The 230,686-nt window shown below is 43.4% G+C and carries 205 protein-coding genes, 1 tRNA gene and 1 pseudogene (1 of these 207 running past the window's edge); 99 read left to right on the plus strand and 108 right to left on the minus strand.

Going from position 1 to position 230,686, the window contains the following annotated elements; all coding sequences use genetic code 11:
* The 3 genes from L1286_RS02010 to L1286_RS02020 form a co-directional block, all read left to right on the plus strand.
* Positions 1-113, plus strand: partial view of a LytR/AlgR family response regulator transcription factor gene (locus L1286_RS02010; RefSeq protein ID WP_235405260.1) — the final stretch only. It extends 733 nt beyond the left edge of the window; 113 of the gene's 846 nt are visible here — the last part of the coding sequence; its start codon lies beyond the left edge, outside the window; the stop codon is at positions 111-113.
* Between the two features lie 292 nt (positions 114-405).
* The gene (locus L1286_RS02015) at positions 406-2,925 is read left to right on the plus strand and encodes a TonB-dependent receptor plug domain-containing protein (RefSeq protein WP_235405261.1); all 2,520 of its coding nucleotides are present in this window, start codon (positions 406-408) and stop codon (positions 2,923-2,925) included.
* A 345-nt stretch (positions 2,926-3,270) separates the two neighbouring features.
* Complete coding sequence (locus L1286_RS02020; protein WP_235405262.1) at positions 3,271-3,462, plus strand: hypothetical protein; 192 nt, start codon at positions 3,271-3,273, stop codon at positions 3,460-3,462.
* Positions 3,463-3,957: 495 nt separating this feature from the next.
* On the opposite strand, the gene L1286_RS02025 is transcribed toward L1286_RS02020, so the two are convergent.
* The 9 genes from L1286_RS02025 to rlmE all read right to left on the minus strand — a co-directional run bounded on the left by L1286_RS02025 (position 3,958) and on the right by rlmE (position 14,953).
* The gene (locus L1286_RS02025) at positions 3,958-5,934 is read right to left on the minus strand and encodes a UvrD-helicase domain-containing protein (RefSeq protein ID WP_235405263.1); all 1,977 of its coding nucleotides are present in this window, start codon (positions 5,932-5,934) and stop codon (positions 3,958-3,960) included.
* 151 nt (positions 5,935-6,085) lie between these two features.
* Positions 6,086-8,272 carry a TonB-dependent receptor gene (locus L1286_RS02030; RefSeq protein ID WP_235405264.1) on the minus strand — a complete coding sequence of 729 codons (2,187 nt, stop codon included), beginning with the start codon at positions 8,270-8,272 and terminating at the stop codon, positions 6,086-6,088.
* 419 nt (positions 8,273-8,691) lie between these two features.
* Positions 8,692-8,777 (minus strand) — tRNA-Leu (locus L1286_RS02035).
* Between the two features lie 7 nt (positions 8,778-8,784).
* A complete protein-coding gene (gene secG / locus L1286_RS02040) occupies positions 8,785-9,123 on the minus strand; it encodes a preprotein translocase subunit SecG (protein ID WP_235405265.1) in 339 nt (112 codons plus the stop codon).
* A 4-nt stretch (positions 9,124-9,127) separates the two neighbouring features.
* Positions 9,128-9,871, minus strand: coding sequence for a triose-phosphate isomerase (tpiA, locus tag L1286_RS02045; protein ID WP_235405266.1), 744 nt, complete (start codon positions 9,869-9,871; stop codon positions 9,128-9,130).
* Positions 9,872-9,950: 79 nt separating this feature from the next.
* A complete protein-coding gene (gene glmM / locus L1286_RS02050; protein WP_235405267.1) occupies positions 9,951-11,291 on the minus strand; it encodes a phosphoglucosamine mutase in 1,341 nt (446 codons plus the stop codon).
* Positions 11,288-12,133 carry a dihydropteroate synthase gene (folP, locus tag L1286_RS02055; protein WP_235405268.1) on the minus strand — a complete coding sequence of 282 codons (846 nt, stop codon included), beginning with the start codon at positions 12,131-12,133 and terminating at the stop codon, positions 11,288-11,290. Before folP ends, glmM begins: the two co-directional genes overlap by 4 nt.
* A gap of 185 nt (positions 12,134-12,318) precedes the next feature.
* The gene (gene ftsH / locus L1286_RS02060; protein WP_235405269.1) at positions 12,319-14,256 is read right to left on the minus strand and encodes an ATP-dependent zinc metalloprotease FtsH; all 1,938 of its coding nucleotides are present in this window, start codon (positions 14,254-14,256) and stop codon (positions 12,319-12,321) included.
* 67 nt (positions 14,257-14,323) lie between these two features.
* Positions 14,324-14,953 carry a 23S rRNA (uridine(2552)-2'-O)-methyltransferase RlmE gene (rlmE, locus tag L1286_RS02065; protein ID WP_235405270.1) on the minus strand — a complete coding sequence of 210 codons (630 nt, stop codon included), beginning with the start codon at positions 14,951-14,953 and terminating at the stop codon, positions 14,324-14,326.
* 83 nt (positions 14,954-15,036) lie between these two features.
* Between rlmE and yhbY the strand changes: the two genes are divergently transcribed.
* Entirely contained in the window at positions 15,037-15,333 is a 297-nt protein-coding gene (gene yhbY, locus L1286_RS02070; protein WP_235405271.1) for a ribosome assembly RNA-binding protein YhbY, read from the plus strand.
* Between the two features lie 19 nt (positions 15,334-15,352).
* Here yhbY and L1286_RS02075 read toward each other — a convergent pair whose 3' ends face one another.
* Positions 15,353-16,507 carry a serine hydrolase domain-containing protein gene (locus L1286_RS02075; RefSeq protein WP_442961656.1) on the minus strand — a complete coding sequence of 385 codons (1,155 nt, stop codon included), beginning with the start codon at positions 16,505-16,507 and terminating at the stop codon, positions 15,353-15,355.
* Between the two features lie 225 nt (positions 16,508-16,732).
* On the opposite strand from L1286_RS02075, the gene L1286_RS02080 reads away from it, so the two are divergent.
* From L1286_RS02080 to L1286_RS02095, 4 genes are all read left to right on the plus strand, one after another.
* Positions 16,733-17,536 (plus strand): hypothetical protein, encoded by an 804-nt coding sequence (locus L1286_RS02080; RefSeq protein WP_235405273.1) that lies wholly within the window; start codon positions 16,733-16,735, stop codon positions 17,534-17,536.
* Positions 17,537-17,680: 144 nt separating this feature from the next.
* Complete coding sequence (locus tag L1286_RS02085) at positions 17,681-18,388, plus strand: response regulator transcription factor (protein WP_235405274.1); 708 nt, start codon at positions 17,681-17,683, stop codon at positions 18,386-18,388.
* An 85-nt stretch (positions 18,389-18,473) separates the two neighbouring features.
* Entirely contained in the window at positions 18,474-19,787 is a 1,314-nt protein-coding gene (locus L1286_RS02090; RefSeq protein WP_235405275.1) for a sensor histidine kinase, read from the plus strand.
* A 200-nt stretch (positions 19,788-19,987) separates the two neighbouring features.
* The gene (locus tag L1286_RS02095) at positions 19,988-21,334 is read left to right on the plus strand and encodes a sodium-dependent transporter (RefSeq protein ID WP_235405276.1); all 1,347 of its coding nucleotides are present in this window, start codon (positions 19,988-19,990) and stop codon (positions 21,332-21,334) included.
* Positions 21,335-21,371: 37 nt separating this feature from the next.
* Here the strand turns inward: L1286_RS02095 and L1286_RS02100 are convergent, their stop codons facing one another.
* The gene (locus L1286_RS02100) at positions 21,372-21,839 is read right to left on the minus strand and encodes a GNAT family N-acetyltransferase (protein WP_235405277.1); all 468 of its coding nucleotides are present in this window, start codon (positions 21,837-21,839) and stop codon (positions 21,372-21,374) included.
* Between the two features lie 16 nt (positions 21,840-21,855).
* Positions 21,856-22,599: a sporulation protein gene (locus L1286_RS02105; protein ID WP_235405575.1), complete on the minus strand. Its 744-nt coding sequence runs from the start codon at positions 22,597-22,599 to the stop codon at positions 21,856-21,858.
* A gap of 202 nt (positions 22,600-22,801) precedes the next feature.
* Here L1286_RS02105 and L1286_RS02110 point away from each other — a divergent pair, with 202 nt between their 5' ends.
* Together L1286_RS02110 and L1286_RS02115 are read left to right on the plus strand one after the other, a co-directional pair.
* Positions 22,802-24,370, plus strand: a complete 1,569-nt coding sequence (locus L1286_RS02110) for a cation:proton antiporter family protein (protein WP_235405278.1) — start codon at positions 22,802-22,804, stop codon at positions 24,368-24,370.
* A gap of 291 nt (positions 24,371-24,661) precedes the next feature.
* On the plus strand, positions 24,662-24,946 hold the full coding sequence (locus tag L1286_RS02115; protein ID WP_235405279.1) for a hypothetical protein: 285 nt from the start codon (positions 24,662-24,664) through the stop codon (positions 24,944-24,946).
* A gap of 64 nt (positions 24,947-25,010) precedes the next feature.
* On the opposite strand, the gene L1286_RS02120 is transcribed toward L1286_RS02115, so the two are convergent.
* The 6 genes from L1286_RS02120 to ilvY form a co-directional block, all read right to left on the minus strand.
* Positions 25,011-25,997, minus strand: coding sequence for a sterol desaturase family protein (locus tag L1286_RS02120; RefSeq protein ID WP_235405280.1), 987 nt, complete (start codon positions 25,995-25,997; stop codon positions 25,011-25,013).
* Positions 25,998-26,078: 81 nt separating this feature from the next.
* Positions 26,079-28,298 carry a TonB-dependent receptor family protein gene (locus tag L1286_RS02125; protein ID WP_235405281.1) on the minus strand — a complete coding sequence of 740 codons (2,220 nt, stop codon included), beginning with the start codon at positions 28,296-28,298 and terminating at the stop codon, positions 26,079-26,081.
* Entirely contained in the window at positions 28,291-29,589 is a 1,299-nt protein-coding gene (locus L1286_RS02130) for an imelysin family protein (protein WP_235405282.1), read from the minus strand. Before L1286_RS02130 ends, L1286_RS02125 begins: the two co-directional genes overlap by 8 nt.
* Positions 29,590-29,677: 88 nt before the next feature.
* Positions 29,678-31,459, minus strand: coding sequence for a DUF4856 domain-containing protein (locus L1286_RS02135; protein ID WP_235405283.1), 1,782 nt, complete (start codon positions 31,457-31,459; stop codon positions 29,678-29,680).
* Positions 31,460-31,745: 286 nt separating this feature from the next.
* Positions 31,746-32,435 (minus strand): winged helix-turn-helix domain-containing protein, encoded by a 690-nt coding sequence (locus tag L1286_RS02140; RefSeq protein WP_235405284.1) that lies wholly within the window; start codon positions 32,433-32,435, stop codon positions 31,746-31,748.
* Between the two features lie 92 nt (positions 32,436-32,527).
* Entirely contained in the window at positions 32,528-33,421 is an 894-nt protein-coding gene (gene ilvY / locus L1286_RS02145) for an HTH-type transcriptional activator IlvY (RefSeq protein WP_235405285.1), read from the minus strand.
* A gap of 132 nt (positions 33,422-33,553) precedes the next feature.
* Between ilvY and ilvC the strand changes: the two genes are divergently transcribed.
* From ilvC to L1286_RS02165, 4 genes are all read left to right on the plus strand, one after another.
* Positions 33,554-35,026, plus strand: coding sequence for a ketol-acid reductoisomerase (gene ilvC, locus L1286_RS02150; protein ID WP_235405286.1), 1,473 nt, complete (start codon positions 33,554-33,556; stop codon positions 35,024-35,026).
* Between the two features lie 160 nt (positions 35,027-35,186).
* Entirely contained in the window at positions 35,187-37,091 is a 1,905-nt protein-coding gene (locus L1286_RS02155) for a methyl-accepting chemotaxis protein (protein ID WP_235405287.1), read from the plus strand.
* Positions 37,092-37,196: 105 nt separating this feature from the next.
* Positions 37,197-38,381: a tetratricopeptide repeat protein gene (locus tag L1286_RS02160; RefSeq protein ID WP_235405288.1), complete on the plus strand. Its 1,185-nt coding sequence runs from the start codon at positions 37,197-37,199 to the stop codon at positions 38,379-38,381.
* On the plus strand, positions 38,362-39,261 hold the full coding sequence (locus L1286_RS02165) for a M20/M25/M40 family metallo-hydrolase (RefSeq protein ID WP_235405289.1): 900 nt from the start codon (positions 38,362-38,364) through the stop codon (positions 39,259-39,261). Before L1286_RS02160 ends, L1286_RS02165 begins: the two co-directional genes overlap by 20 nt.
* Here L1286_RS02165 and L1286_RS02170 read toward each other — a convergent pair.
* Positions 39,144-39,563, minus strand: coding sequence for a GIY-YIG nuclease family protein (locus L1286_RS02170; protein WP_328284184.1), 420 nt, complete (start codon positions 39,561-39,563; stop codon positions 39,144-39,146). The two genes, L1286_RS02165 and L1286_RS02170, sit on opposite strands and share 118 nt — an antisense overlap.
* Positions 39,564-39,631: 68 nt before the next feature.
* Between L1286_RS02170 and L1286_RS02175 the strand changes: the two genes are divergently transcribed.
* Entirely contained in the window at positions 39,632-39,991 is a 360-nt protein-coding gene (locus tag L1286_RS02175; RefSeq protein ID WP_235405290.1) for an outer membrane protein assembly factor BamE, read from the plus strand.
* 53 nt (positions 39,992-40,044) lie between these two features.
* On the opposite strand, the gene L1286_RS02180 is transcribed toward L1286_RS02175, so the two are convergent.
* Positions 40,045-41,379, minus strand: coding sequence for an ankyrin repeat domain-containing protein (locus L1286_RS02180; RefSeq protein WP_235405291.1), 1,335 nt, complete (start codon positions 41,377-41,379; stop codon positions 40,045-40,047).
* Between the two features lie 244 nt (positions 41,380-41,623).
* On the opposite strand from L1286_RS02180, the gene L1286_RS02185 reads away from it, so the two are divergent.
* On the plus strand, positions 41,624-41,812 hold the full coding sequence (locus L1286_RS02185) for a DUF2897 family protein (RefSeq protein ID WP_235405292.1): 189 nt from the start codon (positions 41,624-41,626) through the stop codon (positions 41,810-41,812).
* Positions 41,813-41,856: 44 nt separating this feature from the next.
* Here the strand turns inward: L1286_RS02185 and L1286_RS02190 are convergent, their stop codons facing one another.
* Complete coding sequence (locus L1286_RS02190; protein WP_235405577.1) at positions 41,857-43,227, minus strand: YjiH family protein; 1,371 nt, start codon at positions 43,225-43,227, stop codon at positions 41,857-41,859.
* 69 nt (positions 43,228-43,296) lie between these two features.
* Positions 43,297-44,358: an outer membrane protein assembly factor BamC gene (gene bamC, locus L1286_RS02195; RefSeq protein ID WP_235405293.1), complete on the minus strand. Its 1,062-nt coding sequence runs from the start codon at positions 44,356-44,358 to the stop codon at positions 43,297-43,299.
* A gap of 311 nt (positions 44,359-44,669) precedes the next feature.
* Here bamC and L1286_RS02200 point away from each other — a divergent pair, with 311 nt between their 5' ends.
* Both L1286_RS02200 and bcp read left to right on the plus strand, forming a co-directional pair.
* Positions 44,670-45,203 carry a glycine cleavage system protein R gene (locus L1286_RS02200; protein WP_235405294.1) on the plus strand — a complete coding sequence of 178 codons (534 nt, stop codon included), beginning with the start codon at positions 44,670-44,672 and terminating at the stop codon, positions 45,201-45,203.
* A gap of 9 nt (positions 45,204-45,212) precedes the next feature.
* Positions 45,213-45,686, plus strand: a complete 474-nt coding sequence (bcp, locus tag L1286_RS02205; protein ID WP_235405295.1) for a thioredoxin-dependent thiol peroxidase — start codon at positions 45,213-45,215, stop codon at positions 45,684-45,686.
* Positions 45,687-45,738: 52 nt separating this feature from the next.
* On the opposite strand, the gene pdxJ is transcribed toward bcp, so the two are convergent.
* From pdxJ to rpoE, 10 genes are all read right to left on the minus strand, one after another.
* Positions 45,739-46,473 carry a pyridoxine 5'-phosphate synthase gene (pdxJ, locus tag L1286_RS02210; RefSeq protein ID WP_235405296.1) on the minus strand — a complete coding sequence of 245 codons (735 nt, stop codon included), beginning with the start codon at positions 46,471-46,473 and terminating at the stop codon, positions 45,739-45,741.
* A gap of 4 nt (positions 46,474-46,477) precedes the next feature.
* Positions 46,478-47,215, minus strand: coding sequence for a DNA repair protein RecO (recO, locus tag L1286_RS02215; protein ID WP_235405297.1), 738 nt, complete (start codon positions 47,213-47,215; stop codon positions 46,478-46,480).
* The gene (gene era, locus L1286_RS02220; RefSeq protein ID WP_235405298.1) at positions 47,216-48,115 is read right to left on the minus strand and encodes a GTPase Era; all 900 of its coding nucleotides are present in this window, start codon (positions 48,113-48,115) and stop codon (positions 47,216-47,218) included.
* Positions 48,105-48,782 (minus strand): ribonuclease III, encoded by a 678-nt coding sequence (gene rnc / locus L1286_RS02225; protein ID WP_235405299.1) that lies wholly within the window; start codon positions 48,780-48,782, stop codon positions 48,105-48,107. Before rnc ends, era begins: the two co-directional genes overlap by 11 nt.
* Positions 48,783-48,784: 2 nt before the next feature.
* Entirely contained in the window at positions 48,785-49,720 is a 936-nt protein-coding gene (gene lepB / locus L1286_RS02230; RefSeq protein WP_235405300.1) for a signal peptidase I, read from the minus strand.
* Between the two features lie 15 nt (positions 49,721-49,735).
* Entirely contained in the window at positions 49,736-51,523 is a 1,788-nt protein-coding gene (gene lepA, locus L1286_RS02235; RefSeq protein WP_235405301.1) for a translation elongation factor 4, read from the minus strand.
* A 67-nt stretch (positions 51,524-51,590) separates the two neighbouring features.
* The gene (locus L1286_RS02240) at positions 51,591-52,040 is read right to left on the minus strand and encodes a SoxR reducing system RseC family protein (RefSeq protein WP_235405302.1); all 450 of its coding nucleotides are present in this window, start codon (positions 52,038-52,040) and stop codon (positions 51,591-51,593) included.
* Positions 52,037-52,987: a MucB/RseB C-terminal domain-containing protein gene (locus L1286_RS02245; RefSeq protein WP_235405578.1), complete on the minus strand. Its 951-nt coding sequence runs from the start codon at positions 52,985-52,987 to the stop codon at positions 52,037-52,039. Before L1286_RS02245 ends, L1286_RS02240 begins: the two co-directional genes overlap by 4 nt.
* A 6-nt stretch (positions 52,988-52,993) precedes the next feature.
* A complete protein-coding gene (locus L1286_RS02250; RefSeq protein ID WP_235405303.1) occupies positions 52,994-53,596 on the minus strand; it encodes a sigma-E factor negative regulatory protein in 603 nt (200 codons plus the stop codon).
* Entirely contained in the window at positions 53,597-54,178 is a 582-nt protein-coding gene (gene rpoE, locus L1286_RS02255) for an RNA polymerase sigma factor RpoE (RefSeq protein ID WP_063371694.1), read from the minus strand.
* 248 nt (positions 54,179-54,426) lie between these two features.
* Between rpoE and nadB the strand changes: the two genes are divergently transcribed.
* Positions 54,427-56,028 (plus strand): L-aspartate oxidase, encoded by a 1,602-nt coding sequence (gene nadB, locus L1286_RS02260; RefSeq protein WP_235405304.1) that lies wholly within the window; start codon positions 54,427-54,429, stop codon positions 56,026-56,028.
* Positions 56,029-56,032: 4 nt separating this feature from the next.
* Here nadB and L1286_RS02265 read toward each other — a convergent pair whose 3' ends face one another.
* A complete protein-coding gene (locus tag L1286_RS02265; RefSeq protein WP_235405305.1) occupies positions 56,033-56,440 on the minus strand; it encodes a hypothetical protein in 408 nt (135 codons plus the stop codon).
* Positions 56,421-56,672, minus strand: a complete 252-nt coding sequence (locus L1286_RS02270) for an FAD assembly factor SdhE (RefSeq protein WP_235405306.1) — start codon at positions 56,670-56,672, stop codon at positions 56,421-56,423. The genes L1286_RS02265 and L1286_RS02270 overlap by 20 nt, the downstream gene beginning before the upstream one ends.
* Before the next feature lie 238 nt (positions 56,673-56,910).
* Between L1286_RS02270 and ygfZ the strand changes: the two genes are divergently transcribed.
* Complete coding sequence (gene ygfZ / locus L1286_RS02275) at positions 56,911-57,819, plus strand: CAF17-like 4Fe-4S cluster assembly/insertion protein YgfZ (protein ID WP_235405307.1); 909 nt, start codon at positions 56,911-56,913, stop codon at positions 57,817-57,819.
* A gap of 10 nt (positions 57,820-57,829) precedes the next feature.
* Positions 57,830-58,315 (plus strand): FKBP-type peptidyl-prolyl cis-trans isomerase, encoded by a 486-nt coding sequence (locus L1286_RS02280; RefSeq protein ID WP_235405308.1) that lies wholly within the window; start codon positions 57,830-57,832, stop codon positions 58,313-58,315.
* Between the two features lie 9 nt (positions 58,316-58,324).
* On the opposite strand, the gene L1286_RS02285 is transcribed toward L1286_RS02280, so the two are convergent.
* The 3 genes from L1286_RS02285 to L1286_RS02295 are packed head-to-tail and all read right to left on the minus strand — an operon-like array spanning position 58,325 to position 59,974.
* Positions 58,325-58,804: a hypothetical protein gene (locus L1286_RS02285; RefSeq protein ID WP_235405309.1), complete on the minus strand. Its 480-nt coding sequence runs from the start codon at positions 58,802-58,804 to the stop codon at positions 58,325-58,327.
* A 6-nt stretch (positions 58,805-58,810) separates the two neighbouring features.
* Positions 58,811-59,638 carry a DUF481 domain-containing protein gene (locus L1286_RS02290; protein WP_442961657.1) on the minus strand — a complete coding sequence of 276 codons (828 nt, stop codon included), beginning with the start codon at positions 59,636-59,638 and terminating at the stop codon, positions 58,811-58,813.
* 15 nt (positions 59,639-59,653) lie between these two features.
* Positions 59,654-59,974 carry a DUF440 family protein gene (locus tag L1286_RS02295; protein ID WP_235405310.1) on the minus strand — a complete coding sequence of 107 codons (321 nt, stop codon included), beginning with the start codon at positions 59,972-59,974 and terminating at the stop codon, positions 59,654-59,656.
* Between the two features lie 252 nt (positions 59,975-60,226).
* Here L1286_RS02295 and L1286_RS02300 point away from each other — a divergent pair, with 252 nt between their 5' ends.
* The 5 genes from L1286_RS02300 to L1286_RS02320 all read left to right on the plus strand — a co-directional run bounded on the left by L1286_RS02300 (position 60,227) and on the right by L1286_RS02320 (position 65,656).
* Positions 60,227-61,024: a crotonase/enoyl-CoA hydratase family protein gene (locus L1286_RS02300; protein ID WP_235405311.1), complete on the plus strand. Its 798-nt coding sequence runs from the start codon at positions 60,227-60,229 to the stop codon at positions 61,022-61,024.
* 108 nt (positions 61,025-61,132) lie between these two features.
* Complete coding sequence (locus tag L1286_RS02305) at positions 61,133-61,423, plus strand: CidA/LrgA family protein (RefSeq protein ID WP_235405312.1); 291 nt, start codon at positions 61,133-61,135, stop codon at positions 61,421-61,423.
* Positions 61,416-62,105 (plus strand): LrgB family protein, encoded by a 690-nt coding sequence (locus tag L1286_RS02310; protein ID WP_235405313.1) that lies wholly within the window; start codon positions 61,416-61,418, stop codon positions 62,103-62,105. Before L1286_RS02305 ends, L1286_RS02310 begins: the two co-directional genes overlap by 8 nt.
* A 31-nt stretch (positions 62,106-62,136) precedes the next feature.
* Positions 62,137-62,976: a mechanosensitive ion channel family protein gene (locus L1286_RS02315; protein ID WP_235405314.1), complete on the plus strand. Its 840-nt coding sequence runs from the start codon at positions 62,137-62,139 to the stop codon at positions 62,974-62,976.
* A gap of 133 nt (positions 62,977-63,109) precedes the next feature.
* Positions 63,110-65,656, plus strand: coding sequence for an Ig-like domain-containing protein (locus L1286_RS02320; protein WP_235405315.1), 2,547 nt, complete (start codon positions 63,110-63,112; stop codon positions 65,654-65,656).
* A 732-nt stretch (positions 65,657-66,388) separates the two neighbouring features.
* On the opposite strand, the gene aroC is transcribed toward L1286_RS02320, so the two are convergent.
* Both aroC and prmB read right to left on the minus strand, forming a co-directional pair.
* Positions 66,389-67,492 (minus strand): chorismate synthase, encoded by a 1,104-nt coding sequence (gene aroC, locus L1286_RS02325; RefSeq protein WP_235405316.1) that lies wholly within the window; start codon positions 67,490-67,492, stop codon positions 66,389-66,391.
* Between the two features lie 155 nt (positions 67,493-67,647).
* On the minus strand, positions 67,648-68,583 hold the full coding sequence (gene prmB, locus L1286_RS02330) for a 50S ribosomal protein L3 N(5)-glutamine methyltransferase (protein WP_235405317.1): 936 nt from the start codon (positions 68,581-68,583) through the stop codon (positions 67,648-67,650).
* Between the two features lie 83 nt (positions 68,584-68,666).
* Between prmB and smrB the strand changes: the two genes are divergently transcribed.
* From smrB to L1286_RS02345, 3 genes are all read left to right on the plus strand, one after another.
* Complete coding sequence (gene smrB, locus L1286_RS02335; RefSeq protein WP_235405318.1) at positions 68,667-69,221, plus strand: endonuclease SmrB; 555 nt, start codon at positions 68,667-68,669, stop codon at positions 69,219-69,221.
* A gap of 187 nt (positions 69,222-69,408) precedes the next feature.
* The gene (locus tag L1286_RS02340; protein ID WP_235405319.1) at positions 69,409-70,209 is read left to right on the plus strand and encodes a response regulator; all 801 of its coding nucleotides are present in this window, start codon (positions 69,409-69,411) and stop codon (positions 70,207-70,209) included.
* 173 nt (positions 70,210-70,382) lie between these two features.
* Positions 70,383-70,628 carry a hypothetical protein gene (locus L1286_RS02345; protein ID WP_235405320.1) on the plus strand — a complete coding sequence of 82 codons (246 nt, stop codon included), beginning with the start codon at positions 70,383-70,385 and terminating at the stop codon, positions 70,626-70,628.
* A gap of 192 nt (positions 70,629-70,820) precedes the next feature.
* Here L1286_RS02345 and L1286_RS02350 read toward each other — a convergent pair whose 3' ends face one another.
* Together L1286_RS02350 and fadR are read right to left on the minus strand one after the other, a co-directional pair.
* Positions 70,821-71,426: a peroxiredoxin C gene (locus L1286_RS02350; protein WP_063355192.1), complete on the minus strand. Its 606-nt coding sequence runs from the start codon at positions 71,424-71,426 to the stop codon at positions 70,821-70,823.
* A gap of 231 nt (positions 71,427-71,657) precedes the next feature.
* Positions 71,658-72,371, minus strand: coding sequence for a fatty acid metabolism transcriptional regulator FadR (gene fadR, locus L1286_RS02355; RefSeq protein WP_235405321.1), 714 nt, complete (start codon positions 72,369-72,371; stop codon positions 71,658-71,660).
* Between the two features lie 366 nt (positions 72,372-72,737).
* On the opposite strand from fadR, the gene dsbB reads away from it, so the two are divergent.
* Together dsbB and L1286_RS02365 are read left to right on the plus strand one after the other, a co-directional pair.
* Positions 72,738-73,241, plus strand: coding sequence for a disulfide bond formation protein DsbB (dsbB, locus tag L1286_RS02360; protein WP_442961662.1), 504 nt, complete (start codon positions 72,738-72,740; stop codon positions 73,239-73,241).
* Between the two features lie 13 nt (positions 73,242-73,254).
* A complete protein-coding gene (locus L1286_RS02365) occupies positions 73,255-73,557 on the plus strand; it encodes a hypothetical protein (RefSeq protein WP_235405322.1) in 303 nt (100 codons plus the stop codon).
* 14 nt (positions 73,558-73,571) lie between these two features.
* On the opposite strand, the gene L1286_RS02370 is transcribed toward L1286_RS02365, so the two are convergent.
* Complete coding sequence (locus L1286_RS02370; RefSeq protein ID WP_235405323.1) at positions 73,572-73,868, minus strand: ComEA family DNA-binding protein; 297 nt, start codon at positions 73,866-73,868, stop codon at positions 73,572-73,574.
* A gap of 207 nt (positions 73,869-74,075) precedes the next feature.
* On the opposite strand from L1286_RS02370, the gene L1286_RS02375 reads away from it, so the two are divergent.
* On the plus strand, positions 74,076-74,390 hold the full coding sequence (locus L1286_RS02375; RefSeq protein ID WP_235405324.1) for a YebG family protein: 315 nt from the start codon (positions 74,076-74,078) through the stop codon (positions 74,388-74,390).
* A 97-nt stretch (positions 74,391-74,487) separates the two neighbouring features.
* Here the strand turns inward: L1286_RS02375 and L1286_RS02380 are convergent, their stop codons facing one another.
* From L1286_RS02380 to L1286_RS02395, 4 genes are all read right to left on the minus strand, one after another.
* Positions 74,488-75,681 carry an amino acid aminotransferase gene (locus tag L1286_RS02380; RefSeq protein WP_235405325.1) on the minus strand — a complete coding sequence of 398 codons (1,194 nt, stop codon included), beginning with the start codon at positions 75,679-75,681 and terminating at the stop codon, positions 74,488-74,490.
* A 177-nt stretch (positions 75,682-75,858) separates the two neighbouring features.
* Positions 75,859-76,518, minus strand: a complete 660-nt coding sequence (locus L1286_RS02385) for a GAF domain-containing protein (RefSeq protein WP_235405326.1) — start codon at positions 76,516-76,518, stop codon at positions 75,859-75,861.
* A gap of 140 nt (positions 76,519-76,658) precedes the next feature.
* Positions 76,659-78,308 carry a SpoIIE family protein phosphatase gene (locus L1286_RS02390; RefSeq protein ID WP_235405327.1) on the minus strand — a complete coding sequence of 550 codons (1,650 nt, stop codon included), beginning with the start codon at positions 78,306-78,308 and terminating at the stop codon, positions 76,659-76,661.
* A 17-nt stretch (positions 78,309-78,325) separates the two neighbouring features.
* A complete protein-coding gene (locus L1286_RS02395; RefSeq protein ID WP_063355201.1) occupies positions 78,326-78,631 on the minus strand; it encodes an STAS domain-containing protein in 306 nt (101 codons plus the stop codon).
* Positions 78,632-78,775: 144 nt separating this feature from the next.
* On the opposite strand from L1286_RS02395, the gene L1286_RS02400 reads away from it, so the two are divergent.
* Positions 78,776-79,105 carry a stress response translation initiation inhibitor YciH gene (locus L1286_RS02400; protein ID WP_235405328.1) on the plus strand — a complete coding sequence of 110 codons (330 nt, stop codon included), beginning with the start codon at positions 78,776-78,778 and terminating at the stop codon, positions 79,103-79,105.
* Here the strand turns inward: L1286_RS02400 and L1286_RS02405 are convergent.
* Entirely contained in the window at positions 79,102-82,086 is a 2,985-nt protein-coding gene (locus L1286_RS02405) for an EAL domain-containing protein (protein WP_235405329.1), read from the minus strand. The genes L1286_RS02400 and L1286_RS02405 overlap by 4 nt on opposite strands.
* Positions 82,087-82,394: 308 nt before the next feature.
* On the opposite strand from L1286_RS02405, the gene pheA reads away from it, so the two are divergent.
* Entirely contained in the window at positions 82,395-83,549 is a 1,155-nt protein-coding gene (pheA, locus tag L1286_RS02410) for a prephenate dehydratase (RefSeq protein WP_235405330.1), read from the plus strand.
* Positions 83,550-83,654: 105 nt separating this feature from the next.
* On the opposite strand, the gene tyrA is transcribed toward pheA, so the two are convergent.
* From tyrA to L1286_RS02440, 6 genes are all read right to left on the minus strand, one after another.
* Positions 83,655-84,788: a bifunctional chorismate mutase/prephenate dehydrogenase gene (gene tyrA, locus L1286_RS02415; RefSeq protein WP_235405581.1), complete on the minus strand. Its 1,134-nt coding sequence runs from the start codon at positions 84,786-84,788 to the stop codon at positions 83,655-83,657.
* Positions 84,789-85,058: 270 nt separating this feature from the next.
* Complete coding sequence (gene rplS / locus L1286_RS02420) at positions 85,059-85,418, minus strand: 50S ribosomal protein L19 (RefSeq protein WP_063355205.1); 360 nt, start codon at positions 85,416-85,418, stop codon at positions 85,059-85,061.
* A gap of 33 nt (positions 85,419-85,451) precedes the next feature.
* Complete coding sequence (gene trmD / locus L1286_RS02425; RefSeq protein ID WP_235405331.1) at positions 85,452-86,216, minus strand: tRNA (guanosine(37)-N1)-methyltransferase TrmD; 765 nt, start codon at positions 86,214-86,216, stop codon at positions 85,452-85,454.
* On the minus strand, positions 86,216-86,749 hold the full coding sequence (gene rimM, locus L1286_RS02430; RefSeq protein WP_235405332.1) for a ribosome maturation factor RimM: 534 nt from the start codon (positions 86,747-86,749) through the stop codon (positions 86,216-86,218). The genes trmD and rimM overlap by 1 nt, the downstream gene beginning before the upstream one ends.
* Positions 86,750-86,766: 17 nt before the next feature.
* Positions 86,767-87,015, minus strand: coding sequence for a 30S ribosomal protein S16 (gene rpsP / locus L1286_RS02435; protein WP_023398624.1), 249 nt, complete (start codon positions 87,013-87,015; stop codon positions 86,767-86,769).
* 293 nt (positions 87,016-87,308) lie between these two features.
* A complete protein-coding gene (locus tag L1286_RS02440; RefSeq protein WP_235405333.1) occupies positions 87,309-89,411 on the minus strand; it encodes a TonB-dependent hemoglobin/transferrin/lactoferrin family receptor in 2,103 nt (700 codons plus the stop codon).
* Between the two features lie 240 nt (positions 89,412-89,651).
* Between L1286_RS02440 and L1286_RS02445 the strand changes: the two genes are divergently transcribed.
* The 4 genes from L1286_RS02445 to L1286_RS02460 are packed head-to-tail and all read left to right on the plus strand — an operon-like array spanning position 89,652 to position 93,042.
* Complete coding sequence (locus L1286_RS02445; RefSeq protein WP_235405334.1) at positions 89,652-90,470, plus strand: heme/hemin ABC transporter substrate-binding protein; 819 nt, start codon at positions 89,652-89,654, stop codon at positions 90,468-90,470.
* On the plus strand, positions 90,467-91,516 hold the full coding sequence (locus L1286_RS02450; RefSeq protein ID WP_235405335.1) for a FecCD family ABC transporter permease: 1,050 nt from the start codon (positions 90,467-90,469) through the stop codon (positions 91,514-91,516). The genes L1286_RS02445 and L1286_RS02450 overlap by 4 nt, the downstream gene beginning before the upstream one ends.
* A complete protein-coding gene (locus L1286_RS02455) occupies positions 91,509-92,306 on the plus strand; it encodes a heme ABC transporter ATP-binding protein (RefSeq protein WP_235405336.1) in 798 nt (265 codons plus the stop codon). Before L1286_RS02450 ends, L1286_RS02455 begins: the two co-directional genes overlap by 8 nt.
* Positions 92,299-93,042 carry a HugZ family pyridoxamine 5'-phosphate oxidase gene (locus L1286_RS02460; RefSeq protein WP_235405337.1) on the plus strand — a complete coding sequence of 248 codons (744 nt, stop codon included), beginning with the start codon at positions 92,299-92,301 and terminating at the stop codon, positions 93,040-93,042. Before L1286_RS02455 ends, L1286_RS02460 begins: the two co-directional genes overlap by 8 nt.
* A 73-nt stretch (positions 93,043-93,115) precedes the next feature.
* On the opposite strand, the gene ffh is transcribed toward L1286_RS02460, so the two are convergent.
* The gene (gene ffh / locus L1286_RS02465) at positions 93,116-94,495 is read right to left on the minus strand and encodes a signal recognition particle protein (RefSeq protein ID WP_235405338.1); all 1,380 of its coding nucleotides are present in this window, start codon (positions 94,493-94,495) and stop codon (positions 93,116-93,118) included.
* Positions 94,496-94,659: 164 nt separating this feature from the next.
* Here ffh and L1286_RS02470 point away from each other — a divergent pair, with 164 nt between their 5' ends.
* Both L1286_RS02470 and L1286_RS02475 read left to right on the plus strand, forming a co-directional pair.
* A complete protein-coding gene (locus tag L1286_RS02470) occupies positions 94,660-95,463 on the plus strand; it encodes a cytochrome C assembly family protein (protein ID WP_235405339.1) in 804 nt (267 codons plus the stop codon).
* 83 nt (positions 95,464-95,546) lie between these two features.
* Positions 95,547-96,824 carry an HlyC/CorC family transporter gene (locus tag L1286_RS02475; RefSeq protein WP_235405340.1) on the plus strand — a complete coding sequence of 426 codons (1,278 nt, stop codon included), beginning with the start codon at positions 95,547-95,549 and terminating at the stop codon, positions 96,822-96,824.
* A gap of 78 nt (positions 96,825-96,902) precedes the next feature.
* On the opposite strand, the gene L1286_RS02480 is transcribed toward L1286_RS02475, so the two are convergent.
* The 6 genes from L1286_RS02480 to rluD form a co-directional block, all read right to left on the minus strand.
* On the minus strand, positions 96,903-97,511 hold the full coding sequence (locus L1286_RS02480; RefSeq protein WP_235405341.1) for a transglycosylase SLT domain-containing protein: 609 nt from the start codon (positions 97,509-97,511) through the stop codon (positions 96,903-96,905).
* Between the two features lie 116 nt (positions 97,512-97,627).
* Positions 97,628-99,205, minus strand: a complete 1,578-nt coding sequence (gshA, locus tag L1286_RS02485) for a glutamate--cysteine ligase (protein WP_235405342.1) — start codon at positions 99,203-99,205, stop codon at positions 97,628-97,630.
* A 67-nt stretch (positions 99,206-99,272) separates the two neighbouring features.
* Positions 99,273-100,208: an NADP-dependent oxidoreductase gene (locus tag L1286_RS02490; RefSeq protein WP_235405343.1), complete on the minus strand. Its 936-nt coding sequence runs from the start codon at positions 100,206-100,208 to the stop codon at positions 99,273-99,275.
* A 169-nt stretch (positions 100,209-100,377) separates the two neighbouring features.
* Positions 100,378-102,954 (minus strand): ATP-dependent chaperone ClpB, encoded by a 2,577-nt coding sequence (gene clpB, locus L1286_RS02495; protein ID WP_235405344.1) that lies wholly within the window; start codon positions 102,952-102,954, stop codon positions 100,378-100,380.
* A gap of 78 nt (positions 102,955-103,032) precedes the next feature.
* Positions 103,033-103,773 carry a peptidoglycan editing factor PgeF gene (pgeF, locus tag L1286_RS02500; protein ID WP_442961658.1) on the minus strand — a complete coding sequence of 247 codons (741 nt, stop codon included), beginning with the start codon at positions 103,771-103,773 and terminating at the stop codon, positions 103,033-103,035.
* Positions 103,763-104,740 carry a 23S rRNA pseudouridine(1911/1915/1917) synthase RluD gene (rluD, locus tag L1286_RS02505; protein ID WP_235405345.1) on the minus strand — a complete coding sequence of 326 codons (978 nt, stop codon included), beginning with the start codon at positions 104,738-104,740 and terminating at the stop codon, positions 103,763-103,765. The genes pgeF and rluD overlap by 11 nt, the downstream gene beginning before the upstream one ends.
* A 123-nt stretch (positions 104,741-104,863) precedes the next feature.
* On the opposite strand from rluD, the gene L1286_RS02510 reads away from it, so the two are divergent.
* Positions 104,864-105,622, plus strand: a complete 759-nt coding sequence (locus tag L1286_RS02510) for an outer membrane protein assembly factor BamD (RefSeq protein ID WP_235405346.1) — start codon at positions 104,864-104,866, stop codon at positions 105,620-105,622.
* A gap of 45 nt (positions 105,623-105,667) precedes the next feature.
* Here the strand turns inward: L1286_RS02510 and glnB are convergent, their stop codons facing one another.
* Entirely contained in the window at positions 105,668-106,006 is a 339-nt protein-coding gene (glnB, locus tag L1286_RS02515; RefSeq protein WP_010382451.1) for a nitrogen regulatory protein P-II, read from the minus strand.
* A gap of 131 nt (positions 106,007-106,137) precedes the next feature.
* Between glnB and L1286_RS02520 the strand changes: the two genes are divergently transcribed.
* Positions 106,138-106,680: a pilus assembly FimT family protein gene (locus tag L1286_RS02520; RefSeq protein ID WP_235405347.1), complete on the plus strand. Its 543-nt coding sequence runs from the start codon at positions 106,138-106,140 to the stop codon at positions 106,678-106,680.
* 269 nt (positions 106,681-106,949) lie between these two features.
* Positions 106,950-107,474, plus strand: coding sequence for a GspH/FimT family pseudopilin (locus tag L1286_RS02525; protein WP_235405348.1), 525 nt, complete (start codon positions 106,950-106,952; stop codon positions 107,472-107,474).
* On the opposite strand, the gene L1286_RS02530 is transcribed toward L1286_RS02525, so the two are convergent.
* The 13 genes from L1286_RS02530 to murJ all read right to left on the minus strand — a co-directional run bounded on the left by L1286_RS02530 (position 107,471) and on the right by murJ (position 122,164).
* Positions 107,471-107,887 (minus strand): type IV pilin protein, encoded by a 417-nt coding sequence (locus L1286_RS02530; RefSeq protein ID WP_442961663.1) that lies wholly within the window; start codon positions 107,885-107,887, stop codon positions 107,471-107,473. The two genes, L1286_RS02525 and L1286_RS02530, sit on opposite strands and share 4 nt — an antisense overlap.
* On the minus strand, positions 107,877-111,017 hold the full coding sequence (locus tag L1286_RS02535) for a pilus assembly protein (RefSeq protein WP_235405349.1): 3,141 nt from the start codon (positions 111,015-111,017) through the stop codon (positions 107,877-107,879). The genes L1286_RS02530 and L1286_RS02535 overlap by 11 nt, the downstream gene beginning before the upstream one ends.
* Complete coding sequence (locus L1286_RS02540) at positions 111,017-111,508, minus strand: pilus assembly PilX family protein (RefSeq protein WP_235405350.1); 492 nt, start codon at positions 111,506-111,508, stop codon at positions 111,017-111,019. Before L1286_RS02540 ends, L1286_RS02535 begins: the two co-directional genes overlap by 1 nt.
* A complete protein-coding gene (locus L1286_RS02545) occupies positions 111,502-112,479 on the minus strand; it encodes a PilW family protein (protein ID WP_235405351.1) in 978 nt (325 codons plus the stop codon). Before L1286_RS02545 ends, L1286_RS02540 begins: the two co-directional genes overlap by 7 nt.
* A 1-nt stretch (position 112,480) precedes the next feature.
* Positions 112,481-113,032 (minus strand): type IV pilus modification protein PilV, encoded by a 552-nt coding sequence (pilV, locus tag L1286_RS02550; RefSeq protein WP_235405352.1) that lies wholly within the window; start codon positions 113,030-113,032, stop codon positions 112,481-112,483.
* Positions 113,033-113,130: 98 nt separating this feature from the next.
* Positions 113,131-113,805: a LytR/AlgR family response regulator transcription factor gene (locus tag L1286_RS02555; RefSeq protein WP_235405353.1), complete on the minus strand. Its 675-nt coding sequence runs from the start codon at positions 113,803-113,805 to the stop codon at positions 113,131-113,133.
* Positions 113,786-114,826, minus strand: coding sequence for a sensor histidine kinase (locus tag L1286_RS02560; protein ID WP_235405354.1), 1,041 nt, complete (start codon positions 114,824-114,826; stop codon positions 113,786-113,788). Before L1286_RS02560 ends, L1286_RS02555 begins: the two co-directional genes overlap by 20 nt.
* Positions 114,827-114,829: 3 nt before the next feature.
* Positions 114,830-115,759: a 4-hydroxy-3-methylbut-2-enyl diphosphate reductase gene (ispH, locus tag L1286_RS02565; protein WP_235405355.1), complete on the minus strand. Its 930-nt coding sequence runs from the start codon at positions 115,757-115,759 to the stop codon at positions 114,830-114,832.
* The gene (fkpB, locus tag L1286_RS02570; protein ID WP_235405356.1) at positions 115,759-116,199 is read right to left on the minus strand and encodes an FKBP-type peptidyl-prolyl cis-trans isomerase; all 441 of its coding nucleotides are present in this window, start codon (positions 116,197-116,199) and stop codon (positions 115,759-115,761) included. The genes ispH and fkpB overlap by 1 nt, the downstream gene beginning before the upstream one ends.
* Positions 116,196-116,702, minus strand: a complete 507-nt coding sequence (lspA, locus tag L1286_RS02575; protein ID WP_235405357.1) for a signal peptidase II — start codon at positions 116,700-116,702, stop codon at positions 116,196-116,198. The genes fkpB and lspA overlap by 4 nt, the downstream gene beginning before the upstream one ends.
* Positions 116,703-116,711: 9 nt before the next feature.
* Positions 116,712-119,540 (minus strand): isoleucine--tRNA ligase, encoded by a 2,829-nt coding sequence (gene ileS, locus L1286_RS02580; protein WP_235405358.1) that lies wholly within the window; start codon positions 119,538-119,540, stop codon positions 116,712-116,714.
* Between the two features lie 24 nt (positions 119,541-119,564).
* Positions 119,565-120,491 carry a bifunctional riboflavin kinase/FAD synthetase gene (gene ribF, locus L1286_RS02585; RefSeq protein ID WP_235405359.1) on the minus strand — a complete coding sequence of 309 codons (927 nt, stop codon included), beginning with the start codon at positions 120,489-120,491 and terminating at the stop codon, positions 119,565-119,567.
* A 98-nt stretch (positions 120,492-120,589) separates the two neighbouring features.
* Positions 120,590-122,164, minus strand: a complete 1,575-nt coding sequence (gene murJ / locus L1286_RS02590; RefSeq protein WP_328284185.1) for a murein biosynthesis integral membrane protein MurJ — start codon at positions 122,162-122,164, stop codon at positions 120,590-120,592.
* Positions 122,165-122,568: 404 nt separating this feature from the next.
* On the opposite strand from murJ, the gene rpsT reads away from it, so the two are divergent.
* On the plus strand, positions 122,569-122,829 hold the full coding sequence (gene rpsT, locus L1286_RS02595; protein ID WP_010382487.1) for a 30S ribosomal protein S20: 261 nt from the start codon (positions 122,569-122,571) through the stop codon (positions 122,827-122,829).
* Between the two features lie 66 nt (positions 122,830-122,895).
* Here rpsT and L1286_RS02600 read toward each other — a convergent pair whose 3' ends face one another.
* Positions 122,896-123,279 carry a response regulator gene (locus L1286_RS02600; protein WP_063355236.1) on the minus strand — a complete coding sequence of 128 codons (384 nt, stop codon included), beginning with the start codon at positions 123,277-123,279 and terminating at the stop codon, positions 122,896-122,898.
* A gap of 92 nt (positions 123,280-123,371) precedes the next feature.
* Here L1286_RS02600 and L1286_RS02605 point away from each other — a divergent pair, with 92 nt between their 5' ends.
* From L1286_RS02605 to smrA, 3 genes are all read left to right on the plus strand, one after another.
* Positions 123,372-123,830 (plus strand): hypothetical protein, encoded by a 459-nt coding sequence (locus L1286_RS02605; protein ID WP_235405360.1) that lies wholly within the window; start codon positions 123,372-123,374, stop codon positions 123,828-123,830.
* A 102-nt stretch (positions 123,831-123,932) separates the two neighbouring features.
* Positions 123,933-124,172 carry a hypothetical protein gene (locus L1286_RS02610; RefSeq protein WP_235405361.1) on the plus strand — a complete coding sequence of 80 codons (240 nt, stop codon included), beginning with the start codon at positions 123,933-123,935 and terminating at the stop codon, positions 124,170-124,172.
* A 225-nt stretch (positions 124,173-124,397) separates the two neighbouring features.
* A complete protein-coding gene (gene smrA, locus L1286_RS02615) occupies positions 124,398-124,979 on the plus strand; it encodes a DNA endonuclease SmrA (protein ID WP_235405362.1) in 582 nt (193 codons plus the stop codon).
* A 33-nt stretch (positions 124,980-125,012) separates the two neighbouring features.
* Here smrA and L1286_RS02620 read toward each other — a convergent pair whose 3' ends face one another.
* The gene (locus tag L1286_RS02620) at positions 125,013-125,156 is read right to left on the minus strand and encodes a hypothetical protein (protein WP_235405363.1); all 144 of its coding nucleotides are present in this window, start codon (positions 125,154-125,156) and stop codon (positions 125,013-125,015) included.
* A 230-nt stretch (positions 125,157-125,386) separates the two neighbouring features.
* A complete protein-coding gene (locus L1286_RS02625) occupies positions 125,387-126,307 on the minus strand; it encodes a 2-hydroxyacid dehydrogenase (RefSeq protein WP_235405364.1) in 921 nt (306 codons plus the stop codon).
* Positions 126,308-126,475: 168 nt separating this feature from the next.
* On the opposite strand from L1286_RS02625, the gene L1286_RS02630 reads away from it, so the two are divergent.
* The 6 genes from L1286_RS02630 to L1286_RS02655 all read left to right on the plus strand — a co-directional run bounded on the left by L1286_RS02630 (position 126,476) and on the right by L1286_RS02655 (position 133,900).
* Positions 126,476-128,200, plus strand: coding sequence for a GNAT family N-acyltransferase (locus L1286_RS02630; RefSeq protein ID WP_235405365.1), 1,725 nt, complete (start codon positions 126,476-126,478; stop codon positions 128,198-128,200).
* A gap of 168 nt (positions 128,201-128,368) precedes the next feature.
* On the plus strand, positions 128,369-128,854 hold the full coding sequence (locus L1286_RS02635) for a TlpA family protein disulfide reductase (protein ID WP_235405366.1): 486 nt from the start codon (positions 128,369-128,371) through the stop codon (positions 128,852-128,854).
* 112 nt (positions 128,855-128,966) lie between these two features.
* Entirely contained in the window at positions 128,967-131,039 is a 2,073-nt protein-coding gene (locus L1286_RS02640) for a TonB-dependent receptor plug domain-containing protein (protein ID WP_235405367.1), read from the plus strand.
* A 170-nt stretch (positions 131,040-131,209) separates the two neighbouring features.
* Entirely contained in the window at positions 131,210-131,488 is a 279-nt protein-coding gene (locus L1286_RS02645; RefSeq protein ID WP_063371626.1) for a peptidylprolyl isomerase, read from the plus strand.
* 121 nt (positions 131,489-131,609) lie between these two features.
* Entirely contained in the window at positions 131,610-131,873 is a 264-nt protein-coding gene (locus tag L1286_RS02650; RefSeq protein ID WP_235405368.1) for a GrxA family glutaredoxin, read from the plus strand.
* A gap of 128 nt (positions 131,874-132,001) precedes the next feature.
* Positions 132,002-133,900 carry a DEAD/DEAH box helicase gene (locus L1286_RS02655; protein WP_235405369.1) on the plus strand — a complete coding sequence of 633 codons (1,899 nt, stop codon included), beginning with the start codon at positions 132,002-132,004 and terminating at the stop codon, positions 133,898-133,900.
* 119 nt (positions 133,901-134,019) lie between these two features.
* Here L1286_RS02655 and L1286_RS02660 read toward each other — a convergent pair whose 3' ends face one another.
* A complete protein-coding gene (locus L1286_RS02660) occupies positions 134,020-134,856 on the minus strand; it encodes a M90 family metallopeptidase (protein ID WP_235405370.1) in 837 nt (278 codons plus the stop codon).
* 104 nt (positions 134,857-134,960) lie between these two features.
* Here L1286_RS02660 and L1286_RS02665 point away from each other — a divergent pair, with 104 nt between their 5' ends.
* Positions 134,961-137,291 carry a DEAD/DEAH box helicase gene (locus L1286_RS02665; RefSeq protein ID WP_235405371.1) on the plus strand — a complete coding sequence of 777 codons (2,331 nt, stop codon included), beginning with the start codon at positions 134,961-134,963 and terminating at the stop codon, positions 137,289-137,291.
* A gap of 174 nt (positions 137,292-137,465) precedes the next feature.
* Here the strand turns inward: L1286_RS02665 and L1286_RS02670 are convergent, their stop codons facing one another.
* The 5 genes from L1286_RS02670 to L1286_RS02690 all read right to left on the minus strand — a co-directional run bounded on the left by L1286_RS02670 (position 137,466) and on the right by L1286_RS02690 (position 150,736).
* Positions 137,466-137,642 (minus strand): hypothetical protein, encoded by a 177-nt coding sequence (locus tag L1286_RS02670; RefSeq protein WP_235405372.1) that lies wholly within the window; start codon positions 137,640-137,642, stop codon positions 137,466-137,468.
* 447 nt (positions 137,643-138,089) lie between these two features.
* Positions 138,090-140,930 carry a TonB-dependent receptor domain-containing protein gene (locus L1286_RS02675; protein WP_235405373.1) on the minus strand — a complete coding sequence of 947 codons (2,841 nt, stop codon included), beginning with the start codon at positions 140,928-140,930 and terminating at the stop codon, positions 138,090-138,092.
* A gap of 772 nt (positions 140,931-141,702) precedes the next feature.
* On the minus strand, positions 141,703-144,510 hold the full coding sequence (locus tag L1286_RS02680; protein WP_235405374.1) for a TonB-dependent receptor: 2,808 nt from the start codon (positions 144,508-144,510) through the stop codon (positions 141,703-141,705).
* A 721-nt stretch (positions 144,511-145,231) separates the two neighbouring features.
* Positions 145,232-147,868, minus strand: coding sequence for a TonB-dependent receptor plug domain-containing protein (locus L1286_RS02685; RefSeq protein ID WP_235405375.1), 2,637 nt, complete (start codon positions 147,866-147,868; stop codon positions 145,232-145,234).
* Between the two features lie 495 nt (positions 147,869-148,363).
* A complete protein-coding gene (locus tag L1286_RS02690; protein ID WP_235405376.1) occupies positions 148,364-150,736 on the minus strand; it encodes a DNA polymerase II in 2,373 nt (790 codons plus the stop codon).
* A gap of 23 nt (positions 150,737-150,759) precedes the next feature.
* On the opposite strand from L1286_RS02690, the gene dinG reads away from it, so the two are divergent.
* From dinG to L1286_RS02725, 7 genes are all read left to right on the plus strand, one after another.
* Entirely contained in the window at positions 150,760-152,829 is a 2,070-nt protein-coding gene (gene dinG, locus L1286_RS02695) for an ATP-dependent DNA helicase DinG (protein ID WP_235405377.1), read from the plus strand.
* 3 nt (positions 152,830-152,832) lie between these two features.
* Entirely contained in the window at positions 152,833-153,612 is a 780-nt protein-coding gene (locus tag L1286_RS02700; protein ID WP_235405378.1) for a sulfite exporter TauE/SafE family protein, read from the plus strand.
* Positions 153,609-154,208 carry a primosomal replication protein gene (locus L1286_RS02705; RefSeq protein WP_235405379.1) on the plus strand — a complete coding sequence of 200 codons (600 nt, stop codon included), beginning with the start codon at positions 153,609-153,611 and terminating at the stop codon, positions 154,206-154,208. Before L1286_RS02700 ends, L1286_RS02705 begins: the two co-directional genes overlap by 4 nt.
* 2 nt (positions 154,209-154,210) lie before the next feature.
* Positions 154,211-155,113: a histone deacetylase family protein gene (locus L1286_RS02710; RefSeq protein ID WP_235405380.1), complete on the plus strand. Its 903-nt coding sequence runs from the start codon at positions 154,211-154,213 to the stop codon at positions 155,111-155,113.
* 115 nt (positions 155,114-155,228) lie between these two features.
* The gene (locus L1286_RS02715; protein ID WP_235405381.1) at positions 155,229-155,501 is read left to right on the plus strand and encodes a late competence development ComFB family protein; all 273 of its coding nucleotides are present in this window, start codon (positions 155,229-155,231) and stop codon (positions 155,499-155,501) included.
* Entirely contained in the window at positions 155,498-155,674 is a 177-nt protein-coding gene (locus tag L1286_RS02720) for a YbaM family protein (RefSeq protein ID WP_235405382.1), read from the plus strand. Before L1286_RS02715 ends, L1286_RS02720 begins: the two co-directional genes overlap by 4 nt.
* Positions 155,675-155,811: 137 nt before the next feature.
* On the plus strand, positions 155,812-156,609 hold the full coding sequence (locus tag L1286_RS02725) for an NPP1 family protein (protein WP_235405383.1): 798 nt from the start codon (positions 155,812-155,814) through the stop codon (positions 156,607-156,609).
* A 43-nt stretch (positions 156,610-156,652) separates the two neighbouring features.
* Here L1286_RS02725 and L1286_RS02730 read toward each other — a convergent pair whose 3' ends face one another.
* A complete protein-coding gene (locus L1286_RS02730; RefSeq protein WP_235405384.1) occupies positions 156,653-157,111 on the minus strand; it encodes a hypothetical protein in 459 nt (152 codons plus the stop codon).
* Positions 157,112-157,746: 635 nt separating this feature from the next.
* On the opposite strand from L1286_RS02730, the gene L1286_RS02735 reads away from it, so the two are divergent.
* From L1286_RS02735 to L1286_RS02745, 3 genes are all read left to right on the plus strand, one after another.
* Complete coding sequence (locus L1286_RS02735; RefSeq protein WP_235405385.1) at positions 157,747-160,866, plus strand: efflux RND transporter permease subunit; 3,120 nt, start codon at positions 157,747-157,749, stop codon at positions 160,864-160,866.
* A gap of 10 nt (positions 160,867-160,876) precedes the next feature.
* On the plus strand, positions 160,877-161,962 hold the full coding sequence (locus L1286_RS02740) for an efflux RND transporter periplasmic adaptor subunit (RefSeq protein ID WP_235405386.1): 1,086 nt from the start codon (positions 160,877-160,879) through the stop codon (positions 161,960-161,962).
* 188 nt (positions 161,963-162,150) lie between these two features.
* Complete coding sequence (locus tag L1286_RS02745; protein WP_235405387.1) at positions 162,151-163,086, plus strand: glycoside hydrolase family 16 protein; 936 nt, start codon at positions 162,151-162,153, stop codon at positions 163,084-163,086.
* On the opposite strand, the gene L1286_RS02750 is transcribed toward L1286_RS02745, so the two are convergent.
* The gene (locus L1286_RS02750) at positions 163,083-164,714 is read right to left on the minus strand and encodes a winged helix-turn-helix domain-containing protein (RefSeq protein ID WP_235405388.1); all 1,632 of its coding nucleotides are present in this window, start codon (positions 164,712-164,714) and stop codon (positions 163,083-163,085) included. The two genes, L1286_RS02745 and L1286_RS02750, sit on opposite strands and share 4 nt — an antisense overlap.
* Before the next feature lie 373 nt (positions 164,715-165,087).
* Here L1286_RS02750 and L1286_RS02755 point away from each other — a divergent pair, with 373 nt between their 5' ends.
* The 6 genes from L1286_RS02755 (at position 165,088) to L1286_RS02780 (ending at position 172,766) form a co-directional block, all read left to right on the plus strand.
* Positions 165,088-167,049, plus strand: coding sequence for an FAD-dependent L-amino acid oxidase (locus tag L1286_RS02755; RefSeq protein WP_235405389.1), 1,962 nt, complete (start codon positions 165,088-165,090; stop codon positions 167,047-167,049).
* 75 nt (positions 167,050-167,124) lie between these two features.
* The gene (locus tag L1286_RS02760; RefSeq protein WP_235405390.1) at positions 167,125-168,915 is read left to right on the plus strand and encodes an alpha-keto acid decarboxylase family protein; all 1,791 of its coding nucleotides are present in this window, start codon (positions 167,125-167,127) and stop codon (positions 168,913-168,915) included.
* Between the two features lie 148 nt (positions 168,916-169,063).
* Complete coding sequence (locus tag L1286_RS02765) at positions 169,064-169,765, plus strand: spondin domain-containing protein (protein ID WP_235405391.1); 702 nt, start codon at positions 169,064-169,066, stop codon at positions 169,763-169,765.
* 9 nt (positions 169,766-169,774) lie between these two features.
* Positions 169,775-170,476 carry a spondin domain-containing protein gene (locus L1286_RS02770; protein ID WP_235405392.1) on the plus strand — a complete coding sequence of 234 codons (702 nt, stop codon included), beginning with the start codon at positions 169,775-169,777 and terminating at the stop codon, positions 170,474-170,476.
* Between the two features lie 83 nt (positions 170,477-170,559).
* The gene (locus L1286_RS02775) at positions 170,560-171,291 is read left to right on the plus strand and encodes a response regulator transcription factor (RefSeq protein ID WP_235405393.1); all 732 of its coding nucleotides are present in this window, start codon (positions 170,560-170,562) and stop codon (positions 171,289-171,291) included.
* Entirely contained in the window at positions 171,288-172,766 is a 1,479-nt protein-coding gene (locus L1286_RS02780) for a HAMP domain-containing sensor histidine kinase (protein ID WP_235405394.1), read from the plus strand. Before L1286_RS02775 ends, L1286_RS02780 begins: the two co-directional genes overlap by 4 nt.
* Before the next feature lie 37 nt (positions 172,767-172,803).
* On the opposite strand, the gene L1286_RS02785 is transcribed toward L1286_RS02780, so the two are convergent.
* The gene (locus tag L1286_RS02785; protein ID WP_235405395.1) at positions 172,804-174,180 is read right to left on the minus strand and encodes an MATE family efflux transporter; all 1,377 of its coding nucleotides are present in this window, start codon (positions 174,178-174,180) and stop codon (positions 172,804-172,806) included.
* 362 nt (positions 174,181-174,542) lie between these two features.
* Between L1286_RS02785 and adhP the strand changes: the two genes are divergently transcribed.
* From adhP to L1286_RS02810, 5 genes are all read left to right on the plus strand, one after another.
* The gene (gene adhP, locus L1286_RS02790; protein WP_235405396.1) at positions 174,543-175,556 is read left to right on the plus strand and encodes an alcohol dehydrogenase AdhP; all 1,014 of its coding nucleotides are present in this window, start codon (positions 174,543-174,545) and stop codon (positions 175,554-175,556) included.
* Between the two features lie 250 nt (positions 175,557-175,806).
* The gene (locus L1286_RS02795) at positions 175,807-176,583 is read left to right on the plus strand and encodes a TetR/AcrR family transcriptional regulator (RefSeq protein ID WP_235405397.1); all 777 of its coding nucleotides are present in this window, start codon (positions 175,807-175,809) and stop codon (positions 176,581-176,583) included.
* Between the two features lie 157 nt (positions 176,584-176,740).
* Positions 176,741-179,092 (plus strand): efflux RND transporter permease subunit, encoded by a 2,352-nt coding sequence (locus L1286_RS02800; RefSeq protein ID WP_235405398.1) that lies wholly within the window; start codon positions 176,741-176,743, stop codon positions 179,090-179,092.
* 63 nt (positions 179,093-179,155) lie between these two features.
* A complete protein-coding gene (locus L1286_RS02805) occupies positions 179,156-179,950 on the plus strand; it encodes an outer membrane lipoprotein-sorting protein (RefSeq protein ID WP_235405399.1) in 795 nt (264 codons plus the stop codon).
* 2 nt (positions 179,951-179,952) lie between these two features.
* Positions 179,953-181,119: a hypothetical protein gene (locus L1286_RS02810; protein WP_235405400.1), complete on the plus strand. Its 1,167-nt coding sequence runs from the start codon at positions 179,953-179,955 to the stop codon at positions 181,117-181,119.
* Between the two features lie 60 nt (positions 181,120-181,179).
* On the opposite strand, the gene L1286_RS02815 is transcribed toward L1286_RS02810, so the two are convergent.
* Together L1286_RS02815 and L1286_RS02820 are read right to left on the minus strand one after the other, a co-directional pair.
* Positions 181,180-181,593 carry an ACT domain-containing protein gene (locus L1286_RS02815; protein WP_235405401.1) on the minus strand — a complete coding sequence of 138 codons (414 nt, stop codon included), beginning with the start codon at positions 181,591-181,593 and terminating at the stop codon, positions 181,180-181,182.
* Between the two features lie 60 nt (positions 181,594-181,653).
* A complete protein-coding gene (locus L1286_RS02820) occupies positions 181,654-181,875 on the minus strand; it encodes a hypothetical protein (protein ID WP_235405402.1) in 222 nt (73 codons plus the stop codon).
* Between the two features lie 164 nt (positions 181,876-182,039).
* Between L1286_RS02820 and L1286_RS02825 the strand changes: the two genes are divergently transcribed.
* A complete protein-coding gene (locus tag L1286_RS02825; RefSeq protein ID WP_235405403.1) occupies positions 182,040-182,747 on the plus strand; it encodes a hypothetical protein in 708 nt (235 codons plus the stop codon).
* On the opposite strand, the gene L1286_RS02830 is transcribed toward L1286_RS02825, so the two are convergent.
* The 5 genes from L1286_RS02830 to L1286_RS02850 form a co-directional block, all read right to left on the minus strand.
* Entirely contained in the window at positions 182,739-183,317 is a 579-nt protein-coding gene (locus L1286_RS02830; RefSeq protein WP_235405404.1) for a GNAT family N-acetyltransferase, read from the minus strand. The genes L1286_RS02825 and L1286_RS02830 overlap by 9 nt on opposite strands.
* Positions 183,307-184,026: an SIR2 family NAD-dependent protein deacylase gene (locus L1286_RS02835; protein ID WP_235405405.1), complete on the minus strand. Its 720-nt coding sequence runs from the start codon at positions 184,024-184,026 to the stop codon at positions 183,307-183,309. The genes L1286_RS02830 and L1286_RS02835 overlap by 11 nt, the downstream gene beginning before the upstream one ends.
* Before the next feature lie 81 nt (positions 184,027-184,107).
* Positions 184,108-184,566: a proteasome subunit alpha gene (locus tag L1286_RS02840; protein WP_235405406.1), complete on the minus strand. Its 459-nt coding sequence runs from the start codon at positions 184,564-184,566 to the stop codon at positions 184,108-184,110.
* 263 nt (positions 184,567-184,829) lie between these two features.
* Positions 184,830-185,315 carry a winged helix-turn-helix domain-containing protein gene (locus L1286_RS02845; protein WP_235405407.1) on the minus strand — a complete coding sequence of 162 codons (486 nt, stop codon included), beginning with the start codon at positions 185,313-185,315 and terminating at the stop codon, positions 184,830-184,832.
* A 248-nt stretch (positions 185,316-185,563) separates the two neighbouring features.
* The gene (locus L1286_RS02850) at positions 185,564-186,460 is read right to left on the minus strand and encodes a DMT family transporter (protein WP_235405408.1); all 897 of its coding nucleotides are present in this window, start codon (positions 186,458-186,460) and stop codon (positions 185,564-185,566) included.
* A gap of 331 nt (positions 186,461-186,791) precedes the next feature.
* On the opposite strand from L1286_RS02850, the gene L1286_RS02855 reads away from it, so the two are divergent.
* The 17 genes from L1286_RS02855 (at position 186,792) to L1286_RS02935 (ending at position 202,701) form a co-directional block, all read left to right on the plus strand.
* Positions 186,792-187,172 (plus strand): hypothetical protein, encoded by a 381-nt coding sequence (locus tag L1286_RS02855; RefSeq protein WP_235405409.1) that lies wholly within the window; start codon positions 186,792-186,794, stop codon positions 187,170-187,172.
* A gap of 124 nt (positions 187,173-187,296) precedes the next feature.
* A complete protein-coding gene (locus L1286_RS02860; protein ID WP_235405410.1) occupies positions 187,297-188,673 on the plus strand; it encodes a hypothetical protein in 1,377 nt (458 codons plus the stop codon).
* Positions 188,674-188,861: 188 nt separating this feature from the next.
* The gene (locus L1286_RS02865; RefSeq protein ID WP_235405411.1) at positions 188,862-189,830 is read left to right on the plus strand and encodes a polysaccharide deacetylase family protein; all 969 of its coding nucleotides are present in this window, start codon (positions 188,862-188,864) and stop codon (positions 189,828-189,830) included.
* A complete protein-coding gene (locus L1286_RS02870) occupies positions 189,830-191,275 on the plus strand; it encodes a glycosyltransferase family 4 protein (protein ID WP_235405412.1) in 1,446 nt (481 codons plus the stop codon). Before L1286_RS02865 ends, L1286_RS02870 begins: the two co-directional genes overlap by 1 nt.
* Before the next feature lie 11 nt (positions 191,276-191,286).
* Complete coding sequence (locus L1286_RS02875) at positions 191,287-192,111, plus strand: glycosyltransferase (protein ID WP_235405413.1); 825 nt, start codon at positions 191,287-191,289, stop codon at positions 192,109-192,111.
* Between the two features lie 33 nt (positions 192,112-192,144).
* On the plus strand, positions 192,145-192,309 hold the full coding sequence (locus L1286_RS02880) for a hypothetical protein (protein WP_235405414.1): 165 nt from the start codon (positions 192,145-192,147) through the stop codon (positions 192,307-192,309).
* Between the two features lie 24 nt (positions 192,310-192,333).
* Positions 192,334-192,498, plus strand: coding sequence for a hypothetical protein (locus tag L1286_RS02885; protein ID WP_235405415.1), 165 nt, complete (start codon positions 192,334-192,336; stop codon positions 192,496-192,498).
* 18 nt (positions 192,499-192,516) lie between these two features.
* Positions 192,517-192,678 carry a hypothetical protein gene (locus L1286_RS02890; RefSeq protein ID WP_235405416.1) on the plus strand — a complete coding sequence of 54 codons (162 nt, stop codon included), beginning with the start codon at positions 192,517-192,519 and terminating at the stop codon, positions 192,676-192,678.
* 63 nt (positions 192,679-192,741) lie between these two features.
* On the plus strand, positions 192,742-194,361 hold the full coding sequence (locus L1286_RS02895; RefSeq protein WP_235405417.1) for a hypothetical protein: 1,620 nt from the start codon (positions 192,742-192,744) through the stop codon (positions 194,359-194,361).
* A gap of 13 nt (positions 194,362-194,374) precedes the next feature.
* Positions 194,375-195,694 carry a UDP-N-acetylglucosamine 2-epimerase gene (locus L1286_RS02900; protein WP_235405418.1) on the plus strand — a complete coding sequence of 440 codons (1,320 nt, stop codon included), beginning with the start codon at positions 194,375-194,377 and terminating at the stop codon, positions 195,692-195,694.
* A 2-nt stretch (positions 195,695-195,696) separates the two neighbouring features.
* Positions 195,697-196,779 carry a GHMP family kinase ATP-binding protein gene (locus L1286_RS02905; protein ID WP_235405419.1) on the plus strand — a complete coding sequence of 361 codons (1,083 nt, stop codon included), beginning with the start codon at positions 195,697-195,699 and terminating at the stop codon, positions 196,777-196,779.
* Positions 196,770-197,468, plus strand: a complete 699-nt coding sequence (locus L1286_RS02910; protein WP_235405420.1) for a sugar phosphate nucleotidyltransferase — start codon at positions 196,770-196,772, stop codon at positions 197,466-197,468. The genes L1286_RS02905 and L1286_RS02910 overlap by 10 nt, the downstream gene beginning before the upstream one ends.
* A gap of 76 nt (positions 197,469-197,544) precedes the next feature.
* On the plus strand, positions 197,545-197,991 hold the full coding sequence (locus L1286_RS02915; protein ID WP_235405421.1) for a hypothetical protein: 447 nt from the start codon (positions 197,545-197,547) through the stop codon (positions 197,989-197,991).
* 118 nt (positions 197,992-198,109) lie between these two features.
* The gene (locus tag L1286_RS02920; RefSeq protein ID WP_235405422.1) at positions 198,110-199,171 is read left to right on the plus strand and encodes a bifunctional nicotinamide-nucleotide adenylyltransferase/Nudix hydroxylase; all 1,062 of its coding nucleotides are present in this window, start codon (positions 198,110-198,112) and stop codon (positions 199,169-199,171) included.
* A 58-nt stretch (positions 199,172-199,229) separates the two neighbouring features.
* Positions 199,230-200,603, plus strand: a complete 1,374-nt coding sequence (locus tag L1286_RS02925; RefSeq protein WP_235405423.1) for a nicotinate phosphoribosyltransferase — start codon at positions 199,230-199,232, stop codon at positions 200,601-200,603.
* A 164-nt stretch (positions 200,604-200,767) separates the two neighbouring features.
* Positions 200,768-202,174 (plus strand): DNA-3-methyladenine glycosylase 2 family protein, encoded by a 1,407-nt coding sequence (locus L1286_RS02930; RefSeq protein ID WP_235405424.1) that lies wholly within the window; start codon positions 200,768-200,770, stop codon positions 202,172-202,174.
* Positions 202,171-202,701: a methylated-DNA--[protein]-cysteine S-methyltransferase gene (locus tag L1286_RS02935; protein ID WP_235405425.1), complete on the plus strand. Its 531-nt coding sequence runs from the start codon at positions 202,171-202,173 to the stop codon at positions 202,699-202,701. Before L1286_RS02930 ends, L1286_RS02935 begins: the two co-directional genes overlap by 4 nt.
* Positions 202,702-202,706: 5 nt before the next feature.
* Here the strand turns inward: L1286_RS02935 and L1286_RS02940 are convergent, their stop codons facing one another.
* Entirely contained in the window at positions 202,707-203,177 is a 471-nt protein-coding gene (locus tag L1286_RS02940) for a hypothetical protein (RefSeq protein WP_235405426.1), read from the minus strand.
* Between the two features lie 197 nt (positions 203,178-203,374).
* Here L1286_RS02940 and L1286_RS24205 point away from each other — a divergent pair, with 197 nt between their 5' ends.
* The 3 genes from L1286_RS24205 (at position 203,375) to L1286_RS02955 (ending at position 206,507) form a co-directional block, all read left to right on the plus strand.
* A complete protein-coding gene (locus tag L1286_RS24205) occupies positions 203,375-204,412 on the plus strand; it encodes a GGDEF domain-containing protein (RefSeq protein ID WP_235405427.1) in 1,038 nt (345 codons plus the stop codon).
* A 151-nt stretch (positions 204,413-204,563) separates the two neighbouring features.
* Positions 204,564-205,751, plus strand: coding sequence for a GGDEF domain-containing protein (locus L1286_RS02950; protein ID WP_235405428.1), 1,188 nt, complete (start codon positions 204,564-204,566; stop codon positions 205,749-205,751).
* A gap of 93 nt (positions 205,752-205,844) precedes the next feature.
* Entirely contained in the window at positions 205,845-206,507 is a 663-nt protein-coding gene (locus L1286_RS02955) for a hypothetical protein (RefSeq protein WP_235405429.1), read from the plus strand.
* Positions 206,508-206,535: 28 nt separating this feature from the next.
* On the opposite strand, the pseudogene L1286_RS02960 reads toward L1286_RS02955, so the two are convergent.
* The 6 genes and pseudogenes from L1286_RS02960 to imuA form a co-directional block, all read right to left on the minus strand.
* A pseudogene (locus L1286_RS02960) lies at positions 206,536-206,769 on the minus strand (ATP-binding protein); the annotation flags it as partial.
* 237 nt (positions 206,770-207,006) lie between these two features.
* On the minus strand, positions 207,007-207,159 hold the full coding sequence (locus tag L1286_RS02965) for a hypothetical protein (RefSeq protein WP_235405431.1): 153 nt from the start codon (positions 207,157-207,159) through the stop codon (positions 207,007-207,009).
* A 40-nt stretch (positions 207,160-207,199) separates the two neighbouring features.
* Positions 207,200-207,406 (minus strand): hypothetical protein, encoded by a 207-nt coding sequence (locus tag L1286_RS02970; RefSeq protein WP_235405432.1) that lies wholly within the window; start codon positions 207,404-207,406, stop codon positions 207,200-207,202.
* Between the two features lie 441 nt (positions 207,407-207,847).
* Positions 207,848-210,916, minus strand: coding sequence for an error-prone DNA polymerase (locus L1286_RS02975; RefSeq protein WP_235405433.1), 3,069 nt, complete (start codon positions 210,914-210,916; stop codon positions 207,848-207,850).
* Entirely contained in the window at positions 210,916-212,331 is a 1,416-nt protein-coding gene (locus tag L1286_RS02980; RefSeq protein WP_235405434.1) for a Y-family DNA polymerase, read from the minus strand. The genes L1286_RS02975 and L1286_RS02980 overlap by 1 nt, the downstream gene beginning before the upstream one ends.
* 3 nt (positions 212,332-212,334) lie before the next feature.
* On the minus strand, positions 212,335-213,036 hold the full coding sequence (imuA, locus tag L1286_RS02985) for a translesion DNA synthesis-associated protein ImuA (protein ID WP_235405435.1): 702 nt from the start codon (positions 213,034-213,036) through the stop codon (positions 212,335-212,337).
* 147 nt (positions 213,037-213,183) lie between these two features.
* Between imuA and L1286_RS02990 the strand changes: the two genes are divergently transcribed.
* Entirely contained in the window at positions 213,184-213,876 is a 693-nt protein-coding gene (locus tag L1286_RS02990; RefSeq protein WP_235405436.1) for an SOS response-associated peptidase family protein, read from the plus strand.
* A 10-nt stretch (positions 213,877-213,886) separates the two neighbouring features.
* Here L1286_RS02990 and L1286_RS24210 read toward each other — a convergent pair whose 3' ends face one another.
* Positions 213,887-216,193, minus strand: coding sequence for a methyl-accepting chemotaxis protein (locus tag L1286_RS24210; protein ID WP_235405437.1), 2,307 nt, complete (start codon positions 216,191-216,193; stop codon positions 213,887-213,889).
* A gap of 248 nt (positions 216,194-216,441) precedes the next feature.
* Here L1286_RS24210 and L1286_RS03000 point away from each other — a divergent pair, with 248 nt between their 5' ends.
* Both L1286_RS03000 and L1286_RS03005 read left to right on the plus strand, forming a co-directional pair.
* Positions 216,442-217,971 (plus strand): hypothetical protein, encoded by a 1,530-nt coding sequence (locus L1286_RS03000; RefSeq protein ID WP_235405438.1) that lies wholly within the window; start codon positions 216,442-216,444, stop codon positions 217,969-217,971.
* Between the two features lie 587 nt (positions 217,972-218,558).
* Positions 218,559-220,277 carry an alkaline phosphatase D family protein gene (locus L1286_RS03005; RefSeq protein WP_235405439.1) on the plus strand — a complete coding sequence of 573 codons (1,719 nt, stop codon included), beginning with the start codon at positions 218,559-218,561 and terminating at the stop codon, positions 220,275-220,277.
* A gap of 45 nt (positions 220,278-220,322) precedes the next feature.
* Here L1286_RS03005 and L1286_RS03010 read toward each other — a convergent pair whose 3' ends face one another.
* The 7 genes from L1286_RS03010 to L1286_RS03040 all read right to left on the minus strand — a co-directional run bounded on the left by L1286_RS03010 (position 220,323) and on the right by L1286_RS03040 (position 230,442).
* Positions 220,323-221,537 carry an MFS transporter gene (locus L1286_RS03010; RefSeq protein WP_235405440.1) on the minus strand — a complete coding sequence of 405 codons (1,215 nt, stop codon included), beginning with the start codon at positions 221,535-221,537 and terminating at the stop codon, positions 220,323-220,325.
* Positions 221,538-221,647: 110 nt separating this feature from the next.
* On the minus strand, positions 221,648-224,083 hold the full coding sequence (gene hrpB / locus L1286_RS03015; RefSeq protein WP_235405441.1) for an ATP-dependent helicase HrpB: 2,436 nt from the start codon (positions 224,081-224,083) through the stop codon (positions 221,648-221,650).
* A gap of 65 nt (positions 224,084-224,148) precedes the next feature.
* Positions 224,149-226,020: a GGDEF domain-containing protein gene (locus L1286_RS03020; protein WP_235405442.1), complete on the minus strand. Its 1,872-nt coding sequence runs from the start codon at positions 226,018-226,020 to the stop codon at positions 224,149-224,151.
* Positions 226,017-226,910, minus strand: coding sequence for a hypothetical protein (locus L1286_RS03025; protein ID WP_235405443.1), 894 nt, complete (start codon positions 226,908-226,910; stop codon positions 226,017-226,019). The genes L1286_RS03020 and L1286_RS03025 overlap by 4 nt, the downstream gene beginning before the upstream one ends.
* A gap of 287 nt (positions 226,911-227,197) precedes the next feature.
* The gene (locus L1286_RS03030; RefSeq protein ID WP_235405444.1) at positions 227,198-228,406 is read right to left on the minus strand and encodes an ABC transporter permease; all 1,209 of its coding nucleotides are present in this window, start codon (positions 228,404-228,406) and stop codon (positions 227,198-227,200) included.
* Between the two features lie 9 nt (positions 228,407-228,415).
* A complete protein-coding gene (locus L1286_RS03035; protein WP_235405445.1) occupies positions 228,416-229,750 on the minus strand; it encodes an ABC transporter permease in 1,335 nt (444 codons plus the stop codon).
* 8 nt (positions 229,751-229,758) lie between these two features.
* A complete protein-coding gene (locus tag L1286_RS03040) occupies positions 229,759-230,442 on the minus strand; it encodes an ABC transporter ATP-binding protein (protein ID WP_235405585.1) in 684 nt (227 codons plus the stop codon).
* Between the last annotated feature and the right edge of the window lie 244 nt (positions 230,443-230,686).

Raw genomic sequence — 230,686 nt, forward strand, 5'->3', positions numbered from 1 at the left:
GATTTGTATCCAGCGGGGATGGCGTTATTACGCTAAAGTCAGGCGCAGAAGTGAACTTGTCTCGACGATATAAAAGTGATTTTAAACTTGCGCTTGAGACGCCAAAGACATGACCCTTACTTTTATCACCATAATAAATACCTTATTCCCAAACTAACGCCAATTAATGAATGTTAAAACCAACGCCATCTAGACCAAATATATTTAAATTTATTAATGATTTGAAACCATTTGGTAGCGTACCTTTTCCAACAAAATAGCCAGAGGTTAGAAGTTATAATCTATAACGAAATTGAATTTAACGACGCATAAATTACTTATTACTATCCGCATCCCTATAAGTATTTAGTCTCAATCTAACCACTGACTAAACATCATTTTGAAATCAACTCGCTAGGATAAATAATGTTGAAACCGAACTTTGTGGCAGCATCAGTTAGCCTGATACTCGCCTCAACACCTGTATTTACACTTCAAGCTCAAGAATCAACAGACTCTGAACCAGAATTAAAGCCTGAGGTCATTGAAGTAACAGGTACAAGAAGAAGCCTGCGCAGTATTGCCGAAAGTACGGTGCCAGTAGACATTATCAGCCTTGACGAGATCAACAGCTCTGGTCAACTAGAGTTGAGCCAAGTTCTAACCACTTTGGTACCCAGCTTTAACTTTCCAAATTCACAACTTGCAGATGGAACAGATCATGCGCGTCCAGCTGTATTAAGAGGTTTGGCACCGGATCACACTTTGGTTCTAATCAACGGAAAACGCCGTCACTCCAGTGCTCTATTGAACCTCAATGGCACGGTTGGACGAGGCTCTTCAGCTGTTGATTTAAACATGATCCCGACAGCTGCCATTAAACGTATTGAAGTGCTTAGAGATGGCGCTGCGGCACAATATGGCTCTGATGCGATTGCTGGCGTCATTAACATCGTACTGAAAGACGCAGATGAAGGTGGCTCATTGAGTTTTACTTATGGTAAGTATGATACTCAAATGGCTGGTGCCAAGCAGCTTGCAGGCGTATCTCAAAATGACAGTGGCGAGCTTGCTTTTGAATTAGGCGAAGACCGCACCATCAGTGATGGTAATACCAGCACTATTAGTGGCAATATCGGTTTACCTCTTGGCGAGGCTGGTTTCATTCATCTTTCGGCAGAAACACGAAATAAAGCGCCTTCTAATCGCTCAGGCTTTGACCCACGAGAGCAATACGCGCGTGATGATAATGGCAACCTAGACCCGCGAGAATTTGATGCGCAGAGATATAATCACAGATTTGGTAAAGCCGACATCGAGGATTTCGCCTTTTTCTACAATGCTGGCTACGATTTAAACGAAGATACAACGCTTTATTCATTTGGTAGTTACTCTGAACGTGAAGGTAATTCTGGGGGCTTTTTCCGACGCCCAAAAGATGGCCGAAATCTGACCGCTATTTACCCTGATGGCTTCTTGCCACAAATCACAACAGAAGTAGAAGACTTTGCAGTTGCTATTGGTCTAACGACTCGAATTTCGGACTGGGACATTGATAATAGCGCAAACTTCGGCCGCAATGAGTTTAACTTCGGCGTGACAAATAGCTTGAATACGTCGATGGGCGTCGACAGCCCCACAGAGTTTGAAAATGGCGCACTAGTTTACGATCAACTCACATTCAATGTTGATGCCAAAAATAGTTTCGACTTTGGTTTATACGAAGAAGTCTATATTACTATCGGCGCTGAATACCGCCATGAGTCATACCAAATAAAGGCAGGAGAAGAAGCATCCTACTTGACCATGTTAGATGCACAAGGCGTCCCCATTGCAGCCGGTGGTGCACAAGTATTAGCAGGCTTTTCTCCCGCCAGTGCCGTTGACGAATCTCGCAATAACATCGCCGTATTTACCGAGTTTGATACATATATCAACTCAGATTGGAATATCGTGTTAGCAGCACGCCTTGAGGATTATAGTGACTTCGGTTCCACCCTCACTGGCAAATTTGCGAGCCGCTACACCGTGAACGATGAGCTCTCTTTTCGTGGCGCACTCAGCACAGGGTTTAGAGCACCGTCATTAGCACAGTCTTCCTATAAATCTATTGCAACCGTTTTTGAAAATGGCGTACCTAATGAAGTTGGCCTATTTCCAGTTGATACAGCCGCCGCTGAAGCGCTTGGTGCGCGTCCTCTAGAAGCTGAAGAATCGGTTAATATCACAGCAGGTTTCATTTATAACACGGGTGACTTTAGCCTTACGCTAGATGCTTATCGGATTGACATTGATGACCGCATCGTCATGTCTGAAAACCTAAGTGGCGATGCCGTAGAACACATTTTGGTGACAGCAGGAGAACACAATGTACAACGTGTTCGTTATTTTACAAACGCAATAGACTCTCGAACTCAAGGTGTAGATATCGTTGCTACCTACAACTTTGATCTAGAGTTATATGGCACTATAGCCCTCAGTGCCGCATTGAATATCAATGATACTGAAGTCACTCATGTAAAAGACAACCCGACTGAGCTCGCTGAGTTAGGTAACCAATACCAATATTTTGCGCGCCGTGAAATCGCCCGTTTTGAAGATGGTACACCTCAGGATAAATTAAACTTAGTTGCAACATGGCAGCATAAAGATTGGACCGTTATTTTAAAAGCAACGCGATATGGTGAAACGGCGGACTCATCAAGCTCGGTAGAAAAAGATGAGGTGCTTGATTCAAAATGGATTACAGATCTAGAAGTTGCCTATCATATTAATGATCAATGGCGTTTTGCTGCAGGTGCCAACAACTTATTTGACCAGTACCCACAGGATACCGTCGGTAATATAGGCTTTAGTAATTTCAACCAAATATTCCCATACTCCGCGTTTTCAGCTTACAACACTGACGGGCGCTTTGTGTATGGCAAAGTGTCGCTCAACTTTTAATTAATACTGCGCACGCCAGCATTCTATCAATGAAGCTGGCGTGTTCTCATTTTTGAATAACCAATACCTATCCCACCAATACATGTATTATTCAATCCGATATTTAACTTATTAATAAAACAACCTCCAGATATACCGATAACTTCTCTCAATTAAGCTCCTTATAGTAAAATAGCATATACATCGAGTTAAAATCCCTCTTGTTATTTGTTTAAAATTTATGCTATTAATAAATTAATAAGAATAAAATTCAAGATAAGACTCTTCGTCTTAACTTGTAGACAAGCGAAGGCAATGGCATTAAGTAGTGGTGAAGTTTGCCTATATTTAAATAGAAGGATATTTATGATGAACTTAAAACTAAGTAAAAAAAGCATTAAGAAATTAACCGCAGATAAAAACTCATTACCTGTTGAAGCTACACCAAGAGTGGGTGGTGCGGCAGTCAGCGAGATTGTTTGTAATTCAGATGGTATCTGCTGGACACAGCGTGGAAATGGCAATGCATGTGAAATTTATTCGCACGATTGCCACTAAATAGTAAGCAGCTTCAAGCCTTCTTTTAGAGGGCTTGATCAGCTAAAGGCTATAAACGTTTAAAACCATATTTTTAATAAGTTACATTTAAAATGCGTAAGCAAATTAATTAAATCGCGCCCCAATCATACCAACTCCCCCTTTTTAAAATACATTGAAAGAAAGATTAAGGATGGTATCGTAGGAGCTGTAGAGCCACCACCACGATACATCATGTTTAAAACAACTAGGTCGACTCTACAATAAGTATCCTTCCAACCATTTTTAATTATCACGCCATTTAAAAGCCCCAATCTAATGTATAGTCTAAGTTTCGAATAAAGTTATTTAAACTTAGAAAACACGAACAACGTATGTAAAGCTGAGGGAGTATTTAATTCTAAGACGACTATGAATTCATTTAGATAGAATTCAGGTAAATGCATATTCATAAATATTGCTGTATATAGGTGTTTAATACCTCGTGGGGTGCCAAATACGCTATCGCTTGTCTATTTACATAAGCTCTGCGATTTCAGTAATAAAACGGCTAGGCTGTTGAGGAGAAAGTATATATGTTTGCTTCTTCGCCCTCGTCAGAGCCACATAGAATAAACGCCGCTCTTCAGCATGGGGAAACGCCTCAAGTGGCGCTAAGAAGGCTTCAATGATGCTATCTGTGTTTTGATTGGATGGTACACTTGTATCTAGCCCAATGAGAATTGTGTAATCAGCTTCTTTGCCCTTTGCAGCATGAAATGTCATCGCACGAATAGTTAGACTGTTAAAACGCGAAGCCAGTTGGGTTAATTGTCCCTGGGGCGGCAACTGTTTGTGATAACGAGCCAAAATCATAACCGAGCTGTTTGATGGCGCGAACATTTCTAATTCTGATAGCTTCGTGTGTAATGCGTCATCTTGATTTTGAGCTTCTATCACTAATGAGGGAACATCAGAGACCACTTGCGCCCGAACCTGCTTAACAATTTGCTGCGGATTTTGACAGACAAAGTTACTGGCCAAATTTAACAGATCTTGAGGATAACGAAAGGTTTTATCTAACTGCATAACCGTAGATGGACCAAAATGCTGTGAGAAATGGGTGGTTAATGACAAATCGGCACCACTGAACCGATAGATGGACTGCCAATCATCTCCAACGGCAAATAAATGGCTCCGCCGATGCTGTGCTAAAATAGCCCTCACCAGCTCAGCCCTGGCAGGCGAGATATCTTGGAATTCATCCACTAAAATATGCACCCAACTACTTTCAAACTTGCTGTTTTTAACATACTTAGTTGCACAACTGATCATGTCCTCGTAATCTATCGCCTGCTCATTATTAAGATACAACTGATATTCACTCAGAACCGGCCTAAATACCGCCAAATAATGTTCAAACTCGGCTTCGACCTGTTGTAAGCTCCCCAAGCTACGCGATTGCTTAAACATGCCTATCAATTCGCTAAATTGTTTGACCAACCGAGACATATTGGGCGAAGAAAAATCAATATCAGCACTGTCTTTATCTGCTTTAAAGTTACGCTTTAGAAGATCTAATAAATTGCGATTAAACGTCCTGTCTTGGCACAAAGACTGAAGCGTCTCGAGGATAAATTGGCGCCTTTGGCGTTCATCGTTGCTCAATTGAGACAGTTTAGGTGTCTTCCCTTCTACAACAGTCAAAATATGAATACCAAGACTATGAAAGGTCCTGCATTCAACTGATAGATTTGCCTGTCGCAACCTTGATTGCATTTCGTTGGCAGCCTCTTTGCCATAGGCCAACATCAATATTTGCGATGCTTCTGCAATTCCAGCGGCGCTCAAGTACCCTGCTTTTGCAATCATTACACTGGTCTTACCGGTCCCGGCTCCAGCCAGCAGCAACTGCCTTTCATCCACAACAACGCATGCACGTCGCTGTGCAACGGTAAGCGGTTGACCTGCAACACCGTCAAAAAAAGTTTCATAGTCGAGCAGCTGTTTCGCAATGAAGGCCTCACGAAAGTCTTCAATATCTTGAGGCTGCCACGTATGCACCTCTTCGAGGGTATAGCGAGATTGCGCTAAGTAAGCTTCCAGCCGTTGATCTAAAGGCCAAGTTAACCAATGGCCCGCCAGTTCCTGAGCCATACCCTTTGCCGTTTTTAATAAAGCATGAGATAAATAGCGCCGTTCTAACAGTGACTCTAACTTAGCGATACTGTTTCTGAGTTTGGTGATATGGGCATTGAGCCAAAGTTTTTGCAACTCAAATTGCGCGATCGCTCGATCGCCTTGCCTTATACGCACCTTAATCCGGCCCTCTGGCATCCATATTTGCAATTTAGGTGTGATTTTACCCTCCAGGATACGAGGAGGCTGCAACTGCATTTGCCACGTATATAGTTTCTTTCCATGTTTCCCCTCAATGACAATTCCCTTCGTCGAGATAGTCATTGCGGTTATCCCATCGGTGATCCTAGATAGGGTGTGAACTATAAACTGCATGCAAATTTCATATTAATCTTGATGTTACGAAGAGTTTAGGGGAATCTTTGTCACCTGTCATGCGCTATCCAGAGAGTTCTTTAATTTATCTCTCCGATCGCGAAAATTCTGACCACAAAAAAGGCCGGTAATCACCGGCCTATTTAGCGACTTAGTCTAACCAGAAGTCTTTTCTGAACTTAATACCAAACTCGCTTCTGTCGTTACTGCGCATGACACCAACGAAACCAGATTGCTGCAAACGGCCCACATCATAAACTTCGTTAAAGATATTTTCGCCATATAGCGTAACTTCTGTATCACCTTCACTGTTTGTGTATGAGATGTTGAACCCAAACAGCTCACGAGATTCAATGAACTCGTTAGGGTTATTCACTGATTGACCTTGCATGTCAGAGCGGTACGAGTAACTTGCATTGACAGCAACTGTCGCGCCAGACGCCATATCAATAAAGTAAGATGGTGCAACCATAACAGTCCAACGAGGTGTTAATGCAGGCGCATTTCCTACTGTAATACCTTGTACGCCTTCATCAACATGAGTAATTTCTGAGTCTAAGTAACCCACTGAGCTACGGATACTGAAATCATCCGTGACCGCAACAGTCGTTTCCAGTTCAATACCTTGTGCTCGAGACTCACCGGCGTTTTCGATGTAAGTATTAAAACCATTTGAAGGATCGTTAAATGGTAATGCTAAGTCGGTGTAGTCTGTGACAAACAATGCCAACATCATGGACACTCTGTCATGTACCTGACCTTTGAAACCGACTTCGTAATTTAATGCTTTGGTTTCATCAAACGAAACAAATGCGTCCGCACCACCGAAAGGACGAGGTGGGAAACCACCACTTTGATACCCTTTTTGGATTTGTGCATAGACGTTCATATCAGCGTTTAATTGGTATGCAGCGTTGACATCCCAAGTCACCTCATCAAATTCTGCCTTAGCGCCCTTTGTAAAGTACCCAAAATCAGCGAATGCATCTTTCTTATCTTCTGAGTAACGTAAACCACCACCCAAACTTAGCTTTTCAGTAATATCAAAGCTCGCGTTAAAATAGGCCGCATATGAATCCGTTTCTTGGTCGATACGAAATCTACCAGTGTTCTCAGGCGTGCTGAATGGACTGAAGACATAAGGTTTAGATTCGGTGAATCCATCTTCATTGAAGTAGTAAAGACCTGATACAAAGTCCCAAGAGTCAAATGTACCATTTAACTGGAATTCTACAGATACCTGATCTGCCCCACCTTCTTCTGGGAATTCAGATAAATGCAAAGGTGAAGCATCGTCATCTAGTCCACCAGTGTAATCTGAACCACGCTTGCTGGTGATGAATTTAGCGGTATAAGTATCATTAATCTGCCAATCAGCGATGATTGATGCACCCCACCCAGAATAATCAGTGCTCTCAATGCCTGCTACCGTCGTACCTAGATCATCAGGATTTTTAGGTAGTAAGCTTTCATTTAACAGAGGAAAGTCACCATTATTTGGGTCATTTGGATCTAAACCACCTGTTAACTCAATCGTATAAGGAGATTGTCCTGACTCATTATCCACGGCATCAACGGCAACATTCAGACTGAAATCGCTGTTTGGCTGCCATTTAATCGCAAAGCGGCCACTCATTTCTTGCTCTTCACCGATTTCTTTTTCTGGTGCTTCAAGATTGATCGCATGCCCTACCCCCTCACGCTCCTTATAAGAAGCGTTCGCTGTAAAGCTCCATTCATCGCTAATTGTTTGGTTAGTGTAAATATCAGCCCCAACTCGGCCACGAGAGCCTACTTTTGACTCAACGCGAACAATATCTTCGGCGCCAGGCTTTTTGGTAATGATATTGACTGCACCACCTAACGTATTACGGCCGTATAGCGTCCCTTGTGGCCCACGTAACACCTCAACACGTTCAATGTTTGGCAAGGATAAATTAGAGCCCATTTGGCGCCCAAGGTATACGCCATCAACATATACACCCACACCAGGGTCAGTCGTAATAATATGATCTTGTAAGCCAATACCACGAATGAACACCGAGGCATGCGCTGCATTACCCACGCCATATCGAGTAATATTTAAGTTTGGAACAAATTTACCTATGTCATCTAAGTTGCTCATGTTGCCTTTTTCAATGGCATCAGCACCAATAGATGTGATCGCTGTTGGTGTTTCGAACAGACTCTCAGTACGTTTACGAGCCGTCACTTCGATTTTTTCAAAAGTGTTCTTTTTTGCTTGTGCTTCATCAGCTGCAAAGGAAGGGAAGCTTACTGCCGACAAAATAGCAGCACTTAGTGCAGATAGACCAACGCGTGGTAAAACTGTTCTCATATTTTCTCCAAAGGAATCGCCGTGTGTAAATTCAACCTGAGGAAGGTTGAAACTTATGCCTTGCTAAAACAGGCATAAAAAAAGATGCGCATTACGCATCTCTTTCCTCTGGAAGGCCATTATAGATATTTCGCATATGAATTGAAATAAAAATTTCATAAATATTTTCATACACAAATTTATTACTCAATTAATACCTAAAGAACACATTAAAATCACAAAATACTCCCTGAACAGAGATAAAAAACCAAAATCCTTGGCTATTTAGATAATCTAGCGCATTGTGAAAGTAAACAAAAATATACTGCTTTAGCAGCGGTTGGCTCAGTCAAAGAAGAGGCTATCAAGATGAGTAATCATATCCCTTATTGGGAAATAAAAAACCCGATGAATTTTAAAATTCATCGGGCTTTCTTATTTGGTGCGAATGGGGGGACTTGAACCCCCACGAGCATAGCTCACCACCCCCTCAAGATGGCGTGTCTACCAATTCCACCACATTCGCAAATTTGTTAGTTTGGTACGTCAGAATTCTCTTCTGTAGCAGGCACATCAGTTCCAGCTGGTACTGTCGTCGCCGCTGGCGCTTCTAGATTTTCCCACTGATCTGTTTGTTTAATTTGACCCGCTGTTAGGTTACCTAACGCAATACTTAGCACGAAAAATACCGTTGCTAGTACTGTTGTAGTTTTAGTCATAAAGTTGCCAGCACCTGATGAACCGAAAACCGTTGCAGACGCACCTGCACCGAAAGACGATCCCATATCGGCACCTTTACCTTGTTGGATTAGGATCATACCGATCAATGCTAATGCAACAACTAAATAGACAACCAAAAGAATCTCGTACATTTACTTATCCTTTTGCACTCTCACAGATAATCTTAAAGGCTTCTGGCTTTAGGCTTGCTCCGCCGATTAAACCACCATCTATATCTGCTTGTGCGAACAATAATTCACTATTACTTTCATTCACGCTGCCACCATACAAGATTTGCAGCGATTCAGAGATTTGAACATCGTAACTTGAAACCAAATCTCTTATAAACTTGTGTACTGCTTGTGCTTGCTCAGGAGAGGCTGTTTTACCAGTTCCTATAGCCCAAACAGGCTCGTATGCTATCACAGACTCACTAAGTGATGCTACACCTAATTTGTCGATTACAGCTTTTAATTGAGCTGAAACAACATTCTCAGTTTGACCATGCTCTCGTTCTGATTCTGTTTCGCCTACACATAAGATAGGGATCAACTTATCAAGTTGGGCTTGCTCAAACTTACCGGCGACATCTTCATTAGACTCACCATAAATACTTCTTCTTTCAGAGTGACCTACAAGTGTATAAGTCGCGCCTAATGCCTTTACTAGTGAAGCCTGAACTTCTCCAGTATACGCGCCAAGCGGATGCTCTGAAACAGTCTGCACACCAGCGGTTACGCCAGAAGCAACCACGTTGCTTAAAAGTGCAGTCGGCGGAATAACAACTACTTCAACATCGTTATTGTCGATGTGATTAACTGCCTTGGCAATATTCTGAACTAGCTCTAATGAACCGTTCATTTTCCAGTTGCCAGCGACCATTGGCTTTCTACTAAACATTCGATACTCCGCGTTAGAAAGCGGACGAGATACTAACGTCCCTCGTCCAAAGTTACAAGAAAAAATTTAATTTTTTGGTTTAATTGCTCACTGATTCAACAACTTCAGCAATTTTTTGCGAAAAATCCATGACCTGCTTTTCTTGTTCCGCCTCTACCATGACGCGCACAACAGGTTCGGTGCCAGATTTACGTAATAATACGCGACCTTTGCCATCCAGTTCTTCTTCAACTTGTTTGACCATCGCCTGAACAGATTCATGCGCAACCGGATCAGTGCCTTTCGCGTATCGAACATTGATCATATTCATTGGGTACTTGGTAAAACCTGCCCCAAGATCTTTCAGTGTTTTATTTTGAGCAACCATCGCAGCTAAAACCTGTAGACTAGAGATGATGCCATCACCCGTTGCGATCAGGTCTAGGTTCAGTACATGGCCAGAGCTTTCTCCACCAATATTCCAACCCTCTTGAGTTAATAGCTCGAGTACGTAGCGGTCACCCACTTTACTTCTTAGAAATGGAATGTCTTGCGCTTTGAGTGCGTTCTCTAAACCCATATTCGACATAACGGTACCGACGACACCACCTTTCAAAGAACCATTAAATTTCGCTTGTAATGCGGCGATGTATACGATGTCATCTCCATCGAACACACGTCCATTGTGGTCAACCATCATCACACGGTCACCATCGCCATCGTAGGCAATGCCCACATCTGCTTTGTGTTCAAGCACCTGGCGCTTTAATGCATCGACATGTGTTGCACCACACGCTGCGTTAATGTTCATACCGTCAGGTTCACACGCTGTTGCAATAACTTCTGCACCAAGTTCCTGCATAACTGAAGGTGCGATGTGATACGTCGCCCCGTTTGCGCAATCAAGTACAATTTTAATTCCCTCTAAAGAAAGGTCTTTAGGGAATTGACTCTTACAAAACTCAATATAGCGACCACTCGCACTGTCTAACCTGCGCGCTTTACCCAAATGCTCAGACGGCACACAGGTCATTGGTTCATCGAGCATAGCCTCGATTTCCAACTCAACACTGTCCGCCAACTTTTTACCATTACCAGCAAAGAATTTAATGCCGTTATCATGATAAGGGTTGTGTGATGCACTGATCACAATTCCAGCTTCAGCTCTGAATGTTTGAGTAAGGTATGCAACTGCAGGGGTTGGCATTGGGCCAAGTAAAACGACGTCAATGCCCGCTGCAATTAAACCAGCCTCGAGAGACGTTTCAAGCAGGTACCCTGAAATACGGGTATCCTTGCCGATAATCACTTTTTTGGTGCCAGATTTAGATAAGACTTTACCAGCCGCCCAACCTAACTTTAAGGCAAATTCAGGCGTAATAGGAAACTCTCCCACGAGTCCTCTCACACCATCTGTTCCAAAATACTTTCTTGTTGTCATTTAGTTACTCCATGGTTTGCTGCAGACCAAACCTGCAACACATCATTGGTTTCTCTTACATCATGAACGCGTATGATATGCGCACCTTTTTGCGCGCATAACAGCGCACCGGCTAAGCTTGCTGCCAAACGTTCACTTGTATCCCGATTTAATAAGTTTCCAAACATCGATTTACGTGACAACCCTGCGAGCAAAGGCAGGTCTAGTTCACTAAATTGATTAAATTTTCCGAGCAATTCAAAGTTGTGGGGTAGTGACTTACCAAAACCAAAACCCGGATCTAGGATAAGTCGAGAACGATTAATACCAGCACTGTGACATGCTTTAATTCTCGCCTCAAAAAACGTTTTTATATCATTTATTAAATGATCATACTGAGGGTCTAGCTGCATAGTCCTGGGTTGACCTTGCATATGCATTAAACATACAGGCACATCTGGAAACTGTGCCGCGACATCCAAACATCCATCTTCTTGTAGCGCCCGAACATCATTAATGATGTCAGCACCCGCTAAGATAGCTTGTTTCATTACCTCAGACTTACTTGTATCTATTGATATAACACAGTCAGATTTGGCTCTAATTGCCTCTATAAGGGGGACTACCCTATCAAGCTCTTCTGTAAGAGAAACATCTGCTGCGCCAGGACGCGTAGATTCACCACCGATGTCAAGTATACTCGCACCTTGCTCCAAAAGCGTTAAAGCCTGATTGACAGCGCTATCATTTTTATAGAACTTACCACCATCAGAAAATGAATCTGGAGTTGCATTAACGATACCCATGACTTGTGGGCTTTGGAGATCAAGAATTCGACCTCGAGGTAAAGAGAGTTGAAACATAATTCGCCTTCCTGTTAATTGTATCTAAGCATAATTTAAATACCCCTACCAGTTTATTGACCAAAATCACTCACATAGAGTGCATATTAAGTGGTTATAGATACAAAGTATGATAAAAGATACAAAAAGGCCTCGAAGGTTTACCTTTCGAGGCCTATATTCCTGCGTAGACATTTTACCTTTTATTAAGGCTTGTCATCAACCTCTGTGTTGCTTGGTGGCGGCACATCCGAGCTGTTTTCGTCGCTCGCAGTCACCGATGCTCCACCATTTAAACCATTGTCTTTGTCAGACTTACGGTCATGAGCATCTCTTGGTGGACGCACTTCTTTGCGCTCCATAAGGTCATCAATTTGTCCTGCATCAATCGTTTCATATTTCATTAATGCATCTTTCATCGCGTGAAGAATATCCATATTATCTTTCAAAATTTGTTCAGCGCGATCATAGTTACGCGTTACAAATGACTTGATTTCTTCATCAATGAGTTTCGCTGTTTCTCCTGAAACACCAGACATTCTAGAGCCGCTGCCACCCATGTACATTTCACCTTGCTCTTCCATGTACATTTGTGGACCAAGCACTGGACTTAAGCCCCACTGCGTTACCATCTTACGTGCTATGTCAGTCGCTCGCTCAATGTCATTACTTGCGCCTGTCGTGACTTTTTCATCACCGTAAATAATGGCTTCCGCAATTCGACCACCATATAAGCTTGATAGCATAGATTCCAAGTGCTCTTTTGAGTGACTTACACGGTCTTGCTCTGGTAAGTACATTGTTACACCCAGCGCTCTACCTCGCGGAATGATTGACACCTTATACACTGGATCATGCTCTGGTACCAAACGGCCCACAATCGCGTGCCCAGCTTCGTGATAAGCAGTCATCTCTTTTTCTTTCTCAGACATAACCATTGATTTGCGTTCTGCGCCCATCATGATTTTGTCTTTTGCGGCATCAAACTCTGCCATGCTTACTTTACGCTTGTTACCACGGGCAGCAAATAGGGCAGCTTCGTTTACCAAGTTAGCTAAGTCTGCACCAGAAAACCCAGGCGTACCACGCGCAATTAGTGACGCTTCGACGTTCGAATCTAGCGGTACCTTGCGCATGTGAACATTCAGAATTTGCTCTCGACCTCGGACATCAGGTAATCCAACAACCACTTGACGATCAAAACGACCAGGTCTCAATAGCGCAGGGTCTAATACGTCAGGGCGGTTTGTTGCCGCGATAACGATAATCCCCTCGTTGCCTTCGAAACCGTCCATTTCTACTAGCATCTGGTTAAGCGTTTGCTCACGTTCATCATGACCGCCACCCATGCCAGCGCCACGTTTCCGACCAACGGCATCAATTTCGTCGATGAAGATAATGCACGGTGCTGCTTTTTTAGCTTGTTCGAACATGTCTCTTACACGAGAAGCACCTACACCCACAAACATCTCAACAAAATCAGAACCTGAAATCGTAAAGAATGGAACTTTTGCTTCACCCGCAACAGCCTTCGCAAGTAAAGTTTTACCTGTACCAGGAGGGCCCACCATTAACACACCTTTAGGAATGTTGCCGCCTAATTTTTGGAATTTTGATGGGTCTCTAAGGAAATCAACAAGTTCAGTTACATCTTCTTTTGCTTCATCACAGCCTGCAACATCTGCAAAAGTTGTTTTAACTTGATCTTCGCTCATTAGGCGCGCTTTGCTCTTACCAAACGACATCGCACCTTTACCGCCACCGCCTTGCATTTGACGCATGAAGAATATCCAAACACCAATAAGCAGTAGCATTGGGAACCAAGAGATGAAAACGTTCGCTAAAAATGATTGTTCTTCAGGTGCAACACCTTTCACGTTAACGTCATTTTTGAGTAAATCGTTTATGAGATCTTCATCATACAACGGCATGATTGTTTGAAAACGCTCTCCATTGTTCTTAATCCCTGAAATAGTACCAGCCGCGCGGTCAATATTTGCTTCTCTGACCACGCCACTACGGACTTCTTTTACAAACTGTGTGTAACTTGTTTGACGATCAGATTGCTCGCCACCATTGAAACTCTGAAACACTGTCATAAGCACTACTGCTATAACAAGCCAGAGAATTAAGTTCTTCGCCATATCGCTCAAGGGGTTAACCTCTTGTATCCAATTTATTTAAAATCATCTTAAATGCACCTCAACTGTACTACAGTTTGTATCCTGTCGCCACTATATATACTTCTCGTGATCTAGGTCGAGACGCTTTTGGTTTACGGATCTTTACAACTTTAAAGGCATTACGTACTTCCTGTACAAATTGATCAAAGCCTTCACCCTGAAACACCTTCACCGCAAACGCACCATTTGGTTTTAATACTTGATGGCACATGTCCAAAGCCAATTCGACCAAATACATACTACCAGCCTGATCTATGACATTGTTGCCACTCATATTAGGCGCCATGTCAGAGAATACCACGTCGATGTTTTTACCACCAATCCTGTCTAATAATGCATGGAGCACACTTTCTTCTCGAAAATCGCCTTGTAAAAAAGCAACCCCAGGCAATGAGTCCATTGGCAAAATATCACATGCAATGACCTCACCTCTGTCCGTCACTTGTTCAGCTAAGTACTGAGACCAACTTCCAGGTGCTGCACCTAAGTCGACAACATGCATACCAGGCCTGATAAGTTTATCTCTTTGCTGTATTTCCTCTAGTTTAAACACGGCACGTGAACGATACCCCCTTTTTTGGGCCTCATGTACAAACGGATCGTCTACATGCTCTTTTAACCAGCGCTTTGAGCTCGCTGAGTGCTTTTTATTTGCCATATTCACTGCAACTCATTAGTAATCTTCTTTAGATGGCGTTAGAATGTCGAGAATTCAAGCCTTAATTAGTAAATTGTACCAATATGACATTATCAAATAAACAGAAGCAACACCTGAAAGGGTTAGCACATGCCCTTAAACCAGTCGTTTTACTCGGTGGAAATGGCCTAACAGAGGGTGTGTTGCTAGAAATTGAACAATGTTTAGAAATACATGAATTGATCAAAGTTAAAGTGCCAACAAATGATCGTGAAACAAAACAGCTGATTTTTGATGCTATCGTCCGTGAAACTGGTGCACACAAAGTTCAGTCGATAGGCCATATCGTTGTACTTTATCGCCAAAGCGAAGACAAAAAAATTATTTTGCCTCGCAACTAATTTTTATGCAGTTGAACCGCTATTGCGGTTCAACATCTCGTGCGATATCTATCGCTTCCTTTAAAAAGTCAGTCGTCAACTGATTGATCAAACCACTTTCTGCATTCAGTAACAAACTAAACCCAATACCCAGTGAAGGGATGACAGCGACGTCCGTACGATAACCTTGCACCCACCCACTGTGGTAGTACACAGTCTCTCCTTCAAAACTATAAATTCGCCAACCGAGCCCATAATGTGCTTGGTCAACATATTTTTTCCAAACTCGTCTACGCAGCTCACGTTTAGTCAACGTAAACGGCCTTGATTGAATAGTAAGTGCATCAAGAGATAAAACACTCGGGTATAAGCCAAGCTGCGCTTTTAACCAAATCACCATGTCCTCTGCACTGGCATTTACACCCGCCGCGGGCGCAACTTTATAATAATGCTTTTTGAGCTTTGCAGTGTGCCAATATTTGCGTCCCTTTACATGTGGAAGCGCAAAATTGTCGTCTTTGGTCATATGCTCATAGCCCAGCCCTGCCTCTTTCATTCCCAACGGCTTAAAAATAAACTCATTTAACCAAGTATCATAACTCAGTCCAGTCGCCTGATTTATGACATTTCCAATGAGGCTGAACATCACGTTTTGATAGCCATAGCAAATACCGGGTCGACAAAGACGGTTAACTTTCAACAGCCTTGGATATATATTGTCGTACGCCATTCTGGACTCAATTAAATTGTCATAGGCATTTGGAACTAGGCCACTAGAATGGCTCAGCAGATGGTATACTCGCAATGGTGCATATTGACTCTCTCGAAAGATTGGTAAGTAATCTGCAACATATTTGTCGAGATCTACTTTTTCATCTGCGGCAAGTTTGGCGGTGAGAGAGCCTGCAAATGTTTTAGAAACCGATGCCAAGCGAAAGCGGGTTTGGCCATTGACAGGACGTCCCTTTTTAACTTTTGTTTTGCCATATCCCTTTGCAATATCACCATATTTTACATGGGTGATACTCAAAGCCGCGCCGGGAATCGATTTTTCTTTTAGTTTTTGTCGGACTTGCTTAGAATAGTCGCTTACAAAATGCTCCCATGCTTTTGCTTTTTTAAGTTCATCTCCCTTGGCCGATATGGCAAAGGTTAGCATTAGTAAGCATTTTGAAAAAATAAATAGTGACTTCATAATGACTCAGTTCATTAACACGCGATGTTATGATATCACGAAGTAAGTTGCTGGCTCACGACATACGTTAAATTTAAACAAGAATCTTTATTGATCGGTCCTTACAGTGTAAAGCGCGTTACAAACTTGAACAATTTTTAGCTGTCGATAAACATGAGTAACCATGTAAAATTTAGTGCAAAATCCACATAATATGATGAAAAATAGTAATTTGAGGTGTTTATAATGCGAGGAATCCTTAGCTGTTTTGCTGTGATAGGCTTAACTGGATGTGCCATGACTCAACCGCTTGCGCCAAAGTTGACAGTTCCTCCTAAACCACTATTACAGAAATCAATATATCAAATAAGCTACACAGCAGAACTTGAGTCTGCGCGTATTAAATCGGTCCAGCTTCCTGCACACACCGTGAAAAAGCAAGACACCGTATTTATTGATGCAACCAAGGTAACACTAACCGAACAATTGCGCTCTGCACTTGTAAAAATGCTCAATAAGAAAGGCTTGCAAGTCGACATGCAACAAAATACAGATTACCGATTAGTGATTCAGCAAATGGATCTCTCGTTTGATAGAGACAAAGTTTATGTCCTTAATAAGCCCAGTACTGATCACCCCTATATTGCAAAAATTTCGCAAACCATCCCCAGCAAACAGTGCAGTAATATCACCGCATCTTTGAGCATGCGTCTCACCCACAACGACTCAGCGGATGTAGTGTGGTTTGCAAAATCGTCGGTTGATAGTGCAGGTTTTCAAGGGATCCCCCTGCAATACTCGTTTACCGAGACACAAAAAGTGGTTAATGAGCAAGAGGTGGTTTCATTTATCGAGCAACAGAATTTAGAAGAAGCCCGTCAACAGAGGCATGGTTCGCCAGTTGAGATCCCTTCATATATCGTTCAACCAGATATTACACCACTCATTAAGGTAGCAGGTGCGTGCAGCAAAGATGAAGTCAGCGAACTCACACCAAAAATGATGCTAACATTAACGCGAAACCTAATCGATAAGTTAAATGTTCAATAGCAAACAAACTCATACACTTAATTACACAATTATCCCTTTAAGCAATTATAATTGTGAGATGTTTTAAAATTAGTATGGCTTTGAACAAATACGAGTATCATCGTCCATAGTGATACTATTTGAGTATGTTAAAGGAGAATTTTCATGGAGCAGTACGGTACGATATTACTCGTTGAAGATGATGAATCACTTGCACAGTGGGTTGCGGATTATCTCAATAACCAAGGTTACACGACGCACTGCTGTCATCGCGGCGATGAAGTCGTGTCTATGGTAAAACAACATAATCCTGACTTGGTACTGTTGGATATTATGTTGCCAGGGCAAGATGGTATTAGCGTATGTAGAGAACTTCGTCAGTTCTACAACAAGCCCATTATTATGCTAACAGCCAAAGATGAGGAAATGGACGAAGTTATCGGTTTAGAAGTGGGGGCAAGTGATTATGTCATTAAACCCGTTCGACCAAGAGCGCTGCTAGCAAGAATCAAGGCAAATGCCCGAGCAGCGCAAGACTCGAACCCTCAAAATGACGCGAGCAGTACTGTCTTGACAGTTGGAAACTTGAAAATTGATACTCAAGCTCGAAAAGTACTAGTTGCAGGACACGAGATTTCTATTTCCAGTGCAGAGTACCTGCTGCTTCATTTTCTTGCATCAAATGCTGGTAACGTTGTATCGAGAGATGCCGTATTTAAAGCCACCAAAGGGAGAGAGTATGACGGTCTAGACCGCAGTGTGGACGTTTTAATCTCGGCACTGCGCAAAAAGTTTGATGACGACCCGCAAAATCCTGAAAAGATAAAAACGATATGGGGTAAGGGGTATTTACTAGTCCCAACGGCTTGGTAATACTGGCTCAGTTGCGCAATCATTGAGACCGGCCAAAAAACGCCTGCTCTTGAAGCTATTATGTTGTTCTATATAGAGTGAATGTGTGAGAAAACTATATTTATCTTTGCTTACCGGTGTGATCATTTCCATCATCGTACTTGGGTGGCTAATAGACACGCTGAACGAACAAACCTCTCCAGATGATGATAGCTTCTTTTGGCAAGCAAAATTACTTGTTGGCATCGCAAATCAGGCCAGTTCAACGCCAGTTAACGAACGTCTCGCGTTTGTCAAAAAAGCAGGGGAAGATTTCGCACTCACAATATCTTACCACTCTGGCGCCTCATTGGCGTTACCTTCAGAAGTCACAGAACAAATGTACCGACCTCAAGGCTTGCTGATTGACTCAGACGAGGGGTACTTCTATCTGCTCAAGTCAACACCACAACTCAAGCCTGACTATATTGAGCTGCAATTAGAAAAGCCGCCTGAGCGAAATAGTTACGATGTTTTGCTAACCCTTGCATTTTATTCTGGCGTATGCGCACTTATGTGGTTTGTTTTGGCTCCCTTAGCAAAACGCCTCTCCGTTTTGACACATGCAGCCAAACAATTCGCCAGCGGTGACCTCAATACCCGAATAGAAGTAAATCACTTTACTTATATCAAAGATGTTGAACTCACTTTTAATCGAATGGCAAACCAAATCGAAAAGCTGTTGGCTGAAAACAAGCTGATGGCCTCCAGTCTTTCGCATGACATTCGTACCCCCGTTGCGTGTTTACGATTTGGCTTTGATGCAGCTATGGAAGAAGATGACATACACGAGGTGCATCAATTACTGCAGCGAATGGAAAAAGATTTAGACCAGATGGAGGATATGCTTTCTAGCTATCTGTCATTTGCAACGCTAGAACAAAAGTCACATCTATTAAAGTTTGAGCCGATTAAGCTCAACGGATATATTGCAGATGTGGTGACTCAAATGCACCCTAAAATGTCTAAAAAAGGCATAACGGCAAATATCTCTATAGACCCTGATCTGCGCATCGAAGCTGACTTGCATTGGCTAGCACGTGCAATATCAAATCTACTAAGCAACGCGTGTGATTTCGCCAACATGCAGTTATTTGTCAGTGCCAAGCAGCATGAACATGAAATTGAAATAAATGTAGAGGATGATGGCCCAGGAATCGAACAGGAAAACTGGCGTAAGGTGTTTAATCCATTTTTCCAGGAGCAAGGACATCGTAATCGAGCGGGAAAAAGCTATGGTTTAGGGCTAGCCATCGTTGCCAAAGTGGTAGACTGGCATCACGGTAAAGCTGCAGTTAGCCGCTCAGAGTTGCTTGGCGGTGCAAAATTCACTTTAATCTTACCATGTAAAGCTGTGTCTCAAAACGTACAGGACACCTGACACCAATTCATAAAAACACGAAAAAACACCTATTTTTCAAAACTTTAAAACAAAAAACCAGATTGCGAACTGGATATTTATAGCTACGCGTCATTTTAAGACAAAATCTTGCGCTAGATCAGTGCAGATAAGGCTTTTTATTTGCTTTCATTTACAGTAGATTGTTGCGGCCGTCTTTAAAAAAAGAGAAATATAAAAACATGAGCAGTATTCGAGGAGAGTTTAGTTCTCGGTTTGGATTTATAATGGCCGCCGCAGGCTCTGCTGTTGGGTTAGGCAATATATGGGGCTTTCCTACACAAACTGCCAGTAATGGTGGCGCAGCGTTTGTGTTGGTGTATTTAGTGCTGGCTTTTTGCTTGGCATATCCTGCATTAATGGCCGAGTTGATCATCGGTCGTCACGGCCAAGCTAATGCCGTCGCTTCATTACAAAAATTGGCAAACAACCAAGTTCAAAAGCGTTTTGCTTTTATCGTGGGCTTTGGTGGGATCGTGTGTGCAGGTTTAATCCTAAGCTTTTACGCCATTGTTGCTGGCTGGATGTTTAGTGCGACCCTCGAACCTATTTCGGTCATCGCTGGTACAGAACAAGCAACCACCTGGTTAAGTGAGCAGTCACTTTCAAGAGATTTACTTTTTACTGCTGCATTTATTATTTTAACGGTCGCCATCATTAGTAAAGGCGTTGAAAATGGCATTGAAAAGTGGTCTAAAAGGCTTATGCCTGCGCTGCTATTTATTCTCTTTGCGCTCATTGCCTATGTACTGACACAAGATGGCGCTATGACAGGCCTTAAAGCCTACCTTGTACCCGACTTCAGCTCTATTTTAAACCCTACTTTGCTCGTTAGTGCGCTCGGACAAGCTTTCTTTTCATTGTCATTGGGCACAAGTGTCATGATCATTTATGGCTCATATATTAGTAAGCAAGAAAACTTGGTGTCTCTTGGGGCCTACGTCACCTTAATAGATGTGTTCATTGCATTCGTTGCGGGGATGTTGATCATTCCAGCTATGTACGTCGCGCAAGCGCAAGGCGTTGAGATTTTCTCAGCATCAGGTGAGCTGCTGTCGGAAGACACTTTGGTATTCCAAGTGTTACCAGCGCTTTTTGAAAGCATGGGTGGTATTGGCATTTATATCGGATTTGCATTCTTTGCCTTGATGAGCATCGCAGCACTTACCAGCTCAATTTCGATGTTAGAAGCCCCTGTATCTTACGTTGTTGAAAAGTTTGCGCTGGCTAGAATACAGGCTACATGGTTGATAGGAATTATCGTAAGTTGTGTGAGTGTCACGATTATCTATCACTTTTCTGCTCTGTTTGGTTTCGTTGTGCAGCTGACAACCCAATTTGCGCAACCATTACTGGGTATGCTTTGCTGTATTTTTGCAGGCTGGATTTGGCATAGAAGTAAACTGCTACAGGCGATTAAAGAAGGTAACGAAACCGTAGAAAATACGTTGTTTTGGAAGATTTGGCCTTGGTATATAAAGTTTGTGTGCCCGCTGGCAATTGGCCTGGTGTTCATCAACTCTTTGTAAAAAAAGCGCTTCAAATGAAGCGCTTTTTTCTTTTAAATTAGCCTAGTTGCTGAAGCTGCATGTCTATGTGCTCAATGCCATCTTCAAGATACACATCCCCCATAGGCTCAAACCCAAGTTTACAATAAAATGGCTGTAAGTAGCTTTGAGCGGCAATGTGTACCTGTGAGTCTGGGTAGTGCTGTTTAACACACGCAAGCGCTGCATGCATCAATGTGTAACCCATACCGGAGCCTCGACTCTCAGGAGTGATTAATACACGCCCTATCGCAACAACGGTATCACTCTTTGGATAGCATCTCGCGTAGGCTTTGAGGCAACCTTGTTCAAGAAACAATATATGTCGCGTATTTAAATCGCGGTCTATGTCGTCAATCTCAGGGTAAGCACATGCTTGCTCTACAACAAATATGTCGACCCGGGCTTTAAACATCATAAAGATTTCATCGTGGCTTAGCTCACGATAGGTTCTTGCTACAGGCTCTAGCACCGGGTTCTTCTCCATTAGAAATCACCACTCATCAAGCAAATAAACGCTCTAGCTGGTCACAAACACGTGACAAGTTAACCTGATCGTGTTCAATCGTTAAATCAATATACCCATCGCTTCTGAATGCACGATCTAACTCAATCAGGACATGAGTTTTATGGGCCTCAGGTACGAAGGATAACTCAACCTCTTGAAGCCCAAACAATGAATGACTACTCGGTCGGTATTCAATTTCTTGATAACAGCCAGATGTTGACTGAAAGCTAGAAGCCCTTAAATAGCCCTTTTCTACATCAGCTTTAACTAATTGAAAGCCTAACTTGTCCATCGCACTCAATACGGCTTTGACCGCTTCATTTGGATATACGTGTAATGCATCTTTATCGGAAGGGTCTAGTGCGAGGTCTATATCAAGGCCCGTTTCGATCCAAACATGACAATGATTATAGGGCGCATTTATTTGTGTAATCGGGGTTTCTGAATGCAAACGTGCTTCGAACGGCACGACCCTTTGTTCTCCAGGTGCAATAGTAAACTCTTCAGGAATACGCCACTTTTCAATTACATGATTTGTGAAATACTCGCCTTCGTCACTTTCAACCTTTACCTTGGTCATTAGTGCAAGCTCTAATCCAGAGATTTCCTGCTCTACATCACCACCCATTACAATAATTTGTGCTTGAAACTTTTGACCTGGGTGTAAGTGCTCAGTTTCCAATACTGTATCGACTTTTGCAGCACCTACTCCAACAGATGCTAAGAGTTTTTTAAACATCATTACTCCTCTCGAGGATGTTCCGTTAAGGCATCTTAAACACATTTGTGGTTGCTTGTCAGTGAAAATATATCGATTTTCATCAAAACACGCTGTTTAAGCCTAATACGCATACAAAGTTTCATACTGTTTTGCCCATAATTTGTTTATAAAACAGATTGATTTGGTAGAATCGTGCTATCTAGCACAACCAGCGTGACTTATGGAACTACTTTATTTTGCAATCGCTTTCGCTTGTGGGTTTTCGGTTTACCAACTCAAGCTACCCCCGTTAATCGGATTCCTAATGGCAGGCTTCATTCTCAATCTTATGGGCCAGCAAACCACCCCTTTACTCTCTCAATTAGCTGATTTGGGTGTCACCATCTTATTGTTTAGTATTGGCTTAAAACTCAGAGTCAAAAACTTAGTGAAACCACAAGTGTGGGCACCTGCAACATTGCATATTATTTTAAGTAGCGCCTTCTTTGCTTCATTATTACTGCTGTTAGGCTTGATGCAGCTTCCCTTGTTCGATCAACTCGATCTACAAAGTGCATTACTGGTAGGGTTTGCTTTCAGTTTTTCGAGCACTGTTTTCGCTGTAAAGGTGCTTGAAGAACGAGGTGAGATGGCCAGCTTACACGGTAAAATCGCCATTGGTATCTTGGTCATGCAAGATATTTTTGCCGTCGTGTTCTTAGCCGTCAGTACCGGTAAAGTGCCAAATATTTGGGCACTGGCACTTATTGCTGGCTTGTTTGTCTTCCGTTCAGTGATGTTCTGGGTATTAAGCCGCTCCAAACATGGTGAGCTGCTACCTTTGTTTGGATTCTTCTTTGCACTTGTTGTGGGTTACCACGCCTTCGAATTTGCGGGGCTAAAAGGCGACCTTGGTGCGCTCATTATTGGTATGCTATTTGCGCCACATAAAAAGGCCAGCGAATTATCTAAATCATTGTTAAATTTAAAGAACGTGCTTCTGGTTGGCTTTTTCCTCAACATTGGTCTCAATGCCAGCATTTCAACTCATGCACTTCTTATTGGCTTATTATTGGTGCTCGTCCTGCCAGTTAAAGTTATGCTCTATTATGTGCTGACTAATCGCTTCAGATTGCGAGCTCGTACGTCACTACTGAGTGCCTTTACACTCTCCAACTACAGCGAGTTTGGGCTTATTGTCTGTGCCGTGGCAGCCAGCAGCGGTCTTATCGCGCCAGATTGGTTGGCCGTCGTCGCGATTGCGGTCTCTTTTACCTTCATCCTCGCGTCTCCACTAAACAAACGATCAAATGAGCTATATGTAAAATTTGAACATATTTTACTGCGCTTTGAGAGCCCACACCGTTTAGAAGAAGAGCTCCCTGTTAACTTAACCGATACGCGCATCGTTATTTTCGGCATGGGTCGCATAGGCACCGGCGCCTATGAAACAATTCAAAGCTCTCACCCTGGCTCTGTAGCAGGGATCGATATCAAACCAGAAGTGGTAGACAAACATATTCAGCGCGGCAGACGCGTGCTGTTGGCCGATGCCACAGACCCTGACTTTTGGCAACGCGTGAATCATTCAAGTGTCGAAATGGTCATGCTTGCCATGCCAAAACATATGCAAAATATCTATGCCTTGGAACAGCTGCAAGCTTCGGGTTATAAGGGGCAAGTCACTGCTATCGCAAATTATCCAGACCAACAAAAAGAATTGGAAGATATGGGGGTTCACTCAACTTATAACTTCTATTTGGAAGCGGGTAGCGGCTTTGCAGAGCACGTAAAAGAAAAATTATTCTAATTTTATTCTTCAAGTTCTCAGAACCTTAAAAGGGTACTGAGAACTATTTTTATTTTCCTGTCATATACTTACATCTAGACGTCTAAAATCACTCCCTATTTTCAAGCATTTTTTGTAATAGTGCGATTTACAAAACTTTACATCGAAGTTAGTAATTCGACCGCGAAAAAGAGTACACTGGCTACGTCATTTAGAGAGCGTGTCTCTAATTTTTGTACTTAAATCTTATACTTAGTATATGGTTTTAGGAACAAACAAAAAATTCTATTTAGATAGTTAATGAGGGTTTGCATGAGCAAAAATAAGTTAAATTCGTACTTTCCAGCAGCTGTTGACGATGTCAATGCAGCCCCGTTTTCCGACATTCAAAAACGCTTGGATGACATTCAGGACTCAGGAATGACAGCGCTAGCCATTAGAAATATTTTATTTCATAAGATGCTCGATTTACACGCCGTGCCGCAAGACCATTTTTTACGAAATGAGTCTACCCCTGACAGACTGGATGACCCAAGTTTAATAAACAAATTAAACGAGTTAGGTTTTCATCGCACAGCACGACGTGTCATGCACTAACCGTAGAAACGATTTCTGAGGAGCCTACTCTCCTCTAACCAGGCTGGCAATGCCCGTCGCCAGCCTATCTTCCCTTTTCATCTCGCATCTTCTTGCGCACCGTAAACGTCGGTCTACACGCCTTTAAGCAGGCCACAACAGGTTTAATATAAATGGCCAATAGAGAGTCATGTCCGGCATCGTATTTACCAACCCCGATTGAAATGTTTTTCGCTTCGGAAGCCCTGACTAAGCTGCCGCCTAAACGGTCCCATATTGCGAGCGCAGATCCGATATTGGTATCAAAATGTTTTGGGTTATCGCTGTGGTGTATCTGATGTTGAGCCGGGCTAATAAACCAACCTTCTAGCTTATCCCCCCAACTGAACCAAATATGTGAATGGCGTAGGTTAGACCCACAGATATTAAACACAAATACAAACAGATTCGCGCCTAAAATATCAAACATACTCAGTGCCGCGCCAAAAAAGAAGTAGCCAAGCCCGACAACAATGCCTTGTGTGAGTGCCATCCGACAAGCATAAAAATAGCTTTCTATCGGGTGTGAACGATAGATGGTGAATGGCGTCAGCACTTTTGCGGAGTGATGAACTTTGTGGATTTCCCATAAACAAGGGACTTTATGTAATGCTAGATGTAAAAGATAGCGGGTTAAATCGTCAATCAAAAACAGCATCAACGTAAACAACCCAACCACAACAAACGGTGGCCACTGAAGATGCAACGAAGGACCAAACAGGGCTTCCATAAAGTCTGAAATGGCAATCGCTACAGGCACCATGGTCAATACAATGGGCGCAAAACTCAGTGCTTTAATAATCCGATTAATAATAAACAAGCAGTAATCCTGCTTAGCACTCTCATGAAGCCACACTGACTTGGGGAAAAGGAAATGCCAAAAGCCTTTAAATGACCTAGCTTGAGTTGTTGCACAATACACAAACGCAGCCATCACACCAGCGGAGGCTAGGTATAACCAAAAGATACGCTTGTTCGCGTCTACAAGATAACCAGGCAAGGTACTAAGACTTTGCCAAATCGTTTCAAACATCTAACGTAAAAGCTCCGTGAGTTTTCAAAAAAGGCCACAAATGTGGCCTCATACAACAAATTCGTTAGATTAAGTGTTCAGTTAAAACTGATACTTATAACCTACCGTAAACTGTCTTGGCTTACCCGGGCGAGCACCATAAGGTCTACGACTGACAATCTTATCTTCATCTAACAAGTTATCAACCTTTAGGTACACTTGTCCGTACTTGTCAAAGTCGTAACTGGCCGAGAAATCAACTGTCGTCGATGAAGGGACTTCTTGACCTTCTAAGTACAAAGTGAACTCATCGGTCCCCACATTCCAGCTTGTGCCTGACGCTTCTTCCATAGCGCTAACGTATTTAACCGCTAATGAAGTACGCCAGTTGTCTGAGCTCAAACCAATATTGAAGCTAACTTGATGGTCAGGTAAATACGGCAGAGGATCACCGCTTTGTACCTTGCCCCACTGAGCAAATTTCGTGTAGCGCTCGTTCTTGAACTCGCCTTTAGTGTAGGTGTACACAAAGCCATAAGGTATGTCTAATTGCAAATTGAGAGGATAACGTTGACTAAATTGCGCTTCTAGACCATAGACGTGCGCCGCGCCACCGTTAAACTCAGCATCTTGTTGGTTGATATCACCACAATTTGACTGACCGCAACTCTCTTTCAGATTACTATAATCATTAAAGAAGCTGACAACTTCAAACTGCGTTACCCCATCGTTGTAACGGCCACCAAACTCATAGTTGGTACTTTTCTCAATTTCTATTTCAGCTGGTTGCGCTGGCGATGCAGGAGAAAACCCGCGATGTACGCCAAACAAGATACCGGCATCTTCACTCAACTGATAAAAACCACTCACCCCAGGCAACCAAATTCGTGTGGTTTTGTCTTGCCATTTATTTGGGTTGTTGTTGTCATGGTAATGCATGTCCATTAACTCACCACGCACACCCACCCCAATTGTCAATGCGTCAAACTTAATTTGGTCTTCAACATATACTGACAAAGCTTGAGTATTCTCAACATTAAGCGTCGTAAAGCGCTTGCTGCCTTCAACGAGAGAAGATACACCAGACTTCATATTATAGCTTTCTTCGAAGTGCTTTCGCTCAATTTCATCTTCATGGAAGCGAACACCAAAAGAGATGTCATGCTCTAAATCAAACAGGTTAAGCGTCACATCACCATCGAATTGAATACCCTGTGAGTAATATTCACGGTCATTGGTACCCATTGTCAAAAAGTCCGTCGCACCAGGGACAATGGAATCCTGTTCGCCTTTTAAAATTTCATACAGACGCTGATTATTGTCTGATTCCAGATTGTACAAGACTTCTTGTGGCGACTTCCCAGAAATGCTATTCAGCTTTAACCATGCGCGTTCATAATCATTACGGTAAATACGCGTAGTTAAATTTAAATTTTCGCCAGATACATTATGTGTGAACATAATCTGCTGATGTTTGGTATCCATTTTCGCAGGGGCTGTTGCTGCATAACGACGATATGGATTTTCAGCAAAATCGGCTTCCGTCAAACCTAGGTAGGTCTCATCCGATATCTCATCTGCATAGCTCAATTTCAAGCCAAATGTATGCTCTAAATTATCTTGCTTTAAGCGATAATTGAACTTGGCAAGAATATCGTTCTTGTCAAACCCCGTGTCTCCGCCACCATCAAGTTCTTTAAAACCATCTGCTTGAACATTCACCGCTTCAAGTAAAAATCCGATGTTGTTAATGACCGAGCCATAATAACCATGCGCTTTTGTGTAACCGTCACCACCAGCTGCAATATCAATTGCGCCCTCTGTGAACTCAGGTACCTGACGTGTCACTAAGTTCAGCGCGCCAGCTATCGTTTGAGGGCCATGCTTAATTGCGGCGGGGCCTTTAAACACTTCAACAGCAGTCATTCGGGTAGTTTGCGGAAAATAGTAAGCGGCAGGTGCCGAGTATGGCGCAGGGCCAATCAACACCCCGTCTTCCATAATCGTAATTTTTTTACTACGCTCGGGGGTTACGCCACGAAAGCCAATATTTGGTCGAAGACCATAACCATCTTCTTCGCGGATATTCACACCAGGCACAGAAGACAACACACGATGAATATCATCGTATTCGTACTCACCTAACTTTTCTTCAGTCAACAGTGTCGCAGAGCCGGCTTCCGTTCTTAATTTGTCGTAATGACTGATGATTTGAATATGCTCGATATCATCCTGGTCATTGTCTTGGGCATAAGCGCTCGGTAGTGCAATCGCAACCGCCAATGCCAATAGTGATTTATTCATACGCGGGTACTTAGTCATTGTCACCTGCCGATGTTTGAGGAAGTTCCAGTGCCAGCTTATTGATAAAGTCATTTTTAAGCTCGTCAGTCACGTTTTTAACTTTGGTATGTACTTCAGTTACTTTTGCAGTCTCATCTGCAATAGCCTGCTGCAGCGAACCATCTATAGCAAGCAGCGCCGCTTCAGCTTCTTCAATGCCAGCTAACATACGCTGTTTCACTTCAGTGCCATCCTCAGCATCAAGGAAGTCGTCAAATCCCAAAGTGTTGTCAGTATTGCTACCCTCTCCGGTAAAGATTTGTTTAAATGCGCGGAGATTAGCAAGTAAATTTTCTTTTGAATGCGCTGAGATATCAGACTCAACATCTTGTGGGCAGCTTTCAAAGCCACAACTGTTTACAAATAGCCCAAGTGGCGTGCCAAGTTTCTTGTCCTTCAGCTCTTCAGTCATATAGAAAAGGGCTTTAGAGATCTCGTTCAAGGCCAAATGAGGGGTGTCAAATGAAGAACCCGGCTCACCCGCATTTAATAGCTGATTAGCAAAGCCACTGTCACCTTGCCAGCGAGATAAAATTTCTGCGCTGTTATCTACGATGTCAGCAGATACCGTGTGCGCAAATTCACATCTGGCCACCTTTCGCTCATTGATAGTGCGTCCATTCCAAGGCGCTAATGCATCGTTCTCAAAGGTACAGTTGTGATCATAATTGGTATTGAACAAGGCATGTTCGATTGCAATTAATCCTTTGCGGTCTGACGTGCGTGTTTTAATGTCATAAGGAAGGCTTGCGTTGCCATTAATAATACCTGCTTCATGATACACCACATCTAGGTCAATGCTGCAAAGTGCGCCACCAGCTGGCCACGAGTAAATATTACCCTTTAATTCTTTGCCATTTGTCAGAAGTGGACCAACCTGCATTAACTCAACATACTGCCAACTACTCATCGCTGCACGCCAACTGTCTTTTGCTTGCTCATGGAGGCTATCTGTGTTGTCTGCTTGTGCTTTGGCTGCACTGCAGTATTCGCCAATTTGAGCTTGTTGGGCTTGAGCATAACTATGGAATTGCGTTAAAGCTGGACTCAATACATTGTTCACTAAATTGGCGACCAAGGCAGCTTCATCAAATGTGGTTGGCTCAGTGGGTGTTGTTGGATCGGTTGGGTTAGTCGGGTTCGTTGGGTTCGTTGAACCATCATTGTTCACAAACTCTGAACCGGTTGTACTAGAACTACTTTCACCACAGCCGCTCAAAAGCAATGACACTGCAACAGCAACTGCGCTCAAAGGTTTTAACACTCTCATTGCGATTCTCTTTTTTTGATACCTATAAATACAGCAAAAGGTTAGCCGCTCTAGCGACTAACCTTTTCATAAATGTAAAGTGAGTTGATTACCACTTTTCAACATTTTCAGCATCGAAGCTATATGCTTCAGCAATAATTGCACGTGCTTTTTCAAGGTCTGCAATATACGCATCGATCTTGTCAGCTTCAAGCACTGGCGCGTCACCCATTAGAGTATGGATTTCAGCGAATTTTTCAGCACTTACCGGTGAGAATGGGTTGAATTGGAAGTTCAATGCAAAGCCTTTCATTTCACCCCAGTACTTCGCAACTTTCTCAAATTTACTTGCATCAAATTCACCTGACTTAATTTGAGTCAAGTTGCCATCTTCTTTAGCAATTGTGTAGTTGATGTAGTGGATAACAGTCGCTGCGATTGATTTTTCCCAGTTTAGGATTGCCTGATCACGGTACATTTCAAGCGCTTTTTTGTCGTCTTCGCTCCAATCAGCCACGTTTTTAGAGAAGTTTGCGTTGATCAGCGCACGACCTTTAATGAACGCAGTTTGTGCTGAACCAGAGAAGTCCGTCGGGTTTGCGTTGCCAGCAGTTCCCTTGTCACGCTTAGATGCGTTGGTTGAGTTACCAAAGTTGTACTCTGTAAGCAGGTTGATTTTACCGTCTGAGTCCGCATCGTGATATGCAGAGCTTGAGATTTGCTCGTCACTGAACTCTAGGTAGTGTGTCGCTGCGCCGAAGTAACCATAGCCTTCGTCAAACTTGTGCTCAAGTTCTGTGTACGTCTTGCCTTCAGCTAGCACTGTATTGTCAGCAGACTTATCACCAATTGTTAGCTCGTCTAAGTAGTCGTCCGCACCTTGAGACAGTGCAACGGCACCGTTTAGGTGTTTTTGAATAAGTTGAACTAAGTCTAGGCCTTCAGGTGTTACATATAAGCTGTTAAGCGTGACCGTCGTTCCGTTGTGTGTAAACGTATTAGTTTCACCATTTTCAAACTTAGTGATTTGCGCTTCAACAAGGTCTAGGTAATACAATACCAAACCTTCTGGTGTTGATGGGTGACCACCGAATTCAGACCAACCAACTAGTGAACCGTTTTCTTCCCACGCCTTATTCATGTAAGTCGTGTCACGACCAGCTATCTTACCGCCTTCACCAGCAACTTTCTTAAGGCTAGAGATCTGACCTAAAGTGGTTTGTTCAGCATCCACACCCGATAAGAAAGTCAGTGCGTTATCTTGGCGAGATTCGTCAGCTGGCATCAAAATACCACGTACATCCGCTAAGATTTTTCTTAATTCTACAACATCGTTAATGCCTTCAGGACCCGTTTTCAAGGTGCCTAGTAGCTTTTTCGCTTCAGAGATAGCCGCTTGACGAGAAACCTGACCAGAATATGACACTGAAGATACACCATTATGGCCAAATTCATAGGTGTTCACACCTGCTGTTGCTGCCATATCAGTAATCGTAATTACGATTTCTTGCTCAGTCTTTTCACCTGCGCTGTCTTGTGCAGAAACAGTCAGCGTTACTTTCTGCTCAGCTTCTTGTTCAAAGTTGAGTGCATTTGCTGCCTTAAGTTTAAGCTGTCCTTCAACAATTTCAAAGCGTCCATCGCTTACAGTATAAGTTAGTGCATTTAGTGCGTCTGAGTCATCCGCAAATGTTACACCAGCTACCGCTTCACCTAACTTGTCTTCTTCAACTGCTACAGTGCCTAGCGTAATTGTTGGTGCTTTATTCGCTGGCGGAGTTGGAGTTGTAGGCGTTGTTGGGTTGTCATTGCTACTCGAGCCACCACACCCAGTTAAACCCATTGTTGCAGCTAAAACTGCAGTTGCAAGCAGAGACTTTCTTAATGCCATTGGACGTCTTCCTATGAAAATTATTTGTATTTGCATTTTCTTAACGGGACAAAGTATACACAGACCTAAATAGCAATCAATATTATTTGCGTTGTTAAAAGTATGCGAATAGAAAGGTGGAGTTAAGATTAAATATAGAAGAGAAAATGAGAGTCACTAGCATTAATAAATAAAAAATTGTAACTACATGTTTTAAAATGAAAATTAAAAATCATTTTCAGGAAAGTCTGCGATATCAAGTTTTTTCAAGTAGATGATGATTGATTTATAGTTCGAAAAATTCGAACTATAAATTTTTTTCCCAAGCCTCTTTAACAAACAGATATCCTTGTCGCCACACCGTTTTTATCTTTTGGGGACTATTTGCATTGTCTCCAAGTTTCTTCCTGAGGCAGGATATGCGCACATCGATAGTACGGCTATTCGCTTGATAGTGCTGGCCAATGATTTTTTGATAAATTTCTTCTCGGCTTACCACTTTTGGAGCTCGCGATGCCAATAACCAAATTAGATCAAACTCGTGGGTTGTCAAGCTAACTAATTTATCATCCAGTAAAACTGTGCGTTCATCTCCTTTAATGGTTAACTGTCCAAAGCTCAGTTCACTGTGTGCAGACTTGGCACTGCCCACATTAACGCGTTGAATTTTACGGTTGACTGCGTCTAAACGTGCTCGCCATAGCCTCGGCTTCGCATTGGTTGCAATCACATCGTCTGCGCCCAGCTCTAGCAACAAGCTTTGTATATCATCATTATTATCATCCACCGACACCAACACCGGTGCCTGAAAATAAGATTTCAATGTATTGATAGTGTCAAATCTTGCACTCGTTGCAATTGCCTGATCAATCACAATACTGCTTACATTTCCTTGACTGCTTTGATGATTTACATGCTCCAAGTTTTCTAACAGCATAGTTTGAACATCAAAGCCCTGGCCTTGCAGTGCGGCTAATGGGGCCGCCAAACTATTCATTTTACTTTCCGCGATGAGAACCGTATGCACTACTAAACCTCGCATTTGATTTATATTTTTGCGAGTCTACAGCCGTTAACTGAACTTCAGCTTTACGAATTAAATATTCCTTTTGCTACCGAAAATAATTTATTAATTACCGGATCTTGGAGCCTTTTCTTCTTTGCCACCAAACCTATATCAATTTCTTCAGACTGTAAGTTGAGTTGCTGCACTTGATTCTTAAATGGGCTTTGCGCCAATACTATTTCAGGTACATAAGCCACACCGAACCCCAAACTTGTCAAAGCGACCATCGCCTCATGGCCAGAAACATGCGCGTACACCTGTGGTTGAATCGACATCCGTTTGAAAAAGCGGTCGATTCGCTCCTTTAATACCCCTTGCTCCGGCACAATATATGGAAGCTGCGCCCAGGGTAAAGCGCCTTCACCACATTGTGCTAATACATCAGTCAGGGGACATTGCATGGTCGGTGCGATAAATACTAAACGCGATCGTCCAATTGACTGATACTCGATCCCCTGTGCTAGATTAGCGGGTTTAACGGCTACTGCCACATCTGTCAAATCGCTTTGCACCTGAGATATTGAATGTGCAGGATCGCCTGTCATTAAATTTAATTCAACGTGCGGGAAGTCCTTTCGATAACGTGCAAACAAATCATAGATAAAGCTATAGGACGCCGTCACGGAGCAATACAAACTGAGTTCACCCGTTAAGGGTTGCGACTCATCTTGACATTCACTTTTAAACTGCCGCCAACTGGCTAGCGTTGCTTGGGCATAATGCACAAATGCTTTTCCTTGTGGCGTCAAAGAAACACTGCGATTGTCACGGATGAATAAAGCAGTGCCAACCTCGCTTTCGAGCTGCTTAATTTGACGACTTAATGTAGGCGGACTGATATAGCAGCGCTCACTGGCGCGTGAAAAGTGCAGCGTGTCTGCCAATGCTAAGAAGTAGTTAAGTTGTTTGTGATCCATCTTCAATGCCAGTGTATTTCATAATATGAAATACAATAATTTAAATATATCATTTTACGCAACCAATATATGCCCCTATCTTAGTTCTATATCGAAAAACAGAGTAACATTAAGAATCAAGCAGGATCTGACATGGCGAATTATTTCAATTCTTTATCATTGCGAGAGCAACTCGCACAACTGGCACAATGCGAATTTATGGACCCTTCTGAGTTTAGTGAGGGTGTCGATGTCTTACTCGGCAAAAAGCTGGTCATTGTTGGCTGTGGCGCACAAGGCTTAAACCAAGGTCTGAACTTAAGAGACTCCGGCCTGGACGTGTCATATGCACTGAGACAATCTGCTATTGATGAGAAAAGACAATCATACTTAAACGCCAGTGACAATGGGTTTATCGTAGGCACTTATGAAGAATTAATCCCAGCTGCCGATCTTGTACTAAACCTAACGCCTGACAAACAACACAGCGCGGTTGTAAATGCAGTGATGCCACTAATGAAACAAGGCGCGACACTCGCCTATTCGCACGGATTCAACATCGTTGAAGAAGGCATGCAAGTACGTGACGATATCACCGTCATAATGGTTGCACCTAAATGCCCAGGCACGGAGGTTAGAGAGGAATACAAACGCGGCTTTGGTGTTCCAACATTGATTGCTGTACACCCAGAAAACGACCCGCAAGGAAAAGGACTTGCTCAAGCAAAAGCATACGCTGCGGGCACAGGTGGCCACCGCGCTGGCGTTCTTAACTCTTCATTTATTGCAGAGGTTAAGTCCGACCTGATGGGCGAACAAACGATTTTATGTGGCATGCTACAGACAGGCTCTTTGCTGTGCTTCGACAAAATGGTTGAACAAGGTATTGCGCCAGATTACGCGTCCAAGTTGATTCAATACGGCTGGGAAGTTATTACCGAAGCGCTTAAGCATGGCGGGATCACGAATATGATGGACCGACTTTCAAATCCGGCAAAAGTCAAAGCATTTGAATTAAGTGAAGAACTTAAACGCTTGATGACGCCCCTATACAACAAACATATGGACGACATTATCAGCGGAGAGTTTTCTACTGGTATGATGGCCGATTGGGCTGAAGGAGATGCTAAGTTGCTGGCTTGGCGTGCAGAAACGGCTGAAACAGCTTTTGAGAAGCAGACCAATACCGAGCAGCATATCTCTGAACAAACGTTTTTTGACAAAGGCATTCTGATGGTCGCAATGGTTAAAGCGGGCGTAGAACTGGCTTTCGAAACAATGACGGCGGCGGGCATTATTGATGAGTCAGCATACTATGAGTCGTTGCACGAAACTCCTTTGATTGCGAATACCATCGCACGTAAGAAGCTATTTGAAATGAATCGTACAATCTCAGACACAGCTGAATATGGTTGTTACTTGTACAACCATGCATGTTTACCTCTATTGAAACCATTTATGGAACAAATTCAGAGTGATGTGATTGGCGCCGGCCTAAGTGGTGATGACAATTACGTTGATAACCAACAGCTGATTGCAGTAAATGATGCGATACGCACCCATCCTGTAGAAATCATCGGCAAAACGCTACGTGGCCATATGTCTGCCATGAAACGTATTGTGTAAAGTAAAGTTCGCTTGTTAGAACCAAGGCCCATTAGTGCAAACTATGGGCTTTTTTAATGCTTTTTCATTATGTTTTAAGGCAATTACGATAAAAGTATATGTGTTAATTATTGACCATGCTAAAATTATCGCCACACGGTAATAAGTACTAGTAGGCTAAATGAGTAACACAGGTTTAACAATCACGCAGAAAATCACCATTTTAGGCAGTGCAACAGCTATTCTTGTCGCCAGTTTGATAGGATTTATCTCGGTTTACCAATCAAAGGCCATGGTCGAGACGAGAATGCTTGGTTCTGAACTACCCAGTAAAGTTGAAAGCATCACTAAGTCCCTCGAGCAAGAGATAGTCGTCTTAAAAAATGCCGCCAAACAACTTTCAAGTAATCGATTTATCATTGATGCCGCGAAAAGCGGTCAACTGGACGAAAAATTATTACTTGAAGAATTGAACAGATTACAACGCCAATATGGGTTAGCAACCGCTTCTTGGGCCAACAGAGAAGATTATAAATATTGGAATCAAAATGGATTTTTGCGCGTTCTAAACCAACAGCAAGATGGCTGGTTTTTTGCCTTTAAAAGCAGTAATCAACCCTATTCAATCAGTATTTTCCAGGAAGCTCCTGGTGACGTTAAAATGTTTGTAAACCATCAGCAAACGAATGGGATAGGACTCGCCGGGCTCGCCAAAAGCATTGACGACATGCAAAGAAAACTGGCTAACATGCGTATTGAAAAGAGCGGATTTGTGTTTGTGGTGAATAATCAAGGCACTGTCCAATTGCACCCTGATGCTAGCCTGGTTGCTAAATCAACATTGAGCCAATTCTACAGTGATAACGCAGCTTCTCAGCTTTTAAGCGGTTCACAACTGAACATCCTTCAGTTAGAAACCCAAGGTGAGCCTGTATTGGTTGCAGCCAATCGGATCCCGCAAACGGATTTATATGTCATTGCGCAAGTGCCTCAAAGTGAGGTTTTCTCGCAAGTAAATGACTTACAATGGCAAATCGTCACGTTTGCATTATTCATTGCCCTCATTGCAAGTATTATCAGTGTCCTACTTGCGCGTACACTAAGCGCGCCTCTGTTAAAAATGGCGGATGTGTTTAAGCAGCTAGGCAGTGGTGATGCTAACTTAAGCTATCGCGTCCCAAACTCAGAACAGCCTGAATTGGCAGCGCTTGGGGACGGATTTAACCAGTTTATCGGCAAAATAGAGTCTGCTATCACAAACGTAGCAAGTGAGAGTCGTGATATCCGTTCAGCCAGTGAGCAAGTGTTCGCGCAGTCACAACGTAACTCGCAATGTTTAGACGAGCAGAAAAATCAGACGATCTCTGTTGCAGCCGCCATCAACGAAATGGCAGCCACCGTGCAAGAAATCGCGGGAAGTGCGAACAATACCGCTAAGTTAACGCTGGCCAGCAAAGAGAGCTCAGAAGAAAGTCATGATTGCGTTCAAACCAGCCAAGAAACCCTACAAGAGCTGGCGACAGATATTCAAAACATGGCAACACAGGTCGCCACGTTAGCAAGCAAAACTCAATCTATTGCGAATATCTTGGACGTGATACGCGCGATATCTGAACAAACCAACCTGCTTGCGCTCAACGCGGCGATTGAATCAGCTCGCGCAGGGGAGCACGGCCGTGGGTTTGCAGTGGTTGCGGATGAAGTCAGAGCGTTGGCGAGTAGAACATCACAATCCACTGATGAAATTCAAGCGACGATCACTGAACTTACCGCAGCTTCCGACTCAATTGTTGAACAAATTGCACTGTCGTCTAAACAAGCAGAGCAAAGTGTTAGCCAAATGCAAACCTCTGTTGAGCTCATGGACAGAATCACAGAAACAGCCAATCAGATAAATGATATGACCACGCTGATTGCGACCGCAACTGAAGAGCAAAGCAATGTCGTCGTCGACGTGGGTCGCAGTATCGAGCAGATCAGCGTGATCAGTGATGAAGTGATGAATGAGCAGCTCAATACAGAACAAGCGATTCAGCAACTTGCTGATTCTGCGAAAGCTTTGGACAAATTAGTGGCGACTTTTTAGGTCGCCACTGCACAATTAGTCAGCAACGCTTTGTAACAATTTTTTCTTTATTTACTCCCAGCATTCGCTACGCTAGTAATAGATAAGCAGTTGGGAGTAATTTAAATGAAGTTAAGTTATCAAAGTGTGTATTATGCTTTTACACTGCTCGTATTCAGCCTTGTTTTATCAGGCTGCCAAACTACGAGCGCCCCGCCAGCCAATATGTCCCTACTCGATAACGCCCCATTCAACACGTTGCCTGTAGAAACCCAAACAGAAATTTTTTCCCTAGACGACAGCATCATAGCCACGCTCAACAACACCTTTAAACGCCATGAACAGCCCGAGCTTAGACGCGCTGAAGTCATCCTACAATTCTTACTGGATAACGGTGATGACACACTGTCTTACATGAGTGATGCCAACCTCACAGCGACGCAGGCTTATCATAATTTGAATGCCAATTGCTTATCATTGTCCATTCTGGCCTATAGCCTCTCCGATTACTTAAATCTAAAAGGGCAATTTCAAAGAGTACATGTTCCGGAGTATTGGGCTAATAGTCGTGGTTATAACTTCCTCAGTGGCCACATTAATTTAAAAGTGTATGAAGACAGAGCAAAATTCATAGGCAAAGATGTACTCCATACTTCGCCCAAGACGCTGACGATTGATTTTGACCCAAATAGTCGACAACAGGCATTTAGAACGACTGAAATCACCAAGGATCGTGTCACAGCAATGTTTTACAATAATAAAGGCGCGATACACATGGTTGAGGGACGACAAGACCTTGCATTTAGTTACTTTAAAGCTGCCATAGACATAGACTCGCAATATTCCAGTGCGTGGGCGAATCTCGCGATCCTATACCGTATTGCAAATAAACTCACTACCGCCGAAGATATGTACAATCAGGCACTTGCACTCAACCCAGACAACAACACTGCAAAAGGCAACTTGGCGGTGCTGTATGACCTGACACAACGCTCGGATCAAGCCGAGCAGATCAGAACGCAGCTATACCAACTCAGACGAAAAAACCCTTATTATGTGATTACCTTAGGACATGACGCACTTGAACAAGGTAACGCCCTCAAAGCCATTCATTATTATCGTGAAGCCTTAAAGCTGGATAAACGCTTACATGAAGGACACTTTGCACTTGCTAAAGCATACTACTCGCTAGGAAAGCTTGAGCAAACTAAGCGACATCTGCAAAGAGCATTGGCGCTTTCAAAATTTAAACATAATCAAATTCAATATAGAGGGAAGCTGGAGTGGTTAGATGCCGTGGCTAAAAACTAGTACGCTGATACTACTTTTCACCGCTCTATGTGCTGAGGCTTCAACACTCACCCGAGATATGATCATTTTGACGAGCATTGAGTTTGAAGGGCGTCCTTCGGGCGCCCCCACCCCTCATCGCAGTGCACATTACATCTACAAGCAATTTGAGAAGGAGGGGTTAGCAGTCGAGATCCATTCTTTTCAATTTAAACAAGGCTTTTTCGGTACTGGCACAGGGCATAATGTCGTGGCCACCCAATCGTGTAACGTTGCACAGTGCCGCCCTGCTCTAGTTATCACAGCCCACTATGATCACTTAGGTCGCAAAGGAAATAAGCACTACCCTGGTGCAAACGATAACGCGACTGGTGTGGCTGTGATGATGGACATAGCCAGACAATTAAAAGGCGCACAACTCGAGCGAGATATCATATATCTCGCTACCGATGCCGAAGAGAGAGGCCTTCATGGCGCAAAGCATTTTGTCTCGCAACTGGGCGAACAATCGGTATTCTTAAACATCAATCTGGATATGCTAGACATTCAAAAACGCAATACACTTTATGCCCTCGCATCTTTTGATATGAAGTCAAAAAAGGGCGCCATTGTACGTCATTTTGAGCGTTATGAAGTGGCACTTAGTATGTTCTTCTCTTCAAAAAGAATGGCTCGGAGACTAAATGAGCCGCAAATTGATTGGCTACGTGCCAGCGATCATTATCCTTTCTATCGAGCCAAAATTCCTTTTATTTACTTTGGCTCAGGGGTCGATGATAACCATCACACAATTGATGATTCATTGGCAGAAATTAACTTCGAAAAGCTCACATTAGTGTCAAAATCAATGACCGGCTTAGTGCGTTCGCTCACAGCCGCAAGCGACGTTGTCACCAATTGAACCTTTTGTCTTTTATTCAACTTCTTGACTTGCCACTCTAATTTAGCTGCTTGCACTTTACTGAGCCCAGACAGCGCAATGATCAATTTTAAAGGACCTTTTCCTCGTAGACTTTTCGCTCCTTTTCCACTGTTGTGCTGAGCAATGCGACGGTCCAAATCGTTGGTGATCCCCGTATACCAATGACCCATGGTATTTTCTACGATGTAAAGCAGCCAAGTAGTATCGGGATTTTTTTTGTCATTCAACTTATATTTTCTCGCTATTAGAAACTTTTTGTAAATTACGCGGTCGAAATGCACAATCTACTTTACCTTCTTTATGCAATCTGTATCATTCGTAATAACCAAAAATAAGGATACACACATACATGCAGTACAATAAACTCCTTTTACCTTGGCTAACCGCCGCCATAATGAGTGTTTTTTTGTCCGGTTGTTCTAGCTGGGTTTATAGGATCAATGTTCCTCAAGGTAACTTCCTAGAACAGTCTGATATAGACAAACTAAGAGTTCAAATGACCAGAGAACAAGTTTTGTACGTATTAGGTACTCCTGTGGCTAAAGATGCATTTGACTCTAGCAAATGGCATTACAACTATGTCTTTAACATCGATAGGGACTCTGAAATGCGTAAGCGTTTAACTGTTTACTTTGAAAACGATAAACTAGTCAATGTCAGCGGTGATTTTGAAAAGCCAGCAGATTTTGATACACCGCTAGATCAATAATCTGAGTGTTTCGTTGGGCAGGCCTATACCTGCCTACCCGCCTCTAACATCCATTAACTACTCATCACTGCCAAGCACATAGTCACTGTAAACAGTGCCTGTATTGCCAAGCTTAACCAGCTCATAGCGCCTAAACAGCGGAGTGTCAAAGGAAGCTTAAGCGTCGGAAACAACTTCCGACTTTTTAATAGTCGTGCAAGTGCAAATATAAATAAAGTCACACTCGACAACAGTATAATCATAGAGAGCTTATTGTCCCGGCCAGCATCAAAAAACAGGGCCATTTGTACCGGCAACAACAAAACGACAAGTGCCTTGAGACTATACACCCTCAAAATCCTTTGGTACTTTGCTTCGTCACTTAATTCAATAATACCGCGCTTTTCTAGATATTTTTTCGCACTGACAGACTGGTTTTCTGAGGCCAAGCGATAAGGTGTGCAACCAGATATATCTGCAAGCCGAGGATCGACCCCCATTTCTTCGACCAACTCCAACATGGGTTTAGAATTAGACAATACGGCGTAATGCATCAAATTACGCCCCAGATCATCAAGAGAAATTGCGCAATGAAAGCTGCGTAACGCCTTTGCCGCACTGACGAACCCTTTTTCAACGATCCACATCATCGCCGATTTGCCGGCATTGTCTTTGCCATGGCCTTTTGCGCCTTTTTCGATGAGTGCTAGCATACTGGATTGTTTCGCAGTCCCAGACATTACCTGTTCCAGTAACGCATTGTCTAGTATATGAAGTAATTCATCCTCATTACACAACAGGTTTAGCAACCCATCACAATCCTCCCCTTCGTTGAGCCTTTTAACCGCTTCGAGTTGCGTCTGAGAGAGATTTTGTAGTGCATGTTGATAATAGGTGGCAATGCTTTCTCTGGCTGCGTCAGAGCCGTTTATCCAAAAATCACAGGCTTGTGTGGGAGTTAGCTTAAAGTCATTTGCTAACAGCCAAGAAAGTGTTTTGTGCTGCTTGTTTTTCAGTAATAGATCCACAAATGAAACTTTCGATTGTAACTTCGCTTGTGTTTTAATATTAGAATACTTGGACAACCCCCCCAAGAGCTTAAGTATTAGCTCATCCTTAGTCATCCCGGCAGCAGCAATATGTTGCAAAAGTCCAGCTACGTATTGGTGCGCTTCTTCGTCATACTCATCAATATGCTGAAAAAAGCAAGATTCAAAGGGGTCCAATGGCTGAAGCCAAGCGACGTAAAAAATGGGGGGGAGTACCTGCGATACCACTCCTTGCTCATCCTTTACAGCTTCACATTCTGGCCACGCCTCTAAGGCGTCTAAAATAAAGGCGCCATTATCTTCAACAAGTCCCTTTAAAAGCAGGGGAAACTGAGAAGGCCAAATTAAAACTTGCTCCATGGATGCACAAACCATTTATTGATCAAAAGATAGATGTTCTAGAAAGTATGCAATCATTTGCATTGCTTTTCACACTGCCGATGATACCAATTGTAAAATCAAAATGCTGCGAATATCTCACACTATTTACAATTATTATTGGTCGAACAATCAGCATCATTTTAGTAGACTGTGTTCTACAACTTCTAGAATATTTATCAGAAGTTTACGCAAACTGAACAGCATACGACGAGAGGCCATATCAATGGGTGAAGAGAAGTTAGAAACGTGGCAGATAATTTTAATTATTGTCGCCGTACTTGGCTACATTATAGGCAACATTACACTGTTGAAATACGCGACCAAATTTAATGTGAAAGACAAATTAGACAAGCAAATAAAGCCTGATGAAGCTGAAGATAAGCAAGACACACCCCAAGACAAGAAAAACTAAGGCAGAGACCGTAATTATAGCGCCACTGCCTTATTTATTCATCATTATCCGACTAACCAATGCGCCATCAGCGCGATCACTGGCAATGTCACAAGCGTTCTTAATATAAACACCGCAAATAATTCAAAAATATTGACCGGTATTTTACTGCCCAATAGTAACGCGCCTACTTCAGACATGTAGATCAACTGTGTCACACTCAACGCTGCGATAATAAAACGTGTCACATCACTTTCGATGCTACTTGACGCCAAAATAGAAGGGATGAACATATCTGCGAACCCTACAACGATGGTTTCTGCAGCTTTTGCTGCTTCTGGTACTTGTAGCAGTTCTAAATAAGGAATAAAAGGCTGACCCAAGTATTGGAAAATAGGCGTCTCTTCTGCAATTATCAATGCAAAGGTGCCTACCGCCATAACCACAGGTAACACTGCAAATAACATATCCAAGGCATTACATACCCCTTCTTTAACAGTGCCACTAACGCCCGGCGCCTTGTGCGCTTTATCTAGCGCAACATCCAATGAGTGGCCAAATAGTGTCTTACCTTGAGGTACTGTCTCTGAATCTTCATTGTGAGTAGAACCATCCACATACACATTTTTCTTAAAACTCAGTGGAGGTAACCTCGGCACAATGATCGCAGCAACAATACCTGCTGCACACACAGTCAAATAAAACGGCGCAAATAAGTGTTCTAGTTTAACTTGGCCAATAACCACCAAACAAAATGTGATGGATACCGCCGAGAATGTAGTCCCGATAATAGCGGCTTCGCGCTGTGTATAATGTTTGTCCTCATACTGGCGAGACGTCATCAATATGCCGACGCTACCGTCACCTAACCAAGAGGCAACACAGTTTACGGCGCTGCGTCCCGGAACGCCAAAAACAGGTCTCATTATTTTCGTTAATAATGTTCCAACCAACTCTAACAGACCAAAATTAAGCAATAACGGCAGCAACAAACCGGCTAATAGGAAAACGGAGAATAAGACAGGTAAAAGATCGTGTAAAACCAAAGCCCCAGTTGCTTTAGAGTGTATAAGCTCTGGACCAACTTGGAAAAACGTCATGATGATAAACGCCATGCCAAATAGCCTAGTCACAACCCATAACCAACTGACATCAAACAAGTGTCTGACCAAATCTACTTTCAGTAAAGGCTTGGGCTTAAACACTTTGACAACAACACTTAAAACACCAGTTATACAAACAATGGTCAATATCAGTGCATGAATAAACGGATCCGTCCAGCTTTGCAGTATTTTAGACATCTTGGCAATTGGGATCGTCATCCCCTCGCCTTCTGGAACAGGCGTCATAAAGAGGAAAACGCCTATCAGTGATGGCACCAAAAATGCGAACCACGTTCGCCAATTCACTTGTGAAGAATGCGTTGTATCTGACATCATTTCTTTATCCACAAAAAAAAAGAAAAGAGCAAATGCTCTTTTCTGAACTACTTTAGCGGTTTGTAATTATATACTTAGTCCGCGGTTTCTTAACGCTTCAACAAGCCCTTGTTGAAGTGCCTCTAAAATTGCTGCATCTAATACTTTTTGCTCAGCGTCAAACCATGTCAGTGAAGTTTGCTCGTCGTCCGTCGTACCCACTTTAATCGTGTAGTCACCATCCGGGATAGCCAACGTCGGCGCTTCCTCACCCCAGATAGAATCCCAAACACTGTTTTCTGGCGCTGCATACCTTACAAGAACTTCATTACTGTCGTCATCAATTCTGATCACGGTGAAGTTCACTCGCTCTAAGAAATTAGAAAGCCTTTCCATTACTGTATTTCTATCTGCAAGCGTAATCAGTGCGGCGTTACCCGCTTGATCAAAGCCAAGGTCAAGCGATAAAACCCCTTGTTGCTTACGTAGTTCAACTTCCAGCAATCGATACTGGTAGTCAAATTCAGCAACGACCTCATTAATAGCGCGCACTTCAAGTTGTTGTTGCAATAAATCATTCAGTGGCACTTCATCGCTTTCATAGCCAACCAGTTTTGCCTGTAAAGAAGCAGTTCTTTGGTGCTCCTTTTGAGACAAGGTAAATTCGAAACGCTGCTTTGAAATCTCTTTTTCTGTTTCCCAAAACCAGCTTTCTTCAGTTTGGAACAATGAATACCAACCTGTTGTTAATGTTCCTTGATTACGGTTATCTTCACTGATATTGGTTTCGTGATTCGAAAGTACGCTTTCTACCGCTCGCCAGATAAACTTATCTAGATGTTCAATACCATCATTTTTGTCAAAATAGATGCGTGCAACATCTTCTTTGTCTTCAGCCCAGCTACCTTTTGCAAGCGTCAACACCTGCTGTGGTGGGCGATAGCTTTTCGCTTTCTGATCATTGTCATAGGTAGCAACACTCATTTTAAACTCTTGGTCTTGATAAGGTTGCTCAAGATCTGCTGGAACTTGCACAGCTTCGTGAACTCGATAGTTTTTCTTTTGATGAGCGTCGTTGGTGAAAACACTACAACCTGATAAACCAAGTACAACGCCTAACGTTAGCGCTTTAGGGACCCAATACTGCACTAATAAAACTCCTTAGCAAACCCATTGTATAATTATTCTTTCACTTAAGATTAAGGAATGCTGAAATGGTTCACTGCCAAACGTAATAATTTTTACTTTCACAGTGACAGATAAATTTCGAAAAAATTTGCACTATGTTACTTGGCAAACCTTGCAAACACAAGAATTGAGCGGCTGAATTGTCTTGTCGTCTTTTTCTAGACATGTCTGGGCGGTGGGACTCGCAGTTAAACTGTGATAGTATTCGCCTTCATATAACTAAAAATCAGTCTCCAAAACTCAATTTGGCAAGGGCTCACTAGGATGTCGGAATGACTACTTTTACTTCACACCAACTTGTTTTAACTGCTATCGGGGAAGATAGATCCGGTATAGTCAGCGAACTCACCCAGTTAGTGAGTGAATGTAACTGCAACATCATTGATAGCCGAATTGCAATTTTAGGTAACGAATTTACTTTTATCATGTTGCTATCCGGCGATATGGCCGCAATTAGTCGTGTTGAGCACACGCTCCCAGTCAAAAGTGTAGAACTAGGTCTACTGACGATGATGAAACGTACATCAAGTCACACTGAAAGTGAATATGGTGCTGGGTACACTTTGGAATACTCAGGGATAGACACTCAAGGGACACTTAGTCGAGTGACACGCTTTTTTGCAGAGCAAAATATGAGTATTTGCTCATTAAAATCAGATACCTATGAAGAGCAAGGCGAGATGCATATGAACTGTCTTCTGGAGTTTAATACGCCTTGCGAATTAGACTTTGATAAATTTAAAGAAAAGTTTGAAGCACTGTCTGGTATTTCAAACGTACACTATGTTTTCAGACGCATTCGCTAAGGATCATAAATGAACACATTACAAGCAGGTGATAACGCACCTAGTTTTAAACTTGAAAATCAAAATGGTGAAACGGTAGAACTGAGTAAACTGCTCGGCGACAATCAGGTACTGGTCTACTTTTACCCGAAAGCGCTCACACCTGGATGTACCGTTCAAGCAGAGCAACTGCGCGACCACAAGGCGCAGCTCGCCCAGCATAATACCGTTGCTGTTGGTATCAGCCCAGATCCGGTCAAAAAGTTAAAGAACTTCGAGACTAAAAAAGAATTAAACTTTGACTTACTCTCAGATGAAGACCACGCAATTGCAGATGCCTTTGGTGTTTGGGGCTTAAAGAAGTTCATGGGTAAAGAATATGATGGCATTCATCGCATCAGTTTTTTAGTTGGACAAGATGGTAAAGTCAAACACGTATTCAATAAGTTTAAAACCAAAGAGCATCATCAAGTCGTTATCGACTACCTCGCAGAACAAGCATAATAAAAAAACCCCAGCTATCACGCTGGGGTTTTTTTATTGAACAGTTACATGCTTAAGCTTGACGCGCTTCAAGCATCAAGCGCTTCATATCTCTCACTGCTTTTTCTAAGCCGTCAATTGCCGCACGCGCGATAATGGCATGACCAATGTTGAGTTCATAAATCTCTGGCATCTCAGCAATTGGCTTGATGTTGTGATAATGCAGGCCATGCCCAGCATTGACAACAATACCTATACCATGTGCATACTGAACCCCTTCACGAATACGCTCTAACTCCGCTTTTTGCGCATCATCAGACTGAGCATCTGCATAGGCGCCGGTATGAATTTCAATGTATGGCGCCCCTGTTGCTTTTGCCGCATCGATCTGTGCCTTATCCGCATCAATGAATAGAGACACTTTGATACCCGCATCAGCGAGCTTCTGAACAGCTTCGGTTACTTTTTGCTGATTACCTGCCACATCTAAGCCACCTTCCGTTGTGAGCTCTTCTCGCTTTTCAGGGACAAGGCAAACATACTCAGGCTTCACCTCACACGCGATATCCAACATCTCATCAGTCACTGCAATCTCTAAATTCATGCGTGTCTGAATTGTTTTAGCCATCACATATACATCTCTGTCTTGAATGTGGCGGCGATCTTCACGCAAATGAATTGTAATGCCATCTGCCCCAGCATGTTCTGCAACCGCGGCTGCATGTGCAGGATCTGGGTAGCTAGTGCCACGGGCTTGTCTCAATGTAGCAATATGGTCTACGTTAACACCCAACAAAATATCTTTCATTGTTCTACCTTGGTTGAAATAGTTCTCTGCTTTTTAGCGGCTTACTTCCAAGCAGTGGTTTTAATAAATAACGGCTCAGTGCTTTAGCCTGTCTTCTTGCGGTGTCCGTTTGGTACTCGCCCTGAGCAATAGACAAGAGTGTATTGCCAGAAAAGCTGCGTTGAATATCCTCACTTGGACAAAAACCCACTTCCCTTACAAATTGATAGTAACGAGACGCTTCAATCGGGTCGCCAAACGCATCGTACTCAAACTCGATGCCAAAGCCCAATTCACACAGCAGTTGAAATTCATAATTACGAAGTATGAGCTCGATCCGTTCACTGACAGAAGCCTTATCATGTGCATTGGATTTTATCATCGTTTGATTGGCTGTAAATAATTGTTTTAGATGAGTTTGATACAGCTCGAATGCATGGTCTAAAGGTTCATTAGTTGGGATGACCCGGTGCGACAGTTCATTCAAGTAGAAGCTGCAATAGAGATGTATCCCTTTGAACATAAGCGGGGGAGATTGGATCTCAAAGTCGTTGAGGTATTTTAAGTCGTACTTGCCAGCATATCTAACTAGCAAGCACGTAAAAGGTTGCAAAGACCCATTTTGTCTCAGTGCACTTTTTCCTTTGATGCGGGCCACCATGGAGAGCTGCCCGATGCCCTCGACTAGCATATTGAGCATCACTTGCGAGTCCCGATAAGGTCGCCGATGCAGCAAATATGCCTGCCGAAAGTCACTGTCCAATCAGTCTTCTCCGTAGCCTAAGCTGCGAAGTGCACGTTCATCATCAGCCCAACCTGACTTCACTTTAACCCAAAGTTCTAGGAAGACTTTATTATCAAGCATATCTTCAAGATCTTTTCTGGCTTCTCGGCCAATCACTTTGAGCTTTTCGCCCTTGTTACCGATCACCATGCGTTTTTGTGACTGTCGTTCAACTAATATCAACGCGTTGATTTGCCAAACACCATTGTCTTGCCACTTAAATTGTTCAATCTCGACCGTTACCGAGTAAGGCAACTCGTCGCCCATAAAGCGCATGAGTTTTTCACGAACAATTTCTGCGGCTAAAAAGCGCATAGAGCGATCGGTGACATAATCGTCTGGAAAATAAAATTCGCATTCCGGTAAGCGGTTTTTAACTTCCTCTTTGACCATGTCGATATTCTTACCAATTTTGGCAGAAACCGGCACAATACCAATGAATTCATGCTGTTCACTAAGCCATTGCATATGGTGCAAGATAGCCTCTTTGTCTTTAACCTGGTCACTTTTATTCATTACAACCAAGACTGGACGACCGCTTTCTTTAACCTTGTTCAGCACCATCTCGTCGTCTTGATTCCACAGAGTGCCCTCGACAACGAAAATAATCAGCTCTACATCACCGATTGAGCTGCTTGCAGCTCTATTCATAAGCCGGTTAATCGCACGCTTTTCTTCAATGTGCAATCCAGGTGTATCCACATAGACAGCCTGATAGTTGTCTTCGGTATGGATCCCCATTATACGGTGTCTGGTCGTTTGAGGCTTGCGCGAAGTGATACTCACTTTCTGTTCAACAATTTTGTTCAACAGCGTTGATTTACCGACATTTGGGCGACCAACAATGGCCACCATGCCGCAATGGGTATTAGGAGTCATCTTTTAAAATCTTCAATGCTTGTTCAGCGGCTTTTTGCTCAGCTTTGCGACGTGAGCTACCGACAGAGATAATACTATCCATCCCTTTAACAGAGCACTCAACCGTGAATGTCTGATTGTGTGCCTGGCCTTTTGTATCAATGACTTGATAAGCAGGTAAAGGCAGCTTACGTGCTTGCAAATACTCTTGTAGCAATGTCTTCGGATCTTTCTGATTATGACCTGGTGAAATTGCCTCTAAACGGCTGTGATACCATTTTAATACAAGCGTCTTACAGGTCTCGATGTCTGAATCCAAAAACACCGCGCCAATAATCGCTTCCACAGCATCAGCCAAAGTAGACTCTCGGCGATAGCCGCCACTTTTGAGCTCACCGGGACCTAAGCGTAAGTAGTCACCCAATCCAAATTCAACACCAAACTCAGCCAGTGTTTGACCTCGAACCAGCGTCGAGCGCATGCGGCTCAGGTCACCTTCTCGCGCTTTTGGAAACTTGTGATACAACGCGTCAGCTATGACAAAGCTTAAAATAGAATCGCCTAGAAATTCTAGGCGCTCGTTATGTTGACCTTTATGGCTACGATGCGTCATGGCCTGCTCTAGCAAGCCCTGATCTGCAAAATCGTAGCCGATTTTTTTATATAATTCTGTGACGTTCTTTTTCATTGTTACTGAATATTACCTAGGCGCTCAAAGCGAACCCCTGTTGGAACCCAGCTTGGCAACAAGCTATCTGGGCCATTCTCAAAATCAAAACTCATCCAGATGAATACAGCTTTACCTACTAAGTTCTCTTTAGGAACAAAGCCCCACATACGGCTGTCTTGGCTATTGTTTCGGTTATCGCCCATGGCGAAGTAGCTGTTTTCTGGTACGACCCATTCGTCTCGGCGTGTTCCAGCTTGCTGGTAATAACGCTCTGACAATTCTAAAGCTTTCGGATTAATTAAAATGTCGTGTTCAACATCTGGTAAAGATTCTGTCAAACGTACTAGTGGCATGGAGCCTTGCTTAAACTCATCGCGATTAACAATTTCTACGTCAATCTTATTGAATTCACCACACACCAACCCATCTCGGTTTTGCTCACCCTCTTCACACTTTGGATTAATGAAAAGTTGGCGATTGCGATACACAATGCGGTCGCCTGGTAAACCGACAATACGCTTGATAAAGTCAATACGCTCGTCCAAAGGATACTTAAATACAGCGATATCACCACGTTTGGGGTCTTCAACATCGACAAGCTGAGAACGCCAAACGGGATCTTTAATACCATATGCGTATTTTTGAACGAGGATGAAGTCTCCATCCAATAACGTTGGCATCATTGAACCTGACGGAATTTGAAAAGGTTCGAAGATAAACGATCTAAATACTGTGATCGCCGCAATCATTGGAAAAATAGACTTCGCACTATCAGTTATGGCAGGCACCGGCGCAATCTGATCAATGACATCTTGATCCAAAGGCTGCTCTGAAGCACCTTGGGCAAGCGCAATACGCTCTTTACGCTTTGGCGCATAAACTAAGTGATCTATCAACCAGATCAGGCCCGATCCCAAAGTTAACAGCACGAGAAAGACCGAAAAATAACCTGCCATAAATAATAATTCCTGTTACTTACCTACTTTTAATATCGCAAGGAACGCATCTTGAGGTACTTCAACATTACCTAGCTGTTTCATACGTTTCTTACCTTCTTTTTGCTTCTGCAAGAGCTTCTTCTTACGACTCACGTCACCACCATAACACTTGGCGATTACGTTTTTACGTAACTGTTTAACGGTAGTACGTGCAATAACATGATTACCAATTGCAGCTTGAATAGCAATATCAAACATTTGTCTTGGTATAAGCTCTTTTAACGCTTCTGCCAATTGACGGCCACGGCTCTGAGAGTTATCGCGGTGCACGATGATCGCCAAAGCGTCGACTCTATCACCGTTAATCAGAATGTCACAGCGTACCATGTCAGATACTTGGAAACGCTTGAAGTTATAATCTAATGATGCAAAACCACGACTAGTCGATTTCAATTTATCAAAGAAATCCATTACCACTTCAGCCATAGGTAATTCATAAGTGACGGCAACCTGATTACCATGGTAACTCATCTTCGTCTGCATACCGCGTTTCTCAACACACAAGGTGATGACATTACCAAGATACTCCTGAGGTACAAGAATATTTGCTTCAACGATTGGCTCGCGAATTTCAATAATGTCATTAACCGGTGGTAAATCAGACGGGTTATCGATTTGAATAACACCATCTTTGGTTTCTACTTCATAGACCACGGTTGGCGCAGTGGTGATAAGGTCCATGTCATATTCACGCTCTAGACGCTCTTGGATGATCTCCATGTGCAGCATACCTAAGAAGCCACAGCGGAAACCAAAGCCCAGTGCCGTAGAGTTTTCAGGCTCGAAGAACAAAGATGCGTCGTTCAAGCTCAGTTTATTCAGTGCATCACGGAAGTTTTCATAATCATCTGAAGAAATCGGGAACATACCTGCATAAACTTGCGGCTTCACTTTCTGGAAGCCCGGCAGTGTTTCTTCTGCTGGCGTTTTTGCAAGGGTTATCGTATCACCAACTGGTGCACCATGGATGTCTTTAATACCTGCGATGATAAAGCCAACTTCACCACTCGTTAGTACACCCGTGTCGGTTTGCTTAGGCGTGAAAATACCAATTTTATCTACGATATGAACTTGATCCGTAGACATAATTTTGATTTTTTCACCTTTACGTAGTTGACCGTGCTTAATGCGCACAAGTGATACAACCCCTTGGTAAGGGTCAAACCATGAGTCGATGATCAAAGCTTGTAGAGGTTTATTCACATCGCCCTCTGGCGGTGGGATCTCCTTTACAATCTCTTCAAGAACGGCATCAATACCAATACCGGTCTTCGCACTACACTGAACCGCTTCTAGCGCATCAATACCGACAATTTCTTCGATTTCTTCTGCAACACGCAGAGGATCAGCCTGTGGTAAGTCAATCTTATTCAGAATTGGAACGACTTCTAAGTCCATTTCAATTGCTGTGTAACAGTTAGCAAGTGTTTGTGCCTCTACCCCTTGACCGGCATCGACAACTAATAATGCACCTTCACAGGCAGCCAAAGAACGGGATACTTCATAAGTGAAGTCAACGTGTCCTGGTGTGTCGATAAAGTTTAACTGATAAGTTTCGCCATCTTGGGCTTTATAGTTCAGGGTGACACTTTGCGCCTTGATCGTAATACCACGCTCACGCTCAAGCTCCATTGAATCCAGTACTTGCTGCTGCATTTCGCGGTCTGACAAGCCACCGCATACCTGGATTAAGCGGTCCGAAAGTGTCGATTTTCCATGATCTATATGGGCTATAATTGAAAAGTTACGGATATGCTTCATATACTGGATTCTAAACTTCTGTTATTCACAAATAGAGATTAAACGCCGATTTTACAATTTATTTGAGTTAATCACCATCTATTTGCGTTACTGGAAGGCTAATTGGATAAATTTTTATCACTTTTACGTCGTGTTTTAAGCTTTGCCCCTTCTTTTTGGCGACCAAAAAGCCCACACACGCAAAAACCACGGCACTGGCGATTTGACCAAGCTCAGGGAGCGAGAACAAAAGTAAGGCACCAAACATGCCAACAAACGCCATAATCAATGGTAAGAGATACACCCAAAGCGCATGCTGTACAATTTGGCTATCATCCAGCGCGAGTTTAACTTTTTGTCCAACTTGAAGTGGGTGTGTAAGAGGAATAGGAAGGGCTTTTTTATGCGTGCCAAAAAGTTTGCTAAATACTTGTGAGCCACATTTGCCATTGCAGCCCTCACAGGCTGGTTTTTGCTCCGCCACCAGCCATGCAGTATTATCTTTAAGTTTAGAGACAGTCAGAGTTTGCTCAATCATAAAGCACGCTTGACTGATTCTGCGATAGACTTGGCCGTTTCAACTGGCACTTTACCCACCACAGAGACATCATAAGCACCAGCATTATGAACATAAACAGTGGTTGCACCGGATGTTAATGCACCACTCGCCCGCTGGCCTGTTAAAGGCCTTTGCACAAACACCGAAACTTCAACTAAGCCATCTGAAAACAAGAAATAATCAGCAAGCTCATTATTCAAATCTAGCTTATGTCTATCTGATTTTAACAGCTTGAACCCTTTCGGAAGCCACGATATTTGCCAATTATTTTGTTGCTTAGCCTGTGCTTTTAATTCTTTACTGGGTGCAGGCTCTGGAAACGCACGCTCGTGCAGCTCCAACAGCTGATTTGCAGGTTGCTCTGTGACACTAATATGCGTCAATTGAAGCTGTTCTAATACTTCTGAGCGTTGATTGACATAAGCGGCTTTTAACAGAAGTGCAGATTGTAGATCCACCCACAGCCAATAGTTGTATTTACTTTCGTCTTTAGCCACCAGCCTAACAAGTTGTGCTGGTCGGCCCGCTATACGTTCTTTACCACCCAACACAAATTCATAGCTTTCATCGAGCGTATCAATATTGCGAAGTAAGACTTCAGGAATTGGCCCAGCAATCGCATCGGTATTAACCGAATAAGGCTCTGTTTGAGGCTCAAAATAAGTGACAACATCGTCTACACGCACTACCTCGAGCCCTGCGCCATTTAACAGCGTTAGAATTTCTAAATCCGTTTGCTCTACCTGGCCATGGATCCACCGATAGGGTTCCATGCCTTTCCCTTTAACAACTACGAATGAGGCGTCGAAGTTTCGCTCTTGGACCGCCAAAGACATGTCTTTGAGCAATTGTCTCGCGTTTATCGTTTCGTTGGCATATACCTGAGTTGCTATAAACAAACTCAGTACTACCGAAAGCCATTTCATCAAGGTTTATTTTTCCTCTTGCTGATCCTTTTCTGCTTCAGCTGTATTTTGCGAAAGTGCATGTGCCATACGAGTCTGGCGCTGATGCTCAAGAACTAGGGCGCCGATACGCTGTTTCTGTAACTCTCTTAAACCTTGCTCAGCGGATTGCATGGCTGGTTGCTCTGAAGAGAAACTTACTGGCGCAACAGAACCTGTTAAAGGTGTTGATTGTAACACAGGTGAGTGGGTATCTACCGCATTTTGTGGCATGAAGTTATTTACGCCCACAACCGTACACAAAGCGACACTTGCCGCAATCGCAACTTGCGAAATGGGGCGACGCCAGAATGACATCTGCACGACATTGCTTTGCTCTTTTGATGTTTCGGGTATGGATTCAGTCATGTTGTAAACTGGCTCATCAGCAAGTGCAGCAGCGACCCTTGAAGTGATATCAATGCACGGAGTCGACTGTTCTTTTTGACGCATTACATCGCCAATAAGTGCATAGTGAGCGAATTTTTCAGCATCAAGCTGTGCTTGATTATGCCCATTTAATGCACATTCTCCGTCTAAAATTTCCGACGTCACTGCTTCATTGTTTACATTAAACTTTGACTGCGTCATTTAATTTTTACCTATGAGTGGGTTAATATTTTTATCTATAGCTTCACGAGCCCTAAATATACGGGACCTTACCGTGCCGACTGGACACTCCATAATCACGGCAATTTCCTCATAGCTCATACCTTCAATTTCTCGCAAAGTAATTGCTGTTTTTAGGTCATCGGGCAATTCTTCAATCGTGCGAAAAATTACAGCCTTGATTTCGTCGCTAAGCAGCAAGCTTTCTGGTGATGCATTCGAACGCAATTGCTCTGCACCATCATAAACCTCTGCCTCCTCGGCATCTATATCACTGGCAGGCGCCTTTCGGCCCTGAGATACCAAATAATTTTTAGAGCAGTTAACCGCAATTCTGTATAACCAAGTATAAAAAGCACTGTCCCCTCTAAAATTGGGTAAAGCTCTATACGCTTTTATAAATGCTTCTTGAGCCACATCGGCCACATCACCTGAGTTAGATACATAACGAGATATCAACGCCGCTACCTTATTTTGATATTTGGCAACCAGTAGGTTGAAGGCGTTTTTATCTCCTTGCTGAACTTTTCTAACTAATTCTAAATCCAAATCCTGCTCGTTCATTCGAGCCGGTACTCCTCTTTGTTATTACTTATTTTCGCGCATTGTTGCCATCATTTTACAGCTAGTCTGACTGCACCATGAATAAAAAGTTCTGTTTTTTTAATATTTTTTTTAAAATAGTACGTATTACTTCGTCCTAGACGATACACAACGACTATTTTTAACGCTAATAAAGCACGCGTTATTGATATATGATGATAGTTCACATTGTAGTTGTTATAAAACTTTAAACGCTAAGAACCACTAACATGAAGAAAAAAATGCAGCATCAGACAGATGTTATTATTGTCGGTAGCGGCGCCGCCGGACTCAGCCTCGCCCTTTCATTGGCCAATCACTGCCAAGTTACTGTAATCAGTAAAGGAGATTTAAAAGAAGGCTCAACCCTATATGCTCAGGGCGGTATTGCTGCGGTTTTTGACAAAAAAAATGACAGCATAGAGTCTCATGTTGAAGATACGCTAGCTGCTGGCGGCGGGTTATGCGACAGAGAAGCTGTACATTATACAGCCTCTAATGCCAAGAAATGCTTGAAATGGCTTATTGAACAAGGTGTGCCATTTGATATGGAGTTCGATAGCAAAGGCAAAGAGCGATACCACCTCACCCGGGAGGGCGGGCATAGCCATAGGCGTATCTTGCATGCCGCCGATGCAACAGGTAAAGCGGTGCAAACGACGTTAGTTGAGCGTGTACTCGAAAGCCCCAATATCTCCGTGCTTGAGCAGTATAATGCCATCGACTTAATTACAGATAAAAGCAGTGACTGCGCGCGTGTAAAAGGCTTGTATGTCTATAATCGCAAGCATAATTGTGTAGAGTCTATCGCGGCGAAATTTGTCGCACTCGCAACAGGTGGGGCGAGTAAGGTATATCTATATACTTCAAACCCTGATGTCTCAAGTGGTGATGGGATCGCAATGGCATGGCGTGCAGGGTGTCGCGTCGCGAATATGGAGTTCAATCAGTTCCACCCAACCAGCTTGTACCACCCAGAGCTACAAAACTTCCTGATCACCGAAGCGATGCGCGGGGAAGGGGCGCATTTAAAACGACCCGATGGCACTCGCTTTATGCCCGACTTCGATGCACGTGAAGAATTGGCACCGCGTGACGTTGTTGCCAGAGCAATCGATTATGAAATGAAACGACTCGGCGCAAACTGCGTATACCTTGATATCTCTCATAAAAACAAAGATTTTATTATTGAACATTTCCCTACGATCTATGCCAAGTGTCTCAGCGTCGGATTAGATATCACTAAAGAGCCCATTCCTGTTGTTCCAGCAGCTCACTATACCTGTGGCGGTGTCATAACGGATTTTAATGGCAAAACAGACATCAGTAATTTATACGCTGTGGGTGAAGTTGCGTACACCGGTTTGCATGGTGCAAATCGAATGGCCAGCAACTCTTTACTTGAATGTATTGTGTTTGCCCATGCTGCGGCACAAGATATTCTTGCTCATATTGACATACAACCTCAACTGCAAGCGTTAAAACCTTGGGATGAAAGTCAAGTCAGCGATTCGGATGAAGAGGTTGTCATTACTCACAATTGGCATGAATTGAGATTATTTATGTGGGACTATGTTGGTATTGTTCGCTCAACAAAACGTTTAGAACGCGCATTGCGACGCGTGGAATTGTTACAGCAAGAAATTCAAGAGTACTACGCAAACTTTAGAGTAAGTAATAACTTACTTGAGCTTCGTAACTTAGTCCAAGTGGCTGAGCTTATTATTAGGAGTGCACTGGCAAGGCCTGAAAGTCGCGGGCTTCACTACACCATCGACTTTCCAGAACAAAAACAAGACCCAAAACCCACGATACTTGAACCTAAAAGGTAGGCAATCAACGGAATGATAGTGCAATGCGATTAAAGTGAGACCAACTTGCTTTGTCCATTGCACTGGCTATGAACCCCACTCGCCGAATACCCTGATCCGTTTTTACACTCACTAACAGCCAATTGGTGTACCGCTGCGCAAAAACAACCTCCCCCTGTATATCCAAGGCCCTACCTGTAAGATGTAACCCGCATTCTCCTTCTTGAACTAGTATTACTCCAGCGCTTGGCATCAATTTGACAAGACGGTGTTGCGCATCAATAAAAGCAATCACGCAAAGTACTGCACTCAGCCACCAAAGCTCAGGCAAAACCAGTAACAGGACAAACCACAGGCATAAAAAAAAGACCACAGTGAGCTTGTGGTCTGGGTTATTCTTTTCAAACTCAATACTATACGCGAACCCGGTCAAGGATAAACTGTACCATTTGACCTAAGTCGGTATGTGGGCACTTCTCATGTCCCATGAACCATGCGAACAAATCCGGGTCTTCTACTTCTAATAAACGCTGAAAAACCATTTTGTCTTCATCACTCAGCTGATCGTATGCGTCTTCTACAAATGGTTCTAGCAAAACGTCAAGCTCTAGCATGCCACGTCGACATGCCCACTTAATACGTGCTTTAGGATACAATTGGGCCATATTACCGGCATACCTCTTGTCTTAAATTATTCTAATATCGTACTCATTATAACCGATACTTGAAGTGCTTGAAAATTCTATGTGTCTTTGTTTGATAGGGATCATTCGTTAATGATGGTATCCGTTGGATGCAACTTCATCACGATTAAGAATAGTTGTCATTTGATCTTGCTTTTGCCTATCTCGCCCCCCATTAATCAGGTAACATGTCGCAAAATAAATTCTCAGGATCAGTCAGATGGCCAAAGCATACCCACTCCCTTTAAAACTGCTCTCAGTATCAGGGCCTGATAAACTCAGCTACCTTCATGGTCAGGTAACACAAGACATCAACCTGATTAAGGAAAATAATTTCTTGTGGACAGGACACTGTAGCCCGAAAGGCAAACTTTGGTCTACGATGAGACTTTTTTCACTCAATGATACCTACCTATTATTAGGTTCAAAATCAGAAACAGAGGCTTCACTTCGAGAACTCAGTAAGTACGGTGTGTTTGCCAAAGTTGATATTTCCCAGTCTGACTATCAATGCTTTGGCATAATGAGTGATAATTTAGATCAAGTGTGTGATTCCTTATCCCTACAATTCAACGATGCCGACAATGCATGTGCGTTCGGCGAAGGCAAAGCCCTTAAGCTAGATAAAACACGCCTGATTCTTGTTTTGCCAGCAGACCAAACACTCCCCGATTCACTGCCATTAGACACCGACTCTACCACGTTTGAAATAGGCGGTATTCTGGCTGGCGAGCCTCAACTTGATGACAATGGCATTGACGAATTTGTGCCACAAATGGTTAACCTGCAAGCTTTAAATGGTATTAGCTTTAAAAAGGGCTGCTATACTGGTCAAGAGACCGTTGCTCGCATGCGCTACCTTGGCAAGAACAAACGTGCCATGTTTATTTTGCAAGGTGAGTCTGCAGAACAGCTCAATGTACAAGATATTGAAATGCAGCTTGAACAAGACAACTGGCGTAGAGCGGGAAAAGTAGTACATCAAGCTTATGATGCAAATACACAGCAATACTATGCGTTAGCCGTTATGCCAAACGATTTACAACAGTCTGCGGTATTGAGGCCAAAAGACAATGCCTCAGTATCGCTACATATCAAGGCGCTGCCTTACTCTATAGAAGATAATTAACGGAAAAACTATGAAAATTGCCCAAAATACAGTGGTTAAAATGCATTACTCTGTTTTGGATGGCGACCAAAACAGTATCGATAACACATTTGATGAAGAGCCACTTGAGTTTATTATTGGAACGGGCTTTCTAATTAAAGGCTTGGAAGATGCCCTTATCGACAAACAAGCCGGTGATAAAATCAGTGTTACTGTTGAACCAGAAAATGGCTATGGAATTAGAAACGATAACCTCACACAAGCTGTGCCAAAAAGTATGTTTGAAGGCATTGACGTCGAAGTCGGTATGCAATTTCGTGCAACTACAGATGAGGGTGAACAAGCAGTCATCGTCATTGGTGTTGAAGACGATGAGGTCATTGTAGACGGCAATCATCCGCTTGCTGGGATCACGCTACACTTCGACGTTGAGATTGTAGAAGTGCGCGAAGCGACACAAGATGAACTGGCCCACGGACATGTACATAGTGAAGGTGGCTGCGGTCACGACCATTAAAAAAAGCGCCTATAGGGCGCTTTTTTCATCTTCGCTCACCTCGACGTCGAGAGGCTGTTCTTTCACTTTGACTTGTAATGCCTCAAGTAAGCCCTGTTGATCGGCTGTACCTAAACGATATTTAGTGCCGTCATTCATACTCACTTCAACCGCTTTGAAACCGGATACACTGTACACCCATCCATCATGAGATATACGCATACCGATGCCGTGACGAAATGAGTTTGTCACCGCCTTTACTTCATCAATATCATCAAAGTTTAACGTTTTCTTTGCTAAGCCTGGGCCAAACCACCAGCTCAACTTTTTATCCGTGCTGTCAACTTTGATGGTTAAACCATAAAAAGCAAAAGCAACCAGTAACAAAATAATACCAAAGGCCAACACCCCGACATTATTTCCCAGTAATACTACACCCATGACGACAAACGTACTTAGCCAAGCTAAAATACCCCAGATCGCCCAAGCGAGTTGTGTTTTATGATACATATTGCCTCAATCAAAACTATATACAAACGTGATGCCTAACTCAGTATCTACTTTACGTTTGTCTTCTTCAGGCTGAGAATTATAACGGTAAGTATAAGAAACCTTAAGCGATAAGCCTTCAATAACTTGGCTAATCAGTGATGTTTCTGCAAAGCCGCGTCCACCTAAGCCAGAAACGGATTGCGCATAGCTAAAGTCCTGATTAAATCGCGTACGCTTAGAAATGTTACGTTCCCACTGAAGTGATAGCCTCAGAAGCTCACCACGCTCTACGCGTTTTTGTCCAGGTTCAAGCGCGGTATCATTCTCAACTCGATACATTGATATACCCGGTCCAATTGTGAAATCGACCGTATTTTTTCTGCCTTCGAACAACCTATTACCATACCCAAGCGCAAAAGTTGCTGTATATTCTCGACCATTAAACTCATCTACTTCGTAATCTCCATAAAGAAAAAATGACTCGTTATCAACGCCAAATTTGTAGCTGGTCTGAGCCGAAAAGAAATAGCGAGACGCAGTTTCATCATCTACGCCTGTCTCGGTATTTTCTTCGTTGGCATAATGGCCATCGAGCTTGAACTGGTTTCGCCAATGTTGAAAATCTTGGTAAAGATTACTTTGCAGTTTAAAAGATGAGTTTTTAGTATTACCACTATTTGCTATAAACCCGAACTCTATATCTCCATATAAGAATTCACCTTTGTGCAACTCATGGATCTCTTCTTCTGATAGTTCCCCGTATTTATGGAAATCTTCAAATGGGTCTACGGCATATACTTTTGTACAAACGACCAACACGGGTGAGCACAAAAGCAACTTCACATTTTTCACTAAACAAACTTCTCTTTACTGTTGCTTCCACACCACATGGCAAAATGGAGCGTCTAGATCACGGCTGATGAGTACTTTTGCGAATACATCGTCACCGTCTTCAAACTCAATACCAATTATCACCTGAACAAAATGCTCACGCTCTGCTTCTTGCTCAAAAGCAACAATTGCAGTCCAACTTTCATCAATATCGCTTTCTTCGATAAAGCCAAATTCTTCTCGATATTCATTAAACAGGTCAATCTCTTCTTGGGAAAGATTGTCAGGTGCTAATTCCAAAAAAATATCGTATGCCTGATGGGTTACCTCTTCAATACTACTTAGTCTCGCTGACATAAACGTAACTCCAAAATTTTTTCATTATATTAATCATATCAAAACCACAATTTCATTTTCTACAAGTATTAGGTGTATTGAATAAATTTAACGCCAAAGTGCAGATTTTAGCGCAAAGAATGCTAACCTGAACACAAGCTAAACAGATAAAAACAATGAATATCTGCTTGAATATCCTTCGTCTCAAATGCAATACTGAGTAAAAACTCCACTTACATAACTCAGAAGAACAATAAGGTTATAGGATTGGTTATGATACACATTGACGTACAACAGCAAGTTGCCCACGTGACCCTTTCGCGTCCAGACAAGCAAAATGCATTAACGCTCTCTATGTTTCAATCACTGGATACCATTATTAAAGAAATCCGGAAAAACCGCCAGATTCGTGCCGTTATCATAAGGGGGGAAGGCGAGCATTTCTGCGCAGGGCTTGATGTGCAAAGTGTCATACAGCACCCGCTTCAAATCGCAAAGCTGTTATTTAAATTCCTGCCTGGTAATCAAAACCTAGTACAGCGCGTTGTACTCGGATGGAGAACACTGCCAGTCCCAGTGTATGCAGACATAAAAGGGAATTGTCTCGGTGGTGGATTACATATTGCGTTGGGTGCCGATTTTAGAATTGCACATAGCGATGCACAATTTGCCATCATGGAGTCTCGTTGGGGCCTTTGTCCAGATATGGGCACAAGCATTGTTTTACCCGGATACTTAAAGCAAGACCAAGCTCTAAAACTCGCATTTGAAGCCAAACGCATTGATGCTCGAACAGCAATGCAAGCTGGTTTACTTACCGCCATTGATGACGACCCCAATGCATTTATAGCCAAACATATAGACGCTTTGAGTCAACACTCTCCAGATGCACTCGCCGCAATCAAAGTGCTGTATAATCAAGCATTCCAAGCGCCTTCAAGAACATTACTTTGGCGCGAAACTTGGTACCAATTGAGGTTACTCGCTTCAAAAAATACTCGTATTGCAATGAAAAACGGTGTAAAAAACAGTGAATTTTGCGTATATAATGACCGTGCAAAATGGAAATAGCATGGCACAATATTCTGCACAACTTACTCTATCCACGCGTGTTCAATGTATATTATAAAGTTTTCACTTGGGATTTTAATTGTTTTTGTCTGCCTTTGGTCCGCGAAGATGATAGTCGCATTTTATGCGCTCTCAATGCCAGCCCCCTTACTCGGTATGCTCATACTTTTTGGATTATTGCATTGGCGACTTCTGCGACCTGAGTGGTTAGACTCTGCCGCGCAAAATCTCATAAAATATCTCGCATTTTTCTTTATTCCTGTTGGGGTTGGCGTTCTTAATCATCTAGACTTACTCCTTGAAAATATCTTCTTAATTAGTATTTTACTATTTGCCCTTCCCGCTGTTGTACTTGTCGTCGTCGGTAAGTTTTCAAGTAGAGGCCGCTACCGTGATTAGTGTATTTGCCTGCCTCCTTACGGTTGGCCTGTTTACGTTTACTCGCGCAGTACATAAATGCTATTCAACCCCCTTGTTAAACCCTGTACTGTTGTGCATTGTATCGATAGCTATACTCCTTGTTGCCAGCAATGTCAGTTACACTGACTATTATTTAGCAAGTATGCCCATCAACGTGCTGCTTGAACCCGCGATAGTTGCACTTGCTTACCCACTCTACTCGCAATTTACTGCTATTCGCCCAGTGTTAATATTACTGATAGTGAGTGCTTTTCTCGGCATATCGGTAGCAACGTTGATGGCATACATGCTCTGCTTACTTTTTAACGCCGAGCCAACTTTGGTCGCATCGTTAATGGCCTTGTCAGTGACAACTCCTATCACACTGCTGATCACAGATGCACTTGGAGGGCTACCCAGCATCGCTGCTGTCATGGTCATACTCATCGGCATTGTTGGGAGTGTGTTTGGACTGAGCTTGTTGCAGCTATGTAACATATCGCAACCACAAGCTAAAGGCATTGCTTTAGGGGTGGGCTGTCACGCAATTGGCACCGCAGCGGCAATGGAGTACGATCCACAAGCTGGTGCCTTTGCATCTGCAGCAATGATTATTAGCGCCATTATTAGCGCTTTCTGGGTTCCTATATTCTTTACTATACTCAATAGTTTAAGTGGATAAAAATGAAAACACGCTTTACAAGGAGCATAACTTGATCGAACAAGAAATCGCCCAATTTGAAAAGTATTATGACTTAATTCGTAATTATTTACTCAATTACAGTATGCAGCTGCTGGGGGCTGTTGTCATCCTAGTGTTTGGCCTTTGGCTATCTAAAAAGTTGGCTGACACCACGCGCAAATTAATGCTCAATCACAATGTGGATGTGACACTAACCAACTTTGTCGCCAATGTCGTAAAAGTACTCATCGTCACGATGTTTATTATTATTGCACTAGGAAAAGTAGGTATCAGTGTTACCCCATTTGTCGCAGCGATTGGTGCCGCTTCTCTAGGTGCTGGTTTAGCAGTACAAGGGATGCTCTCTAATTATGGTGCTGGTCTTGCCTTGATTGCTACTCGGCCATTTGTGGTCGGAGACACCATTAGCGTCAAAAATGTCAGTGGCCAAGTGAAATCTATTGAGCTTGGTTACACCATCTTAGTCAATGAACAAAAAGTAGAAATCACGGTGCCCAACAAACACATCATTGGGGAAGTTTTACATAATTCTTTTAATTATTCTCATATTGAAGGTGAAATTGGCATCGCATATAACGCCCCAGCAGATAAGGCGATTGAAGTTATCGAGTCCATCTTACGAAACGAAGACTACGTCGCGAATGACCCTGCACCGCAGGTTGGTATTGAATCTTTTTCTGATAGCGCAATTGTGATTAGCTATCGCTACTGGACCCCGACCACTGAATTGATCGAAAATAAATTAAACATCAACCTCGCCGTCTACTCAGGGATCAAAAACGCACACATAGAAATTCCTTTCCCACAACGTGTGGTCACAATCAAGTCGGATCAACCCACGCCTAAATAACAATTTTTTAAAACGGCCTTGCACACGCAAGGCTGTACCCTATTAAATTAAAAAGCCATTGATTAACCCCGCACATAGTTCTATGCTGGATACGTTTTGTTCACAAAACATACAACATGTAAGGAGAAAAACAATGGAAAAAAGCAAACTAAGTTATTTGCTTGGAAGCAGTGCCCTGCTCATATCGAGCATGCATTCATTCGCTGCAGATTGTACAAACTTGGCCACATGGCAACAGTCCCAAGTTTATCGTGCAGGTGATCAAATCCAACACCAGAATAGTGCTTTTGAGGCACGTTGGTACAGCCAAAATGAAAACCCTCAACAACACTCGGGTAACTATAAAGTTTGGAAAAGCCTTGGGGCATGTAGTGGAAATCAAAGCCCTGCGGTGACATTATTAACGCCCGCAGAGGGCAGTGTTTTTAACCCCAATGACAGCGTTGTCTTATCTGCAAATGCAACGGATTCAGATGGCGCAATAGCCCAAGTTGAATTCTTTGTTGATGATGTGTCGGTGGGGCTCGACAATCAAGCCCCCTATCAAGCAAACTGGGTTGCGCAATCAGGGCCACATATCATTGCAGCAATAGCCACTGACAACCAAGGCGCGCTGAGCACACAAAGTCAAGTCACTGTCAGTGTGCAAGACAGCACAAACAATACGCCACCCGCGATAGATCTGCTCTCACCAACCAATAACAGTCAGTTTACGCTTGGCGACACGGTGAATATTCAAGCTGTCACCACTGACGCCAATGGCACAGTGACGAATGCAACCGTATTTATAAATGATACACAAGTAGCCTCATTTACAGATGGCACTATTGATTACAATTGGGTCAGTGATATTTCAGGTCAAGTGCAGGTTAAGGTTACAGCCACTGACAATCAGGCAGCCAGCAGTAATGTGGTTTCAAACATTCAGGTTGCAACACCTAGTCAAGGAGGCTGCTCAGGCCTAAAAACATACCAAGCAGGTAATGGTTATCAAAATGGCGAGTTGGTTAGTCATAATAATCGTAAGTACCAGTGTGACGTAAGTGGCTGGTGCAGCTCAAACGCACAGTGGGCCTATGAACCAGGCGTTGGACAACATTGGCAAGATGCTTGGACTGATCTGGGTATTTGTGCGATTGCACCTGTCGTTACTTTCAATACACCCGGTGCAAATAGCACAGTCTTGCTAGGCCAAAGTGCTGCGGTTTCTGTCAGTGCGAGTGATGCGGATGGCACAGTCACGCAATTGGATATTTTTGCCGATCAAACACTACTGGCAAGCTTTAACAACGGTAACGGAAGTACCAACTGGCAGCCCACGTCGCTTGGGGCTGTCACGCTTTCTGCAACTGCGACCGACAATGAAGGGAATGCCGCCTCTGAGCAAATTTTTGTCAACGTTACGGATAAGCCCGTCGTCGTTGACTTACTGCAACCAACATCTGGCACTCAGTACACCATTGGCAGCACCATCAACATCGCAGCTGACGCGCAAGCGCTTACAGGAACAATCGCGAACGTCAGCTTCTACGCAAATGGTACCCTGCTTGGAAGTGACTCGTCCGCGCCATATACCTGGTCATATACTGCCGCCGCGCTAGGATCACACATCTTAACAGCAGTTGCCAAAGATAGCGCTGGCAATCAAGCAACGAGTACAGGTTCAACAGTAAATGTCATCGACAAACCAATTGGCAAAACACATAAACTCATCGGTTACTGGCATAACTTTGTTAACCCAGCTGGCTGTCCTATCCCACTCGCTGAAATCTCACCAGCTTGGGATATCATCGACATTGCATTTGCTGAAAACGACAGAAACTCAGATGGCACGGTGCACTTCAAACCGTTTGAAAAAGACATCCGCTCCAATTGCCCTCCTATTGACCCCGTACAATTCAAAGCTGACATGCAAGCGCTGCAAGCACAGGGTAAAGTGTTCGTTCTTAGCTTGGGTGGGGCTGAGGGGACCATCACACTGAACACGGATGCCGATGAAGCAAACTTTGTTGCAAGCTTAACCAACATTATCCAAGAGTGGGGATTCGACGGGTTAGACATTGATTTAGAAAGTGGCTCCAACTTGCTACATGGCTCGCAAATCCAAGCGCGTTTACCAAGAGCAATTAAACAAATCGAACAAAATATGGGTGGAAACATGGTCCTCACTATGGCGCCTGAGCACCCATATGTTCACGGTGGCATGATAGCGTATTCAGGTATATGGGGTGCCTATATTCCGGTTATCGATGCACTACGTGATACGCTGGACTTGCTTCATGTGCAACTATACAACAATGGCGGTTTACCTAACCCATACGAGCCAGGCAGCGCACCAGAAGGTTCTATCAATATGATGGTTGCGCATGCAAAAATGCTGGTTGAAGGTTTCGACCTAGCCAATGGCACGCGCTTTGCGCCACTCAGAGATGACCAAGTCGCTATCGGTTTACCGTCAGGGCCTAAATCAGCCAACTCTGGACAAGCGCCAACGGCAAATATCATCGCAGCTTTGGATTGCCTCACCAAAGGAATAAGCTGTGGCACTATCAAACCCGCTTTCAATTACCCTAAATTTGGGGGCGTCATGACATGGTCAATTAATTGGGATAAATATGATGGCTACAACTTCTCGAAACCAATCGGCGACAAACTTACGCAAATGAATCAAGGTAACTGATGAGATGCCACATGATAAATACAAAATAAGCTGTTAACCTTTTTTGTTAATGGCGAATAAGGAGTCAAGTTTCTTGGCTCCTTTTATATTTATCGTCTTATTTACAAGGAAATTGGTACTCTATTAGAGATTAGAGAAAGTAAAGCAGTAAAAAAAACAATTGTAAATTAGATACTTTTAAGTCTGATAGGGGTTTCATCAAACTGGCTCTCCATGATAACAGTCATAAAATAAATGCAGTTGAAAAAGAAATCTAAAACCAGACATCCGATTCATCATACTCATCAAAGAAGCAATGGCTTACGACCAATGGGCTCATTAACCTCATTGTCTGCTTATACCCTTAAATGACTTGCTTCAGATTGTGATTAAAGTTGTTTTGATTAAGCTTTTCATATAACACAGTTTCCACATCAAAAAACAAGTATGCTTTATTACCGTTGTATGGGTACTGCTTTTCTTTCGTTCAGCCTTGATTAGGGAGGAATAGATAGGCTTTACCATTAAAAGAAATTATCGATTGGATGCCACCTTGATTCAAGTTCTCTGATGAAACGCCGAAGGTGAACAACGCAGCTAACTATGGATCCGCTACTTTCAGGTTACACACTGAGTCAGATACCGGTTTAACAAAATAGCCTTACAAACTGTTCATACATATTTAGTTTGTAAGGCTTTATTTCCTGTCAAATATCGACAGGCATAGTTATTGGCAGATCATCAGGTGCCACTTTACTGTTTAACTTGCCCAGGTATTGGCCCATGAGGCACATCTACATGCGGATTTTGTCCTCGCTGACGTAGTAGATGATCCATTAGTGTAATCGCCATCATCGCCTCAGCAATTGGGATCGCTCGGATCCCTACACACGGATCATGGCGTCCTTTAGTGACCATCTCAACGGCTTCATTGGACGTATTGATACTTTGACCGGGCACCGTAATACTGGATGTTGGTTTGAGCGCAATTGACGCGATAATATCTTGCCCTGTGGAAATGCCCGCTAACACACCACCCGCATGATTGCTCACAAAGCCTTCAGGTGTTAGTTCATCTCGATGCTCAGAGCCTTTTTGCTCGACCACATCAAATCCGTCACCAATTTCAACACCTTTAACAGCATTGATACTCATTAAAGAGTGTGCAATTTCAGCATCAAGTCTATCAAAAACAGGCTCACCTAATCCCACAGGCACATTTTTGGCGACAACTTTCACTTTAGCGCCGACCGAATCCCCCTGCTTTTTAAGGTCACGCATGTACTCATCTAGCGCTTCCAGCTTACTGGGATCTGGGAAGAAAAATGCATTATTCTCAACCTCTGACCAATCAAAAGTTGCGGCTTTGATCGGGCCCAATTGAGACAGGCACGCATGAACTTCAATACCATGAACTTGCCTTAAATATTTTTTAGCAATACCGCCTGCTGCGACGCGAATTGCTGTTTCGCGAGCAGAAGAGCGGCCTCCACCACGATAATCTCTATGACCATACTTATGCCAGTATGTGTAGTCACCGTGACCTGGACGAAACACATCCATGATCTTACTATAATCTTTGGAGCGTTGATCTGTATTTTCGATTAATAAACCGATACTTGTACCCGTTGTTTTACCCTCAAAGACACCTGACAAGATCTTAATTTCATCCCCTTCTCGGCGTTGCGTGGTATATCGACTCTGACCTGGCTTACGCCTATCAAGATCAACTTGTAAATCGGCCTCTTCAATCTCGAGTCCCGCTGGCACGCCATCCACAACACCACCTAGCGCTGTACCATGGCTTTCACCAAACGTCGTGACTCGAAATATTTGGCCTATACTATTGCCTGCCATTAACTTTCCTCATTCCTCGTTACGGTTTTGACTCTCTGAGTCAACTTGAGCTGTTGCAGCCCAACTTAGCAAAGGCAAGTATCATGATACCTGCCTACTCTTGCCGTACCAAGCCAACCACAGTGATAATTCACGCAGGCAAAGTACAACAAGTATTAATCGTTAAAATAAGCAACCAACTCTTGTTTGCTTATCATAAACACGCCGAGCCCACCTTGTTCAAACTCTAGCCAAGTAAATGGTGCGCCTGGGTACAATGCATCCATATGTACCATAGAATTACCCACCTCGACAAATAGAATCCCATTGTCTGTTAAGTGTTCAGCGGCATCCCTCAATAAAATACGTGTTACGTCAAGGCCATCATCCCCAGAAGCAAGACCTAACTCAGGTTCATGGTGAAATTCATCAGGAAGATCTGCCATATCTTCTGCATCAACATAGGGGGGATTGGCCACAATCAAGTCGTACTTTTGACCCGGCACACCACTAAAGACGTCTGACTGTATCGCAAATACACGGTCATCCATCATATGGTCGTGAATATTCATTTCAGCAACAGCCAAAGCATCAAAAGAAATATCAACAGCATCAACTTGTGCATTTTCAAAATGCTTTGCCAATGCGATTGCGATACAGGCAGACCCTGTGCACATATCTAAAATACGTGTTACTTCACTTGGTGTTTGTATCCAAGGTGCAAACTGCTTGGTGATAAGTTCAGCAAATGGTGAACGCGGCACTAACACTCGCTCATCGACATAAAATGGCATACCCGCAAACCACGCTTGATTTGTCAAATAAGGCACTGGAATACGCTGCTCTATACGCAGCTTAATAACGTCTACAAGGCGCTTCTTTTCTGTTCCCGTTAACCTAGATTGCATCAAATCTTTTGGGGCATCTACAGGTAAATTCAGGGTAGGTAGGAGTAAATTTACCGCTTCATCCCAAGGGTTATCAGTGCCATGACCATAAAACAGACCATTGGCGACAAACTGACTTGTTGTCCAACGCAGCCAATCCTGCATGGTCACTAAGTCTCGGTAAGCCTCTTCAGCGATTTCGTTAGTTATTGCTAATTCACTCATGATTATTCTCACACTTTGTAGATAGCGGCATTGTAGCGGTTTTTAAGCTAGGTTTTTATGCTTTTTTTATTTAAAATGCACGAATGACTAGAGATTATCCTGAAGTAACTATGGCCTCTGATGACTTTGACCTTTTCCGAGAAGCAATTTCCGGTACACACCAGCTGAAACAAGATACTGTCGTGCATGAGCGTAAAGCAACACGCTTCAAAGGCGAGGTAATCGCTGAGCAAAAGAAACAACATCAAGCTGAGTTTTTCTTCTCAGATGAATATGTACCAGACCTAGATACAAATGGCACAATCAATTACGTTCGCCCTGGCGCCGACAAATACCTTGCTAAGCAATTGAGACGTGGTGACTATGCGCCAGAACTCATTTTAGACATGCATGGTATGAATAAAGAAACTGCAAAGGATGAACTCGCAGCTTTGATCCATGCCTGTAAAAAACAGCACATAAGCTGTGCATGTATTGTGCATGGTATTGGAGAGCGCATTTTAAAGCACAAAGTGCCCCATTACTTAGTCCAACACCCAGATATATTGGCAATGCACCAAGCACCGCTTGAGTATGGTGGTAAAGGCGCGATTTTAATCCTCGTTGACCTACCGCAAAATTTAGAGTTTCGTAGATAGAAGTTAACAACGGTTAACTTCACCCTTCCCAGAATCACACCAAGCTAGCCTATTGTTTACAAATACGCTATATTAGATTGGAATCATACACAGCTAGTCTCCAACTTCGCTCGCATCATTTCACTGCAAGGTGTCCGCGAGATTCAGCTGACATTATCATTATTTCTGATTTATCCTCAGGTTAAACATGAACGACTTACTCAGCACAGATCTGACGATATTACTCGTCGAGCCTTCGGTGACCCAACGTAAAATCATCGCAAACGAACTCAAAGAAGAAGGGGTCGAGCAGATTGATTTCGCAGAATCAGTCAGTACCGCTATTGAATCTTTAAATTCTCATATCCCCGATCTCATTATCTGTACACTTTACCTGCCAGATGGTGATGCGCTGTCATTACTGGATTATGTGCATGCTAACTTCAGCGATCATCAATTGCCATTCATGTTGGTATCAAGTGAAACGCGTAGGCAACAACTAGAAGCATATAAACAATCGGGTGTCGTTGCTATTCTACCCAAACCGTTTACTAAGGAGCACCTAGGAAAAGCCATTAACGCCACGTTGGACTTACTCTCTCCTCAAGAACTTGAACTCGATCTGTACGATATTCAGGATTTAAGGATCTTGGTCGTGGATGACTCGACACTGGCTCGAAACCACATTCAACGAGTTTTGAGAAATTTAGGTGCAACGCGAATTTCTGAGGCTGAAAATGGCGCGCAAGCCCTTGCGGTTTTACAAGAGAGCATGTTTGACCTCATCGTGACTGACTATAACATGCCAGAAGTTAACGGACAGGAGCTGACAGAAGCAATCCGCCGGTCCGATGAGCATGCCCATGTGCCAGTCCTTATGGTAACGTCTGAAGCAAATGAAACCCACCTAGCAAATGTTGCGCAATCAGGTGTCAATGCAATGTGTGACAAACCGTTCGAACCAAACATCGTCAAACAACTTATCTTTCAGATGCTTGAACAAAATTAACTAAATTATAGTTAAATATGTCATTTCAACTGGTTAAATTCACTACTGTAAAATTTAACCAGTTCCTCCTCAAAATTAAAACCCTTATACTTTCAGTAGTTTAAAATTATTTTTTGAACTGGCACAACCTTTGTAATAGTTATTACGACTAAACAAACAAAGGAAGCAAGACAATGAACGTATTCACAAAACTAATGACCGTTGGCCTTTTGACTGGTATTTCAGCAACTGCAAATGCAAGCACCGTTAACAATGACTTGCTAGATGAAATCCAAAGTCGTGTTAGTGAAAACATTCAATCTAGTATCGTCGAATTAAAAATTAACACCAAAAAGGCACTGGTGGATAGTTTCATTCGTATTAATGAGGATGCTGAATCAAACCAAGCTGGCTCAAATGAAGCCAAAAAGGAAAAGTAATATGTTTAGCGAAGTTACCTTAATCAGCCTGTTAGCAATGCCCGTCGTGAGTTTGTTGTTGGCGTATTTTTCTATCGAGACAGTTAAAGTGATCAGTCAAAAATGGTTTTTGGGTTGAGTATGATGAGAACAGCGGTACTGAAAGTAAAAAACCCGCACGAAGCGGGTTTTAAAACGATGACTTATAAGAGCTTATAGCTGACCTTCGTTTTCAGATAGGAACTTAGCAACGCCTTCTGGGCTTGCGTCCATACCTGATTTACCTTCAGTCCAACCTGCAGGACAAACTTCACCGTGCTCTTCGTGGAACGCAAGTGCGTCAACCATGCGAAGCATCTCATCGATGTTACGACCTAGAGGAAGATCGTTAACTACTTGGTGACGTACGTTACCTTCAGCGTCGATTAGGAATGAACCACGGAAAGCAACACCAGCTTCTGGGTGCTCAACATCGTATGCTTGACAGATTTCGTGTTTAACGTCAGCAACTAGGTCATACTTAACTGGACCGATACCACCTTCGTTAACTGGCGTGTTACGCCACGCGTTGTGTGAGAATTGTGAGTCGATTGAAACACCGATTACTTCAACGCCACGCTTTTGGAATTCTTCATAACGCTTGTCAAAAGCGATTAGCTCTGAAGGACAAACAAAAGTGAAGTCTAGTGGGTAAAAGAATACAACTGCTTTTTTACCTTTAATACGCTCATGTAGATTGTAGCTATCTACGATTTCACCATTACCTAGTACTGCTGCTGCTGTAAAGTCAGGAGCCTGACGGCCAACTAATACACCCATTGTTTTCTCCAAATAGTTAGGTTTTATTCCAATATACAAATCGTATTGTAATTTGATTCTAAATATTGAGGCGCTGTTTGCGAAAAACAACCCCTTGATAAAATTTGCCTAAGTTTATTCAGCTCTTACCCAAAATAACAATCGAAATATCCGATAGGTGTAATCTATAAATTCGATGGGACCAACCCGTCGATATAAAAAAAGCTCCTTTGGGAGCTTTTTATTGAAATCTTAATCCATAATATCATCAGGCATATCGGCTCTGATATGCTGCCACAACTCACCTGATTGGTGACCATACTTCCGGATCAGTGAAATTGCACGGTCATGATCTCCTTGCTCAGCAAGATCAGTGAGGTCTCGATAAAAATCTCTCGTGATTTTTCTGATCTTAGGCTCTGAGAAGTAGTGGCAACCAATTTTTGAGTACAAGCCTCTAAACCCATTCAAAATCAGTACATAGATTTTATTACCACCAGCTATCGCCAATTGATGATGAACTTCATAGTCATAATCAGCAAATGCTGCTGCAGTGTCCGGTAGCTCTTTATACTGCGCCAAAATCTCTACAACTTTTGCACCATTTAACTTAATCGCCGCACGCGTATAAATTGAACTGATATTTGTTCTTGCTGACAGCAACTGATCTGTCAGCTCGGGAACTTTGTCTTCATCAAGACGCGCCAACGCTTCTAATATATTTAGCCCTGACGTCTCCCAGAAATTGTTCACGCGCGTGGGTTTACCATGCTGAATCGTCAACCAGCCGTCGCGCGCCAAACGTTGCAACACTTCCCTTAAAGTTGTTCTAGTCACTCCGATCAATTCTGACAGCTCACGTTCCGCAGGCAGTATAGAGCCCGGTGGAAACTCACCATTCCAAATCGATTCAACTATATATTCCTCAGCGAAACCCGCTGGGCTCTTGGCTTTAAAAATTCTCATTTAGCACCACTTAAATTTACAACTTAAGGCGTTGTATACATGAACCACATAACTTTTGGTGACCAAGCGATTCATGACAATGCAACTCGTTAATCCACTGATTGTACCAGATGGATGTAAAGTAACAAGCGTAACCTCAAATTCTGCTTATTTCGTCTAAAAAATACAATTTTCCCAATGAAGATAATGTATTTTAACCGTCCCAGTGGCTTACTTACTGCCTACCATGCATGAAATTACAATTTCACAGAATCATCACCTACATCTCGTGTCCTGATCAGCTATCTCGCGTTTAATATTGTCCCAAAAACATTGCGATGATGATCATACACCGCCATAATAGCGACAAAAAAAGGAGGCAATATGTTGGATAGATTGGCGAGCTTTTCTCGCTCTACCGCCGCTTGGGGTATTTTGTTTATGAGTGCCCTTTTATTTGAAGTTGTGGCTTTGTATTTTCAGTATGCCATGGGGTTAGAGCCCTGCGTTATGTGTATCTACCAACGCACAGCAGTCTTGGGGATATTAATCGCGGCGTTGATCGGCTTATGTGGCAAAAGCCATTACCTTGTCAGGTTAATTGCGACCGCTGGGTGGGGCATATCTGCTATTTGGGGCTGGCTACTTGCCCGCGAACATCTTGATATGCAAACTACCACCGATCCATTTGCATTTACCTGTGCGTTTGAACCAAGTTTTCCGGTTCCTTTACATGAATGGATCCCTTCCTTTTTTGCAGTAACAGGCAGTTGCTCAAGTATAGATTGGTCGTTCGCAGGATTATCAATGCCCGGGTGGATGGAAATTATTTTTGCAGCCTATGCCTTAAGTTTCATAATCTTCGCACCGGTTGTGATATTCAAAAAGTAAATTAGAGAGATCAATGATTTTTAGATTAAGCCAAGTGTCAAAGCTGTCTCAACTTAATTTGAGAGACAAACAAAAAGTGAAAGCAATTGCTTTGAGCATGCTCAGTGCAAACGAGAAAGTACTCCTCGCTGTGTGCAAACTACTGCTACTAACCCCTTTTTTTATGGCACTCGCTTATTTTGAAGGTTTTTATTTGCTACCCGTATTATTGATTGCAGGACTTGCATACCCTCTATTGACTGTACCAATTGAAATTCAATTCGCGCTGAAATATTTAGATAAGGCGCTGGTAGAGTTTGAGCAGGGCAAAAGCTAGCCCTGCTCACATCCTTACTCAAACACAATATGCTGTTTGAGTTTATCAACAATCCCCTCACCGATCCCTTTGACACGGGTCAGGCTTGCCAGATCTTCGAAGTGCCCCAAGGCTTCTCTGTTTTCGACAATGGCCCGTGCTTTAGAGAGGCCAATTCCCGGTAGCGTCACTAGCTGCTCAACACTGGCGGTATTGATATTAATGATTACCTGACTTTCGACTAATTGGGCATCCGATTGCGCATCTGCAATATTAAAAAAAGCGACCACAAACAATATTAGCCCTACACTCCATATCTTTTCTAACCGCATTAAATCCCTCCAATAAAATCCGTTTTAGTAATTTATGCCTGAATTGGCAGAGATAAACATAGGTTTTCAAACGCTAGTTTGTAAATGTTCTAGGAATATTTTCATTGTATTTTTTTCATCTTCAGCGTCTAATTAAACGACTTAAGGTTGCAAAAACACAGATTTAAGTTTACTGTATAAAAAAACAGTGTTTTATGGAGGGTGATCATGGCTGTAGTTGTAAAATATGTGGTTGAAAGAAATGGAGTAGAACGAATGACTTTTACTAGCAAAAAAGAGGCGGATGCCTATGATAAAATGCTGGATGTCGCAGAAGCTCTGGAAGGCATGTTAGAAAAAGTCGATGTACCACTGAGTGAGCAGCAAGTAGAATCGCTCGCTCTCGAAATGGCAAAATATAAAGACGACTTTATATCTGTATTAAAAGGCAGTAAACCAACCGCAGAAAAAGACGTCAAGAAGCCGGCCAAAAAAGCCGAAGAAGCTAACGACGACAAGGTTACCGCAATAAAACAAGCTTAATTTGTTGCCGCGCCATTTATTACTTATTCGTCCCACAAAACGCAAAATGCCCAACTCAAGTTTGGGCATTTTTAGTATTGCACAGCAATTGTATGCGTTATTTCAGCACTGCTGCAACTGCATCTGCAAAGTAATCAATGTTACTTTGGCTTATGCCTGCAACATTTACACGGCTAGAGCCAACAATATAAATAGAATACTCTTCACGTAAACGATCTATTTGCGCTTTATTAATACCTAAGAAAGAGAACATCCCGTGTTGACGCTCAATAAATGAAAAATCATGACCGGTATTACGCTGTGCTAGGCTATCTTTAACAAGGCTACGCAAGCCATTAATGCGGTTACGCATTTCTGCTAGTTCTTCATGCCAAAGCTGTGTAAGCTCGTCACTCGAAAGAATCGTATTTACGATGTCAGCACCATGTGCAGGTGGCATTGAATAAATACTACGTACGACACTCAGTAGTACAGAATTTGAAATATCCGCATTCGCACTATCTTTAGAGATAATTGAGCATGCACCAATACGCTCTCTATACAAACCAAAGTTCTTGGAGCAAGAAGAACAAATGATCATTTCTTCAACAGTTTGTGCGAGTAAACGAAGGCCATTTGCATCTTCGTCCAAACTGCTACCAAAACCCTGATAAGCAATATCAACAAGCGGGGTAAAGCCAACTTCTTTTGCCAAATCAGCAAAAATTTGCCATTGCTCTGCATTTAGATCCATACCACTTGGGTTATGACAACATGCATGCACTAAAACAACATCACCTTTTGGCACTTGCTTTAATGTATCGATCATCTCATCAAACAAGAGTCCTTTGTTCTCGTAGTCGTAGTAAGGATACTCTTTTACATTCAGGCCAGCCGCTTCGAACAAGCTAATATGGTTAGCCCAAGTTGGCGTGGTAACCCAGACAGTCGCATCTTTATTGCAACGTTTAATGAATTCTGCTGCAACACGCAGTGAACCCGTGCCACCTGGTGTCTGAGCTGTACGCACACGGTTTGCTAACAATGATGTGTGGCCATTACCCAATAAAAGCTCTTCCATCTTAGCGCAAAAATCTAAGTTGCCAGCCAACCCAATGTAAGACTTTGTTGTCTCATTTTCTAGGCGAAACGCTTCTGCTTTTTTTACCGCTTTAAGAACCGGTGTAGCACCCTGCTCATCTTTATATACACCAACACCCAAATCAATTTTATTAGGGTTATTGTCTTGTTTATAAGCTGCCATTAGGCCCAAAATAGGGTCTGTTGGTAGTGGTTTTAGTTCTGAAAACATGTGTATTTCTTTTCCTATTAAAACTGGTACGCAAAAAAGAACAGACAGATTAACGACGTGATCCACATTGTCAGTCTTGCCCTGTATTTTTAATGTATCTAGCTAGATACCGCGTAAGAGCCATGGGGTTAAAGTTGCCACCAATACTAACACAAATTAACAAGAACACGAGCCTTGTTAACGAGGAAGGTAATGCGTTATTTTCATACATGCAGCAACCAGTACAGATAAATTGTCAGCAGTAAAAAAGTCTTTACTAAATGCTTCCGCATCAATGATCCCGACACACTTATACTCGGCATCAAGTAATGGTAAACAGACTTCCGATTGTACTTTTGGATCGCACGTATAGTATTCACCACCTTGCGCGATGTAAGCGGGAATATCGTTGATGATGCGTGACGTTGCAGACATCACAGTTTGAATGTTATTAGAGGTTGCCGCAAATTGCTCATTTATTGGGAATAGAGGTCGACTTGGTGCACCTCTATAGGCAAGTTTCAGTAGCTGTTTCTCACCTTCAATGTTCCTCGACTGGTAAATGCCAAACCAGTCAACACCCGTTTGTATGTGAACAAACTCAACAACCGCCTGTAACTTGCTTAAAATCGTATCGTTTATTTCGTTCTTCTCAATATGATCGTTCAGCAAAAATGGCGCTTCTTGTAAGTGACCAAATAAGCTACAACTCCCCCCCTCACCCAACTCTGGAATTTGATAAGACCATATTGGTTGACAGTTTGCAGTCGCTAAGTATGCATCTAATAATGCAGCCTTGCGCTCAATTAATGTGGGGTCGAGCGTTGTTTCTGTTTTATCTAGGTATGCTGAAATCATTTGGCCATCCAAACATCTATATATCTAAAATCAAATCTATCATGCAAATCACCATGTGACCATAGGGATTTGCAAATTTTTATGTATTTAGAGCAACAGACAGGGATACAGGAAGAAATCTTACAAAAAAGGCGAAAGTATTAAAGCAATGAATAAACGAGCGTGACTTCATTTCCGGTAGGGTTATAAGAGACGCTGTCAGCTATCTCAGACAAGAGTTGTACACCTCTTCCGTGTTCTTCCGATGAATACTCTGGAGTATAACCAGATGACGGTGTAAACCCGCAACCAGAGTCACAAATCTCAAAAATAATACAGCTTTTTTCAGGGCAATATGTGGCAGAAACCTTAATCGACGCATCGGTTAGCCGAGACAATGCGTCAGCCCTTTGCGAATAGTATTCTAAAAAGCCATCTTCTTGATTTTTAAGCTCCGAACTCAGTCCCAGCACACCATGATCCAGTGAGTTGTTATAGGCCTCTGAAAGTAGTAAAAATATATTTGATCTATGGGCATCGACACCCTCTACATTACTCAACACATTGACAATTTCTAGCACTGGATCCGTGCTTTTCATCTGCTCAGCATCTAAAGAGACAGAGACGTCAAACGGAATAGAAGAGTAATGCGCTTTTGTTTTATTTTCTTGTATCGCTGGCAGACAATTTACAATTGCGATACTTAGGTCATCCTGCTGCTCCGCATGCTCAGAGTAGCTTCTCACACAGTTAATCACTTCTTGAGTTGAGATTGCTGATTTACTTCCTAAGGTATCAATCAGGCGATGTTCCCCAAACATCTCTCCGTCAGGACCCTCACTTTCTATGATGCCATCTGTAGCCATGACCAATCGAGTGCCCGTTTCGACCTCAAAATGAAGAATCGTTCTTTCGAATTCATCTTCGTCCAAAATTCCCAGCGCCATATGCTGAGACTCAATGGTTTTAAGGACACTTCCTGCGCCGTCAATCAAGTACAGGTCCGGTATCCCACCAATCCACGCCGAAATGTTTTTTCCAGAGCTGCTGATTTCAATAATCGCTGCTGCGCAAAACATATGACCAGGTAATAGTGTATACAAAGAACTGTTAAGCTCAGTTGCTATATCACTGACAGCCATGCCTTTTTGCACCATCGTGTAAAAAATCCGTGAGGCCGGCAGCGCACCAACAGCAGCAGCTAACCCATGCCCTGTAAAGTCACCTAGCAAACAATAAAAACCACCGATGGGACTTTTCGCCATCAAAAACATATCACCGTTAAACATGGATGCTGGCGATAAGTGAAAATCACAGATAGATTCAAACTTTTGTTGGCCAGAAAGCGCATTTCTAAAAATGTGCTCTACTATCTCGTGCTCTCTTTCTGTTTGATTGTAGTGATACTGCAGTTGTCGCTTCTGCTCGTTGGCTTCTTTGCTTAATTTTCGAGTGCGAGCATGCGCACGTATTTTGGCAGATAAAATAACACGGTCGAACGGCTTATGAATGAAATCATCTCCCCCAACACGTAAACACTTTTCAAAGCTCGCGTGATCCTCCAAAGCGGTAATAAAAATAATGGGAAGGTAGACATCTCCTGCATATTCTTTAATTTTGGGTGCCGTTTCAAACCCATTCATCACAGGCATCATCACATCCAACAACACAATGTCCACTTCGTGCTGTTTAAGCAACTCAAGCGCCTCCAGACCATTATTCGCCACCAATACATCATAATGCTGGTGCTCCAACATGGTTGTTAGCAGCCTGCAGTTGAGAGGCTGATCATCGACAACAAGAATTAACATGTTCTAATGATGCACAATCAGTCTATTTCAAACTTTTTGTCGAATCTTGATATCTGCAATATCTTCTTTAATTGAGGTCTGCAGTTGCTAATTTGTATACTCCCAACAGAATCCCCAAGCGTTTTCTTCATATTGAGCAACATACCTAATGCGGAGCTATCCATATAGTCTGTGTCTCTTAAATCGACGACTACTTTTTCAGTTTGGTCGTTCACCTCCGCATAAGCTTGGCGAAATGATTGCACTAGGTTAAAGTCGAATTTTCCTTTAATTTGAATCGTTAAAGTCTTTCCATCAGCTGAAGCATTTTTGCTCAGGCTCATCGCAAGCTCCTACTCAAAGTTTTGTATTGTTATCCATCTTTCTGTTTTAAATATAATCGTATTAAACAAATTCGCCAAAAAAATATAACTTGGTAAATCACTTTTTGCTACTATCGAAGCAATGAAATTAGTTTGGAGTATAGAATGTCAGATAGCCGTTTAGTCTTTTCTACTGAGTTTGGCAGAATCAAACCTGAAGATGAACCACAGCAACCTGAAGTAAAACGGTTTAAAGATGGGCATATTCGCATAGAACGTCAAACCAAAGGCAGAAAAGGAAAAGGGGTCATGTTGGTTGTCGGTATTGACCCCTCTGAACACGACTTAAAAAAACTCGCCAAGCTACTAAAAAGTAAAATGGGCCAAGGCGGAGCCGTGAAGGAAGGAGTAATTGAAATCCAAGGGGATGATCGTGAAAAACTCAAAGGCTTGTTAGTTGCCCAAGGCTTTAAAGTGAAACTAGCAGGGGGCTAATTCCCTGCTGCTCTCATAATTTCCTGTTCCTGCCCAAATACATCTTTTTCAGACAATGGGGCACTGTAATAATAACCTTGCACAATATGGCAATTATTTCGCTTTAAAAACGCCACTTGCTCAGCTGTTTCGACGCCTTCTGCAATGACTTTCATGCTCAGCTTTTGTGCCATCGCGATAATAGCAGCGGTAATTTCCATGTCATTCGTATCTTCAGGGATATCTTTTACGAACGAGCGGTCAACCTTAAGTACATCCACGGGGAAACGTTTTAGATAACTCAGCGAAGAATATCCAGTGCCGAAGTCATCAATTGATAGGGACACCCCGAGCTTTTTCATCTCTTTTAGTTGCTCTATCGCCGCCTCGACATCTCCCATCAACATACTCTCAGTCAATTCAAGGTGTAAAAAGGCGGGCGGTAGCCCTACTTCATTCAACGTCTCTGATATCGTTTCAATTAAATGTGTGTCTTTAAACTGTCTTGCCGACAAGTTAATTGAGATCTCAGCAGTGTACCCTTTGGATCTTAATAACGCTGAGAATCGGCAGGCTTCTTGTAAAACCCAAGTACCGATTTCAACGATAAGACCGGTCGCTTCCGCAATCGGAATAAACTTTGTCGGTGGTATCGGGCCTTCCGTTGGGTGGAACCAACGAATTAAGGCTTCATAGCCAACAATTTTATTGGTTCTACTATCAATTTGTGGTTGATATTGCAATGAAAACTGCTGACTCTTGATCGCCTGACGTAACTCATTTTCTATGTGTAACCGTTCATTGGCTGCAGCATTCAACTCTTGGGAATAAAAGTGGAATGTATTACGCCCTTTTGCTTTTGCTTCGTACATGGCTAAGTCAGCATGCTTAAGCAACTGCTCTTCTTCTTGGCTGTCAAATGGCGCCAGCGTAATACCAATACTGGCACTGACGATCACCTCATTATTACCTAACGAGATGGGTTCGCTGAGCGTCTTTTGAATGGTATGTGCAACATCCATTGCGTTATCGCGTTTACTGATACCGCTCAAAAGTACGGCAAATTCGTCTCCGCCCAATCGCGCGATTGTATCTTCCGCTCTCAGCCGTTGTTTCAACCTGTCTGCCACCTCAACAAGTAATCGGTCACCGGCGTCGTGTCCCAGCGTATCATTAATTCGCTTAAACTCATCGAGATCAAAATAAAACAAAGCAAACGCGTAATGCCCGCGAGATGCCAACGCCATTGACTTACGCAGCTGCATGCGGAAAAAGGTGCGATTCGCCAATCCCGTTAGCGTATCGAAGTAAGCCAGCTCCTCCATTTTTCTTTGGCTTTCTTTTACAAATGAAATATCTTGTGCTGAGGCGACGTAGCTTGAAATGCGCCCCCCATTTTCTCGTATCGGAGAAATGCTCAAGCTAACCCAGATTTGCTCGTTGCTACTACTTTGCAATAAGGTATCACCACGCCAATAATTCCGGCTTCTAAGATCAAAATCTATATCATCTATTAAGATTGCCATTTCGTTCGAAATAATACTCAGCAAGGGTGAATCTAGAAAATGAGCTTCCGAGAAGCCTGTCATCTCCACCATCTTCGGGTTGACGTACTCAATCTTGAACCGTTCATTGGTAATCACCACACCAGTGCCTGAGAAAGCCACCGCTTTAGACAAGCGATTGGCGGCTTTTTCTGCAATTTCTTTTTCATTGATGCGTTGATTGAGGCCATTTACCAATTTTTTGATGTCGTCACTCATATCATTAAATGACGCATTCAGTAGACCTATTTCATCGTCACTATCGGACAGCTTTGGATGATCCCACTGACCTCTACCGAAACTAATAAGTACTTTCACAAGCTGGTTAATACGTTTCAATATGAGGTGATACAGCACTTGGTGAAGCAACATCGCTACAAAAATGGCATACAGAATAAAGAGTCCAAAAAACTTCACCTTGAGCTCTTCTAGCGCATGTAAGGCTGTATCTCTACGCTTATATATTCCAACATACCAATCAAGGGCACCTAGGTGCATAACATTGGCAATATGGCTCGTTTCAGCATAAATAAATTCATCCTGAAAGCTTGGCAAATTCACTTTAATTGCGGTATCGATAACCTGCTGAATCGACTTTGGTAATACCTCTTTGTTGAGCAGCTCTGAATCTGGGGTTGTTTTTAACAAACTGGGGGCTGAAAGAATACGCCCTTGCTTGTCAAAAATGATAAAACTTTGCTCTGCATTCGGTTTCGGTAACCTAGCAAGTAAAGTCTCTAATTCAATGTCACTGCCAGTAAACCCCCGATACGTATCACCTTCGTACAGTGGGACCAAAATGCTCACGACCCACTTGTTCCATACTGGATCGTGATGTACATCCGACCAAACGGCTTCTCGAGTTGGGTTTAACTCTTCCAATAACAATGGTTGAGCGTGCATATTTGCATGTCGGCTTTGCTCATCATCTAATAAAACGGAGTTTGGCGGTGCGATTCGGACAAAATCTTCGGTCGTATACAAGTAAAAATTAAAAAAGTCTTGCAGCAGTATTGGCGACAAGATATTCCATAGAGACTCCGAGCTTTTAAATAAAGCCTTGTCTTTTTCAGACAGATTTTCTTTGAGCATGTAGGCTGCCGACATACCATTGACAGCCACGCTGTGCATTCTGCCTGATGCAGGGGTCAACTCTAGCTCACCTTCGTGCTCATTTGAGCTATCAGCGATGGGAAGTAGCCTTTTTGCCACGACCACATTTGTTTGCTGAGCGAGGTTTTTTTTGAGCTCTAAATATTGAGAGAATTGTTGAACCGCTTGTTCACTGATGCGGCGCAATTGCTTAAATTCAGCTTCTACTAGGTGTTTTTCTTCCGATTTAAGCATCAATGCAGCAGCGAAAACTCCCGCAATAACACAGACAGCTGAAATCAAAATTGATAATTTCACGCTCAGAGAGTTGGCTCCAAAGCGAGAAGGGGGACGGCGATTGCCCACGATAAAACCTTAACCTAGTTATGTTTTTTTTAATAAAGTGCTTTGAATATATCAGATCACGTAATTCGTAGCCAATCCATTTCAAGCATAAATTAAAATACCTTATTGTATTCTTACAATGTTCTGTGTTAATAATAACTAATATTACGAGATTGAACCCAAATAAATTATGAATTTAATTACGCGCCCATATTTTTTCTTTTTTAGCTTCTTTAGGTGAGGAGGCTTATCTGTTTGCGCGTAACAACGAATAGCTAAGCCTCCCGAAATCGGGAGGCTTTTTTTTTGGCAAAATGGGAGTGAGGACCATGACGCAAGATACATTAAATGCACTAAGGACAGAGATAAATGAAATTGACTCTGAGCTATTAGTCTTACTGGCAAAACGCAGACGCATTAGTCACGGCGTTTTAGAGTACAAGATTAACAACAATAAACCGATCAGAGATGAAGAGCGTGAATTGGCTTTACTCGAAAAGCTAATTAACTACGGAAAGTCATTAGGGTTAGACCCTTTTTATATTAATAATGTTTTCCAAGTCATTCTTGAAGACTCCGTGCTTAATCAACAAGCAATGCTTCAAAAAAGCTTGAATCCAGATGCTGTCAATGACACACATCGTGTTGCCTATCTAGGTGGTCAAGGTTCATATAGCCAATTGGCTTGCCATAAATACTTTAGCCGCCGCCCGGGTAAACTCGTCGAGCTTGGGTGCCAATCATTCGATGAAATCACAACCAGTGTTGAGCAGGGCAAAGCTGACTTTGGGATCTTACCCATCGAAAACACAAGCTCTGGCAGTATCAACGAGGTATTTGACCTTATGCAACATGCGCAAGTCTCTATTGTTGGTGAGGTCACTCATAGCGTTGAACATTGTTTGTTAGCCAAACCAGGCATTGAATTAAAGGATGTCAAAAAAATCTACGCACACCCTCAGCCTTTTGCTCAATGTAGTCGCTTTATTCAGAGCCTTGCTGACATTATCCAAGAAACCTGTGACTCAACCTCAAGTGCGATAAAAATGGCTGCTGAAACACCGCAAAGCGCTGCGATTGGCTCTGCACAAGCGGGTAAGAGTCACGGTTTGGAAGTACTTAAAGACGAATTGGCAAATCAAGCGGAAAACCACAGCCGTTTTATCGTTGTTGCCAGAAAGCCACTACAAGTGTCTGCGCAAATCCCCACTAAAACAAGTCTAATAATGGCAACTAAACAGCATGTTGGCTCTTTGGCTGATGCACTCATGGTATTCAAAGAACACAGTATCAACATGACAAAATTAGAATCACGCCCAGTCCCTGGCAATCCTTGGGAAGAGGTCTTTTACGTCGACCTACAGGCCAATATTGCTGAGAAGCATGTACAGCGAGCGCTTGAATCTTTAAAAGAGCACACGCAAACCGTGAGAATTTTAGGGTGCTACCAAAGTGAATCTCTTAAAGCGGTCGACCCAATTTAATGGTTTCAAACATAGCCTTCTAACATCGTAGGCCATAAAAAAGCTCCGTCTAGCGGAGCTTTTCTTTTGCGTAAAAACGCATGTTAAAATATGCCCCAGCACTGATCAGCCAAGTACTTTCGCATCATTCGCTTTATTCAAGATCCCTCTACTTTGTGCCAAAAAAGAATGTGCACTGTCAGAGAAATAAGTTTTCGCCATGTCAAACCCTTTGATAAGCTCTGCTTTGTTTTGGTTCTTGAGATTTTTTAAGGTTTGTGCAAACGTATCTTGGTAACTTGCCAATAACCCTTCAACATCTTCAAATTGTGCCAACATAATATCAGCATACAAATCCGGAGACTGAGCAAACAGTCGTCCAACCATCATCAACTCAAGCTGATATATCGGAGATGAGCAGCCTCTGAGCTCCTCTAACGTATGGCACTGGCGCGCCAAAAATTGGCCATAGACGAAAGTCGTCAGATGTCGCATTACCTGAATGATTTGCATGGCTTGGTCATGTTTCTTAGCTGCCATTGGCGCAATGTAACAACCCCAAATTTTTAACTGTTCAAGCAGCCCCTGATATTGCTCTGGTAACCGCCCTTCACACGCCACAACCGTTTGTTTGACCCAGTGTGATATATCTGGTCCAAACATAGGATGCAAACCAACTACGGGACCTTTGTGCTTTTCGAGCAAACAACTGAGCGGCTTTTGCTTTACAGAAGTAATGTCTGCCAAAATGCACTCTGGATCCAGTTCAGGCAAGCTCGCTACAACTTCCTCGATTGTATTGATTGGCACACTGACCAACACTAACTTCGCATCGCGAAGAATATCAGCGGCATTACTTTGTTGCGCCTTATCGAGCACTTTAACCACATAACCTGAACGCTTGAATTGCTTCGCAAATAATTGCCCCATTGCGCCTTCACCGCCGACAATCACAATCGGAGACAATTGAGGCGCAGCACAAGCAAGTTCGCTTTGCTGATTTTCATAGGCTTCACGCATCATTCTGCGCAAAATATCTTCCACTAATTCAGGATTAACACCTTTTTCTTGTGCTTGTTGTCGTCTTGCAGCAATCAACTCGGCCTCGCGATCTGGCGCATGCAATGGTGCGCCATTTTGCTGCTTTATCTTCCCGACCTGCTCGGTAAGCAAACGTCTTTTGGCAAGTAAGCTCACTAGCTCACTGTCACATGTATCAATGTGTGCACGCAGCTCATCCAAGCTTAAGTCTTCTCTCATCCCCATACCGTAAACCTTAATTTACACCAGTAAATATATAATTACACCCAGTCTAACAGGACGTTTGATATTAAGAAAGTACCTTTTTCGTTGGTATAACAATTGTAGGCAATGATCCACATAGTCAGGAAAAATAGTAGAAAAAAAGGGGGGAGACTTAAAACCCTAAGATCAAGGAATACATTATGTGGGGGGATTTTTGATACGATATTTGAAACCAAACAGGCCGCAAAAGCGGCCTGTTTGTTAAGCATAGGTAGTATGCGCGTATTAGTTAAGTTTTTCTTTAATACGTGCAGATTTACCAGAACGCTCACGCAAGTAGTAAAGCTTAGCGCGACGAACCGCACCACGACGCTTAACTGTAACGCTGTCAACCAGTGGGCTGTGTGTTTGGAAAACACGCTCAACACCTTCACCGCTTGAAATCTTACGAACAGTGAAAGATGAGTGAAGACCACGGTTACGCTTAGCGATTACAACACCTTCAAAGGCCTGTAGACGCTCTTTGTTACCTTCTTTAACGCGTACCTGTACAACTACTGTATCACCAGCGCCGAACGCAGGTACGTCTTTTTTAAGCTGCTCTTCTTCAAGCGCTTTAATAATATTTTGGTTTACTTTTGCCATTTTATTTCTCACATTCCTAGGAGTAACTGTCTTCTAGCCACAAGCTTCATGTTCTTGCTGAAATTCAGCAAGAAGCCTTGCTTGCTCCTCAGTCAGAGCTAGGTTACGCAACAAGTCCGGACGGCGTAGCCAAGTCCTGCCTAATGACTGCTTTAAGCGCCATTTTGCAATTTCTTTGTGGTTCCCACTGAGTAATACAGCAGGGACCTGCTTTCCATCCAATGTTTCAGGCCGAGTATAGTGAGGGCAATCTAACAGGCCATCCGAAAATGAATCCTGCTCAGCAGACTGATTGTGACCAAGCACACCTGGCACTAATCGCGCAACTGCGTCAATAAGTGTCATAGCGGGCAATTCGCCACCACTGAGAATAAAATCACCGATGGACCACTCTTCGTCTACATGAGACTCGATGATCCGTTCATCTATACCTTCATATCGACCCGCAACTAAAATCAACTTCTCAGACGTTGCCAATTCAGCAGCGCCTTGTTGGTCTAGTTTGCGCCCTTGTGGAGACATGTAAATTACTTTTGCGCCTTCACCAGCTGCAGCTTTTGCATCTAGAATGGCTTTTTCAAGCGGCTCTACCATCATCAACATACCTGGACCACCGCCATAAGGGCGATCATCTACAGTACGATGCTTGTCAGTCGCATACTCTCTTGGATTCCAACAATTGAACTCAATCAAACCGTTTTTCACAGCTCGACCAGTTACACCTTGCTGAGTAACTGCATCAAACATTTCAGGGAACAACGATACAACGCCAACCCAAAGTTTTTGCTGTTCACTCATTAAAATGCTGGATCCCAATCAACCGTAATTTCACGTTCTTCATGCTTAACTTCAACAATGACAGAATCTGTCAAAAATGGAATTAAGCGTTCAGTCTGACCAAATGCATCTTTTTTGTTTGCTTTCACAACCAAAACGTCATTTGAGCCAGTCTCCATAAGGTCATCGACATGACCTAAGTTATAACCTTTATTGGTTACAACCGTCATACCAATTAAGTCTCGCCAATAAAACTCCCCTTCAGGTAATTCAGGGAGCTGCTCACTATTAACGGCGATTTCAGCATTGGTATAAGCCATTGCTTCATCTCGGTCGTTAATGTTCGCAAATTTAGCGATGAAACCCTTGTTGTGGCGACGCCAGTCGCTCACTTCAAGTGCTTGCCATTTACCTTGTTGCCCTATCAACCATGGGCTGAAATCGAAGATCCCTTGGGGATCATCAGTAAATGAATGCACCTTAAGCCAACCCTTAATACCATAAGGGGCACCTAATTTGCCGACAACAAGTGTCGAGGTGTTATCTTGACTCATGGTTACACTTACGCCTATTAAGCCGCTTTACGAGCGTCTTTAACTAACTTAGCTACGCGATCTGAAAGAGATGCGCCCTGACCTACCCAGTGATCAACACGAGCAAGATCTAGACGAATTTTTTCTTCCTGACCAGAAGCGATTGGGTTAAAGAAACCTACTTTCTCGATGAAACGACCGTCACGCGAGAAACGGCTATCCGCAACCACGATTTGATAGAATGGACGCTTTTTAGCGCCGCCACGTTGCAAACGAATAGTTACCATACCGTCCTCTACATAGATTGACTGTTTTCATTAATAAGATATAACTTCCCACTACGGGAAGCTGGGGAATTGTACGAGTTTTTCTCAACAATGCAAGTATGTTTTAGATTTAATTCTCAATCTTGACACACATCAGCCAACTTAAGCCGATTGCACAATATAAAAAGGGCTCATACGGACCAAAAAAAGAAACGGATGCCAAGTATATACATCCGTTTCTAGCTTTGCTACGAAAACCTAGGCATGCGTGATTATTAGCAGGCCCAAGCGTTTTTCAGGGAGATTAAGCCTGATTAGAAGGTGTACTTCGCATTAAACGCAAAGTTACGCCCTGGCTGCGTGTATTGCTCGAGATTTGCATCTGCTGCTAAACCCGCAACGCTTTCATATGGGATGTACGCTTTGTCTAATAAGTTAAATACACCCGCATTGAATCTTAAGTTGCCAAAATCATATTCAGCGAACAGATCAATGGTACCCCACCCACTCGTTTTCACTTTGTCCACATCAGATACCTTTGTCATTCTCTTTGCACCTTTAAATGCCGTAGTGACTGACCAGTTATTAGCTTCATAGCGTGCTTTAACAAATCCATTCAGCGGACTAATCGAATTAAGATATGTGTTAGTTTCTTTGTCTTTACCTTTTGTGTAAGTAAGGCCAGTGTCTACTGCGATATTGTCGTTTAGCCAAACAGTATAATTAGCTTCAAAGCCTTCGATCTCAACCTTACCTACATTATGATATTGATAATAAGCTTTTGGCGGCATACCAGGGATAGGACTGGCTTCCATTCTTACAACTTTATTATCGATAAAGTCGTCAAACTTTGAATGGAACACGGTCACAGAGAATTGTGTTGAATCAAACCCTCCCTTGATACCTAATTCAAAACTATCGCTGGTTTCTGGGTCTAGATCTGGGTTCGGCAGAATTTGATAGAATGGCTCAACGCCATGACTTTGATACGCCAAATCATGCGGTGGGATTTTAAAACCACGTGCATATTGAGCAACTAAGTTCAAGTTTTCAGTAAACGAGAATACCACCCCCAATTTTGGCGATAACGCGGTTTCGCTAATATCCCCGAAATCGGTGCCATCATATAATGCACTCTCTTTTGCTTCCATGTCATAGCGATCTAAACGCAGACCAGCGTTAAGCGTTAATGTATCTGGGATCAAAGTAATGTTGTCTTGCACAAAGAGCCCCAGCATCGTTGTGTCTGCGCCTGGGAATGTTTTTTGTCCCTCATGGTCTATCAGCGTGTTACCTTGTGCATCTTTGCGCGATTTGAAGCGTGGCCTTGATGTTTCATAGCTGTCAAAATCAAAACCGTAAACTAACTGATGTGAGGAGAACCCTAGATCAAACTGTTTGTCTAGCACCAAGCGAGTCCCAAAAATAGACTGCTCAAAACGGTAATCATTGTAATCAGTATAAGGTCCTGTACGACTGCGGCTGCCATCGTTCCATCTCACTTGGTCGCTTACTTGTTCAAAATCCGTATAGTAAACTTGAGCGCTCAAATTGTCGTAAAGTGTCGTTGCACTGCGACTATCAAACTCCAATGAAAGCGACACACTTTCGTTGTCATCTACAGTCTCCACACGAGACGGCGTAATAATTTGTTCACTGTCTTGATCAAAGTAATCAACGGTTGCTAGTAAGCTTTCTGTCTCTGACAAGTTAAATTCAGATTTCAATAACACAGCATTGGATGTGTAATCAAAACCAGGTAGGGTTTCTTGGTAATTTTGTGTTTCTTCACCATCACGGCGTGTTAATTGGATCGAAGTGGCATTGAAGTCACTCAGCTTTTGGGCAAACGTGACGGTAGCACTTTTTTCCGCGTTAACCCCATAATACCCTAGTCCAACTTGTATATAAGTGTCTTTGTCGGATAGGTAGTCTGACGGATCTTTAGTCGAAATAACCACGATTCCACCTAATGCATCGGAACCATATAAGGAAGAAGCGGCGCCCTTGGCAACCTCTATTTGCTTTACGTTATCAACATCAAAGTAGCCACGTCCAATGATTAACCCACCCCCGCCAGAATAGGCATCATTTAATCGACGGCCGTCTTTTACATACACTACTCGGTTTCCACCGATACCACGAATATTGAGCGCTTGGGCCTCTCCAGCTGAGCCCGTCGTTGTTATCCCTGTTTGATACTTAAATGCACTATTCAAGTCCACTGCCAACTCACGTTCAATTTCTTGTTCGGTGACAACATTTACCGAGCCTGCAACATCATTGAGCTTTTGCTCGATACGAGACCCCGACACTACGATAACCTCGCTGTCTTTTTCAAATTGCTCAGCAACTGAACTTGGCGCAGCAAAGAAAGCTGCCGCAATACTTAGCGAAATAGTAGTTTGTTTAAACATTATCTTTTAACCTCAAACAGGAAGAACGAATAAATTTCGCTGTGCACTATAAAGGTATTTCCCACACAACTCAAATGATAATTGTTTGCATTTCTATAATCATATAGATTTTACATTGCATTAAATGTATTATTGCCGTATCGGATAAATGCATTCATAAAGGATTTATAAGTGGCCCATCAGTGCATCAAACAAGGTGCTGTAGGCCAAAAACTCAAGTAATTAACCGTGAGAAAAGTAATGAAACACGCAATATTTATAGGTCTTTTTCTGGCCGTATTGAGCTTTAACGCTGCTGCCGAGCGCATTGTTGTCGCGGGAGGTACCATCACTGATATCGTCTATGCATTAGAAGCTGGAGAGGATGTGGTCGCGGTCGATACTTCAAGTACCTGGCCACCGAAAGCGGTGTCGTTACCTAAAGTTGGCTATTACCGAGATTTAGCCGCTGAGGGGATTTTATCTCAAAAGCCGACCTTGATCTTAACGCTTGAAGGCGCGGGTCGTCCGCAAGTGTTAACACAAATTAAAAGTACGGGTGTGCCAGTCAAGCAGTATGACAAACCTAAGCAAGTGAGTGGATTATTTGCACTCATCAACCAAGTCGCGGTTGATCTCAATAAACAACCGCAAGCTGAAAAATTAATTAAAACTCTGAAGCAACAACTCCCCAATAAACCTAAACCATCCACCACCAAAGCGTTATTTATTCTTTCAGCGGGTGAAAGAGGTGTTATGGTCGCGGGCAAAGAAACGGTGCCCGATATCTTGTTTGGTTATACCGGTATAAAAAATCTTGCATCCCACAATGGTTTTAAACCCTTTAATAGAGAAGCCTTGCTAGTAAGTGACCCAGATTTTTTAGTTGCCCCAAGCCACGTCGTTTATGGTGCAGGTGGCCCCGAAAAGTTTTGTCAGCAAGCTGCGCTTGCTTTGATCCCTGCTGCGAAGGAGTGTCGTTTGTTGGTTATGGATTCATTGATGTCGCTGGGAATGACTACGCGTCTACCAGAAGCCATTGCCAAACTCGATTCATTTCATCGTAAGCAAGCACTATGAGCAACATTGCCCTCCCTATTTTAAATTCCAAACATCACCTGAAGTGGTACTGGCTGAGCATGATATTACTGCTCAGCTTAGCTTGGCTGTCTCTTAGCAGTGGGCCAGTCGGCTGGGATTGGAAAATGCCAATTGCATGGCTGCTACCAGATACAATGACGACAGATATTAACGAACTCCAGATGAGTGTTGTGTCACAGATAAGGCTACCAAGGCTATTATTGGCTATCCTCATTGGTTCAGTCCTCGCTTGCAGCGGTGCCGCCACTCAAGCGCTTTGCCGTAACCCACTGGCAGACCCCAGTTTAATGGGTGTAACAGGTGGCGCTGCCGTTGCTGCAATCGCAGTTATCGCACTCGCGCCTAAAGTCAGCTTTATCAATGAAGCAATGGTTGCTCCCGCTGCTTTCATTGGCGCATTGACAATTACCAGCGTTATTTACCGCTTAGCTAATCATCAGGGCCAAGTTCAAATCACAACATTGCTCCTCGCTGGCGTTGCAATCAATGCCATTGCAATGGCAATCATTGGCCTGTTTAGCTTTTTTGCAGACGATAGCTCCTTGAGGCTCATGACTTACTGGCAAATGGGATCTCTGGGGGGAGCGAGCTGGTCAGCTATGACCTATGGTGCGCCACTTATCGTGGTCAGTACCATCATGCTTATCTTAAAAAGGCGTCAAATCAATGCATTAATGCTGGGTGAACGAGATGCGCGACATTTAGGGGTGAACGTAAAACGTTTAAAAACCGAAGTTGTATTCTTAGTTGCACTCGGTGTGGGGGGGGCAGTTGCAATGGCTGGCATGATTGGCTTTGTTGGCCTCGTTGTTCCTCACATCGCGCGCCTATTAGTCGGTCCAGATTTACGTAAAATGCTGCCTCTGAGCATGTTGCTTGGCTGCTTACTCATGTTATTAGCGGACTGGATCGCGCGTTTAATTGTTGCTCCTTCAGAGCTGCCTATCGGTATAGTAACAGCGCTTTTCGGCGCCCCTTTCTTTATTTATCAACTCGTAAAACAAAAGCGAGGTAGCCATGCTTGAGTGCAAGAATGTCGGTATTACCCGCGGTAATAAACGTATCATTCATGATCTTTCGTTTACAGCTAGCCAAGGAGAGTTCATCGTTTTACTTGGTGAAAATGGCGCGGGCAAATCAACCTTACTCAGTGCGATTTGCGACGACTTAAACTATTCGGGCGAAGTCTTATTTAATGGCAAATCTATGGTGCAATATGCGCCTCAAAAGCTGGCGACTCAACGTGCTATGCTGCTGCAAAACAACCGTGTAAATTTTGCTTTTAGCGCGGCAGAGCTCATAGCCATGGGGCGTTACCCATACCATGAAACAGCCCACGCGCAGGCAAACGAAGTCAATGATATTATCGGACAACTGGCACTGGAGTCACTGGTCGACAGAGATGTCACCGTGCTATCTGGCGGTGAATTTCAACGTGTCCAATTTGCAAGGTGTATTGCCCAACTCAATGCCCACCAAGCACATACAACCGGTAAGCTGATGTTGCTAGACGAACCGACTTCAGCGCTCGATCTGCATCATCAGCATACCACTTTAAGCAAAGCCAAAACATTTGCCGAGCAAGGCAATTGTGTTATTGCAGTGTTGCATGATTTGAATCTTGCATCTTTATACGCAGATCGAATTTTACTGTTACATCATGGCAATATTTACCATGATGGCGACCCAAAAGACGTTTTGCGCCCGGAAGTATTACAACCTATCTATCGAGCTGGCATGCAAATTAACTTGCACCCCAGCTTTCAAATCCCTATGATTTTTTCAGAACCGCTAACAGGAGCCTCCAATGCGTGAACAAGCCGCTTTTGAAGCACGCACCTTAGTAAGACAATCAAATGTCTGCGTAATTTCAACCATTTCAAAGAACCTTCACGGGTACCCTTTTGGATCTGTGTCTCCTTTTATGACGGATAACCAAGGTAGACTTATTTTCTATATTGCGGGAATTGCACAACATTCTCGCAACTTAACAGACGACAGCCGTATGTGTGCGACGGTATTTGATGCCGCCGATGAAGGAGATCAAAATGCGCATGCCCGCGTCACCGTCGTAGGAGACGCTGCGCCCGTGCCAGCGGAAGAAGCGGAAGCATTACTTGAACGCTACGAGCGCCAATATCCGGAAGCGATATCATATCGTCAGGCCCATGACTTTCGATTGTGGCGTATGGAAGTGAAACGCGTTCGCTACATCGGTGGATTTGGTCATATTTTTTGGATAGAAAAAGATGAATGGAATGCGCAAACACCGGAGTGGACACTGGAAGATGAAAAAAGGATGGTCGAACACATGAATGACGATCATGCTGACGCTAACCAATTAATGCTCAAATTAATTCATGGAGTCGAAGCAGATAACGTCGTTATGACGACCCTTGTTCCCGACGGTTGCTACCTGAGAGCCAACGATAAAAACTTTTACATTCAATTCGAAAATAATTGTTTAGACAGTAAAGCGGTTCGTATGGAGCTGGTCAGACTGACCAAACAGGCAAGAAAAGCATTGAATGCCGAAGCCACTCAAGACTAACAGTCTTATGGTTCGACCCTGTAGATAAATAAAAGGGAAGTGTCATCACTTCCCTTTCTCAATACTAATATGATTAGAATTTAGGGCCGCCGCCGCCAAACATACCCGGTGGCATCATACCTTTCATACCTTTCATCATTTTCATCATGCCGCCTTTGCCTTTCATCTTCTTCATCATCTTCTGCATCTGCGTAAATTGCTTAAGCAGCTTATTGATATCTTGTACTTGAGTACCAGAGCCAGCAGCAATACGCTTCTTGCGAGAACCTTTGATGATTTCAGGACGCGCACGCTCTTTTGGCGTCATTGAACTGATAATCGCTTCCATCTGATTAAAAGTTTTGTCATTGACTTGACCTTTCACTGCATCAGGTAGGTTGTTCATACCAGGTAACTTTTCTAGCATGGACATCATTCCGCCCATGTTTTTCATTTGCTTAAGTTGTTCTGCAAAATCTTCTAGTGTGAAACCATCACCTTTGAAAACTTTCTCAGCTACCTTTGCTGCTTTGTCTTTATCGACTTTGGCTTCAACTTCTTCGATAAGTGACAACACATCACCCATACCAAGAATACGTGAGGCAATACGGTCTGGGTGGAATGGTTCAAGTGCATCAGTACGTTCACCGACACCAATGAATTTAATTGGTTTGCCTGTGATATGACGAATTGATAATGCTGCACCACCTCGTGCATCACCATCTGTTTTAGTCAAAATGACACCGGTTAATGGCAGTGCTTCATCGAACGCTTTCGCGGTGTTAGCTGCATCCTGACCTGTCATTGAGTCAACAACAAATAGCGTTTCAATCGGATTAATCGCCGCGTTTAACTCTTTGATCTCATCCATCATGTCGCTATCGACATGCAAGCGACCGGCGGTATCCACCAATACGACATCAATGAATTTTTTCTTAGCGTGACTCACTGCATTATTGGCAATGTCTACCGGCTTTTGCGAAATGTCACTTGGGAAGAACTCTACGTCAACTTCTGTTGCCAGTGTCTCAAGCTGCTTGATAGCCGCAGGACGATATACGTCAGCACTGACCACCAGCACGGACTTTTTCTTTTTCTCTTTCAAGAATTTTGCCAGCTTACCAACACTGGTGGTTTTACCAGCCCCCTGAAGGCCTGCCATCATGACCACAGCAGGTGGTTGAGCATTCAGGTTTAGCTCTTCATTCGCTTCACCCATGGCCTTTTCAAGTTCTTCACGCACAATTTTAATGAAAACCTGACCAGGGCTTAGGCTTTTAGTAACTTCAACACCTACGGCACGTTCTTTAACTTGCTTTACAAACTCACGTACCACGGGCAGCGCAACGTCAGCCTCAAGTAACGCCATACGCACTTCGCGCAGCGTTTCTTTAATATTATCTTCTGTCAAACGGCCTCTGCCGCTGATATTTTTAAGCGTTTTTCCTAAGCGTTCTTGGAGGTTCTCAAACATGTATCGCTTCCACTATCTCGTAATTACGCAACATTATACTGATATGCGCGCCACTAATACAGTATTCAAGTTATACAAAGATTCTTTTTACAAAGTCTTTGCAAGCGACGAGGCTTAAAATACAATAGCCTATAAAAGGACCACGTAAAGTAGACATAAAGTTCATGATCATTATTTTGTCATTGTTGGCGAGCCTGTTTTACACACTGGCGACGGGGCACGTGCTTTCGCGCTTGTTTCACAAAGAAGGCCCAAGCCAAAAATTAACAGTCATCTTAAGTACTGTCGCAATTCTGAGTCACATGCTCGTGCTCGTGAACTCCGTATTTACACAGTATGGCCAAGATTTAAGTACTATAAATATCGCATTGCTTACTTGCTGGATTATCGTGGTCTCAGTGACAACCGTATCGCTTAAGTTCCCCGCGACTCTGTTATTACCTGTGGTATACGGTTTTGCTGCGATTTTACTGGTCGCAAGCCTATTCATTCCACATCACATTATTATGGACGACATTAATGTCGACTTGGGCTTAGTGACACACATATCACTGTCTTTATTGGCGTACTGTATTTTAATTATCGCTACGCTTTATGCCGTACAATTCTTCTTTATTGACAAGCGACTCAAAAGCAAAGATCTCGCGATTATGAACAGCCACCTACCACCACTGATGCAGGTTGAATCTCAACTTTATCAGTTACTCACTGTAGGTACCGCTTTACTCACCTTAGCACTCCTCGCTGGGTTTGTATTTCTCGAAGGGATGTTTGACAAAGCGTCTATTCATAAAACGGTTTTGTCGCTCATCGCTTGGGTTATTTTTAGCGCCGTGACCATTGGTCATCATCAATTTGGGTGGCGTGGAAAACCCGTCGTTTTTGCTGTTTTGGGCGCTTCAGGCATCGTTACTTTGGCCTATTTTGGCAGTCGATTTATACAAGAAGTTATCTTAGATAAATTTTAGAATAAGAAATGTCAGTCTGGAACTTGACTCTGATTCTATGCTGACGCTTAATAGCCTTTCGAAAGCAAATAAAGGATCCTCTGTTGGACGACATATCTACTAGCGCCTTGTTTATTATACTTGGCGTATTGATACTGATTTCTGGTTACTTCTCCAGTTCTGAAACTGGCATCATGTCGATTAACCGCTATCGCCTTAGACACTTAGTGAAAGAGAATAATAAATCAGCTAAGCGTGTAGACAAGCTACTGAAAAGACCCGATCGACTGATCGGGCTTATCCTTATCGGCAATAACCTCGTCAATATTGCCGCGTCCGCAGTTGCAACCGTGATCGGTATGCGCTTACTGGGTGATGCGGGTATTGTCGTAGCAACTTTTGCATTGACGCTCGTTATCCTAATTTTTGCAGAGGTCACACCGAAAACGCTGGCCGCGCTTTATCCTGAAAAAGTCGCTTTCCCAAGCTCTGTTATCTTAAAAGTATTGCTTAAAGTCTTGTTCCCTGTCGTCGTGACGGTTAACTGGATAACCAACGGCATGCTGAAGTTATTTGGTGTATCGCCAGAGCAAATTGAAGAACATAGCCTCAGTAAAGAAGAACTGAAAACCGTCGTCAATGAGTCCAGTGCAATGCTGCCTACCAATCATAGCAACATGTTGACTTCAATATTAGATCTAGAGCAAGTTACTGTGGAAGACATTATGATCCCACGCAGTGAGATCAATGCTATTGATATAAATGATGATTGGAAAGATATTACGCGCAGGCTAACCAATGCCCAACATACACGGGTGTTATTGTATCGTGACCAAATAGATGATGCCGTTGGTTTCATCCACTCTCGTGACGCTTTGCGATTGCTCACAAAAGAGCAGTTTGATAAGCCCTCTCTGTTGCGAGCCGTGCGTGAAATCTACTTTATTCCTGAAGGCACTTCGCTCAACACGCAATTGTTAAAGTTCCAACAGAATAAAGAAAGAATTGGTTTAGTTGTAGACGAATATGGTGACATTCAAGGGTTGGTTACGCTGGAAGATATCTTAGAAGAAGTTGTCGGCGACTTCACAACGACTCAAACCCCAACTCCCAGTGACGAAGTTAAAGTACAAAGTGACGGCTCTGTATTGGTTGATGGTGGCGCAAATATTCGGGATCTCAACAAAGAGATGGGCTGGGAACTTCCAACTGAAGGTCCAAAAACGCTCAGTGGACTGATTATTGAGTATCTTGAGGATATTCCTGAAAATCAGCTAAGTTTAAAAATTGCGAATTACCCAATGGAAGTTTTGGAGGTAAAGGAAAACATGATAAAGATGGTTAAAATTTTTCCATTGCAACCCACAAAGTCAGCTTCTTAGATAAGCGCAGTGCAAGCTGATTAACCTCAACCTTATGTCTATATATTGGGTCGCAACCGCGACCCAAACATTCCTACTTTATGAGAACAACCGTTCAAACCAACTTTTGTTTAAATCGTCTTCACATCGTTTTAGCTGTGCACCATAACGTGAAGCACGATGTTTAACTTTATTCGCCACTTGCATAAGCCATTTTTTCTTCTTGTAAGTACCTCTGCGATACCCACCCCAGCCTTCATGATAGTTTAGGTATTGCGCATACGCATTCCACTTAGATACGCCATTTACTTTATGCGTTTTGTAAACAAACCACCCCATAAAGTCTATCGCATCTTCAAAGTCGTCTCTATCTGCGCCAGAATTACCTGTTTCGCGAATATAATCACTCCAAGTCATTGTTTTTGCTTGAGAGTAGCCATACGCAGAACTTGCTCGACCGATGGGTATGAACCCAAGAAAATACTCCATCGGCGGTGCGGCATCATGCCTAAATGAGCTTTCTTGATACATCATGCTCATCAACACATGTTTTGGTGCCCCCCACTTTTCTTGTGCGTCCCGAGCGTCGTAATACCAATCTTCTTTTTCTTCAAAAATCTTACAAATATCATTAGGTTGCTTAGGTGGAGCAGTGGCGCAACCGGCCAAAACTAGCAGTAGCGGTAAAAAAATTATTTTTTTTTGCATTTTTTTCAAACTCACCTGAACTTTTCTAAATTGCTAAGGTCATATTACTTGAATGCAGCAGTTTAGCATTGTTTCATCCCTGATATTTTTGACGCAGCCAACTTGGCTGCGTTTTTTTATGCCTTGTCGAAATAGTCTTGTAAAAACGCGTTGAATGACAAAGTGTCACCTGCCAAAACCGCTTTTTCATCTTCGAATGATTGCACTGCCTGCTTGTTTAAGCTCGCTTCACTGTAGTATTGATAATCGCCGCGTAAGTGCGCTTCTTTATACTCTTGCGCCATACTTAGTGCTTGCTCTGAAGAATCGCCACCTGTCTCACGAAGTCTTGAGACCAATTGACCTGAGAACGTCTCATCCGGACACGCAATCCAGTTTGCAAGCTTGTTCACAGTTTCTGAGTACAGTTTGCTTCCGTGTGCTGAATCAAATAGTTGTGCAATACTCACAAGCTCTGAGAATATCTCATTACCCCACTGAGCAATCGTGATCTGCTCTTCACCTCGTTGCAATACCGTGCTGGTATCACGGCCTGTACTAATGACATGCTGTAAATTCTTGTCTGACTCTTGCTGTTCTTTCCAACTCATTTGTGGTGCATCTTTAAGCAAACAATAGGTCAAAAATACGTCTAAGAACCTAATTTGCTCGATACTGATCCCAGTATCAACAAACGGGTTTACATCGAGTGCTCGGATCTCGATGTACTCGATACCACCTCGAGATAAAGCCTGAGTCGGTGTTTCGTGTTTCAATGCATTGCGCTTTGGCCTGATCGGAGAATAGAACTCGTTTTCTATTTGAAGAATATTCTTATTCAGCTGCTTGGGTTCTGCCGAATGGAAGTCTGCAATACCTTCATAGAGATCAGAACGGCTGCGAATCGCGCTTTGTAACCCAGCCACATATTCAGACAAGCTGTTATACATGACTTTTAAAGATGATTGCTCGCTGTTGGTATAACCTAAATCGCCTAGCCTTAATGCAGTACCATGGGGTAAAAATAAAGTGCCCTTACCCTGCTTTTCAAAAGGTAGGTTACTTTGTTTGCCTTGTAGAAAAGAGCTACATAACGCAGGCGATGCACCAAATAAATAACTAATTAGCCAAAGCTCTCGCTTAAAGTTACGGATTAGCCCTAAATATTTATTCGATATGAAATCTTGTAATTCGCTGTCATCTTGTTCACTTTCTTTCAGTGACAGCCAAAACGACTCTGGAAATGAGGTATTAAAGTGGACGCCCGCAATAGCTTGCATCATACTGCCATACCGGTTTTTTAGCCCTTCTCTGTACAACGTTTTCATTTTACCGATATTCGAGTTACCAAACTGCGCTAAAACAATATCTTCTTGATTTTCGATAAAGCAAGGCATACTCATCGGCCACAACATTTCGTTGCCCATGTGTGCAAGCGTATGTTTTTGTAAATCTCTTAACTGTGACAGTGTTTGCTCGGCTGATGTACTTACAGGCGTTATAAACTCAAGTAAAGACTCAGAAAAATCTGTGGTGATCGCGCTATGTGTTAAAGGGTGACCTACACCTTCTGGATGCGGTGTTTTGGCTATCTTACCAGATGGCTGGATCCGCAATGCTTCTCGTTCTATACCTCGCTGAATGCCGGATAAAGAGGCGACAAGCGTTGGTGTGGCAAGCTTTTCTAGCTTGCTTGCAAAATTAGTTTGTTTCAAAAAAATACCTCGAGGCTCGGATCAAGCTTAAGTTATGCCATCCTCAATGGGGGCAAAATATAAATACTCAAGCCACAATTATAACTTTACCAAAATGATGGCCTTGCTCAACAAACGCGTGTGCGTCGCTTATTTCTTCTAATGGATATTCTTTACTCACAATCACTTTCAATTGGCCGGCCTGCACCGCTTGATACAGAGCTTCAAGCTGTTTTTTGTTTGTTTCAACCAGCACACCTTCGCCTTGTATGCCAATTGTTTGAGCATACCCTATCACATCATCTTTCGTCACGGTTGGAACGGTAACAAGACGTGCGCCCGTTTGTAAATTGTTCAGCAAGTTTTTAGCGACTTCTCCCCCCACTAAATCTAACAGCTGACCATGTCTTTTTTCTGCGAAAAATTCATCATAGCTTAAAGACGCGATACCAAGTTCAAGACCATCGACCAGCTCACACCTTGTCGTCACGGCCACTACATCAAACCCCGATGTTTTCGCTATTTGTATCGCTAAGTGCCCGACACCACCAGTAGGCGCATTAACAAATAAAGTACCTTGATTGGGCGAAAACTTTGCCAATGCTTGTACCGCAGTTAGTCCCGCTAAACAAAGACCTGCGATATCTGAAGAAACTTTCTCATCAACAACAATTAATTCTTCAGCACTTGCAGCAACATGAGAAGCATAACACCCTGGATTGGCTGCAAAGCCAACCATACCCAACACGGTATCGCCCACTTTCAGGTCCGAGACCTCACCGCCAACTCTTTCAATGATACCCAGCACATCATAACCTAGCGGTAAAAACGCGCTCGCCTGCTTTGCTTGCGCTACATACCCCAATCCACTGCGTGTCTTAATATCAATCGGGTTGATTGAAGAGGCAAGTACACGCACCCATACCTGCTGCGCTTCGAGTGCTGGCTGAGTCATCAGCCTAGCAATAAGTTGGTCTGCTGAACCAAATTCTGTTATGCCGACTTGCTTATATTGATTATTCATGAAACGCCATCAAAATAGACTAAATAGCCACTAAATCTACCATACAAAACGACATCCCCCCAATAACTTCATCGCGTTCTTGGGGGGATTCATAAGATTAACAATTAAAACTAAACGACTGTTTATAAAACAAACATAGCCAATCGTTTAGGGGGTTCGACTGAAACAGCTAAAGTGCTTCAAAATAAATTGCATCGTCTTTGACCGAAACGGTGATTTTATCAGCGCCGACAAAATCACCTTGCAATAGATTTTGCGCCAATGGATTTTCAATATACTGTTGGATTGCCCGCTTCAATGGCCTTGCACCAAATACGGGGTCAAACCCGCTTTGCGCTATTTTGTCCAATGCCTCGTTACTCACCTCAAAGCTAAAGCCATTGTCTCTCAAACGAGATGCCAGTTTATCCAACTGAATACTCGCAATTTGCTTGATATGCTCGGTCACTAACGGATGAAATACCACTGTTTCATCTATGCGATTGATAAACTCTGGCCTAAATTGGGTTGTGAGCACTTCCATCAGCTTGGCTTTTAAAGCCACATAATCATTATTGCCAGCTTGCTCCTGAATGACGTCTGAGCCCAGATTTGACGTCATGATGATCACGGTATTCTTGAAGTCCACGGTGCGCCCTTGGCCATCCGTTAACCTGCCATCATCCAGTACTTGTAATAGGATGTTAAACACATCAGGGTGCGCTTTTTCAACTTCATCCAGTAACACCACGGAGTAAGGTCTGCGTCTAACAGCCTCCGTTAAATAGCCACCTTCTTCATATCCGACATAGCCAGGGGGGGCGCCCACCAGTCGAGCAACAGAGTGCTTTTCCATAAATTCTGACATGTCAATACGCACCATCGCATCTTCCGTGTCAAACATAAAGCTTGCCAGCGCTTTTGTCAGTTCGGTTTTACCCACCCCAGTTGGACCTAAAAACAAAAACGAGCCAATGGGACGATTTGGATCCGCCAATCCAGCCCTAGAGCGACGTATTGCATTTGCCACGGCATTGACTGCCTCATCTTGTCCAATGACTTTATGATGCAACTCTCCTTCCATATTCAGCAATTTTTCTCGCTCGCCCTGTAACATCTTAGTCACCGGGATCCCCGTCCAGCGCGATAAAATCTCTGCAATTTCATCCTCAGACACTTGATTTTTTAGTAAGCTCATTTCTTGCATTTCAGCTTGTGATGCAAGATCAAGTTTTCTCTCTAACGCCGGAATACGACCGTATTGCAATTCTGACATGCGTTGTAAATCACTCGCCCGTCTTGCCACCTCAAGGTCTAAGCGCGCTTGTTCCAACTCAGCTTTGATGACTTGAGTACCTTGCAATGAGGCTTTTTCAGCGTTCCAAACCTCGTCCAGCTCTTTGTATTCACCTTCAAGCTGAACAATCAACGATTGCATTTCTTTACGGCGTTGTTGGCTCGCATCATCCTTCTCTTTTGCTAAAGCATTGTCTTCTAGTTTTAACTGAATGATCCGCCGTTCTAATTTATCTAGCTGCTCAGGTTTAGAATCTATTTGTAGGCGGATTGAAGAGCCAGCTTCATCAATTAGGTCGATTGCCTTGTCTGGCAATTGCCTATCGCTGATATAACGATGAGACAAATTAGCGGCTGCGACAATAGCTGGATCCGTAATATCTACAGAATGGTGTAATTCGTAACGCTCTTTGAGTCCACGTAGTATCGCTATCGTGTCTTCAACAGTTGGCTCAGACACAAACACCTTTTGAAAACGTCTTTCAAGTGCAGCATCTTTTTCGATGTACTGACGGTATTCATCGAGGGTCGTGGCGCCAACACAATGTAATTCGCCCCGTGCAAGCGCAGGCTTCAACATGTTGCCCGCGTCCATTGCACCATCCGTTTTACCCGCCCCTACCATCGTGTGAATTTCATCAATAAATAAAATGACGCTGCCTTCTTCTTTGGCCAGTTCATTCAGTACAGACTTAAGCCGCTCTTCGAATTCACCGCGATACTTGGCCCCAGCAACCAATGCACCTAAATCCAGAGACAATACACGTTTATGCTTTAATCCTTCAGGGACTTCTCCATTGATAATACGCTGTGCCAGTCCTTCTACAATGGCTGTTTTACCCACACCCGGCTCGCCAATTAATACTGGATTGTTTTTTGTTCTTCTTTGTAAGACTTGTATCGTGCGTCGGATCTCATCGTCTCGCCCTATGACCGGGTCCAACTTTCCCTGCTCTGCACGCTCTGTAAGATCAATGGTATATTTTTCGAGGGCTTGGCGCGTTTCTTCCGCATTGGGATCATCCACTTTCTGGCCACCACGAATCGCCTTAATGGCTTTTTCAATTTTATCCTGTGTGATATTCAACGCGCGAAATATATCACCTAACTCCCCTTTATCTTCACATGAAGCAAACACAAATAGTTCACTGGAGATATATTTATCTTTGCGCTTTTGTGCATATTTATCACACAAGTTAATGAGTGAGATCAGATTATTAGATAGCTGAACATCACCGCCCACACCTTCAACTTTAAACAGCCTCTCAATGGCTTGCGACAGTTTGGTGTTTAACTCATCAGCACTGACTCCTGCTTGGGCAAAAAGCGCCCTCACGCTCGAACCAGTTTGTTGCAGTAAGGCATACATTAAATGTACAGGTTCGATAAACTGATGGTCTCTTCCCAGAGCCAAAGATTGCGCATCTGATAATGCACTTTGAAATTTGCTGGTAAATCTGTCTAACCGCATGTGTTTTCACACCTAAGTAATCTAAACTACTTATTAAAATGGGTCCTCACAGAGGCAGGATCAAGTAGTAGATTTAATTTATTTGCGCCAGATCACAGTGGCCATTCGTCCACATTGCCCATCACGACGATAAGAGAAAAACCGTTCATGCTGCGTGACCGTACAGACATTGTCACTGTATATTTCCGTCACACCCAGCAAATTTAATTGCAACTTTGCGAGTAAAAAGATGTTAGCCAAAAACTTATCTTTTGATGTCGAGACAAATGCTTGAGAAAACGCCGGATTCTGCGTAACAAATGCGGTGTATACCTGCACGCCGACTTCAAATTCTTTTGGCCCAATTGCAGGCCCAAACCAAGCCACAATATCCGATGGCGTGGTTTTAAAGTGCTTAAGAGTGTTAGCAACAATTCCAGCCGCCAAAGGACGCCAACCGCCATGCAATGCTGCGACTTCATCAGCGTGTTTACTCGCCAATAAAATCGGCAAGCAGTCTGCCGTCATTATAGCCAGTGGCTTGCACCTTAAGTCGGTATAAAGAGCATCTGCGCGAACGACCTCTGACATGTCAGTATGTTGATTGACCACAAGCACATCGCTCCCATGTACTTGCTCCAACCAAACTGGCTCATCTGGTAAGTAGCTGTTTAACATCATGCGATTTTTGGTAACCGCTTCTGAGTTATCACCGACGTGATAAGCGAGATTAAAAGCGTCAAAAGGCGCTTTTGAGTGTCCACCCAAGCGGGTGCTGCTAACAGCACCGATTTGGCTTTGTATGGGCCAGCTTGGCAGAAACAGTGAGTTAGTACTCAATTTGTGGATTTTCCTTGCTGTCGCTGCGCAATATATCCGTCAGAGCTTGCATGTCCTCTGGTATTGGCGCTTCCCACGTCATCATTTCACCTGTGATAGGGTGCGCAATGCTCAGTTTAATCGCATGAAGCGCTTGTCGTTTGAATCCGCGTAACGTATCTAGGAAAGTCTCAGAAGCATTCTTTGGCGGACAAGGCCTACCACCATAAAGCTGATCACCAATTAAAGGGTGCTTTAAGTAAGCCATATGAACGCGGATTTGGTGCGTACGACCGGTTTCTAGACGAAGTCTAAGACGCGTGTGCGCTCTAAACTTTTCCGCAACACGATAGTGTGTAATTGCCGGTTTGCCCATCTCATGAACGGCCATGTGCGTGCGCTTGGTAGCATGACGACCAATTGGCTTTTCAATGAGGCCACCCGCCGTCATCGTTCCGTTACAAATAGCTTCGTACTCACGGGTAAAGTTGGTTCTCGCTTGCAGGTTTTTAACCAAATGCGTTTGTGCTTGAATTGTTTTCGCTACGACCATTAGACCTGTAGTGTCTTTATCAAGACGATGAACAATTCCTGCACGAGGTACATTGATGATGTCAGGGTGATGATACAACAGCGCGTTTAACACGGTCCCATTTGGATTACCGGCCCCTGGATGTACAACCAGCCCCATAGGCTTGTTGATAACTAAAATATCGTCATCTTCATAAACGATATCTAAAGCAATATCTTGCGCTTCATATTCACGCTCTGCTTCAATTTGTGTTTCGATCTCTACGAGTTCGCCACCAAATAGTTTTTCTTTGGGTGTGCTCAATGTTTGACCATTCACCGTTACTTTTTCATCCAATATCCAAGTTTTTATTCTTGAACGTGAAAAATCAGGGAACAATTGCGCTAATATTTGGTCTAGACGTTTACCGCCTAACTCGATTGGCACTTCGGCTTGTAGAGAAATTTGCTCTGACATGTGTAACTTTACCTAAATTACCAGTGCAAGCCTCGCTCGACTGGGTTAGAATCGCATAAATGCATAGTTTACTCGGTTTTACCGACTTGGCCTAGCCGAAGACAACGAAGGTAGTAAAATAAAATGATAATGAAGTTGGGAAAACGCGCTACAGCACTTTTAATAAGCGCATCTATACTAGGATTAGCCGCATGTTCTTCAGCCCCAGAACAAGAAGAAATAGAACGAGTACCAAATAAGTCGGTACAGGCACTCTATGAAGATGCTAAACAGACATTAGACTCTGGTTTATATGCAAGAGCCATTCAATTGTTGGGTGCTATTAATGCTCGCTACCCATTTGGTCCATACTCTAGACAGGTGCAAATGGACTTAGTCTATGCTTTTTATCAAACTGGTAATACAGATCAAGCTCTAGCAACAGTAGACCGCTTTATCCGCTTAAACCCCAATCACAAGAACCTAGACTACATGTATTACATGCGCGGGTTAATCAATATAAAAGCAGATGAAAATGCCTTTCAGGAATACTTTGGTGTAGACCGTGCAGACCGAGATGTAAGTAAGTCGCGCGTTGCATTCCAAGATTTATCCACTCTGGTTAGAAATTACCCAGACAGTAACTACACGCCAGAAGCAAAGAAGCGACTTGCTTGGTTGTTAAACAAAATGGCACGCTATGAGCTAAAGATCGCAACTTACTATTTCGAGAGGGAAGCCTATTTAGCCGCTGCAAACCGTGGGAAATATGTGGTAGAGCATTATTCTCAAAGTAGCTACTTGCTTGAAGCGCTGGATATGATGGAAAAAAGTTATGACAAGCTCGGTTTAACAGAATTAAGCGAACACGTTAGAAAAACTCGTGCTGTAAATCAACGATAAAAAATTGCTCGGGCATCCTTTGATGCCCGATGACCATTAAGGCAATTAAATCGCCTCTTCGTCTTCTTCACCAGTACGTATCCTTACTACACGCTCTACTTCGGTCACGAAAATCTTACCATCACCAATTTTGCCTGTTTGCGCCGTTTTTAAAATAACGTCAATCGCTCTATCGACATCTTCTTCAGCTAAGACAATATCTAGCTTTACCTTGGGCAAAAAATCTACCATGTACTCTGCACCACGATATAACTCGGTATGCCCTTTTTGGCGCCCAAAACCTTTTACTTCACACACTGTCATACCTGTAATGCCAATATCAGACAGCGCTTCCCTTACATCATCTAACTTAAACGGTTTAATTATTGCTTCAATCTTTTTCATGATTATCATGCTTCCTCTGGTAGTGGGTCGATTTTAGACAATCGGGCTGAGCAAGGCAAACAAAGGTATTGAATAAAATATTGAAAAAGCGCAATATAAAGTATCTCATATAAAAGTATCAGGAGCTTAAAATGCAGCAACAAAGAGGCATGAGCTTACTTGAACTGTTAATTACGATCGCTATTTTAGGCGTGCTTGCAGGCTTAACTTACTCGTTTACTCATTCAACCTTTCAGGACAATCGTGCAGAAAGTTTCTTGTTAGAACTGAAACGCAGCGTGACTTTTGCCAGAGCCAAGGCAACAGCAAGTGATGAAATTGTTATTTTATGCCCCGCGGTAGAAAGCTTACTCATCCAAAATAGAGACTTTTCATGTACGACAAACTGGAAAAGTAATCGTATCGTGATCTTTTTAGATCGTGACAACAATGGCGTATACTCCCCAAGCAATGACGACCTTCTGAGGGTAATGGAAAGAGTCAGCAACAATGACTCTCTTGATTACCCAGTCGCGTCTTTGAAGTTTGATTCAAGCGGTCGTTTAGGAAACGGTCAAAATGGTAATTTTATATATTGCCCAACAGGCGCCAATGCCCAAAACCAAAGTCTGAGCATTACCCAAGCAGGCACCGCGTTGTATACGGGTAACACGACTGACGCCTGCACCTTGTAATCACTAACGCCATAAACTTGGTCTCTTTGAAGAGGAATTGACACAAAGAGACCCTCATCGGTAAATATTAAGTCATTCATTTATACTTCTATTAGACTCACATACAAATAACGATGCCACCTTCATTGGCGCACCCCCATTTTGGCCTCTGACAGCCGACACTAGGCTTTCCCCTCAAATCAGCCCACATTGATACCTAGTAAGTAAGGGGCTGCCGAATTGCATCCTTCCTTAGCTAGGCCACATGTTTTTCAGCAAGGAGCACGACAGTGACAAAGTTATCTAGGCCAGTTACGGGGTTTTCACTTTTTGAACTAATCATCGTATGTTTGATCAGCGCAATTTTACTTTCTATCAGTATTCCTTCCTTCTCTGAGTTACTCATGCTAAACAGACCACAACGAGCACTCACCTCACTTGACCGACACCTAAGTTACGCCAGATTAAAATCAATTTATAGCGGCGAAAGAATTACGCTATGCCCTTTAGTTGAGGGGAAGTGCACAAGAGAGCTTTGGCATGGTGAATTAACCCTATTTATCGATAGGGGGAAACTAAAAGAGTTTAATGGTGCGGATACCACACTGAGAGTGATGGATCAAATCCCGGCGGTTGACGAGCTTACCTATCCTAGGCGGGCAATTACATTCAAACATACTGGTAACATATGGGGCCTAGGTAATGGTACGTTTGTTTACTGTATTGTGCACCATGACGGCACTAAATCAGGAAAAGCCCTATCACTCAGCATAACAGGGCGGACAACCTTAAAGGATACGCATCTGTGTGATTAACGCTCCCAACACTCATCGACACTGCCAGTACCTGTGTTGGTTTTAATCCCCAGATTATTCAACGATAAAGTAGTGCACACGGTATCGCCCCGCACAGGGCCGCTTGCTGCTGTGGCTGTAAGCGTATACCCACCATTCGCCACCACCACAGAAAGTGTGAAATATCCATTCCCACTCGTACTCGGTACACCGATGTCTGCTAAAGCACTCGCATATTCTCGGTTATCTACGAAATACTGCTCTTGCTTATTTGCAGCATCAAGCAATAACGTCATAGCTTCAGCGCGCGCGCCTCGTTGCAAATACCCTGTATAATTTGGATATGCAAGGGTCGCCAAAATACCAAGTATTGCGACTACAATCATCAATTCGATTAAGGTAAACCCTTTGCTTTTGTGCACTCTACTTTTCATCATTATCTTCTTTCTTGTAGATAAACAATTGTCTTGTTTCATATGTTATCTCCAAAGAGGTAACACCCGGTACATTTGCAGAGCCATCCGCATTTTTATAAACACCCGGAGGGTCAAGCCGTTGCGGTTCAATGCCATCCGCAGGGTTCCCACCAAACATCTCATCTACCGCATCTTCTTTGATCACCGTAGGGCTGATAATTTTCGCTTTTACTGACTTTTTGTTGGTATTCGGATCAACGTAAACGTCATAATGTGTTCTGGGCGTATCAGGTAACGTTGCTGTTGTACGATACCTACGCTTTTGAAAAACTTGCATGCCGTAATGCAAATGGACGATATATAAGTAACCTGTCCCTTCACCTATCGCACACTGATTTTCTGATACTGTTGTCGGCGAAAACGAAGTAAAATACGCAAGTCCACCGATTGCAGTTGCAGCCGATAACGACTTTTCACCAGAACCCAATGCAATACGCCACCCTTTCGCCAACCCTAATTCAGCTTCTTTATCAGTAAAGCTGTCATAACTGCTCAGGCTTGATTTAAATGGGTCGTTCGTCACATTCAACAGCTGCCCAGCCCGAATAGGAGCAGGTTCACTCCCAGACTTAAATGATTGAGTTTTTGTTCTTTCGTCTCGAAGCATAAACAAAAAGTTTTTAACGAATGTCGAGGTTGGCTTAGCGCGATTACCACTGCCAATTAAAATCCCTTCATACGGTACATCTCTGCGTATCTTAGTCAGCTTACCGTTCACATTCTCAATCGTGACCTTACTAAAATATGTTCGTGCAATCATAGGCCGATAAAAGAAACGCCGCTTTTGATTGTCTTGTGCACCACTGAGGTTTGCAAACATATAGTGTGTCCATGGCGCATCGTCATCATCAGGCTTGGCACTCGGGATATCTACACGCCATATTCCTCCTCCGGTATCCGCCGCATAAATTCTATCTACGTAACCATCATAATCAGAATCGAGTACGCTCACGTCTGCGGCAATACTGTGTTTGCCAGAAAACCCTGTACTCGGTGTTAAGGACCAAATTGGTGTGCCACTTTGTAAATCGACAATAAAAATACCGCGCCCTTTATTGTCTTCAGAAAAGGTTACGTTATCTTTATTCGTGTCATAACCTGCACCAAAAATCAAAACCGGTTTATCAGGCTGTGCCGTAATAAAAGAGACAATTGGCTTAGACCAAGTTTGACCAAGCTCTGCAAATGCCCCATTGCCACCTTTTATCGGCCCTCCCCACATGAGCTTGGGTAGATCGGGTACCGTAATATCGAAGGCATAGTACTCATTGCCACCTCGGCGCATACCCGCAATCAACCAGACTTTTTCTCCATCATCAACGACACCACTGTCATTTTTATCCCAAAAATAGACTGTTATCGGCCCATCCATGCCATATAGTTTCGTATCCTGTTGGCGGTTTTTTAATGGTTTGACAATGTCGAGCAATGAGTTCGGTATAAAAGCCCAACTCTCTGATACGGTATTGCCATGGTCTTTGAACATGTGTAAAAAGCCGGCATTGGTACCCACAATAACGCGCAAATCACCATTGCCATAGTCAATGCTCACAGGTTTTGAATGCAGAGGATCACCAAAAATGTCTTTGCGCCTATCTGTACGGCTGTTGTCTCCATCCGCATCATCGACGTCTTGTCCCCGTGACCAATTAATCAAGTTTTGTACTTCTGAGCCAGAACTTGCAAACTTAGCAGCCAAATTGCTTAATGACCCTTGATGCGCATTTAATGCCGTGTTGTAGTCGTAGTTGTATAGCTTACCTTTGCCAAAATCAGAATATAACTTGCGGTTTGTTTGACGATTAGAAAGCTGATAGTTGATGCCGCCTTCCAATACTACATTGCCATCCTTTCCGCCTGGTTCTGACCAATAGGTTGTCACACTTTTCCCTATTTGCCCTTTGTCATTAATCGCATTCGCAGTACTGCCCATACCATGGACAATCCCGCCAGTGACCTTCAGCTTTTTCAAATTACCGGTCCAACGGGTGTGCGTTTCTGGATAAAACATAGTGAAATACACTGAATCGCCACTGCGACTCAGATCTGAGCTACTCGTTGACACTGAGGGAGCAGAAAAGCTATCACTTTGCTCTCTGATTTTTGAGATAGTGAGTTTTAATGCATTAGAGAGCTGAGAAGCGGTGTTTGCATGCAAATAGTCGCCCCCGCCATCTACTTTACCCGTTTGCTCTAACAGGGTTTTACCCGAATTAGACATACCGGTACCAAAGCCAATGGTATACACGCGCGCAAAATCTTGTTTATCACTTGTAGTAGGATAAAGATCAACCTGCGTATCGTGAGAGCCCCGCATTAATTTAGCCAACGAGTTCAAATAGTTGTTTGATACTGAACTTGGGTATGAGCCAAAAGTTCTATAATACTCCTGACTGATCGCACTGTTTTTACCACTATCACTGGTTGGATCCCCGTCAGTCATCAAAATGATATTTGTTGAGGTATCACATCGCTCTGGCTCACCAACAACTGGCGCAAAAGGAGACTTGTAATAGCCGTTAGATTCTATCGACTTGTCTCGATTGTTGCCTCCATTATAACCGTAGTCTATCGCTCTGCCAGTTAGGTATAAGTATGCTTCCCAGAGCGTTTCAGATAATGGCGTATTACCACTTGCACGAAGGCTATTAATTTTGCTCACAACCACGCTGGGATCAGCACCGAGTCCATTCAAAACATAGCCGCCTGAGCTAGAATACAGACGCATTAATCCAAAATCGAAATCTTTGTTGTCATTCACCAAAGACACCATCGCTTCTTTGGCAACTTTTAATCGACTATCTCCACAGTTTGATGGGCGATATCGACCGTTTCTGTACTTATAACAGGTCTTATTTGTCTTCGATGTATCAAAGCAATCTACCGATCGTATTCTGAAGTTTCTGTACTCGTAGCAACGCTTCCCGTCATTCACATCCCAAGCCATGCTGCCTGAGGTATCGAAGATCAAGATAACACGCGACTTTTCGTTACCACCGACATCATGCTTTACATATAGCTCGATGTCTTCAGCATGCGCGGCGGTTAAGAAAGTCAGACAAATGAAAGTAAGTAATCGTCTCAACATTATTGGTTCGCCTTCACATCTTGAATTTCTTGCCCTATGCCGATAATAACCGTGACTTTATGCCTACCTTGATCACCATACTCCACTGAACTTTTCAGCTCAGTCATGTTACATACGACACCCTCGGTGTAACTGTAAATTCGCGGACAAGGAACCTCAAGTTGCCCTCTATTTAAGTTTCTTAGCTCAAAGTCAATCTTGCTGTTTACGTCCTTTCTATCAAATTTATGAACACCGTCATCATTCTCATCAATTTGGCCATTTTTTAAATGAAACTTACTGGCACCAAAAAGTTGCTTCTGCTCTTTTACTAAGCGTTGTACTTCACCCATTAAGTAAGCTTCTGCAGTTTCTCGCTCCTGCGCTGCATTGGTTATTTTTATATCGATGGTGCTGCTGCTCATTAAGGTGACAGCAACACTCGTTACCGCGACGATCAGTACCATAGATACAATGAGCACCATGCCCTGCTGATTGCGTTTATTTACCATGCTGATGACCCCATGTTATATAGTTGCACCGTGGTCGAAAACACCGTACGTCGATAATTATCAGTAAAGGTATGGACCACTTTATCCGAATCGCTGCCCAACGTATAAGTTTGGTTTTTTAGTGTAATACCAGGATCTGGCTCTAGAGATCTAACCAAGACAATGACTTGAACCGTCAATACACCTTCGGAACGCTCCCAGTCACTTGCCGTCATATCCACAACACTGCGGTAACTGTCTACTCTGCTATCGCCGTCGATATCAATACCAAACAAGTAGCGAATATCTTCCACGCCCTCAATGACCGTTTCGGTTGTCATATCACCATTAACGGTTAATCGCTTTCTTCTTAAAACGGGGACCGTAAGCGCTTTATTGTCTATCGTAATTTGCTGCTCTTCGATAAAATAGACGTGGTGACTGTATGGCCACAACGTGGCGTTTACATTCGGGAGGCCATTAAAATTAGGCCCCGATATAAACTGGGCTTGTTCTTGCTGGGCAATAAAGTAGTACTTGTTTTGGTCTACCACGTTATCGGTGATTTGATCCCCTTCTAAAAACTTTAGCTGTAGTACTTCGGTATTTTTTTTCGCACCAGTTATGCAACTTAGCGCACTGCCAGATGATGTGTAATTGGCGTAAATAGGCCTAAAGTTAGTCGGCACTGCATTTGGAAAGCTCCCGTTATTGAGCCCACCAAAACAGTCATCGTTTGGATTGGCTGGCCCCGACGAATTGTCTAGACTAAAGCCCTGATCATAAAAGGTGCCCCAAAATCCAATTTGCTCCAGATCTCTGCGCAACAAGGTTAAAGATAAACGACCGATCTCTTGAAGCTCTCCAATTGCCATGGTGTCCTTAGTCGTCACCCGCATACTGACATAGGTTGCCACGACACCACCAAGTAAAATCGCCCCAATAAAGAGGGATATTAATATCTCAACTAGTGTAAAACCACGTTGACGCATATTAACTCCGAACCAACACAAAACTGGAAATAGAGACAAGCCTGCGGTAGTCATCTTTTGTGCCGCAATTAATGGCTGTGGTGGTGTTATTTGCTTTGATTGCTTGCCTGCCGACCCAAGTTACCGTAACAGTGACATCGAATCCATCACCGTCTCTAACCGGTGAAATACATACGGTTGTATCATCCAAAGAACCTGTATTTTCTTTTGCTCTGATAGCTTGTTTCCACTGCTCTTTATCAAGATTAGCAATCGCCAAGTTAGTACAAAAGCTAGAGAAACAAGTTAAATCTGTAGTAAGTTGCGTGTCACTGGTAAATGTGCCACCGTAGTGATCAATGAGGTCAGGTGTATCGTTAGAGCGTATCCGCTGCATAATATCACCCGCGAGCGCTACCGCAGCAGCGCGTTGCATAGAATCAAAGCTGGCTTGTTTTGCCTTTGCTTGCAGCGCTACCGCACCCAATAACCCAAAACTCAGCACCATAAAGGCTATCACAACCTCTAACAGGGTGAAGCCAGCTTGGTTAAATTTTGGAAACGATCTACTCATGAAAAAAACTCAGTCTATGCACTACTATATATAGTATCGATTTTTTTCACTAACCAAACACCAACGTGATTAAACGGTCAATCAATGTGGGTCAATGGTTAATACAGTGATTTTAAACTTGAGTATGCCCTGCGGCTCACGATTACAGGCTCATCGACGCCCTCTAAAACAACTTTATGTGTCCCTGCCACACTTTCTAATTTTACGATGCTTTCCTTTTTCACGATGGTATTTCGGTGTACTTGAACAAAGTGTGTCGGATAATCTGCCAACAGCTTTTTCAAAGGGATATCAATGAGTGCGTCCCCTTTTCCGAAGTAAATGTGTGTATACCTATCATCAGTTTGAGCCACAATAATATCTGCAACATTGACCCATCGAATATCATGGCCAACTTGAAACTGAAGTTTGGCTAAGTCATTGGGGAAAATATGAGTCAATAGCTCTGCTAATTGCTGCTGATCGATTGGTTTAACTAGATACCCCGATGCATATACTTGGTATGCCTTCAATGCGTGTTCAGGGTAGGCCGTGACGTAAATTAATTTAACATCAGGATGTGCAGTACGTAAATGTCGACCTAATTCAATACCATCCATGCCCGGCATAGAAATATCCAAAACGACTAAATCAGGTTGGTTGTGTTCAGCTAACTCAATGGCTTGCTGACTATTAGCAGCTTCTCCAACACATTCAAAAGCCTCATACTCACTAATTAACCGCCTAACCCTGCGTCTTGCAATTGGTTCGTCATCAACGACCAGATATTTCATTCAAAGCTCCTAGTGGCAACTTCACTATGGTAGAGAATCTACCACTTTTTTGCGATGTGTTCAAAGTTGCTTCAGAGCCATAGTAAATCAGTAAGCGGCGCTTTATATTTTCTAACGCAATACCCTGACCGGATCGAGACCTAGACTGTTCATTATAGGGATTAACTACCTTAATTAATAACTTACTTTCATCTTGCGCAATATTAATATCGATACTTCCTCCACTGACTAAAGGTTCAATGCCATGTACCACAGCATTTTCTACAAGTGGTTGAATAATTAACGCGGGCACCATGACATTTAAGTTTATTTCATCCACTTGCCAGCTGACATTCAAGCGATGCTCAAACCGATACTTTTCTATCGCCAAATACCCTTTTGTCAGGGAGATCTCCTGAGCCAACCGGTGCTTCTTGCCACTTGCAAAGGCCACCTGCATCAACTTTGCCATAGTTAAAGCGGCCTCTTCGGCATCGTCCGGGTTTTCATGGCACAATTCCGCCAATGTATTTAATGCATTGTGTAAAAAGTGTGGCCGGATCCGCGCTTGCAAGGCCTCAAGCTCTGCATTAGCGGCATGCGCGATCGTATTTAAATTATCAATGTAAATTGCCATAAAATGCAGTAATAAAATCACCACAAACCCACATATTGCACTATTGTTAAGTACAAATTGCCAATCTAACGGAAAAACTGGGGAAAAAACGGAATACTGCACCAATATGCTCGTGAAGAAGCACACTGATTGAAATGACAGTAATACTGTGCCTAATTCTATTTTGAAGGTAAGTTTTTTAAAAAGTCTAGCCGCTAAGGCAATAAGAGCCAACGTAATAAATGCATTGGCATGAGTGAACAGACTCACTAACCCTAAGCTGAGCCAAAAGTCTTTGCCACTGGAAAGTGTGTAGATAAAGGCGACGGCTTGCGAGCCGATGATCATTGCTAGGATGCCTCGCTCCGAAAGCATCGCCTTTAGTAAACCATGGTCAATTGTCGACGAATTAACCCATGGAGTCATGATTTACCTCAGTTCCACAGGAACGGCAAACACCACATTTTCTTCTTGACCCGGGTTTTCAACAACGGTTGTACCACCTAGGTCTTTTAAGTGCGAAATAACCTGCTGAACCAAGACCTCTGGAGCAGATGCGCCAGCTGTCACCCCTACGCGTTCAACATTGTCAAACCATTGTGATGAAATGCTTTTCGCATCGTCGATTAAGTGTGCTTGCGTGCCCATTTTGTCAGCCAACTCACGCAATCGATTGGAGTTTGAGCTATTTTTAGCCCCCACGACAAGTAGCAAGTCAACTTTATCAGCCAAATCACGAACGGCATCTTGACGATTTTGTGTTGCGTAGCAGATATCATCTTTACGAGGCCCATGAATTTCAGGAAACTTTTCACGAAGCGCTTCGATCACATCCGCAGTGTCATCAACAGATAAGGTTGTTTGACTGCAGTAAAACAAGTTACTGGGCTGTTTAACTTCAAGAGACGCAACATCGTCAGGAGTTTCAACCAAATAAATTCCACCAGCGGCGTTATCGTACTGCCCCATAGTCCCTTCAACTTCAGGGTGGCCATGGTGACCAATCAAAATACACTCCGTGCCCTTACGGCTTGCTCGGGTAACTTCCATATGTACTTTTGTCACTAAAGGACAAGTTGCATCAAATACTTTGAGCTCTCGCCTTTTAGCCTCTCTTCTCACCTCTTGGGAGACGCCATGCGCGCTAAAGATCACAATACTGTCATCTGGTACCTGATGTAATTCCTCAACAAATACCGCGCCTCTGGCGCGTAATCCATCGACGACATACTTATTGTGTACTACCTCATGACGCACATATATCGGCTTTTCAAAAATATCCAAAGCACGCTCAACAATGCTGATAGCTCTGTCTACACCTGCGCAAAAGCCACGCGGGTTTGCCAACAATATTTCCATCAGTTATGAACCTCTAAGATGTCAACCTCAAATGTAACCACTTGCCCAGCCAATGGGTGGTTGAAGTCAACCGTCACCGAGTCTCCAGCCACTTCTCGAATCAACCCAGGTAATTCAGTACCATCCGGCTGAGTAAATGCAATAATGCTGCCTACTTCAGCTGGCGTATCAGTGCCAAACTTCGTTCTATCTAAATAGTAGATGTTATCCGGGTTTGGCATGCCAAAGGCGTCTTCTGGCTGCAACTCAAAAGATTTATTGTCGCCTTCTTTTAAACCCAACAGGCAATTTTCAAAGTTTTCTGTGAGGCTTCCATCTCCCATAAATAGCTTAGCAGGTTTGTTATTCACCTTTGTTGAATCAGCAGCAGAACCGTCTTCCAACTTAATCGAGTAATGAAATAACACTTCTGATTTTGGGCCTATGGCTTGTTCACTCACGCTTTTGTCTCCCGAGTATCACTCTTGTCACCGAAAAATGCATCAAATAGAAGTAGACCGGCGCCCCCAACAATTGCCATGTCAGCAACGTTAAAAGCGGGATAGTGCCAATCTTTATAGTAAAAATGTAGGAAATCAACAACGTAACCGAGAGTTACTCTGTCGTATAAATTACCTATTGCCCCAGCCAGTACGAGTGAGTAAGCACCACACAGTACCCAGTTGTTAGCACGCAAGTTCTTTAACCAAACAACCAATAAAATACTAATTGCGACCGCGATACCACTTAGGAACCATCGCTGCCAACCACCTGCTTCACTTAAAAAGCTAAATGCAGCGCCATAGTTATGCATGTAGGTAAAGTTAAAAAAAGGTAATAGTTCAATAGACTCGTAAAGCTTCATATTTGCCACGACTAGCGCTTTAGTGCCAAAGTCTACTGCAAAAAGCAGCAGACTTAACCACAACCACACTAGACCACTACGTTCGGTCAAATTGGTCACTTAAAACTCCTACGCAAACTTGCGTTGCTCACCTTCACCATCCACGTTTGTAATACAACGACCACACAGCTCAGGGTGTTTATCACTGCTACCTACGTCTTCACTGTGGTGCCAACAGCGATCACATTTCGCAGCATCCGTCGCGGCAACTTTAATGAATAAACCGTCGATTTCTGAAGAAACCGCATCTTCAGGCTTGCTTGAAACTACTTCAACATGCGCTTTTGATGTAAGTAGGACAAAACGTAGTTCGTCCTCTAAGCCCTGTAGCTTTTCGGCAAGCTCACCGCCCGTATACAACGTCACTTCTGCTTGTAATGTTGCACCTATCACTTCTTCTTTACGTGCATTTTCCATAACACGGTTCACTTCATCACGCACATTTAACAGTTCTTGCCAGAACGCATTGTCAAACTTACCGCAGGTAGCGCCTTCAATGCCAGCATACCAGACATCTGTAAATACAAACTCACCACGATCACCAGGTAACACTTCCCAGATCTCTTGCGCTGTGAAGCTTAAAATTGGCGCCATCCAGCGCGTCATCGCTTCTGCGATATGGTAGAGCGCAGTTTGGCATGAACGTCTTGCGTGGCTGTCGCTCTTTGCAGTGTACTGCCTGTCTTTGATTACGTCTAAGTAGAAAGAGCCGAGCTCACCGGTGCAGAAATTCATTAGTTTTTGCGTTACAACCAACATTTGGTAATTGTCGTACGCTTCTACGATTTCATTTTGTAGCTCAGCCGCACGCGCGACAATCCATCTATCCAACTCAACCATCTCTTCAATCGCCACTGAATCAGTCGCAGGATTGAAGCCACTTAAGTTAGATAGTAGATAGCGACTCGTATTACGGATACGACGGTAACGATCCGCCGAGCGTTTAAAGATTTCGTCTGAAACAGTCATTTCAGCGGTGTAGTCGGTTGACGCCACCCATAAGCGCAAAATGTCTGCACCAAGCTTGTTCATGATATCTTGTGGAGAAATCACATTACCTAAAGACTTTGACATCTTGCGGCCATTCTCATCAACGGTGAAACCATGCGTTAACACTTGCTTGTAAGGTGCATGACCATTAATTGCAACAGACGTCATCATAGAAGACATGAACCAACCGCGATGTTGGTCGGAACCTTCAAGATATAAATCAGCTGGACCCGTTAGCTCTTCACGCGCATCAACAACACACGCGTGCGTTACACCTGAGTCAAACCACACGTCTAACGTGTCTTGAACTTTTACGTATTGCTGCGCATCAGCTTCGTTTAACAAGCTACTTGGCTCTAGGTCATACCAAGCTTGAATACCCGATTGATCGACTAAATCAGCAACTTGTGCGATTAAGTTTTCTGTGTCCGGGTGAAGGGCGCCAGTATCTTTATCTACAAATAGTGCAATTGGCACACCCCAAGTACGCTGACGAGAGATACACCAATCTGGTCGGCCTTCAACCATGTTAGCAATGCGGTTTTCACCCCATGCAGGGATCCATTGCGTTTTCTCAATTTCTTGCATTGAGTCTTTGCGCAGATCCGCTTGATCCATGCTAACAAACCATTGTGGTGTTGCACGGAAAATGATTGGCGTTTTATGTCTCCAACAGTGTGGATAGCTGTGAGTGAGCGCATGATGGTGCATTAAAGCACCTTTTTCCGTCAATAATTCAATGACGTTTGCATTTGCTTTAAATACGTGCTGACCAGCGAAAATTGGGGTATCCGGTAAATACACACCATTTGCACCAACTGGGTTAGCCACTTCTAATCCATATGCTTGACCCGCAACAAAGTCTTCTTGACCATGGCCTGGCGCAGTATGAACAATACCAGTACCCGAATCAGTTGTAACGTGCTCACCTAAAATCACAGGAACGTTGAAATCATAGAATGGGTGAGCGACTTCAAGCTTCTCTAACACGTCACCTTTGCAGTAACCCAGCACGTGATAGTGTTTAAAACCGTAACGGTCTAAGGCATCTTTTACCAACTCAGAACCCAGAACAAGGCGCTGCTCTTTACCTTCGTCTTCAATTTGAACAAGTGCGTATTCCAAGCCACCATGCACAGCTACAGCACGGTTTGCTGGTAGCGTCCAAGGGGTTGTTGTCCAGATTGCGGTGCTGATGCTGCCTGTACCTTCATGCCCTTCAGCGAGTGCAAACGCTTTTTCTACTGCATTTACATCTGTAAATTCAAAACGCACATCAATTGCTGGTGATTGTTTGTCTTGGTATTCAACTTCTGCCTCAGCAAGCGCTGAACCACAATCTGTACACCAATGAACCGGCTTAGCGCCTTTGTGTAAATGGCCATTTTTGATAATACGACCTAATACGCGAATTGCATTCGCTTCAAAGTCATAGTTCATCGTTAAGTAAGGCTTATCCCAATCACCAAACACACCCAATCGTTTGAAATCTGTCTTCTGACCTTCAACCTGTTTACGTGCATATTCACGGCATTTTTCTCTGAATTCTGCAACAGAGACTTTTTTGCCTGGCTTGCCGACTTTTTTCTCAACTTGTAGCTCGATCGGTAGACCATGACAGTCCCAACCAGGCACATATGGCGCATCAAAATCAGACAACGTTTTTGATTTGATAATGATGTCTTTCAGAATTTTGTTTACTGAATGGCCTAGGTGGATATTACCATTGGCATATGGAGGGCCATCATGAAGTATAAATGGCTTTTTACCTTTTTTCGCAATGCGAATTTGACCGTATAAGTCTTGTTCATACCATTTTTTTAGCATTTTGGGTTCGCGTTGCGCCAAATTGCCACGCATCGGAAACTGTGTTTCCGGTAAATTTAAAGTATGTTTGTAATCGCTCATTTAACTTACTTTCCGTTCGGCTACCTAAATTTTAGAAAATACTGCTTTAGCTGCATCGACGTCCGCTGATATTTGCGTGGTCAGATGCGCTAATGACTCAAATTTTTGCTCATCTCGAAGCTTATGTAAAAGCTCCACTCTTATAAACTGACCGTAGATATTTTGGTCAAAATCAAACAGGTGTACCTCAAGTAAAGCACGCTTGCCGTTTAATGTTGGCTTAGTGCCTACGTTAGCTACACCTTTAAAAACTTCATTGTTGATATGGGCATTAACAGCAAAAACCCCTTGTACCGGGCTAACCTGTCTTTTTAACGCCACATTTGCAGTTCGAAAACCAAGCTCTCGGCCCTTTTTCCAACCATGAATAACGCGTCCAGAAATCGCATAAGTATGACCGAGCATTGCATGTGCTCTATTAAGGTCTCCCTCTGCAAGTGCTGCACGAATCAAAGTACTGCTGACTCGACTATTTTGTTGGCGAAAACTCTGCGTGTCTTTTACATGTACACCGAGCGCATTCCCAATTTCAGAAAGCATCGCAAAGTCGCCTTTACGCGCCTTACCGAATCGAAAATCATCGCCAACAGTGAGCGCCTTAACGCCCAATTTTTGATACAACACCTCACGTACAAAATACTCAGCTTCTAAGTTTGAAAACTTGTTATTGAAGCTGACACATATAACACGGTCTATCCCGATGTCAGCAAGCAGAGTAAGTTTGTCACGTAGTCTGGTTAATCGAGCGGGCGCCTTAGATTTAATAAAAAATTCCTGCGGCTGAGGCTCAAAAAGCATCACTGTACTTGGCAAGTTGTATTTATCAGCATCGGCTTTCAAACCCTTCAATACTTCAGTATGACCCAAATGTACACCATCAAAATTTCCGATGGTTAACACACAACCATAGTGATGTGGCCGAATATTATGGATGCCCCTGATCAATTGCATACAACGAGTGCCTTTTTGCTCGAGTCTTCAAAAAGCCCGATTATACCCAAGTTACCTAGAAATGCGAGCTATGAACACGTTTCATATTGACCTATTTATTAATCAAGTTGTTGGATTTCTTTAATTGTTGATATTCGGACCCCGAAAATAAACATGATTGAAAAATATATCGCCATAGCGACCGCTAACAGTCCACCCAACACGGTAATCTGCATCACAGTATCTTCCCCTTGCCATGTGAGTTGCTGAGACAACCAATAAACGCTCACAGACATAGTAATTGTTGCGACCAGCGATTTAACTGCAAACCACAAGGTGAAACGAGATACGCGATAAACGTTATCTTTACGAAGGGCAAGGTACAGTAACAAAGCGTTGCAGGTGGCCGAAAGTGATGTCGCCAAGGCCAGGCCCAAATAGCCAATAAACGGCGCCAGCGCCAAATTAAAAACCATATTCAACACCAGCGCTTTTATGCCAATTTTTACAGGGGTTTTGGTATCTTGACGCGCATAGAACCCAGGGGCCAATACTTTAATCAACATAAAGCTCACTAGCCCGACACTATATGCTGTAACCCCTTCACTTACCGCAGAGATATTATCTACGTCGCCACTCACAAACTCACCATGGCCAAACAAAACAGAAATAATGAGCGGACTTATTACAATCAATCCTCCCATTGCGGGTATGCCTAACAGCAAAACAAATCGCACCCCCCAATCCATTGTTTTCTGAAAGTCTTCTAATTTCTCATTGGCATGAAGCTTAGACAAAGTAGGCAGAATAACGGTTGCAATGGCAATCCCGAATAACCCCAATGGAAATTCAATCAATCGATCTGAGTAATAGAGCCACGCAATAGAACCGGTCATAAGCGCCGCTGCGATAATCGTGTCAAGTAGCAGGTTAATTTGGCTCACAGAGACTCCAAAAATTGCAGGTAACATCAATTTGCGAACTTTGACGACATTGGGCGCATGCCATGCAAAAGATGGCTTTGAGAGCATGCCTAATTTGGCTAAAAACGGCAGTTGAAATATGAGCTGAACTAAACCACCGATGAACACGCCAATCGCCAATGCATAAGCCCCCTGTTCGAATTGATCGTGTAGAAAAATGGCGGAACTTATCACACACACATTCAATAATACCGGCGTGAATGCAGCCACAGAAAAGCGGTTATATACATTGAGTACCGCACCACATAGTGCAACCAAAGAAATAAACAGCAAATAGGGTATGGTAAATTTGAGCAATTGGCTGGCCAAAGTAAATTTTCCAGCATTTTCACCGCCTTGCCACCAATCGATAAACCAAGTCGTACCGAACAAAGCCGCGATAACCGGTGACCCAATAACCCCGATGAGGGTAACAACGAGCAAAATAGTGCCCAGTGTCCCAGCAGCTTGCGCAACAAACAACCTAACTTGGTCATCACCGTGCTTCTCTTTAATTTCTGACAACACGGGAATAAAGGCCTGCGCAAACGCACCTTCGGCAAACAAACGCCTAAAAAAATTAGGGATGCGATTTGCAAACAAAAATACATCGGCTGCGAGCCCCGCTCCCAGTAAGTTTGCTACAACCGCATCACGTACCAATCCCAATATTCGAGACAACATAGTCATGGCACTGACTATCATGCCAGACTTAAACAACCCTTTTGCCACTTAAATTACCCAACTTTCCCACTCAGGGCGTCAAGTATGCCACAGACCTGCACGAACCCTAAAAGAAAACCGATATTCATGTCGATAACCTGACTCCAAAACATAAGGCTAGGCTTGGGTAGTCAGTTTTGCTACAATGCCGTTATTAATCGAGGGACTTTGGTTTCTTGATTCGTAGTCTGTTACTGCTGTTGCCGAGGGCCTAAGGTTAAGGAAATAGCCAAAACAGACAGATAGGAACATTTAATTTTCAGCCACTTTTTAGTTAGGCCAAAAATTACGTGTATTCCGCATGAAACATTTAGGTCGGACAGGTTATTTTTTATTGACATTGGATCATAAAACAGGCATAGTCCTCGGCCTTAAAACTAAGCTTATTTTTAAAAGATTGTTAGGAGCATACCTTGGCTAACATCAAGTCTGCAAAAAAACGCGCTATCACTAGCGAAAAGCGTCGTCAGCACAACGCAAGCCGTCGTTCAATGATGCGTACTTACTTCAAAAAAGTAATCGCTGCTATTGAAGCTGGTGATAAAGAAGCTGCACAGCAAGCATTCGCTGTTGCAACTCCAATCCTTGACCGCTACGCAACTAAAGGTCTAATCCACAAGAATAAAGCAGCTCGTCATAAGAGCCGCCTAGCTGCTAAAATCAAAGCGCTATAATCTGTGGTAATGGATATAAAAAAACCGACGTAAGTCGGTTTTTTTATATTTGTAATTCAACAATGTTTACGCAATTTCCAATTTAGGATAAAACTTCTTCAACATTGCCGCTATTTTCTTCGGCGAAAATGGCTTGACGACAAACCCTTTTGCTCCCCTTTCTATCGCATCTTTCACATTATCCACTGTAGAGTGAGCGGATACCATGACAACATTAATGTCTGGATTTATCTGTGCTAAATCAGCAATAAGTTCTTTACCGTCACCATCAGGTAATTCAATATCCAAAAATACAATATCAAAATGACGCTCTTCACACGCATTTATGCATTGTTTTGCCGTAGAGGCTTCTGTCACATTGTCGATTCCCAAATGCATCAGTGTTTGATGCAAAAAGCTTCTAACAGTTCCTACATCATCAACAATGAGAATAGAGATTTGTTGTTCCATATCCTTTCCCGTGGGCTAGTAATTAGAAATGCGCTATCATCTATAGCATAGAACTATTATAGAGTCCTGCAACCAAAAGGCTACACCTAAGCATGGCAATTAATCCAAAAAAACAAACACTCCTAAATAAAAGCGAGTTTCAGAAGCAACAAGCTAATAAAAAGAAAAAGCAACAGCTGTCTCAGCAACAAATGCGGCAACAAGCGCTGCAACAACAAGGTATACCAGCGGCGACCTCCGAAGCCCCCCCAAAAAAAGGAATTAAAGGGCTGATATTCTTAGGTGTTTTGGCTTTAACCCTAGTACTTTTTCCAAAGCCTCAATTGATTACTTATAAAAAGCTCGGGTTAGTGGCACAAAGCGTATATTGGCCAGGTCTACCTGGTGTCAAACCTGTTTTATTTGATTCAGCATTGCAGCCAATCCCAGCACTTGATAGAGATACCCTATATTTGTGTCAAGATATTTCAAACCCCGACACCTGTCAAAAGTATGCAATAATTAAGCAAGAGGGCTTCTTATCTGCACTCAAGAGCCTCGCAATGGATTAAAAAAACTAATCCGAAAATGATAAAATTACTCGTTTGAGGTGAGTAAAAAAGCGGCGCATAATGGCGCCCCTTTATAATCATTTACGGAGTTATTTTAAGATCATGGCTAACGAGTTTGACTGGTTACTAAACACATTACTACTAGTACTGGGATTTGGAGCTCTTTTCATCAACCATCGTACACTGCTACGCATTGCAGCGGTTATGGCATGTAGCTTATTGTTCGTTTTATTTAGTCTCGATCTTATGGGTACCTCGGTAATATCAAATTTAGGTTTAATATTGATCAACTCGTTTTATTTGTTTAAGGTTTTTACCACTGAGCAGTACGACGCGCATTAAACCTACTTGTTATGGCTGAGCAAGCACTGCTGCCAGCCATTTATCATTAATAATATCTATTAAATAATCATACATAAATATTCATTTTCCCTCCGACTCCCCCGGTTAATTATTTTGCGCCGGCCTATTTGATGCGAAAAAGTCTCCTATCACTTTTAGATCTCTATTCAAGTGACCCCTTGATAAGCTAGAATCGTGAAAATAGTTCTGTAATGGAGAGTCATTATGGCCATGACTGATGAGGAGCTCTTTTTAGCTTCTATGGGCGACGTTGTTCCGTTAGCACAAGATAATCGCGCGCAACTAAAACAACAAAAAAACCAACCGAGTGACGCGCAACTCGCTAGGCGTGTCTCTGCAACAAAAGAATTAGACTTTGACCCTAACTTTCTGTCTACAGAGTATGTCGACTTACTCGACCCGCATGATCAACTAGGATATAAAAAAGATGGCGTTCAAGAAGGTGTTTATAAAAACCTTCGCTTAGGTAAATACCAAATAGATGCGACTTTGGACTTACACGGAAAAACCTTTGTTGAGGCTCGACAAGCATTATTTGAGTTTGTGACTGACTGCCAAAAACGAAATATTCGTGTCTTATTGATACGCCATGGCATTGGCCTCAAAAGTAAGCCCTTTCCAGCGATTTTGAAAAGCTATTGTAATAAATGGTTGCAGGAAATACCTCAAGTGCTGGCATTTCATTCAGCATTGACATGCCACGGCGGAGGCGGCTCTACATACACACTGCTCAAAAAGAGTGATGAAAAGAAACAAGAAAACAGAGAAATACACGCTAAAAGATAATAGGTGTCTATATCCCCCTAGCCATTCGGGGCATTACGCCCCGCTGGTTTTATACTGAGCAGTTTGACAGGTTATTAGCTCACTAGCCTGAGCTTGATTAAACCACGCTGACACGCCCAAAGCGACCACTGAAATAACGACAAAAGAAAGTTTTACACCACCCTGACCGTTTTTCATTGTACTTTCCCATTTATTATTGTTTTTTTCCTAACATACTGAATCTTATAATGGGCCTCAAGATGTTTTTTTATACAGTAACTTTGTAAATTATAATTACTCTTACTTACATTCACTTACAAATCATGAAGTTAATAAGCTTTAGCACCGGCTTTGCAGTTATATGATTACTTTGCATTTCTTTTAGGCAACTGGGTGATGACGAATGGTGCCATAGGCACCAGCTCCAATTAATACCCTCTGTCCTGCATTACGCGGTTTTGTAAAGCCTGATTAGCAAAACATGCCCGTGCATTCGCTGCAATTTGCGCAACAACCGTATCCAAGTTAGTTACAGCAGCCACATGTGGTGTCACGGTAATCTTTGGGTGTTTCCAAAACGGATGTGCCTCAGGCAGTGGCTCCGTTGTAAACACATCTAAGACTGCGGCACCAAGTTCATTTTCGTCTAAGGCGTTTAGTAAGTCAGCTTCAACTAGATGTTGCCCACGTGCAACATTAATCAGCAGACATTCAGAAGATACCAGTGAGAATAACTGGGCGTTTAAAATACCTTGCGTTGCACTTGTCAGTGGCAATAAACACACAACATAGTCAAGGCCAGTAAGAAATTGTTCAAACTGTGCTTCACCTGCGTAACACTCTACATTAGACAAGTCTTTAAGTGTCCGAGACCAGCCTCGTACAGAAAAACCATGGCGACTGAGTAAGCTTGCAGTCCTACACCCGAGCTCACCAAGTCCTAGTATCCCGACAGAGTCACCAGCCACAGAGCGGCGCGGTTTCCAATAGCGCTCTGTTTGATTTGAAGTATATTCTCTGTGCCTCAACTTATACGCAAGGACATGTGACAAAACATACTCAGCCATATCAACGCTCAACTGCTGATCAACAATTCTCGTTACTTTTACTGAGCTTGGCAATATAGCAAGCGGGATACCATCCACCCCAGCACCATAAGATTGCACCACCTTCAAATTAGGCAGCTGCTGCCACAGTTCATCTGGCGCATTCCATGCCAGCACAAACTCTATATCTTCCATATTCTCACAGTTAGGCCACTGTTCAATTTTAGTTTCAGGTAACGCTTCCTGTAACTTCGCCATCAGTTTATCGTTGTTTCTACCTGTAATGCTTACCAACACCGACATTAAGATTAACCTCACCAATTTGTATTGTCGCAGCGATTATAACGCTCGCTCTGTTTTAGAAGATAGGGAGAATAGATAAATCGCATCACCATAAAACTGACATGAGTATGCAACATCAATGTCATAGTTGGTTCTTAATCTCTATAAAAACAGCCGTAGAGAAAAAATATGATCAGTGTCGATAAAGTGATCGAAGCCAATTTACCTCAGTTAGAAAACTCGCCCAAAGTAAAGGGACTTGTAAAAAAAGGGCTGGGTTACCTACTACATGAGCAGGAATTTGTCGCATTTGCAGATACTTATCCACATTTGGAAGGACTTGAATTTGTCGAGCAAGTATTAGAAGAATTGGATTTCGACGCTCGCTTTAAGCCAAAACAAATAGAACATATTCCCAGTGAAGGCAGTGTCGTCATCGTTGCCAACCACCCTATTGGTTCACTGGATGCGCTCGCACTGATCAAAGTGCTGGCTAAAGCAAGGCCCGATTTAAAAGTCGTAGCAAACCGTATGCTCATGTCCATTACGCCGATGCACTCACTCTTGCTTCCTGTTGATAATCTCTCCAACGCCAGCAGAAAACAAGAATTGGCCAATATTCAAAAGCATTTGAAATCAGAAGGCGCTTTACTCATTTTCCCTGCAGGTGAAGTCTCTCGCCTCGGCCCGACTGGGATAAAAGATTGTAAATGGAACAGTGGCTTTTTACGTATGGCTAAAAAAGCAAACTGTCCTATATTGCCAATTTTTATCAAGGCAAAAAATAGCCCTTTGTTCTATGGCACTTCAATGATTTACAAGCCTCTTGCAAGCTTGTTACTCGTCAAGGAAATGTTTAAGCAACGACAGAAATCTCTAGAGTTTGAAATTGGTGCAAGTATCCCACCTACGTCATACCGTTTAGACAATCTTAAGGACAAAGAAGTCGTCGCTTTGATCCGAAAACAGCTGTATCGCTTAAATAGCAAAAAAGCACTCCCCCTTAAAACACAATCCCCCATTGCAACACCCGAATGCAAAAAAGAACTGAAAAAAGCCATTGAACAATGCGAGCGGCTAGGCGAAACATCGGATGGTATGCAAATTTACCTTTACCAATATCAAGGTAGCTCCGCCATATTTAGAGAGCTAGGTCGGTTACGTGAAATTGCTTTTCGTGCTGTGGGAGAAGGCAGTGGTAAACGGCGCGATACTGACAAATATGATATGTATTATCAGCAGCTGGTGCTATGGGATGCCAAACAACTCGAACTTGTGGGCGCTTATCGTCTGGCAAGTGCACAACAAGTCATTAAAGAGCATGGCATTAAGGGGCTTTATACAAGTAGCTTGTTTGTATATAAAGAAGAAATGCAACCCTACTTTGAACATGGCCTTGAGCTAGGCAGAAGCTTTATCCAGCCAAAATATTGGGGGCGCAAGAGCTTAGATTATCTCTGGTACGGCATTGGTGCATTTATAAAACGATATCCAGAGCACCGCTATTTATTTGGCCCAGTGAGCCTATCGAATGCGCTCCCAGATAAAGCCAAAGCCATGTTGGTGTATCATTATCAGCATTATTTTGCTGATTTGCCCGAGCTAGCGATACCAAACAATGAGGTTAAACTGACTCAGTCTCAATTGCAGTCTTGCAAAACCCTTTTTAGTGGCACCGATGTAAAAGAAGACTTTGCAGAACTTAAGCATATATTGGCCAATATGGGCGCACAAGTGCCGACTTTATTTAAGCAATATACAGAGTTGTGCGAACAAAATGGTGCTAACTTTTTAAGTTTCAGTACCGACCCTGACTTTAATAATTGTATTGATGGTTTAGTGCTTGTTGATTTAACCAAGCTAAAAGCCAATAAGGCTAAGCGGTACTTAGGTGATAATATCTACCAAGATTAACGAATTCATTGCACGCCAAGGGTTGAACCTGTTGCTAGTACCATGCTAGCAACATTCTCTTACCAAATAATGTTGCTCGAATTGGTATAAACCGCTTGCATGCCCATTGCAATTTTTTATACTGGCGCACGGTCTTCATAACATAACAAGGCATACTAAGCGCCGCCAATGATTAAATACCTTATTAATGTCATCATCTTTATTGTTGTTCTATCTGCCGCCTTTACTTATCAAGAACTCGGCATGCTCGAAGATGACGGCGGACAATCGGCCCCTTATTTTTCATTACCAATCATGAGTGATGAATCTCAACGCTACAATATCAGTCAACTACAAGGCGAGCGCTCTGTCGTCTACTTCTTTGCACCTTGGTGCAATATTTGCCGTTACAGCATGCCAAATATAGATAAACTGCACCGCCTAGGCAAAGTCAATGCGGTGGCGATTGCATTGGACTTTCAAAGTATTGAGGAAATAGAAGCATTTAGTAAAGACTTAGATCTGAGTATGCCAATTTTACTAGGCAATCAAAAAATAGCCCAAGACTATAAAGTCAAAGCTTACCCGACGTATTACGTCATGGATCCCGAATTAAAAATTATTGAGCGTTCAATCGGTTATTCTAGTGAGCTTGGTATCCGCTTACGCTTGTAAAAAAGTGTATATTCATCACACACTTTATTACCTAAACCCCAAATAAATAAACGCTTTTATTGCATACACTGTCCAGCAAATTTAACTAATTTTATGCCAAAGGGACTCGACAATGTTTGCACCCACCGCTTTAAAACGCTTTACGTTATCTCCGCTCATGTTGTGCATGGCTGTATCAGCCAATGCACAATCGCAGCAAAAAGATATGGAACACATTGAAGTTATTTATAAGCGCAGCTCTATTACCTCAGAAATCACTGAAGACACCGAAAAATTAATTGAAATGCCTGGTGCCATGGGGGATCCATTGCGCGCTGTCTTTGCACTCCCTGGGGTGGTCGCTGCTGGCGGTTCAATGAGTGAGCCCGCAGTGCGCGGTTCATCTCCAAGTGACAATATGTTTGAAGTGGATTTTATGCCCGCAGGCTATATCTTTCATGATTTTGGTAGCTCCATTTTCAATCGTCATATCATCCAAGATTTCCAACTTTATTCTGCCGGTTATGGCGCTGGGTATAGCAATGCAACCGGCGCCGTATTCGATGTCACGTTACGCAACCCCAAATACCAACCAATCACAACAACCCTTGACTTTACGATGTTCAATGCTGGTTTTTTCGTTGAGGGTCAAGCGACAGAAAATACCGCATTTTATGTCTCAGGTCGAAAAAGTACCCTCCCCCTATTTTTTAGTGAAGGGGAAGAGTTGGAGGATGATGACGGTGAGCCAAACGGTATCATCGTCAATGATGCTCCAGATGATCATGACTACCAAGGCAAGTTTCTTTGGGATATTAATAGCAACAATACACTGACCTTTAACTTTACTGGTGCTGAAGACTCAGCGGCAGCTGGGTTCAATGAGCGCTCTGAGTTAGCTCAAAAGACACCAGAGTTCCAAGGAGATGCTAGATTTATTCGAGAATTTAACAGCCAAAATATCCTCTGGGATCATTACAATAAAAAGTTTCATTTACGCGTTGGGGTTGGCGCACTCGATCATTCAGGTCGACTAGAGTACGGAAAGCTAGCGACCAAAACATCAGGCTTTTTTGAGCAAGAAAGTGAAAAACAATTTACTTATAAAGCACGACTTAACTACTCACTCAATAGTGAACATAGATTCATCTTTGACGCAGCTTACTTTGATAATGAGACATCATATGAATACGATACGTTTCAATATCTTTGTACCGAGTTAGACCCTGATTGTGATCTTAAAAAAGGGGAACGTATTTCAGGAAAGCGCAGTATTGATGTGGACTCTGGGTTTGTCGGAGTGACTCATGTTTGGCAACCTAATGCGCTTTGGCAAACTGAAGTGGGCGTGCAGAGTCAACACAATCGTTATACAAACGAGACCTTTACTTCGCCTAGAGCAGCTGTGAATTACTATGTGACACCCGATAGTGTCATCTCTGCAAAAATTGGTCGCTATAATCGCATGCAAGATGTGGAGCATATCCTACCTGAAATTGGCAATCCAAAGCTTAAATCTCAAGTTGCCACACACAGTACGTTAGGTTTTAGACAAACGCTAGAAAATGAATGGTCATGGTCAGTTGAAGCGTATTACAAGACCATGGAAGACCTGCCACTTGCAATTGATGAGGGACCTGATGCGCACTTGCTGTACGACAACCAAGTAGAAGGCAGGGCTTATGGGGTGGATATTTTAATCAACAAGAACAAAACGGATAACTGGTACGGTTGGGTTGCTCTCAGTTACGCAAAAAGTGAACGTACTGATTTGCGGCGCAACATCACGCGTGACTACTACGCTGATACGCCATTGGTTTTCAACGCTGTGTTCCACTATGAAATCAATGCGCTTTGGCAAGGTGGGTTTAACTTTACGGCACGCAGTGGACAAGCTTACACACCCATTGTCGGTGTAAGAGAAAACCCAGATCATGAAGATCGCTTCTTACCCGTCTACGGTGACCCATTTTCTGAGCGCTTCAAAACCTACCACCGTTTAGACGTGCGTTTTGAACGTAAAACGCAATTATTTGGACTTGATGGTAAGTTAATTTTTGAATTAATGAACGCATATGGCCAAGACAACGTAGCATTTATAGATTTGGATTATGACAAAGTTAAATCCGTGAATGATTTATATATCAAAGAAGAAAACGATGATTTTGAAATGAGGCCTTCTATTGGTTTTAGCGTCACTTTTTAAGGAAAGGTGACCCGTTTATTTAATAGAGGGGTCATGTAATCCATCCCCTCACATAGCACTAACAAACAACCTACTCTCCTAAATAAGGCATGGCGAGCAAGTAATTGCCACTTGCGTTTTTCGCCAACGCCTTGCATGATCGGCGCGTTTAAAACCCTTGGAGTAAATTCATGCCAAAAGCTTGCGCCTATCACATTTTAGTAAAAACCGAAAAAGAATGCTTAGCGATAAAAGCGAAACTAGATAAAGGGGGTGATTTTAATAAACTTGCAAAGCAGCACTCGACTTGCCCTTCGAAAAAAAGAGGGGGTGATTTAGGTGAATTTAATAAAGGCGACATGGTAAAAGCCTTTGACGATGTTGTATTTAAAAAGCCGCTGTACGAAGTACATGGCCCAGTTAAAACCAAGTTTGGCTTCCACTTAATCAAGACCGTCTATCGTTCATAACAATCAAGCATCCTTAGCCCAATCTAAAAAACAGATTGCCCTAATAGGTTTTAATCAATTTTCATTACATTTAGTTGCACTATACTGAGTGTCATTGCAAATACTAAGAGAGAATTGAATTATGTTTACTGTTATTTTTGGTCGTGAAGGCTGTCCTTACTGTGTACGTGCAAAAGATCTAGCAACTCGTTTGAAAGAGTCGAGAGACGATTTTAACTTTCGCTACGTCGACATTAACAAAGAAGGTGTGAGCAAAGCGGACCTAGAAAAGTCAGCTGGTAAGCCTTGTAACACTGTACCACAAATCTTTATCGACCAAGATCATATTGGTGGTTTTGATGATTTTGAAGCGTATGCAAAGGAAAATTTGGGGTTATACCAGTAGGCAAAAAAAAACTTTTGTTTATTTTTTGGCCTATATCAAGCACCTACAAATTTAATGCCAATTTATACAAGCATTTATTTTTTCTTTACTGTACAATGCCGCCTCTTTTAAATTGTTGAGGCGCATTAATGTCAGAACCAGTAACGTTTGAATCTTTAGACCTTTCTCCTGCAATCCTTAAAGCAGTCGAAGAGCTAGGATATCAATCACCTTCTGAGATCCAGGCTCAATGTATACCGTTATTGCTAGAAAGAAAGGACGTACTGGGACTAGCGCAAACGGGTACGGGCAAGACGGCAGCTTTCGCACTGCCGCTATTAAACAATGTTGACGCATCCGTTAAGCAACCACAAATTTTAGTACTTACTCCAACGCGTGAACTTGCTCTGCAAGTTGCTGAAGCGTTTGAGCAGTACGCAAAATACACCAGAGGCGTAGAAGTACTCGCGCTTTATGGTGGTCAAAGCTATGGCGTGCAGTTAAGTGCACTTCGTCGTGGCGCACAGATCATCGTGGCAACTCCGGGGCGTTTAATCGACCATATTAACCGTAAGACCATTGATCTTTCTAATCTAAATGCATTGGTACTAGACGAAGCAGATGAGATGCTACGCATGGGCTTTATCGATGATGTTGAAAACATCATGGAACAAACGCCAGAAGAAAAGCAAACATGCCTTTTCTCTGCAACAATGCCTAAGCAGATACAATCTATCTGCTCTAAGTACTTAGATAATGCAGAACAAGTAAAAATCACTCCACGTAACTCAACTGTAGACACAATTGAGCAAGTATACTGGCGTGCAACAACGCACAAAAACAAAGCAATCGTTCGTTTCTTAGAAGCGGAAGATTACGATGCTTCTATCGTATTTGTGCGTACTCGTAACGACACTGTTCAGCTGGCTGAACTACTTGAGCGTGAAGGGTTCTCTGCTGCACCGCTTAATGGTGACATGAACCAACAAGCACGTGAGCGCACAGTTGAAAGACTGAAAAGCGGTTTACTAGACATCGTTATTGCTACTGATGTTGCGGCACGTGGTCTAGATGTTGATCGTCTAAGCCTTGTTATCAACTACGATATTCCACAAGACAGCGAAGCATACGTTCACCGTATTGGCCGTACAGGTCGTGCTGGCCGTAAAGGTAAAGCTATCTTGTTCGTAAAAGGCAATGAGCGTTATTTACTACGTAACATCATGCGTCATACTCGCTCAGATATCGAGCAAGTTGAGCTACCAAGTGCAAAAATCGTTGAACAAAAGCGTATTGAAGCACTTCAGAACAAGCTAAGCATGTCACTTGATCACAAAGACATTGAGTTCTTCAGTGAGGTAGCACAAGGTCTAGGTGAAAAGCTAGAACTGAGCCAAGAGCAACTTGCAGCTGCACTTCTATGCCTAGCTCAACAGCAATCTCCGCTTAAAGTTGAAGAAATCAAAGTTCAGCAGCGTGAACGTCGTGATCGTGACGGCAATCGTGACCGCCGTGATGATAGACGCGGTGAGCGTGGTGATCGTGGTGACAGAAAAGGTCGCCGTAACACTGGCCCTATGGATACATACCGTATTGAAGTGGGTCGCGAGCACGGTGTTCAAGTTAAGAACATTGTGGGCGCAATCGCGAACGAAGCTGACATCTCAAGTAAGTTTATCGGTGAAATCCGTTTATTTGATGAGCACAGTACCGTTCAGCTTCCACAAGATATGCCAGCTGAAACACTCACACACTTCCAAGGTGTTCACATTTGTCAACGCCCAATGAAGATGACCAAGAGTACGCACCCAGCCGATCAAGCACGCGGCAATGGTGGTAATCGCCGTGAAGGTGGTCGACGTTTTGAAGAGCGTGGTGAGCGTCGTGACGGTGGCCGTCGCTTTGAAGAGCGTGGTGAACGTCGTGATGGCGGCAAGCGTAGCTTCCGTGACCCTCGCAGCGATAAGCGTCGTGACGGTAACAGAGATGGTAACCGTGACAACCGCCGTAAAAACAGCAACGAGCGTAACGAAATCAACTTCTCATAAGTTGAAACACGTATAGAAAAAGCCGCTTCTCAATAGCGGCTTTTTTGTTTTTAGTGACCGTTCGCAATAGCGTTGACACTTTCAAGCTTAAACTGACCCCCTACTGGTCAATATGCTGATTACAGTGCCCGACCCAGCCAATCTCTGGGATCAAAACGAAAATAACTGACTAACAGGTTAAATAACTCTGGGTTTTCTTGTTTTAGCTCATTGGGCTTTTCAATAAAAGTCTCTGTCAGCACCGCAAAATATTCTGCTTCATTGGTCGCCCCATACTCATGTATGACATGAGGCATATGATATGCCAACTGCATCTTTAGCTGATTGTATGCTCGACCCAGCACATCACCCCAATGCTGATAGCTGATATTTTTGGGTAGTTCAGGTGTACCATTGGTATTTCCAGCTTGTTGATCAAGTTGATGGGCAAATTCATGAAACACCAAATTGTGTCCATCCCCGGGTAATCGATTGCCTTCTAACACATCATGCCAACTTAGCACTAATGTGCCGCCAGGCCATGACTCGCCTTGCCTAACGGCAGTATGATAACTGATCAACCCGGCACTATCTTTATTTGTTTGCGGCGCATAATATTGGCTTGGATATAACAGCACTTCTTTCACATTAGGATAAAGCGGCCAGGCTTGATTAATCACCAAAAGGCAGGCATCCGCAGCAATAATTAAAGCCATTGGTCGAGTGACTTTCAAGCCATCCCTACCCAGTACCCTTTTCTCCCCTAAAAACCAGATGATATGCCGCTCCAACTTTTCTCTATCGTGGTCAGTCATATTTCGGTAGATAGGCATGTATTTTAACAGCACTTTTTTATCGGCATTCGACAACGTGTGCTGCTGATATTTTCTGTGCCAGAAAAACCTTTTTATCTCATCCAAACGCCAATAAACCACCACAAACACGACTAAAAAGACGAGTAACATTACATTTATCATACTTGCTCATTGCTTATGCTTTTTAATTTAAGTGTGTGCATATCGGCGCCTTTTCAACAAAAATTTGATAAAATTCGAAAAAAAGTACCAACGAATAATAAGTCATGTCGCTGCCAATTGAATCCATAAAAGAGCAATTTTTAAACACCATTTCAAAACAAGATGTTGTGGTTACCGCTGCAACCGGATCAGGTAAATCTACACAGTTACCAATTTGGGCGGCGACGCAAGGTAAAGTTTTGGTCGTAGAACCTAGGCGCATTGCCTGTACCTCTCTCGCAGAATATGTGGCGTCGCTGTGTGCTAGCCAACTTGGTGAAAAAGTAGGTTATGCCATCCGTTTTGAAACCGTCTTTAGCGATGATACAAACATCATTTTTGTCACGCCCGGCGTTGCTCTGCGATGGTACTTTGAAGACAAACTGGCCGCTTTTTCACATGTTGTCTTAGATGAATTTCACGAGCGCAGATGGGACATGGATTTACTATTGGCACTTCTCAAACAGCATAATCAACACCGTCTCGTACTCACATCCGCCACTCTAAATGCAGATAGATTGAGCCGTTATTTAACTGCCCCCATATTGCACAGTGAAGGCAACATGTATCCCGTGGAAGAGCACTTTATCGCCAAGGAGCCACGCATGATGCCCAAGAAAGAGCAGTTAACAGAGCGGGTTATGGCAGCTTGCACACACGCTCAATCGATGACACGTGGCGATATCCTTGTTTTTTTACCAGGCAAAGGGGAGATCTTGGCTTGCCTATCGGCACTCAAGCCTTTAAATGCACTGGTGGTCACTTTGTACAGTGGTTGTAGCAAACTTCAGCAACAACTCGCACTTGGTATCCAAACACAACAGCGAATCATCTTGGCAACCAATGTTGCAGAAACGTCTTTGACAATCCCTAACGTCACCTGTGTGATAGACTCTGGGCTTGAAAGACGTACGCACCTTAGAAATGGTAAAACCGTTTTAGGACTCGATGCAATTGGCCGAGACTCAGCAAAACAGCGCCTAGGTCGAGCCGGTCGTACACAGGCCGGGACTTGTATCAGGTTATACGGACAATATGCACCTCTTATAGAGCGCACACCACCAGAAATACAAAGAGAGGCGCTCACAGAGCTTGTCTTGGCTGCTGGTTGTGCTTCTAGTGGGGTTGATACCCTCGACTTCATAGACCCACTCCCTTGCGCTTCAAAAGAAAGAGCCCTGAAAGTTCTCTCTGATATTGGTGCATTAGACCAACATCAAAAAGCCACCGATCTCGGCAACTTACTATACCCCTTACCCATTGATGCCGAATTAGGCTACCTTATTGCTCGCATGCCCTCAGGTGCCCTAAAGCAAGCCGCCATTGATGCTATCTCTGTCATTTCTGTACCTGCTCGCGTATATCAACTGCCAAATAACATAGAGCAGTTAGAACAGCTTACTGCCCTTTTTCCAAATGGGTGCGATTTAGAGCTTATCATCGCGCTGATCAGAGGTAAGCTCGATGATTTACTTCACATCGAGTCAGACGCATTGGCCGAAGCACAGCAATTTAGCAATCAACTACGCGAGGCTTTCTCCGTGCCAAGCCTAGAACACGCGGCAAGCTATGATAGAAGTGCACTTATTGATGCCATGGCAAAGGCAAAACCTGATTGGGTATTTGTAAAAAGACAAAATCGTCGTGGTGGATTCGGCAATGGCGAAATTGAAGTGTCACCGTCTAAGACATCAAGGGTGTCAGAAAATACGGACGCTATGTTAGTATTAGACACTTTTGCACTTGCAGGTAAAGGTACGAAACAAGCAACGACTATGGCGACGATTGCCGCACCGATGTCTTTGAAGTCTCTCTCCGACTTAGGGCTCACAACCACCGCTTATACCAATGCGTATATGGATGACACGGGTATTCATATCGAGGCTCAGATGCAATATGCCGGTGTCAACATTGCCCAAAAAACCTTGCTAGCCGACGATAGCAATCTCATTGATGCCTGTGTTATGTTGATTGAATCAGGCGATTTATTCCCTGGTCTATATGCGACTATCAACACAAGTATTCAACAGCACTCTTTATATTATAAATATGAGAAAATAGATAAGAAAACACCAGAAATAAAACATTACCTTTATGACAAGATAAAACAACTTGGCATTAGTGAGCAGGCAGATTTAGAGTTAATTGAAGAAAGTGATTTATTATTTAATGATCTGGATGAATGGATTTTAGCGCCCTTTATAGAAAAGCACCCTATAAAAGTAACACTCCCAGAACTAGAAGTATCTGTAAATTATAATTTCTTATCAAAACGAATCGTAATTGAATACATTTCAGGAGCGAGAAAAGAAGCACCGAAACGCTGGGAATTGCCGAGTTGGCAGGGATTTAAAATTCAATATAAAAAGGCAAGTAAAGTTGTCGACATAAAATAAAAACGGCACTCAAAGCTTCATTTTTATTTATTAACAGCTAGCGGGGGGTTCGTGACCCCCTGCATGATGTGTCTTTCACCGTCACTGGCATATAGGTAGAAGAAATATCTGTATAACCATCATTATCAGTCACTCTCTTTTTAACTCTGGTGGAAAATTTGGGACAGTATCTCCCTAGCTCAAATACTTGTATCTACTAGAGTGTGCCCCCTGATAGACACGCTCCACCCAGCACTCTACTTTTGAAATCTGACCATCCCTATCCGTTAATAAATTACGGATAGCCACTCGTGCGATCGCGATTAAACCGAGCACCCAATATCCACCTTGCTTGCGCCATGCCGTCGCCATTCTCTGATGTTAGCAGTTTCATTGTGTGAGAAAGGTACAGATGCACGACTGGATAGCGTTAACTATCAGTGTGAAGCTCCATTATGTATTTAGCGAGAGGTATATTTGCCACCTGAATAACAGCTTGTATTACCTCTATATGCAGGTGAAGTTACCGACTGTGTATAAATTTACTGGCTTATTATCCGCGATAAGCATGCTGACTAGCTCCTATAAATACTAAAAATACAGCGCAAAAAAACATTTTAAATCCGCGCCAAAACATTAGCTTCATAGCACTTATCAACAAAAAAATTAACATACCGAACTATAAATACAGATTGAAAATTTGTAAGTTTTAACCATATTAATACACTTATTTTTACAGCGCCCTTTCATACTTTTTATTGACATAAAAAAACCGGGCAGAGCCCGGTTTTTAAAAATTTTCTAAAGACTGATTCGCTATTAGAACTTAGTTTCAAAGTTCAAGAAGTATGCACGGCCTTGTACGTCATACGCACGCGTATTCGTGTTAATACCAGTTGAACCATACTGCGAACCTTGAGCTAAGATTGCTGGTTGCTTGTCAAACGCATTGTTGATACCAAAGATTAACTTCGTATCGTTGGTTAAGTTGTAACCTGCTGAAATATCGTGATAAGTTACAGAACCAATCTCGTTACCCCATGGAATAGCGCTTTCTGTGTTTAAGTTATCAACCACTGAATCCCAGTGACGTAGCTTCCAACGTACATTTAAATCATCAAGTGCATACGTTAGGTTGATGTTTGCCTTAATTTTTGGCGTTTCAACTTCACCTAATGTAATGTTTTCTTGACCAGTAACTTGGCTAGTAGAAACAAACTCATCTGTATAAGTTGCGATTAGCTGAGCACCAAATGTACCGTAGTCAGTGTCTACACGGTAATCGATATCGATATCATAGCCTGAAGTGTTGATACGGTCTTCGTTAGAAGAACCAGTGTTAACGTCTGTTAAAACACCTCTTACACTACGGATATATGCACCGTTACAACCAACAGTCATATTTGGATCATCGTAACAACGCTCGATAACTGTACGACGTGTGATTGTAGTAATTGCATCTTCGATTTCAACATCGAAGTAGTCTAATGTGATTGATAGTTCATCAGAAACCTGCCATACAGCACCCAAGCTGAATGTCTCTGCAGTTTCTTCTTTAACGTCTGGGTTACCACCTTGGAAACCACCCGTACTTTGTCTCTCAACCTGAGTAAGAGTGAACTCACCAGTCTGCTCTAGTCTTGCTACAACAGCCGCATCTTTTAGACAGTTTGCACGAACAGTCGCTGACTTGCTATCACTTTGGTCTAGTTTTAAGCCGTCACAAGGATCGCCTGTTTGACGGAAAGTTTCACCACGACCACCATATAAGTTCGCGATGTTCGGAGTACGTACCGCTGTTGCATATGAAGCACGAAGCATTAGTGTTTCGGTAGGACGGAACTCTGCACCAAGGTTATATGTGAATGAAGAACCAGTCACTGAGTGGTCACTTTGACGCGCAGCTAAGTCAATACGTAAGCTATCTAAAACAGGGAAGCTTGCTTCTGCAAATACGTCTGTTGTTGAGAAGCTGCCTTCTGTTGCTTCTGCTTTGTTTGTAGAAGATGCACCAGTTTGAGCCAAGTCACCTGGTTGAGCAACACCACTTTCGTAGCGGTATTCTGCACCACCTGCAAATCCAACGTTACCACCAGATAGCTCTAGAGGTAATTCACCAGAAAGTACTGCAGAGAATACAGATTGTTCTACTTTACCATACACTTTTGCAGGAGAACGAACATAGTCAACCGCAGCCTGAGAAATTGGAGTATCGCCAAGGCCATCACTGAATAGGTTCAATGGAACACAACCTTGCATACGCGCAAGTTCATTCTTACAACGAAGTTCGCCTTCAAACTCTTCAACATCTAGAGCAAATGCGGCACGCTCTACGTTAACTTGACCACCGTTTTGCTGTGTTTGCGTTGTTTGACCGTATGTAGCATACGTGCTAAGCATCCAGTTTCCATCGATATCCCAATCAAAACCTACAGCAGCACGCACAGTATCACGCTCTAAGCTTGTGTCACGTGGACCGAATTCGATCATACGACGTACGAAGTCAGTAGTTTGGTTTAAATCTGTAACACCTAAATTCTTCAGGTTCGTGCGCAGTAATTCAGGAATAAGTGGAGAATCAATGCTCATACCACCTGGGCCACCTTTATCGTTGAACCAGATAGCGTCGTTTACTTTTAATGCTGTAGGTTCAATTGTAGAACCGTCAGTCGCAGCATTATTCCACTGGAATTCTGTAAACATAGTTACGTCGTCTGACACTTCTAGGTTTAAGCTACCAGAGACATATTTACGCTCAATTGGTGTGATAAGCTGACGGAACTGAGCACGGTTGAAGCGGTTGTTTGTACGGTCGTTAAGTGCACCGTCGAAAGCAGTACCGTCACCATTAAATGAATGCGCTTTACCTTCAGCATCATTGAATGTGATACGACCTTGTGGAGGGTAGCTTGAACCCAAGTAGATGATACCGTCATTAGTTGCAAATGCGTCGAAGCTTGAGAAGTCACGATCTAATGATTTAATACCTTTATCAGTATCATAACCCATTGAAATCCATGCGTTACCTGTATCCCAAGTATTACCCGCGGTAATGTTTACGCTGTGCTTTTCACGGTCACCTTCTGAACTAATACCTGTTTGGCCTGATAATTCAACCCCTTCAATATCGTCACGTAGGATGATGTTTACAACACCTGCGACAGCATCAGAACCATATATCGCTGATGATGCGCTCTTAAGAATATCAATTCGCTCGATTAGTTTCGCAGGGATAGCGTTTAAGTCAACACCATAACCCGCAGAAGGAATAGTACCAGATACGAAACGACGACCGTTTACAAGTACTAGGGTACGTGCTTCACCCAAGCCACGAAGCTCAGTCGTATTCAAACCTACAGTAGTAGTTGTGAATGCAGAAGTAGATTGGTCAGAACCTGTTAGTGCAACAGGAGACTTTGAAAGAATGTCTTGAATGTTCAAAGTACCAGTTTCGCCAATTTCTGCTTTACCAATTGTTGTAATTGGCACTGCAGTTTCAAGGTCTGTTCTTTTGATACGTGAACCAGTTACCTCGATGCGCTCTACTTTATCAGCACCATCTTCGCCTGCCGCCACTACTTGACCAGCAAACACTGCCGAAGAAGCTGCACCAAACGCAATCGCTAAGCGAACTGCTTTTGAAACTCTATTGTTTAACATTTGTTTTCTCCCTGGAGCTTTTTACAAAGCTTTTATTTTATTTTTTACTTCAATATAAGGTTAAGCACGTTGCTTTTATGTGTACCCTATATGAAACAACGCGGGTATAGTAACCACAAAGTAAAATCCCTTGCAAGCTTGTGAAATAGAGTTGCAACACTCAAAAATTGCAATAAAAACAACAATAAATTGAGCAATTTTAATACACGACAAGCGGATCACTCATTGCATCCTCAGGGCTAAAAAGTGCTTCAGGGTGTATACAAAGTGAGTAAAAATCAAACATAAAAAGATGGTAATCCCGTTAGCCACACGCAACACCCCACACGCAAAAAAAGAAACAAACCCCTTGAATACATTTAGGAAGCAATAAGTTTCACGGCGTTTTCAACAGATTGAAATTCGCGAAAACACGTGAACAATTTAGATCGAAGAAAGAAACAGCTAGATGTGAAGTTGCCTAGCTGAAGGCAGATCGTTTTAAGTCGTATATAGAAAAACACGAAAAAAACATAATATACAAAATAGAAACAAATTAATTTTAAAAAACAAAATAGAATAAAGAAAAAAAAACCCCGCTGATGCGGGGTTTTTAAGCAGTTTTTAATTAAAAAAGTCTGCGCTGTTACAGCGTCTAACTTTCTAATACAACTCTTAGGTACTGTTCTTACATACTTATAATGAATTTCGAATTTTTATTACTAACAGCTCAAAACTCGATTCATTAAGTCAAGCTTTGAATACCAATTCAAAGCTTGATACTTAAGCTAGATTAGAATGTGTAATCAGCTTGTAAGTAGAATGAACGACCGTATGCATCTGCATAACGTGGGTCATAACCAACTTGGTGACCTGCCGCAGCATTAAGCGTGAACGGAGGCTCTTTATCAAATAGGTTCTTGATACCGAAACCGATGTTTGCGTTATCACCCCAAGCGTAAGCTAGACGGTAATCGAAAGTCATGTAAACAGGTACATGTTTCTGGATTACGCTACCATCAACAGCGTTGTTCCAATCATCAGCTTGAGCAACATAGAAGCTTGTGCTTGCTTTTGCATCAGTGTAACCACTACGCGCTTTGATGTTGAAGCTGTGAGTGAAGTCACCGTGCGTGAACGTGTTGTTGAAGTTTACGATGTTACGGAAAGTAACTGCTTCGTTTGTACCAACTTGACCTAGGCTTGTATCCCAGATGTTGTCGCTACCTACACGTAGGCTTTCGCTCTCAATCATGTAAGTACCCATTAACTGAGACTTAAGCGTACCGAAAGAGAATTCAGTAGTGAAATCAAAGTGCCAGTCGATACCTGAGTTTCTAGATTCACCCACGTTGTCAGCAGCCTGGATGATAGCAACAACAGTGTCACCTGTACCTGGATCTACCTTAGTCGTGAACCACTCAGCATACGTTACTGGGTCGCCGAAGATCTGGTTTTGAGTTAGGCGAGTAACCTGGTTTTCCATCTGTACATTCCAGTAATCCATACCGAAACTTGTGCCTTGGTCGCCAGACCATACGAAACCGTAAGTATATTGCTTAGAAGTCTCTGGCTGAAGTTCCGCGTTACCTTCACGGTATACATCATACTGAAGCTTGTCTGTGTAACAGAATTGAGCAATTTCTTGTCTCAAACCTTCTGGACACTCGTAAGCTGATGCTGTAACACCAAACTCTAGACGAGGTGCCGCGATTTGACGCATTGTTGCCGCCTTGAAACCAGTACCGTATGAAGCACGTAGTAATAGTTCATCAGTTGGACGGTATGAAACACTTAACTTGTAAGTTGTGTCGTCAACGCTTTGGTTAACTGTTTGGTTACCAGTACGCTTCGAATCAGTGATTTCACCAATTTCGTCATAACGTAGTGAACCTGTCACTTCTAAGTTTTCAAGAACTGGAACAACTACTTCAACGAACGCACCGTAGCTGTCACGCTCTAGGTCAAACTCAGTACCAGCAGATTCAAAAAGAACTACTTCGTCATTCTGACCTTTACCGTTTGTTAGTGAGTAGCTTGATTTACGGTAATCCCAACCTGCCGCGATGTACACTGTACCAGCGTCAAGCTCAGCGATTGGACCAGACACTTTACCGTCAACTGCGAATAAATCTGTGTCAGTTGTTTCCCAGTTACCGTTGAACATTGTCGCTCTTACTGCGTCATTCTGCTCAGGAGTAAGGCTTGCTGGGTCAGCGAAGATGTCAACTTGACCAGAAGTTACTAGCGCCATGAATTCTTTTTCAAGTGGGTAACCAGTAATACGGTTTTGCTCACGCTCAGCGCCTGAACTTGTGATTGCGAAATCATAGTTCCACTCACCGAAGTCACCACGTACACCAGCTACGATATGGTTAGTAGTTGTGCTCCACTCATCAGTACGGTTACCGCCTGGAAGTACACGCCAGCGCGCTGCAACTTTAGTCATATCTGCCTTAACGTTGTCAGGCAAGTACTTAGTTACATTTTCTTGTACTAGAGCTGAATCTGCATCTAGTGAGAAAGTACCAGTTGGGTATGGTGCAATACGCGTTGTCATTTCGAACTTTGACGCAGACGCTGTTACATATGCTTCTGTTTCGTCATTGATTGCGAATGTACCTTGTAAGAAACCGTTTACACGCTCACTTTCTGGTTGGATTTCTAATGTGCTTGTGTAGTCAAATTGACAAGCATTACCAGACGGTGCACTTGTAGCGTGACAGTCACCGTTTGCTTCTCTGTACGGGTTTAGAGAATAAGTAGCTGTAACATTTTTACCATTTTCGTTGAAAACAAGGTCGCCATTTTCATCACGCGTATTGTAAGTTACATAAGCGTTACCAGGGATAGCGTTTGAAGAACCCGCGATAGCAATTAGGTTTTGACCTGCGTGTTCAAACTCAACGAAACCAGTTTTTGCAAAGTCACGGTCAACAGAACGAAGGTTGTCTTGTTGGTCGTAGCTTACGCTTGCCATGATATTGAAACCGTCAGAACTCAAATCACCGAAACCGCCTGTGAACGAGAAGTTTGAGCTAGAAGTATCTTTTGGCTTGTCGTGACGTGCTGCGATTGTGAAATCGGTCACATCATCTTTAAGAATGAAGTTAACTACACCCGCGATAGCGTCAGAACCGTATAGTGCTGATGCACCATCTTTTAGGATTTCAACGCGCTTGATCGCCGCTAGTGGGATTGAGTTGATGTCGATGCTTGAACCAGAATCTGAAGAAGCCATACGGCGACCGTTGATAAGAACTAGTGTGTACTCAGCACCTAAGTCACGAAGTGAAGCAGTTTGGATACCACCACCGCCACCACCTACAGATTCACCTGCAGCAGTGAAACCCTGCATTGATGGAATGTTAGCGATAAGGTCAGGTACAGATGTTACACCTGATTTTGCAATATCAGTAGCATCAATAACATCTACAGGTAGTGCACCTTCAAGATCTGTACGTTTGATAGCAGAACCTGTGATTTCAATACGTTCTACTTCTTGTGTATCTGCTTCTTCTGCAACAGTAACAGCTGAAGCTGACACCGCACCTAAAGCAAGTGCTAAGCGCACAGCCTTGGTTACTTGATTGTTTAACATTTGAATCTCCCTGGACCACATTTGCGTGGTTATAATTATATAAATGGCGTTAACCAAATTTTTTATTGTTGCACTTGCAGCAACATGGTGCAGGAATACTAAACAATCCAAACCCGCAGCGTCAACAATTTTATTTCACTTGTTAGTGTAAAAATAAACACAAGTTCACAACAATAGTTACATTAGGTACAAACCTAAAACAATAAACCCCTGTTTTTAATTAAGATATTTTAGATTAGCTCATTTTTTGAAAATTTCCAGATTAATTAAAGAAACATTCAAAACACCCCAATTAGATCAAAATGCTCAACAATAACCAATCAGAGTCAGTACCCAATTAACACACACATAACAAATAAACATTTACACCTTTAAAAACAACAACTTAAAAAGAGCAACTCTCTCAACACATGGACGTTACGTCATTGTTAACCAAAGAAATTAGATAAAATCAAGTAAACAAAAACTAAGATGCCGCCCTTGAATTTACATATTGAACACATAGGCAACGAAGCATTGATCTTTTACCCAATAAAGATACAAAAATAAGTTGTTTACAAATTGGTATAACCAAAAAGATGAATGAGAGAAGTTTATTTAGAAAAAAGTATGAGATATCTATACAGACAGGCTCAGCGTAGACACGGGCAGAGCAAGTGAAAAGTGCAGGCACAAAAAAGCCCCGAATAATCGGGGCTTTTGCATATCGTGGTAATATGAATTAGAAGCTGATGTTATAACCCGCAAACACTTCACGACCAATATGGCCGGCGCCATAAATAGATGAGTCCACCCAGCGGCCAGCGTCATCAAGTACAACACCTTTATCAAACAGGTTACGTACACCTAACGTCAACGTGCCATAGCCTTCGGTAAAGTACTTAGCATTTAAGTTATGTACTACGTAGGTTGGGTTATGGTTGCTGAACTCGTAAGAGAACTGGTTATTTGCAACTCTCAGTACTTCGTCTTCTGCTGTGCTAGCAACAATATCTGTCGTCCAGTTGATAGCGACGTTATCAATTGAGTAGTTAACAGATAGCTGTGAACGCCACTCTGGTGTTTCCGGTGCACCTGCAAAGTCTTGTGCAGGACCGCCAAAGAATACATCTTCTTCAGCCTCAAGGATGTAAGTTGTTACCTTCTTGAACTTGAATTCACCGAAACGCGTGTCAAGACGGTAAGATAGGTCTAAATCAAGGCCTTTACGCGACATGAATGCGCCGTTTTCATAGCGAGTTGTCACAATACCTTTAACACTGCCGTTCTCGAAGCGGTCTAAGTTAACACCTGGGTAAGCCTGTTCAATGTTTGATAGTAAACCTGCATACTCAGCGTTCATCAGATCTTGCACTGTAATTAGTGAAATTACATTGTCAATTTCAAGAGAGAAGAAGTCTAGCTTGATACCCACATCTTCAAACCCTGAGTAAACGATACCTGCATTAATATAGGTAGACTCTTCTGGGCCTAGGTTGCTATTGCCATTACGTAGGTTTTGTGGCGCAGATTTCTTACAATCTTCTGGCGCAGTACCATTGCGCTCACACTGAACATAATCAATAACTGACGGGTAACTTTCAGATGGTGCTGCCAATAACTCATTTAGAGACGGTGCACGGAAACCTTTTGAATACGATGCGCGAACCAGTAGGTCATCAACAGGGCGGTATTCTACTTTAAAGCTTGGTGTGCCCTTGCTACCAAAGTCGCTGTATCTGTCATAACGGTATGCAGCACTCACAATAAGGTTGTCAAGCACAGGCATTGCGATTTCATAGAATACAGCCTTTGTATCACGGTCTCCCGCTGCTGAGTTACCTGCAGAACCACCAACTAAGCCCGCTTCACTTTGTGCATCGTACTGTGAACGAAGTTCCTGATCAAAGTACTCAGCGCCAATGTAGTGTTGAATTTCACCACCAGACAGTTCACCGGCAGCGAATGACACACCACCAAAGATGTGGTTAAGCTCGTTTTGGTCTTCTACGTATACGGTAGTCGCAAGGTTGTTGTTCCACTCTTCTGAGCCTTGAACAATTGGGTTTTTGTCGTTTAATCTGTCGAAGTTGTATGCTAAGCCACCTAAGCTAAGGTAGTTACGACCTGCACGGCGGTAGTCAAGCTTCGCTTTGTGGTAAGCGATTTCATATTCAGCAGTTTCACCAAAGAAACCTTTAAGACCAATCATGTAATCTTGCTGGTAGTCCGTTACATTTGTGTCACGGTTACCAACTTGATACCAACGGAAGAAACCGTTTGTGCCTTCAATACCCGTTTCATTGAGTGGGTGGTCAGCAGCCATGTTTCTAATTGATGACGCAGGCGGCGCATAACGACCAAAAGAATCGTTGCGACTAAGCATTGCACGCGCATATAGCTCAAGGTCATCAGTTAAGTTGTAAGTAAGGCTCGTCATTACTGAGTCACGCTTTGTAGAAGCTGAGTTTGCAGCAACATCAGCAAACGAGTAACCACATACAGTGCCACCGTTAGATGTTCCTAGCTCACCAACGAAACCAGGTACAGTGTCTGTCAGTTCATTACATTTTTCAGAAGCAACCCAATTACCGTCAGGCGTTTGGAAAGAGGCACTTGAATAACTCACACCGACAGTTTCATCATAAATAGTGATTACGCCATCACCATTATCATCGTTCATTTGCTTTTTAGTGTAGTCACGGTCACGTTCGAAAATTGGCGTACGCGTTTGGTGGTCATATACAAACGTAATGTTACCTTTGTCAGAACTAATACCGAACGCCATAGACATTTGTTTGCTGTCAGCACCTTCTGCTTCAGGGCGACCGATTTGAATGTCGAAAGACGCACCTTCGTAGTCTTTTTTCAGAATAACATTGATTACACCGGCAATCGCATCAGAACCATAGATAGCAGATGCACCATCTTTTAGGATTTCGATACGCTCAACTGCGGCCATTGGGATTGCACTTAAGTTTGCAGCAGAGCCACCTAGAGAAGGAGAACCAGCCATACGCTTGCCATCAACAAGTACTAGCGTACGGTCTTGACCAGCACCTAGTAAACTTACTGTTGACTGCGACTGCCAACCTGAGCCCGAAGAAGGAGAGAACGAGCCGAAGCTGTTCGAAGTAACGCTTTGTAGTGCATCAGCAACGGATACACGACCTTGACTCTCAAATTCTGCACTTGTAATCACTTCGACTGGGCTTGCGCCTTCCATGTCAACACGCTTGATGCGTGAACCTGTAATTTCGATTCGTTCTACTTTCTCTGCACCTTCTTCAGCCATCGCTACGTTTGCGAAAGCAGCAGAAGAAGCCGCACCAAATGCCAATGCAATACGCACAGCTTTAGTAACTTTAGTGTTCAACATGTGATTCTCCCTGGGCTTACAACTGTTGGTAAGCTTGAGTTTTATAAGTCTTTAATACCGAGCTCTAATGGCCGGATTTGAAAATTCGCGGAGGATACTAATAGGGAGTCATGTTAAGCGTCAAACTTAGCACAGTTAACACTCACTAACATGAGGTAAACACTTAAAACCCCTTAATTTAATGAAGCCACAAAGTAAATAAACACTTACTTCAAAAAAGTTTAATTAATTAATTAATTTTACAGTCACGGTGCTTAGCATTCATACAATCAAAAATTAAATTCGAGAAATCAACACTTAAGAAGGTTAAAAAAAATATTTTTATTTTTTGTTTAAGTGCCGCTTTTTTATCCAAACCATAAGGCACAATACAATTCCTTTGCATAAATCACCTCTTGCATTTACATCGCGGCAAACGGAATTTTATGGAACGGCTAACCCCTGAGCAGTTACAGCGTGAATATTACAAAGCGATAAACAATCTCTTTCAGAGGTTTACAAGTCTAATGAGCGTTGCCCAGCCAAGTTGATGGCATTTTCATCAATGTCTGGCAACATTCTGTAGATAGGAAGAATTTGCTTTTCTATATAGTGGGTATAATCGAGTTGCTCTGTCTCACCGGTAAAGAGCTTAGGACCAGTGCGACTAATGACATACGCTATTTGACTGCCTTTACCAAGGCCAAATACACTGCCGTTCTGTGTCGCCTCCTTTGCGGCCTTCACGTGAGGTGGGATATTCTTCACATAAGACTCTAAAGGTTTGCCTAGTCGCTTTTTGTAAATAAGCTTGTCGTCAACTTGACCTGATATAATTTGACTAATAAAGTCTTCGGTCACTTCCAATACATCCAGATCGTCAAATAAAGCCCGAATAACGGCCTGTTGATATTCTTTGGCAATGACAGTCCAGTCACTACGCACCGTTTCCATACCTTTAAATATCAATTCGGGTGCACCCGCCTTATTCACTTGCCCAACATAACGCTTTTTCGAGCCCGTCTCCTGCCCACGTATGGTTGGCATGAAAAAAGGACTGTAGTGTGTTTCAAATTCAATCTCTAGGTGACTTTCGAGCGCATACTGCTTGTCGATAAGCTGTGACCAGCGTTGGTTGATCTCAATCATAAGGTTAATACCCAATTGCTGACACTGTGACGGAGTGTAACTTGGATCGACAGTTACAAACGTTGAGTCGGTGTCTCCATAAATGACGTCATAACCCATTTCTTCAATCCAGCGTCGCGTCGTCTGCATAATTTCATGGCCACGCATGGTAATAGAGCTAGACAGTCTGGGATCATAAAAGCGACACCCTTTAGAGCCTAATACCCCATACAAACTATTCATGATGATCTTAATGGCTTGCTGAAGCATTTGTTCTCCACCTAGCTTTGCAAGGTGTCTGGCGTGTGCGAGTTGTGCAACCAACTTAGGGAGATGATGTAACTCTCTCGAGAAGCGCCCATTGTTAAAGCCGGTAATCGCGCTTTCAGGCGCTTTACCCCCTTCAATTAACCCCATTGGATCTATACAAAAAGAGCGGATGATAGATGGGTACAGACTTTTGAAATCCAAAACCAGTACATTCTTGTACAGTCCTGGTTTTGAGTCCATTACATACCCACCTGGACTATCAAAGTTTAAGCCATGCTCACCAAGGTTTGGGGCAATATAACCACTGCGGTGCAATAAAGGCAGATATAAATTAGTAAATGCAGCCACAGAGCCCCCCATTCGCTCTAACTCCAGCCCTGTAAGCTTTGTTCTTGCGATGGCGAATTCTATTAAAGAGAGTGTGTTAAAGATATCCCATACTAATGCGCAGTCTTGTAAGTTGTAACCAGCTAGGGCTAATTTATCTTCATGGAACTGACGAACAATTTCTTCCAGCCGATTATCTTGGGAGATCAGTTTTGTCTGACCAAGTACCTCTTGGGCAATAAAGCTCAACTTAAACGTTTCGAAATGATAGGTCGCATTCTTCATGGTGTCGATGCCATCTATCACCACCCTGCCAGGGATCAATACGCGCGTAAAATGGCCTTTCGAGACGTGCATTGATTCCCCATCACGGCCGAGAGTTAACTCAACACCCAATGCCTGTGCTCGTTCATGCAATACAGCGCAATCAAACTCGATAACATTCCAGCCAATGAGTACATCTGGATTAAGTCTGGTCACCTCTTCACAGAATGTATGTAATAACGTCATTTCGTCTTCGACCCAAATGATGTCAATGTCACTCTCTTGCTCTGTGCCAATCATGATCACACGCCGCTCGGCTTCGGTCACCAGACCAATAGAAAATAAAACGCCTTCCCCACTACATTCAATATCGAACGATAATAATTGGAACTGAGGAGTGAACTCATCGCAGGCTTTTAACTTAGCATGGCGTAACTCAAGATAGCCTGATTGTTGATTGGGAGTACCCGTTACCCACACTCCTCCTTTGACATATCGTTCCATTAAATAGCGATCAGCATGACGAATATCTTCTTCATATAAAGGACAGACATTTTCGAGCGCCTCTTTCGCTCTATAAAAGCCACTTAAATGCGTAAAGTACACGCCACATACAGGTGACTGGTCAAAATGCTTCAATGACAATGCCACTAACTGATAATCACACTCTACGCTATCAAGCACCTGCCGCACACGAGCTGCATCATCGGTCTTTATAAAAAATACACAGCGCTCACCTTCAACAAATGCTTTGATAACACCATGCGCTGTTTTTAACCAATAACATAAACGTAACTTCCCACGATGAGAAACTTGTTGCCTAGATAAAATAAAGCCTTGATATACTGCTTGTGCCAAGTGTGAACCCCGCCTAAAATACACCCCTGTAATTATATCCATACTTTTTTGCTTAGGCGATCCACATGTTGTCAGATTCAATGAAAAAAACCGTACGTCATGCCCATCAAAATATCGCCAAGCAGTTGGAGGATTACCGTCCTCGCACGAGTCAAAATTATCTTGTAGCAGAAATCGCCAAAACGCTTGCAGGGGAATATCACAAATCCCAGCGTATTTGTGTGATTGAAGCAGGCACGGGCACCGGTAAATCATTGGCGTACTGCCTTGGGGCATTGCCGCTGGCATTGGCAAAGAAGAAGAAACTGGTTATCTCAACGGCAACCGTCGCCTTACAAGAACAACTGATTGAGAAAGAACTGCCCTTTTTCAAGGAACACAGTGGCATTGATTTTAAATTTGATTTAGTGAAAGGTCGCCAACGATACATCTGCGTACAAAAGCTTATGGCAGCGATCAATCAAGACGATACTCAACTTTCAATGATACCCACCACCTCAACGCCGCTGACTGATATGGAACAAAAGTGTTTGAGGGAACTCGCTAGTGCCTATCAAAATAAACACTGGGCCGGTGATCGTGATAGTTGGGCAGACACTATACCAGATAAAGTTTGGAACCTAATCGCATGTGATAAACATGCCTGCCAAAGACAAATGAAGTCTCATCATCTGTGCCCATTTCATTTAGCAAGGCAAAAAATCCAGCAAATGGACGTATTGGTCATCAACCATGCTCTGCTACTTGCTGATTTAGAGCTTGGTGGTGGTACCATTCTCCCAGAGCCAGAAGAGACATTTTACGTCATAGACGAAGCGCATCATTTACCACACATAACGCGAGACTTCTCATCTGCCGCAGCAACCATTAAAGGCACGATAGAGTGGCTGGAAAAATTACTTAAGTTCAGTGGGCGAATGGCCAGCACCATCGTATCTCAAAAGGCCATAGGCCAGAATTTTAAACTCAATGACGCAGCCAATGACGTCAGTAAACTCTTAAAATCTGTGCGTGATAGCTTGGATCAAGCTGGCTTTACTTATAATGACGACGATACCTATCGATTTATACATGGAGAAGTTCCTGAGTCACTGACAACGCAAGCTAAAGATATTGCTGATGCCACATTGGATGCATTAAGAGCGCTTAATAAAATGCACGATGCATTGACAACGGATGTCTCTGATGGAGACGTTCAAGGTTTTTTGGCCGATCCATTACTGGTGGAAAGCGGTCAATACATTAACCGACTCGAGCAACTTAATAAATTGTGGTTTAGCTATGCAGCCAAAGGGGAAAATACGCCTCATGCACGCTGGATAAAGCGTATGGAATATAAGCACCATCATGACCACTTGCTATGCGACTGTCCGATTGAAGTTGGTTTTTACCTCAAAGACAAGTTATGGCGTGAATGCGCGGGGGCGGTGCTTTGCTCTGCGACACTCACCGCATTAGGTAGCTTTGATCACTTTTCCAAAGAGAGCGGACTGGTCAATGAACCCGGCGTTAAATTTATTAAGGCAGATTCGCCTTTTTCCTATGCAACGCAGGCAACGTTGCACATCCCAAAGACCAAGGTAGAGCCGACGGATAAAACATTCAGCGACTTCCTCGCAGACGCGTTACCAACATACCTAGACAAGAATAAAGCCAATTTAGTGCTATTTGCATCTTACTGGCAGATGGAACATGTCGTCAGCACATTGAGAAAGAAAAAACTCAATATATTAGTACAAGGTGAGATGTCACGAGAAGCTCTGCTCAGCCGCCACAAAGCCGCTGTGGACTTAGGTGCAGGCAGTATTTTATTTGGCACACAGAGCTTATCAGAAGGGCTTGACTTGCCAGGAAAATACCTCGAAAACTTGGTCATTACCAAAATTCCATTTGCAGTCCCCACTTCGCCTGTTGAAGAAGCGCAAGCTGAATTCATTCAATCGAAAGGCGGAAATCCATTTTTATCTATCACGGTACCTGATGCTGCGAAGAAATTAGTCCAAAGCTGTGGTAGACTGCTGCGCAAAGAAACTGATTCTGGCCGCATCACGATACTTGATAGGCGTCTGATAACAAAACGTTACGGTAAAGCCATGCTTGACACGCTGCCACCCTTTGCAAGGCAAATAGATTGATAAATGCTTGAACTCGCTTTTGATCCCCTCACTTGGGCACTTTTATGTGCCGTCGCTTTAGCCGCGGGCTTTATTGATGCTGTTGCGGGCGGCGGCGGTATGTTAACCGTACCAGCTTTATTGACTGCGGGGCTTCCCCCGCACGTGACGTTAGGCACCAACAAACTGGCAGCCAGCTTCGGGTCACTTACCGCAAGCTTCACCTACTATAAAAAGCAATTGTTTAATCCGCGATTTTGGGCAGCCTCAACCTTAGCGACAGCCATTGGCGCCGTGCTAGGTACTTTATTGGTCGATAAGCTAAGTATCGAATTTCTAAATAAGTTATTGCCCATCATCATTATTATGGTTGCCCTGTATAGCTTATTTGGGAGCTTAAGCACCACCGAACATCACGCATTACCGAAAAAAAGCAGAGCACTCAAAATAAAACAATGGCTACAAGGGCTATCATTGGGCTTTTTTGACGGATTAGCAGGCCCTGGCACTGGCACATTTTGGACTGCATCTAACAGCTTATTATATAAAATGAGTTTATTGTTGAACTGTGGTTTAGCCCGTTCAATGAACTTTATTTCAAACTTCATTTCACTGATCACATTTGTGGCGCTGGGGCATGTAAACTTTTTGCTCGGGGTCACGATGGGCGCTTTTTTGATGTTAGGCGCTTGGATTGGCGCTCATTCAGCGATAAAGTTTGGAAGTAAACTGATTAAGCCAATCTTTAATACCGTGGTGATCCTGTTGGCAGGTAAACTCATTTTTGAGGCATACGTTGCATGAATCAAGCGTTTGTTAAACTTCAAAGCAAACTTGAACAACTCGCAGCCCAAGCGCAGCAGTTTGATCATGCAAAATGGTTTGACAAAAACCGCTATATTCAAAACCAGCCAAGCCTATTTGACAGTCACTTATTCCATACCAAAAGTTTACTCCTCGCTGACTACGTAGAAGAAATCAAAACTGCATTAAAGCACCTGCCGCCAGAACAAAATCGTCATGCTTATCAATTTGCTGTTGAGCAAGTGGGCGAGCAGATGCAAGCCATTATTAAAGTACTGAAATCGACGCCGGTGTGGGCAAAAGAAAATAAACTCAATAAGCCTAAAAAAGCGAAAGTTTACCGTAAAGCTGTGCAACGAATAATGCAATCTTCTCATGAACTGTATCAAGAGTTATCTCAAAACCATGAGTTTGAACGTCGCTTGCAAGAAATGATTAATATTCGAAAAGCCCAATTGGAAGGCGCAAATGCGGAGAAAAATGCACAGCTCAACGCTGAAATACTCGCGTTGCATACGCGTCTTGGTCGTTGCCGCAAAGCCATTTCTGCGACAGAGGAAAAAATTCAACAATTGGAAAAGCAAGGTAACCGTTAGACATGTTGTTTTACAACCCGATCTACAGTGACCTAGTACTTCCACAAAGACATCGCTTTCCCATCCTCAAATACGCCACGCTAAAAGCCCAACTCGATGATATGGGGTTAAGTCAATATATTGTTCAGGCAAATCAGAAAGCATCTTTCGAACAACTTAATCGGTGTCATGACACTGAATATATTGACACATTTTGTCAAGGAACAATGCACCCTCAGGATATCAAGCGTATGGGATTTCCTTGGTCGACCAAGCTCGTTGACAGAACTTTGCTTTCCGTTGGCGCCAGTATTGAGGCCGCACATACGGCTTTAAAGCTGGGCTTTGCCGCGAATTTGTCAGGAGGTTACCACCATGCATATGCCAATAAAGCAACTGGCTTTTGCATTTTTAACGATTTGGCAATTGCTGCGTGTGATCTCATTGCAAAGGGTAAAGCGGACACGGTACTTATTTTAGATTGCGATGTACACCAAGGAGATGGCACCGCGGCTATTTTGAAGGGACGACCCGACATCGTCACTTGTTCACTTCACTGCGAACAGAACTTTCCTAGACTAAAAGAGCAATCGGACTATGACTTCGCACTACCCAAAGGCACCCAAGACACCGTTTACTTGGATACGCTTGAACAGGCCCTAACATTGTGCACTCGCCTACACCGTCCCGACATCATTCTGTACAACGCAGGGGCCGATATTTTTAGTCAAGATGAGTTAGGCCACCTAGCAGTCACGTTAGAAGGCGTACGACATCGTGAAGCACTTATTCTCTCACATTGTTATCATCATGGTATCCCGCTGATGACAGCACTCGGTGGCGGCTATCAACGCGATTTAGCCCAGCTTGTTACTGTCCACAAACAACTATTTCAAGCTTTTATCCTCTCAGACTTCATGCAATAGACACTTTGTTGCCATCCATACTCACGGTGCTTATCAATAATTTTGACCCTAGAGTAAGTCGCACACATAGACTTTATGTTGTAAACTTAAAGGACCTACTGTTAGAGATAACGCCATGAAACTACATGATGATTTGCATAACTACTATGAGAAAGTTATGCTCGAAAAAATTGTAGAGCGAAAGTTACACGAAACATACGATGAAGATGTAATGGCTGATTTTTGCTGTACGGTCCTCAATCAACTGCCAGCTCGCTACATTCGCTATGATGTGGATATGGAATTTTATCTACCTCAAAATGAGCGACAACAGATGGAAGAACGTGTGGATGTCGCCATTGAAGTGGCCATCAAGCAAATAGCGAAAAAGAAACAATTTACATCATGAATGATCAGACTTCCCCCCTGCATGACGCACCGCAGCATGTTAAGCTCGCGGTAGATTTAATTATGTTACTTGAGCAAAACGAAGTGCCACCCGAAGAAGTCCTTCAAGCACTCGAAATCGTCAAGCAAGACTTTTTGAACAAAGCGCAATCTCAGTTAGAGCAAAAAACTTAAAATTAACATTTTAAGTACAAATATGTCATAGTATTTCTCTATTGTACGTCTTTTCAGCAGCGTAGATATCAGCATCACTTTAAACGCTGAATACTTCGCCAGCTGATTTGCCCCCTATGAGTATGACAACAAGGAAAATGATGAGAAATACTAAAGCTTTATGCTCACTCGCTTTACCCCTTACGCTATTAAGTGCACCTGTAATAGCAAATAATTTCGCCGCGCTCGATGAAGCCTTGCCGCCGAGTTATGTCATTAACGGCACAGAACCTGTTTTTGACTTTGATACCGATGGCTGCCTGCCTAGTGCGGGCATTAGCCGCACCGGCGCACAAAATGCAGGCCTCAAGACAACAGGGACACTTGGTGGCAGTTGCCGCGATGATCGATTTTTAAATACCTCTAATACCGTACACCGTTATGCCTGTAAAAACACTGAAATGGGCGTGTACTGTGGGCACTTTTACGCACTGTATTTTAAAAAAGACCAAGTATTCCCCTACTTTGGTGGGGGCCATAGGCATGACTGGGAATACGCCGCAGTCTGGACTCACGATGGCGTAGTTACCCACGGCAGCTACAGTGCCCATGGTGATTTATTCACAAAACCGGCCAGTGAATTACCGTTTGAAAATGGTCATTTGAAAATTGTCTATCACAAGGACGGCATACTGACTCACGCACTCAGGTTTGCAAAACACAATGAAATCGCAGAAAACAGCTACAACCGCTTTGTCACCCCCCCTATTATAAGCTGGTACGCGATGCGCGGAGATGGCGTGAACAACCAAATGTTAAGAGAAAAACTCAATGTGTATGACTATGGTTCCGCAACACTTCCTGTTAAAGACAGTCGCTTCTTGTACAACTTAAACAGATTCAAACCCGCTCACTTTCCGACTTTTTCCAACGTCGATGTAACAGACGTTCAATAACCAATCAGAGGGTCTTGTGTAGACCCTCAACATACTGCGTGACCTAAGCACTATGTAGCATATATTGACCATCAATCAGCAACTTGTACTGGGCAAAAAATTTGCTATCCGCTTCGGACTCTTCTGGGCATATAAAGTAAGCGACGTCATTGCGCACTGGTTGAGATTCTATATGGTGCCCATCCTCCCAATACAACACCGCATGCTTCACTAACTCCTCGAGGTAGGTGTGGTCCCACTGATAATGCACAAAACCGTGGTGGTCCGATAAATAGGGTGAATAATCCTGTTCACATGAGACACTGGCTACGCCATTTTTGTGATCAGCAAATGCCTTTGCATCTCTTTCTGCAGTCAACGGGTTAACAAAATAAGCGACGTCTCTACGTGGCGGCAATGCCTGAGGTAAACCAAATTTATCTCTTATTGCCGAGCATTCCACTACAATCCAAGATACAAAATGGGCACCTATTTGATGATCCCATTTTAAGGCGACAAACATTTCGATACTCCTTTCTATTAAACTTCAAATTTCAGGTGCTATGTCGTTTGTCCATAAACACATTCATCCTCTACTCCCTACAAGTCGTATTACCGCTTGATTACTAGAGATAGTCACACTCAACTTTCACCGTAATTAACCATGAATTTCAGTGCGATTATTTATAGTTTCAGGATGATTTTTCCATTTTTCCTGCTTGGATTTTAATCCAGCAAATAGACCATATACAGTTAAACTTTAAAAGATCTGCGCAGTTTTAACCTATATCAAATTCGCGTCATTTTAATGTATGGTTGATGTCAGCAATATGAATTTATTTATCACAGCTGCGAAAACGCTAGGCTAACGTATTTCATGCTAAAGATGACTTAAGCCATAACCATTACAAAATTCCCAATATATATACAGACTAAAATCGCTCAAATCAGTTAATTTTTGCGATTAAATTTTCGCCGGCAAATGATACGGCAATATTTCAAAATCTGCAAAATCGTTACAAGTTATTACCAAGGTGCAAACGAACCCCAAAAAGTCGCTTTTTATCGCGAAATCGAAAAACCTTTGCTTTTTTGGTGCTAGCAGTTTTTTTCTTAATCGTTACACTGCAATGAGTACTGTTAAACTTGGAAGTTGTCATGAATTTAACGCGCAGTTCACTGAAAAACCCTGCCAGTGTGATCGTTATATTGGTTTTGGTCATGGTGTTTGGATTACTCAGTATTTTTAAACTCCCTATTCAACTCACACCTGATATAGAACAACCGCAAATTACTATTTTTTCAGGCTGGAGACAGGCAGCACCAGAAGAAGTAGAATCTGTCATCCTAGAGCCGCTCGAAAATGCGGTCAAGAACACCCCCGGCGCACTTCAGGTCGATACCACAATCAATCGTGGCAATGGGTTTATTACTCTAACTTTTGATATTGGCACTGACATGCAACAAGCCATGTTAGACGTCCTAACAAACCTAAATCAAGCACCTCCCTTACCTCTCGATGCCATTGATCCCGTGGTGAGTGCGGGCGGTAACTTTGGTGGCGCAGCTGGCCAAGCGGCAACACTGCTGGTATTACCATTGGATGCAGGAGAGGAAGGGCTCAGCTTCGATATGGCACAATATCAAAAACAGATTGAAGAGATTGTCGAGCCTCGACTCGCTCAAATTCCAGGTATCTCTCGTGTGGATCTTGCGAGTGAACGTTCGCGAGAATTACGCATCACATTTGATCCACACAAAGCTGCCGCCCTTGGTATTAGCCTCAATCAAATTCGACGCACTTTGCAAGCATCAAGAGATACCTCTGCAGGCCTTGCCAATGTTGGACGTCGCCAATACACAGTGCGCTTCACAGGCCAATATGATTTGCAAGACATGCTTCAGATGCGCATTGGCTACTCCAATGAGCGGCCCATCTATTTAGGCGACATCGCCACTGTCGAAGAAACTTTCTCAGACCGCTTAGGCATGAGTGGTCGAAATGGACAACCAGCCTATTATATCCGTGTAGCCCGAATCAACGACGCCAACACGGTAGCATTGCTCGACAATATCAACATTGCAATACAAGAGCTTAATGAAGGCCCACTCAAAGAAGCTGGACTGTCTTTAGAGCTGAGCTTTGATGCTTCTGTACATATCCGTAACGCGTTACTGTTGGTAAAAAGCAACTTAGGTTTGGGAGTGTTGTTGTCGTGTATCATCTTGTGGCTATTTTTCAGAGGCCTCAAAACCACACTTGTGATAGCGGCAACAATCCCAGTATCTCTGATGGTTGCTTTTTTAGCGCTTAATATATTTGATCGCAGTATTAATGTTATCTCCCTCGCGGGTCTAGCATTTGCCGTCGGTCTTGTCTTAGATGCCGCCATTATTGTGCAAGAGAACATTGCCCGGCTAAAAACCGAAGGCATGGACAATGCAAAAGCAGCGCTAAAAGGTGCCACACAGGTTGCTGGTGCACTATTTGCCTCTACGGCAACCAGTGTCGCTATTTTTCTACCCATCATGTTTATGGCAGGCATCGAAGGCCAACTTTTCTCTGATCTTGCGCTCACACTCTCCATCGCCGTTATCGCATCACTTGTCAGCGCATTGACCGTCATCCCCATTGCAAACCGTTACCTACCTGATCGCAAACCCAAAGCCGATCCTTTTAAACGATATTGGCAAAAGCTCACTCAGTTAATCATGGGACTGACCAACACGCGAACCAAACAAATTTCTTGGATAGCAGGGCTGCTAGGTGGTTCATTGTTCATCACTGTGACCATGTTGCCTAAAACTGACTTTATGCCACAAGCCCCAACGGATGGCTTCTTTTTCTCACTTGTCACGCCGCCTGGCGCGAATATCACCTATATGGAGGAAGAACTTTTAAAGCGTGTGAAAGCGCGTCTAATGCCTTATTACAACGGTGAAAAAGAACCGGGGATAAAGAGCTTCAATCAATTTGTTTTTGGTTCCAATGCAGGTGGGTTCATCTATTCTGCGGATCCGCAACGTGTAGAAGAACTGATGCAAGTAACCCGGGAAGAAATACTCGTGGATTTACCCGATACGCAGGTTTTTTTATTTAGGGGGTCGATGATTCAAGTGTCAAATGGCGGCGACGGTCGAAACATTAACATAGACCTGACAGGCCCGAACATGGATGACTTAATTATCGGCGCTCAGACTGCTCTGAAAGCCGTCAAAGAAGCAATGCCCACTGCGACTGCACAACCTCAGCCCCGCTTAGATATGGCAGAACCTGAACTAAGGCTGCACCCTAATGACCGCCGTATTACGCAAGCCGGCCTCACTCGCCAAGATGTCTCTCAAGCCATGCAAGCATTCACTGGCGGGTTATTTATCAACGAGTACTTTAATGGTAATGATCGCATGAACGTGATCTTGCGCTCAACTTCTTGGGATTCACCAGAAGAATTGAAAGCATTGCCGTTAGTCACACCTGACTCAGGCGTTCAAACGGTTGGCGAGTTAGCACGTGTAGAGCGCACGGTCGGCCCGAGTCAGTTACGCCGTGTAAATGGTCGTCGTACAGTCAGCGTCGTGGTCACACCACCAGCTGATATGACGTTAGAGCAGGCTCAGCAGATCCTTGCCTCTCAAGTTTTGCCCAAAGTAAAAGAGGTAATCCCTGACAATGCGGGTGTGATTTTGGCGGGTAATGCACAAAAGCTGAATTCAGCCATTCAAGAGATGACCATCAATTTTGTGCTTGCTCTATTCATTTTATTCTTACTGATGAGCGCGCTATTCAAATCAGCCAAAGACAGTTTATTGGTTTTGCTCGTTATGCCTATGGCTGCCGCTGGTGGTGTCATCGCACTGTACATACTTAATTTATTCACCTTTCAGTCTCTGGACTTATTGACCATGATTGGATTTATTATTCTTTTAGGGTTAGTCGTTAACAATGCAATTTTACTTGTTGACCAAACTCGGGTTGCCGAGGCAAATGGATTGGCCAGGCAAGACGCCGTGCGCCAAGCCGTACTCATGCGAGCTCGACCTGTGTACCTCAGTACATTAACCAGTTTATTTGGTATGTTACCACTCACTTTAGTGCCAGGTGTTGGCTCAGAAATTTACCGCGGCTTAGCCACGGTGATTGTCGGCGGCATGGCGATAAGCGCCCTATTTACACTTATTCTAATGCCAAGTTTACTTCAGTTAGGCCGTGCCAAAGCCCCCTCATCCGACCAAGAGGGCAAACCAAAACCTAAGCTTAATTTAGTCTCTAATCAGTAAGGAAGTACCAATGCAAAATGCATCTTTTACCGTAAAACTGTTCTCTCTCGCATTGGCCTGTAGCACCGCTTTGTATAGCGTACAGAGTAATGCCGCGCTTCCAGTCACTGTCGAGCCAGTTACTCAAGCGCCGCTAACCAGTTCATTAGCCGTCAATGGGACACTCTTTGGCAAAAAAGACGTCGTACTCACCGCGGGGATTTCTGGTCGAGTCTTGTATGTTGCAGAACCTGGGGAAAGGGTCAGTCAAGGGAGTGTCCTTGTCAAAATGGATACTTTGCCTTTAGAGCTTGATCAGGCGAGGCAACAAGAAATGCTAAAACGAGCGCAGGTGAACCTAAAATTCCACAAACAGGAATTAAATCGCTTGAAACGCTTAGCCAACTCTAATAGTGCCGCAGCCACTCAAGTAGACAGTGTGCAGAATCAACATGACCTTGCGCTATCTGACATTGCGCTGGCAAAAATTGAACTCCAAGTCATTGCCGATCAACTGGAGCGTGCGACCATCCGCGCCCCATTTTCTGGTGTTGTCAGTGAACGTTTTAAACGTGCTGGAAGGGAGGTAAGTCGCGCTGACGAGTTACTTAACTTCGTCGATATTGACAACTTAGAGACGCGCCTATACGTCCCTGTGAAATACCTGCATTACGTCAAACCTGGGATCACATTACCGATTCAAACTGGTAACTTAGATAGGCCTATCAAAGCGCAAGCAATTGTGACGTCTGTCATTCCTGCAACCGATCCCCGCTCTCAAACTGTCGAAGTACGCGCCAAACTCGACAAAAGCGCATCACATACATTTGCTGTTGGTCAACTCGTAGATGTCACAGTCCCTCTTCGCTCAGCACACGCTAAAATGTTGATCAACAGAGATGCTTTAATTATTCGAAAGCAAGGCGTACATATTGTTAAAGTCAGTTCAGATAACACAGTTATGCAAGTACCTGTTGAAGTCGGTAAAGGCGAAGGTCGCCTTGTGGCTATCACGCCACTCGACGCCAATGCACTTCAAGTAGGTGATAGCATTGCCGTTCGCGGTGCAGAGCGACTGACCAATGGCCAAGAGGTAGAAGTCCAGTCTCTCAAGTAGTCATAAAAATACTAGCCCAATGAGCCAGCTTATGGACGAGCAATGGCTCATTTTTTAAAATTTAATCATATATATCATATCTTTAATATTTTTAAATACTGCTTATTTTCTGATTTAAGCAGGTTTAATTGGTTATCTTCCCGGTGTTTGTTCAAGCTACCAATACGCTAGACACAGGAGTAACCTCAATGCAAACAAACAAACGATTGAACACAACTCAATTGGGACTCATCGCCATTGCCATGCTTGGCGTAAGCATAACCACCTCAAATGCACATGCCGCATCCAGCGCTATCATGTTTGATGACTTTAGTTATCGTCAATTTTCTGAGGCTCAAAAGAATGGCTGGCAAATTCGGCATGAAACTGGGCACCCAGGCATCAAAAATGCCACTTGGTGGCAAGAAGGCATTAGCTTTCACCCCGACCCTATGGCGGCGGGGAACACCGTGATGCGCATCACAGCTAAAACAGATGGTACAGCGGAAAACACTCGCCATACGCAAATATGCCATAAACGAAAGTACCGCGAAGGGACCTATGCCGCAAGAGTCTACTTTAATGATGCCCCTCAGTACGGCCCTGATGGCGATGCGGTGATTCAAACTTTTTACGCCATTAGCCCACTTAAGGCCCCAATGGATAAGAATTACAGTGAAATGGACTTTGAATATTTGCCCAATGGCGGATGGGGTACCGAGCGCCTAGCTTTATTTGCCACATCTTGGGAAACCTTTCAATTGACGCCTTGGACCAAAGTCAATGCTTATGACTACCATATAGAGTCACTGCAAGGCTGGAATACTTTGGTACTTCAGGTTGCAAATAACACTTTGAAATATTATGTGAATGGCCACCTCTTTGCGACACATGGTGCTGATGTTTACCCAGAAGTCCCCATGTCTATCAACTTCAATCAATGGTTTGATCCCAATAAGCTAGTGCAATCTAACTTAATGAGGCAATATCATCACGACGTGGATTGGGTTTACTTTGTTAAAGATGAAGTGATATCACCCCGTGCCGTTGTCCAATCCGTGGCACAACTGCGTAAGGAGCACATTGCTCAAACAGATACCGTTCCGGATTGGGCTCCCAAGCAAGCAGATTACTGTAGTCTTTAATTTACTGTGTGGATCGGCACTTGGGCAAACCATGCCTCGACCCGTGCAATGAGTTGCGGACTATCACCTTGATGCGCAATTTCAAGCGCTTGCTTGGCAAATGTATCTGCAAGCGATTGCTCATTTAAATCTCGATACATGTCCGCTTGAGCAAGGAGCACCCAAATCTGATTTGGCCGCGCCTTGCTATCATTCGCAATCTCCATCGCTTGGGCAAAATATCGTTTTGCTTCTCCTAACTCATTTTGTGCAATGGCAATACGCGCCAACTCAATCAAAGCAGCAGTTTGGCCATAGCGCCCATGAAAACTCTTGTGGTAGTCGAGTGCAGCCAATAACCACCTTGTCGCCTCACTAAATTGACCTTGCAATCGCTTTATTTTGCCAAGCTCCTCGTATGAATATGCTATAAACAGTTTATCTTGGCTTGACTGCGCCAGTTGTTTTGCTTTTGCGATATACTCCTCAGCAACAAGTAACTCGGCTTGTCTATCTGATGCTTGTGGCCAATTAATCAATAAATAGCCGATCATTAAGTTTGCTCTCAGGTGCTCTTTTTTACTCTGAACACTGTCCTCAATTTGTAAACTGCCGCGCAGTAAACGGATCGCTTGTTCTAACTGATAGATATTTGCCAGACTGGCTGCAAGATAACGTCTCGCAGCGAGCATATTCGGCTGTTCCACCAAAGCACTGCGAAACAGGGCAATTGCAGCTTGGTAATCCCTTTGCAAATAAGCATTGACACCTTTCGCAAACGCCTGATTACTAAACGCACTATCATATTGCGTTGCTGTGATTTGTGTTGTTTGGCCATACTTTTGTGCCAGTAAATGACTCAATTCAGTCAATGCATCAGCAACATTTTGTGCGAGCACAACACCTTGTTGAGGCCCTAGATGCGAGTGCAAAGTATAGTGCAATTGCAGATCTTGCGGGTAACCTGTTAAACGCGTTTGTACGATGAGGTTTACATCGAGGGCCTGTTGCAGTTTGAAGAAATACTGAGGGCCAGAGGCCTCATGGGTTAAGTTGCTTCTATGTAATCTTTCAACAGCCAGTAAGACATCGTCCACCTCACTCACTTGCAGCAGACTTTGTAGTCGCAATGTTTGAGACAGTTGGTCCATCCCCTTGATGGGCACCCAGTCGTGTAATGTATCTTGCATGGCATTTTCGATGGGTAGAAAAGCCACCTTAGGCAACCGCGAAGAAGTGCTGAAATTTATACTCACATACACCATGCAACCTATGATTAAACACACCAGGAAACTAATGACTGGCCATTTTAGATGCACCTTACTTTTGTGTGCTGGGGGACTCAATACATCAATGTCGATAACCCAGCGGTATCCCAGTTTGGGAAAAGTTTTAATGGTATCAGGGCCTAACAGGTCACGAATTTCTTTGATCGATTGCACAAGCACTTGCTCTTGCACTACCACGTCACGCCAAACACAGTTCAAAAGTTCTTGTTTAGTCACGACCCGTTCACGGTTTGCAACCAGTATCTCTAGGACTTGCAGTGTTTTCGCTCGAATTTCTAGTATCTCTGCGGGCTCGGTATTCCGTAAATACACCTTACCGAGCATGAGATCCACTTCCTTATTACCAAATCTAAAGCGCATTACGAACACCATTTATAAAATTCAATGCACATCCACTATTAAATTATAAGCTTCTGTTTTAAATATAGTTTGCCTCAACTCGAAGAGACACTCAAGCCATCGCTTGTCAAGCAATTCAAATGACCCTAAGCAATTGCGAATTGATCTCTTTCCCAATCGTATCACGAAAAAAAATTAACCTATGTGCTACATTTAATGAGGCGTTTTCTGGCGAAATGATTGATTCACTCATTTTCAGTCAACCAGAACAGTAAAAATCAATTGCAATAAACTGCAGATTTAATCATCTGCTTTGCAGCACAGTCGCAGTAGTGGTTTTATAGGAGTAGTCGTCTGTCAAAGTAGACTTAACCATCAAGGCTAAGGAATAACGATGACACATTATACTTTTGGAAAAGAAATAACGGATAAGCCGCTCCCCAGCCAAGTTAAAGTCGCCATTGTCGGCGCTGGTATGTCCGGGCTTTACAGCGCTTGGAGATTACAACAAGAAGTCAATTGCCAAGATCTGGCTATTTTTGAGCGTTCAGATAGAACCGGTGGTCGACTTGACTCAGACCTCATCGAATTTAAAAACCTTCGCTCTAATGAGCCCAAAACCATTACAGTAAAAGAAGAACAAGGCGGTATGCGGTTCTTGTTTGATGGCATGGATGATTTGATGGCATTGTTTTTAAAATTGAATTTACAAGATGATATCGTCCCCTTTCCGATGAATAGTGGCGGCAACAACCGCTTATTCTTTAGAGGTGAGAGCTTTAGTGTCTCAGATGCGCAACAAGACGACTATGCTATCTGGTCACACTTATACAATCTAGATCAATCTGAGCAAGGTGTGAATCCTAAAGATATTGTCAATGTGGTTTTTAACCGCATCTTGGAAGCCAACCCGCAATTTCAACAACGACCCAAAGTAAGAGGGCCGCAATTTTGGCAAGACTTCAGGTTGCAATGTCAATGGAAAGGACAAGGGCTCAATCAGTGGACTCTATGGGACCTATACACAGATATGGGTTACTCGCAAGAGTGCATCACGATGCTTTATCGTGTGCTGGGTTTCAACGGCACTTTCTTATCTCAAATGAATGCGGGCGTTGCCTATCAGTTGTTGGAAGACTTCCCAGCAGGCGTTAAATTTAAGACCTTTAAAGATGGCTTCAGTACGTTACCCAACAAGCTCGTTGAAGAGGTTGGTACAGATAATATCCACTTGCAAACAACCATTGAAGAAATCGACTTTAATGAAGAATCTGGTTTGTATGAGTTGCGTTATGCGCATATTGACGCGCATGGCAAAATCCACCCCGGTCTGGTAAAAGCAGAGAAGGTGATCTTGGGTCTCCCAAGGCTTGCCCTTGAAAAACTGTTTGTCCGCTCTAATGTGATTAACCGTCTTGATCCAACGCGTTCGGAGTCGCTGTGGAATACGCTGCAATCAGCCAGCAACCAACCTTTACTCAAGATCAATCTTTATTATGAATCAGCTTGGTGGGGGCGCGGTACCACAGGTCGACCCGCCGTCGAGTTTGGGCCTAATTTTGCTGATTTGCCGACGGGCTCAGTTTACCCATTTTATGCTGTAAATGAAGAGCTTGCTGCGGCACTGATGTACGAAGAGCGCACCACACATCCATCCGACGCAGTAGAAGCAAAATTGGCGCGAATTGGCAACGACAAATATGAACGCCCTGCGGCACTGACCATTTATTGCGACTATCTCAACATCAATTTCTGGAGCAATTTACAAAATATCGGGGAAACGTATCATCACCCTAAACAAGAGCTCTATGTAGAAAGTGTACCTGATGATATTTACCCCGCATCTACCGCGGTGGTTGAGCAGGCAACCCGTTTCTTTAAAGATATCTTTAATACTCATTACGTACCCGACCCTGTTTTAACCAGTGCGCGTATTTGGGAAGGCAGTGTGCAGTTTGATATACCTGCAAGCCGCCAATTCGGCTATGGTGTACACCAGTGGGCAGTAGGTGCAAATGACAAAGAGGTCATGGCTACACTTGCAGAACCACTGCCGAATCTGTTCACCTGTGGTGAAGCATTTTCTGACTATCAGGGTTGGGTTGAGGGGGCGCTGCGCTCTACTGACCTAGCACTAGAAAAAGGCTTTGGCTTAAAGCCACTCAGTCAGGTCTACTTTGACTCTACCAATATTTCATCTTCGGACGCAATTAAGGCTGTCTATGAAGAGAACTCTAGCAAGCTTATTAATCAATACATCGAAACCAATTTTGCCGCCAGCGCAGCCCCCATCGAGAAGGCCAACGATGAGCAAAGTGTCATCGGCGTCAATCTAAGCTACTTCGATGTGAAATAAACATTTTTCATCACTTTTTGCAGCGATTAAATAATCGTTTAGTCGCTGCGCTTGCTGAATTAGGTGAGATTAATTATGACCACAAGTTTTAAAGAATATACTGTCGCAGACTATTTTAAAGATCGACTAGAAGAAATTGGCGTTGACCACATGTTTGGGGTTGCGGGCAATTACACTGCGGGCCTGTTGGATACCATTCTTGCAGATAGCCAATCCCCGATCACCATCAAAGGTAACGCCAATGAAATTTGTGCAGGCTTTGCCGCAGATGCCTACGCCAGATTGAAAGGACCTAGTGCACTGTATGTTACCTACAGTGTCGGTGCATTCAGCTTGCTTAATACCATTGCAGGCTCTTACGTCGAGCAAGTGCCCGTGATCCTTATCAACGGCGCACCGACCAACAAGGAAGACCAAATTTCAAAATGTGCCGGCCTACTCTACTCCCACACGACAGGCTACGAGTTTGTTGATATTCACATGTTTAGACCCATCACCGTGGCCGCAGAACGGGTTACCAACGCGCTACAAGCCCCATTTCAAATTGACTCCGCACTGACTGCATTATTGAGCGAGCAACGCCCAATCTACTTTGAAGTGACTGAAGATATTTGGCGCAGTCCCTGTCAAAGACCACAAGGTAGGATCAGAGAGCGTCAGAACGATACATTGACAGTGAGCTGCGCAAAAGAAGCAGCGCACGCGACCTTAGAACTAATGCTGTCAAAGCCGAAAAGCATTTTTTGGGCTGGGATTGAGTTACAACGCTTAGGGTTGCAAGATGAGTTCCTGAACTTATTGGAAATTATCAACCGAGCGCACAGCATGCCTGATGGTCATATTCACTTTGTCACATCCGCATTGAGTAAATCCGTTATTGCTGAAACCCATCCATGGTTCGAAGGTTGTGTCACCATGTCACCGAGTGAAGTCGAGCAATTAGTTGGTGAGGATGGCGTGCTGGTAGGTGTTGGCGCATGGACCACGGGTAAAGATACAGGCAATCAAGACATTCGCTCAAGCAATACTATTTTAGCCGCCCACCAAGGCGTATACGTGGGGGCGAATTTCTATCCCTCTGTGACGCTCAAAGATTATTTACTCTGCCTCACCGACGCATTTATCGAACTTGCCAAACAAAGCTCGGCCAACTTGACTGGCATTAGAAGAGCCCCGCAACCAACTAATCTGCAAACAGCTGATGGTTATTTAGGCTACGATAGCTTTTTTGCAGCCATGAGTAGCTGGCTAACTGAAGATGATGTACTCATCGTTGACGCAGGGTTTCCATTAATTGGGGCTCAAAGCGTTAAAATACCGGCCCGAAATGGCTTTGTTTCTCAGGCTGCGTGGCTGTCTATAGGCTACTCAGTACCAGCTGGCACTGGCATCAAATGCGCCTACCCAGATAAGCGTGCTATCGTGGTTGTCGGAGATGGGGCTTTTCACGAAACTTGCCAGGCAGTAGCTGATCAACATGCCTACGGCCAAAACACTGTCGTATTTGTCTTGGCCAACGGCATTTATGGTATTGAACAGTATTTAGTAAACCCCAACCCCTTCAGAAAACCACCCGTTGACTACCAAGACAAGCTACTTAACAACGTTTACAGCTATAACGATTTACCAAATTGGCATATCGCTAAGTTACCCGATGCCTTTGGTGGTAAAGGGATAAAGGTGTCTACGGTTGAGGAGTTATTGGGTGTAATGGAGGCAATACGTACGCATGACGATACCAACTATGTGGTCGAGGTGTGTATCCCCAAAGAAGACACCCCACTGAGTATCCGCAATGAAGCCGACAGCGCCGTCGGTGAAGATGAAATAAGTAACCCAGATTGGCCGCCTGCTGGCAAGTTTTAACCCTATGCCAGCCCATCGCGCTGGCTTTTTTATCAGCTGCAATTAAAAAATGACACAATCGTGATACTTTCGTGATAATTGAGAGAGTGTTTCACAATAATTTAATTGCATGCTTATTGATGTCAAATCCAAACAATAAGAGCAGATTATGAAAACACGCATACTATCACTCATCGCAGGATCTTTATTCGCTTCTGGCGCGGCAAACGCGGCATCACTGGAAGTCAAAGTCACCAACCTCACACAAGGTATCTACTTCACGCCGATTTTGGTCTCTGCCCACACGAGCGACGCAATGCTATTTAGTACAGGCGAAAAAGCCTCTGACGCACTTCAAGCAATGGCGGAAGGGGGTAGCTTAGACGGTTTAAGTGAAATCTTAACGGGTATCAGTGCTAACACTGTTACAAACCCAGCAGGTGGTTTACTGGCACCTGTCGCAAGCACGATGGCAACACTAGAAACCAGTGATGGCAATGACCGGCTCTCAATTGTCGCAATGATGCTACCCACTAACGACGGTTTTATTGGTTTAAATAGTTGGAAAATTCCATCGGAAGCAGGTACCTATCATGTCTACCTCAATGCTTACGATGCAGGTACAGAAGCCAATAACGAACTGGTTGTCGATGGTTCCGGCGCACCGGGTACTTTAGGGATCCCAGCATCACCTGGCGAAGCACCTGGTACGCAAGGTAGTGGCGTCACGAATACCGAAGCAAATCAAATGGTACACATTCACCGCGGCAACCTTGGCGATGATGAAGCAACGGGTGGTAAAAGTGACCTACACAACACCGTACATCGCTGGTTAAATCCTGTCGCTAAAGTTACCGTTACGGTTAAATAAGGGGGCACCATGAAACTGTCTAAATTCATAATTCCACTGGCTTGCCTAACGTTGGTTGCATGTAGTGACGATGATGATCCACCAGCAAACGTCGTCGACCCTACGCCGACACCAACTGAAGCTATGATTAAAATCACTGCAACAAATTTAACGCATGCGCAGCCACTGTCACCCATCGGTGTCGCACTGCACAAAGAAGGCCAATTTTGGCAATTGGGCGAAGCAGCCAGCGACGCACTAGAAGTATTAGCGGAAGGCGGTGACAACAGCGGGCTACTCGGCTTAGATGTGGTCCAAACTAAAGCGTCAACAGACAGCCCGCTCGCACCCGGCGCAAAAGCCGAGCTAATGTTAAGCCAAGACTCATTGGCAGACCAAAAATTATCAGTAATTACGATGATGGTGAATACAAATGACGGTTTTACCGGTCTTAATGCCTTAGATGTCTCTTCGATGAGTGTCGGTGAAGAAATGCGCTTTGTGACTTACGCCTATGATGCGGGCACAGAAGCCAACACCGAAGCCAGCGGCACCATCCCTGGACCTGCAGATGGCGGTGAAGGGTTTAATGCTGAGCGAGAGGCAATAAACAAGGTCGCGATGCACCCGGGTGTTGTTGGTCAAGATGATGGTTTGTCTGGCTCCGTACTAACGAGCGAGCACAAATTTGACAACCCACTCATGGCGATCACTATCACTAGAATGAAATAGCCTCCTACTCGCCTCGGCTCTCTAATGCGAGTGGCTGAGGCGAGTAAATGTCAATCATTATGTGGTTGGCTGGAGGTTAGTATATGCATCAAAGGGTACTCATTGTCGAAGATGATTTAGATATTGCACACCTATTGCGTGTCCACGTCAGTGAGCTTGATCTCGAAGTAGATCACCTTGCAAGTGGGGAGGGCGTTATGTCCCAGCTTACCAATCAAAATTATGCCATTGTACTTTTAGATATTATGCTACCAAGCGTTGATGGACTGACTTTATGTCGAGAGATTAAGACGCTACACCCTAAAATCAGTGTCGTGATGCTGACCTCAAAAAGCAGTGAAATGGACCGAATTATCGGCCTTGAAATGGGCGCAGACGATTACATTTGCAAACCTTTTAGCTACCGCGAATTTCAAGCACGCATTAAGGCACAACTGAGACATGTGAAGCTACTGCAAGCTCAGCAATCCCAGCAAAATAGCAACGAAACTCCGGCGCCCATTGTCGTGGGTAATTTACATGTTGATCCCCACTGCCATGAAGTCTCACTGCATAAACAACCATTGGATTTAACTGCCACAGAGTTCGAACTACTTTTATTTTTTGCCAAACATCCAAATCAAGTCTTTTCCCGCTCTCAGCTACTGGAGTCTGTTTGGGGTTATGACCACTTAGGCTATGAGCATACCGTGAATTCTCATATCAATCGGATTCGGACTAAATTGGAAAAGCTAACCGATAGCGCCATCATAGAAACTGTGTGGGGTGTTGGCTACAAGTTGAATTCAAAGCCACTACAACAGGAACTAATATGACACTTTCTCTTTATCATCGCCTTGCGATTGTCATCACCAGTGTCTTTATGATCACCGTGTCGGCTTTTGTTTTCTGGTCTCAAAATCTCTCTGTCGTATCCAGAGCACAGGCTGAGCAACAATTGCACCTTGGTCTCGCAGAACATTTAGCGCAAGACAACCCCCTACTAAAACAAGGTGTCTATGACTATAAGGCACTTGAAAACCTGTTTCACACGCTCATGGTTTTGGGTCCCGCTTTTGAATTTTATTTCGTTGATCCTAGCGGTAAACTGCTAACGTATTCGGCAAAACCGGGGGAAGTGAAGCGCCAAGCCATTGATCTTAGACCGTTGATCCAGCTTATCAATGAGCCAAACAAGCTCCCCGTATACGGCGATGACCCCCGCTCTTTAGCGCAGAGTAAAATATTCTCAGTCTCTCCGGTCTATAATGGCGACACACTTCAGGGCTATTTATATGTGATTATTGGCTCCGCTATTGCAGATTCAATCAGTGCCCAAATTAAAAGTTCAGAGCAACTCGTGAAAAACACCACTGGGCTTATCGTGATGGTGGCACTGTTGTTTGTCACTTTGCTACTTCTATTTCGAACCATGACACAGCCACTTCAAAAGTTGGGCGAATACATACGAAAAGTTGAAAAAAATAATTTTAATATCAAAACCGTGCCGATCTTAGACTGGCCGTCAAAAAGTAACGAAATTCATCACGTGGGGCAAAGTGTCAATGGCATGCTCGAAACGATTAACCAACAAATGACCCAACTCACCGCGATTGATGAACAACGACGTAAACTCTTAGCACATTTATCACATGATTTGCGCACGCCTCTGGCATCATTACAAGGCTATCTTGAGCTCATAGAGCGGCGTCCACCTGCTGGCCACCAAGAGCAAGAATACCTTGCCATTTCCCTAAAAAACTGCAATCAATTGAAGGGGCTAATTGATCAAATATTTGAGCTAGCTCATCTTGAGTCCGGTCAATCTAACGTTAATTTTGAAGTCTTCAATTTGGGGGAACTCATCTACGATATCATGGCCAAATTTGCGCTCAAAGCGCAGCAGGCGGATATTTCTCTAAGTGTGTTTCCAGTAGAGTGTGATTTCACCGTGTACTCTGATATCGGCAAATTAGAACGTATTTTAAGTAACTTAATAGAAAATGCACTGCGACATACCCCTGCAAAAGGCAACATTTGTATTTCAATTTGTGCCATTGATAACGCATACAACATTGCTGTTCAAGATACCGGTGTAGGGATCAGCCCCAAAGAGTTACCTTATATTTTTGAGGCAAGGTATCAGGCCAGTAACAGTAAAGGCTGCAAAAAGTCACATGCGGGACTTGGTCTGGCCATCACTGCAAGGCTGATTGATTTAATTAAATCAGAGATAAAGGTGAACAGTCGTCTAGGTCAAGGTAGCGAATTTGTTTTTCAGGTGAGAGGCGCGGCCTCGTCTACAGACTAGATACCGCGATAGAAAAGCACGCCTTAAGCGTGCTTTTCTATGACGCTTGAGTCTGAGCCTCTGTGTGTGACCGTGTTTGTTGTCCCAGTTTCTTCGCAAGCTCACTGCGCAATAAAAAGAAGCTCACAATGGCTTGAACATAAACCGTTGCGACAGACAACATCCAGATCTGCTCAATACTGAAATCAGCATGTGCTGCAACAACAATCAAGGACAGCGAAAAGAGACTTAGTCTCACAGCTGTACTGATCAATGCCGGCCAAGCATTGCCGAGGGCTTGGAACATACCTGAAGCGGCCAACACATATCCGGCCGGTACGAAATTAAAACAGACATAGCCTAAGAATACACTGGCCATATTGACCACATTGGGGTCATTAGAAAAAGGCCCCAAAAACAGCGTCGCGTTAAACATACAAACGACATTGATGATCAACATGAAGCCACAGGTAAGCAACGCACTTTGGTAATAGGTTTGGTAAACCCGCTCAGTTTTGCCAGCCGCAAAGTTTTGACCCGCTATCGCTGGCGCAGCAAACGCCACAGCGACCACAGGCAAAAAGAGCGCTTGCATAATCCGTGCTCCAAGCCCAAATCCAGCCTGAGCTGAAGCGTCGAAGTCACTTAATACCCAGTAGATTAAAGACATATAAATAAAGGTCAAAAGGGATTCCCCCCCAGCTGGGAGGCCTAAATTGATAATTTTCTTAATGCGATGAAGGTCCGGCGTGCAACCTCTCAAAGTACAAGTAAGGTAAGATTCTCTCAATTTAAAATAAGCCCCAAGTAATACGAGGCCGATACTCGCAGAAATAGAGCTAGCAAGCGCTGCGCCAGCAACCCCCATTTCAATTCCAAACCCCCAACCGGTGATTAAAATAGGTGATAGTATTGTGTTAATAGCTAGTGCAAACATGCTAATCATCATCGGCTGTTTTACAACACCAGCACCGCGCAGCGACGCCATAATTACCGTCATAGGGAATTGAATTAAAAGCGCAGGCAAAAACCAATAGAAATAACTCAAGCTTGCAACAAGCGAGGCCTCATCGGGCGCGATGTTCGCAAAATACCAACTCCCGCCGCTCACTGCCATACCTAACAATACAGCAATGCACATGATACTGATAAAAACACCCTGATTAAGTAATAAACTGGCTTCTTGTTTGTCTTTTTTACCAACAGCATGAGATACCAAGGTCCCCACACCCACATTCAAGACTTGTGTCAGCGCCATGACGAAAAAGAACAAAACGCCCGCACTGCTGACTCCCGCCAATGCGGCTTCGCCTAATTGACCAACAAAATATAAATCGACTAAAAAATAAAGTGTTTGCACAAACATGCCAAACAGAACAGGCACACTCATAGAGATTAGATGCTTATAAATGGGTCCTTGGGTGAGGTCTTTCATTTAATTTCCTTTTATATTTACGAAGCCAGGTGACTATGAAGCGTGAACGCCCTGCGTTCTCACTGTGCACTCGTTGACGCCTTTATTATTATTTTCAATGAGCTGAGGAAAGAAATAAGTCTGTGAAATACTGTGTATTATCCCATGCAATGTTACTCTTTCAGTTACAATTTAGCAATCTAATAAGTACAATTCATGGTCTGATTGGCCCTTGACGTGGGTAAGAACGCGTATCGCTCGATACACCTTGCGAATCAAATTATCAACCTCGCTTTCTTTGCGCCTGATCAATAGCCTTGCTCACGAACTCGCTACACTCTGGCTTACACATTCACTCCTGTTTCAATTGTTAAGGAAACAACATGAAAGCAGCCGTTGCACATCAATTTAAAGCGCCACTACGCATTGAGTCTCTCGCGCAGCCTGAAGTGAAACCCGGCACAGTTTTGGTAAAAATAGCCGCCTGCGGTGTATGTCATACAGATCTTCACGCCTGTCATGGGGATTGGCCAATTAAGCCTAAACTCCCTTTAATTCCTGGCCACGAAGGCGTTGGCACCGTCGTTGCGAAGGGGGAAGATGTTACACACCTAAAATTAGGAGATAAGGTCGGTATACCTTGGCTTCATTCAGCTTGTGGTCAATGTGAGCACTGTTTACAGGGCAATGAAAATTTGTGCCCAAGTCAAAAAAATAGCGGTTACTCGGTCGATGGCGGCTATGCAGAATACTGTCTAGCAAACGCCAATTATGCCGTTAAAATTCCTGAAAACTTAAATTTTGTGGACGCCGCCCCACTCTTTTGCGCGGGTGTCACCACCTACAAAGCGCTCAAAGTCAGTGGCGCTAAACCTGGCCAATGGGTCGCTATTGTCGGTGCGGGAGGGCTGGGTCATCTTGCCATTCAATATGCAAAAGCAATGGGGTTGAATGTCATTGCCGTTGATAGTGGCGAACACAAATTGTCACTTGCAAAAGCGCTAGGCGCTGACTTTTGCATTGACTATCACCTACAAAATCCGGCTGAGCAGATCCAAAACAAGTTCGGTGGCGTGCAGGCCGTCATATGTACAGCGGCTTCAAAAGCTGCGTTTTCCGGCGCCTATCACAGTGTCAAACGAGGCGGAAAATGTATCTTAGTTGGTTTGCCAAATGAGGATATGCCAATCCCCATATTCGATACCGTTTTGAAAGGCATTGGCGTGATTGGCAGTATTGTTGGTACCCGCCAAGATCTGATCGAATGTTTAGATTTTGCAGCGGCAGGTAAAGTTAAAGCCATTGTTCAAACTCAACCTCTAGAAAACATCAATCAAATTTTTGAGCAAATGCAGCAGAATGAAATTCAAGGTCGAATCGTTTTGACCATGGAGTAAAATTAAAGTATCCCAACTTGTGAGGCTGTGAGAGCAGCCTTTTCTTTTTTCTATGCCATCGTTTTTCCAATCATTTAACACACTCACCCGAATTACTTCTTGACCAATTAATAATCCAAACTATAATGACGAAAAGTCAAAATATGACGAATAGTCACAAAACGGTTGTACTGCGTGTTGGCAAGCTTATAGGTGTAGCGCACAAATGTGTTATGCTAGCGGCAGATTGTGATAGCAACTTAGTGATGAAATGTTTAAATTTGGCAGTGAAATCAACAATAATGAAGTGACTCCTAACAAGAGTAAAAAGCAAATCGCAATTGCAGAGCGCCATAGAGCGCTATTACTCATTGCGAAGGATATCATTTCAGCTGAAGGGTTTCATGGCTTTACAATGGATAAGTTGGCGTCAGCCAGTGGCTATTCTAAGGGCACAGTCTATAACCACTTTGCAAGCAAAGAAGATGTCATTGTAAACATTAGCTGCGAGGCATTAAAAACGCTGGCCCAAATGTATCGAAAAGCGTATGAGTTTGAAGGAGGTAGTCGTGACAAAGTCGTTGCACTTCACGTTGCCTACCGGATTTTTTCGCGTTTAGAGCCTGTTTTATTCATGTGTGTTTTAACGTCTAAAACCCCGTGGGTAGTAGAAAAAAGTTCGGCTGAAAATATAGAAAAACAAAATTTAGCAGAAGAGAAGCTTATTGAGATCGCGGATAAGTTTATCCTTGATGCCATTGATGGGGAAGACTTGACACTCGCACCAACGGCCAGCACGGATGCATTGATATTCGCCAACTGGGCTGTTGCATTTGGGTCAAATGCGCTACTCAACAATGCCACCAACAGCCAATGTATCGAGCGTATCGAAGATCCTTATTCGGTATTGTATAACGTCAATATTGTGCTTGATGGCATGAATTGGCAACCGTTATCCAGTCGTAGAGACTATAAAAAGGTCTGGCGAGAGGTTGAGCAAACAATTTTTGCCAATGAAACGGCTTATTTGGCACAAATAGGCCGCTAAGAATAAAGATAAACAGCCCGTTTATGACGGGTTTTATTTGAAGTTTAAGTGACGAATCGTCACTTTTTTATTTCAAATACATATTTCATCGTTTTTTCAGCAGTGATTGCTGATTTTTTTAACTATTATTGACGTTTCGTCACTTTATGGAGCTGTTATGGACGATCTATGGCACAGGCGTATTCTCAATTACCCTAAAACTTGGATAGTAATGTGTATGGTCTTTATTGCCGGCGCAACAATGGGGGCTGGTAAGTTATACTTTCGAGGTGATTACCAAATATTCTTTGACGATACCAACACACAACTATTCGAATTCCAGAAAATAGAATCTATTTTTAACAAAAGCGATTTGATATCTATTGTAATGGCGCCAAAACAAGGCGACATCTTCACCCCACAAACTTTGCATCTGATCAGAGCGCTTACTGAACAGGCATGGCAAGTGCCCTACTCTAGCCGCGTTGATTCTATTGCAAACTACCAACATACCTATGCGGAACAAGACGATTTAATTGTGCTCGACTTGATACCCCCTGAATTCACTTTTACGGCCAATGAAATAGCAGCAATAAAACAAGTGTCACTCAGTGAGCCGATTTTGAAACAGTCTCTAGTCTCCAGCTCGGGTAAGGTCGCCGTTATCAATATTACCGTACAATTGCCCGATGCAGACAACACCGAAAAAATGGTTGAGGTGAAAGCGTATGTCAATAACTTAGTTGAATCATATCAAGAACGTTATCCAGATATGGTATTCCATCAGGCAGGGATTGTTGCCATGAACTATGCCTTTATGCTTTCGTCCCAAGAAGACTTTGCTACCCTCGTGCCTGTGATGCTATTGCTAGTGATGATCTTTTTAGGTCTTGCGCTGCGCAGCATTGCTGCCGTTGTCTACACTTTAGTCGTCATTGTTGGTGCAGTCTTAGCGACATTAGGGCTTGCTGGATGGCTTGGCTTTTTCTTAAGTACACCCACGGTTAACGTACCGACAATGATACTCACAATTGCTGTCGCCGACTGTGTGCACATGCTGGCCAGCGTTCGCCACCATATGCGGCAGGGACTTTCTAAGCAGCAAGCCATCGAAAAAAGCCTTGAACAGAATTGGCTGCCTATCACAATTACCTCGGTCACCACTGCGCTTGGTTTTATCCTGATGAATAGCCTTGATGTGCCCGTGATCCGTGATTTAGGGAACCTATCAGCGCTGGGGGTTATCTTGGCAGGTACACTGTCACTTACGTTACTACCCGCGATGCTCAAAGTACTGCCATTCAAAGTCAACCCAAAGTCAAATACACATAGCCACGACCGTTATGACCAGTTTGCGCTGTGGGTCGTTCAGCATCATAAAATACTTGGGATCGGTGCACTGCTAGTTGTGTTAGTCAGCGCAGTGAGTATTACTAAAAACCAAGTCAATGATGAAGCGGTGAAGTATTTTTCTACTCAGAATGAGTTTCGCCAAGCCGCGGATTTTATGGCCGACAATATTAGTGGAATGAGCTCGTTGAGCATTGCAATAAACAGTGGCAGTGAACAAGGGATCAGCAGCCCTGAATTTGTATCGATGCTGGGTAAAGCGACTGAGTGGATGCGTGGGCAACCAGAAATACACCATGTACAAAGCCTCGCAGACACGCTCAAACGCTTGAATAAAAATATGCATGGTGACAATGATCAATTTTATACTTTGCCTCAGGATCAAGCACTATCCGCACAGTACTTACTACTGTACGAAATGTCTCTCCCTTATGGCCTAGACCTAAATAACCAACTTAATTTAGATAAATCATCACTTAAACTTCAGCTCACCATTGATAATCTGGGCAGCAAAGAAATGGTTGAACTGGAAACCCGATTGAGAGCTTGGTTCGAACTTAATGCGCCTCAATACGATGTCATGATTTCAAGCCCAACGCTGATGTTTGCCCATATCGGCGAGCGCAATATGGCCAGTATGCTGCAATCTTTACCAATGGCTTTGTTGCTGATCTCCATGCTCTTAGTACTGTCATTACGCTCTATTCGGCTTGGCCTTATCAGCCTTATTCCAAATATGGTACCAGCAATAATTGGGTTTGGCATTTGGGGGTTATACAGCGGTGAAATAAACCTCGGCCTCTCTGTTGTTGTCACTTTAACACTCGGTATTGTAGTCGATGACACAGTGCACTTTTTGTCTAAATATCAAAGCGCAAGAAAACAAGGCCAAAATGCTCAGGAAGCTATTCGCTATGCGTTTATCACCGTAGGTCGCGCCTTGGCCGTTACTTCTGCCGTGTTAGTAGCGGGCTTTGCACTATTGGGCACATCAGATTTCAGGCTTAACTCCGATATGGGACAACTCAGTGCTTTGGTTATTTTCATCGCGCTTATCGTCGATTTTATTTTATTACCTTGTATTTTGCTTTGGTTTGACAAGCACGCGTATGTCAACGCGAAGCGCACTAAGGTATCGCCCCCAGCGCTAAGCACGCCCAGTCCACAAGCTAATAACTAATCACAGAACAAATAGATATTGCGGACAACCTGCAATACCTACGTGAACAAACAGGAGTTAACCATGAAAATAGCAATAAAAGCCACTTTAATCACAGGTCTGATGGCGACCAGCTTGATGAGTGCATTTACAGGACACGCGGATCAGAGTAAGGGACTAGAATTGGCGAAACTACGTAAGCAAGCAGATAGCGGTTGGCAAGATTCACAGGCGACCCTAACCATGGAGTTAAAAAATGCAGCAGGTGATACCAGCCTCAGAAAGCTGCGCATCAAATCACTGGAAGTTAACAACGATGGTGACAAAGGCTTGACCATTTTTGATACACCTCGAGATGTCAAAGGCACGGCATTTTTGAACCATTCTCATGCTGCAAAACCCGATGATCAATGGCTCTATTTACCCGCCTTGAAACGCGTTAAACGCATCGCTTCGCGTAATAAATCAGGGCCATTCATGGGCAGCGAATTTGCTTATGAAGATCTCAGCTCGTTTGAACTAGAAAAATATACATTTCATTTCATCGAAGAAACCACACTGGGTGATCAAGGTGTTTATTTAATTGAACAAGTGCCCGTAGACCGTTACTCCGGCTACACAAAACAGCGCGTTTGGTTGGCTAAGTCTCACTATCAACCACTAAAAGTGGAGTTCTACGATAGAAAAAACGCGCTATTAAAAACGCTAGAGCTAAAAGATTATCAAAAATACTTAGAGAAGTTTTGGCGTGCCAATACCTTGGTTATGAATAACGTGCAGACTCAAAAAGCAACCACACTCACGACTACCAAATTAAAATTTAAGACTGGTCTTGAAGTGAATGACTTTAATAAAGCCAGCCTGAAGCGCGCGAGGTAAGCATGAAACTGACTGCATTGTGCGGTTGTGCCACTTTATTTGCTTTGAGTCATACAGCCCATGCAGAGTCATGGCAGCAAAGTGGTGAAGTCCAAATTCAGCAACGCGGCTTCTTCCAAAAAAGCCCTCACTCAGACAAGGCACCGAAGCATTGGCAAGGCGCCTTCATGGTGGAGCCCCTTTGGCAGAAAGTCACAGAGTCAAGCCTAACATCTGTCAAACTATTTGGACGTATTGATAGCCATGACAAAGCACGCACACATTGGGACATACGAGAACTGTCTTATCTCACTTACTGGGGAGACTACGAATTTAAAATTGGCATCGATAAGGTATTTTGGGGAGTAACCGAGTCACAGCACCTCGTAGATGTTATCAACCAGACCGACTCCGTTGAAGGGTTTGATGGCGAAGATAAGCTCGGGCAACCTATGGTGCAGTTTAAAGCCATCAAAGAAATAGGTACTTTTGACTTTTGGCTACTGCCTTATTTTAGAGCGCGCACACTGGCGAGTACCGAAGGAAGGCTCGCACTCCCCACGCCATTGCAAGATGCACAGTATGAATCAAGTAATGAACAACATACGCTGGATTTTGCAATACGCTACAGCCATACCATAGAAGATTGGGATATTGGTGTAAGCTACTTTAACGGTACAAATCGTGAGCCCTATTTACAACACAGTCTAAGTGGGATTACTCCGTTCTACGCGCAAATGTGGCAGTTAGGCACAGATATACAAGGTGTCTTTGGTGATTGGTTGTTAAAATTTGAGGCTATTCATAGAGATAGCCTCGAATCACACTTTGCAATGACCACTGGGTTTGAGTACACCCAAGTGGGGATTTTCGACACGGCGATGGATTTGGGGTGGATCGCCGAATACAGCTTTAGTGAACAAGAAAATGCCATTAACCAAAATGACGTCTTTGTGGGTTGGCGACTCGCATTCAACGACATGGATGGCTATGAAGTGCTGTTTGGATTAAACCAAGACTTAGATTCACAACACACTTTTTCGGCTAAACTTGAAGCCTCAGGGCGCCTAGGTGAAAATTGGAAATGGCAAATAGATGCGTGGGCGTTTGCGAGTAACAACCTCAGCGAGCCGCTATTTATATTTAAAGATGAGGACTTTGTTGAAGCATCTTTGTCTTATTATTTTTAGCATGTACGCAGAGAAAATAGGTGCAGGGAGCCCACTGAGTGCTCCCCATTTTGGGGTAAGTCATCCGCCCTGGTGATAACGAGCCAGTGATGTTAAACATGCCAATGCTTTTTGTGCATCTCGACAAGGCACAAAAATATGATCATGGTAAAACCCAGCCACGACATTGGCACTGATGTTTTCATTACCTAACGCGTTTGCAAACGCAGCGGTTAAACCAACCGCTTCTAAACTAGAGTGCACATTTAGCGTAATGCATCGGTAGCCACCCTCATACTTCAACCCAAGCGCTGCGGCATGCGGCTGTTGCATTATAATTGTCACCCCCTCTTGCTCTCTAAACAGCCCTTTGACCTGTTGCAAAGCCACCCTACCCAGGGCGGCTTCGTCAACGACCGCAAAGGCGAATTCCTCTGTCAGTAGTTCTGGTTCCATACTTGAAAGCAATACGGATAAGCGCGTTTCACCCACCATCACAATCCCCTTCTTATTTTTAAATTCGTATAAGGCCTTAATTCACTGCTTCTCTGTACTTTATTGTTCATCTTGTTTTTGCTTTTTCCGCTGTGTTTGTTTTGCTCGCTCTAAGTTTTTAAATTGAGGAGGCGGTATAGGAAACAGCGAAATAAGCGGCATCAACGCTAAGAAAAAGAACGCCCCTTTGGGCATTTTTTTGGCCCATTTAACCACTTTGTACAATGGAAAAGCCAAAATCACAATCGCCACTACCGTGTACATGATAACTTGCCAGCTCATTTATCTCCCTTCACAAAACCGAGTTCAACTGGTTATTAACTTGGGGGAAAAAGACTCACTTTCAAGAAAAGGACCTGAAATTATTGTCACTGCATTTTTTAGTACTAACTCAAGTGATTGATATACAATAAACCTGTGCACTACAAAAGAAAGAGGATTGGGCCGTGGCATCGATGCATCAGAGTAATGATCAACAAGAACAAGCAATTGCAGATTTAATTCTGGCAATCCGCAGTAAGGACTTAGATAAAATCCGCCATGCGTATGCAAAGCATGGCGACTTGGACCAAGCTGCGCAACTTAAATTCTGTTTCGAAACCGCCCTATCACAACCTAATAATTATGAGCACTATCAAAATATTGCTGCGCAATGCATTGTAGCGCATGGTTTACCATCGGGTGTCATTGCGGGTTTGAATAATAGTGAACGCATTACTTTTTTCATGCCTGCGTTACAAGCCAGTGAAGCTTATGCACAAACAAATCATCAAGGTAACACGTTTCTGCACACCCTGTTCGCCAATCCAGAGCTCCCCCTTCCACCATTCAACTTTATCCGTTCTCTACTTTTGTTTGAACGCAATGAGTCACTCGTTAGCGCGCTGAGAGTCCGCAATCAGCATAACCTCACACCAATTGAATGTTATTTTATTTATAACCTCAAAGACGCCCAACTACCTGAGCACGAACTCACGGCTCTATTTGCTTTAATTGAAGCAGAAAGGGCAGATCAATCCCAACCAGATATGAGCAACCTCAAACACATCAAGTCAGCCTTAAAAAGCGTAACGTATGATAGAGATGCTCGCCCATTGCTGGTCATTGCAAGCTATTATCAAACACCGGTAGAGGCGTTGTATAATTTACATTAAATGTTGGGCAGTAATTTTATATAAACAATGTGCTTGCAAGGGGTGCCCCGAGGGTAAATTAGGGTGTAAAAAGTCTTGTCCTACATTCTTCATTCCTAATCGGTTCATCAGTTTTTGGGAAGGCAGGTTAGACAATGCGGTAAAAGCATAAACTTCTTGCAAGTTTAGCGTTTCAAACGCAAACGTAAGCACAGCCTGTGCCGCTTCACGGGCATACCCCACTCCCCAGTAACGGCGTGCAAGTCGCCAACCAATTTCCATAAAGGGCCGATTGGGGTCAACTTGAGTTTGCCAATGCAATCCTACAAAGCCAATAAACACCTCTGGTAACCCTTCATTACGCACAGTCAGTGCCCAAAAGCCGTAGCCATTTTCAGCAATAAGCCCTGCGAATTTGTCCACCAAGACATCACTTTCTCTTGCAGACAAAAGCGCCGGGAAATAACGCATCACTTCAGGATCTGAGCTCATGCTGGCAAATATTTCTTTGTCAGAATCACACCACTGCCGTAACCTCAGGCGCGGCGTTTTTAACTCCGCGATGTGACCAAGCACAGGCTTATTCAACATGAGCAATATATTCCCGCGCCGTCATAGGAAAATACTGCACGTTATCATGCAGAATGTGCGCAGGGGATGGATCGACTACATCGACTGGTATCGCCTTATGCCTCGCAACATCTAAAGCCATTTGGGTGATATTGACACTGAACGATGTCCCCATAAATACTATCTTTGTCGCATCCCACATGCGCTTTTGTGCCTTTTCAATGCCATATAATTCAGTATAAAACTCATCAAACAGCAGTACATAAGGCTTATAAGAAGCATTCAACTGCGGACCTTTTGTAGAAATCTTAAATAATTCTAACAAAGAGGCGGTTAAATTGTTTTCATCAATTTGTTCCCATGGCGCAGCTTCAATTGACACCATCTCACCTTGCTCATGAAAAATTGTCATCTTATCAATTCGGCCATGAATAGAAATAAAGTCCTTATTGCCTGCTTTACCATCTAAGCCATCAATATTTTGTGTGATCAGATTTTTGTCTGCGAGCCATTGATGTACCGTATTGGGACCATGGTGCCGGTAGGTCACAAAGCGATGATAGTACCATTTTAAGAATTCGGCAGGGTTGTCTTGATACATGGCTCGAGTTGCCATTTGTTGAGGTGTATAATTTCTGCTGCCAATAGTCCAAAAGCCATCTTCGCCACGAAATGTCGGAATGCCACTTTCAGCACTTACACCAGCGCCTGTAATATAGAGAGTTGTCATGTCATTTGCTCTGATTCGATAATCATGGGAGATTTATCGTATCTTGTCGGAATTAACTCCTTGATGCAAATTGTAAAGTCTTTAATGTGCTGACGCCTTTTTCATCCACCGTGATTTATTTTTAATGCAAAAACTATGGATGCGTCCCCCCGTGGACTTATCTCTTTTACAGGCATATTGCACCGCTTCAAATGCACTTTTGCCGAAATCCATCGCTGCGATAGCCCAGTTTGCTCCCGAGCCAATGGCCCAATTTACTTCCAAGGGCTCAATAAAGCGTTTACCGTGCCTAATTTCTCCGTAAAACACGTTATCTCTTTTATCAATAAAGAAAAAGGTACATTCGATGGCTTCAAAACAGTTTTTTCGCCAATTACTTAGTAAGTGATAAATCTCTGCACAATTACCTGTAGCAAAAACATAGCCATTGTGAACTGGCTGACATTTTTGCGCATGGTGAGTAACAATGGTTTTTGCTGTTGAAGTTAAACTGTCGACGCAGATGGTTTGTGTGGGGTGATGATACGCTATCGTAGTCAAATAATACTCCTTATATGTCAAATAGCACTTAAGCTAACCTAACAATATCGCTAACAACAGGACAATTATGCCCTTATTCAGGAAATTATTACCTACTTTTGGATAGCGAATATCAACTAAAGTTCCTTCTTTAGTCGTACTTTACACTATGAAAAAGCAATATCACACAGATATCCAGCTTCACAACTGGAATTTTGACAAATAACTCGAGACACACATTATGTGTTTGACTTCATGCCCACACTCTCTGACAGACCAAAAAATCAAGTCAGTGCTAAATATCCAACAATTGCTGCTGCAGCAACTAAAATAGGGGCTACAATTGGCCACGGTAAATTGGATGGCTTACTTACAACCACAGTGTCTGCTTGTGGTGTATTTTCAGAAGACTGTGAAGGGCTAGGTTCTGTACTTAGGGGTTGTTCAGGTGCATTTTCGGACTCATTGTCTTCAGTTACAGCAGCCAATGGGAGTTGCCATTGGTACCCTTTTTTTGAAAACGTTTTAATTGCATCATCTCCAAATAAAGCGCGTAAATGACCAATATTTTGAAATACGACTTGCTCTGTCACCGTTCTACCAGGCCAGACCACCTCAAGGATTTCGCCCTTACTATGTACTTTTTCTGGTTGAGTAACCAGCAATGCGAGAATTTGTGCTGGTTTTTCTTTCAAAGAGATCTTTCGGCCATCTTTTGAAAGTGTCAATGCTTGACAGTCAAATTGAAAATCTTGGAATGCTAATTTCATTGTCCCTAAGCTTATAATTATAATTTTCACCAATGTAACTATTTTTACCACAAACTAGGATGTTAATTAAACCTGTTATTTCTCTATATCGTGAATAAATTTAATTTGTGGTTGTGAAACAGTCAACTTACCTACGTAACGGTTTTATAACAAAGTGGATATATAACACTTTGTTATATATCCACTTTACGCATATTGATTTATATATAACGCTTAAAAACGCAACTTATAACATGATGGCGTCATTATTAATGTTTGGCTCGCTTGCTCGTTTGCCCAAAAACGATACCGCCAAACTGATACATCGCCAAACTTAAAATAATTGTAACCGCGCCAATAAACAACCAAAGGGTTATCTGCTCACCATTGATTAATGCGCCTAATGTCATTGCGAACCCTGGGGTGATTAATGTCGTTAATGCAACCGTACTTGCTTTCATGTGCTGCAAAATGTGAAAGTAAGCCAAAAAGCCAAGTAAAGAACCAAACACACCTAAGTACAGCGTCGACCACATGGACTTTGCACTCCATGCCTCAAGCGCGAAAGGCGCGCCAGCTAAAAGCCACATTAATACAAATCCGGGAGTCGCGACCAATAGGGAGCCAAATGTCGTTGCCATTGGGTGTATCGCGATTTTAACCCGCTTAATTAGTACCCCACTTAAACTAAAGTTAAATACCGCGCAGAGGACATAGACTAAGCCGATTGGATCTAAGTTTAATTGCTGTAATTGGGCATAGCACACCATCAACATACCGAGCATTGCCAACCCTAAAGCGCACTTTTTCACAAAGGAAAATTTTTCCTCGCCCAATAGCTTTTGCGCCAGCACACCCGAAATAATCGGTGCCAAGCCAAATATCAGAGAAATAACACCTGACGGGACAGTTTGTGATGCCATGTAGGCAAACAACATACCGACTAGGATCCCACCTCCAGAGTACGCATATAATAACCATGCCTTTTTGCTCCACTGCATTCGAATTCGGCTACACGCCATAATTAGCGCAGCTAAAACGAGGGCCAATACCATGCGAAGTAAAACACTGGTGGTCGGCGCCATAGTGGAACTGCTCCAGACAATCGCCAAGGGCGTTGTTGACCAAATTAAAACCACAAAAGCATAGGACAATTGCACGGGCATTAGTTTATATCCTTAATGGAACTGGACGATAAACGGGGAAAGAAAGGAATATACAGGCTAACCGCATCTACCGTCGCGGTTAGTAAGAGGACTTAACCGCTACACACTAAGCCACGTGACAATTAGCCACGACAAATTTAGTGATGTATTAGTTAGTCGGTTCATTTTTATCGCTTTTTAATCCTGATAAGTAGAACCCCTACTATGTACTGACACGCTGTTGGAGTCAACACCATTAACAAATAAAATCTGATAACATTTCAACGTATTTCGGATAGACATTTTACAACGCTTTTTTTACCCTCTTCGGCTAAAATATTTATGAACAAAGATGCACATGATCCTTGCCTATATTTTCGCTGCTATTTTAATTAAAACGTCGCTCCTTGGCTTGGGCCTAGTTAGTATCATGGTATGTTTTTGCGCAATGCTAATCTTAACGTTTAATCGGCCTCGCATCGTGTCGACGATCAGGGCCAAATTTTTACGACTATTTAAAATTGCACTATTTGGCCACATCAGCGCATACCTAGGGTTGTTGATTAAAGCATATTTTATCGATGGGGTTGAGGACATTCCCGCGTTTATAGTCGGCCACTTCGTGCTTCATCATATCTTATGTGCCATCGTCGCTGGTACGGTCACGATCTTAACCTTAAGGCTTTACACACAGTCTAAACACCTACGCGTGCAACAATCAAAGGCTGAATGACACATTGCATTCACTCTGTAATAACGACGGCTTTGCTGAATGTCATTCTTCAAGAATACGCCTAAAGGTTTGACTCTCACGGTCGAAAAATAAGCTAAATGTCGATAACTTAAGGATAAAGGTTATGATCGGTAAGCTGACTTCACATCTTCAAATTGTGCGCCAGCGGTCTCAGTTGCACTCACAAGTCGATTATGGTGTTACACTCAAAGACCACGCGGCACACAAAAAAATAAATACACCTATATCGCCTGCGAACGAACACAGTGACTATGTTGTTACATTTGAATCCCCTGAAGAACACGCAAATAGAGCGGCAAACCTTGAAGCGACTTTAGCACGCCCTACTTTTTTTGGATTTGGGCAAAGCTACTTAGCGCCACACGTCACGATAACAGGACTAGGAACAGACAACTTAAATCAGTCTTTTCAATTTGGTGAACTAACCGACAAAGCTGAAATTGACGACTTTATCGCGCAGGCCAATAGGCTACCACCGACACAACGCCATAAATTTCAACATTTAAAACCGACTCAAGCTCTGTTAGCACTCACGAAAAAGCTCAGTGATGAAGATCTCGCAAAGTTTGCTGATATCGTTGTCAATACTACCGAGTTTAATCCTAAAACCAATAGGTTTAATAATCTCAGTGAAACCCTGATCGATAAATTTAACCATATGTCCGAAGAGACGTTAAAAAGTGCCTTACACACGATGTCCCATCTCCTTGAGCAAGGAGAAGCAAATGACTTTTCATCCTACGCCCCGCCAGCAGGCATTTTGGACGCCGAAGGGAGAGAAAATGCACTACTAAACCGCTATGATAAAAATCACCATCCTTTTGCCAGAAGTTTTGGCATGGAAACACGCGCCAACCTTGTTCAGTATGCGAATATGTTATTGGACAACACCTTATCTGATGGGCAATTACTTGAACTCAACGCACACATTGACGAGAGTAACTATGAAACCAATGTCGGCATTATCGATATGGCAAAAACGATTCGCCCCTTTGAACAGGGTAATTTTTTTGCAATGCTAAATGACGTTGATAAAACGCATAATACGAATGTATTCAGCCTGGTTAGCAAACAGCTAGACTGGCGCGAGCACAAACACTACTTACAAACCAGCTCGCGGGAGTACGTAATAAACCACGACGCACTCACCTCTGAAGGAGATAGGAAAGCGCTGTACTCCAATATGTTAAACGCTTATGAGCAAGTCGGTTTAGACTGGATGAATGAAGTCTCTGCACTCACTTTCGACGCTCCCCCCAAAAGCCAGCTTGATATTTGGCACACGTTAATGGAAGATTTGGCACAGCACCCTAAAAGTTTTATGCGCTCAGATTCACTGCAAAGCTGGGTAGACAGGAATGTAGGTATCCTCGTGCAGCGTTTCGCAGAACAACAAGTTGCAGACATACATAGATACAATGACGCGTTGGATTCGCCATTTAACTTATCCGGCTTAAGTTTTATCGACATTGGCAAATAACAGCGCACTGAGCACAACAATGCAGCGCATTAGATTTTGTCTTAATCACTGTTAGATATAGTATTTATCTTCAACAACACTGCGACAGTTCATGATAAAAAGTAAAGAAACAACACAAAAACACGTATTGATAAAATAATTGTAACATGTTTATATTTCATTAACTCAAAGGAAAATGAAATGTATTCATGTCTATTTTAAAGATGATGACTGCGTCAATCGCCGTATATGCGTGTACAACGATGACGAGTGTGAGCGCAAGCCCTCAATATCAAAAGAAAATTTCGATTACTTTTGATGATGTGCCCATTCATGGTGAATTTGCTGTATCTGCGGAATCTCTCAAGCAGATCAATGATAAGTTACTTGCGATACTCAAAAAACACAATATCAAAGCAACAGGGTTTGTTAATGAGGGCCACCTCAAAAATAACCCGGAGTTACTGACTTCATTGCTTAGTGCTTGGAAAAAACAAGGGCACACCCTAGGTAACCATACATTCTCTCATCTTTCCTATCACCAGACTGATTTAAACACCTATCTAGCGGACATTCAGAAAGGGGCGGCCACAACACAAAACGTGCTTGGTGAGCAAACACAACGTTTTTTTCGCCCCCCCTATTTACACACTGGCGCAACAAATAAAGCACAACATACTCTCTACCACGGGTTAAAGAAATTAGGCTTAACCTTGGCACCTGTCACAATGGAAAATGCAGATTACGTGTTTGACGCGCCCTATACGGCCAAACTTCGCAATAAACACGTATCTGCGGCAGAGTTTTATCAGCAACAATATTTAGCTTTTACTGAAACCCGATTAGATTTTTACGAAAACGTCAGTACAAAATTGTTTGCCGAACCAATACCACACATAGTAATGCTGCATGTAAATCAACTCAACGCGGATAGTCTAGACAGTATTTTAACGTCATTACAATCGCGCGGTTACCAATTCCAAAGCTTAGAAAGCACTTTGCAAAACCCGATATATTCCCAGCCAACACAAGCCTTTAAGTTTGGTATTCACTGGCTATTTCGGTGGGATAAATCCCAAGATAATAAAGTCAATTGGGCGACAGAGCCTGAGCCGTCGAGCGACGTATTTAACGCACACCAGCAAGCCATAATCACTCTTAACAAAGGAAAGCTGTAATGTCCCAATCTATCAACAATATCAAAATCGGCGTCTCAGGGATGGGGGAGCAATTTTGGGTCAGCGTTGGTAAAACAAAGCACTTTTATTTATCAGCATTGATCCAATCAGGTGCGACACTGGTCAATTTAGATCAAGAGCCAGTCCCTATTGACACTCTTGACTTACTGCTTAACTTTTCGGGAAACCGTTTGTGGCAAGCTGAATTTCAATCAGGCCCTCCTCGGGTTATGGCGTTGCATGGCGGTGCAACTTTAGACACGGCGTTTTTGCAAACTCACCTCCCCAAACTGAGAGCTTGCGATGGCATTATTGTCAACTGCCAGTCGGACATTGATGTGATTCACGCACTTTGCCCGAACATTAAGCCACAAATTATATTTCTCCCTTTGCCCGTATCAGACGTTTTTTGGCAAGCCCCTGATAAGCAAAGTGCCAAGGCACAATTAGACATTGCCTCTTCTACCTGGGTGCTTGGCCACGTCGCTAGACTCTTGCCACAAAAAAATTTGCACCGCTTCTTAGAATACGTCAAAGACCTCAAAGCGGCCTTTCCTGAACAAGCCATTCAAGCCATAGTCATTGGCAACTATTGGGTGGATTACCCTGTACTCCCCTATATGACAGAGCAATACCCCGACTATATTCAACGTTTAATTACGTACTATGATCTCCATGATATCGTCACCTTCTCCGCTGGCAATCTGACTGATGACATGCTGGCCACTAGCATTTCAGCTATGGACGTCTTGATTCACCCCACCAATTCATTGGATGAAAACTTCGGCTATATCGCAATAGAAGCAATGGCAGCCGGAACCCCTGTACTGGGATGCCGCTATGGTGGGCTAAAAGATACGGTTGTAGACAATGAAACAGGTAAATTGATGTCTACATGGGTTACTCATGGTGGTATTCGCTTTAACTATCAATCAGGATTTGATTGGTTAACAGACGTCTTCAATGACCACGAAAGACACTCTCAACTGATTGAAAATTGCAAAGCTCATGCAGCTAAACATTATCGTTATGGGCACTTTGTGACCCGCTTGGAGTCTGGACTAATAAACTGCATCAACGCCTATAATCGCGCCGATTTGGCGCAAGTTGGCCAGTGTGAATCAATTACCAATCACGTACCTTGTCTATTGCCACCGGTAGAGCTTGGTTTCGAAAATTATAGTAGCGTGGCACAGTTTTATGTTTCTCACACACTAGAAGCGCAACACCCGCTCTCGCCAAAGGTCACTGCTGTTGACTACCTTGAACAAGACCACTGGACCATTGTAAATGACCCATGTTGGCCAGCAGAGAAAATACTCTCTGTTGAGCAAAAGCATATCCTCAATGAACTCTCATCACCTATCGAGCTTGCGCGTTTTGATCCCTCAACACAAGCGCATATTTGGCAGCTTTTGGCTGATGGTTTTGTCGTGTTCGCCTAGAGATTAAACCCATGATAAGTATTATTATCCCTTGGAAAAACCGCCCAGAATTGGGCCAGACGCTGATCGACAATTTACCTGCGTTTGCACACATGCCTGAACTTGAGTTACTGGTTGTTAATATGGGGGGCGATCAGCAGCAATTGTTAACCTTACTAGATACTGAGCATTGCCAGCACTTAACAATAAAAGTCGTCCATATATTAACAACATTTTTCAATAAATCCTTCGCCTTAAACTGGGGGATACACCATGCAGCACACGATACTATTTTCGTACTAGATGCAGATGTCGTTTTATCTCATACAGCTTTGAATGAGCTTTATCATCAAGTATCTGATACACATTTTGCCAACCTCGAATCTGTTGCCGAGTCACTCCCTCAAAACAGCAGCAACTTTTACCAACAATGCCAAACCCGTACAGTATTGACCTTACCGATTGGCACACAGCAACCTATCGAGGTGCTCGTCAATCAATCATCTCTCAGCAACGACCTTCGAGCTGCGCCAGGATTACTCATGGCTAAAAAGCAACATTTACTTGCCATAGAAGGGTTCGATTCGAAAATGACCTACTGGGGATGGGAAGATTTGGACTTAGTTGTCCGCCTCAAAGCTAAGCTGAACCTAACCCAAACACTCACTGGAAACGCAACACACCTTACTCATGACGATAGCACGCGCAATTTGGGCAACCTAAACCGGACCCAAAGCGATCATAAGAATTTTACTTATTGTCTAGAGAAATATGCCAGTGCTCAGTTTCTTGGCAGTTTGTATAAGGATACCTGTAACCAATTTGAACAGTACGTCTCTGTTCATCAACACCGCTAGCTACGCTAGCAAATTATAAATTAAGGAAAAATAATGAAAAATATAGAAGAAATGACGCCTTTATCACTCGAAGAAATGGAAACAATTGTAGGCGGTGGCGCAAACAAATTCGAGAAAAACGACCTAACAAATGAGCCAATTTTAATTCGCGGTTGTTGCAACCAGGGCTGTTGTGACGAACCGCCTCAAATATTTTAAATTTATTTTCACCAAGGACTTGGCATGAAAAGTAACGACCAAATGAAACCATTAACCCTTGAGGAAATCAATGCAATTGCTGGCGGTGATACAACCACAGTGAATCAACAAGGCCTTGCTAAAGAGCCTGTTTTGATCCGGGGTTGTTGTACCCAAGGCTGCTGTAATGAGCCTCCTCAACCATTCTAACCTAAAAAGGAAAATAACATGAAAGACAATCAAGAAATGAAGCCTCTGACACTTGAAGACCTAGATGCCATCACAGGTGGCGTAGCGACAAAAGTGACTCAAAAAGATTTAGCAAATGAGCCAGTATTGATCCGCGGTTGTTGTACTCAAGGTTGTTGCAACCAAGAGCTTCAAAAGTAAAACTCACCCTCTGGAGGTGCCTAGCACCTCCTTCTAATAACAATAATATCGGGGCACATTATCATGTCACAGATCACTCCTTGGTCACCTCTTCAGCTTAGCGATGAGTGCTGGGAAATTATTCGTCAGACTAAAAACAGCATCGAACCTACTCAAACACTTGATGCTGCACTTGCCAATCAGGTGATGGCTATCTCAGATCAGCTCATCGCAGAAAACCTAGACAGTATCGTCGAGCGAGATGGATTGCCGCATCTTTGTCATGTTATTAACGGTTGGGGAAATCTCACTTACCAAGGTACCCCTTTAACCGATTTAATCTCCGGTTTTGTCCACTTTAAAAAAGACAAACAGCCTTACATTTATCAGTGTGACCCAGAAGGCGACTTTCACCCTTGGCAAACTTTCGCGTATTCTGCCATGGCAGGCGTTCCCGCCACGATTAATATTGCGAAAACAGGCATCACCTTTGCTGACCTATTAAATGGATCAACACAGATCATGACCAACAAAGGGGTTGAACTCGGGCATATGCTATTTGCGCTCGCAAATTACTATCCACATATTAGCGCTCGCAATTTTACTTTTTATGATCCCAATGGGGCGCCTCAAGTATTTGATATCGAACAGCTCATGGTGCAAGCTGTACATGCCCACTATGTGGGTGACTATACCGTGTGTCGAAAATTTCACCTCACAGAGGGAGTATTGGCGATGGTCGCCAAGGTACCCGGACTAGAAAAGTTTAAACCATATGCGAACTTGTTTTTAACCAGTCAATTGGAAATTCTGTACGTTCTTCTAAGTGTATTAAGGCTAACAGTCAAACTCATAGAAAACCCTGCGGATACACAGAGTAAGCAACAGCTCGACCAGCTGCGCAATGACATGGTGATGTCTGATCTCATTGAAAATCAAGTCTATTATGCTGGACACGTGATAGAAGTCATGGGCTTTGCAATACTGGATGGCTATCAAGTGGACGACAAAGACGTCAATTGCGCCATTGAAATCGTGAATACCTTAAATAAAATACTGAACAATTCACTTCATCAAGTGGATTTCCAAGAAGCATTTTTAGGCCTTGGACACTATCGCCGCTCACAAACGCTACTCAGCCAGCTAATGGCGAAGACCGAGCCAGATTTAACGGCATATACTGCCAACTTAGACAATCTACACACCCATTCGACCCCTATAGATAGCGCCTGGGACGTCATCGCTCAAGGTCTCTTCTCGGTACACAAAGTACAAAAAGAACGACCGGAAAAATTCTTAGACATCATCGCAAAATATAACAGGGATGCAGACCAAAACTGGCAAACACGGGGTTCTTTTATGCACTTTAGACGTATCGCCCCCCGTCACTGGCCAAGAGCATGTCATTATGAGTTTCTCACGCTGCCAGATGCCATAGGGGTAGAAATACATTTGGAGCGAGATGAACTTGCGTTTATCAAGCCGTATTTAATAAACTCTGTTGCATCCCTTCGCACAGTAATAAAAGGCTATCAGGCCCTAGACTGGGACGAAAAATGGAATAAAAGTCGCGGTCGTTTGTTTGTTAGTTTTTCTGACCAAACGCATTCTGATGTCGTGGTTAATGCAATGCGAAAACTCATCGAGCTCACCTATCAAGACATCGAATTGTTACTGGCAGAACATAGTATGGTAGCGGCCTAATCACGGAGTACTTATGGCAATCAACATTCAAGACCACAAAGTCAAAGCTGTTTTTGACGATGCACATCGCAACAGTAGACCTGTTTTTATGATAGTCATTGCAACTAAGCCTTGTTACGTAAAACTGGCCTCTCTAGTACGCGCTTGTGAAGAACAAAATATCAGCACCTTGATCATTGAAAGTGGCCAACATTATGATGCCGTGCTGACAGAAGCAGGTACTTTATTCGATATCACAGATAAGATTGCCATCAACTTAAATGTCACAGGTAATATGCTCAAGAAGGCTGCCAGTATGGCACTGGCAGTCGAGCAACTGACCCACTACTTTGCCGAGCTAGCTCCTAACACCTGCGTGGTCCCCGTAGTTTCTGGTGATACGCTCACCTCTAATTTACTGCCCCAATATTGGTATCTAGCAACCGGGGTTCGAGCCGTGCATGTAGAAGCGGGCCTGCGCAGTATGGGCCCAGCATCATGGCAATCCCTGCGAGGGGAAAACCTATTGTTACAGCGTCAGAGTGACTGGGTACGGTATCGTGATATGCCATTTCCTGAAGGTATAGATACTGTATTAACGTCTTGTGTCTCCGATTTACTGCTTGCTCCCATTGAGCGCAACCAGCGCATCTTACTTAAAGAAGGCTATAGCCCGGAAAATATCGACATTGTTGGTTCACTCAGTGCCGACGCCGTCGTACTGCAAAGTAAACAACAACCGCAAAAAACGATTTATCAATGCTTCCCTGAGTTGGCGCACGGAACATGGATACGGGTCGACATTCATCGCCGTGAAAACCTCACTAAACCAATTTTAACGGCGCTATTAAAAGCGTTGATAAAGCTTGTGTCTGAGCATATTCAAATTGTCTTCGTTAAATACAATGCATTTACCCGTGCAATTGATAAATACCAATTAGACGCGCTCTTAGAAAAAGCCAGCGAGGCGGGTGTGGTTTTCCAACCTTTATGGCCGAGTTATCAGCATGTTTTGGAATTTGTCACTGGCAAACACTGTCGTTTTGTATACAGCGATAGCGGTGGCCTACAAGAGGAATTACATACGCTCAATGTGCCCATGCTCACGTGTCGCGCAAATACCGATAGACCAGAAACCGTGTTAGATAGCCAATCGAACCTATTACTCCCCCCCTTAGACGATGCATTTATCTATGCCGGCTTACGGCTCGCCATTGACGAACCGCAAAAAGTGTGGCCAACTAGCGCCGCTCAAAAACTCTATGGCGACGATGTGGGACAAACCATCGCCGCTAGTCTGGCTCGATATCAAAACAAGGTTAAACGCCATATTGACACCCTCGAAGGCTATTAAACATGACTGAAAAAGACATGGTCCAGTGTCGTGCGCCATTACGCATTGGCCTCGCAGGCGGAGGGACTGACATTCCACCTTATGTCGATCTCTATGGCAGTGAAGTGCTCAACTGCACAATTAACTTGTATGTCCATGGACAAATTGCCCTAGGAGGAGACCAACTATTGATCCGCAGCCGTGATTCTGGAGAGCACTTTAATGCCAGAAATTTAAATCAGCTGAATTTGCAAGGGTCATTGGCTATTCAACAAGCGGTATATCTTTATTTTGTTGAAAACCATAACCAAGGACAGTTTATCCCATGTGCAATAGAAACTTGGAGTGAAGTCGGCTTTGGCAGTGGACTTGGCGCCTCCTCCGCACTTACAGTAGCTTTAATTAAAGGGTTTTGTGAACTGCTAGGGGTCCCGAACCACCCTCAGATGTTGGCACGCACAGCCTATGACATTGAACGCTCTAAATTGAAGCTCAAAGGGGGACTGCAAGATCAATACGCAGCAGCATTTGGTGGCGTTAATCATTTTTCTTTTTTGAGTCAATATGACAACAAAGTCACCTCACTCACGCTGCGTCAACCAACTTCCCGTGCACTTGAGTCCCAAATAGTCTTAATTGACAGTCAGGTTTTACGTAGCCCGGGCGAAGCCATTGAAGCCCAATCATTACAGATAACACAATGCAACACACTTAGGCTAAACTATTTGCACAATATCAGAACATCGGTTATCCCTATGGCACAAGCACTATTGAGTGATAATCTCGAGCAGTTTTGGTCTTTGTTTAATGAGGCCAGTAAGCAAAAGCACCAACTTGGTGAAGCTGTGCTACCCAGTAGCATTGCGCATTTGTTCGAGTATGTTATGGCACAAGGAGCTTTAGCTGGCAAAGTCTGCGGCGCTGGGGGTGGCGGGTTTATGCTATTTGCTTTGCCAAACAAAATGGCAGGTCAGATAAAAGAGAACATACGACAAACTTTTAATACGGACATTGTAGAGGTGGAAATCGTCCAACAAGGTGCTCAGGCAAGAACTGTACAACATAATACGCCCACCCTATCACTGGAACCCTGTGTATGGACGTAATTGTATTAGTTGGTGGAAAAGGCACGCGATTAAGCTCCGTTGTTAATGACCTGCCCAAACCCCTTGCCCCAATTGGCAATCGCCCCTTTTTTGACCTTGTTTTACACACGCTAAAAAGAGCATTTGGCAATGACCTCCACTTAATTTTGGCTACAGGGCATATGCATCACCACTTTGAACACTATGCACGCATCAATCATGCCCATGCAAAGTTCTCTTTGAGCCAAGAAATGCAGCCGCTTGGCACCGGTGGTGCCATTCGTCATGCCTTGCAATTTTGCACGCAGGAAAATGTCTTGGTATTAAATGGAGACTGTTATTTTGATATTGACTACCAATACTTCACTCAGCAAGTCATGAACAAAAGTGACATCAGCCTTGCTGCTGTCCACGTCCCAGATCTGAGCCGTTTTGGCGCTTTAACTATAGACCCAAACACGCACCAAGTAACTGAATTTCATGAAAAGGGAAAACAAGGTGCAGGCTATATCAATGCTGGAGTGTACCTAATCAACAAAGCTAAATTCATGACAAGTACCCCCCGTATTGCCTTCTCTTTTGAACAGTATTTATCTGAATTTGCTACTAATCACACGTTATATAGTGAAAGCTATGATGCCGAATTTATCGATATTGGTACGCCTGAAGACTATCAAAAAGCGCAACTGAGACTCAAACATATCCTTTAAAAAAGCGCTCTTTCACATTTTTTGCGCATTGTGTGTACACACTAGAGGGAGTCAATAACATGCGTGTGTGGTGATCATGATAGGTGCAATATCCAATAATCAAAACATGTCCTTTGGACGCCCAGAAAATAAGCTGACAAGTGAACAGTCAGATACCGTCAAAACAACGCTGGCGCAGTTTGACGCTCAAAACCTAAGCGAGGAGGATGCCAAGTCGATAGTGGAAACCTTCAAAGAAGCCGGTATCCAGCCAAGCAAGGCACTGGCCGAGCACATGTCTGAACTTGGGTTCGATGCAAAATCGGTGGGGGAGTTAGCAGGAGTAAAGCCCCCCCGTCACCCACTCAAAGGGCAAGCATCATCAGCTGTTGATTTAGAGCAGGCCGTTGATTTTCTGTCAAAGTCTCTCAAAGAGCAAGACATTGATAGCTTGAATGAAGAACAAAAACAGGCTTTGTTTAGCGAGTTAAAAAGTGAGTTTGGCTTGGAGGAAGGCAGTAGCTTCGTCAAAATAAAAGTTTGATCATTAAATCGAGATGTGTCACATTATTGGATATCTAATGGGAACCATTAGATATCCATAAGCGCTTGCGGGATAGACCTGCTTAGCGCTCAATAAAAACAGCAAGGGGTTTGCTGCTATGACAATGTCACACGATCAAAGATACGATTTTCTCGTATTCATTGGCCGTTTTCAGCCTTTTCACCAAGGTCACTTGGCCGTGGTCAAAGAAGGGCTAAAACGCGCTCAACATCTTATTATTTTATGTGGGTCAGCACATCAACCGAGAACCGTTAGAAATCCTTGGACAAGCGCCGAGCGAGAATTGATGATCCGCGGCTCACTGACGCAGGATGAAAACGCCCGCGTGCATATCGCCCCATTGATGGATACCGTATACAATGACGATGCATGGGTTCGTAATGTACAAACAACCGTGAAGGGTCTCATCACAGCACACCATAGAATGCCACATAAACCAGCCACGGTTGGTTTGATTGGACACAGCAAAGACCAGTCTTCCTATTATTTAAATATGTTTCCTCAATGGGGATCGGTACCTGTTGATAATTTTCAGCAAATTTCTGCAACACCGCTCAGGCAAGAAATTTTTTCAACTCAAGGCGCTGAATTTTTAGACAGCGCGCATAACCAGAAACTGCCTGCGTTTGTAAGGAAAATGCTGAACCAATTCATTAACACTGAAGACTATCAAGCAATCCAAAGTGAACATAATTTCATCGAAAAATACCGTCTGGCATGGCAAAATGCACCGTATCCGCCTACATTCGTCACCGTAGACGCGGTAGTAGTACAAAGTGGTCACATATTGTTGATTGAGCGAAAAGCAAAACCTGGTCAAGGTTTGTGGGCACTACCGGGGGGGTTTATTAACGGCAGTGAAAAACTCCTAGATGCCTGTTTAAGAGAATTAAAAGAAGAAACCAAACTCAAAGTACCAGTCCCAGTTTTAAAAGGGTCAATTAGGCATCAGCAAGTGTTTGATGACCCTCATCGCTCAGCTCGTGGCAGAACCATCACACATGCTTTTTATTTTGATTTAGAGCCAAATAAGGCATTGCCAAAAGTGAAAGGTTCTGATGATGCAAAACATGCCATGTGGGTGCCACTAGCGGAATTAGAACCCTGTAAATTATTTGAAGATCACTATTTCATAATTCAAGAATTAACCGGTATGTAATGTACCCAACATGCAATGGGATAGACCCGCTGCACAGTACGATAGGAGGAACTCCATCATGAACCACATTATTTTAAACGCAGATAGCTACAAAGCATCGCACTTTAAGCAATACCCTGAAGGCACGAGTCAAGTTTCTAGTTATATCGAACCTCGTGGAGGTCACTACCAAAAGGCCGTCTTTTTTGGTTTGCAAATGTTTATTAAATCTTACCTTACTACCCCTTTGACTCACGCTGATGTGGATGAGGCCAAAGAAATTTTAGAGTTACATGGTGTGCCCTTCCATGAGTCGGGTTGGCGACATATTGTAAATAAACATGGCGGCTTGCTGCCCATCAAAATCCAAGCACTACCAGAGGGCTCCGTCGTCCCCATCAGCAATGCCCTAGTACAGGTTATTAATACCGACCCCAAATGCGCATGGCTAACCAGCTATGTAGAAACAGCATTACTGCGAGCAATTTGGTATCCAACCACCGTTGCAACGGTTTCTTATCACTGTAAACAAGTGATTCGGGAATATATGCAAAAGACGGCCGACTCATTAGATGGGTTAGAGTTTAAACTCCATGACTTTGGCGCAAGAGGGGCCACGACTGAAGAAGCGGCTTCGATTGGCGGCGCTGCGCATTTACTTAACTTTATGGGCACCGACACACTCAGTGCAATTGTAGCAGCAAGACGCTACTATGGCGCAAGTATGCCAGGTTTTTCAATTCCGGCAGCTGAGCACAGTACCATTACCGCTTGGGGTAAAGAGGGTGAAAAGCTGGCGTATGAAAATATGCTCAAACAGTTTTCAGGGCCGGGTAAGCTGGTCGCTGTTGTCAGTGATTCTTATGATCTTTGGCATGCGATTGATAACCTTTGGGGTGAAGCGCTAAAAGCGCAAGTGGAGTGCAGCGGTGGCACCCTAGTGATACGCCCCGACAGTGGCGAGCCGGTCAAAGTGGTTACCACCACGATAGAAAAATTAATGGCAAAGTTTGGATACCGGATTAACAGCAAGGGATATCGTGTTTTACCCGATTGCGTGCGGGTGATCCAAGGCGACGGCATTGATGAGGTTGCGATTGGTGAAATTTTACAGGCCATGCAAAGTAAACAGCTCAGTGCAGAGAACATTGCCTTTGGTATGGGAGGCGCATTGTTGCAAAAAATAGATAGAGACACCATGCAATTTGCAATGAAGGCCAGTGCAGTAAAAGTAAAAGGTCTATGGCGTGACGTATTTAAAGACCCAATTACCGATCATGGAAAGCGCAGTAAAAAAGGCCGTTTAGCGGTGGTTGCGGATAAGCAAAAAGGCATAAAAACTGTCCGTGAAAGTGACTTAGGCTACCGAGAAAACTTGCTCCAGACCGTATTCAAAAATGGGCATTTGCTGATTGAGCAAAGTTTTGACGAAATCAAAGCAAATCTGTCATAACGCACACTTACCACGACCAATGGTGTATAGAGTAAACCACCATTGGTCACTTGCCATCAACCTTCAATTCATAAATACTATCTCAACAGCCAGTTCCGGATCTGGCTAGTAGGGCGATTGACGTCCGATATAATAAGTCTATTCATGAAGTAGGATTGACTGAAATGTTAGATAGCCAAGTTTGTCAAAAAGCACGCCTTTCAAGGGATGCCAGATTCGATGGTAAATTTTTTATCGCGGTGAAAACCACCGGGATATACTGCCGCACCGTATGCCCGGCACATCCCCCAAAAGAAGAAAATGTGGAATATTTCACCAGTGCACTGCTTGCAGCCCAATCAGGTTATCGACCATGTCTTAGGTGCCGGCCAGACAGTGCACCAGACTCCCCCGCTTGGCAAGGCGTGGGGGCAACGTTAGATAGAGCCATTAAACTGATTAACCAAGGTGCATTACAACACAGTTCCTTATCCGAACTTTCCAAAAGGCTAGGGGTGAGTGATCGCTATTTACGAAAACTTTTTAATCAGCACCTAGGTGTTTCACCAAAAGCCTATGCGCTCTACCAGCAATGCTTATTTGCCAAAAAATTACTCCACCAGACGAGCTTACCCATTACCGAGGTAGCACTGGCGAGCGGCTTTGACAGCATACGACGTTTTAATGATTGCTTCAAAGATCAGCTCAAGCTCACCCCAACGCAAATGCGAAAGCAAAAAAAGACCGTTAACTCAAAAGTCGTACTGAAACTGTATTATCGGCCACCATTTAACTGGTATCAAATGCAGCAATTTTTGTCTGCAAGACTGATTGAAGGGTTAGAGTGGATCACCCCCAATAGCTATGGGAGAACGATAACTTGGCAAGGCATAGCTGGGCAGTTTACTGCAACCCACCTTGAAGAGCAGCATTGCTTTGAAGTAGAAATCCAATTAGATGAACTAAAAGTACTCAAGCCTGTGGTAAATAATATTCGCCGAATACTGGACTTAGATGCTGATTTAGTTCAGATAGAACAAGATTTAACACGCACATTACCAACTCACATTCAGCTGACTCAAGGGCTTCGTTTACCAGGTGTATGGGCGTTATTTGAAGCAGGGATCAGAGCGATCTTAGGCCAGCAAGTCTCCGTTCAAGCAGCCAGAAATTTGGTGTGCCAACTGGTATCTACATTGGGTGAAGCGGCACCGAATGGGCGATATTTCCCAACGCCAGAAGCCATTGCCCGCAACGAACTCTCTTTTTTAAAAATGCCAGACTCTCGCAGGCAAACCTTAATCCGATTCGCGCAGTATTTCTGTGACGCCAAGGCGCCTGAAACCCCCGATGATTGGCTAGCAATCAAGGGGATTGGCCCTTGGACGGTAGCCTATGCAAAAATGCGTGGTCAAAGCGACCCTGATATCTTTTTAGGCTCAGATTTAGGCGTTATGAAAGCACTCAAAGCACACATTGCACCACCCGAAACGTCATCGGCTACTTCTTCACAATCAGCGCACACATTGTTACCTGACTTAGCATCTCCGTGGCGCAGTTACCTTACTTTTCAGCTATGGAGTCAACTATGAACCTGTACACAGATTACTTTCAAAGCCCACTTGGCTTAATAGAAATAAAAGCCTCAGAAGTTGGCATACGCCAGTTGATTTTCTGCGGTGAGCAGATCTCCCAAACACACTCAAGTGCACTACTTAGAGAATGTAATAAGCAGCTCGATGCATATTTTTCAGGTCGTCTCACACAATTCGACTTGGCGCTAGACTGGCAAGGCACTCCGTTTCAGAAACAAGTGTGGCAGGCGCTCACGGATATTCCATTTGGTGAAAGTATGACTTACCTAGAGCTGGCCGAGCAGCTTAATAACCCCAAGGCAGTACGAGCTGTCGGGGGAGCTAATGGCCGTAACCCAATTACTTTGATTGTACCTTGCCACCGCGTAATTGGCGCCAATGGTAAAATGACAGGCTATGCCGGCGGCGTGATCAGAAAACAGTGGCTACTTGCGCATGAGGGCATTGTAAATGCCAAACCAACTACCCAAGAATTGGCTGAACTAATCAAAACGCGTCAAGCTAAAACTGAGTTTTTACAGTGACCCTATCAACGACGCTGGCAGCGCACTTCGACTCCCTCTAGATCTTGTTTGGAGGCTAATAAAATAAACGACTGTTGATTGCCTGTAAGTCTATCTTTCAGCAGTCGCTGTGCTTGAGCCAATTCTCTTTTAGTTTTAGCAAAGGCTATTTCAACAACAAACCATGGCTGCAAACCCTGATTTGGAGTAAGCTTTTGTACCACCCGTACCACAGGTGTTAAACACTTTGTCGCAGCTAAGGTATTGCGGCCTTGGCTTGATTCAAAAGCCTGTTGTATAGTCACTGCCCATTCATACGCCAGTGCCTGATCTCTAACGCCCGACATTTTAAGTATATAAGTCCGATCACGTGCCTCAGGTTGTTCAACTTCGTTTGATTCAGGTAATGTTGTCCACGTAAAAGCGGCTGATTTTGAGTAAATACTAAAAAAAAGTACCAAAGCACCTATCCATATGACTTGTTCCTTATACTTCACAAATTGCTCCTCAAGTCTTTCTTATCAAACTAATTAAATCATCTTCTAATGAGACACAAGACTGAATTTAGCACTTCCAATCCAACCAAAGAACACCCTGTTATCAAATAATTAACACAAAAAACCTTTAATATAGGAATAAATTATATATATTTATACAATGAAAGAGATATAGTTTATGAATTGGATAGTATTACGTGTCTTTTTATGATGGCCCAAATGACCCTATAAGGTTAAGTACGTATTTTGGCAAAAAAGGAAAAGTTTTCCCAGCTGTCACTCTGATCATACTCGCAGTGTTTTCTCCCCTTGCGATAAAAAACTTCATCATTGGTGAATACCCGCTTGCCACCGCAATTAGTTTGTTCGTCTTAACATTTAGTGTTGACTCCTATGCCCTGCTCAGAGGCAGAAAATTGCCAATTAATGAGCATATCGTGGCCTCTTTAGCCATCCTTGCGGTCACTTTGTCCCTCTTTACCCTTGGAGATGGTACGATTTTTTGGGTTTTCCCTGTTAGTATAATTATGAGTTTTTTATTTCCAATAAAAACCGCGATTGTTTTCAACCTACCGCTCCTTTTGAGCGCAACCATTTATGTTTTGCTCAACTACCAAGTTGCTGATGCAATGCGATTATTTTTTGCTCTACTGATGACCATTACCGTCGTAAACCTTCTTCTTCGACACATAGACTCATTACATGAATTACTAAAGGAAGAATCCAGTAAAGATGCATTAACAGGTGCCCTTAACCGTCGCCAGTTGAACCTATTTTTAAAAGATGCATTGGCCAACAAACTCCACTATCACAATGACTCAACGCTCATTATGATTGACGTAGACCACTTCAAACAAATAAACGACTTATACGGTCATGCTAAAGGAGATGAAGTTCTGATACGCTTAGCTTCGGGGATAAATACACAGATACGCGAAAGCGATCTACTTTTCAGAGTAGGCGGAGAAGAGTTTGTCATACTGCTGCCAAACACAACAGTAGAAACGGCTGAAAAAGTCGCAGAAAAGTTAAGGGCTGCCATCAGGACATCTTCACTCATTAAAGACCACCCGGTAACCGTCAGTCTAGGTATCTGTGCAACAGACGATAATCTCACGCAAACCAAATGGATGAGTTGTGCTGATAAAGCATTGTATGCAGCAAAGCAACGAGGCAGAGACCGAGCATGCTGGTATAATCTGAATCGCGATATAATCGAAGACGTTGCAGCCTAATTGTCCAGTGCACACCACCCCTATGCGAGATGACCTACACGAATAGGCAGTGCTCCCTGCCACTTAGCATCGAAACTCTTGTAGCAATTTTGGTGTGACCAAATTACAATGTTAAAAAACATGTTAAATCATCACCTTTTGGAGATAATTGTTGTATAAATTTGAAGGCGTTAAAACCACTTTGGGCTGCACTTTTGGCCTTGCGGTCTGTTTGCTTGGCGCCCTCCACTTTCAATCGAATTGGCAACACTACAGCACGACAATCAGTCAACTTACCCTTCCAATTTTACTCTTTGCTGCTGGATTTGCAGCACAGTTTAATCGCAGCCGACTCGCACTAGTGTGCTTACTCTGGACCACACTTTTCGCCTCGCAAGCGTACACGCTCCCTTGGTCAGATTGGCTCGATAATAACGCTTCTTGGCAATTACTTTGTGGTGCTATTACGCTTTGGCTAATGTCTTTAATGAAAGACAAAGCGTTGCTTTCTAGACATTTACTATCACGTCTAGTGATGCTCTGCGCAGTTGGGGTTAGTGCGCACTTTTGGCTCATATCCCAAGCCACGGTGAATACATGGCTGGCAAACAACCCTTACGCAAACCAGCTTACGCCATATGTGACTTTTCATGCGCCACTATGGTTAATTGGTATGTTACTTTTTTGGCGCAGCCTCACACAGAAGTGCCTTACGCGCGCAACACTGTTTAGCAGTTTTATGCTGTGGCTTGGCATTCAATTAAATTGGTTAGCGCTGCCGCTTGATATGGTGGTTGTTATCGTCGCATTGGTCTATCTAGTAACCGTCTCCATCGATGGCTATTTCTTAGCGTATCGAGATGACTTAACGGGGTTACCAACCAGAAGAGCTTTGAATCAACTCTCACTGTCACTTGGACGCAAATACACCGTAGCGATGCTAGATATTGATCACTTTAAAAAGTTTAATGATACCTATGGCCATGATATTGGAGATCAAGTGTTAAAACTGGTTGCCTCTAAACTCACCAAAGTAAAAAGTGGAGGCAAAGTTTTCCGCTATGGTGGTGAGGAGTTCACGGTGGTATTCCCAAGCAAAACCTCCGATATCGCGTTGAATGCGCTGGAGCAACTTCGCGAAGACATTGCCAATTACGATATGATTATTCGACAACAAAATCGGCAATCTAAGCAGTCTCGACGAAGTAACCCCCCCGCGGATAGAAAAGTCGTCAATGTCACCGTTTCGATCGGTATTGCGTCGCGCCAAGCCAAACAAAAATTTGAAGACGTCATTAAAACCGCTGATATTGCGCTCTACCGTGCCAAGAAAAAGGGCCGCAATAACGTGAGTGATTAATCGACAAAAATCAGCCATTTCCAGGGCAATAGATAGCATAGTACCTATCTATTGCTATACTCAGGCCATGCTCAGCCTAGCAAAGGACATTTTATGAAGCACATATATTTACTGATGTTATTACTTACTTTCAGCTGTTTCGCCCTCGCAGAAGAAAAAAAAGAGCTTCCGCCTCTTAACCCAGCCTACCAAGGCGAACATGGCATGGTGCTCATGAATCGCGGCTCGAAAATTTATGCCACCAACTTCCCCTCTTATAAGTTACCAGGCGACATTCAAATCGTTTACAAAATAGACAACCCAGATGTGGCATTTTTGAATCTCGTGCGCGACTCTGAACTCATTACTATCAAGCCGAAACCGTTTAATTTACAACGCTTAGAACGCGGTGAAGAAATCACCGTTGTGGCTGATGTTTATGAAGGGCACTATAAAAAAGACGGATTTAAGGTCTACACAGAACGAAGTATCGTATTTAGCGACAAACTTTACTCCAGAAAGATGAAAGATCTCAAACCGTCTGGGCAATGGCAGGAATACGACAGCATAGAGCTCAATAAGACTGAGCGAATTTATGTACATCAAATCACTCAGACACCAAGCTTTAATCATTTGATTTTTGTAGATTTAACCAGTGCCTGCATGCAGAGGTTCAAAACATCCAGTCGCGTGCCAAAAGTCTCTGAATTGATTTACAAGTTTGTGAATTGCGGTACTTTAAAACAGCTTTATTTTGATACTGAAGCCTATCAATAATCACAACGAACAGCAAAGGCAAGCAGGGTTAATGCGGATTAGCCCACAATGCCTTTACTGTCTTTTCACGATTTTTCGAGGCAGGGTAATGATGTACGGGCCCCTCGTCTAGGACACCGTGACAGTGTATTTCTCCACCTAGTTTTTGCGTTACGATATTGTAAACAATGTGCATACCAAACCTCGTTCCACCAGCATTGCGACAGGAGGTATAGAATGGCTCAAAGACTTTACGCTTAGTTTCTTTGCTCATACCGACTCCATCGTCTGAAAACCGTCATTCCACTTTGTCAGCACTTGCTGTCAACTGAATATGAAGACAGCCTTCTCTTTTACCTTGAGAAAACTCATGGCTCACCGCATTTTCAATCAAGTTTGTCAGTCTTTGAGCAATGGCCCCTGAGTAAGTTGATACCACGTCCTCAGTAGGAAAATCCGTCGCAACCTCAATGTTGGTGTGCTTCCATTTCGGTTTTAAACTAGTGAGTATGTCTTCTAATTAGAGGCTTAATTTGATATCACCACGCTTTTCAATGGTTTGGTCAACGGCCACTTGCTTAAAATTCCTAACTAGTTGAGCGGTTCTGGAGAAATTAGACTCCAGCAACGGCATACACTCTCCCATACTCTCTAAAATAATTGCAGATAGCATTTTATCAATCTGTTCTCTTCAAATAGCTGCTGACATGCTTTTAGTTCCTTAACCCATGAAAACTCGCTGTAATACTGCTCCCCGAAGGTGTGTTGCTCACATGGGCAACGCCAAAGACCAAGCGTCCCAATCCAGCTTTTTTCTCTTGTTGTACAAATTGTGCTTGTGTTTGCTTGAGGGTGTTATGAGCCTTTTTGAGTTGTGCAAAAATCAACTCTCGCTTTTCAACAGGCTCGGCATTTGCCAACGCGATAGCAGTATAGTTCGCATTTGTACGTCATGGTTACTAAAAGTACTTTTTGCGAAGTTTTGTACAATGACAAAGCCGAGCATTTTATTATCGAAGGTCAGTAGGTGAGTAAATCATTGACGCGATATTAGCCCCACTCACAGGCGCAGCGACATATTCAACACAATGCGCGAACTCTTCTATGGTGTTAGTCATCATGTCTCTTTTATGCGTAATATTGCGGGCCACCTCAGGTTAGTCAGAGTATACGCAAAGGGCGTCAACTTCTCTCAAGGCGCAATGGCCAACTGACAGTAAACACGCTGGCGAAGTACGTCTAATGTACCCAATTCAAAGATGGATCGCATTGATACAACGAATACTCTCATCCAGTATGGATAACGTACAATATATTGAAAAGAATCTCACTTTGGTGCCATATCAACAGATTGATCTGCGTTAATGAAAGTGACGAGACTTATTATTAAACCCTTGTAGTAGCGCGCTTTCATCAATCAGTCGCCCAGCAATGACGTGGATAACCTCCCCTTCTTTTTCGACAATGCCTTTTACACGCAACAGTTTGGCGCCCAGATATGCTTGTTTTTGTGCTTTTGCCGTGCCAGCCCATACCACCACATTGATATTGCCCGTGTCATCCTCTAGGGTAAAAAATGTCACACCCGCAGCGGTGCCTGGTGCCTGCCGCCCCGTGACGACCCCTACCACCGTGACCAAACTCTTATGTGTTTTACCCGCCAGTTCATTCATACGGGTAAACGGTTCTAACAAGTCCGCTTCGTCTAATAGGGTGATCGGGTGTTTTTTTAAGGTCACACCTGTTGCCGTGTAATCTTCTATAAGATCAGCAAACACATCAGGTGTCTGAGTATGTTGCACTTGTGCTAGTTGCTTTCCATTAAATAATGGCAGATTTGCTTCACTGTTCATGATTTGCCAGCGGGCTGAGTACCTATCACCACTGAAGCTTTGTAATGCATTTGCAGAAGCAAGTCGCTCTAATGTACCCTTATCAATACCAGCCTCTCTCAAACACTGCACACGCTGATAACCCTGCTCCGGCCGTTGCGACACTATCCGCGCAGCCATTTTCTGATTAAACCCTTTGATGAGACGAAAGCCCAATCGAATGGCCCATTCATTCTGATAACGACAAACAAGATGGTCATACTCTGAATGATTAACACATACAGGGAGCACCATTACTTGATGCTGCTGCACATCCTGTAGCAACTGTGAAGCACTGTAAAACCCCATTGGTAAACTGTTCAGTAATGCCGTAACAAACATGGCGGGATAATAGTATTTTAACCATGATGAAGCATAAGCTAGTACAGCAAAAGAGGCTGAATGGCTTTCTGGAAACCCGTATTCACCAAAGCCGCAAATCTGCTCAAAAATACGCTTGGCAAATGCGCTGTCATACCCCCGCTCAGCCATCCCCTTCAAGAGCTTGTCTCTAAACTGCATCAGCTCGCCTGACTTTTTCCAAGAGGCCATAGCACGACGAAGTTGATCAGCCTCACCACCAGAAAACCCCGCCGCGACCATCGCCAATTTAATAACCTGCTCTTGAAAAATGGGGACTCCCAATGTACGTTCTAACACCGCTTTCACGTCATCAGAGGGATATGCGATTTCTTCCTCACCATTTCGGCGCTTTAAAAATGGGTGTACCATATCTCCTTGAATAGGTCCTGGACGCACTATCGCAATTTGAATCACTAAATCGTAGTAGCATGCAGGTTTCAAACGGGGCAACATGCTCATTTGCGCGCGCGATTCAATTTGAAACACCCCAACAGTATCCGCTTTTTGGATCATTCTGTAGACATCGGGATCATCCTGCATGCGCGTTAAATCAGCGAGACTTAACGCTCTCCCAGTGTGTCGCATAACCATATCAAATGCTTTACGTATTGCCGTTAGCATACCAAGCGCAAGTACATCCACTTTAAGTAACTTGAGGCTTTCTAAATCGTCTTTGTCCCATTGGATCACGGTACGTTCTGCCATCGCGGCATTTTCGACAGGCACTAAGTCATGTAAAGGCCCTGCCGAGATCACAAACCCACCCACATGCTGTGAAAGGTGACGAGGAAACCCCATTACTTCATTGACCAGTTCAATAAACTGTTGCCCCTTCATAGAGTCTGGCTCCAAACCTAGCTCAACAATTTGCGCCTGCCAATTCAAGCTCCGATCACGCCGATTTACATTTTTAATAAAATACTCAAGTTGAGACTGAGCAATGCCCAATGCTTTACCTATGTCACGCACTGCACTTTTAAAACGATATGTAATCACGGTTGCCGCAAGGGCTGCACGCTTGCGCCCATACTTTTGATAAATATACTGAATGACTTCTTCGCGCCTTTGATGCTCAAAGTCTACGTCAATATCAGGGGGTTCATTGCGTTCTTTACTAATAAAGCGCTCAAATAAAACCGCCACCTGACGCGGATCGACTGCGGTAATCTCTAAACAATAACAAACCACGGAGTTGGCAGCGGAACCACGCCCTTGATACAAAATTCCCCGGCTTTTGGCAAACATGACGATGTCATAAATTGTCAAAAAAAAGTAAGGGTAATCAAGCTCCTCAATTAAACTTAGCTCTTTCTCGATGGTGTTTTCGATTTCTTTCGGAACCCCATCAGGAAACCGCAGGCGCTTACCTTGCTCAACCAAAACACGTAAATACTGCATGGCTGTTTGTTCTGCTGGTACCAGCTCACTTGGGTATTGATACCGCAGTTCATCTAAATCAAATGCGCAACGTTTCGCAATGCGCTGTGATTCATCCAGCCAGCTCGGTTGAAACAGCTTTTCTAATTTAACTTTGGGGCGCATCGCGCGCTCGCTGTTTGCCAGCAAGTGCGACTTAATCTGGTCCACGGCTTGATTATGACTAATCGCGGTAAGCGTATGCTGCAAACGCAACCGGGTTGGTGAGTGCATGAGTACTCCCCCTACAGCACAAATGGGTAGGTTCCATAGTTTTGCGTGTACTTCACAGTGAGCAACATAACGTTTATCTTGATTATCAAGCCGCCGTTGTATACCAATCCATGTGCGCGCATAATGATAACGTGATAACCACTTTCCCCAATCACCATCTATTTTGTTGCCTGCTGGCAGCCAAATTATAAAGCAGTGACGCAATGACATTAGATCCCACTTTTCAAGTGTATAGCTTCCTTTGCTACTGCGACGCCGCGCATTGCTGATCACTCGGCATAACTCACTATAAGCTGCATGGTCAGGACAGATTAGAACGACTTCTAGGTCTTCAAAGCGAAGTAAGCTACCAATTATCAGCTTGATACCCAGTTGTTCACTTTTGATCAGAGAGTGCGCTCTTACTACTCCAGCTAGCGAACATTCATCTGTGATTGCCAAAGCTGAATAACCCAAAAAATGCGCTTGCCTAACCAACTCTTCAGGTCGGGAGGCGCCATGCAGAAAAGAAAAGTTACTCTGGCAAAATAGCTCGGCATATTGCATCAACTAAACACCCCGTGCAAATACCAATGCTGCAACCTATCTCTAAATACCCACAACCAACGTTTAGATCCATCTTGAGCAATAAAATAGTCTCGCTCTATTTCATGACCATCCCACCAGCCAGTACAAATACGCTCCGGCCCGTGTACCAAGGTAACAGGCTGTTGAAGTGGTAAAATCTGAGGCAGTAATAAGTTGGGTCGCAGCATCGGCGTTGGCCTTAATGATGCAGTGCTACTGGCTCTAGAGGTCAAAGGGGGGCACTGTGATGTTGCTAACTCGGGACGAGCATCGGGACGAGGCTCGATACCTTGCACCGCTTGCGTACCGAGCTTTGCCTGCAGCACTGCCACGAGTCCTGCTGCAGTCATTGTCCCACAACGCTCGCTAAATAGATCTGAGCCTATTTCGTCAGGTTCGCAAAACTCCGTCACCGACAAAGCAATACTCTGTAATGGTGCAGCGAGCTGAGTTCTTTCAAGGACCAACAGGCATAAACCCTGCCACTTATCAGCACGGTATTCACCTTCGGCACTGCCGATGTCTAAATGCAAGGCCTCACAATCTCGCTGTACTAATGTAAACTGAATTGACTTCGTCAGCTTATTACGCAATTTTAAAAACTGTTCTAGTTGGATCAGAAGCTTTAACAACGGCTTTGCTACCCAGTCTAAGTTTTCCAATTCATATAACAATGTCAATTGCCTTTCAAAAACTTCTGGGGGCTGATAAAACGTCACAGGGTGATGTAATTTTCCCCTTAACCGTCCAACATAATGTACCAACTCAGTATCAAAACGTTTACCTAATTCAAGCATAGGGATCGCTAACAATGCCTGTAGCGACTTTATACCAACCCGCACTAATCCTTGCAGCTGTTTATTGGGCAGTGCTAACGCACTGATAGGTAATCGTCCAAGGTGATACTCTAAACGCTCACGATCTGCACAAAGCATATCAAATTGAGCTTCTGCAAGTAATTGCGCTGCTAAAGGAGAGTAACCAAGACTAAAGTGATAGCATACATTTTGTACATGTAACCGAGCCTGTATCGTTTGCCAATATTCTGTAATGTCACGATACATCGTTAACATGCCTGAGACCTTGAGCAACAAACCACAAGCGCCTGATAGATGGATCTCCGCAGTGCTTAAATATAGCCACTGCGCGAGCTCGACCAAACGTTGCGCAGTTTGCGCTTTATCATATTCGTGCACACATAATGACGAACACGTGGCCGCGGCGGCTCCCAGTCCCATATCCAACCGAATACCCGCCTGATGAGCCTCGAAATTCAGTTGTACAACTGAATGACCACGACCCGCCACAATAATTGTAGGTTGCTGTAATGAACGGTCATGATACAGACTGTCTAATTGTAATTGCGGGAAATGCAAATAAAGCCACAATGCCATAACTCACCTATTTGCTTGCTGCAAAGCCTGCGCTATCGTCACCACCTGCGCACTTTTCGAGGCCTTACTTTGTGATGTCAATTCAGGCCAATTCGACGACATATCCAAAATAAAATCAGGTTTGGCCCATCCTCCACGGCGCTTGGTAATCTGCACTGTTAAGCCCAGATCATGCGGCATCAACTTTAAACTCAAGCATACGGGAAGAGAAGCTGACTGCTTGATATCGCTGCGCAATAGACAAATTAGTCCCTGTCCGGTTTGTGCGGCCAGTTGTAAGCGTTTAACTTGATGTATTTCTAAATCACCATGCCATAATAAAACGCTGTCGCAAGCACCACTTTTTAAGCACTGCTCCGCAGCCCACAGAGCCTCTTGTGGCGAATTAGGCGTGATAACTAAAAACCGCCCAGTGTCGACCCCTTGATGGAAAAGCGCATGCGCATTCAGCTGTGCTGGGGGGTGAATAACCGCACACATTCGAGTTTGTCCACGTAGGTAAGGCAATAATAACCGGAGCTCACCAATGCCTGCTTGACTTTGAATATCCACAACACCTTGCTTTGGAAGCCCGCCACGCAACTGCTTATCAAGATCGTCAAATCCTGTGCTGACGGTTTCATATGCCTGACGAGAAACCGGCGCATTTTCTGTCCCCTGCCACACTAGGTTCTGATGCTGTAAAAAATCAATTAAATTGGCCATAACACACACTTTACTGTATACATATACAGTATTATAGATCAAAATCAAAAGTGCAAGCATGATCTACGCGTGATCGTTCAAAGTCGCTGTAGCAAGCTGTATTAAAGAGAGACATGGTCAATACTTGGAGTAACTTGGAGGTGTAAAATGTGTGGCAGACTCAATATTACTGACGACCCTTTCGTAATCCAGATCTTACTCGATTTAGGCATCAAGCACCCGCATGAGCACGTTCATTTTGGTCGCTTTAAACGTGCCACAGATACCATCAGTATCGTCCATCAGGATCACGGTAAACGCCGTATCAGTAGTGCAATATGGTGGCTATTACTGACGCAAACCCAGTGTGGGTTTAAACCCTCCAAATACACCTCTTTCAACAGCCGATACGACAAACTTCATGTGCAAAGCAGTGCAGCCTACAGGCCATTCAGATATAGCCGCTGTATTATTGTTGTGAAAGGGTTTGGAGAAACCCAGTTCCAAAATGGCAAGCCCTTGCACTACCATGACTTTATCGCAAAAAATAATGCGCTGTGTTTAGCAGGGTTATACAAACACTGGCAACACCCTATCTCCGGTAAGTCCGTGCTTTCTTGCTCAGTAATTACACTACCACCGCACCCTAAACTCCGCCCTTACCACGACAAGGCAAGCCCAATGATGCTTCCGCAAGACCCTGAATTATTGAATAGCTGGTTAGATGATAGGCACCACGAAGTAGCTGAATTTACGCATTTATTGGTACCTCATCTGTATCAAACTCTTACAGTACAAAAAATTGACAAACCAAGTTGCCACAACCCCATCGCACATTCACATGTTTTAATACATGATTAATGCACGTACGTTACACTCGGTAGTGGGTTAAAATCCCATCCAGCTCGATTGCCAATTGCTCTAGCTGTGCAGCCCGCTCATCAATTTCTCTGCCACGAGACAGGTTGTTACTGGCCTCCTGGCTTATTGCAGAAATTGAATGGCTAATTTGTAATACTGTATCAGATTGCTGCTTTGACGCCGCGGCCACCTGTGTATTCATTGCCGCAATTTGCGAGATGGCTTCGGTGACATCATCCAGTGAAGCCTTTGCTTGTTCAGACGTATCGGCATTACTGACACTTTGAGATTGACTCTGTTTAACTCGACCTTGCGCCTTCTGGACGCCCGATTGCAGGCGTTTAATCATATCTTCTATCTCACCTGTCGCCTTTTGCGTGCGTATCGCAAGGCCACGCACTTCATCAGCAACAACGGCAAACCCTCGTCCGGCCTCTCCCGCTCGTGCAGCTTCAATCGCCGCATTCAATGCCAATAAGTTTGTCTGTTCAGCAACAGATTGGATCACATCTAGCACACTGCCAATTTTGGCACTTTGATTAGATAAAACGGCCATCATCTCCCCCACAGAATCCATTTCGGAGGCCAGTTGTTGAGAGATCATCGCACATTGTGCAACCAAGTCATTGGTATTATCGGTCAAGCTATTTACTTGTTGGGTTTGTTCTGAGGTTTTCAGTGCACTATTTGCCACTTCCTGCACAGCTTGCTGCATCTGCGCCCCTGCTGCAGCTGATTGCTCACAATCTAAGGATTGTTGATTAACAGTACTGATCAATGCACCCATGCGCTCTGACAATAGGATAGACATTTCTTTTAGCGTATGCGCACTGCCGAGCATGTCACTAAAATTGCCTTGTAAACGCCCAACCAATCGATTCACCGACTCACTTAATTCACGGATCTCGGCATCCCCTTTCTCTGGCGCACGCAAACGAAAGTCATTATTATCCGCGATGTCTCTGATTGCGTTACTGGCCGCTAAAATTGGTTGTGTGACTCTGGTCGCAATAAATATACCGATCAGTGTCGCTAACACCCCGGCAATTAAAATAAATACCAATGCTGATTGCATAATCGATAACTTCAAAGATGAAATCATCGCGAAGGCTTCTGCGTAGTCCACTTCGCTAACAATCGCCCAGTTTAACCCCTCAATACTTAAAGGGGCATAAGCGGAAGCAACAGCCACCGAGCGATAATCATCGAATATGGCAACCCCCGACTCTCCTTTGAGTGCAGCCCGTGTACCTGGTGAGTCTACTTCTAAAATACCCACCGTGGTATCTTGCTGCTTTATTTGAGCAATTGTCTCGGACGAAACATTATGTGCCGAGAGCATAGCTAAAAATTGCCCTTTGTCTTCAACAAAAAAACGGCTGTTGGTCAGTAATTTTCGCGATTGATTCACCACATATATCTCACCTGACTCACCTAGCCCTTGTGCTTTCCACTGCCCTGAAAACGTCAGCATTTTATTGATTTCATCAATTGGAAGTTGGAATACAAGTACTCCCAATAACGTCCCATTCTTTACAATTGCGGAGCTAATAAAACCAGCTGCGGCATTGTATGATGGCAGATAAGGCGCAAAGTCAATAAAGTTTCCTTGACGTATCGTTTGTCGACTTGCAACTTCAAAGGCCCGAGCTAAACCTGAATCACTAAACGGGCCTTGTGTGAGAGACGTCGCAAAGTCCACTTCTTTAAATACTGAGTACACAACCTCGCCTTCAGGATTCACAATAAAGATGTCATAAAAACCAAACTGTGATTGAAAATCACGTAACGCCCCATGGTACTTACTATGGACCGTATCATATTGATTTTTATGCGAAGAGGTTAACAACTGATCTTTGTTACCGAGTGGATGCGGATTATCAGCAATATACTTTGCCTGCAGTGATTTTGCGCGATCAGATAGCTGGGAAAATAACCGAATTGCCTCTCCCTTTTGCTGGGGGCTTTTATCGGTTAAAACAGGTTGGAATTGCGCCTGATAATAGCTTTTTAATGCTGTTAGTTCGCTTTCATTGACAGGCCCAATGTTATTATATGCGGCATTAAAGGCGTTGGCTGCATCTATCACCATGGTTGAATGTGCTAACGTGATCGCCTGTGACTGCATCGTCTCGAAATAACCTTCTACTTGATTTTGCATCGCATTTCGTCTCGATATCAGGTTATTCTCAACCTCTTTAGACACCGCAGCTTCACCTTCTTGATAAGCGATCAAGCCAATTGCAAAGCACGCTATCAATAAAGGCACCACCGCAAGTAATATTGAGACAATGCTCAAACGTGTTTTTAACTGCACTTCAACTCCTAATTACCTGTTTAATGATCACCACTTACAATGTTGTCAACATCAAGCGCACGACGCAGTACTAAATCTCTTAGCATGCAATTTCTGACTTTTAATTATTTGTCTATAAGAGAACAAAAAACAACCTTAAAAACCCATACAAAACTATTAATTGATGAGAAGCATAAAAATAATGCTCAATAAATTATTCACACTACCGACAAATAAATAGAAAAATACAACTAATTAAGGAAAGGAATATGAAAATTAAGTCTTTGATATTAATATTATCGAGTATTTTTGCCGCTCAAGGACAGGCGCAGGTCATCGAAAAACTAGATTTTGAACACTCAATTGACAATGTAGAGGTCAATGACGGTGATGTCACAGAGGTGGTACAAACCAATGTGGATCCTATCTCCGACAGTTATAGTTTAAAGGTCAGTGCACTCAGCCACTTCGAAATAAAACGCGCTTTTGAACTCAACACCACGTTAGCGAACCCAACGCAGTTTACAGTCAGTTTTGATGTCAAGCTGCCAAACATTCAACAATCACATTATCAAGGTATCACCCCCCTCTACACCGCTTTAATCGTCGAGTTTGAAGATGGTAGTCAAGTGCAAGTATATACTTCTGAGGCAGATAAAATTAGCCAACAGCCTGATAGTGTTCATTCATTCGACGTTGCAACAACATTACCTAGCCAAAAGCATATTAAGCAGGTAACAGCTTACTGGAGCATGCATTTATTAGATGAGATGCCCGTACTTTTTGACAACATCGAGGCCCAGCTTACGACCAATTCAGAGCGCCGCGATACAGTGGTCCAACACTTCTTAATGGATGACACAGCACCAACAACGATTGAGCAGCTGCAACAGTATTTTAGCGGCAATATCATCCTAACAAATGAACACTCAGACCAAAACATCCCCAGTTTACAAATCAAGGCAGACCATCAAGGCCGATATCGTTCTAAATTTGAACTGAATAACCTGCCCATTGTGCACACAACCCCCAATTATATTGTCACGCAATTACAGTTGCATAACCCCAGTGACGAACCCGTTGACGTTCAGCTTACTGGTCAAGCCTACTTTATGCGCGAGCTGGTTGGACAAGCTAATACAAGTAGCCGATACAACACATTGACACTGACAGCCAACGCGCGTGAAACCGTACCATTAATGCTTGATTTCAGTGATGATTACGATACATCAGGCATATCATCAATGTACTTTGACATTGAAGCCACACGTTCGATATTGATTGAAGCAGTCAATGTTTATACTGCGCAGACGCGCTCGAATGGCGCTTTCTACCAAGCGTATAATAACTATGAATCAGGCCTCATTGATTTCACGACACGTTATCCTGCAGAAGTCTCCATCAACCTTGAAAACAATGGGCAATTTAACGACTCGCAAGGCCTGACGCTCGCGCTTTCTCCGTGGCGACAAGCAAGTCATTCATATTTTTTCCCATGGAGTGATAGCCGCTTTGCCACACAAATACAAACTCAGCTAGATCTTAATATTACCGAAGCCACTTTTGGGAAGCCCTTGCAAGTATGCACCGATGTGTACTACAGAACAGGCACAAAAGACTCATTTTGCGAAGCGCGAACACTCGGTAAGGGTAGCTACCAAGTTAATAAACTCTATTCATTGAATCCCCACAAACCACTCCATCGCTTACTGGTTAGAGTGCGATCGTTTAGTAGCGCACCCGCTACGGTGACGATAGATAATTTCTCTCTGAAGTATTGGCAACCGCCGATCGATTAAAGGCCTGTGCATCTAAGTGCCCTAACGCAGGTAGGCAGAAAAAAAAGCGGAGCAATTGGCTCCGCTTTTTTCATGCAAATTTCAAATGTGTAGAGCATGACACTGCTTTCTGTGTGGTGCCCCCCACACCTATCCACATAAATGCTGTTTTCGCAAAATTTATACACCCAAATACGGGGGTACCCTCTGCTTTTACTATTTAAATTTAATCAACAATAAACAGCTTTCTACGAAAACCACACCCTATGAATTAGATAGTCAGTAAATATATGCGGAAAATACATTTACGCGCTAAAAATAGCTAAGTTCGGGTACAAGTTCAAGCAAACTTAGTACAAATTAAGCAAAAGTATGCAATTATAAATAAAATCATAAACCAACTACATTTCATAGACTTAAAACAATCACACAAACGCATTTAATGATGCTAATAATACACTGTACATATATTTGCCATCATTTTGACAACGGAGTTTCATTTTTGGGGAATACACTCCATCGCGTTCAAGTTGGAAGAACAAAAACAGTTAATTTGGGCTGTTCATTTATTCACAAGGAGGGAGAAACACAATAAACCCACAGGAATCATGATGAAATACACAAAAGTTGCGCTCACAACATTCGCCATACTTAGCATTGCGTCCACTGCACAAGCGGCTCCTGAAGTACATTACACTCAATGCCAATCTGTATTTAGCTACCAAACAGCAAGTTACCAAGGTACCACCAATAAAAATAACAATGGCAATCAATGGTGCTATTTGCAACAAGCAATAGATGGCAGTTCATGGGGCAATGTTCGCACAGAGACCATTCCAACATTTAAAACCGTGACTGGTAAGGTGTGTAACACTCCTTCTCAATATCAGGGCGAACATTTTTATGGCTGTTCAACGGCAAACCACAGTGCACCTTGGTGCTATGTGGATGATCAAGGGAATTGGGAAGAATGCGCTAACATAGAAAGCGAGCCGTTACCAAAACATACTCACCCTCAAGCAAGTCAGCGATTGGACCGAGTTGCACTGGGCTCCTGCTTCAAAACCAAAGGGGATATGCCTCAAGCCCTTGCTAAGCTCATTTCTCATCAGCCTGATTTATTTTTATGGCTCGGCGATAACATTTACGCCGACACCACAAATATGGGTACAATGCGCCAAAAATATGATGATAAGAAACGTAATATTGATTACCAAAAGTTCCTTGCAGCTAACATTCCAGTGATGGCAACTTGGGATGATCATGATTATGGCGCAAATAATGATGGAAAACACTATCCCCAGCGCGTCAACAGCCAAAAGGAGTATTTGCGCCACTTTGATGTACCTGCTGATGATCCGAGATTGCATGGTCAGGCAGGCATCTACGAAGCCAAAATGCTTGGCCCAGCCAACGAGCGCACACATGTAATCACCCTGGATGCCCGTTATTTTCGCTCCCCAACCTTTGATAATTACGGAACATGTGAAGGAAGTGATACTACAATTTTGGGCACAGAGCAGTGGCAATGGCTTGAGAAACAACTAGACACCCCATCAGAGATCAAATTGATTGCCAGTGGCATTCAAGTCCTGCCTCCACTCTATCAAGGGCGCAGCAAAAACAAATACTGTGCTTATGGGGATGGCAAAGAATTTGAACAAGCCATCGCCGATATGGCTGAATCGGATATGTCTGGTACGAGTTACGAATCATGGGCAGAGGTCCCATTGGAGCGCGCCAAGTTATTAAGGCTAGTCCAGAAGTCAATCAACAGCGGTAAAACCAAGGCGGTAATTTTCCTTTCCGGTGATCAACATTGGGGTGAGCTACTTAAAAAAGAAATTCCGACCAGCGTACAGTATGGTAAAGCCGTAACCGTTTATGAAGTCACAGCATCAGGGTTTGGCCAAAATTGGCCATACCATATTGAAAACCCATTAAGACTGCCTGTCTATGCCGACAAAAAAGGAGATGGCCAATATACGCAACAATGTCAGTTCCCTTTTACCTACGGTGTCACAACGTATCGCGGCTGCATCACAAAAGATCACGACCAACCATGGTGTTATACTCAAGTGGATGATAACGGCAGGGGTGTCAATGGTGAGTGGGGTAACTGTGCACCAAATGGCGCCAGAATCCCAAATGGGCAAGTTGGCACTGTCAGCAGTAATATTGCTAACTTAACGACCAGTGACAGACATCTCATTAATAAATCAGGCAGTAACTATGGCATGGTGGATATCGATTGGGGAAAACAGACCATCAAACTATCGATTCAAACCACCGAGGAAGAGGCGGTTTCTACCATCGTCAATTTTTAGTGTCAGTAAAGCGTGCCCTTAAATGCGCACGCTTTTTACTTTGTGCTAAACGTTTTCGGTTCTTTGCGCGACCTTATACAGCCACATGGCCGCTAAGCTTGCTGCCACCATGACAATAAATAACAGAGTACCACTTGCAAAATCGAGGATTAAGCCACCGACTAATGGTGCCAGTGCGAACCCTAATGAGCACAGTCCAGCAGCGCCAAAGTAACTGGCTTTTAAATGTGTTGGTGCCATTCTATCGATATGAATATTAATATTTGAGAATAAAATTGCTTCACTTAAGCTCAGCACAGCGACACATATTATCCATGCCCAAAAACTGTTTACGTCTGCAAACGCCATCATTAATTGTGACAAGGCCAGCACACCGCCACCAGCAAGCAAACGGGTTTGAATCGACCAGCTTTTCATTAGATGTAGCAGTGGAAATTGGCACACAACGATAATCAATGAATTAGTGACGATAAGGCTTGAAATTAATAACGCGAGTTCAGGTACTTGTGCCCGCGTCAGATACTGGATCAGACTTGAGTCTCCCTGCCCAAAGACAAGATAGACTAAAAAAGTCGCCATCAATGCCCATAAAAATGGGGTATCTTGGCGCAGTAATGCAAGCCATTGACGAAAGTGAGGCACATTGGCTTTTATTTGTTTAGCAGGACGTTTGGTATTGGCTTGATGCTGCTTGAGCAGTAGCGCGAAAAATAACGCTAGATAGGCAATGGCAGTGTAGACAAAGCTAAACTGCTCCCCATTTAAACCCGCCCACAAACCAAATAATGGTCCAAGTGCAGCGCCCACATTGACGAGAAAATAGAGCAAATGTAACGCAAGCTCTCTATCGTCATCGCGTGCCAATTCATCACTTAATAAGGCTTTACTTGGCGCATCCCAAAGTGTTCTGGGCATACACGCAAAGAAAACAGCCAAACAAAAGCTCCACAGCTGTTCTGCAACAGCCAATGCGCTAAACGCCAACACTCCAACAATCACCGCGGCGTAAAGCACTTTAAAGCGACCAAATCGATCGGCTAAGTTGCCCGTATAAAATCCTAATAAAACCGCAAACGTCGCGCTGCCAGTCAGCAGCACACCTACTTCAGTCGCACTCAATGAAAACTTGGTGTATAAAATCACAGCCAAAAAAGGCCAAACCATGTAGTAACTTGCTCTTACGAAGAAGTTCCCCACTAGCATGGTCCAAACGAGAGGCGTAAAGCGAGTGACTTGTGTTGAAAAGTGCGTCAGTTCCATCTTAATATCCTGCTTTATTGTTTTAGTAGCGCCAAGCGTAAAACCTAAACCTAACTTGAGGTAAAGCGTTTTTTATTTTTAGCCAAATTATCTCATTGCTATCTAAAATATTACATTCGGCTTTTCACTTTATTAGTTGCCTGCGCCGTAGCGGGATCATCGGGCCAAAAGTGCTTGGGGTAACGCCCTTTCATTTCTTTTTGCACTTCTCGGTAACTCGTCTGCCAAAAATGCGCTAAATCCTGTGTTAATTGCAAAGGCCTTTGCGCCGGTGATAGTAACTCGAGCAACACAGGTAGACGCCCTTCGCATAAAACTGGGCTATCGCGCATACCATAAACTTCTTGCATCTTCACCGCTAGCCGGGCTGGTCCTTGCAACTGATAATGCACTCGAATATTAGATCCACTTGGTACAGCAATCCGTTCTGGAAAAAGCGTATTTAATCGCTGTTGCTGTTGCCAATCAACCCGTGCAAGCAATGCCGCTTTAAGGTCCAACTTTTTTAGCTGAGTAAACTGTTTAATATCATTGAGGTATGGCATTAGCCACCCTTCCAAGTCCTGCAATAAATCAACTTCGCTACACGGGGAGAACTCAAGGGGATAGAGCTTCGCGGCTAATTGCAAACGAATCAATAACGACTCACAGTCATCAATTCTATCAAAGACTTTTAACCCTTGTTGTCGCACAACACTCAGCCACGCCTTACTCCTAGCGGCTTGATCTAATGGCGTGCTACAAGGTTTTTCAGAGACCACCCACTGGCCAAGGTAAACTCTGTCTTGATGAATAAATTGGCTATGTTTTTGGTCAAACTCGCAAATCGTTTTTTCACTGAATAAATGCGGGAGTACTTCTGCTAGCAGTTCAGGCATAAACGCCGTTGCACTGAAAATAGCCTGTCCTTTGTGGCCACCTAATTGTGCAATAGCTAAAAAAGCAGTATCTAACCAATACTCATTGTGCGCTTGAACACCTGCACCATTGGCTAATACAAAACCTTGCCCTCTGCGTTTAGCCAACCTGTCTGGGTATGCCAACGCAACAACGATAGCCAAGTGTTCAACAGCGAGCTCTGTACCATCATCGTGCACTTGTGCCCGTTTGCACCAATATTGTAACTGCTTTTTAAATTGTGGAGGCGACTGATTGTGTAATTGCTGGACTGCGACGCTGAGCTCAGGTGAGCTCTTTACTTTACTATCTAGCATTGCCATAAAATAGCATGCTAAGCGCGTGATACCTGAAAATCTTGACTCAAGTTCTTGCACCTTGAGTAACATATGGGCATATCTGGGCTCACTCCCGAGCGACTGCATTTTTGCACCGAGCGGCTGCAATTTACCCGCCTCATCAATCGCTTCTAATTCACTCAATAGTTGTTCAGCCTGATGACACTGTGCCGGAGTTGGCCTGTCAAGCAAAGGTAATTGTGCAAGGCTGGTTCCCCAAACTTTCGCCTCTAAGATTAAACCACTGATATCAGAGCTCAAAATATCTGGTTTATCATGGGCATCTCGCCTTTCAAACTGCTCTTTACTACCTAAACGATATACCACACCGGGTTCTATTCGACCCGCCCGGCCCGCTCTCTGAACAGCGGAAGCACGGGAGATCGAAAGTGTGGCAAGCTCAGTAACACCGGTACGTAGATTGAATACACCGGCACGACGTTTACCGCTGTCAATCACCACTCGGATCCCTTCTATGGTCAAGGACGTCTCAGCAACATTGGTCGTTAGGACCACTTTCCTCTGTCCAGCTTTTGCAGGCGCAATGGCAGCTTGTTGGCTTGCTTTACTTTGATCGCCGTATAGCGTACATAACTCAATATTGGCACTTTGCGCAATCTCAGGTTGAAGTGCGTCCGCCACATAGCGGATCTCCTTTTGACCTGGTAAGAACACCAAAACACTGCCACTTTCTTCATGCAAAGCCTTGCGTACCATGGGCGCTATTTGCATCAACCACTGACGTTCGTCCTTAAGGGGGACATAACGCGCCTCAATTGGATAACTGCGACCTTGTGAACACACGACAGGACACGCTAAGAACGCTTGATAGCGTTCACTGTCCAAAGTTGCTGACATCACCAAAATCTTTAAGTCTTCTCGCAATGCAGCCTGTGACTCTAGCGCAAATGCCAATGCGGTATCAGCAGCTAAAGAGCGTTCATGGAATTCATCAAAGATTAATAAGTCCACTCCCGTGAGCTCGGGATCTTGTTGAATCATGCGGGTCAACATTCCCTCTGTAACAATCTCTAGTCGAGTACGAGGAGAGACTTTCACCTCTTGACGTATTCTTAATCCCACCTGCTCCCCAACAGCCTCGTTCAATTTTCCTGCCAAGAATTGTGCGATATTTCTTGCCGCTAAACGTCGAGGCTCCAACATCACAATACGTTTAAAGTGTTGATCTTTCATTAATTGCAATGGTAACCATGTTGATTTACCAGCGCCCGGGGGCGCTTGCAGTAACACAGTTTCATGGGATGTGAGTTGTTCAACTAGTTGTGAATAGACTTCTTCTATAGGCAGCACGGTAATACGAGTTCAGTGATATCAACATCCACATATTCTATCATGTTGAATGAGATTTCCTGTAACTAACTTTGAGGTTCATAACTGGTCGAAGCAAGTAACTGTCCGTTATGTATCAGGTTTTTATAGTCACTGATGAGTTGCTCCGTTGGTGCATTGAATGGCCGACTCAAGCCCCTTAGCCCCACCCATGCATTTCGACTTTCCTCTTTGGCCATATACAACCCATTATCAGCTAACTCTAGGACTTGCTCCCATGTCAACGAATTGCCACCTTCATTACTCAATGGGTATGGCGCAAAACCAATGGAACAAGTGACCTGTATTGCTTGTTCGTTTACCACAAATGGGAAGCACTCTACTTGTCTTCTCACCCGCTCGACGGCCTCGGTGGCTTCAGCATGCGTCATATTAGGCATCACCATTAAAAACTCTTCTCCCCCCCAGCGTATCACCAAGTCACTGTCACGCGTGCACTGTTTTAATATATCGGCAACTGACTGCAACACAGTATCACCTGCAGCATGCCCATAAGAGTCATTGACCTTCTTGAAGTGATCAATATCCAACAGGCAAAATATCATTTCATGCTTTTCACTCGAGATTGCATGTGCGGTGAGCGCGCTCGAATTGACTTGCGCATCAATCACGCTAAAAAAATAATGACGATTATTCAGCCCAGTTAAACTGTCCGTAAAACTTAACGCCTGCAAGCGCTTATTACGTTCTGCCAACTCTGCCGTTCGCTCTGCTACTTGCTGCTTTAACACCGTTAAATATCGTTTATTTTGCCAACGCCAATAACCAAACCCAAACACCAGTGCCACTAATAACATCCCTAACACACCGCGCTGTTGGGCTAAGTGGGCATTGTCGATCTTTTGCTGATGCTGAATTAATTGCTGAGCCTGTAGCGCATTGTCTTTTTCAAGTACACTCAATTGCTGCTTTTGCGCTGCCAAAGTATACTGTGCTTCAAGTTGTAATAGTTTGTTATTACGCTTTTGTAAGTTGAGCGCTTGTTCGGTCATGGCAAACCGCTTTAAGTACAAATGCGCCTGCTCAAAATCTCCAAGTTGAGCGTACGCGCCAGCCAATGTATTTTGTAATATAGACTGCTCATTTAAAAATCGTGTTCCAAAAGTCTCACTAAGGGCGTCATTGGCGTTATCAATTGCATTCGTAAACTGGCCAGCTTGCAAATAGGCCATCGCATTCATTAATTTAAAGCGTACTCTTAGCTTTAAGTTTTTATCCAACGCCGTTTTTTCATTTGCCACAGACTGCAATAGCCTGCTTGCGTTTGCATATTCTCCAATATAAAGGTGCGCCCACGCTCGAGTCAGTGCTAACTTACTTGACAACTCTTTTTGTTGTTGCGAATCCGCACGACTTAAAATACCTAACGCTTGGCGATAACTCCCCCGCATAATATGTAAAGTGCCTTGCCAAAGCGCATACTCTGCTCGCAACTGCTCAACTTGATCCGCAGAAACACTTTTAGTTATAAGGGTATAGGCACGTTCCAATAATTGTTGAGCAAAACGAAAACGCTCTAAACTCATTTCTAATTGAGCAAGCGCTAAGTAAATACGTGCTTCAAGTTCAGGCGCGTTCATTTCAGAGACAATACTCAAAGCATCATTATGTAAAACGAGGCTATTTTTGTAATCTCCAAAATGTTGTCGAATTAAGCCTTCAAGCAGCAATGACTTAGCTTGCAAACGCTTTTCACCTAATTGCTTAGATTGTTCTCGTAAAACACGAATTTGCGGCAATAAATTCAGATCATAATCTTCTTTTAGTTGGGTCGTTAAGTGACCTAACATTTTGTTCAGATCTTCTTTTTGCGATGAACTGCTGCTGTTATTAAGGTTGCCAAACACCTCAAAACTCAGCAGCCAAATAAATGGAAAGGCAAACCAATGTAGTTTCATTGTATCACCCGGGTTGTTGCAAGCATTTCCTCATTGATGAATTGCCAATCCGACACCAAGTGATTTATAAACCCTGACTGAACCAATGCCTTGCGCAGTACGCCTCTTTTTTTCAGTATTTTTAGGCCTCGGTTCAACGCAGCAAAAATTTGCTCTCCTTGAGGGTGACGTTTACTCACAATAAAGTGACGTGAATCCGGCAGCATCATCTTGAGGTTTTGAATAGGGACATATTCCCTGCCTTCGAATGTAAGCAAGAGGTCTTCGCTGACACTAAAGTTCACTAGCATCGCATCCACAATATCGGTTTCGACCATATTGAGCATGGTTTCCCACGGGCCAATAAAACTAACAATATTAATTGGGGTATTGTTCAGCGCACGCCAATCAACTCGCCACCTCGGATTTGCAACCACCGTCAACTGTTCCAATTGTTCTTTTGGCAAATTTTGTAGCGCTACATTGCGCTTTGCTACATACAAGCCAGCCTCATAATCACCAAATTCAACGACGGCTTCGCTGACAAACAATGAGCCGCGATAGTTAATAATATCTTCGTGCCACACCGAACGAGCCAAAATAAGGCTATCTCCTGCAATCATATCGGAGAACTCAATAATATTAACGGAAGGCTTTGGGTTAAAAACCACTTCTCTGGTCTCCCCACCCAGAAAAAGCGCCTGCTGCAGCAGCACCATTTCTATTATTTCAATGTGGGAACCCTTCGTGGTGGGGTGAAAGTCTTGAACATCAAGTGGAGAGCGTCCATCTAAAAACTCACTATAGCGCTGACTGAAGTTTTCACTGCTCATAATATCAACAACGAGCTGATTGTGGGCGTAAGTAGTGCTGGAGCAAAAAACTAGCAACACTATAATCAACCACTTCATGATCACTCCCCAAATCACATTTCAACTTCACTCGTAGAAGTATACTAAAAAAAGCGAATGAATGTTAACCAAAAAATAACAGTAAAGTAAGCTTTTATAACTAATATTTTGACGGTAAATTTATTTCTTCCTGAGTAAAAATCATGACTAATTGCAACGCACTGATAGTTATTATAAATTTTTTATAAGGGGAATTAAGGTTCTGACGAAAGTTGAAAATAACGGTACAAAGAAGGTGTAAAGTAGACACTACAAAAGCATTGCCGTGTCTACATCAAAGAGGTGAATTAAACGGAACGTGTCGCCGAGGCGGGTGAAATATTGGCGGCACTCAAAGCTGGGGGAATAACTGCAAACTGACCTGCCACTAGGATGACAGCTGCCCCCACTAAAAAGTATTCGCCCGGAACGGACAACAGGTCAAAAAAGTCCATCAGTTTTACATTCAGTAAAATTGCACAAATAACGCCCAGTAGAATCCCGAATGACGTAATCACCATATTTTCCAAGATATAGTAACGTACAATTTGCCACTTACTTGCCCCAAGTGCTCGGCGTATGCCTATCTGGCGTTTTCGCCTCAAAATTGCAAACCGCGCTTGGCCGAACGTGCCTAGCATTGTCACAACCATTAAGCCGATCGTCACCGCGATGAGGATCACCAATGACGAAATCATGGGCTTATAACCCGTTTCTCTTGTATGGGAAAATGGGTGATATTTGTCTATGATGCGCCCAGGTTGACGCATTAGCAAAGTATGTACCTCTTCCATCGCTTGTTGCAGCTGACCTGGATGCGCCCTCACCATAAATTTACTCTCATTGGTCAAGGTTAAAACAGGAAATATAATACTGCGCTTATTTCCCCACCATGCAGGCCAGGTTGCGATAAGCTCATTGACGATCCCCACAATTTGATAAGGCCGGCCATTGATATAGATTGTTTTACCTACTGTCTGCGTCCAGTCTTCTGGTGAGATTTTTTCAGCCAAAGCCTTCGTCACCATGGCCGTGGTTGACTTTATCATATAGTCATCGCTCGAAAGCCTCATTTCAGCATCGTCAAATTTCCTGCCCATGATCACTTCAAGGCCTAAGGTTTCTACAAAATTCGAAGACATACTATAAACTCCAGCATATGAAATGTAACTTTCATCGCTTTCGGTTCTATTGAGCGCAAGACCTAACCCCCAGCTAGTGAGAGGGACTGAATTGGTCGCGTTCACACTTTCCACGCTGGCTAGTTCAAGGATATCGGCAAAGTCTTGCTCAAGCCTTGCCTGATAACTATCCGGTTCAACGGGTAAGTTCGCAGTAAATGTAAACAAGTGCGCTTCGTCTAGCCCGCTTGGCTTATTAATTTCATGCCATTTGTTGATGGCCATATGGCCCACGTTAATTAAAATAGTAAAAGCGACTGCAATTTGAATCACCAACAGAAAAGGACCTGTTTTACTTTTCCATAAGGTCTTTAAAATGGGGGTTAAATCCTTCATATCCAGCTCCTACAGACTCTTTAGTTGGCTTGATGGCTGTATTTGGCTTGCGCGGTATATTGGCCACAACCCAAATAAAAGTGAGGTACTCATAGCTAAACCGACCGTACCAACCATAAGGAATATGTCCATCGTCATTACACTCTGATGTAAATTAGAGAACATGTCGGCCAATACTGACAGTCCAACTTGCGCGAATAGAAGGCCCAGTACTCCCCCCACTAAGCCGATAAATATTGATTCAAAGCCAAATTGTATAATGATGTCTTTTTTACTTGCTCCCACCGCTCTGCGCAGGCCAATCTCTCCCCCTTTGCCGTGGAACTTGGTCATCATTAAACTCATGACATTACATAAGCATGCCAATAAAAATGCCAATGAAAACCAGATCCCCATGATATTTTCGTTGCTCAGCGCACCTTCTTTCTCTAAGTATTCAGGTACAGTCATAAGACGATTGGGCTCTGGCCGAGCAAACCGCCCAACTTTACGTTGTTCCTCGGAGTAATCAGATAAAAAACCAAAGTAGTCATCTTTCTTATCCACGGAGTCAAACTCAACCCATAAGTGAAGCCAAACACACTCTGAAAGTAATAAATCTGCCAGTGTAGAGTTCGGATCATCGCCCCAACATGAAAAGCCCATTGACGTCGGTGAAAATAGCGCATTGCGAATTTGTGACTCTAACGGCACAAAGTAACGCAGCGTAGACTGATACATTAAATATCGATGCGTATAAAAACGTGGCGTTGGCTGCCAGTCGTCGATAACACCCACGACCCGAAAGAGCAACGTACCAACGTGTACTTCTTTGCCAACAGAGTTTACCCCGTCAAATAAGCGATCATTCTCATGCTTAGACAGCACAATGACCTGCTCCCCCGTCAGATCAGCTTCTTTACTCCAAGTGCCACCATAGATAAAAGGGACACCAAACATATCAAAAAAGTCACGGGTCGTAGAGCGTATAGGATGTAGCTGTGCATCACGAACATCCGATGTGGTTGTACGGATCATATCTGAAAATTGTGCAAACAAGGTATGTTTATCGGCTTTATCGGCTTTGAGCAGCGCCATTGCATCTTGGTAGGTCAACGTGCTAGGAATATCATTTTTACCATTGCGTCGATAGCCATAGGGTTGAGTGGGATCCCATGAATTCAGATGTACCATCGCGACACGGTCACTTTTATGAGGAAGCGGGTCCTGTGCCATCATATACCCGACGGTAATTGTAATCATGGCAGCAGCGATACCAATCGCAATCGTGCCTATCATTAGCATACTTAACAGTGGCGTTTTTCTGAGGCTAAGCCAAGCCAGCTTGATGTAATAACCAACCATGTAAACCTCTATGCTGTGAGCGCTAGTTGTTGCTCTGTAAGATAACCGTCTCGTATTTCAACAACACGACCTGCTTGTCGCGCTTGATCCATATCGTGTGTCACCATTAGGATGCTCGTGCCCTGTTGATTGATATCTTTTAACAGAGCCATGATCCCATCTGCCATTTTTGAGTCCAAATTCCCAGTCGGTTCATCCGCCAATAGAAACGATGGGCTGCCAGCCAACGCGCGCGCAATCGCAACACGTTGCTGTTGTCCGCCAGATAGCTGCTGAGGGTAATGGGATTTTCGTCCTGCCAATCCCACTTTTTCGAGTGCTTCCATTACACGCTGCGCTCGCACTTTGCGACTGAAAGTCCTATAGCGCAAGGGCATCTCAATATTATCGAATAAGTTAAGCTCAGGAATTAAATTAAAACTCTGAAAGATAAACCCTATTTTTTGATTTCTTAACGATGATTTACTTCTATCAGATAATCCGGTGATGTCTTTTCCATCGAGGTAATACTGGCCTTCACTGTGCGCTTCTAGCAAGCCCGCAATATTCAAAAAGGTGGTTTTCCCCGAGCCAGACGGTCCTACAATTGCAACAAACTCACCTTGTGAGATATCTAGATCAAAAGGCTGCAATGCTTGCGTTTCCACCGTCTTTGTAACAAATGATTTTGCAACTCCTCGCATTTTTAGCATGTTATATCCTTTCGCGTTTTCACTAATCGTCTGCAGCATTTCGCTATATCCCATTGAATATTAGAGTAATGAAAAAGAATATAGCTTGCTATCTCTGCATAATAATCGCTGTAACAGTTGGACAAATGAGCAAAAGTACCCAAAAAACAGCCGAGACATTGTAAATTAAAACCAACAACTAGAACACAAAATTAATAAATATTTTACTTTGAATTAAATAATTCACTTGATGTGGCTTTACATA

Source organism: Pseudoalteromonas sp. SMS1, from assembly GCF_021530565.1.
In the GTDB taxonomy this organism is placed as follows: Bacteria; Pseudomonadota; Gammaproteobacteria; order Enterobacterales; family Alteromonadaceae; genus Pseudoalteromonas.

Excerpts from the sequence above, each read along its gene's own strand:
- L1286_RS02015 (WP_235405261.1), top strand. The coding sequence starts at position 406 with ATGTTGAAACCGAACTTTGTGGCAGCATCAGTTAGCCTGATACTCGCC.
- L1286_RS02020 (WP_235405262.1), top strand. The coding sequence starts at position 3,271 with ATGATGAACTTAAAACTAAGTAAAAAAAGCATTAAGAAATTAACCGCA.
- L1286_RS02025 (WP_235405263.1), bottom strand. The coding sequence starts at position 5,934 with ATGCAGTTTATAGTTCACACCCTATCTAGGATCACCGATGGGATAACC.
- L1286_RS02030 (WP_235405264.1), bottom strand. The coding sequence starts at position 8,272 with ATGAGAACAGTTTTACCACGCGTTGGTCTATCTGCACTAAGTGCTGCT.
- secG (WP_235405265.1), bottom strand. The coding sequence starts at position 9,123 with ATGTACGAGATTCTTTTGGTTGTCTATTTAGTTGTTGCATTAGCATTG.
- tpiA (WP_235405266.1), bottom strand. The coding sequence starts at position 9,871 with ATGTTTAGTAGAAAGCCAATGGTCGCTGGCAACTGGAAAATGAACGGT.
- glmM (WP_235405267.1), bottom strand. The coding sequence starts at position 11,291 with ATGACAACAAGAAAGTATTTTGGAACAGATGGTGTGAGAGGACTCGTG.
- folP (WP_235405268.1), bottom strand. The coding sequence starts at position 12,133 with ATGTTTCAACTCTCTTTACCTCGAGGTCGAATTCTTGATCTCCAAAGC.
- ftsH (WP_235405269.1), bottom strand. The coding sequence starts at position 14,256 with ATGGCGAAGAACTTAATTCTCTGGCTTGTTATAGCAGTAGTGCTTATG.
- rlmE (WP_235405270.1), bottom strand. The coding sequence starts at position 14,953 with ATGGCAAATAAAAAGCACTCAGCGAGCTCAAAGCGCTGGTTAAAAGAG.
- yhbY (WP_235405271.1), top strand. The coding sequence starts at position 15,037 with ATGACATTATCAAATAAACAGAAGCAACACCTGAAAGGGTTAGCACAT.
- L1286_RS02075 (WP_442961656.1), bottom strand. The coding sequence starts at position 16,507 with ATGAAGTCACTATTTATTTTTTCAAAATGCTTACTAATGCTAACCTTT.
- L1286_RS02080 (WP_235405273.1), top strand. The coding sequence starts at position 16,733 with ATGCGAGGAATCCTTAGCTGTTTTGCTGTGATAGGCTTAACTGGATGT.
- L1286_RS02085 (WP_235405274.1), top strand. The coding sequence starts at position 17,681 with ATGGAGCAGTACGGTACGATATTACTCGTTGAAGATGATGAATCACTT.
- L1286_RS02095 (WP_235405276.1), top strand. The coding sequence starts at position 19,988 with ATGAGCAGTATTCGAGGAGAGTTTAGTTCTCGGTTTGGATTTATAATG.
- L1286_RS02100 (WP_235405277.1), bottom strand. The coding sequence starts at position 21,839 with ATGGAGAAGAACCCGGTGCTAGAGCCTGTAGCAAGAACCTATCGTGAG.
- L1286_RS02105 (WP_235405575.1), bottom strand. The coding sequence starts at position 22,599 with ATGTTTAAAAAACTCTTAGCATCTGTTGGAGTAGGTGCTGCAAAAGTC.
- L1286_RS02110 (WP_235405278.1), top strand. The coding sequence starts at position 22,802 with ATGGAACTACTTTATTTTGCAATCGCTTTCGCTTGTGGGTTTTCGGTT.
- L1286_RS02115 (WP_235405279.1), top strand. The coding sequence starts at position 24,662 with ATGAGCAAAAATAAGTTAAATTCGTACTTTCCAGCAGCTGTTGACGAT.
- L1286_RS02120 (WP_235405280.1), bottom strand. The coding sequence starts at position 25,997 with ATGTTTGAAACGATTTGGCAAAGTCTTAGTACCTTGCCTGGTTATCTT.
- L1286_RS02125 (WP_235405281.1), bottom strand. The coding sequence starts at position 28,298 with ATGACTAAGTACCCGCGTATGAATAAATCACTATTGGCATTGGCGGTT.
- L1286_RS02130 (WP_235405282.1), bottom strand. The coding sequence starts at position 29,589 with ATGAGAGTGTTAAAACCTTTGAGCGCAGTTGCTGTTGCAGTGTCATTG.
- L1286_RS02135 (WP_235405283.1), bottom strand. The coding sequence starts at position 31,459 with ATGGCATTAAGAAAGTCTCTGCTTGCAACTGCAGTTTTAGCTGCAACA.
- L1286_RS02140 (WP_235405284.1), bottom strand. The coding sequence starts at position 32,435 with ATGAATAGTTTGGCGGCCCCATTAGCCGCACTGCAAGGCCAGGGCTTT.
- ilvY (WP_235405285.1), bottom strand. The coding sequence starts at position 33,421 with ATGGATCACAAACAACTTAACTACTTCTTAGCATTGGCAGACACGCTG.
- ilvC (WP_235405286.1), top strand. The coding sequence starts at position 33,554 with ATGGCGAATTATTTCAATTCTTTATCATTGCGAGAGCAACTCGCACAA.
- L1286_RS02155 (WP_235405287.1), top strand. The coding sequence starts at position 35,187 with ATGAGTAACACAGGTTTAACAATCACGCAGAAAATCACCATTTTAGGC.
- L1286_RS02160 (WP_235405288.1), top strand. The coding sequence starts at position 37,197 with ATGAAGTTAAGTTATCAAAGTGTGTATTATGCTTTTACACTGCTCGTA.
- L1286_RS02165 (WP_235405289.1), top strand. The coding sequence starts at position 38,362 with ATGCCGTGGCTAAAAACTAGTACGCTGATACTACTTTTCACCGCTCTA.
- L1286_RS02175 (WP_235405290.1), top strand. The coding sequence starts at position 39,632 with ATGCAGTACAATAAACTCCTTTTACCTTGGCTAACCGCCGCCATAATG.
- L1286_RS02180 (WP_235405291.1), bottom strand. The coding sequence starts at position 41,379 with ATGGAGCAAGTTTTAATTTGGCCTTCTCAGTTTCCCCTGCTTTTAAAG.
- L1286_RS02185 (WP_235405292.1), top strand. The coding sequence starts at position 41,624 with ATGGGTGAAGAGAAGTTAGAAACGTGGCAGATAATTTTAATTATTGTC.
- L1286_RS02190 (WP_235405577.1), bottom strand. The coding sequence starts at position 43,227 with ATGTCAGATACAACGCATTCTTCACAAGTGAATTGGCGAACGTGGTTC.
- L1286_RS02200 (WP_235405294.1), top strand. The coding sequence starts at position 44,670 with ATGACTACTTTTACTTCACACCAACTTGTTTTAACTGCTATCGGGGAA.
- bcp (WP_235405295.1), top strand. The coding sequence starts at position 45,213 with ATGAACACATTACAAGCAGGTGATAACGCACCTAGTTTTAAACTTGAA.
- pdxJ (WP_235405296.1), bottom strand. The coding sequence starts at position 46,473 with ATGAAAGATATTTTGTTGGGTGTTAACGTAGACCATATTGCTACATTG.
- era (WP_235405298.1), bottom strand. The coding sequence starts at position 48,115 with ATGACTCCTAATACCCATTGCGGCATGGTGGCCATTGTTGGTCGCCCA.
- rnc (WP_235405299.1), bottom strand. The coding sequence starts at position 48,782 with ATGAAAAAGAACGTCACAGAATTATATAAAAAAATCGGCTACGATTTT.
- lepB (WP_235405300.1), bottom strand. The coding sequence starts at position 49,720 with ATGGCAGGTTATTTTTCGGTCTTTCTCGTGCTGTTAACTTTGGGATCG.
- lepA (WP_235405301.1), bottom strand. The coding sequence starts at position 51,523 with ATGAAGCATATCCGTAACTTTTCAATTATAGCCCATATAGATCATGGA.
- L1286_RS02240 (WP_235405302.1), bottom strand. The coding sequence starts at position 52,040 with ATGATTGAGCAAACTCTGACTGTCTCTAAACTTAAAGATAATACTGCA.
- L1286_RS02245 (WP_235405578.1), bottom strand. The coding sequence starts at position 52,987 with ATGAAATGGCTTTCGGTAGTACTGAGTTTGTTTATAGCAACTCAGGTA.
- L1286_RS02250 (WP_235405303.1), bottom strand. The coding sequence starts at position 53,596 with ATGACGCAGTCAAAGTTTAATGTAAACAATGAAGCAGTGACGTCGGAA.
- rpoE (WP_063371694.1), bottom strand. The coding sequence starts at position 54,178 with ATGAACGAGCAGGATTTGGATTTAGAATTAGTTAGAAAAGTTCAGCAA.
- nadB (WP_235405304.1), top strand. The coding sequence starts at position 54,427 with ATGAAGAAAAAAATGCAGCATCAGACAGATGTTATTATTGTCGGTAGC.
- L1286_RS02270 (WP_235405306.1), bottom strand. The coding sequence starts at position 56,672 with ATGGCCCAATTGTATCCTAAAGCACGTATTAAGTGGGCATGTCGACGT.
- ygfZ (WP_235405307.1), top strand. The coding sequence starts at position 56,911 with ATGGCCAAAGCATACCCACTCCCTTTAAAACTGCTCTCAGTATCAGGG.
- L1286_RS02280 (WP_235405308.1), top strand. The coding sequence starts at position 57,830 with ATGAAAATTGCCCAAAATACAGTGGTTAAAATGCATTACTCTGTTTTG.
- L1286_RS02285 (WP_235405309.1), bottom strand. The coding sequence starts at position 58,804 with ATGTATCATAAAACACAACTCGCTTGGGCGATCTGGGGTATTTTAGCT.
- L1286_RS02295 (WP_235405310.1), bottom strand. The coding sequence starts at position 59,974 with ATGTCAGCGAGACTAAGTAGTATTGAAGAGGTAACCCATCAGGCATAC.
- L1286_RS02300 (WP_235405311.1), top strand. The coding sequence starts at position 60,227 with ATGATACACATTGACGTACAACAGCAAGTTGCCCACGTGACCCTTTCG.
- L1286_RS02305 (WP_235405312.1), top strand. The coding sequence starts at position 61,133 with ATGATAGTCGCATTTTATGCGCTCTCAATGCCAGCCCCCTTACTCGGT.
- L1286_RS02320 (WP_235405315.1), top strand. The coding sequence starts at position 63,110 with ATGGAAAAAAGCAAACTAAGTTATTTGCTTGGAAGCAGTGCCCTGCTC.
- aroC (WP_235405316.1), bottom strand. The coding sequence starts at position 67,492 with ATGGCAGGCAATAGTATAGGCCAAATATTTCGAGTCACGACGTTTGGT.
- prmB (WP_235405317.1), bottom strand. The coding sequence starts at position 68,583 with ATGAGTGAATTAGCAATAACTAACGAAATCGCTGAAGAGGCTTACCGA.
- smrB (WP_235405318.1), top strand. The coding sequence starts at position 68,667 with ATGACTAGAGATTATCCTGAAGTAACTATGGCCTCTGATGACTTTGAC.
- L1286_RS02340 (WP_235405319.1), top strand. The coding sequence starts at position 69,409 with ATGAACGACTTACTCAGCACAGATCTGACGATATTACTCGTCGAGCCT.
- L1286_RS02345 (WP_235405320.1), top strand. The coding sequence starts at position 70,383 with ATGAACGTATTCACAAAACTAATGACCGTTGGCCTTTTGACTGGTATT.
- L1286_RS02350 (WP_063355192.1), bottom strand. The coding sequence starts at position 71,426 with ATGGGTGTATTAGTTGGCCGTCAGGCTCCTGACTTTACAGCAGCAGCA.
- fadR (WP_235405321.1), bottom strand. The coding sequence starts at position 72,371 with ATGAGAATTTTTAAAGCCAAGAGCCCAGCGGGTTTCGCTGAGGAATAT.
- L1286_RS02365 (WP_235405322.1), top strand. The coding sequence starts at position 73,255 with ATGATTTTTAGATTAAGCCAAGTGTCAAAGCTGTCTCAACTTAATTTG.
- L1286_RS02370 (WP_235405323.1), bottom strand. The coding sequence starts at position 73,868 with ATGCGGTTAGAAAAGATATGGAGTGTAGGGCTAATATTGTTTGTGGTC.
- L1286_RS02375 (WP_235405324.1), top strand. The coding sequence starts at position 74,076 with ATGGCTGTAGTTGTAAAATATGTGGTTGAAAGAAATGGAGTAGAACGA.
- L1286_RS02380 (WP_235405325.1), bottom strand. The coding sequence starts at position 75,681 with ATGTTTTCAGAACTAAAACCACTACCAACAGACCCTATTTTGGGCCTA.
- L1286_RS02385 (WP_235405326.1), bottom strand. The coding sequence starts at position 76,518 with ATGATTTCAGCATACCTAGATAAAACAGAAACAACGCTCGACCCCACA.
- L1286_RS02390 (WP_235405327.1), bottom strand. The coding sequence starts at position 78,308 with ATGTTAATTCTTGTTGTCGATGATCAGCCTCTCAACTGCAGGCTGCTA.
- L1286_RS02395 (WP_063355201.1), bottom strand. The coding sequence starts at position 78,631 with ATGAGCCTGAGCAAAAATGCTTCAGCTGATGGAAAGACTTTAACGATT.
- L1286_RS02400 (WP_235405328.1), top strand. The coding sequence starts at position 78,776 with ATGTCAGATAGCCGTTTAGTCTTTTCTACTGAGTTTGGCAGAATCAAA.
- pheA (WP_235405330.1), top strand. The coding sequence starts at position 82,395 with ATGACGCAAGATACATTAAATGCACTAAGGACAGAGATAAATGAAATT.
- tyrA (WP_235405581.1), bottom strand. The coding sequence starts at position 84,788 with ATGAGAGAAGACTTAAGCTTGGATGAGCTGCGTGCACACATTGATACA.
- rplS (WP_063355205.1), bottom strand. The coding sequence starts at position 85,418 with ATGGCAAAAGTAAACCAAAATATTATTAAAGCGCTTGAAGAAGAGCAG.
- trmD (WP_235405331.1), bottom strand. The coding sequence starts at position 86,216 with ATGAGTGAACAGCAAAAACTTTGGGTTGGCGTTGTATCGTTGTTCCCT.
- rimM (WP_235405332.1), bottom strand. The coding sequence starts at position 86,749 with ATGAGTCAAGATAACACCTCGACACTTGTTGTCGGCAAATTAGGTGCC.
- rpsP (WP_023398624.1), bottom strand. The coding sequence starts at position 87,015 with ATGGTAACTATTCGTTTGCAACGTGGCGGCGCTAAAAAGCGTCCATTC.
- L1286_RS02440 (WP_235405333.1), bottom strand. The coding sequence starts at position 89,411 with ATGTTTAAACAAACTACTATTTCGCTAAGTATTGCGGCAGCTTTCTTT.
- L1286_RS02445 (WP_235405334.1), top strand. The coding sequence starts at position 89,652 with ATGAAACACGCAATATTTATAGGTCTTTTTCTGGCCGTATTGAGCTTT.
- L1286_RS02450 (WP_235405335.1), top strand. The coding sequence starts at position 90,467 with ATGAGCAACATTGCCCTCCCTATTTTAAATTCCAAACATCACCTGAAG.
- L1286_RS02455 (WP_235405336.1), top strand. The coding sequence starts at position 91,509 with ATGCTTGAGTGCAAGAATGTCGGTATTACCCGCGGTAATAAACGTATC.
- L1286_RS02460 (WP_235405337.1), top strand. The coding sequence starts at position 92,299 with ATGCGTGAACAAGCCGCTTTTGAAGCACGCACCTTAGTAAGACAATCA.
- ffh (WP_235405338.1), bottom strand. The coding sequence starts at position 94,495 with ATGTTTGAGAACCTCCAAGAACGCTTAGGAAAAACGCTTAAAAATATC.
- L1286_RS02470 (WP_235405339.1), top strand. The coding sequence starts at position 94,660 with ATGATCATTATTTTGTCATTGTTGGCGAGCCTGTTTTACACACTGGCG.
- L1286_RS02480 (WP_235405341.1), bottom strand. The coding sequence starts at position 97,511 with ATGCAAAAAAAAATAATTTTTTTACCGCTACTGCTAGTTTTGGCCGGT.
- L1286_RS02490 (WP_235405343.1), bottom strand. The coding sequence starts at position 100,208 with ATGAATAATCAATATAAGCAAGTCGGCATAACAGAATTTGGTTCAGCA.
- clpB (WP_235405344.1), bottom strand. The coding sequence starts at position 102,954 with ATGCGGTTAGACAGATTTACCAGCAAATTTCAAAGTGCATTATCAGAT.
- rluD (WP_235405345.1), bottom strand. The coding sequence starts at position 104,740 with ATGTCAGAGCAAATTTCTCTACAAGCCGAAGTGCCAATCGAGTTAGGC.
- L1286_RS02510 (WP_235405346.1), top strand. The coding sequence starts at position 104,864 with ATGATAATGAAGTTGGGAAAACGCGCTACAGCACTTTTAATAAGCGCA.
- glnB (WP_010382451.1), bottom strand. The coding sequence starts at position 106,006 with ATGAAAAAGATTGAAGCAATAATTAAACCGTTTAAGTTAGATGATGTA.
- L1286_RS02520 (WP_235405347.1), top strand. The coding sequence starts at position 106,138 with ATGCAGCAACAAAGAGGCATGAGCTTACTTGAACTGTTAATTACGATC.
- L1286_RS02530 (WP_442961663.1), bottom strand. The coding sequence starts at position 107,887 with ATGAAAAGTAGAGTGCACAAAAGCAAAGGGTTTACCTTAATCGAATTG.
- L1286_RS02535 (WP_235405349.1), bottom strand. The coding sequence starts at position 111,017 with ATGTTGAGACGATTACTTACTTTCATTTGTCTGACTTTCTTAACCGCC.
- L1286_RS02540 (WP_235405350.1), bottom strand. The coding sequence starts at position 111,508 with ATGGTAAATAAACGCAATCAGCAGGGCATGGTGCTCATTGTATCTATG.
- L1286_RS02545 (WP_235405351.1), bottom strand. The coding sequence starts at position 112,479 with ATGCGTCAACGTGGTTTTACACTAGTTGAGATATTAATATCCCTCTTT.
- pilV (WP_235405352.1), bottom strand. The coding sequence starts at position 113,032 with ATGAGTAGATCGTTTCCAAAATTTAACCAAGCTGGCTTCACCCTGTTA.
- L1286_RS02555 (WP_235405353.1), bottom strand. The coding sequence starts at position 113,805 with ATGAAATATCTGGTCGTTGATGACGAACCAATTGCAAGACGCAGGGTT.
- L1286_RS02560 (WP_235405354.1), bottom strand. The coding sequence starts at position 114,826 with ATGACTCCATGGGTTAATTCGTCGACAATTGACCATGGTTTACTAAAG.
- ispH (WP_235405355.1), bottom strand. The coding sequence starts at position 115,759 with ATGGAAATATTGTTGGCAAACCCGCGTGGCTTTTGCGCAGGTGTAGAC.
- ileS (WP_235405358.1), bottom strand. The coding sequence starts at position 119,540 with ATGAGCGATTACAAACATACTTTAAATTTACCGGAAACACAGTTTCCG.
- ribF (WP_235405359.1), bottom strand. The coding sequence starts at position 120,491 with ATGCAATTGATCAGGGGCATCCATAATATTCGGCCACATCACTATGGT.
- L1286_RS02600 (WP_063355236.1), bottom strand. The coding sequence starts at position 123,279 with ATGGAACAACAAATCTCTATTCTCATTGTTGATGATGTAGGAACTGTT.
- L1286_RS02605 (WP_235405360.1), top strand. The coding sequence starts at position 123,372 with ATGGCAATTAATCCAAAAAAACAAACACTCCTAAATAAAAGCGAGTTT.
- L1286_RS02610 (WP_235405361.1), top strand. The coding sequence starts at position 123,933 with ATGGCTAACGAGTTTGACTGGTTACTAAACACATTACTACTAGTACTG.
- smrA (WP_235405362.1), top strand. The coding sequence starts at position 124,398 with ATGGCCATGACTGATGAGGAGCTCTTTTTAGCTTCTATGGGCGACGTT.
- L1286_RS02620 (WP_235405363.1), bottom strand. The coding sequence starts at position 125,156 with ATGAAAAACGGTCAGGGTGGTGTAAAACTTTCTTTTGTCGTTATTTCA.
- L1286_RS02625 (WP_235405364.1), bottom strand. The coding sequence starts at position 126,307 with ATGTCGGTGTTGGTAAGCATTACAGGTAGAAACAACGATAAACTGATG.
- L1286_RS02630 (WP_235405365.1), top strand. The coding sequence starts at position 126,476 with ATGATCAGTGTCGATAAAGTGATCGAAGCCAATTTACCTCAGTTAGAA.
- L1286_RS02635 (WP_235405366.1), top strand. The coding sequence starts at position 128,369 with ATGATTAAATACCTTATTAATGTCATCATCTTTATTGTTGTTCTATCT.
- L1286_RS02640 (WP_235405367.1), top strand. The coding sequence starts at position 128,967 with ATGTTTGCACCCACCGCTTTAAAACGCTTTACGTTATCTCCGCTCATG.
- L1286_RS02645 (WP_063371626.1), top strand. The coding sequence starts at position 131,210 with ATGCCAAAAGCTTGCGCCTATCACATTTTAGTAAAAACCGAAAAAGAA.
- L1286_RS02650 (WP_235405368.1), top strand. The coding sequence starts at position 131,610 with ATGTTTACTGTTATTTTTGGTCGTGAAGGCTGTCCTTACTGTGTACGT.
- L1286_RS02655 (WP_235405369.1), top strand. The coding sequence starts at position 132,002 with ATGTCAGAACCAGTAACGTTTGAATCTTTAGACCTTTCTCCTGCAATC.
- L1286_RS02660 (WP_235405370.1), bottom strand. The coding sequence starts at position 134,856 with ATGATAAATGTAATGTTACTCGTCTTTTTAGTCGTGTTTGTGGTGGTT.
- L1286_RS02665 (WP_235405371.1), top strand. The coding sequence starts at position 134,961 with ATGTCGCTGCCAATTGAATCCATAAAAGAGCAATTTTTAAACACCATT.
- L1286_RS02670 (WP_235405372.1), bottom strand. The coding sequence starts at position 137,642 with ATGGCGACGGCATGGCGCAAGCAAGGTGGATATTGGGTGCTCGGTTTA.
- L1286_RS02675 (WP_235405373.1), bottom strand. The coding sequence starts at position 140,930 with ATGTTAAACAATAGAGTTTCAAAAGCAGTTCGCTTAGCGATTGCGTTT.
- L1286_RS02680 (WP_235405374.1), bottom strand. The coding sequence starts at position 144,510 with ATGTTAAACAATCAAGTAACCAAGGCTGTGCGCTTAGCACTTGCTTTA.
- L1286_RS02685 (WP_235405375.1), bottom strand. The coding sequence starts at position 147,868 with ATGTTGAACACTAAAGTTACTAAAGCTGTGCGTATTGCATTGGCATTT.
- L1286_RS02690 (WP_235405376.1), bottom strand. The coding sequence starts at position 150,736 with ATGGATATAATTACAGGGGTGTATTTTAGGCGGGGTTCACACTTGGCA.
- dinG (WP_235405377.1), top strand. The coding sequence starts at position 150,760 with ATGTTGTCAGATTCAATGAAAAAAACCGTACGTCATGCCCATCAAAAT.
- L1286_RS02700 (WP_235405378.1), top strand. The coding sequence starts at position 152,833 with ATGCTTGAACTCGCTTTTGATCCCCTCACTTGGGCACTTTTATGTGCC.
- L1286_RS02705 (WP_235405379.1), top strand. The coding sequence starts at position 153,609 with ATGAATCAAGCGTTTGTTAAACTTCAAAGCAAACTTGAACAACTCGCA.
- L1286_RS02710 (WP_235405380.1), top strand. The coding sequence starts at position 154,211 with ATGTTGTTTTACAACCCGATCTACAGTGACCTAGTACTTCCACAAAGA.
- L1286_RS02715 (WP_235405381.1), top strand. The coding sequence starts at position 155,229 with ATGAAACTACATGATGATTTGCATAACTACTATGAGAAAGTTATGCTC.
- L1286_RS02720 (WP_235405382.1), top strand. The coding sequence starts at position 155,498 with ATGAATGATCAGACTTCCCCCCTGCATGACGCACCGCAGCATGTTAAG.
- L1286_RS02725 (WP_235405383.1), top strand. The coding sequence starts at position 155,812 with ATGATGAGAAATACTAAAGCTTTATGCTCACTCGCTTTACCCCTTACG.
- L1286_RS02730 (WP_235405384.1), bottom strand. The coding sequence starts at position 157,111 with ATGTTTGTCGCCTTAAAATGGGATCATCAAATAGGTGCCCATTTTGTA.
- L1286_RS02735 (WP_235405385.1), top strand. The coding sequence starts at position 157,747 with ATGAATTTAACGCGCAGTTCACTGAAAAACCCTGCCAGTGTGATCGTT.
- L1286_RS02740 (WP_235405386.1), top strand. The coding sequence starts at position 160,877 with ATGCAAAATGCATCTTTTACCGTAAAACTGTTCTCTCTCGCATTGGCC.
- L1286_RS02745 (WP_235405387.1), top strand. The coding sequence starts at position 162,151 with ATGCAAACAAACAAACGATTGAACACAACTCAATTGGGACTCATCGCC.
- L1286_RS02750 (WP_235405388.1), bottom strand. The coding sequence starts at position 164,714 with ATGCGCTTTAGATTTGGTAATAAGGAAGTGGATCTCATGCTCGGTAAG.
- L1286_RS02755 (WP_235405389.1), top strand. The coding sequence starts at position 165,088 with ATGACACATTATACTTTTGGAAAAGAAATAACGGATAAGCCGCTCCCC.
- L1286_RS02760 (WP_235405390.1), top strand. The coding sequence starts at position 167,125 with ATGACCACAAGTTTTAAAGAATATACTGTCGCAGACTATTTTAAAGAT.
- L1286_RS02765 (WP_235405391.1), top strand. The coding sequence starts at position 169,064 with ATGAAAACACGCATACTATCACTCATCGCAGGATCTTTATTCGCTTCT.
- L1286_RS02770 (WP_235405392.1), top strand. The coding sequence starts at position 169,775 with ATGAAACTGTCTAAATTCATAATTCCACTGGCTTGCCTAACGTTGGTT.
- L1286_RS02775 (WP_235405393.1), top strand. The coding sequence starts at position 170,560 with ATGCATCAAAGGGTACTCATTGTCGAAGATGATTTAGATATTGCACAC.
- L1286_RS02780 (WP_235405394.1), top strand. The coding sequence starts at position 171,288 with ATGACACTTTCTCTTTATCATCGCCTTGCGATTGTCATCACCAGTGTC.
- L1286_RS02785 (WP_235405395.1), bottom strand. The coding sequence starts at position 174,180 with ATGAAAGACCTCACCCAAGGACCCATTTATAAGCATCTAATCTCTATG.
- adhP (WP_235405396.1), top strand. The coding sequence starts at position 174,543 with ATGAAAGCAGCCGTTGCACATCAATTTAAAGCGCCACTACGCATTGAG.
- L1286_RS02795 (WP_235405397.1), top strand. The coding sequence starts at position 175,807 with ATGTTTAAATTTGGCAGTGAAATCAACAATAATGAAGTGACTCCTAAC.
- L1286_RS02800 (WP_235405398.1), top strand. The coding sequence starts at position 176,741 with ATGGACGATCTATGGCACAGGCGTATTCTCAATTACCCTAAAACTTGG.
- L1286_RS02805 (WP_235405399.1), top strand. The coding sequence starts at position 179,156 with ATGAAAATAGCAATAAAAGCCACTTTAATCACAGGTCTGATGGCGACC.
- L1286_RS02810 (WP_235405400.1), top strand. The coding sequence starts at position 179,953 with ATGAAACTGACTGCATTGTGCGGTTGTGCCACTTTATTTGCTTTGAGT.
- L1286_RS02815 (WP_235405401.1), bottom strand. The coding sequence starts at position 181,593 with ATGGTGGGTGAAACGCGCTTATCCGTATTGCTTTCAAGTATGGAACCA.
- L1286_RS02820 (WP_235405402.1), bottom strand. The coding sequence starts at position 181,875 with ATGAGCTGGCAAGTTATCATGTACACGGTAGTGGCGATTGTGATTTTG.
- L1286_RS02830 (WP_235405404.1), bottom strand. The coding sequence starts at position 183,317 with ATGTTGAATAAGCCTGTGCTTGGTCACATCGCGGAGTTAAAAACGCCG.
- L1286_RS02835 (WP_235405405.1), bottom strand. The coding sequence starts at position 184,026 with ATGACAACTCTCTATATTACAGGCGCTGGTGTAAGTGCTGAAAGTGGC.
- L1286_RS02845 (WP_235405407.1), bottom strand. The coding sequence starts at position 185,315 with ATGAAATTAGCATTCCAAGATTTTCAATTTGACTGTCAAGCATTGACA.
- L1286_RS02850 (WP_235405408.1), bottom strand. The coding sequence starts at position 186,460 with ATGCCCGTGCAATTGTCCTATGCTTTTGTGGTTTTAATTTGGTCAACA.
- L1286_RS02855 (WP_235405409.1), top strand. The coding sequence starts at position 186,792 with ATGCACATGATCCTTGCCTATATTTTCGCTGCTATTTTAATTAAAACG.
- L1286_RS02860 (WP_235405410.1), top strand. The coding sequence starts at position 187,297 with ATGATCGGTAAGCTGACTTCACATCTTCAAATTGTGCGCCAGCGGTCT.
- L1286_RS02865 (WP_235405411.1), top strand. The coding sequence starts at position 188,862 with ATGTCTATTTTAAAGATGATGACTGCGTCAATCGCCGTATATGCGTGT.
- L1286_RS02870 (WP_235405412.1), top strand. The coding sequence starts at position 189,830 with ATGTCCCAATCTATCAACAATATCAAAATCGGCGTCTCAGGGATGGGG.
- L1286_RS02875 (WP_235405413.1), top strand. The coding sequence starts at position 191,287 with ATGATAAGTATTATTATCCCTTGGAAAAACCGCCCAGAATTGGGCCAG.
- L1286_RS02880 (WP_235405414.1), top strand. The coding sequence starts at position 192,145 with ATGAAAAATATAGAAGAAATGACGCCTTTATCACTCGAAGAAATGGAA.
- L1286_RS02885 (WP_235405415.1), top strand. The coding sequence starts at position 192,334 with ATGAAAAGTAACGACCAAATGAAACCATTAACCCTTGAGGAAATCAAT.
- L1286_RS02890 (WP_235405416.1), top strand. The coding sequence starts at position 192,517 with ATGAAAGACAATCAAGAAATGAAGCCTCTGACACTTGAAGACCTAGAT.
- L1286_RS02895 (WP_235405417.1), top strand. The coding sequence starts at position 192,742 with ATGTCACAGATCACTCCTTGGTCACCTCTTCAGCTTAGCGATGAGTGC.
- L1286_RS02900 (WP_235405418.1), top strand. The coding sequence starts at position 194,375 with ATGGCAATCAACATTCAAGACCACAAAGTCAAAGCTGTTTTTGACGAT.
- L1286_RS02905 (WP_235405419.1), top strand. The coding sequence starts at position 195,697 with ATGACTGAAAAAGACATGGTCCAGTGTCGTGCGCCATTACGCATTGGC.
- L1286_RS02910 (WP_235405420.1), top strand. The coding sequence starts at position 196,770 with ATGGACGTAATTGTATTAGTTGGTGGAAAAGGCACGCGATTAAGCTCC.
- L1286_RS02915 (WP_235405421.1), top strand. The coding sequence starts at position 197,545 with ATGATAGGTGCAATATCCAATAATCAAAACATGTCCTTTGGACGCCCA.
- L1286_RS02920 (WP_235405422.1), top strand. The coding sequence starts at position 198,110 with ATGACAATGTCACACGATCAAAGATACGATTTTCTCGTATTCATTGGC.
- L1286_RS02925 (WP_235405423.1), top strand. The coding sequence starts at position 199,230 with ATGAACCACATTATTTTAAACGCAGATAGCTACAAAGCATCGCACTTT.
- L1286_RS02930 (WP_235405424.1), top strand. The coding sequence starts at position 200,768 with ATGTTAGATAGCCAAGTTTGTCAAAAAGCACGCCTTTCAAGGGATGCC.
- L1286_RS02935 (WP_235405425.1), top strand. The coding sequence starts at position 202,171 with ATGAACCTGTACACAGATTACTTTCAAAGCCCACTTGGCTTAATAGAA.
- L1286_RS02955 (WP_235405429.1), top strand. The coding sequence starts at position 205,845 with ATGAAGCACATATATTTACTGATGTTATTACTTACTTTCAGCTGTTTC.
- L1286_RS02965 (WP_235405431.1), bottom strand. The coding sequence starts at position 207,159 with ATGCTATCTGCAATTATTTTAGAGAGTATGGGAGAGTGTATGCCGTTG.
- L1286_RS02975 (WP_235405433.1), bottom strand. The coding sequence starts at position 210,916 with ATGCAATATGCCGAGCTATTTTGCCAGAGTAACTTTTCTTTTCTGCAT.
- L1286_RS02980 (WP_235405434.1), bottom strand. The coding sequence starts at position 212,331 with ATGGCATTGTGGCTTTATTTGCATTTCCCGCAATTACAATTAGACAGT.
- imuA (WP_235405435.1), bottom strand. The coding sequence starts at position 213,036 with ATGGCCAATTTAATTGATTTTTTACAGCATCAGAACCTAGTGTGGCAG.
- L1286_RS02990 (WP_235405436.1), top strand. The coding sequence starts at position 213,184 with ATGTGTGGCAGACTCAATATTACTGACGACCCTTTCGTAATCCAGATC.
- L1286_RS03000 (WP_235405438.1), top strand. The coding sequence starts at position 216,442 with ATGAAAATTAAGTCTTTGATATTAATATTATCGAGTATTTTTGCCGCT.
- L1286_RS03005 (WP_235405439.1), top strand. The coding sequence starts at position 218,559 with ATGATGAAATACACAAAAGTTGCGCTCACAACATTCGCCATACTTAGC.
- L1286_RS03010 (WP_235405440.1), bottom strand. The coding sequence starts at position 221,537 with ATGGAACTGACGCACTTTTCAACACAAGTCACTCGCTTTACGCCTCTC.
- L1286_RS03020 (WP_235405442.1), bottom strand. The coding sequence starts at position 226,020 with ATGAAACTACATTGGTTTGCCTTTCCATTTATTTGGCTGCTGAGTTTT.
- L1286_RS03025 (WP_235405443.1), bottom strand. The coding sequence starts at position 226,910 with ATGAAGTGGTTGATTATAGTGTTGCTAGTTTTTTGCTCCAGCACTACT.
- L1286_RS03030 (WP_235405444.1), bottom strand. The coding sequence starts at position 228,406 with ATGAAGGATTTAACCCCCATTTTAAAGACCTTATGGAAAAGTAAAACA.
- L1286_RS03035 (WP_235405445.1), bottom strand. The coding sequence starts at position 229,750 with ATGGTTGGTTATTACATCAAGCTGGCTTGGCTTAGCCTCAGAAAAACG.
- L1286_RS03040 (WP_235405585.1), bottom strand. The coding sequence starts at position 230,442 with ATGCTAAAAATGCGAGGAGTTGCAAAATCATTTGTTACAAAGACGGTG.